Genomic DNA, 230,686 nt, shown 5'->3' with positions numbered 1-230,686 from the left:
AGTTTTTACAAAGTGATCAGGTCATTTTAGAGCAGGACTTAAACCAGCTACCTGAGCAGTTTGAGTCGAGTTTTCAAGCCGTGTTTGACAGTGCCTTGCCACAGCAGCAAGTCATGTTGGCCAGTTTAAAAATGGATGTGCGTCATTTCACCCAAAATATACGTGCCATTAAGTTGATTTGGCAGCGTATCCAACAGGGGGATGACAGCTTACCCGCAATCGTGACCCCGATTAGTACAAACTATCCCAATTTACATCGAGATCATGGCGTAGCCGTGCGTGGCGGCATTTCAGCTTTTATTGTGGTGCTTGTGGCGACTGGCTTTTGGATTGTCAGTGGTTGGAAAGCGGGTTTTATGATGGCAGAGATGGCCGCTATTTGTGCCTGTATTCTGACCAGTATGGACAACCCCGTTCCTGCCTTAAAAATCTTTATCCGTGCCAGTCTGTATGCGGCGATTATTGTCTTTATTTATGCTTATGGCATCTTCCCACACATCAGCGCTTTTTGGATGTTGGCTGTGGTGTTGGCCCCTTTTTGTATGTACTGTCTGATGCTGTTTTTACATCCGCCGCTCACAGGTTTGGCGCTACCTTTGATAATGGGTGTGGTCATGGGCTTAAATCTGCAAAACCGTTATCACCTTGATCAAGTGATGTTTTTTGATGCATCGATTGGGACGGTGCTTGGCCCCATCATTTCTGTCTATGTGATTCACTTGGTGCGTGCGATGTCGCCGGACATTACCGCCAAGCGAATCCTGTCTTTACATTATAAAGCGATACGACAAGCGCTTTATTTACCTTATGGGGTGGAATTTAGAGTGCATTTGCGCAGTATGTTGGATCGGATAGGCATACTGAATACCAAATTGGTACAGTCCGATCGTTTGAAGCAAAAAATCAATTTGGCCCTGATTGAATCCAGTGCGGTGATTGATTTAACTCGGGTGCAAGAACTGATTGAAAAAATGCCTATGCAGGCCTCTATCACGCTGCATCTACAAGAACTACAAAGCCAAATGGATGCTTATTTTCACGCTAAAGAATTAGACCATAGCGACCTACAGGTCAGACAACACATTTTGGACAAAATTCAGATCATTCAGGCCGAGCTTATACACCTGCAAGACCTAAGCATTGCTCGGCGTTTGCAAGTTTCACTGAATAATATTCAAAGCAGTCTCTGTCATGCGACATGGGATGAAATGTCTCAAGTCCGTTTGCTGGGAGCATAACGATGGGTGAAATTAATATCTATGGTGTGTATGTGCCAGTTTTGGTCATTCAGGCGGTATTGGCCTACATCGTATTACGGTTACTCATGCGGGTGACCGATCCTTGGGTCGACAAAGGCTGGATTTTTTTACCCAGTATTTTTTATTTATGCCTCTACATTACTGTGCTTGGCGTAGTCCATTGGGGTTTTATCGTGAGCTTTGCCTAAGCGCATATCTGATTAAAATGAATGAGGTAAAAGAAATGACATCCTTTGATTGGCGTAAACTGAGCCGTCCCATCACTTTAGTGCTGATTGCGGGTATTGCGATCGCGGTGCTCGTGCATCTTTGGCATTATTATAATGCTGAACCGTGGACACGTGATGGGCGGGTTCGTGGCGATGTGATTCAAGTGTCTTCCGATGTATCAGGCTTAGTCACTGAAGTTTTAGTGCACGATAATCAAAGCGTCAAACAAGGGCAGGTGCTGTTTAAAATTGATGTGGCGCGTCAGGCGCTTGATGTGGAACAAGCCAAATCAGACTTGGCTAAAGCCAAAGCCAGTTTGGCTGCTGCCGAAGCGGAGTTGTTTCAAAGCAAAGCCAATTTGACCAAATCACAAGCCAATAGTCACTTGGCCGATAAAAATGCAGAACGCTATGCCAATTTGATGGATGGTGCTATATCAAAGCAAGAACAAGATCAGATGTTTGCCGTACGAGATCAATCACATGCCGAACATGAACAAATGCAAGCGGCGATTCAGCAGGCCAAAGCCAATATTGCGCAGCAACAGGCATTAATCGATGTAGCCACCAGTAATCTACATTTGGCTGAATTAAACTTAAACCGTTCCGAAGTCCTAGCACCAGCCGATGGCACACTGTCTAATTTTGAGATGAAAGCAGGGAATTATGTCAAAGTGGGGCAGGCGGTAGCGGCATTATTAGATCGCTCGCAGCTTTATGTGGTCGGTTATTTTGAAGAAACTAAGTTAAATAAAATTTATCTCGGTGCACCTGCGACTGTACAGTTGATGGGCGACTCAAACATCTTAAAAGGACATGTGCAGGGGATTGCTTCAGGCATTGAAGATCGTGAACGAACTACAAGTACAGGTTTGTTGGCCAATGTAAATCCAACCTTTAGTTGGGTACGTTTAGCGCAGCGCGTTCCTGTGAAAATTGCACTGGATGATATTCCGAAAAATGAATTGGCCTTTGTCGCGGGGCGAACCGTGACAGTACATATTACCGAGTCACAGCACTAAATTGAGCTCTGTTCATTTCAAAAAAAGCACTGCATAGGCAGTGCTTTTTTAAGATCAATGGATGTCCCGTCCTGAAATAAGTTTACACCTTTAAGAGGCTTATTTTATGGAACATGAACGAGAACAAAGAGTTAAACGTACACAAGGTGATTATAGCTTTGCCTTTAAAATGATGGTTGTACATGAAGTAGAAAAAGGGCAAATTACTTATAAACAAGCTCAGGCAAAATATGGTATTCAAGGAAGATCAACTGTGCTGGTATGGTTACGCAAGCACGGACAACAGGACTGGACTTCGAATATGCCGCCTTCTTCTAAACGCCAATTAACACCCCAACAACGAATCCGCCAATTAGAAAAGCAGTTAGCCGCAGAAAAGCTTAAAACTGAATTTATTCAGGATGTGATTTATCACATTGATAAAGAATGTGGGACTGATCTTGGAAAAAAGTATACCGAGCACGTTTCAAAGATTGGCAAAGCCAAAGAGGACTAAGCGTTTCACGTTATTGTCAGTGGTTGGGAATCACCCGACAAGCTTATTATCAAGCAGAAAAACGTGCTCAAATGACTGCACAAGCAACTGAACAAATACTTGAGTTGGTTATGGAATATCGTTGTCTCATGCCAAGTATCGGAACACGTAAGTTGTATTGGCTTATTAAAGGCAAATTGTTGCAGCGTGGTTTAAAGTGTGGACGGGATCAGTTATTTAAAATATTGAAAGAGCATAATTTATTGATTCGCCCCAAGCGTCGCTATACAAAAACTACGGATAGCAAGCATTGGATGAAGAAGCATCCAAATTTATTAAAGGATTATTCAGCAGTGCAAGCCAACGAAGTCTTTGTTAGTGATATTACTTATGTTGAGAGTGCTGAAGGCGTACATTATTTATCATTGGTGACAGATGCTTATACCCGTCAGATTAAAGGTTATAAGTTATCGAATGATATGCGTGCGGAGAATGTTATGCAGGCTCTACATATGGCGATGCAGCATGTGACGGATCGAGCGACTAGGATGATTCATCATTCAGACAGAGGCTCTCAGTATTGCTCTGAGCTATATCAATCGGCATTGCGCCATTATGGGATATGTCCTTCCATGACAGATGGATACCTTGCGAAACAGTGTTTCTCATATCAAAATGCATTAGCAGAGCGGATTAATGGAATATTAAAGCAGGAGTTTTTAACTACACGATGTCAAACCATGAAGGAGTTAGATCACTTAATTACGGAATCTATCATGATTTATAATTGCTATAGACCACATTTAAGTTTAAATATGAACACCCCGAATCAGATGTATGAGCAAACTAAAACCGAGCTAATTGCTTAACTCGGTTTGAAGTGGAATAGTGTCAATCTATTTCAGGACAAGACAATTTGCTGTGTTGAGATCCGACTCCAGTCATAAAAACCATGTCATCTGTTTTAAGAAAGGCTTACTTAAGGTGTTAGACCTTCAGGATTGCGATACCAACTTTCAATAAATAATGTTGCGGCAAGACTATCAGCAGAAACTTTTTTGCCTCGGCCTTGCGCATGGTAATGGCTCAGCTCATCACGGGCTGCACGAGTACTTAAGCGTTCATCCACCATCCATGTTTCAATATTGGTTTGATGGCGTAAACGACGTGCGAACTTACGTGCTCGAGCAGATAATTCTGACTCGCTATCATCCATATTGAGTGGTAGACCGACTAAAAATACATTGGGTTGATATTGTTTAATAATTTTATGCAGTTCATCCCAATTGGGGATGCCATCTTTCATTGGAAACAAAGCCAAAGGTGTTGCACTTTCAATCAGTGCTTGACCGACTGCCATGCCCATTTTTTGTGTACCAAAATCAAATGCCATAATCATTTGAGGTGTGTTTAAATCAGGCATGTCCAATCTCAGAAGACAACCAGGTTCGGTCCAGCCCGAGCTTTTTATAGGCTGCGTCCCAACGGTCGTCATAAGGAATATTAAAAATCAAATCCATATCAGCATCGCAGACTAGCCAATCACCACGAGACAGCTCATCTTCCAATTGGTTTTTGGTCCAACTGGTATAGCCCAAAGCAATTTGATAGCGACCCACGCCTTCGTTATGCGCAATCGCATCTAAAATATCTTTAGACGTGGTGATACAGATATTTTCGCCCACAGCAATCGAAGAGTGCCATGTCGGCTGACCCGTATGTAAGACAAAGCCAGCTTCTGGACGCAAAGGCCCACCTTGGAGAACATCATGTGGTCGTACGTGATCGGCTTCAATTTCAAGATCATTGAGCAGTTCTTTGACTGAAAGTCCTGAGGGGCGGTTGATGATGATGCCTTGAGCACCTTCCTCATCGTGTCGGGCCAAATAAATCACGGTATGGGCAAAGACTTCATCTGCCATATCGGGTGGGGCAATGAGACAGCGATGCGTCAGATATTGTTTGCTCACCTAAAGGCTTCTCCTTGAAATTAAAATGCTTCTAGTCAAATGTTGTTATCTACCACGTTACTAGACTAATGCACTTTCTCCAAATCTTTTTTTGTGATCCAGTCTACATAAATTAGGCAGATTGAAACTTCAACTGACGTAACTGCTTGGCATGTTGTAGCGTGGTGTCATTAATTTCAACGCCGCCTGTCATGCGTGCGAGCTCATCGATACGCTCATCTTCTTCTAAGTTTAAAATGGTGCTACTGGCAGGGTCGGTCTGACGTTTTTTCACCAACAAGTGCTGGTCGGACTGTGCTGCAACTTGAGCTTGGTGGGTAATACACAGAATTTGCACATGCGAACCCAAGTCGGCCAAGAGACGACCGACAATTTCGGCTGTGCCACCGCTAATACCGACGTCAATTTCATCGAAAACTAAAACTTCAGCTTCAGTTTTTTCAGCATTCATCACTTGCATCACCAACGCGATACGTGACAACTCCCCCCCTGAGGCAACTTTGGCTAATGGTTGCGGTGGGATGCCTTTGTTGGCGGTGAACAGTAATTGGATAAAACTTAGGCCTTCACTAGAAACCTGCTCCATTGGTTCAAACTTAAACTCAAAGTGCGCTTCAGGCAGAGCCAATTGTTTGACCTGTTCGGTTAAATGTTTTGCCAATGGTGCGGCTGCATCGCGACGAATTTGGTCAAGGTACTGGGCTTTATTTAACAGGTCCTGATGCGAGACTTCAACTTGCTCAGCTAGTGTTTCTGGATCTTCTAATAAATGGAGCTGTGCCAGTTCAGATTGCCATTGTTCATGCTCTTGTTTTAAGTGTTCTGGCTGCGTGCGGTACTTACGGGCAAAACGGTGGAACATCTCAAGCTGGGTGTTCAACTCTTCCATGCGTTCTGGGTCATAACTTTGACGGTCAATAAACTGACGTAGATTGGCCGTGGCATCGTCAAGCTCACTTTGTGCATTCAGCAAAGACGTATGAATCTCGGCCAACTGTTCACTGCGTCCAGCATGTGACTCTAAGCGGCGAATAATACTGGAAATTTCTTGATTAATATTTTGTTCAGCATCATCTAAGGCCGTCACGGCATAACTACAGTCCTGCATGATATTTTCATGATGAGACAGGCGGTCGAACTCTTGTTCAATCTCTTTATAGTCGATTTGCACCACATCTTCGAGTTCTTCTAATTGTAAATTCAAAGTATCCATACGTTGTTTACGCGTGGCTTGAGCATCCAATGCGGCTTGGTGCTGACGAATGTCTTTTTGCCATGTGCTATAGGCTTCACGCACAGCTTGCGCTTCTGGGTAGAAGTTATGATAGAGGTCTAACCAGCGTCTTGGATAAGGTGGTTCTAATAGCTGTTGTTGACTGTGTTGGCTATACAGTTGTACCAGCAAACGCCCGATTTCTTTCAATTCAGCTAAGCTGCTCGGACGACCATTAATCCATGCTTTACTGCGGCCAGTGGCAAAGATCACCCGTCTTAAATGAATTTCTCCTGACTCATCATCTAACTCATGTGCCTTTAACCATACGGCTTCAGGACTGTGTTCTTGATAACTAAAAATAGCGGTGACATCGGCTTTGTCTGAACCGAAACGGACATAGTTGGTGTCAGTCCGTTCTCCCAGACAGGCGGACAGAGCATCTAGCAATAATGATTTGCCTGCACCTGTTTCCCCAGTCAGGACATTAAAACCTTGATCGATATCAAGTGCTAAGTGATCGGCTAAAGCAAAATTAATTAAAGTTAAATGTGTCAGCATAAACGCATCCGAGCTGCGAAAAGTTTTAGTTTAAGATAGTGAAGTTTTATTCAGCCGACAAGACGGCAACGCTATTCGTTTTGTGCAAATTCGGCTTATTTTAGCGTGAATCTGAAAGTCGACCTAGCAGATTTTTTAAATCCGACTGTTATAGCAAACACAGCACAAACATGTGGGTATGCGATGTATATAGAAAGAGAACGACTCAGCGAACCGACGCACGGGCAAAAAACACGCCAAAATAGGCTAGAAATTGAGGCAATTGTACGATGGTCGGACTTTAACAAAATATTGATTGAGGGGAATAAAACATCGATTGATTAGTTAATCGCACACCTTTAAACTAGCGAATCAATACGAATATAAATGCGCATTATCTGGAGTGTACGCATGTCAACTCAGTTCGACCATGTCTCTGTCATTAAAAAATCCAATGTTTATTTTGGCGGTTTATGCATCAGTCATACTGTGCAATTTGAAGATGGCACCAAAAAAACGTTAGGGGTTATTCTTCCGACAGAGCAAGCTTTGACGTTTGAAACACATGTAGCAGAGCGTATGGAAATTATTTCAGGCGAATGTCGTGTACAAATTGCTGACAGCGAAGAGAGCGAATTGTTCCGCGCAGGTCAGTCTTTTTATGTGCCTGGCAATAGTCGTTTTAAAATTGAAACTGACGAAGTGTTGGACTATGTGTGCCATCTAGAAGGTTAAGCTTTCAACTGATACTCGCCAAGTAATTTCAAGCGAAATCGGTTAAACTATCCGTTGCACAGCAATCCTGTAAAGTCAGCTTTACAGGATTTTTATTTTGGCACATCGTGTCGATGGTCATTTATCTTTTTAGAGGTCCTACATGGCTAAACCTGAATATTTCTATGGCGTTCATTCGGTGGAGTCATTGTTGGAACTTGAACCTGAGCGCGTACTGACGCTTTTTACCTTAAAAGGGCGCGACGACCAGCGTTTAAAGCGTGTACTTGAGTTGGCTGAACCGTTTGGTATTAGCATACAACAAACCGGTCGTGATCGATTAGAAAAAATGGCGGGCTTGCCATTTCACCAAGGGGTTGTGGCTGCGGTCCGTCCTAATCCAGTTTTCAATGAAAAAGATTTAGAAGCCTTACTGAAACAATCGCCAAATTGTTTATTGCTGGGTTTAGATCAAGTCACCGATCCGCATAACCTCGGCGCATGTATCCGTACTGCGGCTGCAATGGGTGTCGAAGCTGTAATTGTGCCTCGTGATCGTTCTGCAAGTTTGACCCCGACCGCGCGCAAAGTTGCGGCAGGTGGTGCTGAAAAAGTTAAATTTATCCAAGTGACCAATTTGGCTCGGACTTTAGCGCAAATTAAAGATGAGTTTAATGTGCGTGTGGTCGGTACCATGTTGGATGAAAAAGCCTTGCCGCTACAACAGTTCGATTTTACTGGAACGGCTGTATGTGTGGTGATGGGTGCTGAAGATACTGGTCTGCGTCCAATTACCCAGTCTCAATGCGATCAAACAGTTTATATTCCGATGGCGGGCAATCTACAAAGTTTGAATGTCAGTGTAGCAACGGGTATGGCTTTGTATGAAGCATGCCGTCAACGTAATGTCTAAGATTTTTTAATTCCTGATTCAATGTAAGCCCAATGATGACCCCTCAAAAACAAGGCTATATCTTTATTGCCATCACCATGTGTATTTGGGGGGGATTTACCTTAACGGCGCGGCTCAGTGCCAATTGGGGTATTGGTGCGTGGGATATTACCGCCTTACGTTTTCTGTTGGCGTTTTGCATTTTAATGCCAATCTTGATCTATAAAAAAGATACCGCCTTTTTGTGGAAGAAAGAGCCTTTTATTTTGGCGATGATTGGTGGGGTGTGTTATTGCATCACCGTCTATAGTGCCTTTCATTATGTACCTGCGGCACATGCTGCGATTTTTCTTAATGGTTGTATTCCACTTTGCACGGCTGTCGCAGCTTATCTTTTATTTCGACAACCATTTGATCGGCATACTTGGCTCAGCCTCAGTATTATGTTGCTGGCACTGGCGGCCATGAGTGGGTTGATGTATCAAGAAACAGGTGTTGCTTTTAGTTTAGGTGATGGCTTGTTTTTCCTCAGTGCTGTGCTGTGGGGAACATTTACCGTTTTATTAAGACAATGGAAACTGTCGGCGTGGCACTCCATGGCAGGTGTTGCGATTTGGGCTGCGATTATTTTTGTGCCAATTTATGTTTTATTCCTCCCCAAAACCCTAGCGCATGTGCAACCTGTGCAATTGATTGCTCAGGTGATATTTCATGGCGTGTTTGTGGTCATCGTGGCGACCCTCACTTATGTGGAAGCCATTAAGCGTTTGGGAGCATTTAAAACAGGCAGTATTGTGACGTTGGCGCCTTTTATTGCTGCGATTATTGCGGTTCCTTTGCTCAATGAACCTTTGAGTGTTGCCATTTTATGTGGTCTTGTAGGAATGGGAATCGGGGCCTTGCAGCCATGGCGTTGGATACGGCAGGACAGTTTGAAAGCCCAACTCGCACAACAAAAAAAGCAGTCATAATCGACTGCTTTTTTTAGACTTCTGAATGGGCCAAATACTTTAAATGCAAAGGTCTGAGTTGTGCGTATAAGTGTTCCAAGTGTCCATCATTTACCACAATATCATCGGCCAACGCTTGTTTTTGTTCACGAGACATTTGCGCTTTAATGATGGTTTGAATTTGCTCAATGGTTTGATGGTCGCGCTGTGAAGCGCGGAGAATCTGGATATCAATTGAAGCATCGATCAGAAGCGTATGTTGCGTCAGCTCATGCTGATTGGTTTCAAAAAGTAGCGGTGAAACCAAAATCGCATATGTACTGGTCGCGGCTTGTAATTGTTGCATGATGGACTGACGAATTGCAGGGTGGGTGATCTTTTCCAGTTGCTTACGGGCAGACGGGTCCTGAAAAATGTGTTCACGTAAAGCGCGTCGATTCAGTTCGCCATTGTCCAGTAAGGCCCACTCGCCGAAGCTGCTTCGAATTTGCTGAAGTGCAGGCTGACCTACAGCAACAATTTCTCGAGCAACGACATCGGCATCGACTACTTGTATGCCTTGTTGTTCAAACCAGTGGCTTGCGGCAGATTTTCCACTGCCAATCCCGCCTGTCAGACCTAAAATAAATGACATATTATATTTTAATTGCCTAAATATATTTTCATAATTTGCTCACCCCACAGAAAGGCTATCCAACCTGCGATGGCAATATATGGACCAAAAGCAAAAGGCTGATTTTCTTTGCGCACTTTGAGCAGAATGATGCCGATAATGGCACCTACGAAAGAGGAAAGTAGCACAATCAGCGGCAGCAGCAAAGGGCCCATCCATGCGCCTAAAGCAGCAAGTAACTTAAAGTCGCCATAACCCATACCTTCCTTACCTGTGATGAGCTTAAACAGATAGTAGACAATCCATAAGCATAAAAAGCCAATGATGTAACCCCAAATAGCCATCGTTGGTGTGGTGTAAATCGCATAACTATTGACCCCTAAACCCAGAGCTGCAAGGGTGAGGGTATAGCGATCAGGTAAAAGTTGAGTGTCAAAATCAATAAAAGTTAAGGCGATTAAAATGTAAGTGAGTACGAGACCAAACAACATTTGGATTGTTGGGCCAAAGACTGCAACCACGACCAATGCACAAATGGAGGTCAGGAGTTCAATCGCAGGGTAGCGAATACTGATCGGGTTATGGCAAGTGCCACACTTTCCTCGTAGCAGTAACCAACTCATCACAGGGACATTTTGATACCAGCGTATGGCACTTTTACATTGGGGGCAGGTCGAGGCAGGCTTGCTCAACGAGAGTTTCGTTTCATCAATAATAGGCTGTTCAGGATGAAGCAGAAGTTGGCAGTCGGTGCGCCATTCTTGTACCATCATTTTTGGAGTGCGATAGATCACTACATTCAGGAAACTACCAATGCACAAACTAAAAACTCCAACGGCAAAATACAGCGCCATTGGAGTATTGATCAGATAGGAAATTATTTCTTGCATTAAACCACAGAACCCATTTGGAAGATTGGTAGATACATGGCAATTACTAGGCCACCCACAAGTACACCCAAGACTGCCATGATCAGAGGTTCCATCATTGCTGTTAAGCCATCCACCGCATTATCGACTTCGTTTTCATAGTGAGTGGCAACTTTATCCAGCATGGCATCGAGCGCACCAGATTCTTCACCAATCGCTACAATTTGTACTGCCATTGATGGGAATTTATTGGTGGCACGCATCGCGAATTGAAGTTGTTGCCCTGTTGCGACATCTTCACGGATCTTCATCACAGCTTCTTCATAGACTACGTTATTGGTTGCACCCGCGGTAGATTCGAGGGCATCAATTAAGGGTACACCCGCAGCAAAGGTGGTAGACAGGGTGCGGCTATAGCGCGCGATAATTGCTTTATAGACTAAATCACCAAAAATCGGGGCTTTCAGTGCAGCTTTATCCAACATGTCACGAAACTTTTTACTACGCTTTTTGGTTTCGAGTAAAGCTGTAATCACAACACCAACGACAATAATCAAAATGAACCAGTATTTCTGCATCCATTCAGACATATTTACCACCATTTGGGTGAATGCAGGTAAGTCTGCACCAAAGGAGCTGAATAAATCTTGGAACACTGGGACAACTTTGACCATCAAAATAATGGTCACGATCACCGCAACCACAACGACGGTTGCTGGGTATTTCATGGCTTTTTTAATTTTTTGCTTTAACAATTCACTTTTTTCTTTATAGACCGCTACACGGTCCAGCATGGTCTCAAGCGCACCTGATTGTTCGCCTGATTCAACTAATGAACAGAATAAGTTGTCGAAATATTGCGGATATTTTTTGAGTGCTCCCGCAAAGGTATTACCGCCTTCAACTTCACCTTTAATGCCGAGGACAACTTCACGCATAGATGGGTTTTCTAGGCCTTCAGCCACAATTTCAAAACCTTGAACCAGCGGTACACCCGCTTTCATCATGGTTGCGAGCTGTCGAGTGAAAATCGTGATGTCCAGTGAAAATCGTGATGTCCAGTGTGGTCACTTTTTTCTTCATTATCCCTTCAAGAATATTCTTTTTCTTTTCTCGAATACTCTTGATGGTAATCCCTTGTTTGCGCAAAGTAACTTTGGCGAGGGCGAGATTACGTGCAGGCAATTCCCCTTTAATTTTTGCCCCTTTACGATCAATCCCTTCATAATTGAAGGTTGGCATCATCTGTGCTTTTTTGACAGCCATGCATTTATCCTTATTCTTTCAATATTTCAACTATTCGCTGGTTACACGATTCACTTCTTGTAAGGAAGTGACCCCCTGCATAACCTTGAGTAAACCTGAACAACGTAAATTGTTAAATCCTAATTTTGCAGATGCTTCCGCAATCTGTAAGGCATTGCCATCTTCCATAATAATTTTTGAAATTTCTGGCGTGACTTTCATGACTTCATAAATACCAACACGTCCTTTATAGCCTTCACGGCACTCAGCACACCCCACCGGTTGATAAACTTTGAAATCTGGATCTTTGATATCTGTGGAAGTAAAGCCCATTTCGAGCAAACTTTGTTCAGGAATATCGACAGCGGCTTTGCATTGGCTGCATAAGCGGCGTGCCAAACGCTGTGCAATCACCAAATTGACCGATGTCGCAATGTTAAAAGATGGAACCCCCATATTACGTAAGCGTGTCAGAGTTTCAGGTGCACTATTGGTGTGGAGTGTCGACATGACCATGTGACCTGTCTGTGCAGCTTTAATTGCGATTTCAGCTGTTTCAAGGTCGCGAATCTCACCAACCATCACAATATCAGGATCTTGACGTAAGAAGGACTTCAGCGCAGCAGAGAAGGTGAGGCCGACTTTATTGTTCACATTGACCTGATTAATGCCTTCTAAGTTAATCTCAACAGGGTCTTCCGCAGTTGAAATATTGGTGTCTTCTTTATTTAGAATATTCAAACCTGTATACAGCGATACCGTTTTACCTGAACCTGTCGGGCCAGTTATTAACAACATGCCTTGCGGTTTGTCTAAAGCCTGCATAAATAGGTCTTTTTGATCTGGTTCATAACCTAAAGCATCAATCCCCAGCATAGCACTGGATGGATCGAGAATACGTAGAACCAGCTTTTCGCCAAATAAGGTTGGAAGTGAGTTGACACGGAAGTCGATGGCTTTGCTTTTCGACAGCTTTAATTTAATTCGGCCATCTTGCGGGACGCGCTTTTCAGAGATGTCCATTTGTGACATAACTTTTAAACGTGAGGCAAGACGAGTCGCCAGTTGTAGTGGTGGACTGGCAATATGACGCAGAACCCCATCTACTCGATAACGGACACGGTAAGATTTTTCATAAGGTTCAAAGTGCAAGTCTGATGCGCCCATACGAATCGCATCAATCAGTAATTTATTGATGTATTTGACGATCGGTGCTTCATCCCCTTGAGGCGAGTCATCTTCTTCGTCATTGGAGTTCTGATGGTCTTGCTCTAAGTCTAAATCAATATCTTCATCAGAAAATTCAAAGCTATCGGCTTGCGCGAAATTTTGTTCGATTAGTTTTTCAAGCTGAGGATATTCAACAATAATCGCTTCAATGTTCATTTTAGAATTGAAACGAATCGCGTCCATTGCATCCATGTTGGTTGGATTGCTGGTGGCGATATAGAGGATATTGCCACGACGGTAAATCGGCAACACACGATGCTTGGTGATAAGTCTATCTTCGACCAGATCTCGTAGAATTTGTACCGAATCATAGACACTTAAGTCAAAAACAGGCTCTCCAAACTCCAAAGAAATCGTCTCAGCGATCATTTGTGGGGAGAGTTTATAATTTTCAATCAGATAAGGAACGATGTCTTGCTGAGCTTTTTTTGCAGAGAGCATTGCCTGCTGCATATTTTCAGCAGGCATGCGTCCGTCTTCGACTAAGCGTCGAATGAAGCCTGTGAACTTAGGCAAACCATTTGATACTGACATTCCCCAGATCCTTAACTTCTCAATTGTTTATAATTGGTATCGTAAAATTATACTTTTGTTGCACAAAAATACCATATCTGAAAGTGTTGTCACTACCTTAATATCGCTTAAAAGCATGAACTGGTCGTGATAGCAGGCGGTTTTTTTACAAAAAGATGTCTTTATTTTCATTCGTATTATTTTGATTGCCGAAGAAATTCTAGAAGAAAACTATCTTTGAAAAATAAATACCGTGTAGAATGAGGCCGTTTTAATGAACTGTTTTGAATAGGGTGCTGTATGTCGGGTTCGACGATTAAGCCATGGGTTGTCGGCAATTGGAAGATGAACCCAATGCAGGCAGATGCCAAGCAATTGCTTCAAGAATTTAAACAGCTCTTGCAAGAGAATGAAATAGCAGAAGAAAAATGTAATATTGGGCTGGCGCCTGTGACGCTTGCTTTGACTTTAACGCAGGCTGAGTTGGCGAATGCTGTACGTTCAGTTTTTACTGTAGCGCAAGATGTTTCGCGTTTTGGCAACATGGGTGCATATACCGGTGAGGTGAGCGCAGAGCTGCTCAAAGATAGTCAAATCGAATATGTTTTGATTGGTCACTCAGAACGTCGTGAATATTTTGCTGAAAGCGCAGCAATTTTAAATGCGAAAGCCCAAAATGCATTAAATGCGGGTTTAAAAGTCATTTACTGTGTCGGTGAAAGTTTAGAGCAGCGTGAGTCTGGTCAGGCAGAAGTAGTGGTTTTACAACAAATTTGCGATTTAGCCAGTGTGGTAACGGCAGAGCAGTGGCTTCATATTGTGATTGCCTATGAGCCAATTTGGGCCATTGGTACAGGAAAAACTGCTTCACCAGAAGACGCGCAAACCATGCATGCTAAAATCCGTGAAGGCCTCACGCAAATTACCAGTCATGGCGCGAACATGGCCATTTTATATGGCGGTAGTGTAAAAGCTGAAAATGCAGTAGAGTTAGCGGCCTGTCCAGATATCAATGGTGCACTCGTCGGTGGGGCATCTTTAAATGCAACGTCGTTTTATAAAATTGTCGAAGCATTTGCAAATACAAAATAATTAGGAGTTCAGCATGCAAACTTTTGTGCTGGTAGTACATATTATCTTAGCTGTGTTGATGATCGTGCTGATTTTGGTCCAGCATGGTAAAGGTGCAGATGCTGGTGCTTCGTTTGGTGGTGGCGGTGCTGCAACTGTATTTGGTGCATCAGGTTCAGGTAATTTCTTGACCCGATTGACTGCGGTTTTGACGGCCTTGTTTTTTATCACCAGTTTGTCGTTGGCTGTGTTTGCCAAAAAGCAAACCACAGATGTCTATAGCTTAAAGTCAGTGCAAACGACAAGTTCTGCACCTGCACAATCGACTGAAACTTCGCCAGCTGCACCTAAAACAAGCGAATAATTGGAATTAGTCCTTTCTTTTTTGTGACGATGCTACTAGAATGCGTCACAGCTGCGGTGGTGGTGGAATTGGTAGACACGCTACCTTGAGGTGGTAGTGCTTTCGGGCGTGGGGGTTCAAGTCCCCCCTTCCGCACCAACTTATGAATCCAGAAGATTAAGTTGGTGTATGCAGCAAATTCTGTTGATGCGGGATGGAGCAGTCTGGTAGCTCGTCGGGCTCATAACCCGAAGGTCGTTGGTTCAAATCCAGCTCCCGCTACCAATCAATCTTATTTTAGAAGCAAACTAAAGTGAGTAACTTAAGTGATTAAGTTAAGAATATTTTGCGTTTTGATGCGGGATGGAGCAGTCTGGTAGCTCGTCGGGCTCATAACCCGAAGGTCGTTGGTTCAAATCCAGCTCCCGCTACCAATCTTATTTTAGATGCAGACTAAAATAAGCAGTTTAAGTGATTAAATTGAATAATTTTTGCGTTTTGTTGCGGGATGGAGCAGTCTGGTAGCTCGTCGGGCTCATAACCCGAAGGTCGTTGGTTCAAATCCAGCTCCCGCTACCAATTTGATTTAGGTGCAACTAAATCAGAGCAAGTACGAAGTATTTAGATTGAAAAATAATTCATATTTGTATATAATTTTTGCACGTTGATGCGGGATGGAGCAGTCTGGTAGCTCGTCGGGCTCATAACCCGAAGGTCGTTGGTTCAAATCCAGCTCCCGCTACCAAGTTTCTAAAAAGAGGCTCACAACAAGGTGGGCCTTTTTGCACAGTGGATATTAATTTTCTGTGCAATAATTGGGGCGATTACGCCCTTTTTTATTGGCTATCGTGTAGTGTCGATGTGAGCCGGATACGGTGAAAGTCAAAGTGTCATGTTCCACTACTACTATAGTTTGTATTGGCTTGTAGTGGTCTGTTTCGGCCATTGAATCGCACAAAAATGACGAGAGTAAATGAAGCTATCAAATAAAACTCAAGCACTCCAAGACTTAATTGCTCCTGCAGTGCAAGCCTGTGGTGTTGATCTTTGGGGGATTGAATTCCTTCCTCAAGGAAAACGTTCTTTATTGCGCATTTATATCGACAAAGCTGTCGACGAAAATGCAGAACCCATCATCAATGAAGATGGTGAAGAAGAGCAGGGCCGTGGCATCGGCGTACAAGACTGTGTACGCGTGACCCAGCAAGTCGGCGCAATGATGGATGTCCATGATCCAATTTCAGGTGAATATGCACTTGAAGTGTCATCTCCGGGTTGGGATCGTCCATTTTTCCAACTTGAACAATTACCTGCATATATTGGTCAACAGATCGCTTTCCGTTTGATCAGTGCGGTCGATAACCGTCGTAAATTCCAAGCTAAATTGGTTGCTGTAGATCTTGAAGCTGAAATGATTCAAGTCGAAGTGGAAAAGCAACAGGTGCTTGAAATCGATAGTAATAATATTGATAAAGCCAATTTGGTCTATCAAGATTAATTCATTTAATAAATAAGAATCTGAACGAATAGGTGGCTTATGGCACGTGAAATTCTTACCGTAGTTGAAACGGTTAGTAATGAAAAAGGTGTACCTCGTGAAGCGATTTTCGAAGCCTTAGAACAAGCGCTTGTTGCTGCGACTAAAAAGAAATTTTACGAAGGAACAAACTCTGAAGAAGCTCAGCTTCGTGTAGAGATTGATCGTAAAACGGGTGAATACAGCACTTTCCGTCAATGGGAAGTGGTTGCGGATGAAGATCATGAGATGCCAGCATGTCAAGATGCGATTTCAGATGTTGATCCTGCACAATGGTCGATTGGTGATATTCGTGAGCTTGAAGTGCCTTCAATTGACTTCGGTCGTATTGCGGCGCAAATTGCAAAACAAGTCATTGTTCAAAAGATTCGCGAAGCTGAACGTGCGCTGATTGCAGATGCCTACGAGTCTAAAGTGGGTGAGTTGATCTACGGTGAAGTGAAAAAGCAAACCAAAGATGGATTTATCATTGACTTAGGTGACAATGCTGAAGCGTATCTTGCACGTGAAGAAATGATTGCAAAAGAAATTTTGCGTCCGAAGCAACGTGTAAATGCGATTTTGTTCAATGTGAATCGTGAAGGTCGTGGTGCTCAACTACAATTGTCACGTGCCAAGCCTGAAATGCTCATCGCTTTGATGAAGAAAGAAATTCCTGAAATTTCTGAAGAAATCATTGAGATTAAAGCGGCAGCGCGTCAACCTGGTGTTCGTGCTAAAATTGCTGTGAAAACCAATGATCATCGTATTGATCCAGTGGGTGCATGCATTGGTATGCGTGGTACACGTATCCAAGCAGTTCAGCAAGAATTGAACGGTGAGCGTATTGATGTTGTTGTATGGTCTGATGATCCTGCACAGTACATTGCAAGTGCTTTAGAGCCAGCAGATGTATCGGGTATTGTGATTGATGAAGAAGAACGTACAGCGGACATTATTTTCGCAACTAGCGATCAATTAGCGCGTGCGATTGGTTCACAAGGTCAAAACGTACGTTTAGCCTCTGAACTTACAGGCTACAAACTCAACATGATGCTTGAAGATGAGTATCATGCTCGTCAGCAAAATGAAGCACAACAATACTTAGACCTATTTGTATCGCGTCTAGATATTGAAGAAGATTTGGCAATGGCATTGGTTGAAATGGGCTTTACTTCTTTAGAAGAGATTGCTTATGTTCCAGCTGAAACATTTGACGAAATCGAGCTAGATGCTGAAGTTGTTGAATTACTTCAAAGTCGTGCCAAAGAAGTTGCATTGGCTGATGCATTACAGCAGCAAGAAAACATCCAAGATCCAAGCGCGGAACTCGTTGCAATGGAAGGGATGACGCAAGAGATTGCTTATGCACTTGCAGCACGTGGTGTCATCACAATTGATGACTTGGCTGACCAAGCGACTGACGATATTGCTGATATTGAAGGTCTAGGTACAGAGAAAGCGGGTCAACTTATTATGAAAGCGCGCGAATCATGGTTTAACTAGGAGATCTACATGACGGATAAGACGATACAAGAGTTAGCTCTCAGTGTGAACCGCCCTGTTGAGAAGCTCCTAGAGCAGGTTCGTGATGCTGGTTTACCACAGCGTAAATCGGACGATATAATCTCTACTGAACAACAAGATGCCCTCGTGCACCATTTGAAGAAAATTCATGGTCAAGACGATGGTCAGGCAGGAAAAATCACGTTGAAACGTAAAACGACCAGTACCGCTAAAGTAGCGAGTACCTCAGGTAAGGCAAAAACGATTAATGTAGAAGTTCGCAAGAAACATACATTTACCAAGCCAGATCCAGAACAAATTAAAGCGGAAGCTTTGGCAAAAGCGCAAGCGGAGCAACAAGCTCGTGCGAACGTTCAAGCTATGGTTGAACCTAAAGCTGAAACTCCAGCAGTAAATAAAGCGGCTGCAAACTTTGAAGCGATGCGTGCTGCTGCAAAGCAAGAAACGACGAAGCAAGAAGTAGCAAAAGCTGCGGTAGTTGTGAAGCGTAAATCAAACAATAAGCCTGTGGTTAAAGCACAAGTTAAAGTTGTTGAAACACCTGAACAGAAAAAAGCACGTGAAGCTCAAGCCGCTCAATTAAAAGCGACTGAAGAAGCAGCACGTCGTAAGGCAGCTGAAGAAGCGCAGCAACGTACACTTGAACAAATGCGTCAAATGGCATCTAAGTATTCAAACGAAGATGCAACTGCGACCATTCGTGTAGTGGATGATTCTCCACTTGCTGCGGGTCTAGTTGGCCAAGCATATGAAGACTCATTTGCGAAAGAAGACCGTGAAATCAAACGTGGTACCAATACGCCAGCTACACGCGCACCGAAGAAAGGTGGTCGTCGTGGTGAAGAGCAATCTTTCCGTGATAACTCGCATAAACGTGGTTTGAAAACAAGCTCTGCAAACAAGCATGGCTTTGAAAAACCGGTTAAAAAGCAAGTTTATGATGTTGAAATTGGTTCAACCATTGTGGTTGCTGACTTGGCTGCGAAAATGGCAGTTAAGGTACGTGAAGTAATTAAGTCACTTATGAAAATGGGTGAGCTTGTTACTCAGAACCAAGCGATTGACCAAGAAATTGCAGCATTAATCGTAGAGGAAATGGGCCATAACCCAGTTCTTGTATCGGATACGCAAGCTGAAGATAACTTACTTGAAGCAGCAGAAGAAGCACGTGGCGCTCAAACGACTCGTCCTCCTGTTGTGACCATTATGGGTCACGTTGACCATGGTAAGACATCGTTACTTGACCGCATTCGTCGTTCAAAAGTGGCAGCTGGTGAAGCGGGTGGTATCACTCAGCACATCGGTGCGTACCATGTAACGACTGATAAAGGCATTATCACATTCTTAGATACCCCAGGACACGCAGCATTTACTGCAATGCGTTCACGTGGTGCGAAATCGACAGACATCGTGGTATTGGTTGTTGCAGCGGATGATGGTGTAATGCCACAAACAGCTGAAGCGATTGATCACGCACGTGCTGCAGGTACACCAATTATTGTTGCAATCAACAAGATGGATAAAGAATCTGCTGATCCAGATCGCGTATTGAATGAATTGACCGTGAAAGAAATCGTTCCTGAACAATGGGGCGGTGACGTTCCTGTTGCAATGGTTTCAGCACATACAGGTCAAGGTATTGATGAACTTCTAGATATTATTTCAATCCAAGCTGAATTACTTGAGTTGAAAGCATCTGAAGAAGGTGCTGCTCAAGGTGTCGTGATTGAAGCACGTGTAGACAACAGCCGTGGTGCGGTAACGTCTATCCTTGTTCAAAACGGTACATTGAAAGTAGGTGACCTTGTTCTTGCAGGTGCATCTTACGGTCGCGTACGTGCGATGACAGATGAAAACGGTAAACGTATTCAATCTGCAGGTCCTTCAATTCCAGTTGAAATTTTAGGTCTACCTGAAGCGCCAATGGCGGGTGATGAAGTTCTGGTTGTGAATGACGAGAAAAAAGCACGTGAAGTTGCCGATGCGCGTATGGATCGTGAACGTCAAAAACGTCTTGAGCGTCAAAGCGCAATGCGTCTTGAAAATATCATGGCGTCTATGGGCAAGAAAGATGTGCCTATCGTCAATGTGGTATTGAAAACTGATGTACGTGGTACATTGGAAGCATTACACGTTGCTCTTGCTGACCTTGCAACAGACGAAGTTAAAGTCCGTGTTATTGGCTCAGGTGTTGGTGCGATCACTGAATCTGACGTAACACTAGCTGAATCTTCTGAAGCGGTACTTCTTGGCTTTAACGTACGTGCGGATAACGCAGCTCGTCAAAAAGCGGATGCTGACGGCATCGATATTCGTTACTACTCAATCATCTATCAATTGATTGATGATGTGAAAGCAGCGATGAGCGGTAAGCTTGCGCCTGAACACCGTGAAACAATTCTGGGTGTGGCTGAAGTACGTGAAGTGTTCCACTCAAGTAAGTTTGGTGCAGCAGCAGGCTGTATGGTACTTGAGGGTATGTTACACCGTAATAAACCGATTCGTGTCCTTCGTGATGACGTGGTTGTGTTCCAAGGTGAGCTTGAGTCACTTCGTCGCTATAAAGAAGTGGTTGAAGAAGTTCGCGCAGGTATGGAATGTGGTCTTGCGGTTAAAGGTTATAAAGACATCAAAGAAAAAGACAAGATCGAAGTCTATGATGTTCAATTGATCAAACGGAGTCTTTAATGGCGGGTAGTCAACGTCTTAAGCGCATGGCGGATACAGTACAACGTGAGTTGTCTGAACTAATTCGCCAAGAGTTGAAAGATCCACGCTTAGGTGGTCTCGTGACCATCTCTGCGGTGAAGGTTAGTCCAGACTTAGGTTATGCTGAAGTATATGTGACTGTGATGGGCCGTGAGCTTGGCGATGAGCAAAGTGAAGCAGCCAATAAAGAAACTTTAGATGTGTTGAACAAAGCATCTGGTTTCTTGCGTCACGAACTCGGCCGTCGTATTAAGACACGTATTACACCGCGTTTGCGTTTCCATTACGATAAAACCAATGCATATGGTAACTATATGTTTGGCCTGATTGCTGAAGCAGTGAAGGATTTACCCGCTGACGAAGCAAACAAAGATGATGAATAATTCAGTCTAACTGAATCAAAAAGCCACCTTCGGGTGGCTTTTTTTATGCGGAGTAATGGCTGGAGCTAGATCAAGATTTGAAATGTGTTACACAGGATTATGATAAGGGAATAGAGGGTTGAGCTTTTAGGGATTATTTTGACCATCAAGTTGCTGTGGACTGGATTGATATGGGCAATGATTTAATAGTGGGACACTTTGATCATTTTAATTTTTGCGTAGATTGAGTATTAAGCAGATTGATCAGTCCATCTATGTTGGTCAATGTAATGGATGTGACACTATAGTCAAACTACTTTATTATTCATACAAGATTCGAAAAAAACTCGAAATAACTCATCGACTGAGTCGATCAACCATTCTTTACGCTTACGTTTAACCCATGCCCACATCTGTTCTATAGGATTTAAATCAGGGCTGTATGCAGGAAGCCAAAGAATTTTATGCCCTTGTTGTTCCAATAACTCCTGAATATCTGCTCTTTTATGAAATGCTGCATTATCCATAACCACTACACTATTTTCTGGTAATGCCGGTATGAGGAATTGCTCAATCCAAAAATGAAAAACATCTGAATTGATTTTGCAGTCAAATAAACCGACTGAAAATAACTTACCCTCATGGATTGCTCCAATGGCATTGGTCTGATTCTTTAATTGCCAATTATATTGCCATAAACAGGGTACTCCTTTTCGTGAGTAGCCATGAGGTCTATAATCATGTGACTTAAAACCACTTTCATCCAGATAAATAATCGGATGGTTTTTTTCTAATTCATTCACTTGCAGAATAAATTTATCCCTAAGCTTTGTATCTGCTTTAGGATGGCTTAACGTCTTTTTTTAACTGTAATATTTAAGCGCTTTAATGCAGCACCAATAGATGAAACACCACAATTAAAACGTGCAGCACGTTCATATTGATAAGCATCAGGATACTTTTCAACATCTTCACGTAAAGCATCATCGTTAATTTTAGAAGGTTTACGTACACGAGTTTTTTTAATCTCTATACGTTTCTTCCATTCAACAATGGTATTTTTATTAATTTCAAATTGTGCAGCTACCGCTCGAATAGAATAACCTTCCTCAAGCTTAGCTAAAATTTTACGTCTAAAATGTTCTGAATAACTCATTGCACCATTGTATTGGTTTTATAATGATTTGACTATATCTAATACGTTTGAACCTTATCATTAGTACAATATACAGATTAGCGCAACACCACCATGTCAGTGCTGAAGCGCTAGAAATGTATTTATTTTTATATCTTTAAGGACACAAGCATTTAAAGACGATGTTCAGTGTCTTCATGCTTATTGCTAAAAGCTCTGCGACGAGTACGTTGCCAAGGCAGTGGACGATTGAGTGCTTCTGGAACGTCACCACTTAGTGAGCGTAAGCGTAAGTGCAAAGCCGCTTGCGCCATTAAATTTGCCGATACAGGTGCAGTTAAGAAGGCAAACAGCGTTAATAACAGCTCAGCAAAACCAAAGCGTCCTTGGAATGCAGAATAGATCATTGCCGCGATCAAGAAGCTCCCTAAGCCTAAGGTACTTGACTTGGTTGGAGCGTGCAGGCGCATGAATAAATCGGGCAGGCGCACCATTCCAATCCCTCCGACCAGCATGAAGAAAGTGCCGATCATGAGAAAAATGGAGACTAAAATTTCCATCGTAAGTTGCATCGATCTCGCTCCTAGTCAATCACATGACCTGAGGTGAAGTAGCGTGCTAAAGCGGCTGTAGAGACAAAGCCGAGCATCGCAACCAAAAGAGCACCTTCAAATAATGAAGTGCTGGCCCAGTAAATGCCTAAAATAATAATGAGGCAGATTGCATTTAAAAAGAGTGTATCGAGTGCTAAGAGTCGGTCTACAATCGATGGACCGATGATTAAGCGAATTAAGCACAGCAACATTGAAATGGTGACGGCGATTAAAAAAATCCCGAGGGCATAAGGCAAAATAGTCATGCTTTGTCTCCTGCTTCGACGCCAAAAATTTGCATCAACGGTTTTTCATAACGCGCTTTAATATTTTCAATCTCGGCATTTTCATCATCGGTGCTGAGGGCATGAACTAAAATGTCCCCGCGATCTTGATCGATGCCTGCTGAAACAGTGCCTGGTGTGGTGGTAATAATCATCGCCAGTAAGGTGTTTACTTCCTCATGTTGTGTTTCCAACGGAACACGAAACCACTTGGGTTGTAGACGATCAATCGGACCAAGGACCAATTTAGCCACTTGAATATTCGACACCACAATGTCGTATAACACCACAAAAAATAGTTTCAGCGCCGCTTTCCATTCAATATTTGGAGTGTAAGTAATGAATGGTCTGATCAGACGCGGAATAAAAATAGCCAGTAAAAATGCCATCACTAAGCTGGCTGCATCGACACTATGTGCCAACATCACCCAGCTCAGCGCAACAATCACCGAGACAAAAGGGTGGGGTAACCAACGCTCCAAAAACGACGTTTTTTTCATGTTTAAGGCTCCACCATCGGTTGTAGGCTTTCAGCATCGGGATTCACTTCAGCCTGTTGTTGCTGTTGCATTTGGCGTTTTTTGTATTCGGAAATATGTTCGCCTTCCAGTGTTTCTTCTGAAATTAAATATGGAATCAAATGTGCATTTGGATCCACCCGTTCGCCACCATATTTGGTTTCAGGTAAATTTTCACTGTCGAAAGGTTGTACGCTAATGGTTTGCCCATGCTCATCAGTTTTGAGTAAAGTCTGTTCATAGAGCACATTATTTTGGATTTGCTCAGCCGTTTGGTAAGTGTACTTTTGAATTGGACCTGCAAACACCATATAAGCGATTAAACCGACCAACAAGAGATAGATGGTTTTGTCATTGCGCTTCGGTGCTTGTTCAGGCAAAGCTTGGTACGCGGCATAAGCAGCTTCATCCGGGTTGTCTTCTGGTTTAGTTGCGCGCCAAAAAATCACGAAACCCACACGTGTAAACGCAATAATACTTAATAAACTCACCACTAAAACGGTCACAATAATCAGCAATTGATACGGTGAGTGTGCGGTGGCTTGAAGAATAAACACTTTGCCTAAGAAGCCACTAAAGGGTGGTAAACCTGCCATCATCAAGGCAATGGTGAAATAGGTTAACGCCACCACCTTATGCTGTTTCATTTGCGGTGCAATTTTAAAGTGGTCTTTAAACTCACCACGTTGAGAGGTAATCCAACCACTTAAAATATAGAAAGCTGCCGCAATAATGGTACTGTGCACCAAATAATACAGTGCCGCTGCCCATGCCAAGGTATTGAACAGGGAAATGGCGATTAAAATCGTGCCGACAGAAGACAAAATCATAAAGCCAATGAAACGACGTAAGCGTTCCGCACCCATCGCGCCAATCACACCATATACTGAGGTAATTAAACCAATCGGCAATAAAATGTATTGCAGGATTTCACGGCTAATTGCATCGTCAAATACGGTGCCATTAACACGTAAAATGGCATAAATACCGACTTTGGTCATGATGGTGAACAGGGCTGCTACAGGAGTGGTTGCAACCGCATAGGTTTTCGGTAGCCAAAAACCGACAGGTAGCATGGCTGCTTTAATGCCAAAGACTGTAAACAACAACAACCCGCCAGCAACAGCAATACGATGTTGATCGCCTTCCAATAGAGGCATCAGACGTGCAACATCCGCCATATTGAGGCTGCCGACGCTACCGTAAATCATGCCCAGACCAATCAGAAACAGGGCTGATGCCAACAAGTTAATGGTGACATAGTGAATGCCGAGTTGAAAACGCGCTTTGCCTTGACCGTGCAGTAACAGGACATAGGAAGCCATCAACAAAATTTCAAAGAATACGAACAGGTTAAATAAGTCGCCTGTCAGGAAGGCACCGGTTAAACCCATCAGTAGGAAATGGCACATGGCATGGAAGTAACGGCCACGTTCATCCCATTCTTTGCTGGCAAACCACATCACTGGAACAGCTAAGCCGTAGGTTAAAACCAGCATCAGGGCAGACAGTTGGTCGAGGACCAAAACAATACCAAACGGTGCAGCCCATTCACTCAGGTTATAAACACTGATTTGCCCAGAGCTGGCAAAGATTAGATAGTTGACCGCTGTAAATAAGCCCAAAAGGCCAGAGGTATAACTGATGCCTCGACGCCACGGTTGTCGCCAGTCTTGTGCTAAAGAACCTGATCCAGGATTGCCCAGTAATACCAAAATAAAGGCAGTAATGGCAGGAATTAAAATACTAAAAATTGGGGTGTGTTCGGTCCAAAATTGGATGAAGTCATTCATTATGGCTCATCCTCACGTGGGTCAATTTGTGGTATTTCTTCTTTAGAGTCAACGTGGTCGGTTCCTGTTTCATAACGACTGCGTAAAGCCAATTGTACAATAAACGCTGTGGTAGCAAAGCCAATCACAATCGCGGTTAACACCAAGGCTTGTGGCAAAGGGTCAGTGGCTTTGCTGGCTTCCGTGAGTACTGCGGGTGCATTAAGTTGAAGTCGCCCCATGGCAAATAAAAATAAATTGACGGCATAACCAATCATGGCCAAGCCAAGTACCACAGGGAAGGTACGGGCACGCAAAATCAGATAGATGCCTGTGGCAGTCAACAGACCAATAGCGGAGGCAAGTAACAGTTCTAAACTAATCATATTAATCCCCCTTCGGTACTGGACCAGACATACTAGAGTGACGCGAGTCCCCGAGTACTGAAATAAGTAGCATGGTTGCACCCACAACCGTGATATAAACCCCGACATCGAACAGTGCAGCTGTCGCTAGGTGCATTTCTCCTAAGATCGGTGGCGACACATAAAAGTGTGCACTGGTGAGGAAGGGACGTCCCCAGAACCATGCACCTAAGCCTGTTAATCCTGCAATGACCAGACCTGTTCCAATCCAGATTTCATACAAACGACCAGACTTGGCTTTGAGCAGTTGTTCTGCATGATCCTGACCGAGTGCCATGTACTGAATAATCAAGGCCAAAGCGGTAATTAAACCCGCGATAAACCCGCCCCCAGGCAGATTGTGTCCACGCAGGAAAATATACAGACTGACTACCAAGGCAATAGGTAAAATCCAAGACGCAGTGATACGAAGCATCAATGGCGATGGATTAAAACGGTAACTAAGACCTTTGGTCATGGTGGTGCCGTGGGTACGCATACCATCCATTAGGCACAGTGCACCAATGCCTGCAATGCCAAGGACTGTAATTTCACCGAAAGTATCGAAACCACGGAAATCGACCAAAATCACGTTGACCACGTTGGTACCACCGCCTAATGGAATCGACTGCTGCATGAAGAACCATGAAATGGAGTTGTGATCACGGGTCAAGATAAGCCATGTGATCCATGCAATGCCAAGCCCGCCGCCAATCGCAATCAGGGCATCTCGCCAACGGCGTGATACACTCGACTCATAGGGAGTGAGTTGTGGTAAAAGCGATAAACTCATCAATAACAGTACGGTGGTGACCACATCTACGGTGATTTGTGTCAAAGCCAAATCAGGCGCAGAGAAGCAGACAAAGACCATAGTTACGACTAAACCAATCGCCCCACTGATCAATACCGCTTTAATCCGTTCGTGGTGGAACCATAGCATCATCCAGCACGAAGAGAATAACAGTAGCCATAGTACGACTGCTAAAGCAGGGGCATGGGTGAGTTCACGGGTACCTGTGGTCAGCCCTTGTCCTAAAAATGGAAGTGAGACTATGGCAATACTGAAGATCACAATCCAAAGAATATAGCTTTGTAATTTACCGTTTTCAGTCAATCGTTTAAATTTGCGCGAGTTGAGCAGGAGTGACTTAAGGAATAAGTCAAAGGCAACTCGACCTTGTAGACGACCTAGATATGGATCGAGATCAATTTCTCGAATTTTGCCACCCTTCGCGAGACTGAAATAGAAAATCAGACCGCCAATCGATGCAATCAGGCTCATCAATAATGGCATGTTAAAACCATGCCATAGAGCAAGATGTACGCCTTCAAAGTCCATCACTTGGGTGCTGGCGCGTGCTGTGCTGTTGACGATATTTTCAACCAAGAGAGCAGGGAATAAGCCGACTAAAATACACAAAATCGCCAGTAAAGTGGCCGGTGCACGCATGCCAAACGGCGGCTCATGCGCATCTTTGTTCGGAACTTGCTTGCCCACTGGGCCATCGAAGAAAACCCCATGTACCAAACGCACAGAGTAAGCGACTGCAAAAATCCCCGCCAGTGTCGCGACAATTGCGGAGCAGATGAGCACAGGACCAGACAGATTGCTAAGCAGTTCAGTAAAGAACATTTCTTTAGATAAGAAACCGTTGGTCAAGGGCACGCCAGCCATCGATGCAGCAGTGACCATCGTCAAAGTGGCCGTATAAGGTAACAGTTGCCATAACCCACTAAGCTTGCGTAAATCACGTGTGCCTGACTCATGATCGATAATACCTGCGATCATGAACAGCGCTGCTTTAAAGGTGGCATGGTTAATAATATGGAAAATAGCCGCAGCCACAGCCAATGGTGATCCGATCCCCAAGAGACACATGATCAAGCCGAGATGACTGATGGTTGAATAGGCCAATAAACCTTTCAGGTCTTCTTTAAATATGGCAAAAAACGCAGCCATACACAGGGTAAATAGGCCAATAAAGGTGACCAAATTGTGGAACAGTGCCGCACCCGCAAAAATGGGTAACAGTCGTGCCACCAAGAAAATGCCCGCTTTTACCATGGTTGCTGAGTGCAAATAAGCAGACACGGGGGTCGGAGCTGCCATCGCGTTGGGTAACCAAAAATGGAATGGAAATTGCGCACTTTTGGTAAAAGCACCGAGTAAAATCAGCAGCAACGTAGGAACAAATAAAGCATGACTTTGAATTTGTGCTGTCATCGTCAAGATTTGATCAATCTCGTAGGTACCTGTGATTTGGCCGAGCAAGATGAAACCACCTAGCATGGCTAATCCGCCCATACCCGTAATGGTCAATGCCATTCGTGAGCCACGTTGCGCCGCGTCGTAATTGCTCCAATAACCGACCAACAGAAAAGATGAGATACTGGTCAACTCCCAAAAAACGAGGAGTAAAATTAAATTATTGGAGAGAGAAATCCCGAGCATGGCTGCCATGAACAACATGAGCAGTAGATAGAGTTTATTGAGAGAATTTTTTGGGCCTAAATAAAAATAGGCATAAATATAAATGAGCGTCCCGATGCCACTAATGAGTAAGGCAAAGAGTAGGCCTAATGCGTCTAGACGGAAGCTGAAGTCAATTCCAAGCTGCGGCAACCATGACCACGACTGCGTAATGACAGCGCCATTAAACACCTCTCGTGCTTGGGTCAGTAATAAGCCTAAACTTGTCATACTGACCCCAACAGCTGCGAAGGCGGTTAGCCTGCGTGAGCTCTGCTTCAGTAATGAGACAAGGGTTGTGCCAAGTATTAACGGTAACAATATAATAATCGGTAGCACACTCGTTTCCATTGTCGTGAATAGGTCAAAACCTATTGGTGAATCTCATCTTTCAAGGATTACAGGACTGCAAAGAGCAGCCCAAGAGTCTCAATCTTGAAAGCCAATGTGAAATTTAAAAATAATGAAGTTGTGTTGCGCAACTCATGAAGCGTTATAGCAAAATCCGATTTCAGTTGGAAGTTTGCAAGTAAAACCGATCATATAACATGACTAAAACAACATCAATCTTTTTTGCGCTGACGCAAAACATTATACGCGTGATGGTTGTTTCTTGGTGGATGGCAGGTACTTTCTCAGTGCAAGAAATGTAAAAAAGCGACCATTGGTCGCCTGTTTTTGAGGGTTGAAATAGATATGCTTATGAAGCAGGCTAAGTTAATGGATTTGCCGATGAAGCATCATCTTCAGCACTGAGTAAAGTAATCAAATGCTGTTGCTGTTCGGGAGAGAGTTGCTGTTGAATCTGTGTGAATAATTCAGCCACACTTAAATCTTGGGGTTCAGCCGCAATCGGTTCGGTGCTTCCACTCGTCGCTTCATGATTGGCAAGGTTTTGGTAAATCACATCGAACAGGTGTTGCAGTGGTTCGAGCTGGATCGGACTTAATTGCTTATTTTCCAGTTTGAGGCATTGAAACTCACTGGCTTGTTCCAGCAACTCACTTCGGTTGCCTGAGGCGATAATTTGTAGTCGAGGAAAAGCCTGATTTAAACGTTTTAACATGACTTGCGCCATATTTTGATCCAATTGATGATCAATCGCGTCAATCAATAGCACGCCGTCACCTTCTAAACACGGGAACAGGCTTTCAGGGTTGAGTAGGCATAAACGTCGTACAATATCGCCAACGAGCGCTACCCAGTTGCGAATACTATTGGAAAGCTGTTGATAGAGCATGCTGTTGCCATGGTAGCGCACCATCAGTTGTAACTTGGGATGATATTGCAAATAAAGATCTTCTATTTCGGGCAGAACGGTTGCTAACGCTTGCTTAAGCGCTTGTAGGCTGGGCGACTGGATGTGTGCTTGAGCCTGAGCCAGTTTATAGCTTAAGGGAATATCGGGTGGCATGCTTTTGGGCTGATGCAATATCGTTTGTAAAAACTGTGCAGTTTGCGCATTTTCAATATCGCTGATTTCACGGAACCACTCAAAGAAGCGCGCAAAGGTGGTATAGGGAATAGCTGAAATTTCATAGGCATGTGCATGTTGGAAAATCAGGGGATTGTTCTTGCTGAGAATATTCATCTCATTGACAAAACGTTCCGCAGGATAATATGCAATCAACGGCAAACCTTGCAGCGGATCTTGTAACGTTGCCTGCTGATATAGATTGACCAGTTGTTCGAGTTCCAATGTTTCCACTCGACTGATGCCAATGCCTTGTTGGTTTAAGGTTTTGTAGAGTTGCCATGTATAGGGTTCGGGCGCAGCATCGGCTGCCGTAGGTTTGAGAGCATACAGCTCAGCGGGCACAGCAACTTGAATATCAATTTTGGACTGTAGGCGGTTCAGCATAATGTCGTGATCTAACATCACCACACCTGCAGAGCGTAAATCTTTATAACGGGCTGCAAACCAAGTCAGAGCCTGATAGCTAAAACGTAAGATCGAGGTCTTGCCTGAGGCTTGATCGCCTAAAATTAAAGTGACGGGTTTATCGTGATAAGAAAAATCGACTTTAAGGTCAGCAAAATGCAGGATGTGTTTCAGGTGAATCGATTGAATTTTCATAGAACACCCGCAGCGGTTGTGACTATTTTTACATTCGACTATCCAGCAACTTTACGTAATGAGCTTGGCATTTGTTTTTTCAGCTGTTGCATCAGGTCGTAAATGTGATGGATATTTAAACTTACTTTAGCACGTGTACAGGCCACGTAAAGCAGTCTTAACTCTTCATCACTAATTTTATGGTCTTTGTCGTTGACCTTAAACTGATAATCATCTTCGATGTGAACGCGATTCCACTCTAAGCCTTTGGCTTTGTGTGCGGTAGAAATAATATAATCCGCTTGTTCAATCGGCGTAATCTTCGCTAGGGCTTTTTTGAGTGGATCGGTGCCATGATCATCCACCAATTTCACTAAAGGCTTGATGTCACTGCCGTCATTGGTTTCGCAGTATTCATGTACATCATGCCAAGAATTAAACCAGGCCAGTTCAGGCACATCGGTGACGCGTTTGCCTTGTTTAAGCATCGCGGCGGCATCGACAAAGCGGTTCAGTTTGACATGGTCGGCTTGCAGGCTGACTTTGTCACCATGGACCAGTCCTGAGAGCAGCAATTCCATGGCGCGCGCATTGGTGCGACATAAAATCGCATCGCGCATTTTGGTATGAGGTTTGTTGACCACTTTGGAGTTGAGCAGAGGGTTGCCCATGAGCGGCACGGTTTCATTCAAGGCGCCTAAAATAGCATTGGCATGCAATGCAATCTCTTCACCAAAACGGAACGAGGTGGTGAGACGTGACTCAGGCAAAGGCAGTTGTTGCATGGCATTGACAGCACCGCGCCATGCATAAATTTGTTGGTGTGCATCTCCGACATAGATCACTTGTGTATTGCGCTGTTTCAGTAAGATGCCCAACATCAGTGGGTCAGCATCTTGTGCCTCATCAAACAACACATAGTCACTTGGGATATTGGGTTCAGACAGCGCCCACAGTTTTAAATAAATATCGTGACCAATCCCAGCCTGATGGTTGGGATCAATCGACTCTAACCAACGTCGTTCAATGGCAGGGTAGAGGTGCTTTTGTAGTGAATCGATATCATCGGGATGTAACCAGCTCGGTGCTTGCAAATGTCGCGGTGCAGGATACTGAGAACTGGTTGAACAGAAGTGACTCACAGCATTGGCCACAAGGCTGGCCAAGCGTGATGGCATCAACACATATTTTTCATAACGTCCGCCCATCATCCGTCTTAGGGTGATGGGTTCAAGGCGGTATTCTTTGGCAATAAAACTCGGACTTAAACGAGGCAGACGAAGTTTGTCCGTCACTCCACGTGGAACACTGCGAAAAGCAAGCGAGTGAAAGGTTCGGCAGTCGACATTGCCATGAAATTTCGTTTGCGCTTCGCTGGCAATGGCTTTGTTGAACGCTAAATACATGCCACGTCTTTGTGGCATGGCATCGCTAATCATTTGCAGTGTGGTGGTTTTACCTGTGCCTGCATAGGCAATCACTTTAAACGATTTGCCCAGACGCGCGTTATCAATGGCAATGGCTTGCTCATAAGTCGCGCTCGGTTTGATGATATTCGACACAGGCAATAAACTTAGTGGCTGCGGTTGGCTTTTTCAAGCAAACCAGAAAGCCCTTGACGACGTGCCAATTCATTAAGAACCACTTGAGGGTCTAAGTCGAAATAGCCTAAAACCACAATCGTATGGAACCAAAGATCTGCCACTTCATAGATCAAATCATTTTTATGGTCTTCATTGGCTTCAGATTTAAAATCCTTAGCCGCGATAATGGTTTCAACCGCTTCTTCACCGACTTTTTCTAAAATTTTGTTGAGACCTTTGTGGTACAGCTTTGCAACATAAGACGAGTCAGGATCAGCTGCTTTACGCTCAGCCATCATTTGACCGAGGTAGGACAAAACTTCAACTTGCTCAGACTGAGCCGTTGAGGCATTCATTGCCAATGTATGTGGATTTTTCGATTTTTCGCCATAAATCGCGTTCGGGTCTTTGAGCTGTGCATCCACAATTTCCCAGCCATTTGGCGTGAGTTTACGGTAGAAGCATGATTCACGCCCTGTGTGACAGGCAATTCCGCCGTGCTGTTCAATTTGCAGCACAATTACATCGGCATCGCAGTCGAGACGAATTTCATGTACGGTTTGAAAATGCCCAGATTCTTCGCCTTTGTGCCATAACTTGTTGCGTGAACGAGAGAAATATACGGCTTGGTTTTTCTCAGCCGTCAAAGCCAAAGCTTCACGGTTCATCCATGCAACCATCAAGACACGTCCCGTTTGGTGATGCTGTGCAATGGCAGGGACTAAACCTTGTTCGTTAAATTTTACTTCATCGAGCCATTGCAAATTGTTCATAAGATTTCACCAAGCGAATAAATATTGAGAGTGTTACGATGTTAACGTAGCGCGCTATAGTCTACGTGATTTAAACAGAATAGAGGAGAAACTTTCTACAGTTATCTCACAGCGGCTTAATTGATATATTTTAGAAATTCAACCATCAGTCACCCATCCAAAGCGGATGACGATGATTGTCATCGCATTCTACACAGAATGATTGTTTTGTTTTGCAATATCCCGATAGTTCATTTGACTGAACATGCCTAATTTTAAACCTGAAATCGTCACCGCCATTTCTTTACGGAAATAGGGGATTCGATACATCCAAGCAAAGCTTAAATCACGTAAACCACCTGCCCACCATAGGTCAGATTGGTAAAGTGGTGTGAGTAAACGACTTAAAAATTGATAGAACGCCGTCGAACTTTGACGGTGTTGATGATACGTTTGCCAGAGTTGAACATAATCAATGTTTTCATTTTTTCTTGCACTTTGAACCGCTTGCCCCAAAGCCCATGCATCTAAAAGGGCCATATTTGCACCTTGCCCCAGTTGTGGACTCATCGCATGTGCTGCATCACCCATGACACCAATACGACCCTCACCAAACTTAGACAGCACCACATCACGATAATTTGCAGTCAACCATTGTGATTTTTGTTCAGGCCGGGCAATGACTTGTTCTAACCAATCCGCAGCAGGTTTCCAACGCTTAGACACTTGGTTTAACCAGTCTGAGTAAGCTTGTGAATTGTGTAGAAAGTTATTTAGCTGATGGCTTGGAAGACTCCAAAATACACTCGACAGTCTTTGCTTGGGTTCATGTGGCACTGTACCTGTCGGTAAGATTCCCATCATGATTTTAGAGCGATCATGAAACTGATGTAAAATTTCTGTATCTAATTCAAGACATTCGGGAACAATTGTCCATTTGGCTCCCCAAGGATAAGCTTGATCAACCTTTACCCATTCTTTCGGTCTTAAAAGGCTGCGTGCGCCATTGGCAATGATCACAGCATCAAAAGCTTGATCAAATGATTCACTATCTTTACTACCCAAAACCCGAACTTGATAGGATGTTTCTTCTAATTTCTGAATGTCGGTATTCATATACCACGTAATGAGTTCTGGATATTCACGGCATTTATTTTCTAAAACATGACATAACGTTGCTCGATGAATCCCTACACCATAAAAATCAGGATGCGCTTGTTGATAATGACTATTGACCAGTAAATTTCCATTCGGTAATTGACCTTTGAGCCCAGTGACTTTTGCACCCAGTCTTAAAACTTCATCTAAAAGGCCTAAATGCTCAAAAACAGCTAAACCAGAGGGCTGTAGTAACAGTCCTGCTCCGACAGGTTCAAGTTCTGAGGCTTTCTCTAAAATACTGACTTGAATATTTTGTCGAGCCAGTAAAATCGCAGTGGCTAACCCTGCGGTTCCTGCACCGATGATGGCGAAGTGGGGGGAGTGATTAGAAATCATAGATCGAATGATTTAACCATTGTCTAAAATGAATGCATGACGAATATCATCAGGTTTTTTTAATTGGTCGATGTTGATTTGAATGGAATCCTCTAACGAGCTTGCAATAATACTTTTTTCCCATGATTCATTTTTTAATTCAATGATTTGAGCATATTTTTCTTGTTCACTTAAAATTATTGTTAGCATAGAAAAAATGTAATCTCGATTTTCTTTATTTGGTCAGATTAAACAAGATTACATTCATGCGCAAATTTTGTTTATAAATCTTGTATGACCTGTGCAAAATGCTGTTTTTCCACCATTTCCAAGAACTCATCACCTAAGCGCTGACTTTCAGAAATACATTGGTTCCACATTTGAATGCGCTGTTTTTGGTCGAGCCCTTTGAGGGTGAAATCTTTACGATCGGGCAGGCGTCCTAAAGGTAAGCTCTGTAAATAGTCTTGGGACGGAGAAAGGAGCAGCGTACGGGCTTGGTTTTCAGGATTGGCGCGACGTTTAAACAGTTTATCAAACCACCCCGGCGTAATGCTGTCCGTAAAGTGCGGATAAAGCACAATGCCTTGACTCTCAAAAGGCAGATCCATGTGATAATCAATCAGACCACCATCACGATAACTGCCTTGTGGTGCATCTGGAATATCGCGAATCGCGGCCATCACGCCTGGAATAGAGGCTGAAGCAATCAGCCAAGGCAGAACGTTTCTAGCGGTGAGACTGTGATAATGAGTGAGGAAATCATCTTCTACTTTAAATTGTTTGCTATTGCTGGGCTGACTAATCACTCGTTGCATAAAGTGGCGACTATGCTTTCGCGCAACAGCGGTTGTGCCGATGATACCTGCCACAGAGGCCAAGAGCGGGAGAACTTGGTCACTTTGGAAGATGTGTTGAGCCTTAATCGACAGTACCGCGAGGTGGTAATCGGGATGATTGACCAATTCCGCTTCTTTGCCTTGCACCAAGTCGAGCAGCATGCCACGGCAAATATCACTGACTTCTTGACGCTGCATTTTTTTGTCAAAATAGAGATTGGTATAGAGTTCACCTAAACGTTCGGTACCTGCTTTTGCACCGTGCGCTAAGATGCTGGCAAAGCGCCAACTGCCAATGGACGAACCAATCAAAGTCCGTCTTTGCGGCGCACGAGCAAAGAATTCACCAAAAATAGCTTGGTCTAAACCTTGAATCCCGATCCCTTTGGGCCCACCTGCGGCACCGGGTACAATATCGACCTGCTCAGCTTGTAAGCCTTCGCTTTGAATGAGTTGACGTGCTAATTTACCTGCACGAATGCTTAAAGCTGGAGGGTGTTTATGCAGGATTTGAGTCATCGTGATCATTCAAAATAGACAATATGTATTGTCATTTTAACTGGTGAGAGAATGAGCGCATTGGCAAAAGTGATCCAAGAATGACTTGGGAGTCACTTCCGACATAAAACCTAAACATAAAAAAGCCTGAGAGACTCAGGCTTTTAATACAGCAGAAAGTGTCTATTTAAACACGCGCCACACCGCCAGTAAGCTGGTGAGTACAATTAAAATCACTGAAATAAACCAAGGCGAGATAATCGCAATCGACAGCAAAATGGCCATGAGACTACCAAAAATCCAACTGCGTTTTTGCTGATGCTCCATTTGTAGGCGCATACTTTGCAGTTCATTGAGCTGTTTAGCATGCCAAGCTGATTGGTTTTTGAGACCATTTAAGCTATCGACCAACAGCGTTGGGAAGTCTTGTGCCCCTAAAAGTAAATCTGGAATTTTTTGTCCCAGCTCTTTTAGGTTCTTTTGTAGATTCATTTGCGCTTTGATCCAATCGGTCAGGATTGGCTTTGCCAAACTCCAAATGTCCAGCTCTGGGTAAAGGTCAGTCCCTAAACCCTCAACATGCACGAGGGTTTTAAGCAGCAGCATCAGCTGTGGTGGAATTTCCAAATGGAAGCGTCGTGCAATATCCATCACTTGAATCAAAATGCCCGCGAAGTCCAATTCATGCATGGGTTTGGACACCATTGGCCCGACCGTGCGACGCATTTCACGTGCTAGTGCATCTTGGTCTGTACCCGGGGGAATCCAACCAGCTTGATGCACGATTTGAATCAGTTGCATAAAGTCGCTGTTCATGACCGCAAGTAGCATACGTGCCACGGTCATTTGGTCGTGCTTCGATAACTCACCCATAATGGCACAGTCCAGCGCAATATAGCGTGGTTGGCTTGGGTTTAGGGTTTCAACGAAGACATTGCCCGGATGCATGTCGGCATGGAAAAAGTTGTCACGGAAGACTTGGGTAAAGAAAATGGTTAAGCCTTTTTCCGCCAAATCTTTACGATCCATCCCCAGTTTTTCAAAGGTTTCAATGTCTGAAATGGGAACGCCTGTAATGCGTTCGGCCACCATCACGTCCTTGCTATCCATATAGACTTCAGGCACATACATCATGCTTGAGCCTGTAAAATAATGGCGCATACGACGGGTATTGTCGGCTTCTAATGTCAAATCCAGTTCATTTAAAATGACCTGACGATAGTCCTGAATAATTTCAGATAAGTGCAGTGCACGCGCGGCTTCTAGGCGTTTTTCTAGAAAATCACCTAGCCATTCTAAAATTTCAAAGTCTTGTAAAATTTGACTACGAATAGCGGGACGGGTGACTTTCACCACCACTTCGCGACCATCATGTAAAGCGGCCGTATGTACTTGAGCAATCGAGGCTGCTGCCAAGGGTTGTTCGTCGAAGCGAGCAAACAGCGTGTTTACATCGGCTTTCAGTGAGTCTTGAATGCGCATTTTCGCCACATCAGAACCAAACGGTTTGACACGGTCTTGGAGTAAAACCAGTTGTTGTAACACTTCAGGTGGAATTAGGTCACGACGAGTAGACAGTAGTTGTCCCATTTTAATCGCCAGTGGTCCCATTTCCTCTAAAGCTTGTTTGAGCTTCAGTGGATTTTTTCGTTCACGACTGGACCATGCCGCAGGGTGCATACGAATTACACCCAGCGCATGGCGCGCTTTTTCAGGCAATTCTTCCGCAGGAAACAACGTGTCGAGTCTATAGTGCGCGGCAATGCGCCAAAGTTCGAGTAAACGTGAAACGTGCGGAATCATATATGTAAATACCTAGTTTTGAGTTGAGTCTTGAGTGTCAATCTGTGCTTGAAGCTGTTGAATTTTGGCTTCGGCACGATCTAAGTTTTGATTAAAAATGCGGGTGTCTTGATGCAGATCATCCATTTGCCAACGTGGGGCAAATAGACCACTGTCTTCTTTCAAGGCATCTTCAGCAAAGAAAAAATGACTTTGTAAGGCCTGTTTGATGTGTTTTGGGGCCAGCTGAATTTTAGCCAATTCATGCGCCAAACTTGGGCCAATCCATGGGCTTAAATACGCAGCCAAGTCAGGCTCAGCGTGTTGCATAATCCGTTGAATATCCTGTAGAAGGTGATAATCACCTTGGAGCGGGATATTGCCGATATCATCCGCCAGTAATAGCTTGAGCAGCTCAACCACATTGGCCACCGTTAAAGTTGCGGTTGCTGGGGTGTGAGATTGAGCTTGGTCAAACGGGCGTTGTTCGAAAATGGACGCTGTTTCACTATGCCCTGTAACGGTAGGTTCTAAGCGCACTTTGGCTTGGTCAAAGAACACATCTACAGACAGTTGCGGGGATGCGATCACCACACGTAACATCTTGCCTTGTAGTTCATTGAGCTGGATGCGAGTGATCGCATCCAAATTAATCACATGATGAATTAATCGTTCAACTGCACCGAGTGCCAGAATCGACCACATAATTTGCCCTTAAACGTTTAATTTTAAAGTTTAAAACCACGGTGTACAGCAACGATACCGCCTGTCAGGTTGTGATAGTCACAGTTTTGGAAGCCTGCATTTTCCATCATGCCTTTTAGCGTGCGTTGGTCTGGGTGCATACGAATGGACTCGGCTAAATATTTATAGCTTTCTGAGTCATTGGCAATAATTTTACCCATGATCGGCAGTGCGGTGAACGAGTATAGGTCGTACAGTTTTGAAAACGGTTCAAATACAGGTTTAGAGAACTCTAATACCAGTAGGCGACCACCTGGCTTAAGCACGCGGTACATCGCAGCAAGTGCTGCATCTTTATCAGTCACATTACGTAGACCAAATGAGATCGTGAGTAGGTCAAAGCTGTTATCTTCAAATGGCTCTAAGGTTTCAGCATTGGCTAATACGAAATCAACATTGGTACATCCAGCATCAATCAGGCGGTCACGGCCAACATTGAGCATGGATTCGTTAATGTCTGAAAGTACTACATGACCTGTAGGGCCAACTTCGCGGCTAAACACTTTAGCCAAGTCGCCTGTCCCGCCAGCAATATCTAATACGCGTTGACCACGACGTACCCCTGACATATTGATCGCAAAGCGTTTCCATAGACGGTGAATACCAAAAGACATCAAGTCATTCATAATGTCGTATTTGCTGGCAACCGAGTGGAAAACTTCCGCCACTTTTTGCGCTTTATCTTCACTGCTGACAGTTTGGTAACCAAAGTGTGTGGTACTGCCGACGTTACCTGTGTTGGCACCGCGAGGAAGATTGTATTTAGGTACAGAACCCGTCACTGGGGTATCAGTCAACTGTTGTTGTAATGATTTTTGTTGACCTTGCGCCGTACCTTGGGGTAATGGTTCAGTTAAAAATGGACTCACTTTGTCTGTGTTTTGTGCCGACTCTTGAGTAGCGGTAGGCGTTTGATTTTCATTCGACATGGGAGTCACTCCTAACATAGCAATAGGGTAAATGTTGCAGTGCATGCATGATGACAGATTCTAGGACGTTGTACAGTAACCATCATGCAATTGTGCTGAATAATATACAGAAAAACAGCAGAGCTATGCAGCCACTGCCTTATTTTTATCAAGGAATAATCTGAAATTTACTGAAATGGGTATAGATGACCCGAATGTACTTTATCAATAATTTGACGTTCCACCGCAGTAAAGTCTTTCACAAATTTCTCCGCCGACTTTAGCGGTTTCATGGCCAAAAAGCCATCTTGCATAAAATCATACATGATATTGAAGTTATATTTGTTGGCCGTCCCTTTACACATCTTAAAAGCGGTATAGACCATAAAAGAGCGCATGTATTTATCGAGGTTCTTACCCAATTGATCGAGTAAATATAGCTGTTTCAAGCGTTCTTCGCCTTGTTCTAGTTTTAAGTAGGCTTGGCGCATCAAATCATCGGTTAAGGCTTCATAGGGATGGTGATCTTTCAGCAATTGCATTGCTACTTGTTCATCCAGTCGCACCGCCAAAATCGCCAACTCAACCCCAGAGGTACCGGTTTTAATGGCATTTTCAGGAATTAATTTCTCTGCTTTGTGCGCATATTTGCTCAAGCGCGCAATTTGTCCCGCCAAAGCATCAAAATCTGGGCCACCATATAAACGGTTGATAAAATACTCGGCCATCAACAGATTTTGCTTTTCTGTGAAAGTTTTGTTGTGGGTACGCTGCATTCGCTGTTTTTGCCAAGTTTGCACATCTTGTAAACGTTGGAAGAGCACCGAATCTTGATGATAATGCAATTGGTAATACTGTTCTAAAAGCTCATCGAGGGCGGCGAGTTTGGACATTTGCTGTCTCAGTTCTATTTAAAGATAGCTAAATCTTAGTGCGTGATGACGGAACTCGCTATGACAAAGTGACAAAAAAACTATTTATTTGTGGTCAGTTTGATGTAGAAGTAGTCAAAAGATACATATGAAAATCATCTAGACCATCATTTTTTAGGATCTAGTGATCTGATTAAATAGAAAAAAGGAGGGGCAATGGATACAGAAACGATCGCCAGTACAGTGCTGAACGAAGAACAGCTTTCACTGGACTTAATTGAAGCGCAATATGCGTTGATGAATACCCGTGATCAGAGCAATGCAAAAAGTTTGGTGATTTTGGTCAGTGGAATTGAACTTGCGGGTAAAGGCGAAGCGGTAAAACAGCTGCGCGAATGGGTTGATCCGCGTTTTTTATATGTCAAAGCCGATCCACCGCATCTGTTTAATCTGAAGCAGCCTTTTTGGCAGCCCTATACTCGATTTGTACCTGCCGAAGGGCAAATTATGGTGTGGTTTGGTAACTGGTATGGGGACTTGTTGGCTACGGCCATGCATGCTTCAAAACCTTTAGACGACACTTTGTTTGATGAATACGTCAGCAATATGCGGGCTTTTGAGCAGGACTTAAAAAATAACAACGTAGATGTTTTAAAAGTTTGGTTCGATTTGTCGTGGAAGTCTTTGCAAAAGCGTCTAGACGATATGGACCCGAGCGAAGTGCATTGGCATAAGTTGCATGGGCTAGACTGGCGCAATAAAAAACAATATGACACCTTACAAAAGCTACGTACGCGCTTCACCGATGACTGGCAAATCATTGATGGTGAAGATGAGGATTTGCGTAATCACAATTTTGCACAAGCAATTTTAACATCGCTGCGTCACTGTCCAGAGCATGAAAAAAAGGCCGCGCTAAAATGGCAGCAAGCACCAATACCAGATATTCTGACTCAGTTTGAAGTCCCTCAAGCTGAGGATGCGAACTATAAATCAGAATTGAAAAAACTCACCAAACAAGTGGCCGATGCCATGCGCTGTGATGACCGTAAAGTGGTGATTGCTTTTGAAGGTATGGATGCTGCGGGTAAAGGGGGGGCGATTAAGCGTATTGTGAAAAAGCTCGACCCACGAGAATATGAAATTCATACCATTGCCGCACCTGAAAAGTATGAGTTACGCCGTCCTTATCTGTGGCGTTTTTGGAGCAAATTGCAGTCGGATGACATCACTATTTTTGATCGGACGTGGTATGGACGCGTTTTAGTCGAGCGGGTAGAAGGCTTCGCAACCGAGGTAGAGTGGCAACGCGCTTATGCGGAAATCAATCGTTTTGAAAAAAACCTCAGCAACAGTCAAACCGTACTGATTAAGTTTTGGCTGGCGATTGATAAAGATGAACAAGCGGCGCGTTTTAAAGCCCGCGAAAGTACCCCGCATAAACGCTTTAAAATTACCGAAGAAGATTGGCGAAATCGCGACAAATGGGATGACTATTTAAAGGCAGCCGCGGATATGTTTGCACATACCGATACAGGTTATGCGCCTTGGTATATTATTTCCACCAATGATAAACAACAGGCCCGCATTGAAGTCTTAAGGGCAATTTTAAAACAGCTCAAAGCGGATCGCGACACAGATTAAGAAACTTAAAAAAAACGGTCATTTGACCGTTTTTTATAGAGGCGGATTTAGTTCTTTAACTTAAGGGAATTTGGGTCACTGGCGCTGCAACAGGAACACCTTGTTCAGCGGCTTGTTTTAGTTGAATGCCTTTGGCGAGCTTATACGACTCTTCCACATGAGTTTCCGCAATTTTTTTCATCATGACATAACCCAAGCTAGCCGCAATCATCTGCCCACCAAGAGGAATGAATTTGGTGACTTGTTTGGTGATGTATTTGGCTGCCATGTTATTGAGGGATTTCTTCACGGCTGTACGTGCCACCACCAATCCTGAGAACTCCACGCCACGTTTACGCAGTTCTGACCAATGTATTTGCTTGGTTTCTGGGTCGTAGACACTGACTTGCTCTGGGGTTAAACCAAAGCGGGCATTAATTTCGGGAATCAACTGCGACAATATGCCCACATCAATCACCACATCAAGGAAAGGGACTGGAATAACCGCTGCACCTGCGGAAAAATAGGCGCGCTTTTTGACTAAATCCAAACACTCTTCACGGATTTGTTCTAAATTTAAAGAGGGATCAATTTTTTCTGGAATATGCTCTAATTTCATTTTCTAAATCCTAAAATATCCTGATTCACATTGATTCTAGTTTTGCTTAAAGTACGTATTTTAAAGCAAATTTTAAATAGAAATATGTCATCAAAGTGACATAGACAGAACCAGAAGTATAGTCAATAATCTGTGTACTTTTGTAGATTTTTCATAAGATGGTTATTTGAGAGGAAACATGGCGATACACGTAATACAAAGTCAGCGTATTGATGTTCTGTTGCAAGCCATGCAAAAAACCGTCTTTAAACCGGCCAAAAATGCCTTTCAAGTGCTGCAAGCACAGCATTTTATTGTACCTTCACCTGCGGTTGAGGCTTGGCTAACACAAAAGTTGGCAGAACAGCAGGGCATCAGTGCCAACACGCAGTTTCATCATCGTATTCGTGGTTTTCAATGGTCGGCTTATCAGTGGGTTTTGGTCGACCAAAAAGATGAAGTCCGTAAAGCCAATATTCCGCGATTGATTATTAAATGGCGTGTCTTTCAAGCCTTAAAAGAATTTATACAAGCCGAGCTGAATCCTTTAGAGGTTGCTCATCCGTTGTATCCGATTATTCAGCGGATCTATGCCAGCGCTGACCGTTTGCAACAAGGCATCGATAAACAGCTCAAAAAGCAAAGCATGCTGTATTGGGTCGCGGAGCAGGTTTCACGGCTGTTTAGTTTTTATATGGATTATCGTGGGCATTGCACCAAAGGCTGCCCACCGCAAAGTTGCCGTTGCCAGACCAATTGGTTACAAGCGTGGGGCAAAAACCAGCCGCTCGATTTGGAGCAGATGTTCTTTAAAACTCAGCAAGAACTCAGTGCTTTTCAACTCAATCAAGCTTATGAATTGGAAGCATGGCAACGTTGGCTCTGGCAAGTGGTGTTCCATGCTGACTTTGAACAAATTCAGCGTATTGATACTGCATTTTGGGGCTTACTCGATCAAGCAGAGACCCGAGACGCTGCACTTAAAAAGTTGCCTGCACAGTTGGTGGTATTTACGGTTTTAGATTTACCGCCAAGGCAATTGGAGTTTTTACATCGATTGGGACAATACCTCGAGATCTTTATTTTTCACTATAACCCATCGCAAGAATATTGGGCGGACAGTGTCGATCCCAATTGGAAAGCGCGTTATGACGCACGGGTGAAGCAGCGTTTTATTGAAAAAAATCCAAATGCCAATGATGCCGAGATTCAGCAGTTTTTTGATGAGTTTACCCTCAATTTTAATGCAGAAACCCGAGAGTCTCGCCATCCTTTACTGACCCGATTTGGTAAACAAGCGCGCGACCATTTCTCTTTACTTTCCAGCCTTTCTTCAGGTGAAGACGGCGTCTGGGCCGATATCTTTGTCGATGAATATCCAGAAACTTTACTTGGTAAAATTCAGTCTGATGTCCTGTATTTGGTAGAACCTACGCAGCATCAGTATGCCTTGGCTGAACAAGATGATTCGATACAGATTCATGTCTGTCACTCCAGCCTTAGACAGCTTGAAGTCCTCAAAGATCAACTGACGCATTGGTTGGCTCAGGGCACGGCTGATGCACCGCGACGTCCAAGCGATATTTTAGTGTTGACGCCCAGTTTGACTGAGCTAGAACCTTTTATTCGCAGTGTTTTTGCGCCTCCTCCGCATGAGCGTGAAGCTTTGCAAAAGGGTCACCAACTCAGTAAAGATAGTATTTATCTGCCGATTAAGCTGGCAGGCGTGACTCAACTCGATGCCTTAAATGCCTGGCGTGCTGTGCTGGGACGGATGGTCTTGGTGCGGGGGCGTTTCAGTATTGAGGACTTTGCTGATTGGCTCAGTTTAAATGCAACGCAACAACGTTACGGCTTAGACATGAATATGATCGAGCGAATGACGGAGCTGTTGATCAACGCAGGCTTTAAACGTGGATTGGATGCCGAGCATTTAAAACGTAGTCTGGCCGAAGGGGATGAAGATTATCGTTATAGTCTGAAGTTTGCCTTAGATCGTTTGGCTTTAGGCGCCGCTGTCCCAGAGCATGTGCTGTTTCATGAGACCTTGAGCTATGCCCAAGTACAGTCGAGTGATTTTGAGCTGATTGGTGTTTTGATTGAAATTTATCAAGATTTTAAACATCGTTCCGAGTGGATGATCGCGCATGAAACTGGACAACGGACGACTGCTGAAACTTGGCTGAATCGTTTGATGGAAGATATTCGCGAGTTTGAAGCTGCGGGTGTCGAGTCTTTGGCCGCAGTGTATAAGATGGTCAAAAAACAAGAACGTATGCTGACCTTGGCGAGTTTTTATGATGAACACGACCATCATGCACTGCGCAGTTTAAGTTTACCTTTGCCTTATGTATTAGAAGAAATCCAAAAGACCTTAGAAGCGCAACTGGACTATGCAGAACCCACGGGGCAGATCACGTTTAGTCAAATTGGCCAGATTCGACCTGTGCCGTATAAGTTGATCGTGATGTTGGGCTTGGACAGTGGCAAGTTTCCCAACCGCAGTGCGCATTTGCCTTTTGACCTGATGGACTTGCTGAAGCCACAACTGGGGGATCGTTCCCGTTTGGAAGATGATCAAGGGGCTTTTCTAGATGCCTTGTTGTTGGCACAAGAGAACATATGGTTATTTTATAATGGCTTTGATATCAACGATGGTGAAGTCCGTGATCCGTCTACGGTATTGCAAGAACTGATTCAGCATATGGCCTTTATTGTGCAGCCTGACATACAAAGCAAGAGTGTCAATGCAACGGTTGATAAGCATGGTGTGACTGTCCCTGCACAGTTGGCATCGCTGTATCATGTCCATCCTTTATTGCCTTTTGATCCGCGTGGTTTTGAGTCTGAGCACAGTATTCGTTTTCAGGATCAATGGTTTCAGGTCGCGAAACAACTACAGTATGCATCGGGGCAACGGAGTAGTTGGGTTAACACGCCTTATCCAAAATTAGAGCAAGATATTCAAGTTCTTGATAGTCAGCAGTGGATTCAGGACATCACTTTCCCTGCAAGGCTGTATCTCAAGACGTTAGGCGTGGAAAACTTAAAACCAGAAGGGATTCCTGCAACGCAAGAACCGTTACTGCTCGATGGTTTAGGACGTTATGCCATTCGTCATTTTTTACAACAACATGAGGCAGCGGCAGATGCCAATCTTTTGATGGATCAACTGCCGATTGGTAAAGTCCAAGATGGGGTCTGGCAAATGAGCGTGCTTGAGCAGCAGCGCTTGCTGACACGTTTACAACGCTATGCACCCGAGGCTACAGCCACGACCCAACAAGTCTGGAAGGTGAATGAACATTTACAGATCAATGTTACTTTAGCCAAATACAGTGCTGAAAAATGGGTCAGTGTAGAAGCATCCAGTGCCAGAGCAAAGCGCCGTGCCAAAGTTTGGTTAGAGTATTTACTGTGGTTGGCTTATGTCAATTTGGGAGAGGGCGGACAGCAATATCAACGCATCGTGGTGTTTAGTGACCGAACCATTTTATGTACTGGTGTGAGTTCAAATCAGGCGCGTGAATGGCTCAAACCTTGGTTGAAAGCATGGGAGTATGCACAAACTCAGCCTTTGGTTTTACCTGCGGCCTTGTTACTGAAAATTGCAGAAAAAGATAAAACGCATGAATGGCAACTGAATGATCAGGAACAGATGGTGATTGCGGACATGGACGCCATTTATAAAGTGTGGGAAGAAGATGGTCGCTTTAGTGGTTTTTCAATGACTGAAAACGAAGCCAATAAAGCACACCGCGACTGGCAGTTTATTCTACAAGAGCAGGATGCCAAGGCATTACTTGCCCATGCCTGTGAGCAGTTTTCTTATGAACTATATCATCCGATTTTTTTGCATCAGCAAAGCCTTGAGGACTAAGTCATGACAGCGCAGTCTCAGGCCTCTACATCGAACATGTCTTATCAACCCATTGCCGATATGAGCTTTCAGGGCTTGCATTGGATTGAAGCTTCAGCAGGCACAGGCAAGACTTTTACTTTATCCAGTTTGATGGTGCGTATTTTTCTTGGGGCCTATTTGCCGAATCAGGTCATTGCAACCACCTTCACTCGTGCTGCCGCTGCGGAGCTGAAAAGTCGCGTTCGGGCTCGTTTGATCGAAACTTTACGTTATTTTGAAGGTTGTCAGAGTCTGACTGAGCGAGAGATACAGGCCAAAATTGCCGCTGAACAAGATCCGCTTTTTACCAAGGTGCTCACAGACTATGCACAACGGGTCGGTTTTGCCCAAGAGCGTTTGAAGTTGGTGATTGATCAGTTAGATGAGCTGTTCGTCGGCACACTGGACAGTTTTAGTCAAAAGTTACTGCGTGAGTTTTCTTTTGAAAGTGGCAAGATTGAGCGTGCGGATATCACCGATGATGCGCAGAGTTATACTCAGCAGCTCATTCATGATGTGTTACGTGAGTGGATTCAGGCACAGCCGCAGCCTGTGGTGAATTATTTACTGTTAAAACAAAAATTAAAAACCGAACAGGCTTATGTGCCAATTGTTGAAAATAGTCTGAACTTTGCATCGGCACAGTTTCAACAGGTAGAAAAACCTGTGCTTGATTTGACGCAATTTGAGCAGGCCATTGATCAATTTACCGCGCTGGATGTGGCGCAGATTGAAAGCTTGAAAGACTATTATGCACCCGAAGGGCAATACCATGCAGTGCTGGGGAAAAAGTGGCGTACCGATGCTTTGATGCAGCGTATTCTATGTCAGGATTTACCTGCTTTTTTGACCGCCCTGAAAGAGCAACGAGCTTATGCTTTATTCGCGCCACATTTTGAAAAAACCTTAAAACATCTGACCGACCTCGCGACGAAAAAAGTCTTAAACAAATGTGCTGTAGATGTACTAGAACAGTTTGAGCAGCATCCTGTGTGGCGACAGGTCCGCAGTTTCTTAGAGGCGTTGGCAGAGTTAGAGCTCAATTTGGACGTGCTGGATGCGTATTTAAAATATTACTTAAGCTCCGAGGTGAAAAAGCGTTTACCACAAGTCTTACAGCAAAAGAGTGAAACGACTTTTGCCCAGCAAATCCGTACCTTGTCAGAAGCTTTACAGGGCGAGCAGGGCAGGCGCTTTGCTCAGTTTGTACAAGCACGCTATCCACTCATTTTAGTGGATGAGTTTCAAGACACCAACCAAGACCAAGATGACATGCTGGCGCGAATTTGGCGTGATGTACAGCGTTATCACCAAGGCTGTATGATTATGGTCGGTGATCCGAAACAAGCCATTTATGGCTTTCGTGGGGGGGACATGCTGACCTATAACAAGGCACGTTTAGATGTTTTGGCAAAGCAAGGTCGGCAGTATAGTTTGAAATATAATCATCGTTCTGTGCAAAAGCTGGTACAGGTGGTAGATGCTTTATTTCAACGCCAACAGGACTTTGGTGAGCAGGTCTATTACCAGCCTGTAGAAGCAGGGACTCGTCCCCATCCCGCTTTGGTCGATGCACAAGGTGAAAACCATGTACCGCTGCGCTGGCTGTTACTTGAAGACAAAAAAAATGAAGCTCAACAAGTGGCATGGAAAATCCGTGATTTAATCAACCAAGGCATTCAACAGCAACTGTATGTGGCAGATGATCCGCCACAGTTTATGGGTGCGAATGATATCGCGGTGTTGTCCAAAAACCATGATGGCTTGGACAAAGTTCAGTTTGAACTAGAGCGTTTGGGAATTTTGGTCAACCGTCCATCTAAACGCAGTGTGTTTGAAAGTCAGGTTGCGAAAGATGTCGGTGCATTATTGACCGCAATGATGCATCCTTTTGATGAGGCCAAAGTTCGCCGTGCACTTTTGAGTCGGCTGTTGGCGATTGATTTAAAACAGTTACTGGAACTGGAAAAACAAGCCAACGGTCTGAGCCAGTTTATGGCGGATTTTGATGACATCCGCGACATGTGGATCAATAAAGGCTTTTTAAGTGCATGGCAATACGTTTTAAACCTTTTTAAAGTGTGGAAAAACTTGGTGGCTTACCAAAGCCGAGACAACGAACGGACTGTGGTCAATCTACGGCATTTGACTGAGTTGTTGAGCCAACATAGTGAGCAGTTCCAAGGCGCGCAGAAATTGTATCATTGGTATCTCAAACAGCTGCATTTGCCTGCGGAACGTGAGTGGGAGCTGGAACGCAAACTTTCCAATGCCACAGGCGTACAGCTGATGACCATTCATCAGTCCAAAGGTCTAGAGTTTAAAATTGTGTTCTTGCTGGGTGCCGACAAAGACTTTAAGGAAATGAATAAAACCTTAAACTTTTCAACTCTGGAACAGATCAATCCGACGACAGGGCGGAGCGAGTTACAGCGCATCGTGGCAGTAAATGATGCCAACCTGTTAGACCCAGCCGCGATTGATCAACACAATGAGCGAGCCGAAGCAGAACAGCATCGCTTATGGTACGTCGCACTGACCCGTGCGAGCCACCGCGTGTATGCCTTACTGCAAGATCAGGAATATAAATCAAATACGGCATTGGCATTTTGGCGTGGCCAAGCCGGTAATCTGTTTGAACATCCTGCCAGTGGTGATGAGGGGCTGCTGACTGAAAAGCCGATTCGTTTACAGCCAGCCGAGCAGCAAGAGATCATTCAACTGCAAGCCTTGGCCTTTCCTGAACAGCGTTTTTATCCACGTTCCAAAACCAGTTTTAGTGCGTTGACACAGCATTTGAGTCGCAAAGAGGCAATGGATGCCTTAGCTGTTTTGAGCGAGAAAGTGGGCAGTGCGGATGACGAGATCAATCATCCTGTACTTGAGGATGTGGAACTGAGTCAGCCTTTGGCGTGGATTAAACGGCAGTTTCCAATGGGGACGACTGCGGGAACCTTCCTGCACGAAATTTTCGAGCACATTGACTTTCAGGACTCACGTGACTGGGGACTGGAAATTCATCGTCGTTTTAAAAATGATAGCCCCTTACTGTGGCAAGAGTTATTGGGCAAATATCAACACGAATTTGGGCAGGATGATGAAACTCAATTGGTGCTGTGGATGCAAGAATGGTTAGCAGATGTGCTAGAAACACCTTTACATGACAGTTTTCAGTTGAAGCAACTCAAAGCCGATGAACACTTGGCTGAGTTTCCTTTTTATTTGTCATTGTCCGATCATGTGCTCGCGATTAAACGCATACAGGCATTATTTCAAGAATACGGCATTGATCTACTCGACTTAAATGAAGCCAATTCTGCTCGTTATCTGACAGGTTCGATAGACTTGGTTTATTTTGATGGTCAGCGTTATCACATCGCCGATTATAAAAGTAACTTCTTAGGGGCGGATCAGCAGAGCTACAATCATGACGCAATCCAATTGAATATGTCACATGCCAGTTATTGGTTGCAGGCGGGTTTGTATTTGGTGGCTTTGCATCGCTATTTAAAAGTGAATTTGCTGAACTATGACATTGAAAAACATCTGGGACAGGCGAGTTATCTTTATTTGAGAGGGATGAATGGGCAGCCTGATCAAGGGGTTTTAAGTTGGCGTGCTAGCCCAGAGTTTATTTTAAGATTAGATGCCATCTTGGGTCATTTTGCTGAGGATACTTCTATTGAAAATCATGTAGGAAAAACTTCTGAATTAAGTGAAATTAGTCACTCATAAACAAACAATTAAGTTGTGGATAACTTTGAGGATAACCGTGTGGAAAATGTTCATAAAGCCAGTATTGATCAGGCTGCCATGGTAGACACATGGTTAACGCGTTGGAGTCAGTTTATTCAGCAGTCACCGCTGAGTAAAACAGGGGTTACTGAAACCCGAAGTGAAATGATTCAACAGGTTCTTGAAGCTATGCTACGCGGTGAGAGTTGTATCTCGGTTGCAGCTGAAGCTGTCACAGTCTTAGATGATTTGGTCATGGATGAACAGCAGGCACAGCAACAAAAAGCGCCGTTTGTTTACGATCAGCAGCAATTATATCTGTATCGTTATTGGGCTTTAGAGCAGTCCTTGGCCCAGCAAGTGGCACGGTTAAAACTGCAAAATTTAACGCAAGTGGATATTTCAGCTTATGCTCATTTACTAGAAGATCCACACCAAAAACAGGCTTTGGCGATGGTGGCTGAGCAGGCGCTCTCGATCATTACAGGTGGCCCAGGCACAGGGAAAACCTATACCTTGGCGCGTATTATTGCAGTGCTCAAACAAAGTATGCCTGATATTCGTATTGCGATGGCTGCACCGACAGGTAAGGCGGCGCAGCGGATGAAAGAAGCCCTTCAGAACTCTTTTCAAGATGAAAAGTTACAAGACTTCATTACCCTAGATTTGAAAAACTTAAACCCTGTGACGCTACATCGACTTTTGGGTCTTGGGAATACGCAGCAACCGCGGTTTCATAGCAGACAACCTTTACCTTATGATGTGATTGTCGTTGATGAAGCATCCATGCTGGATTTAAATTTGGCGCAGATGCTCTTTGCTGCCATGCCGAATCAAGCTCGTTTGATTTTATTGGGAGATGCTGATCAGTTGGCTTCGGTCGATGTCGGCTCTGTACTCGCCGATCTACAACAGGTTCCAGCTTTGGCTGAAAATAGAGTCAATTTGGTCAATAGCCGTCGTTTCAAATCAGATGCATTGATTGGAAAGTTGGCACAATTTATTCAACAGCAGCCGTGTTTTGACTTAACGACGCATCCTGCCGAAAAACAGAGCGTATTGCATACTTTTCAACAGCAAGTGGTAAATGCCACGACGTTGAAGGCGGTTGAGTTGGATCAGGTCAAGGTCGATTATCTACAACTTGAGTTGTTGCCTGAGCCGGCTTTATCTGCAGAGCAGTTACAACATTATTATGATCTGTTGATGCTTGGCTTTCAGGGCTATGTCGAGGCCTTAAAGCAATATCAGCAAAATCCTAATGAGTCTCTCGTACCCAAAGTGATTCAACATTTTGATGATTACCGTATTTTAGCCGCCATACGTCACGGCCATTTCGGCTTAAAACAGCTCAATCTGCAAATCGAGCAGCGCCTATTAGAACAGTCAAAACAAATTAAACAAGGCGAATGGTACTTGGGCCGTCCAGTGATGATGACCTATAACGACTATCAGTTGGGTTTGTCGAATGGCGATATTGGCCTGTGTTTACATCGTATACAACAAGGTAAATTGCAGTTTGAGGTGTATTTCCCCAGTCTGGATAAATGGGTAGCCGCGACACGATTACCCAAAAATATTGAAACGGCTTTTGCACTGACCATTCACAAATCTCAAGGCTCTGAGTTCACCCATACCGCGGTGGTATTAGATCGGCAGGCTGAAAAATTACTCAGTAAAGAGTTGATTTATACCGCAATTACGCGGGCGAAAAAAGTGGTCAGTTTACTGGTCGATGCTGATGCATTCGTACATGCTATGGTGACTCGAACCACCCGAGAAAGTGGTCTATCAAGAAAAATTAATCAACAAATTCAATTGTGAAGATTTAATAAACAAATAGGGGTTTTGTACGAAATGGCTTACAGGGATTCAGGAGATTTGCGCATAGAGCTTTGTTGAGGATTTTGAGAAGATGGCTTCACATAAAGAGCTCAACACGGAATGTTGAGTATAATCGCAAAAAGATAATAATAACGTCAGTAGACAGCGAACTTACAGTGAAGTAGGTGAAAGAGGAAACTTACAGCCGCTAAGCCTTGTAGTTTTGGGAGAGACTACAAGGCTTTTTTATATCTGATAAATTGGCAAAATGTGACAAAAAATAGCCATTCATTCCTCGAAGCATAAAATACAGTTATAGATTGAATATTGAAGAGATACTGTCTCAGTATTGCACGGCTTATGTTTTAAGTGATTGTTTTTGATTAATTAAATTTTAATTATTGCATTTTTTAGAGAAGTTTAGGCTAAATAATGGAGGAAATGAGGAGTTTATGTAAGCAATCGCTTACATGAAGATGAGTGAAATACGACTTTTTTCTTCTGTGTGATGTGGCAAAATCTGTCACATAAGGATGTAAATGATTAAACATGGAATGTTTAATACAAGACGCGGAAAAGCGCATTATTATAATGATAACTAAAACAACAAGAACAAAAATAAAAGAACACTACAGCGCAAAAAAGCCCAAGTTTACTTGGGCTTTTTTTTATGCTCAGACTAAATCTGTTTCGCTTCGATCGGTTGCAAATAAGGAGCGACGTTGGTGCTTTAAGATTTTGGGACAATGTTTTGAGATTTGATAAAGCGTTTTCGCTAAAGCCGGTAAGTGGGTCCCGACGACAGATTTTCCTGTGGTTAATAGCGATACACTAATATCACGTTCTGGATCGGCCCAGCAGAGAATATTGGAAAACCCTAGATGTCCAAAGGCTTGCCCAGTCATGGGTCCAAATAACCCAATAGGATTACTCCCTAACATTGGGCCTAAGGCATAACGCATCGGGACTAATAATGTCCGATCTAAACTGACCCCTGACGTGGCCAATGTCGAGCGAAATACCGTTTGGGCACTCATGATTTGTTTGCCTTGGTATTCGCCACCACTCAAGAGCATTTCAAAGAAACGTCCAGCTTGTTCGGCACTGGTATAAATGTTGCCCGCTGGGCAAATCGTGTCCATAAAGCGCGCATCATTGGTCACATCGACCGCCAACTGTAAACCACCGCCCAGTACCCGATTAAGATAATGGTCTGTGCCTAAACGTGGATGTAGACCTGTGGCATAGTTTAAAGCGACATCCGCTCGATACTCAGGTTTTAGGCCATAGTTAAAGTAATCTAAGCCCATGGGTTTTTCGATATTTTCGGCAAGAAATTCACGGGCCGTTTGACCTGTTACCCGCTTGATAATTTCCCCTAAAATATAACCTGACGTCACGGCGTGATACGCCAGATGTGTGCCTGAGGCTGAAACGGGTTGTGCAGCATAAAGACGTTCTAAAATTTGATCTTGATTAAACAACAGCTCAGGTGTGACTTTACTGTCAATGCGAGGAATGCCACCACGATGAGCGAGCAAATGGAAAATGGTGGCACGACGTTTACCGTTTACGCCATATTCGGGAATATAGTGGCTAATCGGATCGAGTAAATTCAGATCACCGCGTTCATCCAACATATGAATCAGCATGGCTGTAACGATTTTAGAGGCGGAAAATAAGCAAACAGGGGTATCGGGTGTGCCAATTTTCGCATCTGCCGCTAAACCATCGGCTGAGTTGCCTTGCGCATAACCAATGCTGCGATTTAACAATATTTGTCCCTGACGACGTAAACAGAGGCTGATGAAAGGGTAGTTTCCTGTTTTATATAGAGACTCTACACTGGCCCAAATGCTTTGAATTTGTGCATCATTCATGCCACCCAAGGTAGCGGAGACCTCATCTTTAGAACGAATCACGTGGTTGAGGTCATGCGGGACATAACAGGTATTGGCAGATAAAATTTTCACAAATTTCTCTCTATTTTTCGTTTTTATTGGGTCTGAGTCTGATGTTGAAAATCAGAATTGTCATGATTGTGCATGATTTGTGCAAAGCCGTCAGTTGCTGAATTGACTGCGAACATAAAACATTTTTGCAATATAGCGCTAGATCCCTTAAAATAATGCCTTGCTGTAGTGATGCACGGCAGTCAACTTGGTTTTGAAGAATCAAGTTGATTTGTATCAAATGTAACTTATAAGCATCTCGGAGAAATCGAATGGCTTTAACAAACGCAGATCGCGCAGAGATCATTGCTAAATTTGCTCGCGCTGAAAACGACACTGGTTCACCAGAAGTTCAAGTAGCTCTTTTAACTGCTCAAATCAATGATTTACAAGGTCACTTCAAAGAGCACAAACACGACCACCATAGCCGTCGCGGTCTTATCCGTATGGTTAACCAACGTCGTAAGCTTCTTGATTACCTTAAAGGTAAAGACGCTACTCGTTACAGCGACTTGATTGCTGCTTTAGGTTTACGTCGTTAATTCGATTAAACTTTTATTTTCGGACTATCGCATTTTGAATGCTTTATTACTGAAAAAGAAAGTCTACCTTGCTTCTGTGAGGTAATGGGGAAGGGGCGAATGTTTCGCTCCTTCTTTGTGTCTTAAAATCATATTTTTAGTCTCTGGTGAGGTCGGCTTCTAAGCTTTGTCATTTATACAGTTGCCTGAAATGGCGATGTGAATGCCAAACCTTAGGGGTCTCCACTAGAATAAAAATCAGGAAAGAAAAATACATGTCTATGTTTAATATTATTCGTAAAGAATTCCAATATGGTCAACACACGGTTGTTTTAGAAACAGGTCGTGTTGCTCGTCAAGCAAACACTGTTGTGATCACCATGGGTGGTGTACAGGTTCTTGTTGCAATCGTTGCTCAACCAAAAGCAAAAGCAGGCCAAGATTTCTTCCCGTTGACTGTTAACTACCAAGAAAAACAATATGCTGCAGGTCGTATCCCAGGTGGTTACGGTAAGCGTGAAGGTCGTCAGTCTGAAGCTGAAACTTTAATTTCACGTCTTATTGATCGTCCAATCCGCCCATTGTTCCCAGAAGGTTTCTACAACGAAATCCAAGTAACAGCGACTGTTATTTCTTCTGACAAAACCATGGAAGGCGATATCGCTGCAATGTTGGGTGCTTCAGCTGCGATGTCTATTGCTGGTGTTCCATTTGCAGGCCCAATCGCAGGCGCACGTGTTGGTTTAATCAACGGTGAATACATCCTTAACCCAACTTTAGAACAGCTTAAAGAATCTGATCTTGACCTTGTGGTTGCAGGTACTGAAGCTGCTGTATTGATGGTTGAATCTGAAGCGAAAGAACTTTCTGAAGACCAAATGTTAGGCGCTGTACTTTTTGGTCATGACGAAATGCAAATCGCAATTCAAGCAATTAAAGAGTTTGCTGCAGCTGCGGGCGCAGTTAAATCTACTTGGGTTGCGCCAGTTAAAAATGAAGAACTTCTTGGTAAATTGAAAGAAGCATTCGAAGCGAAAATCTCTGAAGCATACACAATTGCTGTTAAGCAAGACCGTTATGCAGCATTAGATGCGCTTCATGCTGAAGCTGTTGCTCAGTTTGTTCCTGAAGAAGATGAAACTGGTATTGCTGCTGAAGTTGACGAATTATTCGAAGACTTGAAATACCGTACGGTACGTGACAACATCTTGTCTGGTAAACCACGTATTGATGGTCGTGACACGAAAACTGTTCGTGCCATTGATGTTCAAGTGGGCGTATTAGGCCGTGCACACGGTTCTGCATTATTCACACGTGGTGAAACTCAAGCATTGGTAACTACCACTTTAGGTAATACCCGTGATGCGTTGATGGTTGATACCCTAGCCGGTACTAAAACTGACAACTTCATGTTGCACTACAACTTCCCTGCATACTCTGTCGGTGAAACAGGTCGTGAATCTGGTCCTAAGCGTCGTGAAATTGGTCACGGTCGTTTGGCACGTCGTGGTGTTCAAGCAGTTCTTCCTGCGGCTGATCGCTTCCCGTACGTGATTCGTATCGTATCGGACATTACTGAATCAAACGGTTCATCTTCAATGGCTTCTGTATGTGGTGCTTCATTATCACTTATGGATGCAGGTGTTCCATTGAAAGCGCCAGTTGCAGGTATCGCAATGGGTCTAGTGAAAGAAGGCGAGCGTTTCGCAGTTCTTTCTGACATCTTAGGTGACGAAGATCACTTAGGTGACATGGACTTTAAAGTAGCTGGTTCTGCGAACGGTATTACCGCGCTTCAAATGGATATCAAAATTGAAGGTATCACTGAAGAGATCATGGAAGCGGCATTGAACCAAGCGTATGCAGGCCGTATGCATATCTTGAATGAAATGAACCAAGTGATTTCACGTGCTCGCCCTGAAATTTCAATGCATGCACCGACATTCCAAGTGATCAACATCAACCCAGACAAGATCCGTGACGTGATTGGTAAAGGTGGTGCGACCATCCGTGCCATTACTGAAGAAACCAAAGCTGCAATTGATATTGAAGACAACGGTACAGTACGCGTATTTGGTGAAACCAAAGCTGCTGCTGCTGCTGCAGTTGCAAAAATCCAAGCACTGACTGCTGAAATTGAACCAGGTACAATTTACGTTGGTAAAGTCATTCGTATCGTTGAATTCGGTGCGTTTGTAAACATCCTTCCAGGTACTGATGGCTTACTTCACATTTCACAAATCTCGAACGAGCGTATTGCAAACGTGGCAGATGTGTTGAAAGAAGGTCAAGAAATTAAGGTACAAGTTGCGGATGTAGACAACCGTGGTCGTATCAAATTGACGATGAAAGATATCGAACAAGTTTAATCTCTTGTCAATTCACATGGTTTTTGCCATGTGAATTGAGTTGTCTTAGAAAAGCCTTGAGCTTGGCCAATTTAAACTTTGGCTTGCTCAGGGCTTTTTTTATGGCATCATGCTGGCTAAGACAGACAATAATAAATGAGATATGCAAAGCTATTATTTCTATCAACATCCCACCGCACAGCATACTTATGTGCAGAAACAGCCGATTGCAGAGCAGGAAGCCGAGTTTATTTGGGTGGAGTGTAGTCGTGACGATGTGGTCAATCGGGCAGAACATTGGCAGCAGGACATTTATGCGGCAACGGGACTGTGGATGAATGAATATCATCTGCGTGACATTCTAAATTTAGAACACCCTTGTGCCTTTGACACTTTGGAAGATTATGACTTGCTGATCTTTCGTAAGCTGATCACACCTGATGATCAAATCAAGCTTGATACGCAAGCGACTGAAAAACATGAACGGGTCTTTGGTCTGGCGACGACCCCGATTAGCTTTATGCTTACGCCGCAAGTTTTGATTACGGTTAGAGAGCAGGGCAATAAAGAAGTTGAAAGCTATATTCAGCGTATGGAAACGGTGTTGAGCCGTCCGATTGAAGAACATAATAAGCCACGAAAACTACCCGCAACACCTTTAGATTTGACCTTGAGACTGCTCAATAACATGGTGGATGGTTATCTCGATTTACGTGTTCCGCTGACGCGTCGAGTGGAGTTTTGGCAGCAAGAGCTTTTACAAGGCCATCGTCGCTTTACCAAGTGGCATCAACTGTTGCAAGAGAATATGGCTTTTCAACAAGTGGAAAATTTGTGCGAAGAACAAATCGAAACTTTGCAGGAATTACGCGATGAAATTGTCGATAATTATTCGCACTTGAAAGGGAAAAAACGTAGTGAAAAACAAGACATCATGCTGGTACGTGTCGATGATTTAACCAGTCATATTGAACGTATTCAAAAGCATACCATTCGCTTGAGAAATGCAGTGCAAGCAGCTATCGATCTACATTTTTCAGCCATTGCCAATCAAACCAATGAAAACATGCGGATTTTAGCCATTATTACCGCGATTTTTGCGCCGCTAACCTTGTTGACAGGGGTGTATGGTATGAACTTTGAGTTTATTCCTGGACTGAAGTCTCCAACAGGGTTTTGGATCATGTTAGGTATCATGTTAATGACGACATTGATTCTGCTGTATTATTTTTATCGACGTCATTTGGTCGGGCGTGGCGAAAAAAGTGTCATTGATATGTTGGCACAGCAGCATGCGGATCAACATATGAATTTGTTTTGGTTTATCGATTATGAGCCGATCAAGCAAACCGTGAAGGGCACCATCAAAGATTTAGAGAAAATCACCAAATTAAAATAATTCGGTGATTTTCCGCATAGACCATTAAAGCCAATGGGTTTTAGGGTATTTCTTTATATGCTGACGCTATCCTTGTTCAATTTATTATTCGGATATGTGGGCGTCGCAGGGAGATTTAATTTAAGAGGTTTTTAACTGGGCTCCTTTTAAAATCCGGTAAAGCTGATCTTTAATGAACAACTTTTTGCGTTTGAGGGGCTCAATCTCTCCACGATGAATCCTGACAGGGTCTTGTTCGAGTAAACAAATTTCCTGATCGAGAGCTTCATGGTCGTCAAACATTTTAGAAAAATGCGGATTGTCTTCTCTAAGCTGTTGAATCATGTCTCGGTATTCAGGAAACATGAGCTTAGTCTTTTTATTACAAACTTTGAGTTTCATGGTTGCCGTCTAATCCTCTTATTCAAAAATAAAAAAAGAAAGAAAGGCATGCGCCCATCTTTCTTTATAGAACTAGTGTTGAGTCGTTTGAACTGGGTCAGTGAAATGTAAATGTTTTACTTCACGACGAAGTTTTTGAACTTCCTCAATCAAATCCAGCATCATTGCGACTGCAGTAAAGCTGGCATCAAAGTCACGTTGTAAGCGATAGGCTCGCCGTGCACGTGAGACATCATCACCAAAAAATTGGTGAATGCGGTTATCGGGTCGGTTAGGCAGAATGTCATATTCCAACAGCTGTAAAACCCATTCAGGACTTTGTCCGCAGGCTTCAGCAAAATGCTTTAAATCAAAGCTATGTTGTTCATCAACAATTTCAGCGTGTCGACATCCGTCTAAAATAATTTCACGATATTGAATAGTCGTCATAACTTTCTCCTTAAGACTGACGCGGCTTAAAGTGAGGGAAGGCTTCAGCAAAGGCTTGGTAGGCTTGCTGTTCTTGCTCACTCTGCGCAGGAGGTTGAACAATGTTTAAAATTAAATATAAATGTCCTGCCTTTTTGGCTGGAATCCCCTGATCTTTTAAACGGAGTTGCTGCCCCGTTTTGGCATTTTTCGGAATTTGAATTTGTAATGTCCGACCATTAGGGAGCGCGGCGGTGATGCTTTGCCCCAAAGCGGCTTCCCAAGGACTGATATTCAGTTGGTGATAGACATCAACTCCTTCAACGCGTGTGGTCTCCGTATCTTTGTAATAAATTTCGATATACAGGTCGCCATTTTCACCACCCTGAATACCTGACTGTCCTTGACCACTTAAGCGAATTTGTTGCCCTTCTTTCATGCCTTTGGGAATTTTAACTTCCAGCGTTTTGCGCTGAATTTCCGCTTCACCATAGGCATTTAAAGTAGGAATTTGTAAGGTAATAGTTTGGGTGGTACCGTGGAATCCAACCTCAAGATCGACCTCTAAACGCGCATGTTGGTCTTCGCCTTTATGGCGTGTGCTATTTTGGCGTTGATATTGATAGTTTGATCCTCCAAAACCTGAACCAAAACGGCCAAATAAGTCTTCAAATCCTGAAAAATCATGTGCCTGTTGCCCACCTTGGGCATTCCGAAATGCATCTTCAAAACCGCCAAAGCCTGCATTGGGGTTGAATTGCTGTGAGCCTTGCGGATGATCGAGTTCAAAGTCATATTCTGCTTTTTTCGTTTCATCACTTAAGGTGTCATAGGCGACATTCAATTCTTGCATACGTGCTTCAGCATCAGGCTCCTTACTGACATCGGGATGATACTTACGTGCCAATTTTCGATAGGCTTTTTTAATTTGTTCGGCGGTCGCATCTCGCGTTAAACCGAGTATTTCATAATGGTTCTTCGGCATAAATAAGATTAAATAAATTGATTAAGTTTCAATCATTATTCAGCCTTTCAGCAGATTTCAACAGTAAAGATATGTTCCTTATTGTTTCAAAACATGACAAGAAAAAAGCCCCGATGAAAGGGGCTTTGATGGATGAGGGATACTTAGTATTTGACCCATGTGATGTTGCGCCCACCGCCATTTTCGGTCGACGTTCCTCGAATTCGTAAGTGCTTACCATTGTTGCTGAGTCGTGCATATGCGTCATAACGTAGCCCTGTGAAAGGGTCGAGGAACTGTTCATGGCTATAGGTCGAATCTTTGGCATTGTCTAACTGCAAATGGCTGAGCGTTGTCATGCCGACGATGGGTTGATTTTTATTGACCCCATCACACTTGCTACAGTTTTCTATTTTTAGCGCACCTGGAATTTCACGCGTACTTACGATGACTGCTTTATAGCTATTGTTTTTGTCTTTTTCAATCATGACGTCACTGAGAGAGTATCCTGTTTTATCATCGATAGTTTTCCATTTTCCGACCAAAGGATCAGTTGCTGCAAAACTGGAGAAGGCACATAAACTGCTGAGTACGAAAAGACTGCAAGAAAATTTCATGATGATAAAACCCCAATGGAAGAGAAAAATAAAGACATATAAAAATTATGGGTTTATTTATAACGAAATTTAAGCGGTGTGACCAGTGAAATATCTATGAATAAAAGTGATGAATCATTTGAATTATCTTATTTTTATGAGAACAAAGGCATAAAAAAAGAGCAATTTAGTTGCTCTTTTTTTATTGCACATGACGCGCTTAGCTTAAGTGTTCACCAAATAAACCCAAGGCTTCTTCTGCACTAAAGCTATATTGCGTGTTACAGAACTGGCAGTCCATGGTAATCGGGTTTTGATGTTCTAGCGTTTCACGAACGGCTTCAGCGCCAATTTGTTCAAGCGCTTGAGCACAACGTTCTTTAGAACAGGTACAGCCAAATTTCAGTACTTCAACTTCAGGTAAGCGTACTTCTTCTTCGTTGTATAAACGGTAAAGAATTTCACTGGATTCTAAATCGGTTAACTCTTCGATTTTGAGCGTTTCAGTCAACATGGTCAGACGTGGCCATAAGTCTTGATCAACACGTTCTTGTTCCTCTTCACTGTTACGTGGTAACAGCTGAATAAGTAAACCGCCAGCACGCTGGGCTGAACTGGCCAAAACGATACGTGTTGGAATTTGGGCAGACAGGTCATAGTACTGCATTAAACAACCCGCAAGATTTGGCTTGTCTAAAGCCACAATCCCTTGATAACGCTCACCAAATTCTGGCTCAATATTAATAAATAGTACAGGGCTAATGAGGGTGCTCAATACCGTACTGCTGCTGTCGGCAGCATTAAAGCGAGGATCTGCTTCATAATCCGCCAAGGCACGTACTTCACCAAGGTGATTACATTCAGCCATGGCCCATTTGAAACTACCTGAAGCCTGAATTTGTAAACTAATACGGCCTTTAATTTTTAAAGTACTGGCAAGTAATGCCGTGGCACTAAGCATTTCACCTAACAGCACTTGGACTGCAGGTGCATAATCACGCTGCGCCAAGATGGTTTGTAGGGTTTCTTCTAGATGAACCACTTCACCACGAACAGGACTATCTTCAATATAAAAGCGTTGACGCAAATCAGACATAAATTTCTCCAATATCCTGTCTTAATGGTGACGATATTGTAAAACACAAGTCATTTTACTTCATCCCGTGTGACATCTATTCGGTCATGTTGTAACTCGCGTTGTAGGTCAACGCCAACAGGACTTTGACGGAGCTGCGTATCACTTTCAAATAAGTGTTCTAATTCGGCCAAAGCATTACGATGTGTTTCATAGACCTTCTGTTCGTCGTTATAAATACTCTGCTGCTGTGCGAGCAGTTTTTCATCATAATCGCGAAATAACTCAATGCTCTTATACGCATCTTGTTCTGCAATTCCGAGATTACGTAGGGCAAAATAGGCCATCCCTAAAGATGATAAATAGGTTTCACGCCAAATATGTTCTACCCCCAAGTCACGCAACAAATGCACATGATGTCGATCGCGGGCACGGACCAGCAAGTTTAAATCTGGATAATTGAGTCGAATATGGCGTGCCACATTCATGGAGTCTTCAATATCATCGATGGCTAGCACAAACACTTTGGCATGTTCGATACCGGCTGCACGCAGGATATCGGGTTGAGTGGCATCACCATAGTAGAGTTTGCCTCCATAGTTGCGAACGAAATCGACCTTGTCTATATTGCTGTCAATCGCTGTGAAGGTTTGGTGTTGTAAGTGAACCAAACGCGCCACAATTTGTCCGACACGGCCAAAGCCAGCAATGATCATCGGGTTATGCTGTTCAGGAATCTCATCATAGACGGGTGTGGTTTCTTTTTCGAATAGTGGCACCACCCACGAACTCATCAGCCAGTACAGAATAGGCGTCAGAATCATCGACAATGTCACGATCAAATTGATCGGCTCTAAAATGGCCTGCGTAATCACGTGTTCACTCATGGCAACATTGAGCACCACAAAAGCAAATTCACCGCCTTGTGCCAAACAGGTTGCCAGCATCAAACTATTGCGCCATGAAAACTCGAAGTAGCGAGCGATGGCTGTTAAGGCCAGCAGTTTGACCAACATCAGCAATAACGCACCGCCAACAATCAGACTTGGGCTTTCCCACAGCAGCGAAACTTGCGTGCTCATCCCGACGGTCATGAAAAATAGACCGAGAAGTAGACCTTTAAATGGTGCAATACTGGCTTCCAGTTCATGACGGAATTCAGAGTCAGCAAGTAACACTCCAGTTAAAAATGCGCCCAAGGTGGTACTGATACCTAAGACATCCATCAGCGCGACTACGCCTAAGACAATAAACAAACCGACTGCGGTAATCAGTTCATGTGCGCCACTTTTGGCCACAAAGCGGAAAAAAGGGCGCATGAGATAGCGGCTAAATAAAAACAAGCCTGTAAAGGTAGCAACAATCGCTGCAAAGTAGGCCACACCATGATGGGTTGAGTTTGTCCCTGCAAGGAGTGGAATGACTGCAATCAGCGGAATCGCGGCAATATCTTGAAAGAGTAAAATGGAAAAGGACTGCTGACCAAAAGTGGTATTGAGCTGCTGTTTTTCACTGAGCAGCTGCAACACAAACGCAGTAGAGGAGAGGGCAAGGGCAAAACCAATCACGACACTGGCTGCAATCTGTTGTTGCAGGGCAAAAAAGACGATGCACGCCAGTAGCACGCCGCAGAGTGTTACTTGTAAACTGCCCATCACAAAAATGGATTTACGCATTTCCCATAAACGTTGTGGGCGAAGTTCGAGTCCAATAATGAACATCAAGAAAATCACGCCGTACTCAGCGAGTTTATGGATGTCTTCAGGGTCATGGACGACATTGAATACACTGGGACCGAGTAAGATGCCTGTAAATAAATAGCCGAGTACCGTGGCAATCCCCAGCCGTTTAGCCAACGGAACGATCATCAGTGCCGCAGCCAAAAAGAGGGTGATTTTAAGCAGTAGAGACATTGCCCTGTCCTAAATTTTTTTCTTTATGTTGGAAGTTTAAGGGAGAACGCGACTCAGGTCTAAGCCTTATTTACGTCAAGTCTTAACTTAACTCTTGTGGATCAATATCAAGGCTCAATTTCATACCATGCGGTTTGTTGTGCCAGACATTTTGCCACCACTGACGAATGTAAAAATGCATCCGCGCTCGATCTTTGGACAGTAGTACCATATGCGCTTGATAGCGGCCTGCTTTACGTTCCATCGGCGCAGGAATGGGCCCCCAAATATCAATACTGTTTTCTGAGGCTTGGCGCAGTACTTGTGCATGCTCTTGTAAAAAGCTTTGGTTCAGTTCTTGGTCTTTGGATTCACAGCGCAATAAAGCCGCATAGCGATAAGGTGGCATCCATGCAGCTTTACGCTCTTTCAACGTTTGCTTGGCAAAGCTGCGATAGCCCGATTCCAGCAGGGTATTCAGCAAAGGATGGTCTGGACGTAGAGTTTGTAAATAGACTTCGCCTTTTTTCTCACCGCGCCCAGCACGTCCAGCGACTTGGATGATGAGCTGTGCGGTACGTTCTGTGGCGCGAAAGTCAACACTGAGTAAGCCCGAGTCGATGTCTAAAATCGCCACCAAAGTCACATAAGGAAAGTGATGTCCTTTGGCCAGCATTTGGGTGCCGAGCAAAATGATGGGTTCACTTTTTTGGATTTTGTTATAGATTCTTTGCCAGCTGCCGACCCGACTGGTCGAGTCACGATCCACCCGAATTACGTCAAAGTTGGGGAACAGTGCTTGTAGGTTTTCTTCAACTTTTGCGGTGCCTAAACCAATTGGTTTTAGTTCGCTATGCTGACATTGTGGGCAGTGTTCAGGCATGCGGTGGATGGTGCCGCAGTGGTGACAGTGCAAATGCTGATAGGGCTGTCGATGCACGGTAAAATTGGCATCGCAGTGGGGGCACTTGGCCTGCCAGCCACAACTTTCACAAATCAACACAGGCGCATAGCCGCGACGGTTTAAAAAAATCAGCACCTGTTCTTTTTTGTCTAAGCGCTTTTGTACTTCATGAATCAGTTGTTGGCTGATGCCATTTTGTTTTTGTGCCACTTTTAGATCGATCACATGCATTTTCGGCATCACGGCCACACCTGCACGTTGGTCCAACTCCAAACGGGTCATTTTACCTTGTTCGACCAACGCATAACTGTCGATACTTGGCGTTGCAGAGCCGAGGATAATCGGACAGTTTTCTAAGTGCGCACGGTATAAAGCCACATCACGAGCATGGTAACGGAAGCCCTCTTGTTGCTTGAAAGATAGATCATGCTCTTCATCTAAGACAATCAAACCCAGATGCGGAAGGGGCGTATAGATGGCAGAACGTGTGCCAATCACAATTGAGGCTTTGCCCGTTTGCGCACTTTGCCAGGCTTGAAGGCGCTTAGAATCATTTAAACCTGAATGTAGTAGCGCAATATGACAGTGAAAACGTGACTGAAAACGGCTCACTGTTTGTGGGGTGAGACCAATTTCAGGCACTAATACCAAGACTTGTTTGCCTTGTTTTAAAACCTCTTGCATGACTTGCAAATAGACTTCAGTTTTCCCACTACCGGTTAAACCATCCAGTAAGAAAGCGTGGTAGCTATGATGAGCTTTGAGAATGTTTTGAATGGCACGCTTTTGTTCATCATTGGGGGTGAGGGGCATTTGCGCCAGCGTCATAGCTTGTGGTTTAAAGTCTTGGGCTTCAAGTATGCACTGGGTGATTTGCTTTTTTTCTAAGGCCTTTAAGGTCGCAGTTTCAATGCCAGCCAAATTTAGAATGTTTTCAGACGTTCCTGTGGGATGCAGCTTTAAAATTTTATAGGCATCTTGTTGTTTTTCAGAACGCTTCAATTTGTCTTCGGCATGATCATCAATCAGCTTCCACATTCGCGCCAGTAAATTATAGGGTTTACCTTGGCGTAAAAAGCTGGGTAAAGCAGTATGCATCACTTCCCCAATGGGAAATTGGTAATATTGCGCTGACCATGTCAATAAACTTAAAACTTTAGCATCTAGAATAGCGCTGTCATCGAGCAACTCAGTTATGGCTTTGAGTTTAAAGCCTAAATCGAGTGGTTTCTCATCAGTGAGTTTCTCAACAATGACACCGACCACATTTTGGCGACCAAATGAGACAGCCACACGTGCACCCACTTCAGCTTGGTGGTATTGTTCAGCCGTTAAACTATAGTCAAAACAGTCATATAGATAAACGGGAACAGCCACACGAATACGGTAGCTTGGTGTTGTGGAAAGTGTAGTTTCTGGCATAAAAAGCTCAAAATGTCCTGATGAAATTGTCGTTGTGCGATGAATGAGTTGTGTTAGAGTGATGACATAATTTATAACTTAGAATATGAATGATTTTGGTGCCGACATGCAACAGCGCCAAATGACTAAATGGACAATTAGAAAGCGTAAACATGCCAGCATATCAATTTACCGCACTCGATGCCGCAGGAAAGCAGCAAAAAGGCGTGCTCGAAGGTGATTCAGCACGTCAAATTCGGCAACAACTTCGTGATAAAGCGCTGATCCCAGTCTCGGTTGATCCTGTTGAACAAAAAGATAAGCACAGCAGTAAAACATGGTTTCAAAAACAAATTACCGCCTATGATTTGGCCTTATTGACACGTCAACTTTCGGTACTTGTGGCGGCGGCCATTCCGTTGGAAGAAGCCATTCGTGCGGTTGGAAAGCAGTCAGAAAAAACACATGTACAAAATCTATTGATGTCAGTGCGTTCTAAAGTACTGGAAGGTCATTCATTGGCACAGGGTTTACAGCAATCTGGACGCTTTCCAGAGTTGTACATTGCCACGATTGCCGCTGGCGAACGTTCAGGACATTTAGACTTAATTTTAGATCAGCTGGCAGACTACACTGAAAATCGCTTTGCGATGCAAAAGAAAATCCAAGGCGCGATGATTTATCCGATTATTTTAATGCTGATGTCTTTTGCCATCGTGATGGGGCTCATGACTTATGTAGTGCCTGACATTGTCAAAACCTTTGACCAAAGCAAAGATGCCTTGCCATGGATTACCGTTGGCTTGATGAAAGCCAGCGATTTTATTCGAGTGGCATGGCCATTTTTATTGGTGGGCAGTGTACTAGGCATCGGCTTATTACTGCGATTTTTAAGAACCACAGCAGGGCATTATGCCTTTGATCGTTTAACGCTCAAACTGCCATTATTCGGTAAACTTTCACGTGGTATAAATGCCGCACGCTTTGCCAGTACCTTATCGATTTTGACCCAGTCAGGTGTGCCCTTGGTGGATGCGTTAAAAATTGGCGCGGCGGTGAGTAATAACTGGGTGATTCGCGATGCGGTCAATCATGCCGCAGAAAAAGTGACTGAAGGTGGAAACCTTGCGACCCAGCTGGAGCGCAGTGGTTATTTCCCACCGATGATGGTACAAATGATTAAAAGTGGTGAAACGTCGGGTGAATTGGATCGGATGTTGGAGCGCGCATCGACCATGCAAGACCGAGAGGTGACAACGCTCATATCGACCTTGCTGGCTTTACTGGAGCCACTGATGTTGGTTCTGATGGCAAGCATTGTCTTGGTGATTGTGATCGCCGTGATGCTACCGATCGTCAATATGAACAACATGATTTAATTTTAAAAATATAAGATGGAAGAGAAAATTCACATGCAATCAAAAATCTATAGACGCCAAGCTTCAGGCTTTACCTTAATTGAAGTCATGGTGGTGATTGTTATTTTAGGTGTATTGGCAGCCTTAATTGTACCCAATGTGATGGGACGCGGTGAAAAAGCCAAAGTGGATACCACTGTCATTACCCTTAAAGGTGTTGCTGCGGCATTGGATCAATATAAATTGGATAATGGTAAATATCCTTCGATGCAAGAGGGTGGACTCGACGCTTTGGTGAATAAGCCTGAGTCTGCAAAAAATTGGTTGCCCGGCGGTTATGTGAAAGGTGGATATCCGAAAGACAGTTGGGATAATGACATTCAATATGTTGCACCTGGGACCGATGGACGACCATTTGATTTATATTCTTTTGGCGCAGATGGACAGCAAGGTGGTGAAGAAACCGATGCTGATATTCAGTATCAACCTTAATTGAGAATTATTATATATTGGGTTTAATTGAATATATCATTACAGTGCATAGGTTATGTCAATGTGGACTGTAATGATAATACATCTTAATTTAAAATTAATATCTAAGATTATGATTTTAAATTATTAAATATAATAAGCATCAGCTGAGATTTATAATAAGAATTATTCCCATATTTGTTGATTACAAATAATGTAAATTATGGATAAAAATAGGCTTTTTATTTATTTAAATCCTTGCATAATGTTCTCAATGGCAACTGATTTGCCTGAGGAGAATAGAATGAAAGCATTAACCTTGTTGGATGAAATGAGCCAATTCCATTGGTCGATGCTCAAATCTGTTCTTTTGATTTTGAGTATGCTTCCTGTTGCTCAAGGTGTTTTAAGTGTCTGGCAGTCGACTGAAGGCAGCAGCCAAATCATGGTGGGTTTCTTTGCAATCAGTCTGTTCAGCACATGGGCGGTTTTGAGCTTTTGGTCTGCGTTAAAAGCAACCGTACTCACACTCGATCAAGTACAGATTACAGCATTAGAACAAAAAGTGGTCATGTTCTACCGTTATACCCCGATGCTTTTTTTAGCCGGTATGGTGTCCTATTTGGTCAGTCAAATTTAATACTGACATTTATAGTTGTGATAAAAACCGAGCACATACGCTCGGTTTTTTATTGCGTCATGAAGAATGGCGGAAAGATAGGATCGCTTGTCTGTTTCGTTGTATATGATGCTAGTGTTCACTCCCTATACTGTAGAAAATATAAATATAGAGTGAAATATGGAACAGATTGATTGGGCGGATTTTTTAAAAGTCGAGCTCCGAGTCGGGCGAATTATTCAGGCCGAAGTTTTTGAGCAGGCACGTAAGCCTGCTTATATTTTACATGTCGACTTTGGTCATGAAATTGGCATTAAGAAATCGAGTGCGCAGATTACTGAGCGTTATCAACCTGAACTGTTGTTAGGTAAATTGGTGGTGGCAGTGGTTAACTTTCCAAACAAGCAAATTGGTCCCATCCAGTCTGAGTGCTTAGTGACTGGCTTTCATGATTCAGACGCAGGTGTGGTGCTGTGTGTGCCTGATACAGATGTTCCAGTAGGTACCAAACTACTATAAATGAAAAAGAAAAACCCAAGCTCAGCTTGGGTTTTTCTTTGGAAAAGTATGATTTAACAATAGGAATTATCGACGAGACTTAAACGATACATCGACTTTACGTGGACGATAGATCCAGCCCAAGATCAGTAAAAAGACTGAAAAACCTAAAATTGGCCAGTCACTTAAACGGGTATATAGCGTTTGACCTTGCATAGCAGGCAGTTCGCCACGAAGCACGGTTGCCACATCTTGTGGGGCACGTTTTACGATATGCCCTTGATGGTCAATAAACGCCGTCACGCCTGTATTAGTGGCACGGATAAACCAGCGTCCATTTTCTTTGGCACGCATTTGAACCATCTGTAAATGCTGTAAAGGGCCTGCGGTTCCTGTAAACCATGCATCGTTGGAAACTGTCACCAAGAAATCACTTTGGCTGGCATTACGACGCGTCAAGTTCGGATAAGCCACTTCATAGCAAATGGCCGCGCCTAAATGCTGCTGATGAATAGAAAGCGGTTGTTGCTGTTGTTCGCCACGTGAAAAACCACTCATCGACGGATCATTCTGCATGGCTGGCAACACCCATTTCAGTAAACCAGATAGTGGAATATATTCACCAAAAGGCACTAAACGTTGCTTTTTATAGATTCCTTCGGCTTCAGCACCATTGGCCATAATACTGTTGTAGTACAGTGGTCGACCTGCCGCTTCAGAGCCTGAAATATCCCAGTATGGAATACCGGTGACCCACGCTGTGTTGGTTTTCTTGGCTTGTGCCGTCATTGCAGCTAAAAAGGGTTCGATATCACTTTGGAACATCGGAATAGAGGATTCAGGCCAAACAATGAGGTCTCGTCCCCATTCTGTTTTGGTCAAATCAGCGTAGATTCCAAGTGTTTTTAGTTGATACTCAGTGAGCCATTTTAAGTCTTGTGGGATATTGCCCTGAATTAAAGAAACCGATAATGGCGGCGTATTTTTTGCGGAGACGAATTCAATTTTTGATGCGCCCCATGCGCCAAGCACCAATAAAACAGAGGGGATGACCCAAAAAACGCGGCGGTTTAAAACTTCGACCAGTGCGCAGGCCAACACCAAGACTACAAACGATACCCCGAAGATACCAAATAATGGTGCATACCCATCCAGTAAGCGTTCGGTAAAGGCATAGCCTGCAAACAGCCATGGGAAGCCTGTGAAAACCCAAGTTTTCGCCCATTCAAAAAGCACCCAAAGCGGGGCGAAGGTTAGGGGTGTTTCAGGGAAAAAGCGGCGGTAAATAAAGCTTTGGACAGCCGTGAATAAGCCCATGACCAAGGCCATAATGCCGATCATGCCCACACTTAAGGCACTATTGGTATCGCCATAGACATGGATGGAAGTGTAGAGCCAAAAAGCCCCCACGAACCAGAGGCCAAAACCATAGGCCCAACCAATACCAAAGGCTTGTTTTGCACTGCGACTGCGTAAAGTGGCATAGAGCAGTGCAGGGGATAAGATTGCCAACCACCAATAATGATAAGGGGCGAGTGCAAAACTAAAGACCGCCCCTGAAAATAAGGCAATTAAAAGCGGATAAATTAAAGGTAACTGTTTTTGTTGTGGATTGGGGGTTAACAGTTTGTCAAAGTAAGCTCTCATTTACGAACGGCTCGAATCAGATGAATAGAACGTGCATCTGCTTCTACAATGGTAAATTCCCAATTTTCAAGATCAATCACCTGACCTTGTAAATCACTCACTAAACCAATTTCTTGAAGCAATAAACCGCCCACAGTTTCAACCTCATCATCAGAAAAGTCTGCATCTAAAAGATTGTTAAAGTGTTCGATTGGTGTAAGTGCTTGAACCAGCCACGTATTTGCGGTCGTTGGGTCATTGTCGGGAATAATATATTCAGCTTCCTCATCGATCTTGTCGTGTTCATCTTCAATTTCACCGACGATCTCTTCCAAAATATCTTCTAGCGTCACTAAACCTGAGGTCGTGCCATATTCATCAATTACCACTGCAATGTGCGTTTGGGTATTTTTCAACATGCGAAGTACTTGGTCTGAGCGTGCGCTTTCAGGGACATATAAAGGTTGGCGCATCAGCGCACGTATATCCACTTTATTGTTTGGTTCAGTCAAAAAAGGCAATAAGTCCTTGGCTAATAAAATGCCCACGACATTGTCTGGTTGATCGGATGAAAAGACAGGGAAACGTGAATGTGCCGACTCAACCAAGGTATGCAAAATGTCGAGTAACTCATCATCTTCTTGTAGGCTGATCATCGATGTACGCGGTGTCATGACCTCGCGGACTTTGGTTGCTGGAAGGTCTAATACGCCTTCTAACATCGCAACAGTGTCGGGTTCTAAAAAACGACGTGAATCTTGAACTAACTTTAACAGTTCATCGCGAGTTTCTGGCGCGGTACCTAACCATTTGCGTAAGCCACGCATTCCCCACGACGGGCCTGATTCCTCGTGCATGATCTTTCCTAAAGACTCTTAATATCTAAAAAACTTAATTTTATCATACCGTAGAAAACACAGTTGTCTATTGTAATTAAGCAAGGATTGCATGAATGATTAGATCAATACTTTTATACATGAGGTTCATCAGCCATCAAACTATGCAAACAGATATGCGAAATGGGCAGTTGTGTTAAAATTGGCAAGTTTTTAAATTTTTGAGTTTATAATATGTCTGATTTGGAAGTGAGCCCAAGCATCCAATTAAACACCCGTGGTTTACGCTGTCCAGAGCCTGTGATGATGTTGCATCAAGCCATTCGCAAGTCTAAATCGGGAGATGTAGTGGAGGTGTTTGCAACGGACAATTCAACTTCATGGGATATTCCGAAATTTTGTATGCATCTTGGGCATGAACTTTTGCTGCAAGAAGAGCGCTTAGACGAAAACGGCAATAAAGAATTTCATTATTTAGTTAAAAAAGGTTAGGACATTTGTCTTAGCCTTTTAAAATGTACTTGAGTAAAGAAAAAGAAATCAAGTTCATCCAAGGAAATCAGAATGAAAAGAATAAATGTGTTCTTATGGGCTCATATTTTTGCATTATTTTGTTCAATTTCTTGGGCAAAATCTTGTGAAGTTCCTGTAGGTACGATGAATGTTGCAGGTTTAAAAATTGGACAGCATATTCGTGAATTTCAACAGCATCATCCCACCGCAAAAACGGTTATTTTAGGGGGCGATAATTATCAGTTTGAATTTGCACAAGGTGTAGATACCCAAATTAAAAAAGCTGGTGTGAGCTGGGTTCAGCATATTCGTTACGATCCGCATTCTAAAATGATTATTTCATACAGTTTAAGTTTTCTAGATGGGCCACTTGCGACGTATGAAACCGATTTAGATGTTTTTAAAAGTCGAGTATTAAAACGCTTTCGGGTGGCGCAAAACGGTTGGAAACAAGCTGAAAATAAATATGTTTATCAGTGTGCCGATTATCGGATTGAAATTTATCAAGATCATGGGGTTGGACATACCGCGATAGGGCCAACAGTGATGGTTTTTAGCAAAAAGTCAGATGCCTATTAATTAAAAAAAATCCCTTCAGTGCTGAAGGGATTTTTTAATCTAAAAGCGATTACTTACTCGGAAATGCGCCTCAGCGCAAGCCCGTTTTAACATTACATGTTCGGTTATGCGACACGGTTAGCAAAGCAACTGCTTTGCCGTGTCGCAAGGAATTACATATTAGGGTAATTCGGACCACCACCACCCTCAGGCGTTACCCAAGTAATGTTCTGAGATGGATCTTTAATATCACACGTTTTACAGTGCACACAGTTAGCTGCGTTAATTTGGAAACGCTTCGAACCATCGTTCTCTTCCATAATTTCATAAACACCCGCAGGGCAGTAGCGCTGAGCTGGCTCGTCCCATTTTGGTAGGTTTACATTCACAGGAATAGACGCATCAGTCAGTTTCAAGTGTGCTGGCTGATTTTCTTCATGCACCGTATTCGATACAAATACTGAAGATAAACGGTCAAAGGTCAACTTACCATCTGGTTTTGGATAGTTCGGTTTCACTGTTGCTGCATCTACAGTTTTCAGTGTGCTGAAGTCAGGCACTAAGTCATGCAGTGTAAACGGGACTTTAAACACATTTTGGTCGATGAAGTTAAATGCACCACCACCGAACGTGCCAAATTTGTGCATTGCTGGACCAAAGTTACGAGAACGATATAACTCTTCTTTTAACCAGCTGTTGTTGAACTTGTCTGTGTAAGCTGTTAACTCTTTTGCAAAGAAGTCTTCACCTTCAAGCACACGTGCAATGGCAAGGTCACCACCTTTTTCAACGCCTGCTTGAATCGCTTCGAATACCGCTTCGCCACACAACATGCCAGATTTCATGGCCGTATGTGAGCCTTTAATTTTAGCGAAGTTTAGGAAGCCTGCATCATCACCAATTAAAGAGCCACCTGGGAAGGTAAACTTCGGCAGTGAGTTGAAACCACCTTTGACAACAGCACGTGCGCCATAAGAAATACGCTTACCACCTTCAAGATACTGCTTAATCAGTGGGTGTGTTTTCCAGCGTTGCATTTCTGCAAATGGATACATGTGTGGGTTTTCGTAAGATAAATCCACGATCATACCCAAAGTAACTTGGTTGTTTTCAGCGTGATATAACCACCAACCACCAGAAGAACCTGTTTCAGCTAGAGGCCAACCTGCACCGTGCATCACCAAACCTGGCTTGTGTTTTGCAGGGTCAATTTCCCATAGTTCTTTGATGCCGATACCATAGTGTTGCGGGTCTGCATCTTTATCTAGATCGAACTTGGCAATCAGGCGTTTACCTAAATGACCACGGCAGCCTTCCGCAAAAATCGTATATTTGGCATGTAGTTCATAGCCTGGTGTAAAGTTATGTGTTGGTTCACCATCTTTACCAATCCCCATATCACCGGTTTGGATACCTTTAACGGTACCATCGGCATGATAAAGAATTTCAGATGCAGCAAAACCTGGGAAAATAGACACTTCTAATTCTTCAGCTTTTTGACCTAACCAACGCACCACGTTACCAAGTGAAATCACATAGTTGCCATCATTATGCATGGTTTTAGGAACCATCCAATGCGGCGCTTCTTGTGACTTTTCAGCAGACATTAGGAAATACGTTTTATCTTCAGTTACTGGCACATTTAAAGGCGCGCCTTCTTCTTTCCAGTTTGGGAACAACTCATTGATCGCACGCGGTTCGAGCACAGCACCTGAAAGGATATGCGCACCAACTTCAGAGCCTTTTTCTACGACACAAACGGACAGATCATTAAGGTTGTTTTCAATTGCAAGTTGACGAATTTTAATCGCAGCAGAAAGGCCAGCAGGGCCTGCGCCAACGATGACTACGTCAAACTCCATCGATTCACGTTCGATGTGTTCCATGTAGGACTCCTCATATGGTTAAAGGTGGCAACCGTTTTGACTCAAAGAACGGTGCTGCCATGAGTGTTCTTAGTTCCCAGACACAAAATTTATCATCGTGTCTTTTATATTGTGAGCTAGTATAGGTTTAAACCGAGTTCTAGCCAATTGGCTGAATCATATTATTTTTCCGTCAGACAGGCATGAATTTTATGGATAAGCAGCACAACTCAGCAAATCCGACGAAAAAAGTAGCTATTGCTGATAATAAAAACTTAACCGGTATTGCACAATACATAAAAGGTGGACAGTCCGGTCACAAAAGGTCAATCCCCCCTTTAGATCAATGGCACCCAAAGCATTGTGGCGCAATGGATTTGAAGGTTTTAGCCAATGGAGAATGGTGGCACGAAGGTCAATTGATCAAACGCCAAGCCATGATTGAGCTGTTTGCAACGGTACTTTGGAAAGAAGAAGATAAGTTTTATCTCAAAACTCCTGTCGAGCAGATTGAAATCGAGGTTGAAGATGAACCTTTATTTGTCAATCAAGTCGAGCAAGTCGAAATTGCAGGAAAAATCTACCTACAACTGACCACGACCACGCATGATGTGGTGATTGTTGATGAAGACCATCCCATTTTTATGCGTGCCTTCCAAGGGGAGCTACGTCCTTATGTGCATGTTCGTTTTGGCATCAATGCACTGATTCAGCGTGCTGCTTTTTTTCATTTGGTGGAAATGGGTGAGCTAAGCGACGATGCGGCGGGTCAGGTCAAACTGTGCTTACAAAGTGGTGATTTGCTATTGCAATTAGGCACCTGAGGTTTAAGCTTGATTGATCTTTTAACTTTATACTGCAACGAGTCCCCATGAGTGCCATTCAGCCCTTATTTCCTCTGATCAACCCTATGCCAAAAGCGACAGCCAATGCGCCAATCGGGATATTTGATTCGGGGATAGGCGGCTTATCCATCGCTCAAGAAATTGCCAAGCATTTACCGCATGAACGATTTATTTATTTTGCCGATACCGCACATGTGCCTTATGGGCCACGCAATGATCAAAATATCCGAGAATTGACTGCACAAGCGATTGAGTGGCTTTACCGCAAAGGCTGTAAGGTTGCAGTTGTGGCGTGTAATACCGCTTCAGCCTTTAGTTTGGATTATTTACGCGAGCACTATGGCGACAACTTCCCGATTATCGGCCTGGTTCCGGCCCTAAAACCTGCGGTATTGCAAAGCAAATCCAAAACCGTGGCCGTTCTAGCGACCCCTGCGACCTTTCGCGGGCAGCTGATTAAAGATGTGGTTGAGAAGTTTGCACAACCTTCGGGAGTCACGGTGATTCCAGTGACCTGCTTAGATTTAGTGCCTTTTGTTGAAAGCGGCGCACAGATGAGTGCGGCATGTTTAGCTATTTTAAAAGATATTTTACAACCCGTTGTCGATCAGGGTGCAGATTACTTAGTTTTAGGCTGTACCCATTACCCTTTTTTGAAAATAGCGATACAATCTATTTTTGGTCAGAAACTGACATTAATTGACTCTGGACTGGCAGTTGCACGACAAACAGCCCGTATTTTAATCAAAAATGAGTTATTATTTGAACGAAATCATGATAGTGATGTTCGAATTGAATGTTATGTCAGTGGGAATAATGCAGAAAGTTTGAGACCCATCTTACAACTTTTGCTTGAACCAGAACTAAATTGGACTATTTCAAACATATCTGATTAATTTTTAAACAAATAAGTCGAGTATTTTGATATATAGTCAAAAATTGTAACCTAATATGCTTGAGTTAGTCGCAGTGTCTATCTAATGGAATTTGGGGGATGGGATGCTGCGAAGAATAATGAGGATAACCGATGCTCGATAAGCGTTATCAAGTGTTTATAACCACTTCTGGAAGCGAGATGCAACCAGAGCGGATCATTTTGGCCCAAACTTTAGTGGGCATGGGATTTTTTTCTTGGGGATTAGAACAACGGACACCACTTTCAACGGCTTTTGCACGTCGTCAGATCGATGACTGTGACTATGTCATATTGTTGCTGGGCAGCAAATATGGCGAACAGTCCGTGTCAGGGGTGGGATATATGCACCTTGAATACATTTATGCGGTCACCAAACAAAAGCCGATTATTGTATTTATGCATGATGATCCTGATGCCCGTGAGTTATGTTTACATGACGACAAAGCTGAGCTGCGTGAAAAATTCAAAGAGTTTAGAAAACTACTCCAAAACGAAGTCGATCAGGTTTTCACTTATCGCACCATGCGTGACTTGGAAATGGCCGTTCGCTTGAATATGACGCAAATGCTAGAGCGCTATCCTGTATCGGGTTGGGTACGTCCGCAGAACACCCAAGTGTTGCATGACGAAATTGATAAACTCAAAGCCAAATTGGTGCAATTGGAAACTGAAGCGGGTAAACGTGAAGTCGATCCATTTTTGTCTTTACCCAAAGTGGCTATGCATGAATTTTTTGCCTTTGATTATCGGATGCATGCCTATCAAGATGGCAATTTTAAAGAGCTGAAAATTCAAAAGCAGATGACTTGGGCGCAATTACTCTCGGTTTTGGGGACAACCTTTATTCACCCAACTCCTGAAGAGTATTTCTCCAAACGCATTAATGAATATTTAAACGAAACTGGTTTAAATGATGCACGCTTAGAAATGCCTCGTGCCCATGCTGTTGCGCGCTCACAAATTAATATTCGTGCTTTGCACAGTATCAAAATGCAAATGCGTCAAAATGATTGGATTGTTCAGTCGGGTCGAGATGATCGTCAGCGCATGCTCTGGCAGTTGACCCCGAAGGCGATGAAACTTTTGGAGAGTAATTTATTGGAAAAGGATCGGCCTTTTCAATTTCAATCTTCGTAGTTATCCATTTAGATAATGAACTGAAAACTGTTACAGTAGAGACATTCGAAAACGAGCCACGAGGGTTGAATGTCTACTGCAACAAAAGCAAAAGTTACTGTTATTTTGGCAAATTTGGGAACGCCTGATGCACCGACAGCTTCAGCAGTGCGTCGCTTTTTGGATCAGTTTTTGTCAGACCAGCGGGTGATTGAAATTCCCAAACCGCTTTGGCAAATTATTCTCCGTTTATTTATTTTGCCGTTTCGCCCGAAACGCGTTGCCCATGCTTATGAGATGGTGTGGGGCAGCGATTCTCCAATGCGAGAAATTTTGCTGACTCAAGTGGCCGCGTTACAACAGCAGTTGATTTTGCAATATCCTGAGTTTGAGCTGAATATTGTTCCTGCGATGACCTATGGTAATCCCGGCATTCAGCCTTTGCTTGCTGAGTTGAGTCAAAACCCGCAAGATCATATTGTACTTTTTCCTTTGTTTCCGCAATACTCGGCAACATCCAGCGCGCCCTTATATGATGCTTTCGCGAAGTGGATTCCAAAGCAGCGCAATTTGCCAGGGCTGAGCATTATTCGCGATTATTATCAGCACCCTTTATACATTCAGGCTTTGGCGCAAAGTGTGCGCGATTTCCGTGCTGAACATGGGGTGACTGAAAAGCTGTTAATGTCTTTCCATGGTATTCCACAACCTTATGCCGATAAAGGCGATCCCTATGCCGACCGCTGCCGTATCACTGGGCAGTTGGTGGCGGCCGAATTAGGCCTAGCGGAGGACGAATGGGCGATCAGTTTCCAATCCCGCTTTGGGAAACAAGAGTGGGTGAAACCGTATACCGATGTCTTACTGGCCGAATGGGCGGCGCAGGGTGTGAAATCGGTGCAAATTATGAGTCCGGCGTTTTCAGCGGATTGCTTAGAAACTTTAGAGGAACTGGCGATTCAAAATGCTGAATTGTTTTTGTCTCAAGGTGGAGAGCGGTATCAATATATTCCAGCCTTGAATAGTCGCGGAGATCATTTGCAATTGCTCAATACGCTGGTTCAGGCTAATCTTGACGCCTTAAAACAGACATTAGCCAGCAAAACGAATTGAGGTTGACACGCTATGTTGCAAGTTAAAATTGTGCCTGTAACGGCATTTCAGCAGAACTGTTCGATTGTCTGGGACAGTGACAGTAAAGAAGCAATTTTAATTGATGCAGGTGGAGAGCCTGAAAAACTTAAAGCTGAAATTGAAGTATTGGGTTTGACAGTAAAAGCGCTGTGGTTGACACATGGGCATTTAGATCATGCTGGAGCAGTCGGGGCATTAAAAAAACTGTGGGATGTCCCTGTGATTGGCCCGCATAAAGAAGATGCCTTTTGGTTGGATATGATCCAAGAAGTCTCGCAGCGTTATGGTTTTCCTGTTCCTGAAAAGGTGGACGTCACGACATGGCTTGAAGGTGGTGAAGTCCTTAAACTGGGCAATGAAGCGTTTGAAGTGCGTTTTGCCCCTGGACATACTCCGGGTCATGTGATGTTTTATAACAAAAACTATGGTCTGCTTTGGACCGGCGATGTGTTGTTTAAAGGCTCCATTGGTCGTACCGATTTTCCACGCGGCAATCATCAGCAGTTGATTGACTCTATTCAGCGTGAATGCTTTAGTTTACCCGATGAGACGCAGTTTATTTCAGGACATGGTCCAATCAGTACCATTGGTTTTGAAAAACAACATAACCCTTTTGTGGCAGGAAAAGCAGGCTAAGCACTTTGTGGTCTCATTGAAAAATAAAAAAGTCAGCAGCTGCTGACTTTTTTATTTGCGAAATGGATTATGCAAAATGTGTTGGGTTTCTAGAGCAAACACGATGGAGAATAAGGCCACTAATAGTCCAACTGAGAGGATTAACAGATCTTGCATATAGATGCCAAAACTGAATAGACAGATCGCAAGTAAAACGCCAATTAAAACAATAGTCTTACTCAGGATGTTCATCTTATCCCCCCTTATAGGATGTTATTTTTGTGACTTGATCATGCTGTGAGCATGTACCAATTTTGGAGGGAGTATAGTCGACGAATTATCCTTTTAAGCGAATATTAAGATATTAAATAATGAACAATTTCGCTTAAAATATGAAAAATATCATGAAATTAAACATATTATTCTTCTGAATTTTCTGCCTGCGGTGCATCTTGCGTTGGGAGGCGATATTCATCATTGGCCCATGCACCTAAGTCGATCAGTTTGCAGCGTTCAGAACAAAAAGGACGAAAGGCGTTGTCTTCCCATTGACTCATTTCTCCACAACGGGGACAAGGGAAAGTGTGTGGCATGATCGACTCCAGATAAAATTTTCGGATTGAAATAGGCAAAAACGTTGGCAGTTGTTAGACTGATGCGGTTTTTTCTTAGTTTGATCTGATTATGCCGATTCGTCAATTTCAAGCCCAGCGTATGCATGCGCCTCGTGATTTTCAAATGATCAGTCCTGATCCACTATGTGTGGAAATTGGGGCGGGCAAGGGTAAACATGCTTTATTGTTTACGGCCCATCATCCTGAGAAAAAGCTGATTGCGGTTGAACGTACCCGTGAAAAGTTTGTGGCGATGCAGAAACAACATGGCTTAGAAGGTCAGCAGAATTTACAGCTGGTACATGCCGATGCCTTGCCGTGGGTGGTACATGCCTTGCAGCCGCAGCAGGTTGAACAGTTTTTTATTCTTTATCCCAACCCTGAACCGCATAATCCTGCGCAGCGCTGGTTGAATATGCCGTTTTTTGAGTTTCTGATTTCACGTTTACAAGTGGGCGGAAAAATTACTTTAGCCAGCAATATTCCAGAATATATTGAAGAAGCACAGCAACAGTTGATTGAGGTGTGGAAGTTACCATTTGTGAAAGAGCGCATTGCTGATAGCTCAGCGCGCACGCATTTTGAAATTAAATATTTAGAACGAGGCGAGCTCTGCCAACAGTTGATCATCACGAAACCTGAAGGTTATTGCACGCGTTTTGATGCGTTTCAGGCCTTGCGAGGTCAGAACCCACAGTCGCAATCTTCGGATCAAGCTGAATAAATCATGCCAAAGCGTATTGCAATTATTGGGGCGGGCCCAGCCGGTTTGATGGCAGCAGAAGAATTGAGTCAATATGATGTTCAGGTCGATGTGTTTGAGCAAAAACCATCTGCTGCACGTAAGTTTCTGATGGCGGGTAAAACAGGACTAAATATCTCTCATGCCGAACCTGTAGAGCAGTTTATCGGTCGTTATGATCAAGCTGAATGGCTAGCACCTTGGATTCGTGAGTGGGATGCCACATGGATTCAAGCATGGATGAAAGGTTTAGGCATTGAGTCCTATATCGGAACATCTGGGCGTATTTTCCCGATTGAAATGAAAGCTGCGCCTTTATTACGTGCATGGTTGAAACGCTTGGTTGAGTCAGGCGTCAAGTTTTACTATCGTCATCAATGCCTCAGCCTCAAAGAACATACACTTGAAATCAAGTCTTTGGTTAGTGATCAAGTGCATAGCCAGAGCTATGATGCGATCGTCTTGGCTTGCGGAGCGGTGTCATGGTCTCAGCTCGGTAGTGATGGCGCTTGGCAAAACTGGTTGGAGGCCGATGAAATTGAGCCTTTTCAAGCCAGCAATGCTGGAGTAGAACATGAATGGTCTACCTATATGCAACCCGTCTTTGGGCAGCCATTGAAACGAATTTCGACATGGGTGGGCGATGCCGAAAAAAGTATGGGCGATATCGTCATCACCCATTATGGATTAGAAAGTGGTTTGGTCTATAAGCAAGGTCGAGCGCTGCGTGCGCAGCAAAAGCAACAACAGTCTTTAATTTTGAAGCTCGACTTGCTGCCGGATGTCACTGTTCAAGAATTGGCTGTACGTCTGAAACCGACAAAAAAACAGTCTTTAAGTAATGTTTGGCGTAAAGCTGGTTTAGATGCAGCTAAGGCAAGTTTAGTGCGAGAGTTGGTTGCAAAAGAACACTGGAATCACCCTGAACAACTGGCGCAGCAGATGAAGCAATTACAGATTCCTTTAACTGGTTTTCGTCCGATTGAAGAAGCGATTAGTTGTGCTGGCGGTGTGCGCCGTGAAGGCCTGAGCCCGCAGCTACAATTAAAATCCAATCCCGCCGTTTTTTTATGTGGGGAAATGTTGGACTGGGATGCACCCACAGGGGGCTACTTACTCACTGCATGTTTTGCAACAGGGCGTGCCGCAGGTGAGGGCGCTATGCAGTATTTGAATGTGGCAAAAAATTCGCCGTAAGCGATGCAACTGAAAATCAGCTGTGCTAATTTGAATAAAAAATTCAAGGAGCATCATGATGTCGGATCTTCAGCAGTATGTGGGCAGCTGCCTATGCGGTGCAGTGACTTATCAAATTGATGGGCCGATTGGCGATATTATTCAATGCCATTGTCAAAAATGTCGCAAGGCCAATGGAACGGCATATGCAACCAATGCACCGATTGCTAAGGCGGATTTTAAACTGACCTCTGGTCAGGACGTTGTAAAAAAATATGCATCGAGTGCAGGCACAGAGCGTTGTTTCTGTGGCAACTGTGGTTCACCTTTGATCAGTATTAAAGCTGAAACACCTGAGTTTTACCGTTTGCGGATCGGCACTTTAGATACCCCGTTACAGCAAAAGCCGACGCAGCATATTTTTGTGGCATCTCAAGCCGAGTGGGACAACATTTGTGATGCATTACCGCAATATGCTGAACGCCCATAGTTAGAATAGATCTAAGTGAAAGGGATCATCGGATCCCTTTTCTTTGTCCGAGATTGAGTTAGTAGCCTGTCGACATCGTATCTTGAGCTTTTGGGTACTGCGACTGCCAGTGTTCAAGTTGCTCTTGGGCATGAATGAGCTCACCGAGACCTTTCACGTTATCATGTGGTGCTGCGGTTTTATCTTGGATGATTTTGGCTTGGTTATCCCAATATTGGTACATCAGAGTTTGAATGTAGCGCCCTTGTTCTGTTTTTAAATCCAGCTCTTTCAGCATATTCAGTGCAGACTGAATATTGTCTTGTTGACGTGTTTTTGCAAATTCATCCGTGAGCGTGCCTGCCTCACGCATTTTTATCAGCTCATCTTCCATTTCATCACTCATGCTGCTAAAGCGCTGGTCATAGTCGGCCAAGAGCGCAATATCGTGTGGATCATTGGCTGTTTTTGCAAAACTTTTGACCGGTTCAGAGCTGAGTTCTTGCAAAATTTTGTCATCGCTTGAAAGGGTGTCTTGCTCAGCACGTTCATTGGCTTTGTTACAGCCTGTGAGGATTAAGCTGCCACCTAAAAGAAGCGGCAGTAGAACCTGTTTTAATGAAAGAGTATGTGGGTTCATATCGGTGTCCTATTATTCTGCTATTTTTTGAAAGTGATAGGCATAGGTGATGTAAGGAAAACTGATTTCGTCTTGTGGCTGTTTGCCCGTGTACTGCTGCACAATTTGTTCAAACTGATGTTTTAAATCCTGCTGTTGTTCGAGTGGCATTGCGGCAATAAAGCTGGTCGAAAGGAGACGTTTTGAGACGACTTGTTCTACTGTACCTGTTTGCTGCTGTGCAAACTGATGCAGGCTTTTGAGCTGAAATAAGTTTTGATGTTCAAAGACTTTTTTCCATAGCCCACTATGATAACGCGGGGTATCTCCTTCTAAAGGCGCGAGTCGTTCTGCGAGTGCATTGATCCAGTCGACTTGAGTATCACGTTGGTTCCAGACCAAGCCCAAATGCCCTTGCGGTTTTAGGACACGGTGAATTTCCTTTAAACTGTCCATGTTGGCAAACCAGTGGAAGGCCTGCGCAGATAAAACTGCATCGATACTTTGCGAAGGCAGGGGAATATGGTCACTAAAGGCTTGTAATGTTTCCACCTGTGGGTAAGCCAGTTTGAGCTGAGCTAACATTTCGGTCACCGGTTCGATGGCAGTGAGCTGTCCACTATGTGGAATCAGATAAGGCAGAAACTTACCTGTACCCGAGGCAAGATCAATCACACGTGAATTTGCGTTTAAATGCAGTTGCTCGGTGAGCCAGACATGGATCTCTTGTGGATAACTTGGACGCACTTGTTGATAAAGTTCAGCAGCTGCACTAAACCCGTGTTGTGCCGCAGGATGGAGTAATTGTGTCATATTTTGCGCTTTTTTATCTGCTCTGCATCTATAAAATAACACATTTGGTTCGATGAAATCGCTTATGCTGTATGGAACGAACATGACCTCACTTTATAGGAATGAAATCTCTCAGCATGGACATGGCGAAACAAATTATTTTTGAAGATGAACAGATTCGTGTCATTTTTTTACAGGGTTCATCGGACGAACTTATTTTCTCTTTTGGTGATCTGATTACCCGTGCCAAGGGAACGTCGATCAATGCAGAAAAATCGCTGGCGAAGTTTGGCTTCAATGTGGTTGGCATTATGCCGAAACAGAAGTCATGGTTTCCAGAGTCTTCGATGTTGGCGATGTTAGAGGCAATTCGCGCTTGGATTGCCCCCTTTCAAACCCGCATTGCCTATGCAGGGTCGATGGGCGGCTATGCAGCGATTAAATACTCTAAACTTCTTGGATTTAAGCGCGTGGTAGCCTTGGTGCCGCAGTATTCGATCGACCCTGAACAGGTGACGGATAACCGCTATAACATGTTCTATCAGCCTGAGCTGAACCATGACATGCAGGTTCAAGCGAAGGATGTCTCGGCAGAGTGTGAATACATTGTTATTTATGACCCTTACTGCCCTGAAGACCGTGCGCATTATGAAAAATTACAATTGGTCGTGCCGAATCTGAATACCCTGAACTTACCTTTTACAGGGCATGATGCGATTGCGGTTTTAGCCAGTTCAGATTTGTTGCACGATTTTTTACGTCATGAGTTTGATGCGCCGTATTTTTATAAAAAAATTCGTGAAGTGAAAAAGAACAGCAAGTTTTACTACCGTAAAGTGATCGAAAACTTGTTGCCACGTCATCGCTTTTCTTTGGGGCGAATTCTGAAAAATAATGAGCTTGAGTTAGATGGTCAATTTTTTGATGCCAAGCTAAAACAAAGCATTATTCGAGAGTTATTGAGCAATCGACAAGTGAGCCAGACAGATCTGCTGAAACTGGGTATTCAAGTCAACTTGCCGCAAGAAAATAGCTGTCAGTTGATGGATAGTTTTGGACATGGTTTAGTGTTCAATATGATCAGTCAGAAGATTGAAAGCTATGCACCAGATGCTATTGCACTGAATCATAAGTTTCTGTTGCCGATCTTTGCCAAGGGCAACGGACTGGTCCACATTTACTATAATGACATGCGCTATACCGTGGTGATGAATGACCGTCAGATTATGAAGTTGGTGCATGAACAAGCCGAATTGAGCGCTGGAATGCATCCATTGTTAATGAAAAAATATAGTGATTATTATCTGATTAGTTATAAGCAGTTTAACTTTAGCTGTGATGAATATGGTGGCTTTGATTTGGTCGAGGATGTTCCAGAAACAGCGCAGTTTTTGGTGTCAAGCGATGCTGAATCAGATGTGTTCATGTGATTTATTCATATAGGGCTTTGGTCTAAGGCCAAGCGCTTGTTTTCCGTCCTATTTGCTTTAATATGAAAGTATTGTTTATCTTTTAAACAATACGGATAAAGATCAAATAGGGTGGAAGCAATGCAAAGACATTGGTCGGCTGTATTTATAACATTACTGTTTATTTCAACCTCACAAAGCGTACTGGCACAAAGTTTAGACCCAGCCTATCTGACATTCGGTGGTGGCCTGATTCTCTTACTGATCCTGACGTTTTATGTGATTAAACAGATCAGTATTTCTATTCGTATTCATCGTAATAAGCCCGTTAAATAGCGGGCTTTTTTCTGTGTGTTGCGGCTATTTTTAAGTGGTGAAGACAGTGTTTACATTGAAAAAAGGGGCTGAGTTAGTTTAAATAAGCGCTCTATCATTATGCAGAACAACTGGACGTGAGCAATGAAAGCCGTATTTTTAGATTATGCATCCTTAGATAAAAATGATTTGGACTTTCAAGCACTGCATGCTGTTTTTGATGAACTGATCCTTTACCCAAGTACCGATGCTGAGACACTTGTTGCGCGCGTGCAAGACGCAGATGTGATTATTAGCAACAAAGTAATGGTGGATGCCGATACCCTAAAACAATGCTCTCAGTTAAAGTTGATTTTAATCTCTGCCACTGGCACCAATAACATCGATTTGCAGCAAGCCAAAGCGCAAGGTGTTGTGGTGTGTAATTGTCAGGGTTATGGCACGGCAGCGGTGGCACAGCACACTTTGATGTTGATGCTTAACCTTGCAACCTCATGCTTGCAATATGACCGTGCGGTGCAGCAGGGCGAATGGAATAGAGCTTCTCAGTTTTGTCTATTGGACTACCCAATTATCGAACTTTCCGGCAAGACATTGGGCATTTTAGGTTATGGCGAATTGGGGCAGGCAGTGGCTAAACTCGCTGAAGCATTTGGCATGCGGGTTTTAGTGGGCAATTTGCCAAACCGTCCACATGCTGACTCAACACGAGTGGGCTTTGATGACTTGCTGGCGCAATCAGATTTTATCAGTCTGCATTGTCCATTAACCGATGATACTCGCGACCTGATTGATGCCGAAGCTTTCAAAAAAATGAAAAAAAGTGCCTTTTTAATTAATTGTGCACGGGGTGGAATTGTCAATGAAGCAGCTTTGGCAGCCGCGTTAAAACAGGGTGAAATTGCGGGTGCAGCAACTGATGTATTGACCGTTGAGCCACCCAAAGAGGGTAATGTTTTATTGGAGGCTCGTTTGCCGAATTTAATCATCACACCACACAGTGCGTGGGGCAGTGTCGATGCACGTCAACGCATGGTGCAGCAGTTGGTCGAAAATGCTCAAGCTTTTCAAGCAGGGCAGCCAATCCGCCGGGTGGATTAAAGCAAATAATGACAACTAAAAAGCCCATCAATTGATGGGCTTTTTTGCTATTAAAGCTTAGTCACTTTAATTTCTTCTTCTGCTTGGGCTGGTGTAAAGGAAGATGGTGCTTGGGTAATCGTGGGCTCATTTACTGTTTGTGGTGCGACAGGCTGTGGAGATGAGACTGAAGGCGCTTGAACCGCAGGAGCATCTACGGGTGCAGATGACGGTTGACTCAAACTACCTTGGTAAATTGGAGCGGGTTGATCCGTTTGACCAGTAATCACTTGCTTGGTTTCATGCAGCTTTTTATTTACATTTTGGGTGACTTGCTGTCCTGTTTCTTTGGCTTGTTCTGCGGTGTTGTTGGTGATGGTTTTTGCACTGTCCAAAGCTTGGTGTGCAGAAGGGCGAATTTTTTGGATGCCTTTTTCTGTAGCAGTCCCGACTTTTTCCGCCGTGTTAATCACACCTTCTTGCGTTTTATACGCCCAAACGTGAAAGATGTTGGGGTTTTTACCATAAGGCGTAATTGGCTTTTGCACTTGCTGAGTAGTGGTTTCTGTTTGTGCCCATACACCTGCTGTTGTCATTAAAAGAGCGCAGAAGAGTGTTGTTTTCATCATGTTCATAGAGCAGTGTACCTCTTGGGCTATCGTGCATAAATCAGCGTTTTAGCATAAAGCCTCTTTGTGTGAATTTCATGTGCTTGGTTGTAAACAAGCGTAGTGTGCAAACGTATATAGCTAAAAAAGAGCCCAGCATGTGGACTCTTTCAACTCTGGAGGAGTTTAACTTCTACTTCGCGCCAACGGCAGCATCGGTCGATGAACCGACTTTGGCTTTAGCAACAGGTGTATCTAATTCCACTTGAGCCTGCCCATTTACGCCAGCACGTTTAGGTTGACCACTGACAGCCTGCTTAGTTTCCTGCCATTTTTGTTTGGTCGCTTGTTGGCCTTGTTTCGCTTTATCTGCTATATAGTGACCACTTTTTTTGGTGTTATGCTCAACAGACTGTTTAACGTCACCAGCCTTATCTTTTACGACAGCAGATTTTTCAGCTGAAAATTCTTTGGTGTCTTGCCATTTTTCTTTGCTGAATGCTTTGGTTTTGTCGACACCCTCGTCAACCGTTTCACCTGTCGCATGCGCAGCATGTTTGACATCATGTTTTAAGTTTTGCAATACACTTGGCTGCGAGGTTTGAACTTGAACATTGGCCGATGTATTGGCTGTGGTATTTGCAAATAGGGAAGTGGAGGCTAAAAGTGCAGTGGTTAAAGCCGAAGCGGTGAGTGTCTTTGTTAAAACTTTCATCTTTGATTTTCTACCTCTTTATGACAGAACCCGATGAGGAGTTCAGAACAGCAGTCATCATAGACAGAAATGAGCTCAAAAATAGCGTTTGATATGAAAGTCGCACAATGCGGCAACAGCGCATGAACAATGGGCTGAAAATTGTGTCGTTCAGTTAATTCATTAAAATTATGTAAGTTTATGCGTGGTCGTTGTTTTAAATGTAAAGAATATGGAGACTGGTATTGAAGCAAAGGACACGAAGCGAAAGGCATTTGAGAGAAAGTCATCACTGATGTTGCACCAGTGATGACGATTTGCTTAGTTACATTGCGCTAAGGCTTCTTTTGCAAAGTGATTACGTAGTGCGAGGAAGTTTTTCTGTACTTCTGCATCGTGTAATTCAAATTTGGTTGCTGTGCTTGTACCATCGAGTGCAAAAGTTGCTGAGCCACCTGTGATGAGGGTGTAGTCACGGAACGCCCACTGTTCTACGACTTTGCCTGCTTTCAGGTTGCCGGTAAATTCGATGACACATTTGTCTTCAAACTTGGTCAATTTTGCTTTGTTATTGGTTGTGTCCGGATAAACTTCAATGTCTTGGACTTCTTGTAATACACCCGCTGTCAACTGTGGAATCGTTGGTTGAGATGTACATGCTGTAATAGAAAGGGCAGCAAAAGTAGCGAAAAGTACAGTTTTTAATTTCATAAGGTTCGTTCTTGTTGCGAGTTGTTAGGTTGAGTATAGGGAATGAATTTATAAAAGCCTAGGTTTAAAAGTAGGGACAGCTACTTTTTTATAACAAAGCAGCTGCAATTATTATTTTAATCTTCGATTGATTGATTCAAGTAGTTTTTCACAATTTCTAATTTCATCTTGTGTTAAATCTTTAGATGAATGTTCTCTAGCCCAGTTTAGGAAAGCTTTTGATAACTTAAATTTAGAAAATTTTGGATCAGCTTTTTTGAAAATATCAACAACAGCTTTCTCAGATGCTAAATCCTCAGAGTTAATTTGAATAGCATATTCAGTGAAGAAAATTGAAGCTAAAGTTTCACGTATAATATCTTCAATTTCAGAATTTTTAATTTCACGTGATAAAAACTCTTTAGTTCTAAGAATATTCTTAGTACCTAATGCATGAACTACAACTTCTTGCTGTGCAGCTTTATCACCTGCTAAGTCAGAGTCTAAAAGAGCTACAGATTTCAAATCATTATTGCTAAGCATGGATGCATAGTATGAAATTTTTGCAGAAGTACCCACAGGCAGAAGGGCAATATTTTGATCTAAATTTTTATCAAATAAAGAGTTGATACCCTCTAAATACCATAAATCTGTTAATCCTTCTAAAAGTACATTCTTTTTAGCTGTAAACATGCTTTGAGCTAAGTTATAGCCTAGAGCTTCCTGTAATGGGAAAAGTGCAGCAGGATCATTGGAAATAATAGTATTATTAACTTTTGTACCAATTGCTCTATCTGTTAATTCTACAATTCTGACTAAATCTAACTCATCCTGAGAAATCATAAATGGTGAATGTGTTGTATAAATAGTTTGATTCTTTTCAGCTAATTTACTAATAGTTTTAATAAATTCTTTTTGCTTCAAAGCGTGTAAACTAGTAGCTGGCTCATCTAATAAAAGAATGCAATTTTTATAATCATTATCAGCTTGTGATTCAAAGACTATGAAAAAAGAAACCATCCATTGGAAGCCTTCAGACCTTTGATCAAGTTCTATTTCAGCTCCTAATCTATCAGTTACTGCAACTTTTAAATATTGACCATCGGCAATTACTCGAAGTTGGGATGCTTCATCTTTTGAATTATTCGGATTCCAAATTTCTGTGATGGAGTTTGTGAGTCTTATACTTGACGCATTTAATTTATATTGGCGTTCATCTCGTTTTTTTCGGAATTCATCTGTATCAACACTATTATTTTCTACCCCTAAATTTGATAGCTCCCGTGGTGTATAACCAAGAAATTTTAGTAAAGATAAATTACCATAGTCATAGTATTTATCATCAATGATCTGTTGATCCTGTCGGTCTGCCAACTGTTTTAAGTGTATTAAGGGTTTGACTTTTATATAATTATTGAAGTAAATAAATTTGGGTAATGTTTTATTAAGTAGATTTAAAGTCTCATTATGAAAAATATTCTTTTTAGCTGGGCGAATTCAAACATGAGGTGCGACAGTTTGAAAAGTCTTATGATAATCAACAAGCTGAGCAAATTTCTCTAATGGTGTAAGCCAATCTAACGCTTTTCTAGGACGAGTATTCAGTGACATGGCAACTTGATTTAAATAATGCTGATCTGCCTGATTTAAATCAATCCCTTTAGGTAAATATTGCCTAATTAAACCATTCATATTTTCGCATGTGCCTTTTTGCCAGGGTGAATGTGGGTCACAGAAATATACATCTATGCCTAAATCTTCTTCGAGTATTTTATGTTCTGACATCTCACGTCCACGGTCATAGGTCAACGTTTTACGCAGTTCTGCAGGTAAATATTTCAGAGCTTCAGTTAAAGCCTTGCGCACTGATTCTGCCTTTGCATCAGGTAATGTTGCCAAGATACAGAGCCGTGTATTTCGTTCAATAAGTGTTGCTATCGAACTTTTATTGTCTTTACCTTTAATTAAATCAGCTTCCCAATGACCCGGTATTTTTCTTTCTTGAACTTCGGCTGGGCGCTCATGAATAGTTTTAATATCCTGTAATATAGAATCTTTTTTAGGTTCACCGTTAGCTTTTCGCTTTTTATTTTCATGACGTAGACAGGATAATAAGTCTTTTTTCAACTCACCCTTGGGTAATGCTCGTATCGTTGAATAAATCGTTGTATGGCTTACATTCATTGTTTGATCCAAATCAGGAAATGTCTTTAAACGCTTTGCTATTTGCTGAGGAGACCATAAACAACGGATCGCTTCAACAATAAATTTCCAGAGGATTGAATCGATTTTGAGTTTTCTGTGACCACGTCTACGTCTAGCAAAAGTGTTATCAGAAGCATATCGAGCTTGATAAACGTCATTGATGCTATTTCTTTTAAGCTCACGATAGATCGTACTAGGATGTCTTTTAATAAGTTCAGCAAATTTTCTGGCTGAAAAGCCTTCTTTTCTTGACTCAAGCATTAATGCAGTACGATCTTCAAAGTTAAGATGATGGTATGACAATTTTATATACTCCATAAACCCTTTAAATTAATTAGGTGGTTTATGTCGCACTTCAAGTTTTACTCTGCCCTGCTTTAGTTAACTCGGAAATTCTATTAATTTCTTTTACATTATCTTCATCTATCTTTAGTTCAGCAGTATCAATTAACTGAATAAATATATTTGAATCTTCAGTGGATAGAGAAGGGTAATCATACTTACTTTTTGCTAAAAAATTCTCTAATTTTTCAATTATTTCAGAGGCAGTGGAGTTGCTTTTTAATGCTTCAATCAGTCTAAGAGTTGGTTTTCTTATATCACCAAAAGTTGTACTTTTAAAATTCACAATACTATGAATACAGTGATCATATTTTTGTTCACGTAGGTATATTAGATTTTCTAAATCTATTATCCCTTCACTAAAATTAGGTAATTCTTTAATTGTATCTATGTCGTTCTGTTCTAGGCTAAACCAACCTTTCACTAGAGGTGTCTTTTTTAACTCTTCAGCAGATTTATTTTGTACATATTCAGAATATTTAGAACGGGGGAAGTCTCTTAAAATATCAACTTTTTCAATATCACTTGCTGGATTTAAGTTATTAATAGCTTTTAATAGTGCTGTTTTTCCTGCTTCATTGATGCCAACCAATACCGTTTTGATCTTTTCAATCTCAATTTCGCCACTATCTAAAATACTTCTATAATTTTGTACATGTACTTTGACTAGCTTCATTTTTATTGCTCAAAAGAAAACCCCACTCATTCAAGCAGGGTTTTCTTTTAAATTCAAGTAACTAAGACTTTAGTGTTGCAACACCGAAATATCCGCAACACTTGTAAACAAATCACGTAACTGAGCCAGCAAACGTAAACGGTTTGCTTTCAATTCAGCATCATCAGCCATGACCATGACATTCTCAAAGAAAGCATCAATTGGTGCACGTAACGCAGCTAACTTAGAAAGCGCAGCGGTATAGTCTTTCGCAGCCAAAAGTGGTTGAACTACAGGTAGAACATTTTGGATCTCTGCATAAAGTGCTTTTTCAGCATCTTCAACCAATTTAGATTCGACAATTTCACCCGTAGGTGCAGCTTCTTTCGCCAAGATATTGGCAACACGCTTATTCGCAGCAGCCAAAGCAGCGGCTTCAGGCAGGTTACGGAAATGATTCACCGCAGTAACACGCTTATCAAAATCAAGTGGTGATTTTGGAGAAAGTGCTTGAACTGCTTGAATCACATCAACAGCAACGCCTTGGTCTTCATACTTCGCACGATAACGACCTTCAAGGAATGCAACAGCATCCGCCAAAGTCTTGTCGTGGTCTTTCAATACATCGCCATAAGCAGCCAAAGCAAGCTTGATCAATTCTTCAATTGAAACATCAAGATTATTTTCAGTCACTAAACGCAAAATACCAATCGCAGAACGACGTAAAGCAAACGGGTCTTTAGAACCTGTAGGTGCTTGACCAATACCGAAAATACCAGTCAACGTATCTAAACGATCAGCAAGCGCAATCGTAGTACCTGCCTTAGTTTGAGGTAAAACATCACCAGCAAACTTAGGTAAATATTGTTCACCTAAAGCTTCCGCAACTTCATCATTCTCGCCTTCAATACGTGCATAGTAAGTGCCCGCAATCCCTTGAAGTTCAGGGAATTCGCCAACCAATTCAGAAGTTAAATCACACTTTGCAAGAAGTGCTGCTTTTTCAGCATCTGCAGGATTCGCACCTGTGATTGCAGATAAAGCCACAGCCAATTTAGCAATACGTTCAGATTTATTCCAAAGCGTACCTAACTGTGCTTGGAAAACCATATTGGCTAATTTTTCTTTACGAGATGCAAGCGGTTGCTTTTGATCTTGTAAGAAGAAGAATTCAGCATCAGACAAACGAGGGCGTACAACTTTCTCATTCCCTTCAATAATTTGAGTCGGATCTTTAGACTCAATATTTGAAACAGTAATGAAGTAAGGTTGAAGTTTATTGTCAGCATTTACTAAACAGAAATACTTTTGGTTGTCTTGCATGGTGGTGATCAAAGCTTCTTGAGGCACAGCAAGGAAGCGTTCTTCAAAGCTCGCACGAAGTGCAACTGGCCATTCAACCAATGCGGTGACTTCATCACGTAAATCAGCAGGAACGATGGCAATTGCATTGACTTCATCAGCCAAAGCTTTGACTTGTTGGTCAATGATCGCTTGGCGTTCTTCAAAATTCGCTACAACTTTCGCAGCACGAAGTGCATCTAAATATGCATCTGCATTGGCTAAAGTAATTGCTTCAGGTGCATGGAAACGGTGACCATAAGTCACATTGCCTGCTTTATGATCCTGAATGGTTGCATCAACCACATCATTGTCTTTTAACAATACAACCCATTTTACAGGACGAACGAATTCAGTACGGCTTGCCGCAGAACGCATACGTTTTGCAATTGGAAGGTTATCTAAAGCGGTTTGTAAAATTTGTGGCAGTAAAACGTCAAGGCTTTGACCTTTCACATCTTTTAGGTAACAAACTTTTTCAACTTTACCTGCTTGGAAAGTTGAAACTTGATCCGCAGTAATGCCTTGACCACGCATAAAGCCTTCAAGTGCTTTGGTTGGCTTACCTTCCGCATCATAAGCCGCTTGTACAGCAGGGCCGTCAAAACGTTTTTGAGTATCTGCTTGCGCAGCATCGACATTGATGATTTTCAATGCCAAACGACGAGGTGCTGCATAAGCTTCGATAGAATCAAAAGCCAAGCCTGCATCTTTTAAGCCTTTTACGGTTTCAGCTTGCAATGCATCACGTAAAGTCTTTAAGCTTTTTGGTGGAAGTTCTTCACAGCCAAGTTCAAATAAAACTGTATGTTTAGACATTATTTGTTCTCCGCTGATTTTTCTGCTTGAGCCGCTTCTGCTTCAACCTGAGCTTTCAGTTGCGCTAAAACTTCATCACGTAAATGTGGTTCTGCCATTGGGAAACCAAGCTTGGCACGCGCAGCCACATAACTTTGCGCAATTGAACGCGCCAAAGTACGTACACGTAAAATATAGCGTTGACGCTCAGTCACAGAAATCGCACCACGTGCATCGAGTAAGTTAAAGCTGTGTGATGCTTTAATGACTTGTTCATAGGCAGGAAGTGGAAGTTCAGCTTCCATTAAACGAGTTGCTTCAGCTTCATAGAAATCGAACAATTCAAACATTTTTTCAACGTTGGCATATTCAAAGTTATAGGTCGATTGCTCAACTTCATTTTGATGGAATACATCGCCATAAGTCACAGTACCGAACTGACCTTTGGTCCAAACAAGATCGTAAACAGAATCGACACCTTGTAGGTACATGGCCAAACGCTCAAGACCGTAAGTGATTTCACCTGTTACTGGGTAACATTCAACACCACCAACTTGTTGGAAGTAAGTAAACTGAGTCACTTCCATACCGTTGAGCCAAACTTCCCAACCCAAGCCCCATGCGCCAAGCGTTGGAGATTCCCAGTTATCTTCTACGAAACGAATATCGTGAGTAAGAGTATCGATACCAATCGCTTCTAAGGAGTCTAGGTAAAGTTGTTGGATGTTGTCAGGGTTTGGTTTCAGTACCACTTGGAACTGGTAGTAGTGTTGCAAACGGTTTGGGTTTTCACCATAACGACCGTCTTTAGGGCGGCGTGACGGTTGAACGTATGCTGCGTTCCAAGTTTCAGGCCCAAGTGCGCGTAAGAATGTTGCAGTGTGGAATGTCCCTGCACCCATTTCCATATCGTAAGGTTGTAAAATGACACAACCTTGTTCAGCCCAGTAGTTTTGTAAGGCAAGAATTAAGCCTTGGAATGTATCAATATGCGATATGGCGCGACTCATGCAGCATCCATTATAAATATAAGAAAAAATTGGTTCTAAGTATAAGGACTTTGCAGAGGAGTGGCAAAGGCTCTATTTATTTTTCAGCACTTAATTTTATATTCGCTAAAATGGCTTAGTACGACCTGTACACAGTAAGTCGTGATGAATTTCGTATAAACATTCATCATGCCAACCATAATGAATATCTTTGCATATTTGGTGGGAAATATGCTTTGAGTATGTCAATGTTTCTAAATGAGTATGAAGATCATGGGCTAACATAACAAAATGGGTCTTGGGATAAGGCCATTTGGCATGATTGTTAAAGTGGGAAACTAAATTTCCAAGTGACAATTCAAGTGTTAATAATTCATTTAAGCAGTCGCAGATTTCAAGTTTTTCAGTCATGTTCTATACTTTTCATAAATTATCCAATAATAAGGTGATGATGTACGGTGCAGTAAGCATCTGTATGCCAATTAGAATGCATATCTCGATTAATCTGTGCTTGAACATTTGGGTGTTGGGGGAAATTAAGATTTTTTAAATGCAGAGATTGTTTTAGATAAATCAAATGACTTTCTTCTTTAGGCCACTGTCCATGAGCATCGTAACCAGAGATGTTGTTGCCTTGTTTCACTTCAAATTGAATCAGGACAATTAAGCATTCACATAAACCTAAAGTTTCAAGGTGATCTTCATATTTGAATTTTCCCAAGACGTGTACCTTTCTTCTTATAAAAATGAAACTCTTGCGCTAAATATAGACTTTGCTGATAACAATTGAAATAACAAAATTGATATCTCTAAGATGTAAAATAGATGCATCTTATTGGTGAGACCGCGTATAATTTTGCACTGGTTAAGTGCGCAAAAGTAGAAGGGCGGCTGTGTTTCATATGCAACTTGAATGGTTAAATACCTTAAAACCGAATTTTAAAGTGTTACCGCTAAAGGAAAGAATGCTCTGTGGTTTGGGTGCATTGTTGGGATTAGCACTGTCTTCACTCATAAGTTGGTGGCTTTTGGGTGGGATCAATGCATGGTATATCGCCCCGATGGGTGCGTCCTCGGTGTTGCTTTTTGCCGTACCAGCTAGTCCTTTGGCTCAGCCATGGAATATTGTGATTGGGAATACGATTGCAGCTGTGATTGGGGTGACCTGTGCACTCTATATTTCCAACTTAACAGAAGCATTTAGTGTTGCTGTGGCTTTGTCGATTATTTTGATGATGACGACAGATTCTTTGCATCCACCAAGTGGTGCAGTGGCAATTACAGCGGTACTGGGAGGAGATACGGTACACGAGTTAGGGTATCAATTTGTGTTTTATCCTGTTCTACTTAACTCGATCCTGCTTCTCGTGATTGCGATTGCGTTCAACCGATTGCTCGGGAAACAATACCCAACCGTGGCGCAAGTCAATACGCGTAGCACCGACCCGACCCCCACCCAGAAGGTCACAATTCAACCTGAAGATATTCATCAAGTTTTAGCCCAAGAAACACAGTTGCTTGACATCAGTGAATATGATTTACAAAAATTGATTTTAAAAGCTCAAGCGCAGGCCGATACTCGCTTTCACATAGACCTGCGTTGTCGGGACATTATGAGTAAAGATGTCCTGTGTTTATATGAAGATGAAGACATTCAAGTCGCTGTGGAAAAATTTAAACAGGTCAATTTGATGAGTTTACCTGTGTTAAATCGAGCTGAACAAGTTTGCGGAACCTTAGCTTTATATGAGGTGGTGGAGTGGTTCCAAAAGGCAACGGATTTGCGTACCTCTTGGCAAGATCAAGTCAAGCACATTATGAAACGTCAGGTGGTCACGGTACAGCCGGATCAAGAACTACAAGATTTGATTCCGTACTTTGTTGAACGTTCTTTTAACTATATTCCTGTGGTTGAAAATAAGGCTTTGGTCGGCATCATTAGCCGTGCCGATATGATTGCAGCGTTGTATCGTCTGTTACAACATCGCTAAGTCATGTGAGTGTCGTAGGCAAAAAAAAGCTACGACACTTTGGGGGAAGTTGTCGTAGCATAAAAAGAAACTTTTTTGAGACGAAAGATGTGCGCTTATGGGTTGCGATGATCTGGATTAACGGTACGCATCGTATTGCTATAACCTGATCGAGCCTGTGGAGAATGCTCAATTTGGTCTTTTTGTTTCGGCATCACCAACCAAAGAATCAGGTAAACCAAAATTCCAGGGAATGCTGCACTTAACAGTGAAATGGTGATGAAAACAATACGAAGTAAATTTGCGTTCCAACCAAAACGTTCAGCAATACCACCCATTACACCAGCAATCATGTTTGAGCGGTTTGAGCGATATAAACCAACATTGGCCATCTAGGTCTCCTTAAAATTAAAATCTGAGTGGCTTTATGCACTCATAGTTTAAAAATGGAGATGGAATTAAGTTTTTAAAGGTGACGGAGTCGATTAAAAAGTAAAGTTATGTAAAGAGATAAAAGCTGTGGTTTTGATCAGGACTAAAATGTGCTCTATTTGGCGTTGAGCTAGCTGCTTAAAGTCAGTAAGTCATTTGAATCCGAGAAAACACCAGAGGTCGGGATGGAATATTCGTGATGGTTATGGAGATTAATCACGTGCAGAAAGTGAGTGTGGAATGAAGTTGAAACGAAAGCATCAGGGTTTGATTGGCGCATTACTGCAAGGGGCAGTGGGGCTAATCGGTGTATCGTTAGCTGGCTGTGATGGTGGGCTGTCGGAGGCGTCACAACAACATGAAAATAGCACAGTAGAGGATGTTGCTGTTCCGCCTGAGTCGGGGAAGAAGCTGACTGAGGTGGCAGGACGGGCAACCATGCAAGATGATTCGGAGTATGCACCTCGTACGCTGGATATTGGTGAACAGCAGTTCATTGGGCGTTATCGCACACAAATTCAATGTGATGGTTATTTTTTCCCTTGTGAAACGGGGAAGGCTGATTTTATTCTCAATTTTTTACCTGATGGTACGGTGCATCGCAGCATTGTACGCTTAGGCAAGGTCTTTTCGGAAAAACAACGCCCTGGCTTTTCAAACTTAAGTTATCGCCGTGATACATGGACCATGAATAAAGAGCGAACAGAGTTGATTGTCCATCGTAAAGAGGGGATTAATTTTTATTATCGCGTGGTGGATTCGCAAACGCTGCAAATGGATTTGGATAAAAGTAATAATCTAGATGCCACTAACCAAAAATTGTATGCGCGAGGTTTTCCGAAATTAGAGCGTGCGTATACGTTAAAGCGTGAGCCTAATTCATAGTTAAAATGGAATTGGGTAAAGCAACAGAATAAGACTGAAGAATAAAAATAGTGAAGAAATGAACAGAGTGCGAATTTTATGAATTAAATAGCATTTCGCTAAATAAATGTCATATCAATGCAATTAAAGAGGATCTAAATAAATGGTGGGTCGTCCGCGATTCGAACGCGGGACCAACGGATTAAAAGTCCGCTGCTCTACCAGCTGAGCTAACGACCCTGAGCAAGGTGTGCGAAAGAGTATTCGCTGAAAGTTTAAAAAAGAAATTTTTAAAGCATTCCAACCTGAGCAGGTTTGTAAAATTAGATTTTACAAGAAAGATGGTGGGTCGTCCGCGATTCGAACGCGGGACCAACGGATTAAAAGTCCGCTGCTCTACCAGCTGAGCTAACGACCCATCAAGGGTATCAAAGGAATGGTGGGTCGTCCGCGATTCGAACGCGGGACCAACGGATTAAAAGTCCGCTGCTCTACCAGCTGAGCTAACGACCCATATCATTTGATGGAGCGTATTGTAGCAAGATATGCATCGAGCGCAAGTAAAAAATCGCAAACTTGTTGATGTTTGATTATAAATACAACAAATTTGTGATTAGGTAGCTAAAAAACAAGCAATTCGAGTTTAGAAGCGATATTGATAGGCTTGAATGTTATCAAAGACTTGTTGCGTTAAATCTGCATAGGCACTGCTGTTGGGTAACAGGACCAGCAAGCGTTCATCCGTTTTTTTCGGGTCAAAGGCTTGTTCTTTGAGCTTGTTCTTTTGGTATTTAAACGTTCCTGTAGTTTCAACTTGCTTTTGTACGCGTAAGAAAACGGGTACAGCATAGGCAGGCAGACATTTTTTAAAGCTCACGAGCATTTGGGCTAAATCCTGCTCATTCAATTCAGCGCCGTCTGCCAGTGTAATCGCAGCCATCCCCGCTCGGCCATTGGTGTTCGGAATTTCGACACCATAAACCACGGCTTCGGTGATTTTGTCATATTCACTAACCATGTTTTCAACTTCAGTCGTGGACACATTTTCGCCTTTCCAGCGGAAAGTGTCGCCTAAGCGGTCGACGAATTGGGCATGACGGAAACCAATGTCGCGGACTAAGTCCCCTGTGTTGAAATAAGCATCGCCGGACTTGAAGACATCTTTAAGAATCACTGATTTATTTTTTTCAGGGTCGGTATAGCCATCAAAAGGGGAGCGGCGGGTAATTTTACCAATCAATAAACCAACTTCGCCTTTTTTGACCTTGATACAGCCACCTTTGGCATCATAAACAGGCGCATTTTTTTCTTTATCAAACTGGATAATGGCATAAGGCGTAGGTGAAAAGCCGACAGTGTTGTCAAAGTTAAATACATTGCTAAAACCGACATTGCCTTCACTCGATGCATAAAGCTCTAAAATTTCTTCAATACCAAACCGCTGTTTGAATTTGTCCCAAATATTCGGACGCATGCCATTGCCGATCATTTTGGTGACACGGTGCCCTTTTTCTAACGCTGAAGGTGCTGCATCAATGAGGTAGCGACATAACTCACCGACATAGCCAATGGCCGAGGCATCGAACTTTTGCACATCTTTCCAAAATGCAGAAGTGGAGTATTTACGGCGCAAAGCCAAGGTGCCCGCACCCGCAATCACGCCACACCAACACACCACAATACCTGTTGCATGGTACAGCGGCAAGGTGACATACATCACATCGTCTTTGCCGAGGTTGAGTACGTGCCCGTAGGTTCCATAAGCCAATGTCCAGCGGCTATGCGTGAAAATAACGGCTTTAGGTAGACCGGTTGTGCCTGAGGTATAAATATAAAACAAGCCATCTTTACCCAGCACACTGTGTGTGGTTGGTGTATTGAATTTGGCAAAGGCATCAATTTTTTCAGCAAGATTACTAAAACCTTGTGGTGCAAGGCCTGCATCTTTTTGGGTTTCTTGGTCAGCAAACCAATAGAAACGATCCGCAGAGAGATTTAAATCATGACGGATTTCATCAACTGCGGCACGGCATTCTTCACCCACGATTACTGCGATAGGTTTGACCAGATTAATACTATGCGCCAGCACTTTACCGACTTGCGAGGTATTGATTAAAGCCGCAGTAACGCCGATTTTGGCAAGTGCAATCACGGTTGCAACCAATTCAGGACGGTTTTCAATAATCACTGTGATGACATCACCCTTTTTTGCCCCGATGGATAAAAAATAATGCCCGATTTGGTTTGCCCATTCGTTGAGGGCTTGATAGCTAAATTTTTGATCTTCAAAAAGCAAGGCCATACCGTGAGGGTTGCGCTTCACTGCTTTTTCAAAAGCAATCCCGAGGCCTGCTGGGGTGTTTGGGGTACGTAAATATGCTTGCTTTAATCCACTGAGTAAGTTGGGAACTTTACTGATGAATTGAGGAAGTTTTGCTGCAACGTCAGTAATACCAATGAGGTCATGTGATGGGTGTTGGCTCATATGAATCCTAATTATTTTATGCAATCCAATGCGTTTGAATAGTGCTCAGTTTCTACACTTGTTCTTTTAATCGTTTCGGTCTAGTGCAATCAACCTAATCTGACGAAAATAACAAAAAAACCTAGCCACTGACATGACTAGGTTTTTAAAATTTACAACTCTAGGGCGAATTACGACTCAGTCGGGCTCGCTTTTTTCGGTGGACGACCACGTGGACGACGTGGGCGAACTGGCTTGTCCGAGTCTGATTTATCCGACTCGTCCGCAGCTGTTTCCGCTACAGTTTCAGTCACTTCTACTTTTTCAGCTTGCTTTGATGCTCTAGGCGCTTTGGCTTGAACCGGAGCAACAACAACTTCCACTTCTTCAACCGCAGCTACATCAGCCATGCTTTTCACTTCACTGCTTTCAACGGCAATAGGCGCTTCGCTTTCTGTTACAATAGCAGGCTCGTTTTCCTCTGGAGTTACAGCAGGCGCAGCTTCAGCAGCAGGCGTTTCTGCAACAACCGCTGTTTCAGGCGCTGACGATTCAGCAACAGGTGTTGTTTCGCGCGCTTGTTTGGCTTGTTCAGCAGCCAGTTTAGCTAAACGACGACGCTCACGCGGGTCATTTGCAACACGTTGTTCAGACACAGGTGCAGGCGGTATCAGGTCCAATACTGGAACTGGCTCTGCTTCAGGCTGCGCTTTTGTGATTTCAACATCACGGGTGACCGGTTTTTTCTCTGCTTCAACAGCAGGCGTTGTCACAGTTTTGCTTAACGTTGCTGCATACTCTTCAGTAAATTTCTGAAGGGCACGGTTGAAGGTTGGAATTAAACCAAACTGCTCAATCAGCACTGAACAGTCTTCACCATAGACATGGCGAATCAAGCTGCTGATGGTGTACTGACCTAAAGTTGGCACCTGTGAAGGTGTGAGTTTAGGTGTTTCAGTTTGCTGTGTGTGTGCAGCGCGTTGTTGGCGACGGCGTTGGCGTGGATCATTGCTGGCACGTTTTACGCTTTCACGTGGTTTTTGCTCTGCTTGTTGTTCAGCAGGTGCTGCTACAACTTCAGTTGCTTTCTCCTGTACCACTTTCTCAGCTTTTACTTCAACATCTGCTTTCGCAACAGCCGCTTGCTGAGGCTTGGTTTCGGTTGCAGTGTGTGCAGGCGGAGTTAATGCCATGATTTCACTTTGCGCTTGATCGACATTCACCACATGGGCTGTTGTGATCATTTCTTGACGCGGCGCTTCAATCAACTCAACTTTAACTTGAGGTTCTTGAACCACAGCTGGCGCTGCTTCAGTCGCTTGCTCATTCAGTACACTTGGGTCGCGATGGCGATTTGGGCGTTCTGGACGAGGTTGGTTACGGCGGTCACGACGTGGCATTGCATTTTGCTGTTCGTTTTGAACATCAGTGTTTTGCTGTTGCTCACCGTGTTGGCGACGTGATGAACGCTTGTTTTCACGCGGTTCCTGACGTTGCTGTTCACTGCGCTCTGGACGGTCTTGACGTTGTTGTTCACCGCGCTCAGTACGTTGTTCATGACGGTCTTGGCGTTGTGGCTCATTGCGTTCAGGACGTTGTTCATAACGATCTTGGCGCTGTTGATCTTGACGAGAGACCTGCACAATTTCTTCATGAACTTGGTTGTCATGTTGCGCATTTTGCTCACGTGACTCTTTGTGCTTATTAGGGCGCTTTTTGTTGTGGCGTGTGCCGCGTTCTTCTTTCTCTACATGCTTATCTTCACGGTGTTCAGATTTGGCATGAACAGGTGCAGCGCTCATGTAGACATTGTTGCTTGGCGCGACAGGTGCCACAGCAGGCGTGCCAACTTGACCAAACTGACCACGGCTCACTGCACCGCCATTTACCATTTGCTCAATGGCAGCAGCAGCATTATTTGCAGAGCGTGATTGATCGACAGTCGCGGCTTGTTTTTGTACAAACAAGTTTTCTAACCATGCACATGGGCTGCTTGAAGGTGCAGTTTGGGCAGGGGCTTGTTGCGCAACTTGTTGTTGTGGCGCGTTGTTACGAGGTTTTTTGTTGCCTTTTTCTTGTTGTACAGGCGCAGGAGCGGCATGTTGATGCACATGATCTGCACCATCTAAATGCCATTCTGATGACTCGTAACCCAACTCTTTTTCGCTTGAACGTGTTGCTTCTGTACGTTCATAGCTGGTTGGTGCAAAGCCTTCAGGGTTATACGAAATTTCGTAATGCGGAGTTTCTAAGTGTGGGTGCGGAAGCACAGTCACACGAACACCTGAGGTTTGTTCGAGGTAAACCAAAGTGTGACGCTTTTCATTCAATAAGAATGCTGCAATTTCAACAGGAACCTGTACTTGAACTTCACCATGACGTTCACGCAGCGCAATTTCTTCTACTTTACGCATGATTGAAAGCGATAATGAGCGTAAGTCACGAACCATACCTGTGCCATGACAGCGCGGGCAGACATAACCTGTTGCTTCTTCAAGCGAAGGGCGTAGACGTTGACGGCTCATTTCCATCAAGCCAAAACGAGACAATTGACCGAATTGGATACGGGCACGGTCGCTTTGTGTTGCTTCGCGAAGTTTCGCCTCAACCATACGTTGGTTGCGGTCTTTGGTCATGTCGATAAAGTCGATCACGACCAAACCACCAATGTCACGTAAACGCAGTTGACGTGCAATTTCTTCCGCTGCTTCAAGGTTGGTATTGAGCGCTGTATCTTCAACATCACTACCACGGGTTGATTTTGCAGAGTTAATGTCGATTGACACTAATGCTTCGGTTTGGTCAATAACGATTGAACCGCCTGAAGGAAGTTTCACTTCACGTTCATAAGCGGTTTGAATTTGACTTTCGATACCAAAATGAGCAAATAACGGTTCATTTAGCGTATAAGTTTTTAGCTTGTCGATTTGACGAGGCATGACTGCTTTTACGAAGTTATAGGCTTCGTTATAGGCTTGCTCTGAATCAATTAAGATTTCAGCAACATCATCACGTAAATAATCACGAATCGCACGCGTCACCACGCCTGCTTCTTGATGCACTAACATTGGTGATGGACCAGAACTTGCCGTGTTTTGGATTTGCGCCCAAAGATCCAGTAAGTGCTGTAGGTCGAGTTGTAACTCTTCTTGAGAACGGCCGATACCTGCAGTACGTACAATCACGCTCATGCCACGAGGTACATTTAATGACGCCAACATTTCTTTCAATTCTTCACGTACTGAACCTGAAATTTGACGGCTAATACCACCACCTTTCGGGTTGTTTGGCATGAGTACCAAATAGCGACCAGCTAAAGAAATGAAGGTAGAAAGGGCAGCGCCTTTGTTGCCACGTTCTTCTTTTTCAACTTGAACCAAAAGCTCTGTGCCTTCAGTAATCAATTCGCGAATGTTTGAAGTTTGGCGTGGGTCTGCTTGGTAATATGAATTTGCGATTTCACGCATAGACAAGAAGCCTTGACGTCCCGCACCATATTCAACAAAGACGGCTTCTAAAGAAGGCTCAACGCGAGTCACGTGACCTTTATAGATATTGGATTTTTTTTGTTCACGGGTACGATTCTCTAAGTCAAAATCGTAAAGACGCTGCCCAGTGACAAGTGCAACGCGAATCTCTTCTGCATGTGTTGCATTAATCAACATACGTTTCATGGGTGTAACACCTAATAGTGATACACAGCAAACTATCGCTAAACACGTAGCGAACATCAAACATCACGGACCAATTTTACTCAGATCTCAAATAAACCAATTGTGGTCTGAGTTTTATTACCTGCCTTTTTGATCGGCTTCGGTTTTGATTCACATATTGATGATGGCAATACGGCTTCAATCTTTAAACGATTAAAGTCTCCTGCGCGTTTCACTGGCGGACAAGCGGTGCATTGGATGTAAGTAACTTTCACTGTCACATTTGCTCGAAGAGCAACCCTTCTTTTTGGATAGGGTGTCTTGATACGGAATTATCATCGTACCTTTACAACTGAACAGATCCATATGCATCAACGCTGTGGCCTGAATACGACATCAGGGAGCGACTAATCTGATGTATATCAGTTTACGTTTAAAAACCAACCTTCGTTGGTCACATATTTTTTTGGGCAAACTGATTTATGTGCAGATGCACAATTAAACCTAACAGTTTGCTGTTTTGCCGATATAATAAGCCTTCGGCGTCGGCATAATTCTTTTGGGACCGTTCCAAGCTGAGTTGAGTTATTTTCTTAACTATTCAATTTAAAATTGAAATGATTAAGCTTTTGACTCACTTATGGTGGTATCCGTGCGCTGACTATATCAAACCTTGTACCATCTGCCTATGGGCTAAGCTAGTCTTTCTTGTGTAAAGCATAGCCTAAGTGGTCATTTTTTATTCAAATTCCGTATTTTTTAGGTCGCAGTAACTGTATGAATTCTACCCAACAATGGCAAAACGTGACGTGGTTTGAAGTGGACGAGCATCAAGCAGGGCAACGGATTGATAACTTTTTATTTAGCCGTTTAAAAGGTGTGCCTAAAAGTCGTATTTATCGCCTGATTCGTGAAGGTCAGGTTCGCGTGAATAAAAAGCGTATAAAAGCAGAAACTAAGCTGTCTATTGGTGACCAAATTCGTGTGGCCCCGATTCGCTATGAACAAAAAGATGAAAATGCGGCGCCTGTTTCTGACAAAGTAGCACAGAGTTTACTCAGCCGTGTGGTGTATGAAGATGAGGGCTTGATGGTTGTCAATAAGCCATCGGGCATTGCCGTACATGGCGGAAGTGGCGTGGCTTATGGTCTGATTGAAGGCTTACGTGCGGCAACAGGTAAAAAATACTTAGAACTGATTCATCGTATTGACCGTGATACCTCAGGTTTGGTGATGATTTCTAAAAAACGTAGTGTGTTAAAAAGTTTGCAAGACATGTTGCGTGAACACAAAATTAAGAAAACTTACGCCGCTGTTGTCAAAGGTGTGGTGAGTTTAGACAAGCAGTTAATTGATGCACCTTTGCACCGTTATGAACTGGCCAATGGTGAACGTCGTGTGCGTGTGTCGAGTGAAGGTAAAGAGTCTAAAACACAGTGGAATGTGGCTGAGCGCTTTATGCATGCAACCTTAGTTTATGCATCGCCACTTTCAGGGCGTACCCATCAAATTCGTGTGCATGGTTTAAGCATTGGTCATCCACTGGTCGGGGACGATAAATATGGTCATGAAACAGAATATAAAGGACCGAAACCGCGTCGTTTATGTCTGCATGCAATGCGTTTAGACATCCCAGGTTATGCGCCAATTGAAGCGCCGTTACCTGAAGATATGCAGAGTATTGTGGCGCAGCTAAGAGCACAGAAGAAGGACTAAATCTTTTCCCTTTCATTTTGGGAGAAGTGATAAAGCCATGACTTTTGTTGGTTGTGATTAATTCAAAAGGATGCTGTATTCGTCATCGTTACTTTTCAAAGATGAAAAGTAACAAAAATCTTTTGTTGAGCTGATGGAACGTCCTGAACGCGCTTTAAGCACTGATTTAAAGCGAAATGCAAGTCAGCTCAACGGTGACATCCTTGTCGCCATTGTGTAGCAAATGCATCGTGTAAATTGACTTTATAAAAGTAAATATTGGAACCCCAGAATGAACAAACCTGTAGAACTGATTATCTTTGATTGGGATGGGACATTATTTGATTCAGTGGGGCAGATTGTGGCGAGTTTAATGTTTGCCGCGCAGCAATTTGCACAGCCTTTAACTGCTGATGCAGCAAAAAGTATTATTGGTTTAGGTTTGCCAGAAGTCGCGCAGCGATTATTTCCTCAAGTGCCTGAGTTACATACTGAGATTTTGCAATGCTATGCCGAGCATTATGTGGCGAACTCGAAAGGTGATGTCTGGTTCGACGGCGTAGCCGATATGTTGAATGGCTTACGTGAAACGGGTTTACAGTTGGCGGTGGCGACAGGTAAAAGTCGTAAAGGCTTAGATCGAGTATTAGCGCAAACACAGAGCCAAGCACTATTTGTGACAACGCGTGCTGCCAGTGAGACCAAATCTAAACCGCATCCTTTGATGTTGGAAGAGATTTTAGCTGAAACGGGTGTGTCTGCGGAAAGCGCGATTATGGTCGGTGATACCAGTTATGACCTAGAAATGGCGCGTAATATTGCCATGCCGAGAATCGGGGTGAGCTATGGGGTGCACACACCTGAAACGCTCAGACAATATCAACCTTTAGCCATCGCGGATGATGTGCCGAGCTTGCAGCAGCATTTATTGCAATATGTTGACCTTAAGCAAGTGATTTAACTTGAGTAGTCTAAATATATAACCTGTGGAAGATGGTCAGAGTGAGCCTGCCTGTTTTGGGTCGATCATCTTCAAAGCTTTTGTCTTTAGTATGTTTTAAGGCTGATGAACTGTTCATTGAATTGTTGGGTTTGTGATTTGAAAAAGCTCTTTGATGGGGGCTTTTTTTTTGTGATGTTGTCGTTGAAAGGACTTCAATCATCGTCTTTATATTGGATAGTTGTCATTTGTGAGGATGACCAAGAAATGAAAAAAAACGTTTAAAGCGTGATAAAACCCGCCGCGACATTGATGCTAATGGCGAGAATAGAGGTATTAAAACCATAAGCTAAAATAATGTGCAGAATATTGAGAATACGCATCGAACGTGAGGTAATGGAAACATCCGCGGTTTGCGCAGAAGTGCCAATCACATAACTAAAATATAAAAAGTCGGGATAGGTCGGTTGAGCCGTTTTGGGAAAGTCTAAGCCTGCATCTTGTTGGTCTGCGAGGGCGAGATAATAGTCATGTGCATAATGAATGGCAAACACGGTATGCATAAAGAACCATGCACTAATAATGGTGAGTAAGGACAGCGCTAAGTGCCCATATTTGATGGTTGGGTCATTCGGAAGATGAGTCAACTCTAATACAATCGCAATTAAGCACATGAGCAAAGTCAGGATCACCAACAGTAGAATGATCCATTTACTGGCATCTTGCTGTTGTGCATGTTGCAGGATGTGCCGATGGTCAACAGACCACAGGGTGGTCATAGTTTTGACTAAATAACTTGAGACGGCAATATTCCAACTGATCAATAAATTGGTCGACCAAGACCAGTCGGTAAATGTATTCAGCAGCGTATAAAAAACAGCAGTTAGCAAAAAACTAATGAAAAAGAAGGGGCGAAATTTCATTGCTGTTTTTAAACGCTGCAAAGTGGGCATCGGCATAATTTTCTCCTTCTTCGTTTTATTTTTTTCGTGCAGCTAAAGTCGCAAGATCTACTTCAGTACCAGTCTGTGTTCGGACTTCAGCTGTAGGGAACTTGACAAAAGCCTGTTTTTCTTAGCCTATCCTAGCTTAAAAAGAATGCAAAATGAAAAAGCGAGATATCATCGACATCGCTTAAAAACAAAAGGGTAAAAATACGCTTTTCATGCAGAGGATTGGTTGATGAGAAAGGCGCGTAGCTATTTATTCAGAAAATAGTGACGCGCCGAATGAGATGAATAATTAGAACCCACTGCAGATTTATGCGCGGTTAATATCCAAATAAAATACTCGAGTCAGTAGGGTCTGTTGACATTTACTGTTCATAATTAACCCCATAAAGGTAGCCATAAAAATATACAGGCTAAAGCAACAGAACTTTGATAATTTCTTTTGAGCTTGTCATATCGAGTAGCTATTCCTCTAAATTGCTTTAATCTACAAAACATATTTTCAACTAAATGCCTGATTTTATATAAATACCAGTCCATATGGTCATTGTTCGATTGGCTATTTGTTTTCTTTGGTATATTCGCTTTAGTCCCTGTTTTCCTGATCTGTTCACGCAGTGGTTCTGAATCATAGCCTTTATCTGCACATACCACTTTTGTCTCTTTTAAATCTAATGTTGATATTAAATCAGGTGCAACTTTAACATCATGTGTGGTTCCATCGGTAATCATGAAATCAATAGGATTGCCATGTGCATCAACAATCAAATGTATTTTTGAGGAGTTTCCTCCTACACTTTTAGAAATAGATTGATTCGCTATGCCGGCAGAATGTTGATGAGCACGTACATGAGAGCCATCAATAAAAATCCACTCCATATCGGGGCATGAGGCTAGTAATTTGAATAATCTAAGTAACTTACCGCTGCTTGACCAACGATTAAAACGTTTGAAAATAGAGTTTGAATGACCAAAACAACAAGGAATATCTCGCCACGGACAGCCTGTTCTAATTCTATAGAGAATAGCTTCAATAAAATTGCGTAAATTTGAGTTGTGGTGAATGGATAAATTACGCAGAATAACTTTCAACTTTTGCCAGTGTTGATCTGTCAGCATGGTACGAGGCATAGCGAATAGTAAAATTGGGTTTGGCGATTTGATTTTACTACTTCGCTATTTTTTTAAGCTAAAAGTGTCAACACACCCTAATTCTATAAATTTAGTCACTGCCAGTGAGCTGTTATTTTTACGATAGTTCACATACAGATCCAAATACGGCAGCTCAACCTCAAGTAGACGAATTACCGTGTTGTTCATGCTAAGTGGCGCAACATAACCGGGTAAAATTGTACAGCCGAGTCCCAAGCCAATGGCGTTGATATTGAATAGGATGTTATCGGCTTTTTGCACAATGTTGAATTCGACATTATGAGCTTTGGCAAATTCCAAAATAGTTAGGTGCAAAGTCTGTGACTGCTCGGCTGCGGGAATAATAAAATCAATGCCATCTAGTGCTTTAACCGGAATTCGCTCGTATTGGGCCAAAGGATGGTCTTTCGGCAGCAGGAAAATGAGTGGTTCACGCAGTACAAACTGGCTTTCGATTTCATCACTATGGACATTATTTCGCGTAAAGCTAATGTCCAACTCCCCTTTTTTCAGCAAACGCAGTTGCTCAGTATTGTTCATACTGAGCAACTCAATTTTTAACTCTGGGTTTTGTACTCGTAAATTGGGCAGCACATAAGGAAAGATTTTCATTTCCGCCACAGGGACAAAACCAATGCGGAGCATCTGCTGTTTGGCTTGTGACACTTGGCGTGCCATAGCGACCGCTTTGTCTGCCTGAGCCAAGGTGAGACGTGCTTGTTCAAGGAAAACAGCGCCTTCTTCCGTGAGTTCAACTTTTCGCTTGGTTCGATACAGTAACTGCACGCCGACATCTTCTTCAAGGTCTTTGATTTGCTGACTTAATGAGGGTTGAGCTGTATAAAGTTTCAGTGCTGCTTTACTAAAGTTCAGTTCTTCAGCAACAGTAATGAAATAGCGAAGGTGTCTAAGTTCCATATAAATAACCCACTGACTAATCCAAAAAATGTCTTACCATGACTGCCGTAAAGTATAATCGATAAACAACAATGCCGTGAAGATGATTCAATTATTTAGAAAATAAATGATCTTGGATTGAGTCTTAAGACTTTTCTATACGAAATCACTTTTTTAATAATTGCTAAAAGGTATTAATTAAGTACTAAAAATAGTTCATACCAATCACTTGAAAATCGGGTGAGGTGAACTACATAAAAATACAATTGCGTTTTGCTGAAATTGGATATGATAAAAACATAAATATAATTTAATTGAACATATGGGCTAAAAATCGATATGGCAGATTCAAATAAACTGGTGGTCTATGCCGCGTTGTTGGGGAATTTAGCCATTGCGCTGGTAAAATTTATTGCGGCTTATCTGACCAATAGCTCTGCCATGTTGAGTGAAGCGATTCACTCTGTTGTGGATACCTTAAACGAAATTTTACTGTTATATGGATTGAAGAAGTCAAATAAACCTGCCAATTTTAATCATCCTTTTGGCTATGGGCGAGAGCTGTATTTTTGGGCCTTCATTGTATCTCTTATGGTCTTTGCCTTAGGGGCATTGGTGTCTATGTACAATGGGATCATGCACATTTTGCATCCTGAACCTATTCTAAACCCGACCATCAATTATGTTGTACTTGGCTTTGCATTTGTAAGTGAGGGGACTTCATGGTGTGTTGCCCTGAAAGTATTTCGTAAGGCCAAAGGTCAGCAAGGTTATTTCGAAGCTTTTCGACGCAGTAAAGACCCCACCAAGTTTACCGTTTTGTTTGAAGACTCTGCCGCATTAATTGGTCTATTGATTGCCTTTCTGGGTATTTATTTGGCACATCGTTTAAATATGCCTGCACTGGATGGGGTGGCGTCCATTCTGATTGGGCTGGTTCTGGCGGTGTCTGCTTTTCTACTGGCTCGAGAAACCAAAGGTTTGCTGCTTGGTGAGACCGCAGACCTGCATGTACGGCAAAATATCTTAAAAATTGCCCAAGATGATGAAGGCGTACTGTCGGCCAACGGCTTACTGACCGAACAAATGGGCGCCAAACAGGTTTTGGCCTCATTGAGCGTGGAGTTTGAAGATCACCTGACTACCGATGAGATAGAAGCGTGTGTTAATCGCATTGAAGTAAAAATTAAACAAAAACATCCTGAGATTGTGGCACTCTTTGTTAAGCCGCAATCAAAAAAAGTGTGGTTAGAGCGAATGCAAGGACGCTTGGAATAGGTTAAGGTAGAGGTCAGTTTTCAAAACTGGTCCTGTTACTGGTGTATTGCAATAAAGATAACGACGTTAAATGAAGCCAAAATCAACTGAACTCCATTATCAAATTCCGACTGAAAATACCATGTCCCATACATGGCGACAGCCCGAATTTCAGTTTCTACACTCCGATCATTATAACGGGACTCGCTTTGTCAATTCGGTTCGTCGACCTGAGGGCCGTAGCCGAGGCGACTTGCTGAAATGGTTGATTAAGCGTAAATCTTCGACATGGAATGTAGATTTGGCGCAAGAGTATGCGCACTTTCATGCCGATAAAAAAAGCCTGCCGCAAGATCGGCCTCATGCCGATTTAAAGGATTGGCAGGTGTGGTTTGTGGGGCATGCCACGGTATTACTGCAGATTGGACCCTATAACTTATTGACCGATCCTGTGTGGGCGGAACATGTCAGTCCGAAGCAAGGGCGGGGACCTCGCCGTGTTATGCCTGCTGGCATTGCCTTGGAAGATTTACCGACCATCCATGCAGTGCTCTTGAGCCACAACCACTATGACCATATGGATATTGCCAGTCTGAATTGGTTGTATGAGCGTTTCGCCATGCCCATTTATACAGGCTTAGGTAATAGATGGTATTTACCCAAGCACTTACAAGTGCTGGAAATGGATTGGTGGCAGTCGGCGCGTCTGCATGATTTAAAACTGGTCTACACCCCAGCACAGCATGGTTCTGGCCGTGGTCTGCGCGATCAAAATCGTGCGTTATGGGGCGGGTTTAGTGTTCACTGTGGCGCTGACTATGCTTATTTTGCGGGGGATACGGGTTATTCACCGCACTTTAAAGAGCTGCATCAGCGTTTTGGCGCACCGCGAATTGCGTTACTGCCTATCGGGGCGTATGAACCGCGTGAGCTCATGCGCTATATGCATATGAATCCGCAAGATGCTTTTCAAGCACACAAAGACCTGCATGCCAAATGCTCGATGGCCATTCACTATCGTACCTTTCAGCTGACCGATGAAAGTCGTGAACAACCCGAAATTGACTTAAAAGTGGCGATGAAAAATAGCTCAAAGCTGATGAATCCGTTTGTCTGTTTAAGAGAAGGTCGACGTTTAACTGTGTAATGAATGCTTTATATAAAGATTATGTGATGGCTGGGGCAAAAACAGTCATCACCAAGACCATAACGACATCACAAAATATCTTTCAAATAAAATCTAAAAACCGAAAGTACGCTTCTTTTGTTGTTTGATTTTACTCAATTTGAGCCGCGTTCATTACTTATGGGGGCGTCTCAGTTTTAATCGATGAACTCAATTGAAAATGCCCATCAACCTCGCATAAAAAGCCTTTCTTTCTGCTGTTTTTTCATCGGATCTTATCTTGTTGAAAAATTAAAATTCTTTCTTTCTTAAAGATTTACATAGAAGAATCCGATTGTTTTTATTCGTAAAACTCGCTTTAGATTGTCATCAAAAGGGGCTATGTTAGAACAGTAATAATTACTTTAAACGGTTCATGATAATCATAATTTGATGATCAAATTTGGAGCTCGACATGACACAGAATATGCAAGCATCAGGTTGTCCATTTCACCAGAAAGATGGTGGACAAACGAGTTTAGCCAGCACCAATAATTCTGATTGGTGGCCCAATGCGCTCAATCTCGACATTCTGTCGCAACACGATAAAAAAACCAACCCGATGGATCCTGATTTTGACTATGCAGCCGCTTTCAAATCATTGGATTTAGAAGCGGTGAAACAAGACCTCCGTGAACTCATCAACAGCAGCCAAGAATGGTGGCCATCTGACTATGGTAGTTACATTGGAATGTTTGTACGTACCGCATGGCACTTGGCGGGTTCTTACCGTAAACAAGATGGACGTGGCGGCGCTAACACAGGGAACCAACGTTTTGCACCCCTCAACAGTTGGCCTGATAACGTCAACACCGATAAAGGCCGTCGCCTACTTTGGCCAATCAAACGTAAATATGGCAACAAAATTTCATGGGGCGATTTAATCGTTCTTGCAGGGACCGTGGCTTATGAAGAAGCAGGTCTAAAAACCTTTGGTTTTGGTGGAGGTCGTCTAGATATTTGGGCACCCGAAAAAGACATTTACTGGGGTGAAGAAGGTCAATGGTTAGCACCAACGGCAAACCGATATGCCAATGATCAAGACCGTAAATCGCTTGAAAATCCATTAGCAGCGGTACAAATGGGTTTAATCTAAGTCAATCCAGAAGGGGTTGATGGCGTCCAAGATCCACTTCGTACTGCACAAGACATGCGTGTCACTTTTGACCGTATGGGAATGGATGATGAAGAAACTGTCGCACTCACTGCGGGTGGTCATACCGTAGGTAAAGCGCACGGAAATGGTAAAGCCGAAAACTTAGGGGCAGATGTCGAAAGCGCGGATGTAGAGTTCCAAGGTCTCGGTTGGCATAACTCGGAAGGTACAGGCAATGGCGCGAACACCATGGTCAGTGGTTTAGAAGGGGCCTGGACCACACACCCGACCAAATGGGATAACGAATTTTTCTATCTGCTGTTCACTTATGAATGGGAAAAAACGACCAGTCCAGCGGGTGCGAAACAATGGGAACCGATTAACATCAAAGAGGAAGACAAACCTGTTGATGCACATAACCCCAATGTCCGTCGTAATCCAATGATGACTGATGCCGATATGGCACTCAAAATGGACCCTGAATACCGCAAAATTTCAGAGCGTTTTTATGCAGATCCAGCTTACTTGTCTGAAGAGTTTGCGCGTGCTTGGTACAAGCTCACTCACCGTGACATGGGACCAAAATCTCGTTACTTAGGTGCAGATGTGCCGAATGAGGATCTGATCTGGCAAGACCCAATTCCATCGGTCGATTATGTTTTGTCTGAAGCTGAAATTGAAGACTTAAAAGCGAAGTTGCTAAATAGCGGTTTAACTTCGGTTGAATTGATTAATACTGCTTGGGATAGTGCGCGGACTTTCCGTGGTTCAGACTACCGTGGTGGTGCCAATGGTGCACGTATCCGTCTTGCACCACAAAAAGACTGGGTGGGCAATGAGCCTGAGCGTTTAGCCAAAGTTTTGGCGAAGCTTGAAGAAATTCAGGCGAGTCTGGCGAAAAAAGTCAGCATTGCAGACTTGATTGTACTGGGTGGTACGGCAGCTGTTGAAAAAGCGGCGCATGCTGCGGGTGTGAATATCAAAGTTCCGTTCCTTGCAGGACGAGGTGATGCGACTCAAGAGCAAACCGAGGTGTATTCTTTTGAAGATTTACTCCCTAAGCATGATGGTTTCCGTAACTGGGTCAAAGAAGATTACAGTGTACAACCTGAAGAAATGTTGTTAGACCGCGCACAATTACTCGGTTTGACTGCGCCTGAAATGACGGTTCTCGTCGGTGGTATGCGTGTGCTTGGTACTAACTATGCAGGTACAGCAGAAGGCGTGTTGACGGCTCGCGTAGGGGTATTGAGCAATGACTTCTTTGTGAACTTAACGGATATGAAATATAACTGGAAACCCGTGGGTAAAAACCGTTATGAAATTGTAGACCGTGCGACAGGGGCAACCCAATGGACGGCGACACGTGCCGACTTAGTTTTTGGTTCAAACTCGATTTTACGTTCATATGCAGAAGTTTATGCGCAAGATGACAACAAAGAGAAATTTGTAAAAGACTTTGTTGCTGCTTGGGTAAAAGTAATGAATGCAGACCGTTTTGACGTGAAGTAGTTTAATTGAATAGGACTTACGCATTGACGGATTCAAAAAAGTATTAAAATACTTTATAAAGTATCTGTGATCAGACGAATTAAACATGCTTCTACAGCAACTTGTACATTACCCATTTATATGGGCTTTCTCATGACAGAACCGAACTCTATTAGCTGCACACAACTTGCCGAGACTTATAACATCTCGCATGATAGTGTAAATCGCTTTCTAGAACGTGAAGACTACACACCTCACGACCTATATCAAGAAGCAATTCAACATATTGATAATAATAAACGGCTTTGTTGCACAAAGATTTCATAACTATATGATTTTAAAAATTTTGATTATTTTTTGATCCAAAATTAAATTTATTTAAATCAGATGCTTACATATTTATGCAACAAAGCCCATTTAGGGCAAAAATGAGTCATACCATCAAGATGTACTGCCTTACCTTCGACTAAAAAAGATGAGTCACCTAAAACAATGATTCCACCATGATCTGTTTTACAACCTACTGTGATTAATGCTTTCATTTATTTTTTATAATTTTTTAACGATATTGTTATTAAACCATAAGAATTAAATGATACAAAATTCCAAGGAATACCCTGAAATATTGATTCCATTTTAGATTATAGGGCTTACACGATCCTAATTTTAATATTATTATATATATCAATTATTTAAAACTTAAATGTAAGCGCGAAAATGAATAGAACGCCTATTTTTATTCAAACTTAAGTTTTCCTAAACTTTGAACAATATCCTTTTCAAGTTCCTTCCACTCCTCAAACTCCGGCTCTACCAATAAAGTCTGCGACACAAAGCCATAACATACCCGCTGCACATTTAAACTCATTTGCTGGAGTTGCACTTCATCTCCAACATAAGGCTCAAGGATGCTGCGCCACATTTGCACCATCATGGCATAACTCTTTCGATAGCTTTCAATATTCGACACCTGCCGTTCCAGCAAAAAAGTCTGCGCCCAGAGAAACTGTCGAGTCTGAATCTGTTCGAGCTGAAAGTGAATAATCTGCTGTAAATAGTCCTCAAAACTCAATTTTGTGGATAACTCCATCAGGCTTTGTGCATAAGTTTTTAGCTGCTCCGCATTAGTTTTCACATGCTGATGAATGGTCAATGCAACCAAATCTTCCTTCTTTGAAAAGTACTCATAAAAGGTACCTAAACCGACTCCCGCCACATCGGTAATTTCCCGAATGGTAATTTCGTGCGCATGACGCTCATGCAAAAGCCGAACAAAACTTTCTTGTAAAGCTTCTTGGGTAAGCTTAGCTCGCGATTGGCGCGGTCTACGGCGGGCTTGGATCTCAGGATTCTTCATAGCACAAAGCTGAACATGGCAGACTCAATTTTTCTCTATACTGAAATGAAAAGCACAGCATAACAAGAGCAAAGTGATATGAATACGGCATGGATGACCCATCAAATTAGCAATCAGTTTGATGAACTGGAAAATTATAACCTGTTTGAAACCGATAGCATTTTACAAGAAATCCTGACTCGTTATGGTAGTCAGGATCAGGCAAAACTCACAGAGTTGGGGAATGTCGTTGGTTCAGCGGAATATTATGATTATGCCGACTTGGCCAATAGACATACGCCCATATTACATGCCTTTGATGCCCGTGGACGCCGTAAAGACTCTATCGAGTTTCATCCCGCATGGCATAAATGGATGGGATTAAATCGTCAGTTCGATACCCACGCACATCCGTTTAATCAGCCCAATTCACCCTCAAAATGGGTCGAATGGGCAGCGCGTTTTTATTTGGCAGGGCAGGTGGAGTGTGGAAATTTGTGCCCAAATTCGATGACCTTAGGCAGTATTCCACTGATTCAACGCGAACCTGAACTGTGGGCTAAAATCTGCGATAAGTTACTTTCGACAGAATACGATGAACGTGATGTACCGATTAGCCAGAAAAAATCGATTTGGCTAGGCATGGGCATGACTGAAAAGCAAGGTGGTTCAGATGTCCGTGCCAATGAAACCATTGCTGTACCAGTCGCTGAGTCGGGACGCGGTCAAGCCTATTTGCTCACAGGGCATAAATGGTTTTTCTCTGCACCGATGTGTGATGCGCATTTGGTGGTGGCAAAGACGGAACAAGATGGTTTGGCCTGTTTCTTTGTACCGCGCTGGCTGGAGGATGGCACCAAGAATCCGATCCATATCCAACGGCTAAAAGACAAAGTGGGCAATCGTAGTAACTCCAGCTCGGAAGTCGAATTTAAAGAGGCGTGGGGCATCATGATTGGGGAAGCTGGACGCGGTATTCCCACCATCATTGAAATGGCGAACTATACCCGTTTGACCTGTTCGGTGGGCAGTACTGCCATGCTTAGACAAGCCTTAGTGCAATGCCTTGCCTATACCCGTCAGCGCAAAGCCTTTGGTAAGCATTTGGCTGAACAACCGCTGATGCGCGCCGTATTGGCAGATTTAGCCTTAGAAACGGAAGCGGCGATGCAACTCAGTTTTCATTTGGCGCATTGTTATGAAACGGATGATGCGTTGTCCGTGGCGTGGAAACGCATTATGACCCCAGCTTCGAAGTTTTGGATTTGTAAACGTACTGTGGAACTCAGCGGTGAGGCAATGGAAGTTTTTGGCGGCAATGGCTATGTCGACAACAGCATTATGGCACGCATTTTTAAAGAAGCCCCAGTCAATACCATTTGGGAAGGCTCAGGCAATGTCATGTGTTTGGATGTGCTGCGTGCTATCAGCCGTGATGTAGAGTCGATTGAAATCCTGTTTCAAGATTTGGCCACCACGGCTATGCAAGATGAACAGTTGAAACAAGAGCTGCAAAATTTATTTCAGTTGTTCCAGCAGAAACCTGACGAACTACAATTCATGGGGCGCAGTTTGGTCAGCCGTTTGGTGATTTTGGCACAAGCAGTCCTACTGAAACGGCATGCACCAGACTATGTGGCTGATGGCTTTATTCAAAGCCGTTATAGTCCATTTCATGGTCGGGTTGTCGGGATGCTTGAAATGAAACAACCCGACGTAGAACGACTGCTGCATAGAGCATTTGTAGCTTAAAGCTCTTTATTGTACGGAAAGCTTTTGTGCTTCATCTTGTTCGAGTTTGATGGTGGGGCTATCTTCAGCCTGAATAATATCAATCGGAATAAAGCGGACTTGAACAATGCTTGGGTTATCGTTCAAGTCTGGCAATAGCTTTTGATTGAGTGCGGCAATTTGCGCTGGGCTAGGCGGAATATCTCCACGGATAGAGACACGGACTAAAGTGAAATCATCTCTTTTATCGTATTGGATGGTATCAATAATATTATTGGCGTGGTTGAGTTCTGTGCTAATGGTCGCCTCGGTACTGCTTTCGTACAGCCGTGTATTGAGCAGCGCATAAAAGTTGAGTGAGAGATAAATCCCTAAAAGTGCCAAGAACATTAGGCTAACAGCATTACGTTTGAGAAACTCTTTGACATTACTCTGCACTTCTTCGCTGGAACCCCGTCTAAAGCCTGCAATCCAAAGGACTAAAGATGAGCTAATCTGAATGGCGAAGATGTTGGTCACCGCCAGTAAAAATGCATTGGCTGAGTTTTTCCATTCCATATGTGCAAATAAAATCCCGCTGGCCACCAAGGGCGGAACTAAGGCCGTCGCAACGGCGACACCCACCACAGCCACAGACAGGCGAGGAGATACTGAGGCAAAAGCACCTGCGGCACCTCCTGCTAAAGCGATCATCAAATCCAAAATGGTTGGCTGTGTGCGCGATAAAATTTCATTGGTCATAGGCAGGTCATAGTTCACCAGCCCTAAAATGATCCCAATGCTATAAATCATGGCAATGCCCAGCAGCAAAGTGGATAGTGCGGTTTTAAACAGCAGCCAGCGGTTATCAATTAAAGCCAAGGCGATACCTGAAATCGGTCCCAGCATCATGGCAACCAACATCGCGCCAATCACCACTGCGGCAGAGTTGGACAGCAGTCCATAGCCTGCTATGACAGCAGCCAAGGCATTCATAATAAAAAAGGTTTTGCTGGGTAGAGCATCCGCTTGGATATTCAAGCGGACTTTTTGGTGGTCAATTTTTTTGGAGTTTTCGCGCAAGGCTTGCTTATAACGAATTTTTTCTTTCAGAAACTCATACTTTTCTTGGTCAGGTGTATCTTTGACCACAATGGTTGCATCTTTGTCTTTTTCGAGTGGCATGATGATGCTCTTATTTTGTATGTGATTAAGATTTAATCTAGCGCTTTTATCACGGGAAGCAAACAAAAAAATGGTGAGAAATAATATGATTCACGCTTCAATTTAGAATATGTTCTAGCCACTTTCTTTTTATTGAAGCGAGGTTTATCGATCTTGCTGAACATCACTCAGTAACAAAGATTTCGTAGTTCAGAGCAGGACAGATCTGCTTGAAATCGAGAAATTATCCATAAAAAGACAGATCAATTACAGATGTTTAGCTGACCCTAGAGCATAGTCTTGTTAGAACAAGACGCTACGATTGGAAATAATATTTTTCATTACCATGGTGGAGATGAGACGTTGTACATTCGGCAGTACTGACAAGTGCTCATCATAGAGTTTTTGATAACTTTCCAAGTCGTAGGTCACGACATGCAGCAAGTAGTCGGGGTCACCAAAAAGTCGCTGCGCTTTCACAATTTGAGGAACTTTTAGAATCGCTTCTTCAAGACTCTGCACCGAATCTTTATCGCCATTTTTGAGCGTCACGAAAACAATGGTGGAGAAATTCAAGCCGAGTTGGGAAATATCCAACTGTGCGCGATAGCCTTTGATAATACCTGAATCTTCTAAGGCTTTGACTCTGCGGTGACAGGGAGAGAGGCTAAGCCCTACCTTATGCGCCAACTCCGTAACAGATAAACGACCATCGGCTTGTAGTTCAGCAAGAATCTTCTTATCAATTTTATCCATGTGGAAGAATCTCTCCTTTTTAGGCGTTATTGCACAAATATTTGAAAGCACATTTTAGAGCCTAAAGGATATCCTTTCAAAATTATTTGATACAGATCATGTTTTGATTGGATTAAACCTCAAAACGGTGATGGATAAGAGAGGAAAGGGATGTCACTGAATATTTTAATTGCATTTTGGGGTGTTTCGATCCTGTTTGTGATGACACCAGGTATAGATTGGGCCTATGCCATTTCGTCCGGGATACAGGGCAAAAGAGTCTTGCCTGCGGTGACCGGGTTATTAACTGGGCATTTGATGGCGGCACTGATTGTTGCGGCGGGTGTAGGGATATTGGTGACCAGTCAGCCCGTATTGCTTCAAGTACTCACGGGTGTTGGGGCTGTTTATTTGCTGTGGATGGGACTGAGTCTGTCGATGCGTCCTGCAAGTATTAGCAGTGGTCAGGTTGCCATTGCATCTTCAAAGTCATGGTACATTCGAGGCGTATACTTGAGTGGATTAAACCCGAAAGTCCTGCTGTTATTTTTGGCTTTATTGCCACCCTTTATCGACCCGCAAGCGGCTTTGTCGCCCACCTCTCAAATTGTTTTATTGGCGGGGATTCACCTCATGAGTTGTGCGGCTGTTTATTTTTTGGTTGGATTTAGTGCGCAAAAAGTTTTGGGCACACGTCCACAGGCAGCTAGAGTGGTCAGTCGAGTGTCAGGGGCATTGATGATGTTGATGGCGATGATTTTATTGTTAGAACAGTTTTATGTCTAAGCGATATTTTAAGCATATGGATCAAAGGCAGTGCAAAATAAAGCATTGCCATAACCTGTAATTGAATTGAAAAATAGCGCATGAGTGAGGGATATAGGTTCAGCCAAAATCGCTTGTAATACGTTCAAAAAGGCGTAAAATTTCTAGCGCATCATCAGTGAGATGATCACATCAACAAGGTGAAAAAAATGGCAAAGAAGAAAGCTGAGCCAAAAGTTGTGATTCACAACTTCGTGGCTAAACATATGCATGAAGTTAACCAAAGCCAAGTCTTTGTAGACCGAAAGAAAAATGCAAAACGAGGCTATGACAAGCACAAAAAAGGGAGATATTCAGATGATTATCTCCCTTTTTTAATGTCCGTTCTTTGGGTTTAAAGACCTTTAAGCCGTCACGATACGTGTTGCGGATTTGACCATATCGGCCAAACCATGGGTTTTAAAATAATATTCCATCTGACTTTTCACAATGAGTGGATTACTCATTTTCAAGGCACGCTCTAACAATTCGACCGCATCTGGCATTGGGACATGACAAATGGCTTTGCGTACACGCAGAATGTTACTTGAGCTCATTGATAGGGTATTGAAGCCCATCGCCATCAGTAAGATCGCAGACAAAGGATCGCCCGCCATTTCCCCACAAATACTGACCGGTTTGTTGTACTTATGACACTCTTTAACTAAGCGGGTGAGCGCACGTAAAACCGCAGGGTGGAAATGTGAATAGACATTGGCAACACGTGGATTATTACGGTCAACGGCCAGTAAATATTGCGTTAGGTCGTTTGAACCCACCGAGAAAAAGTCAACCAACTCGGCAAATTCTTCAATCTGCAATAAGACACTTGGTACTTCGACCATGATCCCGATTTTTGGTTTGGTGATTTTGACCTGTTCTTCTTCTTGCACCGCGACCCAGTCACGCTCCAGTAAGTACAAGGCTTCTTCTACTTCGCTGACACTGGTCACCATTGGCAGAAGAATGTGTAGGTTGTTAAGACCAATACTGGCTTTGAGCATGGCACGAATTTGTGAAGAAAAAATTTCAGGGTGGTCGAGCGTAAAGCGAATGCCGCGCCAGCCCAATGCGGAGTTTTCTTCCTCAATTGAAAAATAAGGCAAGTCCTTATCTGCACCGATATCGAGGGTACGCATCACCACAGGTTTGTTGGCAAAGTGGCTCAACTGTTGACGATAAATCGCACGCTGTTCTTCTTCACCTGGGAAGCGATCACGCAACATGAACGGAATTTCAGAGCGATATAGACCAACACCTTTAGCACCGCGTTGTACACCACGGACTACATCAATCATCAGACCAGTATTGACGAACAGTTTGACTGCGACACCATCAGGGGTGATGGCATCTTTGGTTTCATACTGTTTTAAATCTTTGGCAATCAGTTCTTCTTCTTTTTGAATTTCTTTATAGCGACTACGTAAACGGCGAGGTGGATTAATAAACACGCGCCCTTGGTGCGCATCGACGATCATTTCCACATCATCGAGGGTATTAATCGGCAGTTCAGTGACACCAACAACGGTTGGGATACCGAGTGCGCGCGCCACAATCACCATATGCGAGTTCATGGCGCCCTCGGTAGTTACGATGGCTGCAATTTTATCGACTGGCAGTTCAACCAAGGCTGCGGTTGAGATTTCCTCACCAATCAGAATACTTTCATCGGTAAGTTCACGGTGGCTGGAGTCGGCTTCTTGCAAATAGGCCAAAATCCGTCGTCCGAGATCTTTTAAGTCCGCGGCACGTTCACGGAGATAGTCATCTTCCATCTGTTCAAACAGATCGATGTGATTATCGATGACGATACGCACCGCACCTTGTGCCCAGTTACCATCACGAATTTGTTCTTTAATTTCCGCTGGCAGCGCATTTTCATCCAACATGCGTAAGAACACGCTAAACAGGGCGCGCTCTTCCGCCATGAGGGCATCTTGCATTTTGTCATCAAGTGATTTGATTTCATCACGCACTGAGGTGAGGGCACGATCCAGCAGTTCTAATTCTTCACTGATGTCATCGGCTTCACGGTCAGGGACGGCAGCCAAATCCGCAGGGGGATAGAGAATGACGGCACGGCCTAAGGCGATTCCACCTGAACCCGGTACCCCTTGGAAGGTTTTGTAGGCAGGTAAATTACTCGGTTTACGAAATACATCGATATTGCCCACCGCATGCGCATGCGCAATGACCCCTGAAAGCTGAGCACAGAGCGTGACGAGGAATGATTCCGCAGCTTCACTAAAGTCTTGCGACTCTTTGTTTTGCACCACGAGCACGCCCATGACTTTACGGCGGTACATGACGGGTACACCGAGGAACGAGTTATAAATTTCCTCACCTGTTTCAGGTAAGTACATAAAACGTTCATGTTTCGGTGCATTGTCAAGGTTAACGATTTCTTCACGCTGACCCACCAGACCAACCAAGCCTTCACTGGTATGCAGTGAAACATGGCCGACCGAATCAGGGTTCAAACCTTTCGATGCCATCAACAAATAACGTTGATTGCGTTCGTCGAGTAAATAGATGGAGCAAACATCAACATGCATGGCTTCCGCCACATGGTTGACCATAATGTCGAGTGATTCATGCAAACTGGTGGACGCATTGATTTCTTGTACAATGCGTCGAAGGGTATCCAGTTGCATATTCGACATCGCGTCTACTCCAAAAATAATGTGCGTCCAACTTATTTATAACAAGAGATCCTTAAAAAATCTGTAGGACGTCTAGATTTTTTAAGGCTTTTTTTGAGGGAGCTGATTGCACAGCTCCACCATCGCTTTGCGGTATACATCGCGTTTAAAATTCACAACTTGCCCCAGCGGGTACCAATAACTGACCCACTGCCATTGGTCAAACTCAGGCGGATCAGACAAATTCAAACGAATATTCTGAGCGGGAGCAGTGAGTTTGAGTAAAAACCACTTTTGTTTTTGTCCAATACATACGGGATCGGAATCTGTACGAATGTATCGGTGCGGCAAACGATAACGCAGCCAACCTTTAGTTTGCGCTACAATTTGGACGTGTTCGGGCAGTAAGCCAACTTCTTCTCTCAGCTCACGATAAAGTGCCTGTTCAGGGGTTTCTCCATATTGGATACCTCCTTGTGGAAATTGCCAAGCATTGTGTCCAATGCGTTTTGCCCATAAAACTTGTCCAAACTCGTTTGCCAAAATGATCCCGACATTGGGTCGGAAACCTTCCGAATCGATCATTTGGCTACCTAAATATTGTGTAATTTATGACTTTGCGATCGGGGATTTTTATTTCTGTATCCAACTCGAAAAAAGCAAAGTTTAAAAATGTTAAAATTGCTATGATCTTAACGAATTTCTATCGACTAGCGGAGATAGATTTACAAATTTTTTCTTAAATTTCAGTTTTTACGAGTATTTTCATGAAATTGGCGCTATTTGATCTCGATCACACCTTGTTAAACACCGATTCAGATCATTCTTGGGGAGAGTTTTTGGTGAATGAAGGCTTGGTCGACCCAGTTCGCCATCGCGCCATGAACAATAAATTTTATGAAGACTACAAAGCAGGGCAGCTCGACCCGATTGCCTATAATGAATTTGTATTTGAATTTTTAACTCAACATGACAATGCCTACCTTACTGAACTGCATGAGCTGTTCATGCACAAAGTGATTCGCCCGCAAATGCGTCCCGAAGGTTTTGCTGCTATTGAAAAACACCGCGATGCTGGACATGCTTTGGTTGGCATTACCGCAACCTCTGATTTTATTACCGCACCGATTTTCCGTGAGTTTGGGATTAGTGAAATTATTGCGACCAATGCTGAAGTGGTTGAGGGTAAATACACGGGCAAAGTGATCAACACGCCGTGCTACCAAAAAGGCAAATTGACGCGTTTAGACCAATGGCTTGCAGGGCGTGATGTTAGCGAGTCTTGGGCTTATTCAGATTCCATCAATGATCGCTTTTTACTGGAATACGCTGACCATGCCATTGCCGTCAATCCAGATGACCGCCTAGAAGCATTGGCTAAAGAGCAGGCATGGGAAATTCAAGACTGGTCGATTTAAGTATCTGTCTTTCGTTGTTTAAAAAGGCTGCTTTCGGGCAGTCTTCTTTATTTGAAAGAGATAAAATAGTGGGGCTATAGGTGGGCTGATCTTGGAAAATTAGCCAAATATGCTATGTTGAATCTTGGCTAAAGCTATTTTGACTATCAAAAATTAGAACATAAGCGTGGAGAAAAAATATGAGTGTACGACCAAGAATGACCCACCTGTTTGAGCAACTCGGTTTAGATGCGAGTGAAGAGGCCATCGCCTTGTTTATTGTAACGCATCAGCTCAATGCACAAACCAAGATTGTTGACGCAGAGTATTGGACTGAAGCGCAACGTCAGTTTTTGGCAGAAAAAATTAAATCGGACGGTGAGTGGGCCATTATTGTAGATCAGCTGAATGAATCCCTGCATGAAGATTCACTCATCCAAAAATAAGTAGAACTCAAAGAGGCTGAGCGTCGAAGCTTTGCCTCTCTGTATAAAAATAAGCTCTGTACACGACAAATTTCATAGGATCCTTGTCCTATCAGGCTTTTTCTTTCTTAAAATTGCTAGCACTTTCTTAAATTCTTCTTTTTTTCCAAAACCAATCAAACGTAGAATAGCCATTTGAACATAGTCCAAACCGTAGCGAAATAAACTTACTGAAAGTCGTCCATGCTTCTTTATTTTTATCGCTTTTTTTCGATCATGTTGCCATTCACCTGTTAAATAGCACCAACAGAAACCGATAGCTAGCACTGCTATCAATTTCTTGACTCGTCCAGGGTCTGTTAAACGAGTATTTTCAAGATTGAATCCACGTCCTTTGAGACAACTAAATAAGGTTTCGATTTCCCAGCGTAATGCATAATCACGAATAGCAGAAGCATTAAACATAGGAGAAACAACAAGTAAAAGTTCTCCATCTTCTAATCGTAGCGCACTAATATACAGTTTTACTCGACCAACCCAAATACGTCGTTTACGACATTCAGTTTGACCAACTTGAAGATGACGAAATAAATCACTAATTTTATGATTCCTGGCTAAGTGATTGGTCACAATAAAGTTTTTTTAACACGTATACAGAAGTTAATGTCATTTTCAATTAACCATGTAAACCATTTCTCACCGATAAATTCTCTGTCTGCGAACACATTCACAATACGGTCTTTACCAAAAATAGAGATAAAGCGTTGAATCAAAGCAATACGCTCTTTTGTATCTGAATTTCCACGTTTATTGAGCAATGTCCAAACAATAGGTATCGCTATTCCACGATAGACGATGGCTAACATCAAGATATTGATATCTCGTTTTCCCCATTTCCAATTGGTTCTATCTAAAGTCAGTTGCACTTTGTCGAATGAAAATATATTGAAAATTAACTGAGAAATTTGACGATAATCAAAATACTGACCTGCAAAGAAGCGTTGTATACGTCGATAAAATGATTGTGGTAAGCACTTGATGGGTAAGGCTTTAGATGCAGAAGAAAGATTACATGTCTGTTTTACAATTAATGCAATCATAATCAGTGTAAAACATTTTACATGTGACTTGTTCCACTTTAGATATTTGTTTAAGATGAGATGTAACTCATTGAAATGTGTCATCATATTCGTCGTCAGAAAACAAGTATTATGCCATTATTTCAATGAGTTATCTTTTTTTGTCGTGTACAAAGAAAAATAAGATAAAAGTAGAAATTTATGTCTTTCGATCATCCAGCTTTTCCTGACTCTACGTCTTTAGAACACGTCCCTTCAGTTAATCAATTAGAACAAGATCGTGCCCTGTTTGTCGGTGCGAAATATGCGTCTTACTATCAAGCTCAATTTGAAAAAATCACGCTAAAGAAACAATATGCAGGCTTTAATATTGCCGCCTTTTTCTTAGGTGTGGTCTGGTTATTTTATCGAAAAATGTACAGTTATGGCTTTATGGCCATTGGTTTGATTGTGGCTATAGGGATTGTTGAAATACTTTTGGGGATTGAAAGTTCTGGTGCAAATATTGGCTTGGCCGTAGCATTTGGAATGTTTGGGAATACCTTATATCGACATCATGTCGATCAACAGATTGCCAAAACTCGCCAGTTGGGAAGTGGTAGCGTCAATACTGAATTAGAAAATCGTGGGGGTACAAATATCGTAGCAGGTTCGATCTTGCTGGTGATTTGGCTTGGGCTGGTTGCATTGGCTATAAGTGCTTCTTAATTCGCTCGAGCAAAATAAAAAACCATCCTTGTGGATGGTTTTTTAATGCCTGTAAAGCTTAATTCATCATTGCAATCAGCTCTTGCACCGCACGAGATTGGGTTCTGCCCGGATGCCAAACCATACCGAGTTGACGGTTCATTTCGAACTTCACATTCAACTGCTGTAGGTCTTGGTTAATCATCGTTTTTGGAAGCACTGACCAACCCAGTCCAATCGATGCCAACATACGAATCGATTCGAGTGGATTATTACTCATGGTGATTTTAGGTTTCAGCCCTTGTTTTTCAAACTCTGCCAAGGTGATTTGGCTGGTATAGGTTTGTGATGCAGGCAATAAACTTGGGTATTGAATCAGGTCTTCGAGTTGTAGGTTTTGCATTTGTGCTAGCGGATGAAACGGCGCTGCTACAAAAACTAAAGGATCTTCCCAAATGGTGACGTACTGCAAACGCTCATCGAGTTTGGGGGGAAGCGTCAAAAAAGCCAATTCTAAGTCGCCAGCCAGTACTTTTTCATGCGCTTGCTCGGAGTCGACAAAGTGTACATCTAAGGTGACATTTGGAAAGCTTTGCACATAGCTACGCAAATGGCTCGGCAAGTGATGTAAACCAATATGGTGACTGGTGCCAATTTTGAGTTTGCCTTGGACCATGCCTTGTTCATGACTCAAGGTATGGTGAATGTCACCCAGTTCATTGAGCCAGTTTTTAACTTTAGGCAGCAGTGAATGTGCGGCATGCGTGGCTTGTACACCACGACCCGCAGACTCAAACAGTTTCACACCAAAATATTCTTCTAAACTATGAATACGTTTGGTTACAGCAGGTTGCGTAATGAAGAGCTGATCTGCGGCTAAAGAAATAGAGCCGGTTTCCATGACTTTTACAAAAGCTTCGAAGGCTGCAAGATTCATAAGGATAATCTAGTTATGAAAGTATAATTAAATTATAAAATAATTTTATATGAATTGCGATCTTTAAAATGAACGGGAGCTTATTGGATCTGGAATAAAATAAAAAAAGATCACTTGATGTGATCTTTTGGAGAGTTGAGAGGGCGCTTGATATAAGGGCTTAAGCAGGAATATTTTCTTCGGTAGTACGGTTCTTTTTCTCCCAAATACGTTCATGGAAAAAGAATGCGAAGGCTTGCACGGTTGGTTCTAATAAGCTGAGTGTGACCGCCATCCATAAGTTACCTGTGACAAAGTAAGCCACAATCATGGCCACGGTAATGTGCATGATGTAATAGCTTAGGGTTTTTTTGAATATGCGCTGATTGTTCGCTACAAATTTCTGAATGTTCGCCATGATAAATACCCTCTCAATAATGCCTTTCATTTGTAAATAGTAATTATTATCATTAGTAAAGTCAAAATGAAATTTTGATTGCTCGTGATTGGGTTTTTGAATGAAAGGCGATGCAGTGATTGTTTGGGATGTTTGACGTGAGCAAACAAGCTTCTGTAGATTTCACTCTTTAGCTTATGAATAGGTCGCTTTCTTTTTATTCAGATCAACGAAGTGAGCTTCAAAAGTATTGGTCTAAATAGGGGAGATAAGCCTTGCATGGCTGAGCAGGGAAATATACTGTGAGGCCTACAACAGGTTGAGAAATAGGCGTATAGGGCTTGAATTAAAACCAACGGTGAGGGCTTGTAATCAAAGGGATTGAAACAAAGTGGTATGAATTTAAAATAATTCCAAAAAGTTTTTAAATTAATAAAAATGATAAATTAGATTTATGTGAAATCGTCGTTATAATCGATTTTAATGAAAGAATTACCCAGTCCAGTGGAGTCAATCGACATGGCAGGCGAAAACCAACAAGCAAAAACATTGTATGACAAATTGTGGGATGACCACTTAGTAAAACAACGCGACGATGGCTCGGCTTTACTCTATATCGACCGTCATTTATTACATGAAGTGACTTCTCCGCAAGCCTTTGAAGGCCTACAACTGGCGGGCCGTAAACCATGGCGTTTAAGTGCGAATGTGGCAACCCCTGATCATAACGTTCCAACATCGACCAAAGAGCGCTCAGAGGGAATCGCAGGTATTGAAGATGATACTTCGCGTATCCAAGTTCAAACTTTAGATGACAACTGTAAAGCCTTTAATGTGGTGCAGTTCGACATTAATGATGTCCGTCAAGGTATTGCACATGTAGTCGGGCCTGAGCAAGGTTTGACTTTACCAGGTATGACGGTGGTCTGTGGAGACTCACATACGGCAACACATGGTGCATTTGGCTGTTTGGCGCACGGGATTGGTACATCTGAAGTGGAGCATGTATTGGCAACCCAATGCTTGGTTCAAAAGAAGATGAAAAACATGTTGGTACGTGTTGATGGTCAATTGGGTCAGGGCGTAACACCGAAAGATGTGGTTTTAGCCATCATTGGTAAAATTGGTACTGCGGGTGGTACAGGTCACGCGATCGAGTTTGGTGGTCAAGTGTTCCGTGATATGTCGATCGAAGGCCGTATGACGGTATGTAATATGGCGATTGAAGGTGGCGCACGTGTGGGTATGGTTGCTGTCGATGACAAAACCATTGCTTATGTCAAAGACCGTCCATATGCACCACAGGGCGCACAGTGGGATGCTGCTGTTGCATATTGGAATACCTTACATTCGGATGCAGATGCGCATTTTGACACTGTAGTTGTATTGCAAGGTGAAGAGATTGAGCCACAAGTGTCTTGGGGTACATCGCCTGAAATGGTGATTCCAGTGACTCAAGCTGTACCAACTTTAGAACAAGCCAAAGATGAAGTGCAACGCAATGATTGGACGCGTGCTTATAACTACATGGGTTTAACCGCAGGTCAGGCGTTGGCAGATATTCAGTTAGACCGTGTTTTTATTGGTTCATGTACCAACTCTCGCATTGAAGATATTCGTGCCGCGGCTGAAGTTGCCAAAGGCAAAAAAGTGGCAAGTACGATTAAACAAGCCATGGTGGTTCCAGGGTCTGGTTTAGTCAAAGCGCAAGCCGAAGCTGAAGGCTTAGACAAAGTTTTGATTGAAGCGGGCTTTGAATGGCGTGAGCCAGGTTGTTCAATGTGTTTAGCCATGAATGCAGACAAATTACAACCCGGTGAGCACTGTGCATCGACCTCTAACCGTAACTTCGAAGGTCGTCAGGGCAATGGCGGTCGTACGCATTTGGTGAGTCCAGCAATGGCAGCCGCAGCAGCGATTGCAGGTCACTTTGTCGATGTGCGTTCATTTTAATTCGGGCTTGGGAGCATAGACATGAAAAAATATACCGTTGAACAAGGTATCGTTGCACCTTTAGACCGTGCCAATGTCGATACAGACTTGATCATTCCAAAACAGTTTTTGAAATCCATTAAGCGCACGGGTTTTGGTGAAAACTTATTTGATGAATTGCGTTATTTAGATGAAGGTTTTTTGGGGCAAGACAATTCTAAACGTCCTAAAAACCCTGATTTTGCATTGAATCAGCCACGTTACCAAGGTGCGAGCATCTTAATTTCTCGTGCGAACTTTGGTTGTGGTTCAAGCCGCGAACATGCGCCGTGGGCATTGGAAGAATATGGTTTCCGTACTGTGATTGCGCCCAGCTATGCCGACATTTTCTTCAATAATAGTTTCAAAAATGGCATGTTACCTGTGATTTTGTCTGAAGAAATTGTTGATCAACTTTTCAAAGAATGTGCAGCAACAGAAGGTTATCAGCTAACGATTGATTTGGACGCGCAAGAAGTGCGTACACCATCGGGTGAAGCCTTCACATTTGAAGTGGATCCATTTCGTAAGCACTGTTTGTTAAATGGTTTGGATGATATCGGTTTAACTTTACAGGTCGCAGATGACATCAAAGCCTATGAAGAAAAGACCAAAGCATCACGTCCGTGGGTGTTTGCTGAAATTCATGCTTAATTGAAAATTCGATGCATCTAGTGCTTGAGTCCATCTCTTGTTAATATCGAGCAAAAGAATTTTAAACGTTTTGCTACTGGTAAAGGTTGGGCTTGAACAATGGTGACGAGTTACAGTCGTATCGCTCTACTGGCGTTGGTGGGAACATTAACTGCCTGCCAAAGTATGAATACGGCAAGCATTAAGCGGATTCAGGATACCCCAGCGAGTAAAAATAATGCGCAGCTTTATTGTACTGGTACAGTGAACTGCGAGTTTGAACGATGGAATCAGATCAAAATTGTTAATGCAGACAATCATCGCGTCAGCCGTGAGGCCATTCGAGAGAAGGTCGTGCGTCTAAAACGAGATGATTTGAATGAAGCGAATGCCTTGTTTCTGTCAGTGCCAGCGGGGCAACATGAACTGGTGATTCGCTTCTATCCTGTTTCGGTCGATCGCGCTGAAACGCTGCATGTGATTCATCGTTTTAAGCCTGCGGAACGCTACACCTTTAGGATGTTTCGTGCACGCAGTCGACATCAGGGAAGCTTATTGAATATGTCTGCACCTGACCCTTTGTGTGTCGATTTAAAACAAAACCAAAGAACAATTCGTCGTTTTTGCAAACCTTACAATGTCTTAAATGGCTTGGGCGAGTTTGTAGAACAAAAACTTTAATCGTGTGAGTCAGAACTCACCAACAATGGAATATTTCATGTCTAAACATATTTTGATTTTGGCTGGTGACGGCATTGGTCCTGAAATTGTAAAAGCCGCAGAACAGGTACTTACACGAGTCAATGATCAATTCAATTTAGGTTTAACGTGGGAACAGGGCCTACTCGGTGGGGCTGCCATAGATGCACACGGTTCACCTTATCCAGATGTGACCGCAGCACAAGCTAAAAATGCAGATGCAATTTTACTTGGTGCGGTAGGTGGTCCGAAGTGGGACAACATTGAGCGTTCGATCCGTCCAGAGCGTGGTTTGTTAAAAATTCGTAGTGAATTGAATTTATTCGCGAACTTACGTCCAGCTATTTTGTATCCGCAATTGGCAGATGCATCAAGCTTAAAGCCTGAAATTGTAGCGGGTCTTGATATTCTTATCGTTCGTGAATTAACTGGCGGGATTTATTTCGGTCAGCCACGGGGGATTCGTGAACTTGAGAATGGTGAAAAACAAGGTTTTAACACCGACGTTTATGCTGAGTCTGAAATTAAGCGTATTGCGAAAGTGGCTTTTGAAATGGCCAGTTTACGTGGCGGCAAAGTCTGTTCAGTTGATAAAGCCAACGTACTTGAAGTGACGGAGCTTTGGAAGCAAACCGTAACGGCGATGAAAGAAGCTGACTATCCAAACATTAACTTGTCGCATATGTATGTTGATAATGCTGCAATGCAGTTGGTGCGCGCGCCTAAACAGTTTGACGTGATTGTGACAGGTAACTTATTTGGTGACATTTTGTCTGATGAAGCCGCGATGTTGACAGGTTCAATTGGGATGTTGCCATCAGCATCCTTAGATGAAAATTCAAAAGGGATGTATGAGCCATGTCATGGTTCGGCGCCCGATATCGCAGGACAAAATATTGCCAATCCATTAGCCACTATTCTTTCAGTGGCTATGATGTTGCGTTATACTTTCCGTGAAGAAGCTGCTGCTCAAGCGATTGAAGATGCTGTAGGCAGTGTCCTAGATCAAGGCTTGCGTACCGCTGATATCATGTCTGAAGGCATGAGCAAAGTGGGTACTGCGGAAATGGGGCAGGCGGTTGTGGCTGCACTGAAGTAAGCCAAAACAATTTGAAAACGCAGCCATCCGCTGCGTTTTTTTATGCTCAAGATTTAATAACCTTTGCAGGCTTTGCCTCGATATTGAATTGATTGTGCAATATTATCTTTTAATAAAAAGTGGACTTGGCACTCTAACTGAACATCATAAAATGGTGTATGTGTGGGAATAGGAATTGCACCGACACTGCTGTCACTGCGCATAGTGGGCATAGGAGTTGGAATTTGAATCCGTCTGACAATGGTATAACTCAGTTGGTTTGGTGTTTGAATCGGCGCACCTAAGGTTTCATAACCGAGCTGACGTAAGTTGAGTTCGCGCCGAATGCTCGATACATCTTGGCCGATATATTGTTCTAAATAGTCGGGGAGCGCAATTTTAGCGGGTGAAACGACGGTCTGGTGTTGTGCTGGAGAGCTGCTACAAGCTTGAAGGAGTAAGAAACATATGGAACTAAAACAACTGACAATAAAGGGTTTGTAACTGCTAATTGAAATCTACTTATTTCTATACTATTATATACAACATGAGTAAATATGTAAGCATTAGCGTTGCAGCTAAAACATTAGGTGTTTCCATTCAAACATTAAGGCGTTGGGATGAAGAAGGCACTTTGGTTGCAGATCGAACCCCTAAAAATCATAGACGATATGATCTGAGTAAGATCACGCCTGAGCAAATACACAAGCCCGATAGTCAACTTCAAAGGAAAACCATTGCATACGCAAGGGTATCGAGTCATGACCAAAAAGAAGATTTAATTCGACAGCAACAAGTTCTTGAAATGTACTGTGCAAATCAAGGTTGGACGTTTGAATTAATCTCCGATCTTGGTTCGGGTATGAACTATAGAAAAAAAGGCTTAAATAAGCTGCTAGAAGCAATCATGAATGATGAAATCGGACGTTTGGTTTTAACGCATAAAGATCGCTTATTGCGGTTTGGTGCTGAGTTGGTTTTTGCCTTATGTGAAGCTAAAAGCGTGGAGATCGTCATTCTTAATAAGGGTGAAAATTTGTCTTTTGAGGAAGAACTTGCTCAAGATGTTTTGGAAATCATTACAGTGTTTTCGGCAAGATTATATGGTAGTCGTAGTAAGAAAAACCAAAAGTTAATACAGGCAGTCAAAGACGCACTATGAGCCGATTCATACGAGGGCATGTAATCCAATTACTGCCAAATAATAAGCAAGCAAGTCATTTCGCTCAAGCGAGTGGTGTTGCTCGTTTGTCGTATAATTGGGCTTTAAAAGAATGGCAACGTCAATATAAAGCAGATAAGGAATATAGAGATCAGTGTGACTATTATGGCGTTCAGGTGGATAAAAAACTTCTAAATAAACCATCCGAAGCTAAAATAAGAAAGCACTTAAACTCGTTCAAGCGTGAGAAATACCCTTTCATGCTTAAAGTGACCAAATGTGCGCCACAACTTGCGATTAAGCAATTGGGTAGTTCATTTGATCGTTTTTTTAATGGTCAATCCAAATATCCAAAGCCTAGAAAAAAAGGCGTAGATGATCGCTTCTCATTATCAAATGACCAATTCAGCATTAAAGATAGAAAAATTAGTATCCCAAACTTGGGTTGGGTAAAAATGACTGAGGATTTGCGTTATCAAGGAAAAATATTATCAGCGAAAATATTTAAACAGGGTGGTAAGTGGTTTGCTTCGATTGCTGTTGAATTAAATCAGCCTGAGAAACTTCACCCCAAAACAGGTTTATCTGTTGGTATTGATTTAGGTGTTTCCAGTCTTGCCACTTTATCTAATGGCGAGGTTGTTCCATCAAGTGCGCCACTAAAGAAACAGCTTGCCAAGTTAAGACGACTTGCTAAGTCTTTTAGCCGTAAAAAGAAAGGTAGTCAAAACAGAGAAAAAGCGAAAACCAAGCTCTCTCGTTTGCACTACAAAATATCATGCTTGAGAAAAAACAATCTTCATCAAGTCACATCTGATTTAGTTAAGCGATTCGATCTGATTGCGATTGAGGATTTAAATGTGAAAGGTATGGTACAAAACCGTAAGCTCTCAAGAGCCATATCGGATATGGGCTTTTATGAGTTCAAGCGACAGTTGATTTACAAGGCTAAACAGCATGGCAAATCAATACTTTCTGTTGGACGATTCTTTCCAAGCAGCAAGATGTGTTCGAATTGTGGTGAATTAAACCAAAACCTGACACTTGCAATGCGTGAGTGGCGATGTTCATGTAACACCCTGCATCACAGGGATATTAATGCTGCCATCAATATTCTAAAACATGCAGATAAAGAATTGGTGGCTACATAAGCCACCAATGGCGGTGAGTTACACCGTGACAGCCTATGGAATTGAGGTAATCCCAAGCGCAATAGCAATTGGTTCTTGATGATGAAGTAGGAATTAAACATTAAACCCACGTAAGTAGGTTTAAGTAGGTTTTAAATAACGGCTTCATGATCATCCCCTAAGCAGAGAAAGACCCTTTTAGTATTGTATATCTGAACGTTCGTTTGAGTATGTTTCGAGTAATTTGAGATAAACGGTATGTAGGCGACTCAACATAACGCAGCCGTTAACACGCTTTGCCGATGTAGTGAATAGATTCCACAAGATCATCATGCAGTCTGAACTCAATTTTACATTTCATTTCAATATTCAGGCTACCGCTGGAAGGTGTTGGAATGGGCGCACCCATAGTGACACTGGTTCCAAGGTTGGGGGTTCCCATCGGAATAGGCATATTACGTAACAGAGTGTAGGTCAGTTTCTCTGGGGTATGTACAGGAGCACCGAGCACTTTATAGCCCATGCTATTGAGGTTGAGTTGATTTTGAACTTGATTTGACGATTGTCCGATATAGTGTTGTAAGGTTTGCTTGAGCTGCGTTTGGCTTGTTGTGGCACAACTAACACAGAGCATTGGGAACAGTAAAACTGCTCGCTTCATTGCAGTCATTTTCATTATTGTTTTGGGGTATTAGGTTGTTATCTCATTTAATTATAGTTTGATTTTTGGTTTAAATATAGCCGATGTATAACGTATAGTCTGAGCGCAGACATTAAAAAAGCCACTTAAAAAGTGGCTTTTTCGCTTCGCTAAAACTTAGCGCGCACGATAAGTGATACGACCCTTAGACAAATCATAAGGTGTCATTTCTACTTTAACACTGTCGCCAGTCAAAATACGAATATAGTGTTTACGCATTTTACCAGAGATGTGAGCAATCACTTCATGACCGTTTTCTAAACGTACACGAAACATAGTATTAGGAAGCGTCTCGGTGACAACGCCTTCGAACTCGATGAGTTCCTCTTTATTGGCCATAGCCTACCTGAATGAATAAATTGGAAAGGCGCAAATTATAGTCAATTTTTTTGCATAAAACAAGGCGGAATGGGCGGTTGCCTGATCATCTGTCAGTAAAATAAGCGAACAAGAGGAATAAATATTTTCAACAAAAAAACTGTATAAGTTGTTGTCAGTTCGGTCAATCGCAGTTAATCTAATTTTAATGTTTTATGTATAAATGAAGAACATACAAGGAAGGTTCTAGCGTGGGTCAGCTAACGGATGCATCGATTGTCTTGCGATTAGGCTACCAAGCGATTCGTCGTTCAGGGTTGCCAACAGAAGAGATTTTAACAAAGGCGGGTGTTGCATTAAATCAGATGGAAACCAATGAGCGTACGCCTTTGAGCGCACAATACGCTTTTTGGGTGGCGGCAGAAGAGGTGAGTCGCGATCCAGACATCGGTCTACATTTGGGTGAAAATCTGCCTTTATACCGTGGTCAAGTAATTGAGCATTTGTTTATTTCATCGGAAAACTTTGGTGAGGGCTTGAAGCGCGCTTTGGCTTATCAGCGATTGATCAGTGATGCCTTTCATGCCAAGTTGGTGGTTGAAGATGACCGGTGTTATTTGACCAATGGGGAACAACCTTGGGCTGAAAATTTGGTCAATCGACATTTTTCTGAATGTGCGATGTCAGGTATTTTACGGTTCTTTAAATTTATTACTGAAGGGCGCTTTGAACCGATCTATATTGATTTTAACTTCAGTAAAGGCGCGTTTGATGATGAGTATTTCCGCGTATATGAGTGCCCGGTTAGTCTAGGGCAAAAAGAAACCCGCTTATATTTTGACCCAAGTATTTTGGCTTATCCGTTGTGGCAAGCGGAACCTGAATTATTGCAACTGCATGAGCAGTTAGCGATTGAAAAACTTCAAGAATTAGCCCGTTATGATTTGGTGGGTGAAGTCCGTCGTGCGATAGGTTCAACCCTAGAAAGTGGTGAAACCACACTTGAAACAGTGGCTTCACAGCTCAGTATTACCCCAAGGCGGTTACGCACACAACTTAGTGAGGCGAATACCAGCTTCCAGCAAATTTTGTCTGATTATCGCTGTCGTTTGGCGAAAAAACTTTTGGCCAATACGGCTGAAAGTGTAGAGCGTATCGTGTATTTGACGGGCTTTTCTGAGCCAAGTACCTTCTATCGTGCATTTAAACGCTGGACCAATGAAACCCCAGTGGAATATCGAAAGCGTAAGCAGCGTTAAGAAATCCCTCCTAACCTCCTTTAAAAAAGCAGGCGGGGGAGGATTCAAAAATAAATTATTCAGGCATATTTAGCCAGTGCGGCCCAAGCGGTTGCTTAGGTAGCTCAAACTGTGCTGGATAGTCGGCATGAATGAAATACAGCCCATCAGGAGGGGCTGTAATGCCTGCGGCTTTGCGGTCTTCTGCTGCGAAAATAGCCTCAATATGCTCGACTTCATACATACCTTGACCAATTTCCAGTAAGCAGCCCATGATATTGCGGACCATATGGTGTAAGAAGCCATCGGCCTGAATGTCGAGTACCAAATATGGACCATGTTGAATTAAGCGACAATGGCTGACATGGCGCACAGGTTGATTGGATTGGCATGCGGCTGCACGGAAGCTTTCAAAATTATGCGTGCCTTCGAACTTTTGAGCAGCTTGCATCATCTTCGCTACATCTAATGCATAATAGGCATGTGTGACTTGTTTATACATAAGAGCAGGGCGTTGCGGGCGGTTATAGACCACATAGCGATAACGACGTGCCTGCGCTTTGAAGCGTGCATGAAAGTCTTGATCCATCGCTTTGATCCACTGGATCGAGATATCTTTTGGCAGTTGGCTGTTGCTGCCCATTAACCAACCGCGCTCTGAACGAAGTGCCGAGCTATCAAAATGCGCCACCATATTGGTGGCATGGACGCCAGCATCGGTACGACCAGCACCATGTAAGCTAATCGGTTCATTGGCAATTTTAGAGAGTACTTTTTCAATCGTCTCTTGTACGCTGATCACACCTGTTTGCTGGGTTTGCCAACCACGATAGTGTGTTCCACAAAACTCAATGCCGATCGCAAAACGTTGCATATGTACCTCAAATTAACCCAAATCATGCCAATGGCTGAAGCGTGCTTCAGCGCTGGGGTATTGTAAATACATTTTAAGGGCTTTGGCATACAGATCTGCATGCCCGAGGCAATCACTGACAATTATTTTGGCCTGAGTTGTCCACGCGGCAACTGCATAGCGCTGATCAGTACGGCCGAAAGGGACTTGGGTGCTTAAGATAGCAACACAGCCTTGTGCGTAAAATTCATCGAAAAGTGCTATCAACTCGGCATTCACAGCTAAATTACCCGTTCCAAAACCTTGCAAAATGAGGAAATGTGGTGGGGCTGTAAGCAGGTTTTTCAAATTCTGCAATTGTTGAGCTAAGGCAACAGGTTGCATCATCAGATTGAGGCAATTGAATTGGTGAGATTGTTCTACATCACCTGTTTGTACTATGTGTGTTTTTAAGCTATGTGGAATCGGCTGTTCAGCCATGACGCCTGTAAAAGCATCCAGTTCTGTGGTATGTCGTTTTAACGCGGTTTGCGCATGCAATACCTGTTGATGAAAAGCTAGATACACTCCGACAGGATGTTTCATCACCGCATCTAAGGCAAAATTCAAATTACTAATCGCATCGCTAAATTCACGCGTATCTGTACCTTGTACATTAAGTAATGGATATTGGCTACCTGTGAAAACCACACGTGCGGAATCTGCAATAAAGTGTGCCGCGACAGCACTGGCATAGCTTAAGGTATCTGTGCCATGAATCACGACAAAATGCTGGAATTTTTGCAGTTGCAATTGTTGAATCTGCTGAATCAGCAATAACCAGTCTGCAACCGTACAGGCGCTACTGTCTTTAATGACAGGTGCAATAAAACATTCAATGTCGAGATGAATCGGCAAGACATGTGTGAGCTTGGGAATAAAGTCTTCGGCAGGCATTGGTTGTAAGGGTTCGCCAATACAGCCAAAGGTTCCACCCATATAGATAAGCGCAATTTTTTTCATTATAAAAAAAGCAGTCGGTGATGACTGCTTTAGTTTAAAACGAAATGGCTTAGGATGCTATGCGACTCAGTAACTGTTCGACTTGCTGACGTTGTTCCATAGAGTAGTTTGGTTCTTGTTCAACCAAAATTTCACGTGCAGCTTCGAAAGCACCGAGTTGAATGTATTGCTCAGCCAATTCAAGGTTTAAGTGTATTTCATTGACTTCGCTCAGTTGAGGGAAAGACTGTACCAGAGGATCGCTTTGATCCACCGTATTGGCAGGTGCAGTAGACTCTAGACTAAAACTGAGGTTTGACGTACCAACTGCTGGAGTTTCTTCTACTATCGCTTCACTTGAGCTAACCGTATCGAAAGAAAAAGCAGGGGTGTCTTTTGCCGCTTCAGCCGTGGATTCGCTTGAAAAATCAAATGTAAATTCAGGACGCTCATCCGCAGCAAGCGGTGAAGTTTCTACTTCTGGCGCTGTGTCGAGATTGAATGAAAAATCTAAAGGTTGGATGTCGGCTGCAGCAGTTTCTGCTGGTTGAGCCGGCGTGCTTTCTAAAGAGAGTGAACCGAAATCGAGTGGTTTACGTTCTTCAGCAGGTTTAGCGGGTTCTGCTGTTGGTGTATTTAAACTTGAGATATCAAATTCTAAGCTTTGGACTTCGATGCTCGGTTCAGGTTGAGCTGTTGTTGTGGTGGTAAATGCTGAGGTATCAAAATCAAGCGGTTTAATGTCTTGAACTGGTTCAACAACAGAAGCTTGCACAGGAGCGGGCGCAGCATTATTTGATGACATCAGGGCATCAAAGTCAGCAGTATTGGTTGCTTCTACAGGTTTTGGTGTTGATGGAACAACTCCTATTGACTTTGATTCAAGTGTGTCATGGCTAGGGTTTTGATTTAATTGATCGTAATCCGATATTTTGGCTTCTGCTTGCGCCAAAATATCATCCAGTTCTAAAGAACGTAAATGATTCAGCAATTGGCTGATGGCAAACTCGTCTTTTTGGAGCAAGTGAATATCGAGCAGCAGTAAATATAATTCGTGTTGTGAATTGTCTTTATTTAGGGCTTGGTTGATTTGTGCTTCAGCTGAGAAGAAATTGCGGTCGCGAATTTGGCCTTCAATTTTATTACGTAGATCTGTGGCGAGTGGTGTCGTGGCTTTTTTAGCAACAACATCTTCAACGACTTGAGTTTGTTGCGGGGATTTTTTAGACGAACTGGTTTTTTTGGCTTTATTTTTTGCAGCAACCGCTTTTTGAGTTTTTGGTTCTGCTTCTTTACTCGCCTCACGCTTTTTTAAGACTATGGCAACAACCAATAGTAAGATAAATGGAATCACATAAATAAGCATGTTTTACCCCTTTTGAACTTGTCTTTGTGCAAGTTCATCCAAAATCAAATAATCAAAATAACACTTTAGTGTGTTGGCTTTTTCTCAGTTTGTTGTGCTTTCAATTGTTGTTGCAATTGTGCAAGACGAGCGTTTAGTAATTGAATTCTCTGATCTTTCTGATTAAGTGCCACTTCTAATTGTGTTACGTTTCTCTGTAATTTAACGGTTTTTTCACGGGATGTCATAACTTTTAATGACAACTCGTTTGATGTTTGATTCTTTTCTGTCGACTTCTTGGCAGAACCGTGGCTTGAATCTTGCTCTTTCTCTGCAACCAAACTCATCTCGGCTTGATTGAGGCGGTATTTCGCCTTGCCAGATTGCTGTGAGCTTTGTTTTGGAAGTGATGAAACGGAGACCTTTTGCTCTGATTTTGCCGTTTGTAGACCTGTTAAATTGAGGTTGGCACCACGACGTAAGCGGTTTACGTCGCCTTGAATAAAGGCATGTTCGTTCTTGGCTTTAATTTGTTGCATGACTTCACCGACAGGACGGTTTTCTTCTGCAGCAATACGCGATGCAATGCCCCATAGAGATTCATTCGACCGAACAACATGGGCACTTTGAGGTGGGGCTTGGCGTGCAGTAGTTGCAGGGGCAGCAGGTGTTGTTTTTGCTATCGATGGAGTGGCTTGAGGGTTAGCCTGTGCTGAAATGGGTGCATCTGATTTTTGAACTGAATCGGCATACTTTTGCACTAACGGATCTGCCGATTTTTTCGCTTGCGTAATCGATTCAACACGTGGAGCTGATGTTTGAGCAGCTGCTGCAATTTGCGTAGAGGCTACTGAAATAACTTGCGTTGGCGCTGTAATAGCGGTCGCACTTATGCTTGGTGGGGTATGGTTATTGAGTTTGAGAGGCGTCGTATTTGTCGTCGGCGCAGCTGTTGTTTTTAAGCTATTGAATTGTGTGCTGACAGGTAAGTTCAGCGCAATATCTTTTTCATTGACAATCACCACCGGTTTTAAGGCTTTTTCATTATTATTCGTACGGGCTTGAAGTGCTGCCGAGCGTTTATTGGCTGTTTTAATATGTTGTAGTCGTGCCGCATTGCCTTCTTTGATTTTGACGACAATGTTCAGTTCCGCTTCAGTTAAAGGGCGTGAAGAAGTAATCGTAATTACACCTGTACTGGCGCTGGTACGACGGGTAAAAAAGTTCAGATTACTGGGCGGCTGATGCATGACACCAAGAGACATTAAATCTTCTGCGCTAGCTAGACTGGCTTGAATCGGAGCATTCGGATCGGCATCGTGAAAGTTCAATTCTGCATACAACAGTTCCCCAGGTGCAGATTGAATTTGGGTGGTGTATCAAAAAGTATGCTAAAAAAAAGCAGGTTGAATTTTGATAAAATAGAGAAATGCAAATAACTCTAGAAATCAAATGTCCAACCTGCCTCAGTGACAGTATAAAGAAAAATGGCATCAAAGTAGATGGGAAACAAAACTACCAATGCAAAGACTGCAAACGTCAGTTTATTGGTGACCATGCTCTGAGCTATCTAGGATGTAATTCTGGCATTACTCGTAAAATATTACAGTTAATGGTCAGAGGCAGCGGTATACGAGATATCGCTGAAGTTGAGCGCATTAGTATCGGTAAAGTCTTACGGACTTTAACTGAATCGGCCTATCAAATTCAGCCTAAACAAAGTCATTATGAATCTCTCGAAGTAGATGAATTCTGGACTTTTGTTGGAAATAAAAATAATAAACAATGGCTTATTTACGCCTACCATCGAGAAACAGGTGAGATTGTTGCTTATGTTTGGGGTAAGAGAGATTTAGCTACAGTCCAAAGGTTGAAGACAAAGCTTAAACAATTAGGTATTCACTACACCCGAATTGCAAGTGATCATTGGGACAGTTTCATCACTGCTTTTAAAAACTGCAAGCAAAGTATTGGTAAGTTGTTTACTGTAGGAATTGAAGGTAATAATTGCAAAATAAGGCATCGAATAAGGCGTGGTTTTAGAAGAAGTTGCAATTTCTCCAAAAAGCTTGAAAACCATTTTAAAGCCTTCGACTTAACCTTCTTTTACATCAATAATGGCTTCATTTAATGTCAGCATACTTTTTAAAACACCACCTGAATTTGAATAGGATCAACAGTGATCGCATTCACATTTTGCGAAGCAATAATGGCTAAAATGGCTATCTTTAATTTGTTATTTACGGTCATCTTAATCTTTAGCTCGGTCACAGATCGCAAAGCGAAAATTATAGATTAGCGAGTTGTGTGTTATTTGTAAAACGTTAACATTGAGGTTACAAAAAAAAGCCGATCAAGTGTGATCGGCTTAATACTTTAGCGGGTAAATACTTAAGTATTTTTGTAGTCAATCAGGATACGGAGCATACGACGTAAGGGTTCCGCAGCACCCCAAAGCAATTGATCACCGACAGTGAAAGCACCTAAGTACTCTTTGCCCATATTTAATTTGCGTAGACGACCAACAGGAACTGTTAATGTGCCTGTTACAGCCACAGGTGTTAAGTCCGTCATAGACGCTTCACGGGTATTTGGAACCACTTTTGCCCATTGGTTCGCGCTACGTAACATATCTTCGATTTCATCGAGAGGCACGTCTTTCTTCAGCTTCAAAGTTAAAGCTTGAGAGTGACAACGCATCGCACCAATACGCACACAATGACCGTCAATCGGAACGATTTGCTGGTTGCCCAAGATCTTGTTGGTTTCAACTTGACCTTTCCATTCTTCTTTCGACTGACCGCTGTCTAATTGTTTGTCGATATAAGGAATGAGTGAGCCTGCTAATGGCACGCCAAAGTTTGCTGAAGGGAAACCTTCGCCACGTTGTAATTCCGCAATTTTAGAGTCGATATCTAGAATTGGAGAGCGTGGGTCATCTAACAAATCTTTGGTGTTGTTGTACAAATAGCCCATACCAGAGATCAGTTCACGCATATTTTGCGCACCAGCACCCGATGCTGCTTGATAAGTCATCGAGGTTGCCCATTCCACTAAATTGTTTTGGAATAAACCACCTAAGCCCATCAGCATCAGTGAAACTGTACAGTTACCGCCCACGAATGTTTTGGTACCGTTCACTAAACCATCTTTAATGACATTCATGTTGACAGGGTCAAGTACGATAATGGCTTCATCTTCCATACGAAGTGTAGATGCCGCATCAATCCAATAGCCTGCCCAGTTTTCCGCTTTCAGCTTTGGGAAAACTTCTGAGGTATAGTTGCCACCTTGGCAGGTAATAATGACATCCATTTGCTTCAGACTGTTAATGTCTGATGCATCCATAAGTGCTGGGGCAGTTTTACCGCCAAACGCAGGCGCTTCACCGCCTGCATTACTGGTAGAGAAATAAAATGGCTCAAAATGAGCAAAATCATTCTCTTCAACCATTCGTTGCATAAGGACGGAACCAACCATCCCGCGCCAACCGACCAGACCTACTTTCATGTCACTTTGCCTCGGTGCGTTAAAAATTAAAAGGGGATTCGAGTGTATCAAAAGAGCGCTTAACTGCAAGCACTACACAATGAAAACAGCAATTATATTGTGCAATATATCTTGTTTATGTTACATGCAAAATTGATATTAATTTATGAATCTACAAAAAATTAAGAATATAAGAGTGGGTATCTATGATCTGGGTTGAGTTGCTGGCATGTGTTGTGATTTGGTTAAGCTTCTGGTCACTGATTCCTCGAGATGAATGGTGGTTTCGAGGTGCAGATTTTCCACGCTTACAGATTTTGGCGTTGGGGTTGATTGCATTTATCTTGATGTTGCTTTGGGATGCGCCTTGGGATTGGGTGCGTGAAGCTATTTTGATTGGGTTAATTGCGGCGGTGGCGTACCAACTCAAAATGGTGTTGCCTTATACTTTTGTGTGGAAAAAACAGGTTAAAACGGTTACCAAAACAGAGTTACAGTCAGAGCGTCAGATTTCTTTAATTGTGTCGAATGTACTAACGCCCAATACTCAATATCACTTATTGCTGCAGCAGATTCATCAGCATCAACCGGATTTGATTTTGACTTTAGAGTCAGATGCACATTGGCAACAAGCCTTGAATGTACTGGAAGATGACTATCCCTATCGGGTTGCAGTGCCTTTGGATAATCTGTACGGCATGCACTTGTATAGTCGTTTAGCGCTTAAAGATATTGAAGTGAAGTTTATTTTGAGCGATGAAATTCCTTCGATTCATGCCACAGTCATCTTAAGGTCAGGACAGCCAGTGCAACTGTATTGCTTACACCCGAAACCGCCAAGTCCGACCGAAGCCAAAGACTCTACTTTACGTGATGCTGAATTATTGATAGTTGGTGATCAGATTAAAGATTTGGATGAAAGTTGCATTGTGATGGGGGATTTGAATGACGTGGCATGGTCGCGTACGACACGGCTTTTTCAACGGATCAGTGGGCTGCTAGATCCTCGCGTCGGACGACATTTTGTCAATACTTTTCATGCCGACTACCCCTTGCTGCGCTGGTCACTGGATCATGTTTTTCACAGTACGGATTTTGCCTTAGTACAGATGCAGCGTTTAGCACATATTGGTTCAGATCATTTTCCTGTATATGTGGTGCTACAAACAGGTCGGGTGTTTGAGCTGGCACAAGAAGAGCTGGAACAAACCGAAGCCGATGAGCAAGAAGCGCAAGAGGCGATTGAAGATGGAATTGAGAAAGCGGAACGAGAAGGTAAGCAGGTTACAGATAAAATTGCCAAAGATTACCAGTAAACATACGGGGTGCTCGGATTTCATCAGTGTAGGATATGGCTTACAGGGATTTGGGAATCTGACGAATGGTTAGTCATTTAGTATCCCCGTATTCTAGTCTCATCAGCAGATGGAGCGGGAATGGATCATCCCAGTATGGAAGTTGAAGCTGATGGAAATCATCATGGATATGATGTAGGTATGGAATGCCACCGAATAAAACAAGAATAACGTTGAAAGCACAACCTCATGTACCCGAGTTTTGCAGGACGCAGAACTCGGGTTCAACTTTTTAAGCAGCCCTTTTTTTGTTAAGAATAAATCTTGTCATAGCCTGCAGGGCGAGTTTTAAAGCGACGGTGGAACCACATATATTGAGTCGGAGCAATACGGAGTTGATTTTCAATAATTTGATTCACGCGTGTCGCATCATCGACTTCATCTTCACTGGGTAAGTTTTCCACCGCAGGTTCAATCAACACTTTGTATTGTGGGTTTTTAATATCCCCATCACGATAAAAATACAGAGGAATGGCTGCGGCTTTGGTCATTTTCAATAAACGACGGTGTGCGGTAACTGTCGCTGCGGGAACGCCAAAAAATGGCGCCATAACACCTTGTTTTAAACCAAAGTCTTGATCTGGACTATACCAAATGGCATGGCCATTTTTTAAGTTGCGGACCAAACCACGCATGTCATCATGATCAATTTGATGTGCATAAATGGTGGCGCGGCAGCGGTAGATGAGCATATCCAGCAGTGGATTATTTTGTGGGCGATACACCACATCTGGTTCAAAATACTGCGCGCATAGATAACCACCCGCATCGAGCAAAGTAGAGTGGGTTCCTAAAAGCAGTGCGCCTTTACCTTCTGCTTGTGCTTTTTGAATATGTTCTAAACCTTCAATACTAACACGGCCAGTAAACCACTTTGGGTTATACCACGCATTCAGCGTTTCAAATACGCCCAGCATTTGATCGACAAAAACTAAACGGGCATTTTCAAGGACTTCTTGGGCCGACCATTCAGGGAAACACACCTCCAGATTACGAACGGTGGTTTTACGCCTCGACTTCAGATATTTAAAACCGAGATTGCCTAAGAGGGTGGCCAGTCGGTGTTGAATTGCCCATGGAAGAATCGCCAATATCATGAGAAAGACGATACCAATCCAAACGCCCCAATATTTGGGATGCAGAAAAGACCACTGAAATTCACCGGGTTGATAGTCTGGCTTCGAACTCATAAATTGCGATAAAGGCTGAAAAAAGAATGTTTCGAGTTTAGCATGAAGCAAGAATGAAGATGCAATCTTCACCATGAACCTGTTGTACAGGACCTTCTCATATCAAGTTGTGATAGTTTTTATGAGGTGGGCGAAGAAGATGTATTCATGCTCAGAGGAGAACATGGTCTAAATATCTCACAACATTTGTTTTGTTTTAATTTGGGTGAAATTCTCAATACTAAGAAGAAAGATAAGAACAGGGGGGTAAAAATGCTAAAAAACATTATCAGTTGCGGCGTGCTATTCATTTCTTTAACGGGCTGTGTCTATAGTCCATATGATGATTATAATCATTATTATCATGGGTTTGGTTGGACAGGGTATGCACCCTTTCCACTAGAAAACCATCGTCCACCACCTAATGGTCATGGCGGTGGACATCCAGGAGGGCAACATCCTGATCATATCCATCCAGGAGGTAGTCATTCAGGTGGTGGTGGAATTCATTCTGGCGGGGGTGGGATACATCCAGGTGGAGGTGCTGGCATACATCCTGGCGGTGGTGGGCATCGCCCGCCGCGTTAAATATAAAAAACTCCGCATTGTGCGGAGTTTTTTTATGGAGCTTACGGAAAATTATTTGGTTAAATTTTCCAGTTCTTCCCAACGTTCCAGTTTTTCCAGCAATAGCTCATCAATTTCAGTCAAACGATTCGACAATGTCATAGCCTTGTCTGCATCTGAAATAAATAGTGAACCATCTGCAAGTGAGGCATTGATTTCCGCTTGCTCTTTTTCCAGTGCTTCCATTTCGGAAGGCAGTTGTTCAAGCGCACGTTGATCTTTATAGCTGAGTTTGACTTTTTTAGCAGGTGCTGCGTTCGCTTCAGCTTTCGCCGCTGCTTTTTTCACAGCACTTTTTTGATCAACCGCAGTTTGGTCTGGTCGCTGTTGTAAGTAATCTTGGTAACCACCGATGTATTCATCGATATTGCCTTTACCATCGAACACCCAAGTTGAGGTTACCACGTTATCCATAAAGGCACGATCATGCGAAATAAGCAATAAGGTGCCTTTGTAGTCGGACAACATTTCTTCTAGCAGCTCTAGTGTCACCATATCCAAGTCATTGGTGGGTTCGTCCATCACGATTAAGTTAGATGGCTTAAGTAGTAACTTGGCTAAAAGGATACGGTTACGCTCACCGCCTGAAAGAGCTTTGACTGGTGTACGCGCACGTTCTGGTGAGAACAAGAAATCTTGCAAATAGCTGTAAATGTGACGACGGTTACCATTCACATCGACATGGTCAGAACCTTCTGACACGTTATCTTTGACAGATTTTTCAAGGTCGAGGGCATTACGTAATTGGTCGAAGTAAGCCACTTCCAATTGCGTACCTGTTTTTACCGTACCCGTATGTTCTTGTTCGCCTAAAATGGCTTTAATGAGGGTGGTTTTACCGACACCGTTGTCACCAACAAGACCAATACGGTCACCGCGGAGCACCAATGCGGAGAAGCCTTTGATGATAGGTGCATCATGACCAAAGCGAACACTTAAGTTTTCAATTTCAAAGACCACTTTACCTGAACGACTAGCATCTTGCGTTGCCATGCTGACCTTGCCTTGTTGTGAACGGCGTGCTTTAGATTGTTCACGTAATTCTTTTAGGGCACGAACACGACCTTCGTTACGGGTACGACGGGCTTTAATACCTTGGCGAATCCATACTTCTTCTTCAGCTAAGCGCTTATCAAAAAGAGCATTTTGCTTTTCTTCTGCTTCCATTTGCATTGCTTTTAGTTCGAGGTAGCGTGAATAGTTACCCTCGTAACTGCGCAAAGTGCCGCGGTCGAGTTCAACAATTCGAGTCGCAATGCTGTCCACAAATGAACGGTCATGCGAGATGAACAGTAAAGTTAAATTATTTTGATCAAGTAAAAACTTCTCGAGCCATTCAATACTTTCAACGTCCAAATGGTTGGTTGGTTCGTCCAGTAATAGCACATCGGGTTGAGTAAGGAGCGCACGAGCAAGCAGCACACGGCGCTTACGACCACCCGATAAATCGGCCAAATCGGCATCTGGGTCTAGGCCCATTTTACTTAAAATAGAATTGACTTTGGTTTCTAAAGCCCAGCCATCTAACTGATCTAGTTTGTGTTGCAAGTTACCCATGCGGTCACACGCTTCCATGTCTCCAAGTACACAAGCATCACTAGCTTCATGATAGGCTCTGAGCACATCAGCGGCTTCACCTGCGCCGTCTGCCACGATATCCGCCACTTTGCCCGAGTCCATTGGGACGTCTTGCGCCAACATCGAAATGGTAATGCCATTTTGTAGAGAAACTTCACCAGAATCGGGTAATAAGCTTCCCTCGATCAGTTTAAGTAAAGTAGACTTACCTTCACCATTACGACCAATTAAACACACTCGTTCACCGCGCTCTAATGAAAAGTTCGCGCCGTCGAGCAAGGCAGGTCCACCAAACGCAAGTTGGACATCCCTTAAAGTAATATAGGCCATAATGTTTCCTGAAAAATCTCAAATGAGGACTTGAAGTGTCTAAACAACAAAATATTGATAATCAAGCGCCATTGTCCGCACCCATTGAAGATTTGCAAGTCCGAATTGCATTTTTAGATGATTTAGTTGAACAACTCAATGAACAATTGGTGATTCAAGGACTGGAAATTGCTGATTTAAAAAAACAAATGCAAATTTTGTATCAACGTGTTGAATCTTCAGATTTGTCCGATGGAGTTGCAACATTTGACCCGATGGCCGATCGTCCACCACATTATTAAGTGCATTTGCTGTCTGGGGCTAAAAAATGCTGTGATGTGGGGTGAAGATATTGCTGATCCTTGTCTCTTTTTTTGTTTTACCCAACTCAAAGCTCGATTTGACTGACGAAATCATTTGACCTTTGATGCAGTTCCTACTCTAATACCCGCTTTCTGGTGCATCCCATAAAAACTGTCCTATGACTCAAAAAGTTGTTCTTCTTGACCTTGAAAATAATGTTCCGACTGCCAAATTGTTGCGCGAGATTGTGGAGCATTATCCGACTTTGTATTTGTTTCATTGCCAAGGTCAATTTGAGTATGCATTGCAAGATTTGACGGAACTGGCTGTTTGGATCAGTAGTGGTCAAGTGGTGATTCTAGACACGCCCAAAGCCGAGCAAAAAGAGTTCGAATATGCCGTGGTGGTGGGGCAGTTAATGGCTTTGCTTGAGCCAGAGACGCAGGTTGAAATTATCTCTGCGGTCAATACAGCAGAAATACTTTTGGACTTAATGCAATCTTCGGATATTCAGAGCAATTTGATCCTCATTCAGTCTGAAGCTGTACCGAGTCAACGTCACCTTCCCAGTTTAGACAGCATCAAAAATCAGCCTTATTTAAAAATGGTCAAAAAATATTGTGATGCTTTGGGAAAAATGTCAGGCAAGCCGAACACATTGGACGGTCTAAAAAATTCAATAAGTAATATTTTGCAACTCGTACCTGAAAAGACGCAGCGGGTAGTGGGGATGTTGATTAATCTCAAAATCATCAAAAGGTATGATGAGCAAATTCGCTTTCGTAAAAAAGTGTTGAAGCAGTGGTTGGCACTGAATTTAGATGAACAAGACCCAATTTCACAGCCGCAAAGCATGCAGCAAGCGCTACAACAACTGCAAAAAGACAGTGTCGTGGATAAGCTTGAACCAACTGCAGATACGCAGTCCGTGCAACAAGAGTTGTTTAAAAACTTTGCACAGATTGACCCTGTACAGCTTGAGGTTGCACGAAAACTGCGCGAGTTAAAAACCAATAAACCCAAAGATATCTATGCACTACGTGATTTGCTTGAGCAAATGTTTCCGAAGTCAGATGTGCGTATGTTACTGAAAGAGTTACTCGATAAAGGCTATATTTACTGGAATGGACACGAAGTTCTATATAGTCATGAAATGTTCTTAAATTAATTTTATCGTTCAAACTTGCGTTTTATATTGTGCTTATGCAACTCTAATAAAGGAATAAAAAGGTTGTGCTATGGAAAATACTGGAATTTGGGTTGTCGGATTTATCATCTTATTCATCCTCGGCTCGATTTTTGGACTTCGTGTAAGTCCAAGAGAAAAAGCTTTAGGTGAAATGCGTGATAAAGCGCGCAAGATGGGTTTACACCCGCGTTTAGTCGCAGCACCTGACTGGACGAAAATACCAATGGCTTCGGAAAACCGTGCCAGCATGGTGGCGTACTACAGTGTCCTGATTCCAGAAGCACGCCTACCTTTAATGCGCGCTCGCGTTGTTGATCAGCAGCTTGAGCTCATTACAGGTGATGACAAGTTTAAACATTTACCCATTGAATTAAAGGGTATTTATGCTATTGATATGCAAGCAAACTGCGTGGGACTCTATTGGGATGAGCATTCTGACTTAAGAGCAACCCAGTTAGATGCCATGAAAGCATATTTACAGTCTTTGGCTGAACTTTAATTTTACAGACCCATTGAAACAGGATTAACGGTTAATATGGCGAAAGCTCCTCGGTCCACATCCAAAAGTACTACAGCAGATTCTCCTGAGGCTGGGAAAAAGCGTGCTTTAGTGATTGTGGAGTCGCCTGCAAAAGCGAAAACAATCAATAAATATTTAGGCTCGAATTACATTGTGAAGTCGTCTGTGGGTCACGTGCGTGATTTACCTACAGGTGGTTCCAGTAAGACTGCAGAAAAGAAGCTAGCAACACGAACCAAACTGACCGATGCTCAGAAAGCTGAAAAAGCACAAAATGCACTGGTCAATCGTATGGGGGTTGATCCTGAGCATGACTGGAAAGCACATTATGAAGTGCTTCCAGGCAAAGAGCATGTGGTTGCTGAACTGAAAAAGCTTGCTTCGCAAGTTGACGAGGTCTATCTCGCAACGGACTTGGACCGTGAAGGAGAGGCAATTGCTTGGCATTTAAAAGAAGTGATTGGTGGGGATGACTCACGTTATCAACGTGTGGTGTTCAACGAAATTACCAAAAATGCCATCCAAGATGCATTCGAGCATCCAGCACGCCTTGATATCGATAAAGTCAATGCGCAACAAGCACGCCGCTTTTTAGACCGTGTTGTCGGCTTTATGATTTCGCCATTACTTTGGGAAAAAATTGCCCGTGGTTTATCGGCAGGCCGTGTTCAGTCTGTCGCAGTTAAACTGGTGGTTGAGCGTGAGCGTGAAATTCGTGCCTTTATTCCCGAAGAATACTGGCAAGTTTTTGCAGACACTAAGTCACAAACTGATGAGATTCGTTTAGAAGCCGTCAAACAAGCAGGTAAAGCCTTAAAGCTACGCAATAAAGCCGATACCGATGCTTTATTGAAGCTCATTAAAGACGCAGATTACAAAGTTTCAGCACGTGAAGATAAACCGACCAAGGTGAATCCGAGCGCGCCGTATATCACCTCGACTTTACAACAAGCAGCCAGTACACGTCTGGGTTTTTCTGTGAAGAAAACCATGATGTTGGCGCAGCGTTTGTATGAAGCGGGTTTTATTACCTATATGCGTACCGACTCGACCTTTTTGAGTGACGATGCGGTGAATATGGTGCGTCATCATATTGAGACCGAGTTTGGTGCGAAATATCTGCCTGCTAAGCCGAACCGCTATGGTAACAAAGCGGGTGCACAAGAAGCCCACGAAGCGATTCGTCCATCGAATGTGGCATTAAAAGGCGACAGCTTGGTGGGTGTGGAACGTGATGCACAACGTTTGTATGATTTGATTTGGCGTCAATTCGTCGCGTGTCAAATGACATCAGCCGAATACTTGTCATCGACTATTTTAGTGGATGCCAACGGTGTTGAACTTAAAGCCAAAGGTCGTACCTTAGTCTTTGATGGTTTCACTAAAGTCCGTGGTCAAAACAAGTCAGATGATGATGTATTATTGCCTGCGGTCAAAGTCGGTGAAATCCTGAAGCTTGAAAAATTAGATCCATCGCAACACTTTACCAAGCCACCTGCACGTTTTACTGAAGCATCATTGGTGAAAGAGCTTGAGAAAAAGGGCATAGGTCGACCATCGACCTATGCGGCGATTATCTCGACCATTCAAGACCGTGGTTATGTCAAACTGGAAAACCGTCGTCTATTTGCTGAAAAAATGGGTGAGATTGTTACTGATCGTTTAGATGAAAGTTTCAATAACCTCATGAACTATGACTTTACCGCGGACTTAGAAGGTCAGCTCGATAAAGTGGCTGATGGCGAACGCAATTGGAAAGAGTTGCTTGACAGTTTCTATGGCGACTTTAAAAAACGCCTGACCAATGCGCAAGGTGAAGGCGGCATGCGCCGCAATCAACCAGTAGAGGTGGGAGCAGTTCACTGTAAAGAATGTGACCGCCCAATGCAGATTCGTACGGGAACCACAGGTGTCTTCTTAGGGTGTTCTGGCTATAACTTACCGCCGAAAGAGCGTTGTAAAGGCACGTTGAACTTAACGCCAGTTGAATCACTTGCCGCACTTTCTGATGATGACGCAGCAGAAACAGCAGATTTGATGTCGAAAAAACGCTGTCCAATCTGTGAAACTGCGATGGATAGTTATGTGATCGACGGTGGTCGTAAGCTACATGTCTGTGGTAATAACCCAGACTGTGCTGGTTTTGAACTTGAAGAAGGTGAGTTCAAAATCAAAGGTTATGATGGCCCAACCATTCCATGTGATAAGTGTGATGGGGAAATGCAGCTGAAGACTGGGCGTTTTGGTCCTTATTTTGCTTGCTCAAGCTGTGATAACACACGTAAAGTCTTAAAAAGTGGTCAACCTGCACCTCCGCGTGTAGACCCGATTAAGATGGAACATTTACGTTCAACCAAGCATGATGACTTTTTTGTATTACGTGATGGGGCAGCAGGTTTATTCTTGGCGGCAAGTAAGTTCCCGAAAGTACGTGAAACACGTGCACCAAAAGTTTCGGAACTTCGTAGTGTTGCCGATCAGCTTGATCCGAAGTATCAGTTTATTTTGCAAGCACCTGATGTTGACCCTGAAGGGAATCCAACTTTGGTGAAATTTAGCCGTAAGAATCAAGCGCAATATATTGGTTCTGAAACGCCTGAAGGTAAGCAAACCAAATGGTCATTGGTGTTCAATGATGGAAAATGGGTTGAAGCTTAAGTTTTAATTGCTTAGAAATAATCAAGAAATGCTCACTTTGGTGGGCATTTTTTATATGATGCACAGCTATAAATAAAAAAAGATTCTGGTTAATGTATGATTCCTATTCGCTCTGTTGTTGTATCCGCTGTTTTACTGTCAAAAATTGAGAGTGAAATTAAACTGTTATTGATGAAGCGTGTTAAAGGTGATTATTGGTGCCATGTCGCAGGAAAGGTTGAAGAGAATGAGACCGCCAGCCAAGCGATACTTCGCGAAATCAAAGAAGAAACAGCCATTCAGCCTCAACGTTTATTTAGTGCAGATTACATCGAGCAGTTTTATGAGCCAAGCTTGAATGTGATTGAAATGATTCCCGCATTTGTTGGCTTCTGTGCTGAAAACCAATCTGTTCTATTGAATCATGAGCATACTGAATATCGGTGGTGCAGCTTATCTGAAGCTAAAACTTTGGCTGTATTTTCAAATCAAAGAAAATTGTACGACTTTATTTGGGAAAACTTTGTATTGCAACAACCTATAATACATTTAGAAATTACGTAATGTACTGATCATTGTGATAAAAAATTATTAAAAATTGGGGATCAAAGATGTGGAAAAAACTTCGTATTTTAATCTTGCTGCTGATTTTATTGGTGGTCGCTGTGAATGCTTACAGGGATCAGAACCAAGATTGGAACAAGCCCATTATTGTATTACTGCATCCAGTTAATGCAGATGGGCAAGGTACAACTCAGCAATATATACAGCAATTGACGCCTGCGAACTTAAAAGGGGTACAAGGTTATTTAGAGCAGATGTCTGCGACATATCGCGGACAACCGATTGCGATTTACTTCCAACTTGGGCGTGAACTCAAACAGCTACCACCGAAAGTGCCTGAGCAGGCAAGTTTATTGGATACGGTCTTGTGGAGCTTAAAGTTCCGTTATTATGCATGGAAAAACCATCAAGGTTCAGATGGTGCACCAGCTGTTACTTTGTATTTGAACTATTATGACCCTGCACTGACCAAAGAGCTGAAACACTCGACAGCTTTGCAAAAAGGTCGTATCGGTTCGGTGAATTTATTTGCATCTAACAAGCAAACCGAGCAAAACAAAGTCGTGCTTGCACATGAGCTTTTACATGCCTTTGGTGCTAGTGATAAATACGACTTAGCCACAGGACAGCCGATGTATCCTGCGGGTTATGCTTATCCAAATCAACAACCGCTGTTCCCTCAAGCCAAAGCTGAATTAATGGCTGGGCACATTCCAACCTCACAAACACAGAGTAAAATGCCTGAGTAGATTGATGAAACATTGGTGAATGAGATCACTGCGATTGAAATTGGGTGGAAAAAGTAACTGTGGATAATGCTGAGTTTATCCACAGTATGGATTGATTGTGTGGATAAACTCAAACCTACAAGTTCGCTGCAAAACATGTTAAAACTAAGTGAACGAAAATCAAACTTGAGAAGAAGATGAAAACAGTCGGTAATGATTTAGTTCGCCATCAACTCCATGAAAATCGTAAATGGTATTTGGGTTTAGGGATTTTACTGGTGTTGTTTGGTTTCGTTCTTTTGGCCGCTTTGCCTTTTGCCACCTTATCCGTAGTGTTTATCTTTGGCGTGCTGATGATGATAGGTGGTGTTCTACACTTCATCGCAGCCTTTAAGATTTTTGAGGGTGGCTTCCGCTGGCTATGGGCTTTGTTTGGTGTGTTGTATTTGGTTGCGGGCTATTACGCATTTAGCACACCTGTGAAAACAGCCATTGTCTTGACCAGTGTTTTAGCGGTTTTCTTGATTATTGCAGGGGTCATTCGTATCTTTAATGCAATATTATTTCGAGCATTCCAAGGTTGGGGCTGGACACTTTTTTCTGGTGTTTTAACTCTGCTGGCAGGCATTATGATTTTAACCACACCAGATGCCCCATTTTGGGTGCTGGGCTTATTTCTTGCTTTTGATATTTTATTCCAAGGGATTAATTATCTGACTCTAGCGGCAGCCATTAAGCAGATTCCACCAGCAAGCCAATCTGAATAAAGCATTCTTAAAAAAATAAAAGGGAGTCCCATGCAGGCTCCCTTTTTTCGTGTGCTTTATATCATGTGCAAAGCTGAATGGCAGGTTTACGGATTGACGGCATATTGACTTGAAATCGCAATACGATTCCACGTGTTAATCACAATCGCGATCCATTCAATAGCGGCAATTTCTGCATCGGATAAGATTCTTGCTGCTTCTTGATACGCCGAATCGGGGAAATGCTGCTGAGCAATGAGTGTGATTTCTTCAATTAAAATCAGTGCGTCGCGTTCTTTTTCGGAAAAATATCCACTTTCTTGCCATGCACTGATGAGGGCAATCCGTTCCATTGATTCACCTGCTTTCATGGCATCTTGCGTATGCATACGCACGCAGAATGCACATTGGTTAATCTGTGAGGCTCTCAGTTTCAACAAGTGTGAAAACCCAATCTCAAGACCTGCTTGTTGGACTTTTTGCATGGATAAGTTTTCGAGTTCTAATACTGTTTTATACAGTTAAAGTGCAGCTTTTCCCAAATTGATACGTTGCATACATCACCTATTTTTTTAAGAGCGTTGAATGGTAATCCCCCCTAAAAATCATTGAGGCTATTTTAACTTTATCGAGATGTACTCAACTTCAATGATAACGAACTGTGTCAAGGACAATGAAAAGAGAAAAATGCGGGCGGGAAATTTATAAATCGTGTTATTAATAAATTAAATTTTCTAAAAAAATTATGGATGATGACAACTTTTATTTTAGCGCCCGATTCATTTAAAGAAAGTATGACAGCAGAACAGGCCTGTGCGGCGATGCAGCGTGGAATTCAAAACATAATCCCTGATGCTGTATGTATACATGTGCCGATGGCCGATGGCGGCGAAGGCACAGTCGATGCTTTATTAACATCTTTAGCAGGCCAAAAAGTCGAATGTGAAGTAACGGGGCCATTGCCATCACAACAAGTTAAAACGTATTGGGGCCTATTTGATAGTGGGCAAACGGCTGTTATTGAAATGGCCAAAGCCAATGGTATTCATCTGCTTGAACCTACGCAACGCAATCCACTCCTGACTACGACTTTGGGGACAGGCGAAATGATTTGCCATGCATTGGATCTAGGCGTGTCCAAAATTATTTTGGCTCTTGGAGGCAGTGTCACCAATGATGCAGGCAGTGGCATGGCACAGGCACTTGGAGTACGCTTTTTAGATGCACAAGGGCGGGAAGTGCCCGTTGGTGGTGGCCATTTACAAGATATTGAACAGATCGATATGCAAGCTTTAGACCCACGCTTGCAAAGGGTTCAAGTTTTGATTGCCTCCGATGTCACTAATCCGCTGTGTGGAGCACAGGGTGCATCGCATGTGTTTGGCCCGCAAAAAGGGGCGAGCGCAGAGATAGTTGAGCAGTTGGATCAAAATTTGAGTCATTTTGCAGATGTGGTGGAAACACAGCTTAATCTACAGATACGTAATTTTGCAGGGGCAGGCGCCGCAGGTGGGCTAGGATTTGGTCTAATGGCTTTTACAGGCGCTAAGCTTCAGTCTGGCGCGACATGGGTGATTGAGCAAACTCAACTGGCTGAGAAAATAAAGCAAGCTGATTATGTGTTTACTGGTGAAGGTAGTATCGATTTCCAAACCAAGTTTGGTAAAACGCCGTGGGCGGTGGCTCAGTTAGCCCAGCAGTTGAATAAACCTGTGATTGCCTTTGCTGGACGTGTCGGAGAGGATATTGAGGCATTATTTGATGAAGGGTTTAGTCAAATTGTTTCGATCAATGAACTCAACTGCGATTTAGCAATAGCATTGAAAAATGCAGAGCAGAATTTGCAAAACAGTTGTGAGGACATCACCCGACTTTTGCTTTTAAATCATACTGAGCAAGGTGAGTTTTAATTTTTTGAGGCAGTAAGCGGTTCGAGCATAAGGTCTGGGCCATAGATCTGAAGGTGTATTTCAGACAGAAATGGATAATCATTGCTGGAGCCTCATATTGACGTCATAGATTTGTTAGACTAGCAGCATCCACGAATTGATGAGTGATTATGAGTTTAGCCAGCCTAATTGATGAATTAAACCCGCAACAAAAACAAGCTGCCACGACTGAGTCGCAACACAGTCTGGTGCTCGCAGGGGCTGGCTGTGGCAAGACGAAAACCATTGTGGCACGTGCTGCATACTTGATTGATCAAGGGATTCCTGCCAACCAAATTCAGATTTTAACCTTTACTCGTCGTTCAGCCAGTGAGATCGTGGCGCGAGTGGAGCTGGCTTTAGGTGAGCAGGCAAAAGGGCTGCGTGCTTCTACTTTTCATACTTTTTGTATGTATCTGCTGCGCCGTGTACCGAAAGCCTTTGGTTTAGAGCAGTTTTCAATTATTGATCGTGATGATCAGCTGATGATGTTCCGTCTGATTCGTGGGAAAGATGACAAGAAAAATCCCAATCAACTGCCTAAACCGCAAGAACTGTGTGATCTGTATTCTTTTGCACGAAATACGCGTCAGAAGCTGAGTGATGCCTTAGAAAAACAGCATCCTGAGCATTTGGCTTTTAAAGATCAAATTGCGGAAATCATGAAAGAGTACGAGACACGCAAGCGTGCCCGTAGCTTTTTAGATTATGACGATATTCTGGCGATCGTGGCTTCAGCACTCGACCAGTCAGATGGTTTAGCCGACTATGTGGCATCGCTCTGCAAACACATGCTGGTCGATGAAATGCAGGACACCAACCCTTTGCAGTGGGCCTTGCTTGAACCTCTCAAAGACAAAGTGAGCCTGTTCTGCGTCGGCGATGATGCACAGTCAATTTATGGTTTCCGTGGGGCAGATTTTGAAAATATTCATCATTTTAAAGACCGTGTGCCGAATGCTCAGGTGTTTAAATTGGAGCAAAACTATCGTTCAACCCAAGAAATTTTAGACCTTTCAAATTGGCTGCTCGATCAATCTGAGATTCAATATAACAAACGCCTAGATGCTCATCGGGGGGAGGGTGTGAAGCCTTGCATGCACATTTTCCCAAATGAGTTTGATGAAGCAAAATGGATTGCGATCGACATTAAAGAGCGCCATTACTTACAAGGCAGTAAATGGTCGGATCATATGGTTTTGGTGCGTTCCAGCTTTGCAGCACGGCATATTGAGGCAGCATGTATTGCAGCCAATGTCCCCTATCGATTTATTGGGGGCATGAAACTGCTTGAAACCGCGCATGTGAAAGATTTACTGAGCTTGCTGCGCGTGATTGCCAATCCTCTGGATGATATTGCATGGATGCGTTTTCTCACCCTGTGGAATGGGGTGGGAGATGTGGGGGCAAGCCGTCTTGCTCAGCAACTTTTACTGGAGCCTGAGTTTAATTTGATTTTTGATAAATTAGAAAAATTTGGGCGGATTCCAGCTGAAACCTTGTTGATCATGAAGCAAATGACGGTACTGAAACAGGAAGTACAGGCTTGTGTCAGTTTGGGTGTTCAGGCGATTGAAGCACAATTGGCGGAAAATTATAAAAAAGACTGGAACCGCCGCCAAGGGGACTTTGAACTGGTCAAACAATTGGCGTCTAAACATAACCAGTTAGGTGAGTTCTTAGAGGAATATGTGCTTGATCCTGTGTCGATTTCGGAAATTGAACGCCAGTCCGATAGCGATGTCGTCACCCTGATTACCATTCACTCGGCCAAAGGTACAGAGCAAAAAGTCTGTTATGTCGTCAATGTCACCCCGGGGCAATATCCGCATGCACGTGCCCAAGGTGATTTTAATGATGTCGAAGAAGAGCGTCGGGTCTTGTATGTGGCACTGACCCGTGCTCAGAATGAGCTGATTTTAACCAAGCAAAATTTAAGTCTGTGGGCGCGAGACGTGATTGATGAGCAAGGGCGTAAAGTCGAAAGTTATTTTTTGAATGATCTGACGCGAAATTTGTGTAGCATGGAAACCCATCATAAGCCTCGTCAGCAAACCGTAAAGAGTGCTTTAATTGAGCGCCAATCGATTAATTTAGATTTTGGTATTAATCTCGATTAAACTAAACAGATTACATTGTGGTATTTGTTGTGCAATGTTCAGAAAGTAGCGTAGGCGATTGCTTTTTGATGATTTTGCCTATTTTTGAAGGTTGTAAGATGAAAATTTTAGTTCGTAATTTAGAGCGTACAGTGGCCGAAGCTGAACTGCTTGAATTATTTAAGCAATATGGCACAGTTGCATCATGTAATTTAATCCTTGATGCAGCAACAGGTAAATCGAAAGGTTTTGCTTTTGTTGAAATGCCGCATGCACGTGAAGCGATTAAAGCCATTAAAGGGCTGAATACACTACGTTTGCATGGCACGGGTATTCGCGTCAAACAGGCGGAAGATAAACCTGAGAAGCCAGAAGCATAAGTAAAAAGGAGCAATGGATGCTCCTTTTTTATGGGATAAAATGAAAAAAATCTATCCAGCTTTATCGATTGTTGCGCCGATGGGACGACAAATTTCTCAAGGAAATAAAACCTTAGAGATCCGTTCTTGGCGACCAGAGCAATGGCCACTCAAAGATTTGATTATTGTGGAAAATAAGCACTATTTGACCCACGAGGACGATGAAGAGTTGGGGGATGCTGTTGCTATGGTTGATGTTGAGTCGATTCACTCATGGAGAGAAGATGAGCTTGATTCGGCGATGGCATCATATTGGGAAGAGGGATATTGGCTTGGGTACTCACAAATGTGCGTCCAATCCATATTTCGATGCCTGTCATAGCAAAAAGAAAGATTTATTTTATTGAAATAGATCATGCATAATTTTTATTATGCACTGCTGTATAGAAAGATTACTCTTAGAATTGTTATAAACGCCAAAACTTAGGAACACCCTTCATGACTCGTGTTGCCCGTTACCATGCTGATCGCACTAACCAAAAACTCTACTTTGCTCGACTTTCATGTCAACAAGCAGAACAAATTGATCATGTGCAACAAGCTCAGGCTTATCGTGAGGCTGCTGTGTTTCACTTGCATGGTGCTGTACTTGCATTTCTACAAGAGTTGGTCCGTTACTACCGCTTAAATGACTTAAACCCAACCTTAAAGTCCATAGAAGAGCATATGGCAGCTAAAGGGCAAGTTTCGCCTGAAGTGACTGTAATGCAAAAACTATCGAAAGAAGGTTTCATTGCCGAGTTAAAACGTGCTTATCGCTTGTGTCAGTATGCGCCAGAGCCAAGTACACCTGAACCTGAGTCAGAAACTTCATCGAATCTGATCATTAAAGTGACTCAAACCCCTCAGGCATGGTTACCCGATACCAAAATTTTACGTGAGTGGCATCGAGACTTAACGACGTTGATCGATGGCTTTCGGAATGAGATGGTTGAATTCTAAAAGCGATGACCAACGCTTGAAGTTTGAAAATTTGTCCTTATATCAATAAGTCTAAGCGAAGCAAAGTGCAACTGCCTTTGCCACCATGTTGAACATGGAGGAAATATGTCTATAGAACAATTGAAAGAATTATTTGGAAATCAAGAAGCCATTTTAGAATTGGTTCAACTTGAAGGTGGTGAGCTCGCACTACGTAACGCAGGTTCGGAGAGTGCACCTTTAGTCACGATCCAGTTTAATGAAGAGCTCAAAGCATTATTGGGCGACCAGACAACAGTCGTTGCTCAGCAGATGGTGCAAGCGGCTTTATACGGCTTACTTGAAAAACAAGTGGGCGAGTGGCAAGCGGAAGTGGTGGATGAAAAGCCACAGTTCTTCAGCTAAGCCGAATAAGAAAAAACGCACTGAACAGTGCGTTTTTTGTATCCAGTGTTGGATCCTTAGTGGGTGGGTGCTTGATGATGTGCAATCTGAATTTGATTTAAAATATGATTGCTCATATTTTTCGCCATTTCCTCTTTTGCAAAATAAACTTCACCAATTTGATCGCGGCGAATTACTTCGGCTTCTTCTTTGCTTTCCGCACATACCAAAACCTGAATCTCAGGATTGAGGGTTTTGGCGATATCCACGATTTTATGAATATCTAAAATATCCATCGGAGAAAGTACCAACAGGCGCGCATGCTGAATATGGGCTTGAATCAGTACCCCAGGGTCTGTTGCCATACCAGAAACAGCCGCAATGCCTTTTTCACGCAGGTTTTCTACAATTTCACGGTTTTCTTCCGCAATCACCACTTTAATGTCTTCGGCCATCAATTGTTTGGTAATGCGACGGCCAACTTCACCATGTCCAACAATCACCACTTGATCACGTAAATAGTCTTGTGAAACTTCATCAGGCAGCATTGCCAATGGATCACCACTACGTTCCAGTAAGCGTGCTAGATGCGAGCGCTCACGAATCCAGCGTTGTACAGGTTCAATTGCGGAGAACACAAAACTGTTTAAGGTGATGGAGATGAGTGCCCCTGCCAAAATTAGGTTTTGTCCTTCTAAGGACAAGAGTTTAAGTGAAACCCCGAGTGTCGCTAAGATGAAGGAAAACTCACCAATCTGTGCCAGTGACGCACCGACGGTGAGGGCAGTATTGATGGGGTAGCGGAAAAAGAGCACCAGTGCCATAGCGGCAATGGTTTTGCCGACCATAATAATTGCAACGACTGCAAGCACATGCACAGGTTGTTCCACTAAGATGCGTGGGTCAAATAACATGCCAACTGCAACAAAGAACAAAATGGCAAAAATTTCACGTAGAGGGAGAGTCTCTTCTTCGGCACGGTGGCTAAAGTCAGACTCTTTAACGACCATTCCGGCAAAGAAAGCGCCCAGCGCCATGGAAACACCGAAAATTTTGTACGCGCCAAAGGCGATTGAGACAGCAGCAGCCACCACGGTTAAGGTAAACAGTTCACGTGAACCAAGTCGAGCAACAAATTGCATGATCATTGGAACAAGACGTTTCCCGATGATCAGCATAAAAGCGATGAAGCCTACTACTTTAAGTAAGGTGATGCCTAAGGTAAGCCAAATGTTGTCATCAGTACTGCCTGCAAGGGCTTCTCCACCGAGTAGAGCTGCTGTTGCGGGTAGGAGTACCAGTACCAAGACCATGACCAGATCTTCAACTAAGAGCCAACCTACGGCAATTTTACCGTTGACTGAATTGAGTAGACCACGGTCTCCCAGTGCTTTGAGTAATACCACTGTACTGGCACAAGACAGGCTTAAGCCGAAGACCAAGGCAGAGCCAAAACTCCACCCCCAGATCATACTGACGCCTATTCCGAGCAGGGTCGCGACAGCAATTTGTAAAATAGCACCAGGCAGTGCAATGCGTCGAACTTGTAATAAGTCATTGAGGGAAAAATGCATGCCCACACCAAACATGAGGAACATGACCCCAAGTTCAGCCAATTGGTTTGCCAAATGAATGTCTGCGACAATACCGGGAGTATTGGGGCTAATAATGATACCCGCAATCAGATAACCAATCAGCGGGGGAAGGCGTAAGCGTACGGCAAGATAGCCGAAAATGAGCGCAAGCCCAAAACCGACAGCAAGTAATATAATGAGATCTACGTCATGAGGCACTAAAAACTCCTTAAGCAAAAGTTAAGGGTGAAAAAGAAGCAAAGCACAAAAGGTGCCAAAAGAGATTAAAAGTTTAACAAGTCGAACGAAAAAAAAGCAAAAAAAAACGACCTAAAGCAGGTCGTTTTTTTCAAAAAACTAAAATTATTTAATTTTAGCTTCTTTGAAGATTACGTGTTGACGGATTTTTGGATCAAATTTTTTGATTTCCATTTTTTCCGGCATAGTACGTTTGTTCTTAGTTGTGGTATAGAAATAACCTGTACCAGCAGTAGAAACTAGGCGAATTTTATCACGCATGGTTCAGACTCCTTAGATCTTTTGACCTTGAGCACGTAGGTCAGCAACAACCTTCTCGATACCCAATTTGTCGATAATACGCATACCTTTTGTAGTTAGACGAAGACGTACGAAACGTTTTTCGCTTTCTAACCAGAAACGGTGGTGATGCAGGTTCGGCTCGAACCGGCGTTTGGTTTTGTTATTGGCGTGCGAGACGTTGTTGCCAACGACTGGACGCTTGCCGGTAACTTGGCAAACCTTAGACATGGTGAACTCCATTGCTAGACAGCACCGATTGTGCGCTAGTTATTAAGTAAACGGATGAAATCATTCAAGGGGCGTTTTATACCAAAAATGCGCTTAAAAGACAAGCGATTTTCATTAAAACTAGGCATGAACCCGTGCGATAGGTCATGCCTTGATCATTTAGCGAAGAAGGGTCTTTGAAATCAACTTGTGAATTGGTTTGTTAAACGGTGGGAGAATGAATTTCAAGCTATATAACTTGGGATTCGACATCACTGACCGTTCATGCGACAAACTGAAGAAACCTTCTGGACCATGATATTTCCCCATACCTGATGCACCAACGCCACCAAATGGTAAATCGTCTTGTGCGACATGGGTCAAAACCGTGTTTTGTCCGAAATGCCCTGAATGAGTACGCTGTGCAACATAATCTGCACGCGCCTGATCAAAGTCGAAGTAGTATAATGCAAGTGGACGCGGACGGCTATTAATAAACTCGATAACATCGTCTATTTGATCATATTCCATGATCGGTAGCAGTGGCCCAAAGATTTCCTCTTGCATAATACGCATGTCAGGCGTGACCCCAGTTAACAGTGTAGGGGGCACTTTACGTGTATCGGAGAAGGTTTCATGGGCTGGGTTGACCTCAACCACCTGCGCTCCATGCTCACGTGCATTTTCAAGATAACCTTGCAAGCGGTTGTATTGGCGGTCATTAATAATCGAGGTGTAGTCTGGATTATGCAGAATGTCGGGATACATCTCTTCCACACACTCGCGGAAGTGCTCAATGAACTCGGCAGTTTTACCTTTGGGCAAGAACATATAGTCAGGTGCCACACAGGTTTGACCTGCATTCCACAGTTTTCCTGCAGCTATACGCTGCGCAACATCCCGTAAATGAATAGAAGGATGTACTAATACTGGTGATTTTCCGCCAAGTTCGAGGATCAATGGAACGAGGTTCTCTGCCGCAGCAGACATGACGGTTTTACCGACATTGGTTGAACCTGTGAAAATCAGTTTATCAAAAGCCAGACGACAAAAGGCATCCGAGATCGCACCACCGCCATTGGTCACTGAAACTAATTCTTGAGGAAAGGCTTCAGAGAGCGCTTTTTCAAGGATGCGACCAAAGTTTCCTGATGAACTGGAAATTTTGATCATGGCATGGTTGCCTGCCGCCAAAGCACAAATCAGGGGGCCAATTGAGAGTAATAAAGGATAGTTCCATGGGGTAATAATGCCGATCACACCTAAAGGTTGATATTGCACCCATGCTTTAGCCGGTTGGTGAATGATGGAAACGTGACGTTTCGAGGGTTTCATCCACGTGGTTAAATGCTTGCTATAATATTTGATGTGTTCAAGGCAGGTGAGCAATTCCCCAATTTTGGTTTCACTGGTGGAACGGTTGCCATAGTCTTGATTAATTGCCTCTGCAAATTGATCTTGATACTTAACTAAGATACGCTTAAGTCGTGCCAAACGGTCAATACGCTCTTTTGCGGTTGGCAATGGATAACGTAAATAAGCGTGCTTTTGCTGTTCAAGCACATCATGTAGGTGCTGAATATCATAAGAATGTGGTGTCAATGAAGTTGTTTTTGTTTGACTGTTCATGCCGCACTACCATTTCAAATTTCAATTTATGTTTAATTTTTAGAGTAATTGCTCTAATTAGTCAAGTTACTTTATGTGTTAGTCTTCTAATGCACTGAATGAATGGTTATTTTAGGATGTCTCAAACTAAAACGTTGAAAACCAAAGAACGTATTTTGCAACTCAGTTTGCAGCTTTTTAACGAGCGTGGAGAACGTTCTGTTACGACCAATCATATTGCCGCTGAATTGAATATGAGTCCGGGCAATTTGTATTATCACTTTCGCAATAAAAGTGAAATTATCAAAGAGCTCATGGAACAGTATCAAGGCGAAACGCTACAGATGCTGGCTTTGCCCGATGATCGTCTGTTAGATGCCAATGATAAAATTCGTTATTTTCAGGTGCTGAGCAGCCAGTTGTGGGCTTATCGCTTTTTACACCGTGATGTCTATCATTTGGTTGAAAACAATGAAGACTTCCGCAAGATGTATCCACGTTTTGCAGGGCAGGTGATGCAGCAAGGGCAAAAGATCTATCAGGCCTTTGTTGATGCAGGTCTGATGCAAATGACGTCGTCTGAAATTGAAGCCCTGATTATCAATTTATGGATTGTACTGACCAACTGGACCAACTTCCTTTATATGTCGGGTCATATCACTGATTCCAATACATTAGAAGAAAAGTGGGTCTGGCAGGCACTCCGTCAAATGGTGTTCTTAGAAGGGGTCTATTTGCGTGGTGAAAGTCGTGAGACGTATGAGCGCTTGTTGGATACGATGGGGCCGTCTGAACTGTTTTCGAGCTTGGCGTCATTTAAATCGGATGATAAGCCATAAGGTGTTTTGACAGCTGAGTAAAAAGCGCTAGAATACTTGGCTTGATTTTCATTTTACTGATTTAAACTGACATGAATATGACAACTGCTAACACGGCACGTTTACTGATTACTTGTGAAGATAAGCCAGGGATCGTGCAAGCTGTATCGAGCTTTTTGTATCATCAAGGCGCGAATATTACTGCGCTTGATCAATACGCGACTGAAGCTCAGGGCGGACGTTACTTTATGCGTGTTGAGTTTGAACTAGACAATTTACAGTCTCGTAAAGAAAGCATCACTCAAACTTTTGCTGCAAATGTAGCAGAGCGTTATGAAATGCAATGGCGTTTGGCGCTGGTCAGCGACGTGAAAAAAGTCGGGATTTTAGTATCTAAAGTAGACCATGCCTTACTTGAGCTGTTATGGCGTCATGCGCGTGGTGGTTTGCCGTGCGAAATCACCAAAGTGATTTCTAACCATGAAACTTTACGCGAAGCGGTTGAGAACTTTGGCATTCCGTTTGAAGTTGTCCCTGTAACGAAGGACAACAAACGCGAAGCTTATGCTGAAATTGATGAATTAATGCAAGGCAATGACTTATTGGTACTTGCGCGTTATATGCAAATTCTAGATGAAGCATTTGTCGAGAAGTGGGAAATGAAAGTGATCAACATTCACCACTCCTTCCTACCTGCTTTTGTTGGCGCAAACCCATATAAGCAAGCGCATGAAAAAGGTGTAAAACTTATTGGCGCAACCGCGCACTATGTCACTGCGGATCTGGATCAAGGTCCGATCATTGAGCAGGATGTAGAGCGTGTGAACCATGACTTTACGGTTGATCAATTACGTGAATTGGGTCAGGATGTTGAACGTAATGTCTTGGCACGTGCAGTGAAGTGGCACTTAGAAGACCGTATTATTGTTGATGGTAACAAAACAGTCGTTTTCCAATAAAAAATGGGTTGCAAGCAAGATTGAAAAAGGCATACATTAAGTATGCCTTTTTTTGTTTGGGTATGATTAGAAAAAACCATAAAAAGTGACAAATTAATAGTTGCAAATGAAAACACTTCTCATTTATCATTGCGCTACTTTATTGTACTAAACGATAAGCGTTATAGTGGAAACCAACCCAGTGGCCACTCCGCTTAAATTAGGTCACCGATTTTAATGAGTTCAACAGTTATTTCTCCTATGCAGACTCCCAACCCGATGAAAAAGAAAGTTCTTGCTGCTTTGATCGCGGTTGTCGTGGGCCATATGGGCGTATTGTGGGCAGTGAACCACATGAAAGCTCCTGAACTCAAACCGATTGAAAAAGAACCATTGAAGGTTCGCTTCGTTAAAATTCAAGAACCACCAAAACCGCTACCGCCTAAGCCGAAGGAAGAACCGAAAAAGGAACCGACTAAGCCGAAGGAAGTGAAGATTGTGGAAAAACCACAACCAACCCCACCGAAAAAGGTAGAAAAGGTTCAACAAGTTAAAAAAGCAGAAGTGGTTAAACCGGTTGTTAAACCAACCGAAACCCCAGTGAAACCGACAGTCACCACGACGATTACAGAGAAAAAAGTCGAAAAACCTGTCGTGCAACCAGAGCAAGCGAAACCTGTTACTCAGGCTGCACCAGCTGATACTTCACCGAAGTCGGTGTCGATTGGTGGTTCAGGTGTGCAATGGAGCCGCTCTCCAAAACCAGTTTATAGTAATCAAGATTTACAAGGTGAAAACCGTCGAGTCGTGGTGCTGATTGAGGCGAATGAAAAAGGGTCGATTGTGAATGCCCGTATTACTCGTTCAAGTGGTGTACCTGCTTTAGATGAAAAGATTTTAAGAGCTGTCAAAGGCGCTAAATTTAAACCTTATAAAGAAAATGGTGTGGCTTATCCAATTCGGGCTGAGCAACCATTTGATTTAGAATTGAATACAAAACGCTAACTTTATCAGGAGTTCGAGTATGAACTTTTCAGTTTATTGGCAACATGCTGATGCAGTCAGTAAAACACTGTATTTCATCTTGTTGGCAATGTCGATTGCAACGTGGACCATCTTTGTTTTACGTATCATGGGTACACGTCAATTGAAACAACAAGCTTATGCTCAACTTTCACAAGCTTTAGCTAAGTTAAAATCAAAGTTTGCTGTATTGAACTTTGAACAACGTAAAGCCGTTGCAGAACAAGCCCTTCTTCGTCAAATTTCTGCTGAAAAAGCGAATGCTGAGAAAGGTATTTCAGTTCTAGGTACGATTGCATCGCTTGCACCGTTCGTGGGTTTGTTCGGTACAGTATGGGGGATTTTCCATGCCCTTGTTGCTGTTGGTAAAAGTGGTCAAGCAGGCTTAGCGCAAGTTGCAACTCCTGTAGGTGAAGCACTGATCATGACGGGTTTAGGTTTAGCTGTCGCGATTCCTGCGGTGTTAGCGTATAACATCTGTGCGCGTGTAAACCGTACTTTGGCACATGAGCTTCAAGACCAAGCACACGGCTTGCTCATTGATACCATGTTGCAACAAGACTCAGCACCTGCGGCAGTAGAAAGTAAAGCGACTCAACAAGGTTTAGTTGGAGGTCAAGCTTAATGGCTTTTCAATTGGGTGACGATAACGATGCTGGCATGAATGAGATGAATCTCATTCCGCTGATCGATATTATGCTGGTTTTGATGATCATCTTCTTGGTGACAGCGACCGTTGCCAACCCATCAATTCCATTAACTTTACCAAAAACGACGGCTGATATTGTAGATCCTCCACCTAAAGCCATTACGGTAAGCATTAATGCAAATGGCGAAGTGGCTTGGGATAATCAAGTGATTAGCTTAGAAGAACTACAAACGCGTTTTAATGAAGCGGGTGAGTTGGAAACCAAGCCAACGGTTCAACTTCGTGCAGATAAAGAATCTCGTTACGATATGGTCGCACAAGTGATGTCTCGTGCGAGTGAAGCTGGACTGGCGGATATTGCTTTCGTAAGCGATAACTAAGTTGATGTTAAAAAAAGCGACTCTTGAAGTCGCTTTTTTTATGGTGAATTATTAAGTTATTTGCTGTCTTTCAATAAAGCCTGAAACTTAGAGCGCAGCTTCATCAGTTTTGGCGGAATGGCAAAGTTGCAATAGCCTTGAGAAGGGTTACGAGCGTAAAAGTTCTGGTGATAGTCTTCGGCCGAATAGAACGTTGGTACAGGACTGAGTTCGGTCACAATATCGAGACCTTCTGCCTTTAAGTCGTTAATTGCTTGCTCTGCATCAACACGCTGCGCATCATTAAAATAATAAATGACTGAACGATACTGAGTGCCGACATCATTGCCTTGACGGTTGAGTGTCGTAGGATCATGAGTGGCAAAAAACACATCGAGCAGCTGAGCATAGCTGATTTGAGTTTCATCAAAATCAATTAAAATAACTTCGGCGTGGTTGGTATCGCCACGACAAATATCTTCATATGTTGGGTTGTCGGTATCTCCTCCTGCATAACCACTGGTCACTTTATGTATGCCCTGAAGCTCTAAATAAACCGCTTCTACACACCAAAAACATCCACCACCAAAGAGTGCTTGTTGCATTTTAAAATCCTAATTGTGTTTATATCTGTTTATATAAGGGCTGATTGGTTCAGTACAATGTTGTCTGTTACAGATTAAAAAAGCCTGTGATTACAGGCTTTTTATAGAAACAATTTAACGTGGTTGAATGGCAGAGCCAAACTGTAGCAGCAAGTTACCATGTCGATCGAGTAGTTTCAGTGTTTTACCAAACACTTGGTAATGTGTCACTTTTGCCAGCGCTTCTTGGAACTGTTGCGGGACAGCACTGTTATTGATACAGGCCATTCGGGTGGTTGCGAGCTGGCTCAAGGTGAGCGTATCGCGTCCGACGGTATAGCTGCCCATAATGCGGTTACAGCCATCTGCACCACTGATGCGGTTATCGGCTGAAAACTGAAGGCTTGGAATATTACGTTCATTGGGTGCTGTTTTAATTTCGGTATTGCCCATTTGCGTCAAAATCCAAGTCCGCTGCTGGAGCTGTTGAATGTTGGCCATTTCAATGGTATCCGCTGGAGGTGGTGTCGTTTGGCAGCCAGTTATGATTAAGCTACTCGCTAAAAGACTGCTTGCAATCAGTTTTTTTAACATGGGATCAGACTCTTATTGTGATGTATCGTCTGAACTATCAAAGCAAATTTTGTCGCTGATTGCCAGTTTTAACTTGCAGCTTCTCGTTGTAGACCTTAGCGAGTTTGGTCAACGGGTAGGCCCTGACGAATGAGCTGTGAATACTCACGACTGGTTAACTCTGTTTCTTTGCTTACACGTGGGTTGATATAGGCTTTTTGATACCATGTTTTCATATCCCACTGTGGGCTAATCGCGCCTAAATCATACAAATAATTCGGCAAATAACCTGAAGCTAAAATACGATAGTCGGTTGGTAAAGCGTCATGTGAAACGGCTTGAACCATATCAAACACCAAGGTGGTGCAATTACTGGTGAGGGTGTTATACCACTTAGGATGCTTGGCGAGCTCGTCTGCCTTATGTAAATACTCTATAAACAGTGCTTTACTTTCAGCCTGTCCGAGGCGAACAGGAAAGAAATAGACTTGTTCATGACGAATATTGCTGCGGGTATACACAATATCATGCTCATCTGAGGCCACTAAACTCAGCTCATATTTTCTAAAAAAACCACCAATCGCTGAAAATTCTTCATTTTTCTCTTTGCGAATTTCAATGGAAAAGGTCAGCGGTGCGGTATTGGCAAAATCAAAACTGACCAAAGTATGTGCAATTTGCGGCCCCATCCAGTATGAGGTAATGATATTGACCCCAGTGATTTGATTCAGATTGAAAGAGCGGGTATCCCAATGTTCAGTATAGGAGCCGTCAGGGTGCCATGTGAAATTGCGGACATTATGAAGGGTGACATGGTCGCCTTGTTTTTCATAATGCAAGATTTTTGCTACTTCAGGTTGCCAGTCGCGGTCTTGGCGAGCATCTAAACTAAAATACCAAGACAAAGCCAGTAAAAAGCCAAGGAGATAAAGGGTGATATCGAGGCGACGACCAAAAAAGCTTTGGGTGATATAGATGCCCAAAATGCTGAGCGCAAAAGCAATCCAGATTCCAATAAAAAGACGGCTGACCAACCAGCCCAAAGGCTCTTGAATCCACAATGCAAAACACAGCCAAATTGAACTCAACAAGACAAAAATACTAAACAGGGTGTGGAGTAATCCAAAGCCCAGTGTCCGCCAAAATTCTATTTTGATCATGTTGTGCATCGTGCTTTTAGCAAAAAGAATATGCTTTATTTTTGATAGGTTGCGAACTCAAAAGCAATTCCAGTTTTGTCATCAATATGTTGTTCTGACGCGACTTTTTTGAATGCTGCTGGAATGGCAGGGTAATGCGCATCACCTTGCACATCGAGTTCAACATGCGTGAGTTCTAAACGGTCCGCAATGTCGATGGTCTGTTTAAAAATTTCACCGCCACCAATGATAAAAATACTGTCAGGTTTTTCTGAAGCTTGAACATCGGCAACAGCTTGCGCTAAAGCTTCTTCGATGCTGTAAGCCACCTTTGTACCGTCAAAAGTCCAAGAAGTGTCGCGAGTAATGACCCAATTGACACGCTTGGGTAAAGTACGGCCCATCGATTCCAGCGTTTTACGGCCCATAATGACCACACCACCTTGCGTGATGGCTTTGAAGTGTTTTAGATCGGCTGAAATATGCCAAGGTAGGTCATTGCCTTTACCAATACAGTGTTGCTGATCCATTGCCACTACATGTACAACTTCTAAGTTTTGAAAGGCCATAACGCGCTCAAATGTTGGGTCATATTTCTTATTCTTCCTCAAGGAGAGGAAGAACATCTATGGGTAAACCTCAATCTCGCTGATTCAAGGCGAGATTGAATTCGGCTTTATCTGCTTTAAACAGCAACGGGTGCTTTAATCCCAGGATGTGATTCATAACCCACGATTTCGATATCTTCAAATTTAAAGTCGAAAATATCATTAACCGCAGGATTGAGTTTCAGTTGGCACAGCCCTAAAGGTTCACGGCTTAACTGAAGCTTCGCTTGTTCAAAATGGTTGGCATATAAATGCGTATCGCCACCCGTCCAGACAAAGTCACCCACACCTAAACCGCAGACTTGCGCGATCATATGAGTGAGTAGCGCATAACTGGCAATATTAAAAGGCACACCTAGAAAAACATCGGCACTGCGTTGATAGAGCTGACAAGACAGTTTGCCGTTATGAACAAAGAACTGGAAGAGAGTGTGGCACGGAGGAAGGGCGACTTGCCCAGCTTCTTGTGGATTCCAACCCGATACAATCAGACGGCGTGAGTTTGGATTGGTTTTAATTTCATTGACTAACCATGCAATTTGGTCAAAACCATCTTTTTCATAGAAACCGTCGGCTTTTTTGGTTGCACCGAAATTACGCCATTGATGGCCATACACCGGCCCCAGTTCACCTTCTGGGCGACCAAAACGCGCAGTTTGTTCTGCAGTTGACCATTCATCCCAAATACTGACTTTGTTGTCCTGTAAATATTGCACATTGGTATCGCCTTTTAAGAACCACAACAGTTCAATCACGATTGAACGAAAGTGCACTTTTTTAGTGGTTAATAAAGGGAAGCCTTGAGAAAGATCAAAGCGCATTTGATGACCAAATACTGAGCGCGTACCTGTACCAGTACGGTCGCCTTTATCACCGCCGTGATCGAGGATGTGTTGTAGCAGGTCTAAATACGTTTTCATAAAACTCTCAAATAAACACTTTGGGGGAACAGACCTCTTAATAGAAGTGCCTGTTCTTTCCACTCTAAATTATAAAATCTGCGGATGATTATACTGAATTGTGCCTTATTGCGCACCCGAGATTAGTAAGTCAGGCAAGATGATTACTCATATAAAAGTTATGTGAAAGCTATTACAGAGAACCAGGTTAAAGTGGTTTTGTGCAGGATTTAAACTGCAATAATTGAGTTGTATCGAATCTAAATAGATAGCCGTTTAGATGGGCAATCCATTCCATATCTAAGGACTTCATTAGCCAATGGTGAAAAATTTGAGCTTAAGCCGAAAAAGGACTTGGGTAAGGGGTAAATTTTTTTAGTTAATTTAAGTTTCAAAAAGTACAGAGAAAAGAAAACTTTAGAAAGGTTGTGTTGCATTTTGAAAAAAAATATTACATTTACGACATGAAAGTTCGATGCTGAGCGGTTAGTATTTCGAACTCGAAAAGTTGCACACCCCTAATGATTGGGAGGAGAGTTGGTTTTAGTATGCCTTATGATCAAAACGTAAATATGAATGACGTCTATGCGCCTGCGCAAACCAATATCATAATACGTTCTCAGTCAGAGCGAAATGTCACCGCTTCGGATATTTTAAGCTCGAAGCAGGCACGAGAAAGGGCCATTAGCAACCATCAGCGTGTGGATCTTGAAAAATTTACAGGTTTCTTAAGAAATATCACCCGTCAAACCAGCACCCAAAAATGTGCTAAAAGTATTCGCATTGGCTTAGAGTCTGCGGGTGCACGCTTCAAGAGCCATCCTGTGGCTGCGGCAGATTGGGGGAAGACCTTAACCAGCATTGGTTATCGTAAAATCAACTTATCTTTTGATCAGCCTAAAAAAGGCGATATTTATATTATCGACCGTACTGCAAAAAACCGTTATGGACATATTGCCGCTTATTCAGGCAATGGTTGGGTTTCTGATTTTAAACAAAGTGGTTATGCGGTTTACCGTAACCAAAATGTGAACTACAGCTATTATCGAATGGATTAAGCAGATGTTGACGGGATGTAGAGCAACTCCGCATCCCGATTAAATTCTTTTTTCACGCTGTGCGTGAATCGATACTAAAAATAAACCAATTCCACTAAAGCCGATACACTGGAGCGCCAGCGGAATTTTATCTTGCGCGGGTAGATAGCCTAGCAAACAAATCAGGGCAATTAGGGGCAGAAAAATAACCAAACGCGAAAAGCCTTCACGATACGGATTGTCCTGACCAATCTTCAATTGCACACCACGTAGCAGATGCGTTGCAATGCCAATCACGAGACTCAAACCAATAAAGATTGTGCCAAGCTGTTGAACTTGTGCTGCCATAAAAATCATCACGCAAGTGGCAATACAAACGATGAGTTTAATTTGACGGCTACAGCGTTCAGAATACCAAAAGTTCAACATGGTTTATTTGGACTCAGGCTGAGTATTGCTATGCAAAAGAGATAGGGGGGAAAATAGGCAAATCCCCAGCGCCATAAAACCAATCCCTTGTGCACCTGGAATCAGCAGCTCACCATCTTTAATATTCATAAAAATCAGTGCCAAAAGTAGCGCAATTGGAATCCAAGTCAGTAGACGATATAAAAAACCTGTAGGATTTTTGGCGGCAAAATGAATTTTGCAGTAACGACAAATCAGAAAAACAATCCCAGTACCCAAGAACATTAAAATGGCATTGAGGCTCAGGGGTTCCATCCAATACAACACACCTGTTACAACAGCAATTGCGATAAAAATAAGTAATTTTTTAAGAATAGAAATTGAGGGATTAAACCAAAATTCGAGCATGGGAGTGATGTATTTAAAAACCAAACATATGTCACTTTAGCATAATTTGGTCCTAAAAAAGGGGGCAATGATGCCCCCAATATTTTATCCGCTCATCGGATTAGCCATTATTCTTTTGTGGGCCCCAATCATAGATTCTCTTTTGATAGGCATACCACATCATCCACGCGCCGACCAAAATCATTGGCAGACTGAGGAATTGACCTTTACTCATCCATGCGATGAACAGCTGTCCGTTGTCAGGTTCACGGAAGAACTCGACGATGAAGCGGGCCATACCATAACCGATCAGGAATAACGCTGAAACCGCCATACGAGGACGTGGCTTTGAACTGAACCACCACAGTACGATGAATAACAATAACCCTTCAAAAAAGGCCTGATAGAGCTGAGAAGGATGGCGAATTAGCTGTAGCGGATCCGTTGGGAAAATCATACCCAGTGCAAAGTTTGGGTCTGCAACAGGGCGACCATAAAGCTCTCCGCCAATAAAGTTACCAATACGACCAAACATGAGCCCTGTAGGGACACATGGCGCAATAAAGTCGAGGGTTTGGAACCAAGTCATTTTGTATTTCTTACACCAGAACAGCATGGCAAGCATTACACCCAAGAAGCCGCCATGGAAACTCATGCCGCCTGTCCAGACTTGGAATAGCCAAATAGGGTTTGCAAGGAATTGCTCAAAGCCATAAAAGAAGACGTAACCGACACGACCACCAATAACTACACCTAGAGCGCCATAAAAGATCAGATCGGAGACCATGTCCGGTGTCCAACCTCGTTCTTTCGCGCGGTAGCTTGCTAGTCCCCAAGCAAACAAAAAGGCCAATAAATACATCAGTCCGTACCAATGGACTTGTAAAGGGCCAAGTGCTATTGCGACGGGGTCAATATTTGGATAGGTCAGCATGCATATTCCTAGTCATTATGTTTTGAACAGATTTTAGCTGAAAGAGATGAAAAATGTTGTACATTCAATGTGTAAAGATGATGAGTATCGTTTATGTGTATTGTGGCAATAGCATGGCAGGTCTTGGATGATATGCCATTGTGTTTGATTTCAAATCGAGATGAGTTCTATCAGCGTCCTTCGAGCCATTTAAAGCAATGGGAAAATAGCCCGATTATTGCAGGGCAAGATTTGCAGTCTGGCGGCACATGGATGGGGATAACACCAACAGGACGTTGGGCTGTTTTGACCAACTTTCGCGATGGGAAGGATCAAACCAGCTATCCAACGTCTCGCGGACATTTGATTCAATCCTTTTTAGAGTCTGAACAAACCCCGATTCGTTTTGCACAAGACTTAGAGAAAAAACAATGTGACTATGCGGGTTTTAATCTTTTTATGGGGGATCGGCATCAGGCGGTCTATATGAGCAATCGTGGTGAAGCACCACAGGTTCTTCCGAAAGGCGTGTATGTGGTGTCGAATGGTTTGATGACGGAACATTGGGAAAAAACCAAACATTTACGTAAGCGCTTTACCCAAGAGTTCTTACCGATGTTGCAAAAATCCCACATCTTACAAAGCGAGTTAGAGGCGACAGCTTGGGATATTTTGGAGGATGAGCGCAAGATTATTCCAGACTTGTTGCCACAAACTGGGATTAGTCTGGATATGGAAGAGTTATTGTCTTCGACTTTTATTCAAAGCCCTATTTATGGGACACGCTGTTCTAACTTCCTGCGCATGACCCATGAACAATGGTCTTGGCTGGAAAAGCAGCAGCAGGGTGAGTTCAAAGGAAAAATCACGGAACAGGCTGTACTCTTTAAATCATAAAAAATGCCGACATAAGTCGGCATTTTTTTTGGAATGACTTAAGAAGCTTTGGTTTCAGTCTTTTTCTTTTCTACTGATGGCATCAAGTCTGCTGTTAAATAACCGACACTTGCACTATAGCCATTGTTGTAATTGGCTAAAGTTGCTGCTTTTAAGTCCTCAGATAAGCTCTTCATGTCACCCGCATGTTGGAAGTTACTCATGATATAAGTCCAACCATTTACTGAGTCTACTGCATGTAAACCAGTCGATTCTGCTCCTGCAGGGGTTGAGAGTAAACGTACAGGATCTGCTTTGGTATCCACGTTATAAGCCCATAAGAAGTTATTTGGATGGTTACCACTGTCTTCACCAATGAATAAGGTGCGTAGTGTTTCAGAGAACTTCAAATTGTCAGGGCTTGCAATTTTATCTGGATTTGCTGTGTTACCTAAGCTATCCACTGTGATGTCCTCACCCATCAATAGCATTTTCGATTGATACGGAATCCATTCACTGTTGATAGGCTGCCCATCGGTTGTGTTCTGTCCTGCTGTTAAATCATGTGCCAGTACGCCACCCGCAGTGATTTTCTTCGTGAATGAAACATTGTGTGCGGCAACCCAAGCTGCATTGTCTTTGATCATTGAATTTTGAATATTTGCTAAAGCAGAATACGCAACTTTGTCTTTAATGTTGATGGTGGTCCCTTCCATCTTCGTGAAGGCCATGCTGCCACCTTTGAGTGCTGCGTAGCGGTGGGTTTCAAGGAAGGCTGCTGCTTTTTCCATACCTGGTTTTACTTTTACCCAAAGCTTCTTCTTGGCTAAAATAATTTTGGTATATGATGCGTCATTTGGATTAGTTGTTAAACTTTCCATGATGTCGCTAGGTTGGATATTGTCAACATTAACCATTTTTTCAATTTCTTGACTAGTTGCATGACCTAGCTCAATCCATTTAATTTGTCCTGTACTGCTCTCTGTCAGTTCAGATACATATTTAGCGACATAAAGTTTACCTGCTGACAAATCTTTTGCGACATCGGCAATGAACATAAAGAAGCCACCGTTGGTGTAGTCATCACCCATAATTACGGTACGGTTATCGGGCATGACATGTACCAGTTCATGCGAAATACGGCCCATACAGAAGTGTTTAACAATACTACCACTGCCGTCTTTATTTACGATCACTTCAGGTAAATGACCATAGTTATATGGTTTAGCTGCGGCCTCATCACCAAAGAAGTTTTTGCTGATTCCTTTTGGACTTGGTCCACCAATGCCTTGTTCAAATGCATCAGGTTCATATTCTTCACTAGATAAATGTGTGTTCCACGGTGACATGCTTGCACCACAAGTAATCCATAAACCATGAACTGCAGAGGTATCGACATTAAAGTATTTTTTAAGCTCTAAATGACCTGTTGTTTGGTTCTGGTCTAATGTCAAAATTGCAATTGGGGAGGGTAAGTTGCCATACTCGCTCGCGCCTGCTAGGTTTTGTGAGGCATATTCAAATTGCACCACATGGAATACTGGGTTATTCACACCTTCGACTTGAGCACCGTCTAAATGAATAAGCGAGGAGCCATCTGGGCAGTCTGAAAAGAATTGGCGTGGCGACGCTGGAACAGATGTATCCATAATTGGGTCGCCGTTGGCGTTAAAATATCCCCCAGCAATAATTTCACCACCGCCCCATTTAGGCACAGTATTGCCTGTTTCAAAAAAGCTTTTATAGCCAAGTTGATACTCTGAACTGGTTGAGTCATCCCAGTCGATTTTGAGTTTCGAACTGACTGATGTTTTAGCACGGTCTGCAATTGCAATAGGCGCTGCCATCGCTGTAAATGTTGCAGCTTTTAGATTTGCAGGTTTTGTCACAGGTGGTGTTACCGCTGTGTCATTGTCACTATCATTACAACCGCTCAATGCTGCTGCAGTAGTCATTGCCCCAAGCGGTAAAAAAGGGATTCCCGCAAACCATTTTAGAAGATCACGACGACTTGGCTGATTTGTTGTGGCTGTCATAGTAAGTCCATATCAATAATTGTAAGTAAGTCGAGCTAGATTGTATGAAGCAGAAGTGACGTTTTATTTACAGTTTAGGGTCAATTTGAAGACAGTATTTGATAGGGCAATAGATACAACATGAAATAAAAAATCCTCCAGACAGTGTTGGAGGAAATAAGATGGAAGTTTGTAATTCTCAAGTTTTAGTGGCTTGTTGTTTTTCTTTTCTCTAATAATTTTCCGAAAAATAAACCAATTTCAAATAACAGCCACATGGGTACCGCAAGCATAATCATCGAAAGTGCATCAGGTGGAGTGACAAACATCGCAATGAAAAAGCATCCCACGACAATGAAACGACGCTTTTCAGCGAGACTCTGTGTGCTAACGACACCAATTAAAATTAGCACTAAAGTAATAATTGGGATTTCAAAAGTGAGTCCAAAAACCAAAAAGAGTTTCAAACAAAAACTGAGATAACTATTGATATCCGTCATTGGAGCGACGCTTTCAGGCGAGACACTGATAAAAAAATGTAAAATTGCTGGAAGCGTAATGAAGTAGGCAAACGCGATCCCGATATAAAACAGTGCGATACTACCCACAAGCAGTGGAACCGCCAAGAAGCGCTCTTTCTCATATAGTGCAGGTCGCACAAAAGACCATATTAAGTAAATGATGACTGGCATTGCTAACACTAGAGCAACAAATAGATTTAATTTAAACGGTGCCATAAATGTTGCTGTGACATCTGTCGCAATCATGGTTGAGTTGACTGGCAGTTGTTGGCGTAGTGGCTCAGATAACAGTTGATAAGTCGTATTTCGAAAAGGCAATAAACAAAAGAACAGCAACAGGGTAATGCCGACGATTTTAAATAAATACTTGCGCAGTGTAATTAAGTGCTGCATGACAGGCATTTGTTCTAATTCTTCATCTTGGCCTGTGTTTGAGTCTGGCCTTGTTGACACTTGATTCATACGGCTATCTTCAATTGGGGCTGAATAGGTATATTTGCTGCAGTAAACAAAGGTGTACCATGTTGTTTAAGATGGTTGATTGAAAATGGTGTTAATGGAGAGGGTGTGAGCCACTGATATTCATATGCAGCCGTATTTTCAGTCTTTGTTGTTGGAGCTGATTTACTGAGATGATCGAGTTGTTTTTGTAAGCGTTGTTCTATTTCGGTCATACGCTCAATTTCTTTTTGAATTTCCTGACGAAACTCAGAAAGCTTTAGCTCACGATCTACCTCAGTTTGAACGTTATTCATAAAACGTTTGGCTTTGCCATACCATTTGGCTGCAAAGCGTGCTGCTTCAGGTAGTTTCTCAGGACCTAGAACTAATAATGCAACGATAGCAAAGCATAAGAGTTCCGTCATACCTACATTTAGCATGGCAGTGCTCGCTTAGCTTTTAATAGAACTTTCGGTGCTTTTGACATGAGCATCAATCGTTCGTGGCTCATTGAGTTGAGCTGCTTCAGCTTCCTCATCACGGATCGACTTTTTAAAGTCTTTCACCGCACCACCGACATCTTTACCTAAGTTCTTAAGTTTGGCTGTACCAAAAAGAAGAATAACCACAATTGCAAAAATTAGTACATGCCAAATTGATAGTCCCGCCATGGGTAGATCCTCATCATTTTTCGTTTTCCCTATATCAACAGGCTTGTGTGACATTGCGGTGACGATGATGTTTCAATTTCAAGACAAAACGATCGCTTCGCACAGATTTTGAGAAAAAGCAGTGTTATGATGATTCGGTGAAATTTCAAGGATATTGAAGTGACGTTGCTGCTCCCTCTGTTGGCCTTTCTTAGTGGTTTATTCCTTGCATCCACCCCATTGGCAACACGGTTGAAAACAGGCTTTTCAAGTCTTTTAGCACGTTGCTTTATTCCGATTGTTATTGTCTACAACATGGTGTTTTATCAGGCTGGTAGCTTTAGTCTGATGTTATTCAGTTTTGTCGTGGCAGTGCTCTTATTTTACTTTTTCCTATATTTTTCAAAGAATAAATTAAGCGCCCTGTGTTTTAGTTATGTCAATATGGCATGGTTAGGCTTTCCTTTTGCAATTGCGTTGTTTAGCACAGAAATTAGTCCAGCAATGGTGGCTTTATATATCGGTGGCTCTATTTTTGGCAATCTCTGGGCAGTGACAGCTGTGAGCCAAACACCGTTAGCTTTTTCGTTTATTTTTAAAAAAGTGCTCTGTGCTCCACCCATGATTGCTTTGATTTTAGCCCTTATTTTTCGTTTCGTTGGCGTGCAACATTGGTCACAGCATGATCTGATTGATGTGATTTATAGTGCAGCCAAATTTTGTATGAGCTTCTCTGGCATGTGTGTATTGGGTATGTGGTTGAGGCACACCAAAGTTGAGAAAGCGGACCTGTGGCAAAGTAGTCAGACAGCTTTATTAAATTGGCATGCGGCGTGGTGCTGTGTGGGCTGAGTTATCGTTACTTCGCTATTCCTAATATTGAACAATATATTGGGGTCATGTTCTTATTGTTCTGTTTACCGCCAGCAGCCAATATTGTGGCTTTGGAAACGCATTATCAGGGTACAGGCACGTCGGCAAAATACATTGCTTCAGGTACGATCATCAGCTGTGCCGTGGTGAGTATTTATGGTTTATTGCTGCATGTATTTGCTGTGATCTAAGCACTCACTTTAGCTAGAAATGCATAGTACTGCTGCGCAAGGGCGATAGAGGAGAATATAGAAAATTTTTCGCCACCTTCCTCCCCAAGGGGAGAAGGGGCAACATTACACAGCTTAGTTTTTATTGTTCTAAACTGGCTTTAAACAGTTGCATAGCCTGACCACGATGGCTGATTTTATTTTTTTCTTCTTTGCTCATTTCTGCACTTGAAAGCCCTAACTCGGGTAACCAGAACAGCGGGTCATAACCAAAACCATTTTCACCACGTGCAGCCTCCAGTACTTCACCTTTCCAAATGCCTTGGAAAATTTGTGGAAGAGGATCATCAGCATGTTGCACTAACACTAAAACGCATACAAACATGCCTTCAATCGCTTGAGCGTCTTTACGCAGTGGCTTGAGTTCAGCTAAGAGCTTTTGGTTATTGGCCGCATCATCGCCGTGTTCACCTGCATAACGCGCAGAGTAAATCCCTGGAGCACCATCTAAAACTGGGACACAAATCCCAGAGTCATCTGCAATGGCTGGTTTTCCTGAAATTTTAGAAGCATGGCGTGCTTTAATAATCGCATTTTCGACAAAGCTCAAACCATCTTCAATGGCATCTTCAATATTCAATTTACCTTGAGCAATCACTTCAACAGGTAAGTTCAGCTCTGCAAATAATTTTTCAAATTCCGCAATTTTGCCTTTGTTATTGCTTGCGAGGACTAAGGTACCTTGAGATAACCAATCAGTTGATGCCATGTGAAAGATCCGTGCTTTAAAAATTATGCGGTTATTTTAACAAGTCCGACTCATGGATAGGCAATAAAAAAGCACCCGAAGGTGCTGAGTATGGAAATAAAAGCTTATTGAGCTTGAATCCACTTGTCTGCACGGTCACGTGCTTGACGAATTTGATCTTGTGTTAAGTTTGCCGCTAAGGCTGTTTTCTTGCCTTCAGAAAGCGTAATCACTTTATTGTCGAGCATGCCATCACGGGTTGAAAGCTCATACCATTGATAAGCACCCATGTAGTTTTTCTTTTGCTCTTCCATCATCGCCAAGTTAAAGCTTGCGCGGTTATCACCACGGCTGGCTGCTTTTTCAAAGTATTGACGTGCTAAAGATTCATCTTTTTTGGTGCCTAGGCCATCTGCAAGCATACGACCAACATTTAGCTGAGCAGCCGAAAGACCTTGATCTGCAGCGGCTTTGTACCAAGCAAAGGCCTGTCGTTCATCTGCAGAGATATCTTTACCTTGTTGATACTTGGTTGCAAGATAGAACTGCGCAGCAGGCTGACCTGCTTTTGCCGCTTTAATTAAGCTATTGATATCCATAACAGAATACTGTGCAGCTTGACTCGCAACAGACGTGGTTGGGGAAACATAATCTGCATGAGCTTGAATGCTCAAAAGTCCAACCAGTAGTGTCGTGCTTAAGAATAGTTTTTTCATAGAGCGCTCACTCGATAAATTGCGACTTCACCAAACAAATTCGGGAGACGTTTACTGAGTAAACTATCTTGTTGATCCCCATTTACAGCGAGTCGATTAATAATTCTGATGTTATTTTCCGCACAAAGTGCTTCAAAATCACGGAAAGTACATAAGTGGATATTGGGTGTGTTATACCACATGTACGGCAAAACTTCAGAAACGGGCATCATTCCTTTCAGTGCCAAGAAAGAACGGGTCTTCCAATGGGCAAAGTTAGGAAAAGTAATGATCGCCTGTTTCCCTACGCGCACCATATCACGTAATAAAACATCTGGTGCATCTACCGCTTGCAAGGCTTGTGCCATAACGACATAGTCAAAAGACTGGTCTGCAAAGCGGCTTAAACCCAAGTTTAAGTCTTGTTGGATAATATTTAACCCGCGACCGACTGCAATTGCAATCTTTTCTTGATCAATTTCCAGTCCATATGCGCGAATATTGTGCTTTTTGCTCATATGAGCCAGTAATTCACCGTCACCACAACCTAAATCGAGTACGCTAGAATCAGGTTTGATCCATTTTTCTGCCAGTTGATGATCAATACGCATTACACAGCCTCCTGGGTTGCTTGAAGGTGTTCAGAACCACCCAAAAATGCACGTAATGCTTTTACATACAAAGGAATCGGGAACAGGAACGAGTCATGGCCTTGTTCAGCGTCGATATCTAAATAGCTCACTGGTTTGTGGTTGGTGATCAACGCATCCACAATTTCTTGTGAACGTTGCGGGGTAAAACGCCAGTCGGTGGTAAAGGACACCACAAGGAACTGACATTTGGTCTGTGACATGGCTTTAACTAAAGACTGTTCATACTCACGCGAAGGATCAAAATAATCCAAAGCTTTGGTCATAATCAGATAAGTGTTGGCGTCAAAGTTACGGCTAAATTGCTCACCTTGATAGCGCAAATAGCTTTCGACTTGGAATTCGACATCGAAACCATACATAAATTTGCCTGACTTTAAGTCGCGGCCAAACTTTTGTTTCATGGCTTCTTCAGATAGATAGGTAATATGACCGACCATACGTGCCAAAATTAGGCCACGTTTTGGATAGCTATCATTTTCAAGATAGCGACCATCATGGAAGTCTGGATCAGACAAAATTGACTGTCGTGCGACTTCGTTAAAGGCAATATTCTGAGCAGACAGTTTCGGCGCACTGGCAATAATCACGCATTTTTGCAAACGATCAGGATAATCAACCGACCATTGCAAGGCTTGCATACCACCCAGCGAACCACCAATCACCGCACTCCAGACTTGAATACCCAGATGATCGGATAAAATAGCTTGGGTTTTAACCCAGTCACGGACGGTGACTAAAGGAAAGTCAGGACCATAAGGACGGTTGTCATTTTCAGGGTTTGGCGAAGTTGGACCCGTAGAACCATTACAACCGCCAATATTGTTCAGTGCAAGCACGAAAAATTTCGAGGTATCAATCGCTTTACCTGGGCCAATACAAGCATCCCACCAACCTGGTTTTTTATCATCGGCATGATGATAACCCGCGGCGTGATGATGTCCTGATAGCGCATGGCAAATTAAAATCGCATTGGATTTATCTGCATTGAGCTCACCATAGGTTTCAACCATCAGTTCATAACGAGGGAGAATACGACCGCATTCGAGCTCTAAGGGCTCTTCAAAAGTAAACTTTTGTGGACTAACGATACCCACGGAGTCAGCAGGAAAAGACACAGGAATAATTCGCCTTAAATCTTTGGGGTTAATAAACAAAAGGATACCACTTGAGGGTATCCTTCTAAAGTCATTTTAGTGCTAATTATTATTGCTAATACTTATACCGCAGCAGCAATCACTTGATCTGTGCTTAACACACCTTGATCAATTAAGCGGTTGGTACACGCAATAATAGCTTCAATCGATGAGGTCACAATGTTGTCGTGAATACCCGCACCGAAGGCTGATTTACCAGTTCCTTTGACTTGTAATTCAACCAAAGCCAAGGCTTTAGCATTTGCCCCAGAGCTAATACCGCGCTCTTCGTAGCTCAAGACGTCAATTGGTAACTGTAAAGCATCCAACATTGCAGAGATTGGACCATTGCCTTCGCCACGTAATTGCTGCGTTTCACCATTCACTTCAACTTCAAGCTCAACCACTTGTTTGCCGTTGTTGTCATACAAACGGTAGTTTTTAGTCGAGTAATGCGTATCTTTGGTGTCTACATAAGTTTCTTTGAACAATTTCCAAATTTCTTGTGCTGTAATTTCAGTGCCTTCTTCATCGGTACGTTTTTGTACGGTTTGAGAGAATTCAATTTGGATACGACGTGGCAATACCACGTTGTAATTTGCTTCTAACAAGTAAGCAATACCGCCTTTACCTGACTGTGAGTTGACGCGAATCACAGCATCATAGTCGCGGCCCAAGTCTTTCGGGTCGATTGGTAAGTATGGCATATCCCAAATTTCTTCGTTCTTTTGGAACTCGAAACCTTTTTTAATGGCATCTTGATGCGAACCAGAAAATGCGGTGAAGACCAAGTCGCCTGCATAAGGGTGACGAGGGTGAACAGGCAAACCTGTACATTCTTCTACCGTTGCAATGATTTCATTGATATTTGAAAAATCTAAGTTTGGCGCAACACCTTGAGAGTACATATTCAAAGCAATTGCAGCGACGTCGACGTTACCAGTACGTTCGCCATTACCAAACACACAACCTTCGACACGGTCTGCACCGGCCATAATCGCCAATTCTGATGCAGCAATCCCACAGCCACGGTCGTTGTGACAGTGCACAGAAATAATCACGCCATCACGACGAGCAATGTTGCGGTGCATCCATTCGACTTGGTCTGCATAAACATTCGGTGTCGAAACTTCAACCGTAGCCGGTAAGTTTAAAATCACTTTATTGCTTGGCGATGCTTCCCAAATTTCGGTAACTGCATCACACACGTCTTTTGCAACTTCTAATTCGGTTGCAGAGAAACACTCTGGGCTGTACTGGAACACCCATTCCGTTTCCGGATATTGCGCTGCATATTCTTTAACTTTGCTGGCTGCATTGACTGCTAATTGCTTCGCACCTGCAACATCGACATTTAAGACTTTTTGGCGGAAAGTTGGAGCATTTGAATTATAAATATGTACGATGGCACGTTTTGCGCCCGCTAAAGACTCAAAGGTACGCTGGATCAAATGATCACGTGCTTGAACTAAAACTTCGATATACACATCATCTGGAATGTGATTTTCTTCGATTAATTTACGGGTAAAGTCAAAGTCAATTTGAGATGCTGAAGGGAAACCGATTTCAATATTCTTGAATCCAATTTTCACCAACATTTGGAACATTTTAAATTTTTGTTCCATGTCCATCGGTTCAAAAATTGCTTGGTTACCATCACGCAGGTCAGTACTCATCCAAATAGGCGCTTTTGTAATTTCGTTGTTTGGCCATTGACGGTCTGGCAAGTCAACACGTTGATACATGCGACGATATTTTTTACTTGGATCAGCCAACATCATGAGGTAACTCCTTACATAGTACGGGTTGCATTTGAGTGGGTAATAAAAAGCAACCTACTACTGAATATAGATTGTGTCTATGGTCTCTATTTACAAGGGAGTCTTCAGGGTGTTTTTAAACGTAAATATTTGATACGACTTAGATTTACCGTGAGTAACCTTGTAACGTTATATTTAAGAGTTTAATCCAGTTCAGTCGAAAAGATTTTTCTTTTTTTATGGCTTTTAGTCGTATCTGAAAAAATATTTCCCTTTAATTTGATATTTAGGGGAAATATTTCCGTGTATTTTTGAGATGTGTTTGATCTTTTTCTTCATTTTACGAATTTGATTCATTTCATTCGCTTTGTTGAAGAGGTTATGAGAACTCTATGACCATATCTGGCTGTATATCTGCAAGTGTTGCAGTGCCCATCAACGCCATGGTGATCTCAAATTCTTCTTTTAAGATTTTAAGCACATGGGCAACGCCTAAGGCACCCGCAGTGGCAAGACCATAAATACATGGTCGTCCAACTAAAACCGCGGAAGCACCTAAAGCAATCGCCTTAAATACATCTGAGCCGCGACGCACACCGCCATCATATAAAAGAGGGAAGTCATTTGGCACAGTTTTCTTGATGAGTTGCAAGGCTTTTAGTGGAGGAGTACAGGTATCTAAAACACGACCGCCGTGGTTAGACACAATTAAGCCTTGCACGCCCTGTTGAATGGCCAGTTGGGCATCGAGTGGACTGACGATGCCTTTTAACAGAATGGATAAATCAGTCTGTTGAACCATCCATGCGATGTCGTCCCACGTCGGAGCAATTTTCATTAGCCCATTAAACACGGGATGATCGCCTTCTTGCAGTTCAGGCAGTGGAATATGGGCAGGAGTGTGCGGATGCTGCATGTTTTCAGGGAGGTGAAAGAAAGCACGACGTTCACGATCACGGATGCCTGTATGTGGTGAGTCCACAGTGATCACAATGGCTGTGAAGTTTTGTGCCTCAGCGAGCTTAAGCAAAGCCAGAGATTTATCACGGTCACCTTGCCAATACAGTTGGAACCATTTGAAGGGATTCTCTGGTTTGAATGTGCGCATATCGGTATTGGTAAAGGTACTCAAAATCATATTACTGCCGAGTACTTCTGCTGCCAGTGCAGTTGCAGCTTCTGCTTCAGGATGAAACTGCTGTTGATGACCAATCGGTGCCACAAAAATAGGATGTGGAAAGCTTTGTCCTAAGATTTCACAGCTTGTATTGCCTTGAGTGAGATCTCTTAACATGCGTGGTATCAAGTGCAGGTTTTGGAACTGAGCGAGGTTATTTCGAACACTGATTTCATCCATAGCACCACCTTGCAAATAGTGCCAGACCATCTCAGGCAGATGCTTTTCTGCCTCAATTTCATAGTCTGCAATCGTTTGCAATGAGGCAGGAATTTGGGTGAGTGGTGGCAAAACAGTTTTTGATGTCATGGAACGGTCCAGTTGCTACAGTAGTTAACGTTGAGCTGGGATTATTGTTTTACAGTTCAGCCCATTTGCGCATCAGGTTATGATACAGACTGGTGAGCTTGACCACTTCTTGATGTTGATCACCGAGTTGTACACGTAGGTTCTGAATGGTTTGATCAAGATTAAATAAGATATGGCGGTCAGCATCATCTCGAATCATACTTTGAGCCCAAAAGAACGAAGCGACACGGCAGCCTGAGGTCACTGGTGTTACCTCATGCACGCTAGTAGATGGATATAAAATCATATCACCCGCAGGTAATTTCACTTCATGATAACCATAGGTGTCTTCTACCACCAAATCGCCACCTTCATATTCGTCAGGTTCGCTTAGAAAAACAGTGCAGGATACATCGGTACGAATCCGATCTTTGCTTCCGGCTACCCAGCGAATGGCATTGTCTACATGGAAGCCAAAAGTTTCGCCTTGTTCATAGCGGTTAAAATATGGCGGCAAAATATCTAAAGGTAGGGCAGCGGATATAAAGAGTGGATGTTGTCCAAGTGCTTCTAAGATGATACTACCTAGGTGTTGAGTGAGAGGGTGATCTTCGGGGAGTTGTTGATTTTGTTTTACATTTTTTGAGAGTGATCCTGTGGTTTTTTTACCATCAATCCACTCGACTTTTGCCATTTCACAGCGAAAGTATTGTACCTGTTCTTTGCTTAATACATTGGGAATATGATGGATCACAACACGACCTGCTGAAAATGAAAGATCTATTTAGTCTTTAAGCATATATAAAAATAGCCTCAATGAGAGGCTATTTTTATCAAATCTCAGGATGAAGAGAGATTTTAGTTATAAACTTAGTATTTGAAGTTTAGAGACAGTACTGCGCTACGACCTTCAGCTTCAGTTGCATAGTGAGATGAATATGCTTTAGTGAAGTAGCGTGTATCAGCCAAGTTGTTGACATTTAACTGTAGATCAACATTTTTGTTGACGTTGTAACGCGCCATAGCATCGTAGCGAACGTAGCCTGATACCCATTTGGTATTTGCGGCATTGCCATAGACTTTGTTCATCGCAATTGCGCCAGCACCTAAAGTCAACTGTGGCATGACTTGATAAGTGGTCCAAAGTGTTGCAGAGTTTTTAGCAACGTTTTGAACTTGCTTGCCGTCATTTAAACCAGTGCCATCATCAACTAATTCGCTGTCTAAATAAGTATATCCAGCAGATAATGCCCATTTATCCGTAATGTTACCATTTACACCTAATTCAAAACCATCGACACGTGTTTCACCAATATTTTTGGTTGTACCGTCATCAGCTGTTGCACGAGTATTGGTTTTTTCAGTACGGAAAATGGCTGCTGTTAAATTAAGTTTTTCATTCAAGACATCCCATTTAGTCCCCAGTTCCATAGTGCGGACTTCTTCAGGTTTTAAGTTCTGAATAGCTGCTGTAATCCCTTCGGAACCATCACCACCATCCACACCGACTGGATTTGATGAGGTTGCATAACTTGCATAGATTGAACCATTTTCGACAGGTTTATAAACTAAACCAGCTTGATAGTTTACAAAGTCTGAATCGTTTTTAAGGTTAACAACGGTTCCTTCCGAATAGGTTGAGTTATAGCGACCTGCAATCATGGTTTGTTCTGCTGAGTAGTCATCCCAACGTAAGCCTAAATCCAAGATCCACTGTGGGTGTAATTCAATGCTATCGAGGAAATATACAGAAGTGTTTTTATTCTGAATGTTATAGCGGTCAGCGCCTTCAGTACTGATGCTGCCTGTCCATGGACCACGATTAGGATTCTGAACCGAGGTGCACCAACCAGAGCTCACATTTTCAGACTTGCTACAATCCGAGTAGGCACTTCCCGTAGTATTTTCGCCATTGATAATATATTGGGTACGGTCTGTTTCTTGGTCTGAGTACTCAGTACCTAGGTTAAAGCTGTGCTTTAAGCTACCTGTATTAAATTTACCTGTTAAAGCCAATTGGTCTGTAAAGGTATCAGTATCAGCTACACGTGAGTTTGCACGCGCCCAAACATTGCCTACTAATTGATTAGTGAATTCAGGTTTATTGTAAAAGTTACCTTGTGAATCATCCGGATTCGTCCAAAGATAGTCATTTTTAGATTTGTTGTATACAGCGGTATTGCTAAGGGTTAAATTATCAGTCAGATCATGCTCAAGCTTGATCGTTCCTGATTGATTTTCCTGTTTTTGGAAATCGCGATCTTTCCAGCCGTAATACATACCTTGTTTAACATCGATAGGCTTACCATTGCCATTTAATGGTCGGTAATCAATTGCTCCAGTTCTTGGAGCACCAAATGGGTTGTTGTATGGAATGCCTGAATCAGGGGTATCATCAGTTTTGAGGTAGTAGTAGCTTAAAGTTGCACGCGTGTCGCTGTCTAGACCAAAAGTAATACTTGGGGCAATACCCGCACGTGCATATTCAGCACCATCGGATTGACCTGCTTTTTCATTATGGTGACCCATTACGGCAACACGAGCAGCAATACCATTACCAAAATCTTTGTTACCGTCTAAAGTAATACGTTGGTAATCATCCGTTCCTGCACCCACAGAACCTTCTAAAAAGTCACCTTTTTTTGCAACTTTAGAAATCATGTTGATGCTACCACCAGTTGTACCTGCACCGCCCATAGCAGATGCAGAACCTTTAGTAATTTCAACTTGCTCAATCGCAAACATTTCACGGTTTTGAGAAGTAGAGTTACGTACACCGTCTACATACATTGAACTTTCAGAGTTATAACCACGGATAAATGGACGGTCACCATTTGGGTTACCACCTTCACCTGCACCAAGTGTGATCCCAGGTACTGTGCGTAAAGCATCGCTTAAAGTTGTAACTTGAGTGTCTTCAATCAACTGTTTAGAAATAACAGATACTGACTTTGGTGTGTCGAGTAGGGGAGCAACGAACTTGCTGTTTGCAGATTTGTCTACTTTCAAACTTTGTTCTGCTGCCGCTTCCGTGTGAATTGTTTCTAATTGCGCGATTTGATCTTGCGCAACAGCATTGACTGCAACCACAGAGAGTGTTGAAGCGATTGCTGAAGAAACCAGCTTTTTACGTGTTTTGATAAAGGCCATAACGGATCTAGTTCTAGCGCTGCAAATTAGTATGCGAATAATAATGATTCTTATTTTTTGTTGCATAATTATTACATTGGAATTGTCGATGCTTAGATATATTTGTGTAGAAAAAATAAATGTAATAATGTAATGAATTTAATATAAGTTTTTGATTCTTATTTAAATTGGAAAATTAGATTATATTTTTATAATGTTATTGGAATTTAGAATCCATTATTTTTAAGCTAAGTTTGAAGGTATTTCCCAAGTGAATATGTATAAATTATGTTGGATCTATATTAGCTATGTACGAAGAAAACCCTGCCGGAGCAGGGTTTTCCTTTAGATATGACTATTTTTAGAAGTCATATGAAATTGATAACCAATAGTTACGATCTGGAATGTATGTTCCTGCTAAACCACTTGTTGTTTTAGTATATAAAAACGCATTTACAGTTTCACCTTTGGTGTTAGTGAAAGTCTGGTAATCACCAAAGTCTTTATCAAATAAATTATTAATTCTGCCTGATAGCGTAATTTGGTTATTCACCTTATATGATGCACCTAGATTGAATAGCTCATATGCTTTTAATTCATTACCAGTGATTTCAGCCTCACGAATAGTATCCGTATTGGCAGTAGGGTCAGTAAAACGTGTTCGTTTTGACTTATATTCTGCCTCTAACCATGTAGTAAATTGATCATTTACATACCATGTGCTGGTTAAATTAACAGCATGGCGTGGTGTGTTTTCTATAGTCTGTCCTTTGTTTTCTCCTTTCGTGATTTCAGACTCCAGCCACGTATAGTTTGCTTTAACATTAAAGTTTGGTGAAATATCATATTTAGCACTTAGTTCTACACCATAGCTTTCAGCTTCATCAGCATTTCCCTGAAATGAAAAGTTTTCTTGATAAGAGAAGTTGCCGACGGTCATACAATCACTTGCTGGTGTGCTTCCAGTAGGGCGGCTTTCCCATAAGCAATTTTCATATGTTTTTGCGCCAGAGATAATCAGATCTTTAAATTCTGTAAAAAAGGCTGTTGTCGTTAATGAAAAATTGGTCAAATCATCGTAGACAAAACCAATTTCATAATTAGTTGTTTTCTCTGGTTTTAAGTCAGGATTTCCTAATGATACTGACTTCCCTTGAGCAGTAAATCCATTAATTCCATCGTGTAAGTCGTTGGCAGTAGGGACTTTATATCCTGTACTTACACCGCCCTTAAGTGTCCAATTGTCATTTGTATTCCAGACCAAATAGGCTCTTGGCGTAAAATGTCCACCAAAGGCGCTATGGTCTTCATAGCGACCACCAAAAGTGAAAGCTAAAGCATCTGTTAAGTGCCACTCATCTTCTGTAAATACGGACCATGAATCTTGAGTAAAGGTTTGACCATTGCCTGCAGATGTATCAATGGTTTCGCCATCTTTATATTCAACGCCCGCTGTAATTCTGTGGTTTTTGATAGATGTAATAATGCGGGAATCAACTGTTAAATCTGTATTTTCTAATTTGCGGTCAGTTGTACCATCTGAATAATAGTTATATTCAGGAACATTACCTTTAGGTAGGCGTCGGCCTTCTTGTTGAGATTTAACTTGGCTTGCAAAAGTTTTCCATTGACCAAAATTTAAGTCAGCATCAATCCCAGTAGAAATACGATCTCTTAAAAACTTAATTTCATCCTTATAAGAACCAATACCAGTAGGTAAGCCTGTTGTACGACTATAATCGTAATGCTCGCCTAAACGTGCATCACTATTGTCAAAGCGTTGTTCAGAATGATCAAAGTCGACCCAAGTTGCAAAACGGTCATTGATTTTATAGGTCAGTTTTGAGCCTATCGAGTAATTATTTGCTTCTACAGTACGAGGATCGCGACCTTGGCTACCTAAATCAATTGTTTTTTTAGGCGTAACTAAGCGCTCAGAATTATCTCTATGAAAAAAATCACCACGGAGTTGAAGACCTAAAGTATCTTGAATTAACGGTCCATTGACCACCGCACTTGTTTTCCAGCTATTACCAATCTCTGAGTTTTCTTGAAGAGTTTGCTCAAGTGAGACATTACCGCTCCATTCTGAACCGACCTTTTTGGTAATGATATTGATAATGCCGCCCATGGCATCTGAGCCATACAAGGTTGACATTGGGCCACGAATGACTTCAATACGTTCAATCGCTGCTAAAGGTGGCATAAAGCTGGTGGAAAACTCACCAAAGCCATTTGGACCAATTGAGCCAGATGTATTTTGACGTTGTCCATCGATTAGAATGAGTGTATAGGCTTGGTTTAGGCCCCGTATTTGTATATTTAAGCCGCCTGTTTTTCCTTGACCATTTCTCACATCAACGCCTGGGACTTCAGTAAGAGCATCTGCGATGCTTGTAATCCCTTTTTTTTTCAAATCATCAGCCGTAATGACACTAATTGAAGCTGGTGCATTTTTAATATCTTGTTCAAAACCGGCAGCTGAAACCACAATAGTGGAAAGCTGATGGGTAGATGAATCTTCAGTTGTTGTTTCTGCGAAAACAGGAGCGGTGATTGCCCCAAGCAATGCCAATGAAAGAGGGTGTAGATTAAACTTACTCATAACTAGAGTTCCAATGATGGACGAGAAAAAAATTGAAAAAAACGATCAAAGTTGACGCAAATATTAATGGTAATATTTATCATTTGCAACAAAAAGCCATAAAAATATAATACTTTGCGCTTAATCAGTAGCGATTTAAAAATATTCAAAATAAAAAACGATAAATGAAGAAAAAAATATGTGGTTTCAATCGGGTGTTTTGTATATCGTTCAATGTTGTCATATAATGTGGCACTTTTTAAAATTGTTCTTACCAAAAGATTGAGGAAGCCATGCAAGTAACTTCTGAAGCGGTTTCGGGTGTTACCCGTCGTTTAAATGTATCTGTACCGACGAGCCGTGTTAACGAGCAGTTCGAAGCTCGCTTAAAACGCACTGCTAAAACTGTGAAGATCAACGGCTTCCGTCCAGGTAAAGTGCCAGTAAATGTTGTTCGTCGTGAATATGGCGCGGGTATCTACCAAGAAGTCGTAAGCGACATTATTCGTGACACAGTATTTGAAGCGATCCAACAAGAAAAAATCAATGCTGTTGGCATGCCAAACATTGAAAAATCTGAATTAAAAGACGACGCGCTTGTATACGAAGCGACTGTTGAAGTTTATCCAGAAGTTAACGTGAAATTTGATGGTTTAGAAGTTGAACGTAAAGCATCTGAAGTAAACGACAAAGATGTTGATCAAATGATCGAAAACCTTCAGAAGCAACGTGCTTCTTGGGCTGAAACGAAAGGCATGGCTAAAAAAGACATGCAAGTAACTTTCGACTTTGAAGGTTCAGTAGACGGTGAAAAGTTTGAAGGCGGTTCTGCAGAAGACTTTAAACTTGTTTTAGGTTCAGGTCGTATGATCCCTGGCTTCGAAGACGGCATCGTTGGTATGAAGAAAGGCGAAGAGAAAGTTATCGATGTAACTTTCCCTGAAGATTACCAAGCTGAAAACCTTGCTGGTAAATCAGCTCAATTCAAAATCACTGTGAAGCTTGTTGAAAAACAAAAACTTCCAGAAGTTGATGCTGAATTCCTTAAAATCTTTGGTCTAACTGAAGAAGAAGGCATTGAGAAGTTAAAAGCTGACGTTCGTAAAAACATGGAACGTGAAGTGAAAAATGGTTTGCGTAATCAAGTGAAAGGTGCAGCTTTTGATGCACTTGTAGCGGCAAACGAAGTTGAACTTCCTGCGTCTATGGTTGCTCAAGAAGTTGACCGTCAACGTCAACAAATGATCCAACAGTTCACTCAGCAGTTTGGTGCTCAAGGTGCGAAAGCATTTGACTCAAGCATGCTTCCAGATGAATTGTTCAAAGAGCAAGCTGAAAAATCTGTAAAATTAGGCGTACTGGTAAGCAAAGTTTTAGCTGATGCTAAAATTGAAGTAGATCAAGCACGTGTTGATGCTTACATCGAAGACATGGCTTCTTCTTATGAAGATCCAGCTGAAGTGATCGAATACTTCAAAAATGACAAACAACAACGTTCGCAAATCGAAGCTGTTGTGTTAGAAGACCAAGTGGTTGATCACATCTTAGCGTCTGCTAAAGTAACGGATACTGCTGTAAGCTACGAAGACTTATTGAAAGAGCAACAAGCTCGTCAACAAGGCTAAGTTTAGCTAAAGTAAAAAAGGCGCTTTGAGCGCCTTTTTTATTGTGATCTGGGTTTGTAAAAGGCCTTGCGTTCACAAAGCTTATGCAAAAAATATCTGTTATTTACTTGGGAATATTTTGCATTTTCAGCAATTATCCCTCATATTGTGACTATGAGTTGAGTAACAAAAAATTTAGGAATAAGTAAACGTATGTATATTCCAACTATCGATAATGCCTTAGTTCCAATGGTTGTAGAACAGTCATCTCGCGGTGAACGTTCATTTGACATTTATTCACGTCTTTTGCGTGAACGCGTCATTTTTATGACTGGTGAAGTTGAAGATAACATGGCGAATTTGATTGTCGCGCAAATGTTGTTTTTAGAAGCGGAAAATCCAGATAAAGATATTCATCTTTACATTAACTCACCAGGTGGTTCGGTGACTGCTGGTATGGCGATTTACGATACCATGCAATTTATTAAACCAGATGTTGTGACTTACTGTATGGGGCAAGCAGCATCAATGGGTGCTTTCTTGTTGAATTCAGGTGCGAAGGGTAAACGTTATTGCCTTGAAAATGCACGTGTCATGATCCACCAACCGTTAGGCGGTTTCCGTGGTCAGGCATCTGATATTGAAATTCATGCACGTGAAATTCTGTTCATTAAAGAACGTTTAAACCGTTTAATGGCAGAGCACAGTGGTCAAGACTATGAAACTGTGGCACGTGATACTGACCGTGATAACTTTATGACAGCGCAAGCTGCAAAAGAATATGGTCTCGTGGACGAAGTGTTATCTAAACGTCCATAAGTTTTAAAAGTTTAGAATTGGAGTGAATATGTCCGAACATCCTCAAGGACAAAAGCATTGTTCATTTTGCGGTAAAACGCAGTCTGAAGTTGGGAAACTGATTGCAGGCGAGGACGCGTACATCTGTAATGAATGTGTGGACGTATGCTTAGACTTGGTGCAAACCAGTCAACAAGTTGAGTCGGGTGACTGGGCTGCAAAACCATTGCCTAAACCTCACGAGATTCGTGCGGCACTAGATCAATATGTCATTGGTCAAGATGTGGCAAAGAAAACCTTGTCAGTTGCTGTCTACAACCACTATAAACGCCTTAAAGCGACACATGGTGGACATAAACACGATGATGCTGTTGAAATTGCGAAAAGTAATATCTTATTAGTAGGACCAACAGGTTCGGGTAAAACCTTGCTTGCGCAAACCATGGCACGTCTTCTCGATGTTCCTTTTGCTATGGCTGATGCAACGACACTTACCGAAGCAGGCTATGTCGGTGAAGATGTTGAAAACATTGTACAAAAGCTTCTACAAAAAGCAGACTACGATGTAGAAAAAGCGCAAAAAGGTATTATCTATATCGACGAAATCGACAAGATTACCCGTAAGTCTGAAAACCCATCGATCACGCGTGATGTGTCGGGTGAAGGTGTACAACAAGCTTTACTGAAAATGATCGAAGGTACGGTTGCCTCTATCCCACCTCAAGGTGGTCGTAAGCACCCGCAGCAAGAATTCATTCAAATTGATACCTCAAATATCTTGTTCATCTGTGGTGGGGCATTCTCGGGTCTTGAGAAAATCGTGCAACAGCGTCAAGAAAAAGGTGGAATCGGCTTCACGGCTGAAGTGAAGAAGAAAGATGAAGGCAAGAAATTGTCTGATTTGTTCCGTCAAGTTGAAGCGACCGATTTGGTGAAATTTGGTCTGATTCCAGAGTTTATTGGTCGTTTGCCTGTAATTGCGACTTTGGAAGAGTTAGATGAAGAAGCTTTGATGCAAATTCTGACTGAGCCGAAAAATGCATTGACTCGTCAATATCAACATTTGTTTGATATGGAAAACGTTGATCTGGTTTTTGAAGACTCAGCACTGCGCGCTGTGGCGAAAAAAGCCTTAGACCGTAATACGGGTGCACGTGGCTTACGTTCTATTTTGGAAAATACGCTGCTTGAAACCATGTATGATTTACCAAGTCGTACCGATGTTGGCACAGTTGTGGTGAATGAAGACGTGATTAACGGCACGGCTGCACCATTATTTAAGCCAGAACGTTTACCAAGAATCGAACAGAAAGATGCAGCCAAAGTTGATTTAAAAGTGATTAATTCAAAGTCCGCTTAAGTTGTTATTCATCTGAAACGTGTGAAAATCGAGTGTTTTCACACGTTTTTTTATATTCAAAAAAAAGAGGGAATGCTACTCTGCATCAATAGGCTGGGATGCCTAGATTAAAACTAAAAATTCAGTATCAAAATAAAAAATACGTCGTGAGGAATAGTCATGCGTGCAATGACGATTACGCTTTTAAGCAGTTTAATTTTATTGGGTTGTCATGGAAAAGCGACAGTTGAACAACCTGAATTAACATCAACTCTCAGCCATGAGGTTGATTTTGAACACGACCCAGGCGTGATTGAGCAGTATCGCATTGGAGTGTTTAGTGTAGGTGGATGGGTCAACCAAAAATTAGGACAGCGTTTTCAGCGTGTCCAACCCCAGCATGAACAAGCGGCAATGGTTTATCTGTATCGTCCAGATTCAAAATGGAACCGTCAAGAAATTGTGGCGTCGAGTTTATTTATCAATAAAGAGCGCATTCCAAGCCTGCTGAACAATCATTATTATTGGGTCGAATTGCCCGCAGGGACTTATCGTTTATCGAGTAGTCGGCCTTTGGGCATTAACCATTTTCAAAAGCCGAAATATATCGATTTTAGCGTAGAAGCGGGGCAGTCTTATTTTATCAAGTATGATGAAGAGAATTTATCCACACGCCGTGATGTTTCGGGGCCTTTGGCAGTTATCCCTGAAAAAATTGCGATTCAAGAAATTGCATTTACCCAGTTAAAGTCCAACAGCTACAACTTTGTAGCGGAAGATCAACACACGGGTGAGCTACGAAAGAAAGCGCAAAAACTTAAACCTGCCAAATATGACCCAAGTGAAGATGTTCAGCTGATGAAGCCCTTTAAGCTGTGGAATCCTTTAACCTGGTAAGTGAGCTATTGTACTTTTTGGGCTTGTTCAAATAATGGTGTAAGAGTCTTTTCAATTTGACGATTCATTTCCTGCTGAATAGCCGGATCTTGCATCATTTCAGCAGACATGGCGATGCTATTGCGCATGATTTCACTCATCATTTTGCTGCTTTTTTTATTGATAGACTGGCCTAGAGGTGTTTCGAGGAACTGAATGTTGGCCAACACTTCCTCTTCGGTAAAGGTCTGCATATAGACATTTTTAAGCATTTGCATAAATTTTGGATCAGAAATCAATTTACTGCTAAATGATGCCGTGATTTCAGCGATTTGCTTGGCTGCTTTTTGTTGTTCAGTATTGAGTGTTGAGGTTTTAAAAATATTCTTAATAATTTCTTCGGCTTGCTGGTCATAAACGGGGCGCATTTCTTGCTGAGATTGCGCTAATGTACCTTTAATATCGCCTAGTTTGAGTGCTTTTTCTACCGATGCTTCGGTCGCGGGTTTTGCAAAAGACGCTGTGCTAAGGACACATAAGGTAATACCGCAAAGCATGTGATTTAATTTTTTCATTGTTGGTCTATATCTTTTGATTAAGTCTATAAAAGTAGGTAAAAAAATACCCTTAACATGACCTTAGCATGTTAAGGGTATCCAAAAAAGTAAAACTTAAGTTTTAGCCCGCCGCAGCATCGACTACTGGAATTTTACCAATTTTAGCTTGCCAGATTTTTGGTGCTATTGCGTGAATAGATGTGCCATTCACATCAACTGCTACCGATACAGGCATGTCTTTCACTACAAATTTGTAAATCGCTTCCATACCTAAGTCAGCAAAAGCAACCACTTCAGCTTCACGAATTGCTTTAGACACAAGGTAAGCTGCGCCGCCTACTGCCATCAAGTAAGTCGCTTTGTTGTCTTTAATTGCTTCAACCGCTGCAGGACCACGGTCCGCTTTACCGATCATGCCGAACATACCCGTTGCTTCAAGTACTTGGCGTGTGAACTTGTCCATACGTGTTGCTGTTGTTGGGCCAGCAGGACCAACCACTTCATCACCGACTGGATCTACAGGGCCCACGTAGTAAATGAATTTACCTTTTAAGTCGACAGGAAGCTCTTCACCATTGTTCAGCATGTCGACCATGCGTTTGTGTGCAGCATCACGACCTGTATAAATTGTACCGTTTAGAAGCAAAGTGTCGCCTGGTTGCCAAGCGTTCATTTCTTCTTGGGTAATGCTGTCGAGGTCAACACGCTTAGAGCTTGATGAATCCCAAGTGACTGATGGATAGTCTTCAAGTTTAGGTGCTTGAATGTGTGCAACACCTGTACCATCAAGTTGGAAGTGTGCGTGACGAGTCGCTGCACAGTTTGGAATCATGCCCACTGGTTTGCCCGCAGCGTGACATGGGTAATCTTTAATTTTAATGTCTAGAACTGTGGTTAAGCCGCCTAGGCCTTGCGCGCCAATACCTAGTGCGTTTACTTTTTCGAAGATTTCCATACGAAGTTCTTCGATTTTATTTTCAGGGCCACGACGAAGTAATTCGTCCATGTTGATTTCTTCCATGAGCGATTCTTTTGCAAGCATCATGGCTTTTTCAGCAGTACCACCAATACCAATACCCAACATACCTGGTGGACACCAGCCTGCACCCATGGTTGGAACAGTTTTAAGCACCCAATCCACGATTGAGTCTGATGGGTTTAACATAGCCAGTTTAGATTTGTTTTCTGAACCGCCACCTTTTGCCGCAACAGTAATATCCACTTTGTTGCCTGGAACAAGTTTGTGGTAGATCACAGCAGGGGTGTTGTCTTTGGTGTTTTTACGACCAAAAGCAGGGTCAGCCAATACAGAAGCACGCAGTACGTTTGAGTTTTCTAAGTAACCTTGACGTACGCCTTCGTTGATTGCATCGTCTAAGCTCATAGTTAAATCAAATTTAACATCCATGCCCACTTCAACGAATACGTTGACGATACCTGTATCTTGACAGATTGGGCGGTGACCCTCTGCGCACATACGCGAGTTAATTAAGATTTGTGCGATCGCATCCTTCGCGGCTTTGTTCTCTTCACGATCATACGCACGGCTCATCGCTTGGATGAAGTCTTGTGGGTGATAGTAAGAAATGAACTGAAGCGCGTCTTTGACCGATGTGATCAAATCATCTTGCTTGATAATAGTGGTCATACAAATATCTCTTGAGCGGGCTGATAGCTAGCGGGCTAAATTATAAGACAAAATGCCGAGGTTGTGGATGTTTTGCGAAGGCTTTGGGCGAAAGTTTAATAGTTGAACGAAATTGATGAGAAAATGGGGTTATAAATGGTGGTAAATATGACAAAAAGCCTGAATTCAATGAAATATTTCACTTTTAAATTCGGTTTGTGAATATTATTTATTATTTAAGATGTTGAATATAATGAAAAAATAATAATCTTTGAAATATGACAATACTGTCATAAAGTTGTCATAAAACTTTCGCATAATGCATTCATCAAACAATAGGACATCGAACATGTTGACAGGTTTAGTGATGGCTGCGGGCTTTTGTGTATATATCGCAGCGACTTGGATGTATGGTCAAAAAGAAGATCAGGCTTAAGCTTTATCTTCTTTTTTTTGTTTTAAGCTCTCTTCAAATCTTCGCTTTATCCTATCGATGGATTCTAGTTTTTCCGCATTTGAGATGGAGAGTAGCCAAAGTACTTTTTAAAGCGATGACTGAAATGGCTGCTGGAGCTAAATCCATACTGTTCCGAAATGTCCGTCATATTGGCAGATGTGTGCTGTAGAGCTTGGTGTGCCAGTTCAAGTCGACGTTGCATCACATATTGGTGCGGTGGCATGTGCATGGATTGCTTAAACATATGGGCAAAATGATATTCACTGAGCTGAGTTTGCTCGGCCAAATCTGATAAGGTCAAGCTTTGCTGAATATGCTGATCAATCCATTCTAATAACTGCTTCAGGGTATACGGGGACAGCCCACCTTTGACTTCAGGGACTTGCCATTCGGTATGGCTATAATTTTTAATCAAATGATTGAGCAGAAGTGTCGTGGCAGTACTCATCTGCAAGTGATTTTCCCTGTTCTGCCAAGCCCCATTGAGTAAAAAGTGTCGATAGATCATAGCGATCTGTGGGTCGGCTACGAAACTTTGCGGATTTAAAATAATTTGGCTTGGTTCACGATCCCACACCTGTTCGGCGACACGTTGTAAATGTTGTTCAGTATAGTACAGATGCACAAAAGTCAGTGGGTCGCGCAGATCCCATGTTGACTCAAAGTCCTGTGGCATCAAGCACATATGATCTGGCCCACCGCCATTATGCCAACCTTGAGCTGTCTTTTGATAGCTGTGATATCCCCCTTGAATATACATACTGAGTGTATGGTGGTTACTACAAACACTGACACGGTCTTGGTTGTTTTGCCACATGGCCAACTGCATGCCCGAACCCAGTTCGACTGATTCGAGGAGTTGAGCTTTATGTTGTTGTAATTGATCTAGAATCTGATATTTCATCATCTATACGCAGTGCCGAATGGAAGATTCAGTGTAGGACTTTGACTTCATTTTGTCATCTATATCCGAAAATCAGTAAAAAACCACAAGTTCATGATAGTGACCACAAGAAGGTGCAAGAAATAAGAAACCTAAACCAAGCACAATAGCGTGAGTGGTTTGAGTTTGGGTTAAAGAGTATGAATGCGCTGTTATATGCTTTGGTGGTCGTGATTTGGGGAACGACATGGATTGCGATTAGTCTGCAACAACAAAGTGGAATATCAACCAATGTAGCCGTGTTTTGGCGCTTCTTTATTTCGGCTCTGGTGTTGTTTGCTTTTATTGTTTTGTGCCGAAAACTGCAAAAGCTGGCTGTAAAAGATCATTTATTTTGTATGTTACAAGCGTGCTGTATTTTTGGTTTTAATTTTGTTTGTTTTTATTATGCAGTTCAATATATCAGCAGTGGTTTAGAGGCAGTTATTTTTTCGATGGCGGTCATTTTTAATACCCTCAACGCTAAACTGTTCTTTGGGCAACAGGTGTCTACCCGTTTTTATCCTGCGGCTTTGTTGGGTGGATTGGGAATTATTGCCTTGTTTTGGCATGATGTGATAGGGAGTACCTTAAACAATCATACGCTCATGGGGATTGGTCTTTGTGTGTTGGGAACCTATGGTTTTTCACTGGGCAATATGATCAGTACGCGTCATCAAAAACAAGGTCTGGATATTTTTACCACCAATGCTTATGGCATGTTGTACGGTTCAATTCTGATGGCGTTGATTGCTGGATTTAAACAAGACGAGTTTTTCCCTACTATGGAATTCAGTGCGGTGAGTGCTTTATTGTATTTGGCTATTTTTGGTTCAGTGATTGGCTTTACCGCCTACTTCTATTTGGTCGGAAGGATTGGGGCAGGTAAGGCAGCTTATAGTACTTTGTTATTTCCTTTGGTGGCTTTGGTGATTTCGACCATCTGGGAAGGGTATCAATGGCATATGAATGCGGTGATTGGGGTGATTTTGATTTTATGTGGTAATGCAATTTTCTTTATCAAGCCGCCCAAGTTTAGACTGAGTCAAATGTTGAAGCGAAGCTGAGTGATGAAGATCTAAAGACACTACAGTTTATAAAGCTCAGACACGAGATCTGGGCTTTTAAATCTATACGCTGTTAGCTCTAGTGAATCAAAATTTCTCCTAAGCTACGGCTCAATATTTTGATTTTATAAACGCTAGTAATTCTTGGAATAATGGATGCCATTCAGCGCTTGGTGACTCAAACAGAGGGTGCCAAAAGAAATTAAATTCTAATCCACCGTCATCATTGCATAAATGTGTCCAGCGCTCTTTTAAAGGTAAGCGTCCGCTGAACCCCATGTCTATTTTTTAATTTGAGTTGGATTTCCAGCGGTGTGGTAGCAATTCTTCTATTTGGGTCACTTTATGGGTCGGCAATCTTTTCAGCACATCACTTAAATAGGCATACGGATCCAGCCCATTCAGCTTTGCTGACTGGATTAAAGTCATGATGTTTGCCGCTCGCTGACCACTACGCAGCGAACCTGCAAATAACCAGTTCTTACGTCCCAACGCCCAAGGCCGCACCTGGTTTTCCACCCAATTATTGCAAATCGGTAGATTGCCATCATCCAGATAGCGGCTTAAAGCTGGCCAACGCTTCAGAGTGTAATTGATGGCCTTGGCGGTTGGAGAACTCGATGGCACCGTCAGTTGATGCTGGTTGAGCCATTCATACAGTTGTTGCATCACCGGATGACTATGCTGTTGTCGGTATTCGCGGCGCTGTTCTGCTGTACCATCGGTCTTTCTCCTGAGTTCTGCTTCTATGGCATACAGTTTCTGAATCAGCACTAAGGCCTGTTCAGCGACCTGACTTTTCTTGGTCACATGCAGTTCATGGAATTTACGACGAGCATGCGCCATGCAGCCCACCTCAATGACTTGGCCTGATTTAAAGCGTGCTTTATAACCACTGTAATCATCACAGACTAGATGGCCCTGCCAGTCTTTCAGGAACACTTCAGCATGCTGGCCTGAACGACTATCCTGAAAGTCATAAATCACGGCTTGAATTGGATTATATTGGGTTGTTGCATAGGCCCAGACATAACCTTTCTTCGGTTTTTTCTCATCATCACTCATCCGCATGATGGTGACCGGCGTTTCATCGGCATGGATCACCCGCTGTTGCAGCACCACCTCTTTTAAAGCATTGGCCAGAGGTTCCAGTTCTACACCGCAGCGACCTATCCAGTCAGATAAAGTTGATCTAGAAAGCTCGATTCCCGCCCGCTGATAGATCAGACGTTGACGGTACAGCGGTAAATGATCTGCGTATTTCGAGACCAACACATGGCTAAGCAGTTCAGGACTGGCAATGCCTTTATCAATCACATAGGCGGGCATCGCTTGCTGAGTCAGTGTGTCACACTGATCACAGACCCATTTGCCACGCACATGCTGTTCCTTATAGAACTGTGCCGGTCTGAAATGTAGTTTTTCACTGATATCTTCGCCGATACGACGCAAGGTGCAGCCACAAGCACATTGGGTTGATGTTGGTTCATGCTCGATACGGATGGTGTGTAGATGATCGGGCAGCAGTCGACGTTTAGGTTTGTTGACTGTGGCTTTGTGTGTCGCTGCATCAGTTTTATCTGCATTCAGCCGTTCCAGTTCCAGATCAACAGCGGCAATATCTTCTTCGACCGCTTCATCCCAGAGATGGATTTGTTTTGCGGTGAGATGTTCGTTTTTACTGTCGAATTTGTGCTTTTTAAACAGCGCAAGTTCATGCTCGTATTTTTGATTGAGAATGGAAAGATGCTGAACTTTGGCATCTAATTGCAGATTGGATACTTCAAGATGCTGAACTTTGGCATCTAATTGCTGGTTTGATTGTGCCAGAGACTGATGTTGCATTGCCAACTGTCTAGTAAATTCCAGCAGTTGTTCATGGGTCAGTTGGCTTAAATCAGGCAGTGTATTCATGACCGCAGTATGCCTGAGGTCATGAGAAGAATGAAATAGAACGTTTGGAGAATAGCAACTTGGACCAAGCTAGTTTAGAGCATTGTGACCACTTGCTGTCGTCCAATGCGCTGCCAAGGCAAACCCTGGATCAGTGCCTGTAACTGTTCTGGGCTGAGGGCTACGCTTTCACCCTGGTGAACTTTAGCCCAGTGAAATTTTCCCTGTTCCAACCGCCGAGCACACAGCCAGATCCCCAGTCCATCATGTACCAGCACTTTCATGCGATGGCCACGTTTATTACAGAACAGGTAAGCACAATGCGGTTTGATGTAGCCAAAGGCTCTCACCACCTGAGCCATGGCCGTATCCATACCTGCACGCATGTCCATGGGCTGAGTAGACAACCAGATTTCATCGATACGGATCATGTTGTAAGTGCCTTGAGTAATTCTGCTAAAGCAGATATTTCTGATACTTGCCATTTCAAGCCAATTTCTGCTTTTGAGTGGGGTAAAGTAATTTGAACCGTTAACATGCCAGTAGGGATAGGATCTAATGGTGCGGAGCAAGATAAGGCAATAAATGCAGGTTTATTCGGTAGTAGTGAGCGATCATTCCCTGGCTTAGCATCAATTAAGCGAATCCATTTGGATACAAGATTTGTATTCAATCCATGTTGCAAAGCGACCGAAGCAATTGAAACCTCCGATGCTTTACACGCCTGAACGATCTGCTGTTTAAATTCAGCACTATATGTTCTTCGTTTTATCGTAAGAGATGCGATGGATGTCTGGTTATTTGTAGTCATAAATTTAAGTTCCCACTTGTTTTTAAGTGAGGACTAAATTAAGGCTTATAGGACGAATTCATAAGGTGTGTTCAGCGGACGCTTACTTTTAAAGTCTCTGTGCTATGGCATATAAATACATGCCAGTTAGGACCTTGCTCAGCTGGATGATGTAAACCCAAGTATGAGTGAATGCGTGCAGACGAAATCCCTGATTCTTCATAAAGCTCTCGCAAAGCTGCCTCTTCTAGTTCTTCATTCTTCTCAACTGTACCTTTTACGATTTGAATACCTGCAATAGGATGTTTAAACACTAATATTTCTGTTCTTTGATTGATATCCCGAAATATAACTGGGACTACTTTTTCTATTAATGTCATTTTTCAATGTTATCCATTAAGTGGGTTGTTGTAGTGCCTGAATAAAATCGAGCTTACACAACTGAATTGTATACAGCACTGCCACGATCAGCACCGATTATCGTGGCTAATCGCGAGACCAAAAGCGATCAGGGAATTTTTTAAAATAGCTTGAACCAAAGCTGCATGAGCTTGTTATGACGCTGTATTAGCTTTAATTCGAAGCGCTTCCATCTCCATTTCAACCATTTTCTGAGCATTTTTCCATTTCTCATTTAGCTCAGCAAACCTCTGTCGATCTGGTGAGTCCGATAAGATGATATTACCCATTTCGATTTGGAGATTATTTTCTTCTTTTAACCTTTCACGAGCTGCTGTGACTTCAGCACTTTTGAGTGTCACAGCATCGTATTTTTGATTCAGGCCATGAATTTGCGTAGTGGTTTGTTTAACAGCCGTCATAAGCGCATTCCTATTATCGCTGTCTATCGCATACTGCATGCCCATAAAAGAATCTTGAGCCTTTTTTTTGGCTGTTTGAGATACAGCTCCAAGAACGATGAGATCATATTTAATGTCTGCAGCATTATCTTGACTCAGATGTGAGGTGGTCTGCGGTGCAGTGCGAGCCGCGACATGGGGTTCGGTATTTGGTTTTGGTTGTTGTCGTGTGTTGTCTAATGCCCCAGTATTGAGTTGAGGATATACTATGCGTTGTAAGGCTCTCATTTCACTGATAGAGCTCTGTTGTATGACGCTGATTTCTGCTTCAAGTGCTGTTATACGCTGCATCTGTGGTGGACTTTTAGTATTTTCTTGTGCCAGTTCAACACCAAGTAAATGGACTTGCTTAAATTTTTCACGTAACGCAGCGCCTTCTTGGCTTTTGAAGTTTGTTGCATCTAGTGCAGTATTAAACGCAAGAGAATGGGTTTTCAGTTGTTCTAGCAGGGCGGGGATGGTATCGACTTCTTTATTTTGACGAGCCGCTTTAAGTGCATCTTGTGCGTTCAAAATGGCTTGAGAGTTTTTATTCGAAATCTGATCTAGGGCATCAAGATCCGCTTTAATGTCAGTTGGATTTGCTGTACTTAAGTTTTTATATGCTGTGGTTGAGTCTGACGGTGTTTGGTGCTGCTTAGATTCATTACATGCTGTCAGAGAAAATGTTGTCACTATTAGAATTGGAAGCCATGTTTTATTCATTATGAGACCAATGATTTAGAATTTAATTATATCGCTTGAGTATATTTCTTAAGTGTCTGAAAAGTAAAGTCTTACTGTTTTATCTGTGTTTGGGCTATGTTCGTAAATATATAGAAGTTAAGCTTTGGTCATATTGTTGAGCGCTATAAAATAAAAAACCATCCAACTGCTCAGTTGGATGGTTTGGATCACATCAAGTTACTTTAAGCTGTTGCTTGCTGTTCTGCTTGAATTGCAGTGAGTGCAATCGTAAACACGATGTCATCCACCAAAGCACCACGAGACAAGTCATTTACAGGTTTGTTCAAACCTTGCAACATTGGGCCGACGCTTACGACATTGGCAGAGCGTTGCACGGCTTTATAGGTCGTATTGCCTGTGTTTAAGTCAGGGAAGATAAACACATTGGCACGACCTGCAACTTTAGAATCAGGTGCTTTCGAGCGTCCGACACTTTCAACCGATGCTGCATCGTACTGAAGTGGGCCATCAATCAATAGATCAGGACGGCGTTCTTTCGCTATGCGTGTTGCCTCAGCGACTTTTTCAACTTCAGCTCCAGCACCAGAGGTACCCGTTGAGTATGAAATCATCGCAATACGTGGGTCTAAACCGAAGGCCTTTGCCGAGTCAGCCGATTGAATCGCAATTTCAGCGAGCTCTTCGGCATTTGGGTCTGGGTTAATAGCACAGTCACCATAGACATAGACTTCATCGGGTAACAGCATAAAGAACACGGAAGAGACCAGTGAATACTCAGGCGCTGTTTTAATCAGTTGGAAGGCTGGGCGTACAGTATTGGCTGTGGTGTGTATTGCACCAGACACTAAACCATCGACTTGATCGAGCGCCAACATCATGGTGCCTAGAACGACAGTGTCTTGCAGCTGTTCACGCGCTTGCAGCTCGTTCAGTTTGCCTTTACGCAGTTCCACCATTTTTTCGACATAGTTTTCACGAATTAAATCTGGATCGATAATTTCTAAGTCATGTGGAAGTTCGATGCCACGTGCTTTTGCTACTTCTACGACAGCTTCAGGTTTCGCCAATAAGATACAGTGTGCAATGCCACGAGATTGGCAAATAGCAGCCGCTTGAACTGTACGTGGTTCATCGCCTTCAGGTAGAACAATGCGCTTCTTCGCAGCAATCGACTTTTGTACTAATTCATGGCGGAAAGCCGAAGGCGAGAGACGAGGTTGGTACGAGCCATTCAACATTACCTTTAGCCATTCTTCATTGATATGGCTCGACACAAAACGAGTGACTTGTTCAGCGCGTTCAGTATCATCGACAGGAATTTCATTGCTGAGATTGGCTAAGCTCTGCGCCGTGTCGAACGTGCTGAGCGTTGTATGTAAAATTGGTAAGCCTTGCTTAATTGCTGTTTGGCAGAACGCAAGCACTTGCTCGTTTGGCGTATGGTGCTCAGTCAGTACCAAACCTGCCAATGGAATACCGTTACTGCTGGCTAAGCTAGATGCTAAAAGCACATCGATACGATCTGATGCACTAATGATCAGCTCGCCTGCGACAAACTTATGTAGTTCATGCTCAATGTTCGATGCAATCAAACTGCTATGTAACACACGACGTTGGTTAGCATCGCCTTGATTGATCCATTCCGCCTGAATGTGTGAAGCCAAGTCCGACATACGCGGTACGCTGAGCGTGTTGCTAAATGGAACCAAGCCGATTACAGGGAGTTTGTCTGATCCGAGCTTTGGATGGGTCTTTTGGAGCTCAATTATAAATTTATTGGTATCGCTGATTAAACGCAGACTTGGGTCAAACGTCACTGGAATGTGTGCTGAGTCATCGGGCAAGCCTTTGGTGCGCATCAATAACACACCCGCAGTTCGCTCTGAACTCGCACCCCCAAAGTAGCGTAGTTGACTATCGACTTTTTCAGCCGTCGCGCTTGGCTTGTTAATGTCTGCATTACTGACAATAATGACTTTGGCATCAAGTGCTTGCGCAAGTTGTGCATTTAGTTCAGAAGCAAAAGAATCTCGGCTATTCGGGACTAAGCCTTCAACAATAATCAGGTCATGCTTACGCGCAATAGCACGGTGCAAACGAACCGCATCTTCAAGCAACTCATCATTTTCACCTGCACTGAGTTGTTGCAAAATGGTGTGATAACTAATCGGTTCAACGGTTTCATTTTTTGAAACATGGTGATAGAGCGCTGTGGTACGGTCTGCACCCGTGCTCAGTTCTTGAGAAAAAGGTTTTAAAAATCCAGCTTTAACACCTTGGCATTCAAGCGCATAAACCAAACCCAGACAAGCGGATGTTAAGCCGACGCCTTCCCCAGTGGGCACAAGTAAAATCGTTTTCATATATTTATTCGTCATACAAGAATTTAAAACAGACTTGAGGGAATGTAACGACCGCTTAAGCGATCGCTACATTGTCTTCAGACTTTTTTGCAGCAGTTTGAATCACCTCATTGGCCACGGATGCAGTTTCTTTGGCAATACGGCCTTCTTCATCGGTCGGTACAACCCAAATTTGCGGGCCTGTACCTGTATCAATACGACCTTCGGTACCACGTTTTAAACTGTCATTGGCTTCTTTACTCAAGTTAAAACCAAAGTGCGGTAGGAAAGCGACTGTTTTTTCACGAATATATGCGGAGTTCTCACCAATACCACCCGTGAAGAACAAGCCATCAAGACGTGGTAGACCACAGCTCAACGCAGCCAATGATTTTGCGAGGCGGTAGCAGAACACTTCAATAGCTAAAGTCGCATCTTCATTGCCTTGTTCTGAGGCTTCAATCAAAGTGCGCATGTCATTTGATAGATCAGACAGGCCGAGTAAGCCCGATTGGCTATTCAACATTTTATCAATTTTATAAATGTCCCAGCCTAGGTTGTTGGCAAGGAAACTATGTAAGCTTGGATCGACATCACCACTGCGTGTACCCATTACGACACCTTCAAGTGGAGTTAAGCCCATTGAGGTATCGACACTTTGTCCATTCCAAATCGCACAAGTAGAGCTACCATTACCCAAGTGTGCAGTTAACCAGCCTCCTTGTTTGAAGCTACCAGCCAGTTCTGAACCGCGTTCAGACACATAAGCATGGCTTGTACCGTGGAAGCCATAGCGACGGACATTGTGTTCAGTGTATAAAAATTTTGGCACAGCATAGCGGTAAGCATGTGCAGGCATGGTTTGGTGGAATGCTGTATCAAATACCGCCACTTGTGGTAGTTCTGGGAATAAACGCATCGTGGCGTCAATCCCAACCAAGTGTGCAGGGTTGTGTAATGGAGCAAGTGGTGTTGCTGCACGAATGCATTCGACAATTTCTTCTGTTAAAAGCTCAGCTTTGGTCAATGTACCGCCGTGTACTACGCGGTGACCAATGGCTTGAGGGTTATAATGTGAAAGGCGTTCTAAGATGGTTTCCAATGCTTTTTCATGATCGGCATGTGGAATAGACAATTCAAGGGGTTGACCACCCGCAGTAATGCCTTTGATACGAGCGTCAGCAGAACCTAAGTTCTCAGCTAAACCGAAAATACGATCTTCACGACGTTCAGAAACGAGCGCATATTTGATTGATGAAGATCCGCAGTTAATTACTAATACTGATGTAGACACGTTTTAATACCTGATTCTAATTGAATTATCCGTCCTAGAACTGATCTTCATGCAGTACGTTCTTATGCAATCTTGATCATTTTTTATGTTGTATCATGTGTATATTTTTAGTCCAAGATAGACTTTAGGTGATTAGACTTAAGCACTATCGACCGTCTGATGAATAATAATTAAAATTTATCGGCTCATGATTTTCATTTATTCATGAAATGATGCTGAATTATTCATCAGCTTCAACGCTATAAAAATAACATGCTATCTGCTGAAAAGAGCTGAATATATTGTGGCGTTCCTGTTTATTTTTGATATGTCGTTTTAGATCCAGACATAATCACATGCACAATCAACGTGACCATCAAAAAAAGCATGATTTCCTCTAGATTTTAAGGATTCGCAGAGGCAGAGAATGTTTAGATATAAAAAATGTTCAGCCCTTTGGAAAGAGCTGAACATAGATATTTAAAATGTGTCGGATGAGTTATTGGCGAATTTGACCATCACCAAACACAATCCATTTTTGTGAAGTCAGGCCTTCTAAGCCGACTGGGCCACGGGCATGGATTTTATCCGTTGAGATGCCAATTTCTGCACCTAAGCCATATTCAAAACCATCGGCAAAACGGGTCGACGCATTGATCATGACAGAACTCGAATCCACAGCGGCCAAGAACTCGCGAGCTAGAGAGTAGTTTTCCGTAATAATCGAATCGGTATGATGTGAGCCATATTTATTGATATGCTCAATCGCTTCTTCCATACCAGACACCACTTTCACCGCTAAAATTGGACCGAGGTATTCCGTGTACCAATCTTCTTCGGTTGCCGTTTTGACTGCCGTACCTAAAATGCGCTGAGTTTCAGCACAGCCACGCAATTCTACTTGTTTTTCAGTGTAGAGCTCAGCGACACGCGGTAAAAACTCATCTGCGACTTTTTCATCGACCAGCAAAGTTTCCATTGCATTACATACGCCGTAACGGTGAGTTTTTGCATTGAGCGCAATCGGTAGGGCTTTTTGTAGGTCAGCTTGCGCTTCAACATAAACGTGACAGTTCCCATCCAAGTGTTTAATCACAGGGACACGGGCTTCATTGCTGATACGTTCAATCAGGCTTTTGCCTCCACGTGGAACAATCACATCGACAAATTCAGTGAGTGTAATCAGTTGCCCCACGGCTGCACGGTCTGCGGTGTTAATGACTTGAACCGCATGTTCAGGTAAACCCGCCAGTTTTAAACCGCGTTGGATGGCTTCAGCAATGGCTTTATTTGATTCGAGCGCTTCAGAACCACCACGTAAAATAATGGCATTGCCAGACTTTAGTGCTAAAGACGCGGCTTCTAAGGTCACATTTGGGCGAGACTCGTAAATCATGCCAACCACGCCTAAAGGAACGCGCATCTTACCGAGCTGGATTCCTGACGGACGATAGGCCATGTCGGTGATTTCACCAACAGGATCTTTGAGGCTAATCACATCTTTTAAGCCTTGCAACATGCCTTTAAATCGTGCGGGAGACAGTTCTAAGCGATCAAGTAAAGCACTGTCTAAGTTGTTGCTGTGCGCTTTGTTCATATCTGCTTGGTTCGCCGCTAAAATAGCAGGTTCACTGTTGACTAAAGCAGTATAAATAGCTGACAACGCATTGTTTTTAGTTTCGGTAGAGGCACGCGCCAAAATACGAGAAGCTTGACGTGCTTGCTGTCCTACCGTTTGCATATATTGTTCAATCGACTCTTGCATAGCGGGTTGATCACTTAGAAATTTCACAGAAGATAGTAACAGCCTAACACTCGACCGCATAGTCTCTACATGAAAAATCCAGTGCAGAGGCGGACTTATACATATTTTGAAATTGTTTTTTATCTAAAACATGATGAGCGGTTATACAATCTGTTGCGTGTAAAACAGTGCTCTGTATAGAATGAATTTTAGGACATGAAGTCCTTGCATAATTATTACAACACTGAACACCCTGTTGCTGTTGACAGGCGTGATCGTGCATTTCTTGCAAAACAAAAAGTATAGGCAAGAGTAGAGGGAAGGAACATGAATTCTATGATTCAAAGGGATGCCGAGCTGAATGACGCGAATTTACGCTTAGGTTTTTTTGATGTTTACCATCGTAACAGCTTTAAAGAACCTGCACGAACCACATGGATTGAGGGCTGGAAAGTCGAATACATGGCGATTGCTCGGCCAGAGTCATTCCATCGTACGCCTATCGTGATTATCGGTGGGGCATTTCAAAACTTTAATTCCTACAAATACTGTGTTGAGCAATTGCTGGATGCCGGTCCGATTGTCCTGATTGATCTGCCTTCAATGGGTGCCAATCAACAAATTCGTAATATCGATACGGGCTTGTCTGCAGGAACATTAGAACTGGGTGATCTCGCGAAGATGCTTGGCATCTGGTTCGATATTGAAGGATTAGACAAAGTTTCAGTGATGGGCATGTCACTGGGCTCAGTGGTGGCATCTTGTCTGGCCGATCAACGACCAGAGCTGATTGACCGTATGATTTTAATGGGTGTGATGCAAAAGACCCGTAAAAGCTGGCGGATGTTGCTGGAGGAATCGTTACATTTAATGCGTGAACAACGCATGGATGAGTTTGGTCAGGCAGTGATTTTGTATTTGGTCAATCATGCCAAAATGGATAAAACCAGAATGTCACCCACAGCCAAGCGTTTGTTCTTCAGGCAGATGGCGGAGTTTACCGCAACAGAACAAGAGCGTTATGAAATCAACTGTAATCGTTTGCTTCGCCTCACCGATGTGCCGATTCCACAGTGTAAAGTCTTGGTGGCCTGTGGCCAATATGATAGTTTTACCTTGCCACATGAAAATGCCAATTTTGCATTGCAATGTCCTGACATGGAATATGCGCAAATTGCCAATGCAGACCATGTGCCACAGCTACAACGCCGTAAAGAAACCATGCATTTGTTTGTGACGTTTCTGAAGGACGAGTCCATTCAAGACTTAGACGGGATTATCCCCTTTAGTCGAGCACAAATGTTGGAAATGGAGCGCCGCGGTGAAGAGCGGGTTCAGATTCAACAACCTGAAACCTTTTTAAGCTATCGTCATTCGGATTTGGTGATTGCGACAGAAGTGGTGGATTTGAACTACTTTGGGGTACTTTTACGCTTTGAGTCAAAGTTGGCTGCTGTGGCGGCTAAATATCCGCGTGATTTAGCTTTACACTTGAGCGATGAAGAAGGCGCGTTTCAGATTGAATGTTTAATTTTTGCGGAAGATGGACTGTACATTCGTGCCTTATTTAAACATGGTAGTTTTGAACTCGCGGAGCGACTGCTTCGCTTTGTGGGGCGTCAGAAACAAGAACAGACGTTGCTCGAAGCCGTGAGTTAAGTGAAAGTCAAAAATAAAAAAACAGTGTGTCATCGCTGTTTTTTTTATGGGTTGGGTTTTAGGCTATTGCTCGGGTTGATTGGGCTTTTGCCATTGGCTATGCACCAACCAGACCAAGTCGCCTAAGTGATCCTGCTGATCTAAGTTTGAAGTATCGGCCTGAGTACTATTGAAAGCTAAAGTAGGTTGGTGAACGGTCACAGTATGAAAGCCCGCTTGTTTGAAAAACTGAGTGGCTTCAGGCGGACTGACAAAGTGAAAGCCAAAGGCGCTACGGGACATCCATTTTAAAAGCTTGCTACTGCTCCAGATAAAATTAGCCAGCTTATTTTTCACAGGTTCAGGGTAGAGGTCAGTCAGATAATATAACTGATCAAACTGCTGCCCGTATTGGACAATGCCTTGTAACAGTTGAGCGAGCATGTCTTTGCTAAAGTAGTTGATCAGACCTTCACTCACCACCACCAAAGGGCGGTTTGGGTCAAACACCTCAAAGGCAAGGGCAAAATCTGCGCTAAATAAGTCGGCGGAGAGAACCGTTGGACTGGTCTGATCGATCTGTTTTAAGGCCTGAGTTTTCATTTTTGCCATGTCAGGTAAGTCGAGTTCACGATAGTCAATCTCAGGATACTGTTGGCGAAAGCTCCAGCCGCGTGGGGACAGACCACTGGCAATTTCTAAAACTTGTAAGTTTGGGTACTGTTGGATCAGCGCGCTGAGGTGGTCATCAATCATTTGATGACGCTGTTTTAAGGTCGTGCGCATGCTGCCACCGACGTGTTTTTCGGCCCAACTTTCGAGTGGATGCACCAGTTTGGCCAGTAACTTCCCTTTGCGGGTGGCAAATACAGGATGTGAGATGCCCATGCTATACCAAATATAGCCTGTATAGTGCGCAGTAAAAGAGATGTGGCGATGAGCCGATAAAGCATCTGTCATGGTATCCGTACCCGATATTTTGTTATTTTAGCGTTGTTGTTTGGGCAATGCAGAGCAAGCCTGTTGATTTATTTTGAGTTTATCATAATGAAAAAAGGACATCTTGTGATGTCCCTTTGTCCGAAATATCGTGGTTGAAATGGTCAAAGATGAAGTGCTTAACTTAATCTAAATAGTTCCACTTGGTCGCGTACTTTGGCCCAATCTTCACCTAAATGCAGCGTCGATTGAACATTGACGTTTGGAATCTGACCACGCATGCGTTCTAAGCGAGTTTGGTTTGGCAGAGCCAGTTGGTTAATCCCCTCCAAAGCCACGCATGCAGCTGCTCGGTCATTACACACCAGTCCCATGTCACAGCCTGCATGGAGTGCGGCTTGAATGCGTGCATCTGCACCGCCTGCAACACATGCGGCTTGCATACTTAAGTCATCTGAGAATAAAACACCATCAAAGCCCAGTTGCTGACGTAGAATGGTTTGAATCCAATACGGTGAAAAACCTGCTGGGTTTGGATCGACTTGGTTATAAATCACATGCGCAGGCATGAGTGCATCCAACTGTGGCATCAGTTTGATAAAAGTCTGCATATCTTTGGCATAGATTTCATCATACGTGCGTGAGTCGATGGCTGCTGCGACATGCGAGTCTGCTTTAACTGAACCATGACCTGGAAAATGTTTACCTGTCGATGCCATGCCTGCGGCCTTCATCCCTTTTAGGAACGCACTGGCCAGCGGTACGATGTCTTGAATATTTTTGGCAAAGCCACGGTCACCAATCACATCACTGATGTCATTTAAATCGAGTACAGGGGCAAAGCTAAAGTCGATACCGACGGCAAGAACTTCTGTCGCCATCAACCAGCCAGATTGTTCTGCCAAGCTTAAAGCCTTTTCAGGTTCGCTTAAGAATAGCTCGCCAAACTTACCCATTGCTGGAAGTAGGCTAAAGCCCTGTTTTAAGCGTTGCACACGTCCGCCTTCTTGATCGACAGCAATCAAAATATCAGGACGAATTCGGCGCATATGGTCGGTGAGGGCGCGAACTTGTGCAGGAGATTCAATATTTCGTCCAAATAAAATCATGCCACCGACTTGCGGTGCTTGTAATAGTGCAATATCTTCTTGAGTAAGTTCTGTGCCTGCGATGTCGAGCATCAATGCGCCAATCATATTGGGTGTCCGTATTTGATTTTTTGGTCAGTGACTGTTTTGGCTCTGAAAGGTGAGCGAAACAGGTCGTCGAAAACAATACCCGAATTTTGCAATGATTTGCTACATTTTGTCAGCACAGATTATGATAAAACTACACGACATAAACAGATTAAGTTGTTTAAGATTTTGAATATTCTCAATTCATGTCGAAAAATGACATTGTAATTTTGGTCAAAAACCAAGGAACTAAGAATTATTTATGAAACTTCAAACCATTGCTTGTGCGGTTGCAATTGCAACGGGTGGATTCTTTTTCACCCATGCCATTAATGAAGCCATTGCAGCGACTGAAACTACCGCTGTAACCAAACAAGCTATTGTTCCGTCGCAGGAGCAGGCTTTGGTGTCTCGTCAACTGGCGACCTTGGTTGATCGTCAACATTATCTCAATCAACGTTTAGATGCGAAAACATCGGCGCGTATTCTCGATTTCTATCTGGACAGTTTAGATCCAGACCATTCGTTGTTTCTTGCCTCTGAAGTAGACAGTTATAAGCGTAAATATGGCTCCAACTTAGGTGCGGCTTTAAAAGCAGGTGACTTAAGTGGGCCGTATGCGATTCATGCACAGTATCGTGATCGTTTGACCCAGTTTTATACGTATATGCTGGATGAGCTGAAAAAGCCGCAGAATTTAAAACAAGCCAACGTTTATATCGAAACGGATCGTGAAAAGGCACCGTATTTTGCCAATGAAGCTGCGCAGCGTCAGCATTGGAACAAAATGTTGGTTTCGCAGCTGATTAATTTGACCATCAGCAAAGAAGAAGAGTTAGCGAAGCAAAAAGCGCTTAAAGCCAACCCCGAATTGGCCAATGGACAAGATCTCACTAGCTCGGAAGATTTAACTCCAGTACAGACTTTAACCAAGCGTTATACGCGCCAATTAGAACGTATTTCACGGGTGAAAAGCGATGATGTGTTAGACAAAACACTCAATGCAATGACGCTTACATATGATCCACACAGTAACTATTTCCCGCCTGTCGATGCAATGGAATTGAACCGTCAGACGACTTTGCAACTTGAAGGGATTGGGGTGTCAATTCGACCTGAACGGGGCAATGAAGACTACACCAAAATCGAAACCATTGTGGAAGGTGGTCCTGCAAGCAAGTCTGGACAGGTGAAGTCGGGTGACCGCATCATTGGTGTGGCACAAGATGGCGAAAAAATGGTGGATGTCATCGGTTGGCCGAGCAATGAAATTGTGGGCTTAATCCGTGGTAAACGTGGTACCAAAGTCACCATACGGTTACTCGGCTCGGGTGCGTCGATGAGCCAAGCGCGTAATGTGACCATTACCCGTGACGTCATTCAAGAAGAAGATGCAGGAGTACGTTCACGTACCGTGAATGTAACGCGTGATGGACAACAATACACCTTTGGTGTGATTGAAATTCCGTCTTTCTATTTGAACTATCGTGCACGTCGTGCGGGCACAGAATATCGTTCTGTATCTGAAGATACCAACAATGCGCTGAAAACTTTAGCGGCCAAGAATGTGTCAGGGATTATTATCGACTTACGTAATAACCCAGGGGGATCACTTGAAGAAGTGGCGCGTATGCTTGGACAGGTGATTAAGTCAGGTCCTGTGGTGCAAATTCGAGATGGTAACGGCAATTTGAGCGTTTTCGAAGACGATGACAATGGTGCACAGACCTATGCAGGTCCACTGGCAGTGATGGTGAATTTAGCATCTGCGTCTGCAAGCGAAATTTATTCTGCTGCGATTCAAGACTATGAACGTGGCATTGTGATTGGTAGCACCACCACAGGTAAAGGAACAGCACAAGTTCAGCTCGATAACTTGGCGCATGGTCAAGCGACACTAACGCAACGTAAGTTTTACCGTGTAACGGGTGGCAGTACGCAAAACAAAGGCGTAATTCCAGACGTGAAATTGGTAGATATTTACAATGAAGAGTTTGGTGAGCGTAAAGCGAAAAATGCGCTTGAATGGGACACCATTCCAACCGCACCGTTTAAACGTGAAGGCAGCATTGCACCGTATGTAAAACGTTTAGGTGAACTGTCGCAAGCACGCGTTAAAGTCGACCCGCAGTTTAACTATCTTGAACAGCGTAAAGACATCTCGAAAAAGACTGAAGATCAAAAACGTGTGGTTTTAGATATTGATCAACGTAAAGCTGAATTGTTGGCACTGGAAAAACAGACTTTAGATTCGGAAAACAAGCGCCGTCAGATTGCAGGACAAAAGCCTTATGCAAACTGGGAAAGCTATCAAGCTTCTATGGAAGCTTTGGTTGAAGCACGCGCTAAAATGAAAGCGAATCAACGTCCTGCATTGCCTGAAGAGGAAGCATTTGTGACTGAATCTGCAAATGTCTTATTAGATTATGCCAAGTTGCAAAAAGGTACTGCAAAATAGTTTAATCTCTGATGCAATGTATTAAAAAGCCAGTTTCGACTGGCTTTTTATTTAAATTGTGATTTGAAACACAAATGCGGGTTTGGCGGGTTACCAAACCGATCTTCAAGGTAAAATAAATCTATAAATTCTAATAAGATTTCTATGTTTTTTTCTTGACCTGAACCTGTTTGTATAAGATTCTTAATCGGGTAGCAATGCTTTTCGCCTTTGATAAAAAGGATATATAAATGAAGAAAAAGAGCAATTAATACGGACACTTTATATGATGCATGTGCATTACGATTTTAGTTTGGTATTAGGTTCAATTGTTGTGGCATTGTTGGCGTGTTTTTTTGCAGTGTCGACCGAACGCTTATTATTTCGTGCTTGGCGTAAAAAATTTCAAACAGGGTTAATTTTACTCAGTAGTTTTTTCTTAGGCTGTGCCATTTGGGCCATGCATTTTGTTGGCATGTTGGCTTGTGATTTGCCGACGCATAGTTATTTTGACCCTGCACTGACGATTCTTTCTTTTTTTATTGCCTTTATTGCATCTGTTTTTTCAATTTGGTTGACCACGCGTCAGACCTTACCTTTCTTAAGATTGGTTTTGGGGTCGGTATTGATGGGGCTTGGTATTTCGGGCATGCATTATACTGGTATGATGGGGCTGATTATTGAGGGCTATCAGAGTGTCTACGATCCTTTATTAACAGTTTTCTCTATTTTACTTGCCATCAGTGGCTCGGGTTTAACCTTTTGGCTGATCTTTAAATATAAAAGTGCGGTCAGCAAAAAACTGTTGTACCAATGGTATGTTGCAGGGATGATGGCCTTGACCATCGTAAGTATGCATTATACCGGTATGCTTGCAGTCTCGTTCTATCCAACCAATAGTGACAAACTGGTCATGACCCTTGAAGCAGGTCAAAGCATCGTTTTATTTGTTGTTATCTTTATTACCTGTTTGATTTTGGTGGCAGCATTTGTTGTTGCGGTGCTGGAGCAGCGTTTAGAAGAGCGCAATATTCAACTTTCTCTGGCCAATAAAGAGCTGGCAAATCAGGCTGTACAGGACAATTTAACCAAGCTGCCCAATCGATTGTATTTGGCGGAATACGCCCATTTTTTGTTTACAGATCAACGCTTCCGCAATGAAAGCATTGCCTTTTTATATATCGATTTAGACCGCTTTAAAGCCGTAAATGATGTCTTTGGGCATCATGTTGGGGATCAATTATTGGTTCAACTGACCACACGAATTCATCGTCACTTAAGTAAAAATGAAAAAATTCTCAGAATTGGTGGGGATGAGTTTCTGATGGTGCTGGAGCAGGCCACTCCTGAGCAAGCGTGCCAAATGGCGGAGCACGTGCTGGAGTTGATTCAAGATAGCTTTTTGATTGCGGGTAAAGAAATCAATGTGTCTGCGAGTATTGGTATTGCGATGTATCCCGAACATGGTAGTAATTCGCAAGATTTATTGATTAATGCCGATGCAGCGATGCTGACCTCAAAATATCAGGGACGAAATACCTATTCTATTTTTAACTACAGCTTTGACCAACAAGAAGCGAAAAGCCAAACTAAGCTGATCAATGACTTATATAAAGCAGTAGAAGAACAACAGTTTGTTTTGTATTACCAGCCTAAATTTACCATCCAAGATCAACGGATTTGTTGAGTCGAGGCGTTGATTCGCTGGAAGCATCCGACTTTAGGCTTGCTGACCCCCAATATGTTTATTAAAGGCACGGAGAAAACGGGACTGATCATCCAAATGGGGTATTGGGCTTTGGAGCAAGCATGTAAACAACTGCAAATCTGGGAACGAGAGAAAATTGAACTGTATCCAATTGCTGTGAATTTATCGGCGGTGCAGTTTGAGCATAAGCATTTATTTAATAATCTTGAGCATCTTTTTGATAAATACAAAGTCAATCCAAATCATTTAATTATTGAAATCACTGAAAGTACGGCCATGCACCATATCGAAGCTAGCATTCGTACCTTACAGCGTTTACGTGAAATGGGGATTCGTTTGGCGATTGATGACTTTGGGACAGGACATTCTAGCTTTTTATATTTAAAAAACCTACCTGTAGATGAGTTGAAGATTGATCGCGGTTTTATTCATGAGCTGACTGTTGGCTCAAAAGATGAAATGATCTTAGAAAGTATTGTTCATCTGGCGATTCGCTTGGGTTTAGTCGTGACGGCAGAAGGTGTAGAAAGTCCTTTGCAAATGGAAATTTTATCGCGTTTAGGCTGTCAGCAATTACAAGGCTATTTGTTGGGTATGCCTATGGATGTTAAGCGCTTAGAAGAGTTTGAGTATACGTCGTCAACTTATTTCAATTAAGCGATATCTACAATTTGTGCCGATGGCTGATCGCTTTTATGGTGATGTAATTCAGTTGAGAGTCTAATAAAAAATAAGCAGTGTTCGCAAAATCCTCTATCTAGTGATATCGGCTTTTTATGCATTCTTTAGAATCTATTCGTTTTAGTGTCCTGTTGTCCGTATACCAAGCTGTTCAGTTCAAAACATTGGGAACAATTTGGAATTAAATAATTATGGTTAGAGTCGTTACTAAGGTTGGTGATGTTTTTTCTGTAAAGTTGGATAATGAGGTGAAAAAATATTTCCAGCTCATTGCTTTTGATTTAACACAATTAAATAGTGATGTGATCAGAGCATTTAAAAAAGTATACCCTATCCATGCAACTCCTACATTATTGGATATCGTTAGTGATGATGTCGATTTTTATGCACATTGCGTCACTAAATTTGGCATAAAAATGAATCTTTGGGAGAAAGTTGGAAACATATCTGATGTGGGTGGAACTTCTACAATATTATTCAGATACACAGATGATTATGGTGTTATGGTAGGGGAAGAACCAATAAAAATTTCTCACAATTGGTTTGTATGGCACATTAATGATGATAAATTTACTTATGTTGGAAACCTAGAGGGAGAAAACCGTAAAGCAGAAATAGGTGTGGTTATGCCCCCTTTGGCTATAGTAGAACGTATAAAAACAGGGAAATATAGCTTCGTATATCCAGAGTTTGAATGAAGTTTATAAAATGGCCTCAGATTAGGCTTAAACAAGATAAAATAATGTTTGATGTATGAGGGGCAACGGAAGTTTTACTCCGAGTTGTCATTGGATGCAGCGTGATTAAGTGTATGTTCAGATCGGATCAAACAATGTTTCTGTACATCTAAGTTGTAGCTGATAGCGCTGTAGCGTTCTATTCTTATCCTCTACCAGAGCGGGAAAGCATCCGAATTGACGACGAATGCGATGTACTGCGCTGGTGGGTTAAGGGAAAATTATCAATAAAATCTCATTCATAAATCTGCTACAATTGCGCCAATTTTAAGTTATCACTTTACGGGTTGGATACACATTTATAAGTGTGTACAAAACCGTGTACCTATTGAAGATTTCCCTTATGTTTAAAGATCAATTAGCTAGAGAAGTAGCGGCTCGTAGAACTTTTGCTATTATTTCCCACCCCGATGCTGGTAAGACCACCATGACAGAAAAATTGCTGTTGTGGGGACAAGCCATTCAGATTGCTGGTATGGTGAAAAGCCGTAAATCGGACCGTGCTGCGACTTCAGACTGGATGGAAATGGAAAAAGAACGTGGTATTTCGATCACCACCTCTGTGATGCAGTTTCCCTTTAAAGACAAGATGATTAACCTACTGGATACGCCGGGACACGAAGACTTCTCGGAAGATACGTATCGTACCTTAACAGCGGTCGATTCAGCTTTGATGGTAATCGATGGTGCAAAAGGTGTTGAAGATCGTACCGTGAAACTGATGGAAGTGTGTCGTATGCGTGACACACCGATCATTTCATTTGTGAACAAAATGGACCGTGAAATCCGTGAGCCTTTAGAGCTGTTGGATGAAATTGAAAATGTTCTCAAAATCAAATGTGTGCCGATCACTTGGCCGCTTGGTACAGGTCGTGACTTCGCTGGGGTGTTTAACCTGATCGAAGAAAAGTTTTATGTGTATAAAGCAGGTTTTGGTTCAACTATTACCGAAATTGAAGTCCGTGATGGTTATGACTATCCAGACTTACGTGAAAAAGTCGGTGAGTTGGCTTGGGCGGCATTTGAAGAGTCTCTAGAACTGGTGCAAATGGCCAATGAGCCTTTAGACCGCACAGAGTTCCTTGCGGGTCGTCAAACGCCTGTATTGTTTGGTACAGCATTAGGTAACTTTGGTGTAGACCATGTGTTAGATGCATTTAGCAACTATGCGCCTGAACCTAAAGCGCACCCAACAGAAAATCGTTTGGTTGAAGCAACTGAAGAGGGTTTTACTGGCTTTGTCTTTAAAATTCAAGCCAATATGGACCCGAAACACCGTGACCGTATTGCCTTTATGCGTATTTGTTCAGGCAAATATGAAAAAGGTTTGAAAATGAAGCATGTGCGTCTAGATAAAGATGTGCGTATTAGTGATGCTTTGACTTTCTTGGCTGGTGATCGTCAGCATCTAGAAGAAGCATGGCCGGGTGACATTATTGGTTTACATAACCACGGTACGATTCAAATTGGCGATACTTTTACCTCAGGTGAAAAACTACAATTTACGGGTATTCCGCACTTCGCCCCTGAAATGTTCCGCCGTGTACGTTTGAAAGATCCATTGAAATCGAAGCAGTTACAAAAAGGCTTAAAAGAACTTTCGGAAGAAGGTGCAACACAGGTCTTCATGCCGCAAAACAGCAATGACTTGATTGTCGGTGCGGTAGGTGTGCTTCAGTTTGAAGTGGTGGCATACCGTTTGAAAGAAGAATACAAAGTCGACTGCGTCTACGAGCCTGTGAGCATTAACACTGTGCGTTGGGTGTCATGTGACGATGACAAAAAATTCAATGAATTTAAGAAAAAAGCACATGACCAATTATCGGTAGATGGTGGTGGTCACTTGACCTACTTGGCACCGAGTCGTGTGAACTTACAACTGATGCAAGAGCGTTATCCAGACATCGTGTTCCGCAATACCCGCGAACACTAATCGGGATGTTAAAAAATAAAACAGCTTCTTCGTGAAGCTGTTTTATTATGCAAGATACTTTAATTTTAATCATGAATTTCATGGAAGACGCATGTTGCAGAAACAGGCTATTTATACAATATTGGTGAGTTTGACTGTCTTATTGACGGCATGTGACTCCTCTAAACAATCTGAAACAGACACAGATGCCAAAGGCTCGGTATTTAAAACAGAGCAGGCTGAAGTGTTACCATATTTAAATATTCAGCAACAAGCTGCTGATATTGCACAGCCATTTTGTGAAACCAAGAATTGTATTGAATTAGATCTGCAAAGTTTAACAACGGCAGATCCGTGGTTAAACCAATGGATTGCCAAAAGTCAGGCTCGAGTGATTCAAGATCAAATTGGCTTAAAACAAGACATGAACTTACAGCAGGCCATTAATGCCTATGTGAAAAAGTCGGATACATGGCAAGCTGAATTCAAGGGTAACAAGGCTTATAGCTTGGCGATGTATACGCGTATACCGTATCAGCGCAATCAGTTTGTGCTCATGCAAATTGGGGTTGATACCAATCAAGAGAATGTAAATGTTAAGGAACGTTATTATTTCTTTGTTGCAGATCGTAAAAACCAAAAAGCGGTGGCATTATTAGATTTAATTCATCCGAAACAGCAACTGGCGATGAATGTGTTAGTGCAAAAAGCGTATCAAGACTGGTTGAAGAAACAAGAACCTGAAGTGCGAAAATCTGCACCAGCGAAGTTGTACTGGGGGCAAGCAGATTGGTTTTTTGACCAAGAGGGCATTGGTTTACACTATCGGACTCATGAGATTGTAAAAGATGGGACCCAGCTTGATATTTATTTGACGAAAGCACAAACTCAACAGGTATTAAAAGCCGATGTCTATACCCAGTTGTTTTAGTGCATTGGCCAAAGCAAGAGCTGGCTTCACAAGGTAATAGGTTATTTATGTTAAAAAGCAAAACAATATTTACAATCAGCGTACTTGCAGCTGCCATCAGTTTGACAGCCTGCCAACCAAAAGATAAAGAGCCTCAAACTCCTGCAACGCAAACCACAGCGGCTTCAGAGGCAGAAACAGCCTTAAAGCTGGTCGGTGACACAGAAAAATTACAATTCGAATTACCTGAATGTGATGGTAATGCTTGCCCAGAATTAAACATTGATCGTTTGCAAAGTAATCAAGCGTTTATTGATGATTTTATTGATCAACAAATTGTGAAAGATTTATCGCAGATTATTGATATTTCGCCTATGCATAGCAGTTCTGCTACCGAGGCATCAAGTGCTGTGGCGGCAAGTTCTGAACCTGCGGTAGTGGGCCAAGTCCTCACCCCTAAACTGAAACTAGAGAAACAAGTTCAACCTTATTTAGCTGCTTTTCTGGGTTTAGATCAAGAGTTGAAAGCCTTAAGTTCTAACCATCAAATTAGTTTGATGATTAAGCCGAAAATTCTAAATGCCAAAGATCCTTTGGCTACGGTGGTGTTGAACACCAGCAGCTACTTAGGCGGTGCACATGGTTCATCGTCGCAGCATTATTATAATTTTGACTTGAAGCAGCAAAAGCTGGTGAGTCTGGATGATCTATTGTTGCCGAATCAGAAGGCGGCGTTAAATAGAGTAGCGCATGAAGCCTTTCGTGCTTGGGTTGTAGACTCTAAGTTAGCGACCAATGTCGATGAATATGAGCAAGCGTGGAAGTTTAGCTTGAGTAACAATTATTACTTGGGCACTGAAGGTCTGATTTTACAATATGGCGAGTATGAAATTGGTCCTTATGTGGTGGGTTTACCACGCTTAACTATCGGCTATGATCAACTCCAGAAAATTTTAAAGCCTGAGTATTTGCCAAAAGCCAAACAGAGCGTACAGGCTGCTTCAGAAGCCAAGAGCTAATCAAGTATGAGCTTGCCTCTGTTCGACACCCATACTCATTTTGATGTTGCCGATTTTGATACTGATCGTCAACATTTGGCTGAGCAAGCAAAACGTGTTGGGGTAGAGGCACTGGTCCTTATTGGTTTTCTTGAATCGCGATTTGATGCGCTGATTCAGACCCATCAGCAATTAAAAAGCTGGAAGAATGTTCCATGCTCTTATCTTGCCCCTGGTTTACATCCGTTTTATATCGAACAGCATCAGACTGAACACTTACAGCATTTAGAGCAGGTTTTGCAGCAGCAGGACTGCGTAGCTGTGGGTGAAATTGGTTTAGATACTTTTTTAAAACAACACAAACAATCCGAACTTTTTGCCAAGCAGCAATCTTATTTTTCTGCACAACTGGAACTTGCTCAGCAATATCAAAAACCTGTGTTATTACATATTCGCAAAGCACATGCAGAAAGCATTGCCCTTTTAAAAGCCCAAAAATTTAAATTCGGTGGTATCGCTCATGCCTTTAGTGGCGGGGTGGAAGAAGCCAAGGCCTTGGTCAAACTCGGTTTTAAAATTGGGGTTACAGGGCAAATCACCAATCCAAATGCCAAAAAATTGCATCAAGTGGTGCAAGCACTTGGTAGCGAACATTTGGTGATTGAAACGGACTGTCCAGATATGACACCGTTGTGTTGTCAAACATCGACCGAGCATCCCACCCGCAATACACCGGTAAATTTACCTTATGTTTTGGAGAGTCTCGCACAGACACTGGATCAGTCTGAGCGGTCGTTAGCAACTCAACTCTGGCAGAACTCATTGGCTGCGTTGCATTTAAAATTTTAGAAGAATAAGACAATAATCTCGATAAAAATAAGATAACCAAAAGGGAACACATTCTTTTCTAAACAGGCTTACATTAAAGAAAGAACATCATAATAAATACATTCGCCAATATTGGGAGGGCAACCGAATGGCCAGATATAGCAAAATCAATAGTTTCAATGCATTACAAACACTCACGGTGGGTGAAAAATCCTATCAAATTTTTAACCTCCCTCAAGCCGCCCAAACATTGGGTAATATTGATCAATTACCCAAGTCTTTAAAGGTCTTACTCGAAAATTTACTCCGTTTTGAAGATCAAAAAAGTGTAAAAGTAGAGCATATTCAAGCCCTAGTCGATTGGCAAAAAACCAGAAGCTCTGATCAAGAAATTCAATATCGGCCTGCACGTGTGCTGATGCAGGATTTCACAGGGGTTCCTGCCGTGGTTGACTTGGCTGCCATGCGTGCCGCAATGGCACAAGCGGGTGGCGATCCGAATTTGATAAATCCCTTGTCCCCTGTCGATTTGGTGATTGACCATTCCGTGATGGTCGATCATTTTGCGGATAAAGATGCCTTTGCTGAAAATGTCGAAATTGAAATGCAACGCAATGGTGAGCGCTATCAATTTCTGCGTTGGGGACAATCGGCCTTTAATAACTTTAGCGTTGTCCCGCCCGGTACAGGAATTTGCCACCAAGTCAATTTAGAGTATTTGGCTCAAGCGGTATGGCTGGGGGAGGATGAGGGACAAACTTTTGCGTTCCCTGATACCTTGGTGGGAACAGATTCGCATACCACCATGATCAATGGCTTAGGCGTGCTCGGTTGGGGTGTTGGCGGGATTGAAGCTGAAGCGGCGATGCTCGGGCAGCCTGTATCCATGTTGATTCCTGAAGTCATCGGTTTCAAACTCATAGGGAAACTCAATGAAGGTATTACCGCAACGGATTTGGTTTTAACCATCACACAAATGCTACGCCAAAAAGGCGTGGTTGGTAAATTTGTCGAATTTTATGGCGATGGTTTGGCTGACTTGCCTTTGGCTGACCGCGCAACTATTGCCAATATGGCTCCTGAATATGGTGCAACCTGTGGTTTCTTCCCCATTGATGACGTGACCTTGGCCTATTTAGCGTTGACGGGTCGTGAGCAGCAACGGATTGATTTGGTTGAAGCGTATAGTAAAGCGCAGGGCTTATGGCGAAATGCAGGTGATGAACCCGTTTTTACCGATACGTTGAGCTTGGACATGAGCACAGTGCAGGCCAGTTTGGCAGGCCCTAAACGTCCGCAAGATCGTGTCTTGCTAGCAGATGTACCTAAAACTTTTCATGATTTGATGGAACTAACGCTAAAGCCCGCCAAAGAGGCGAAAGAGCGTTTAGAAAATGAAGGTGGTGGCACAGCTGTTGAAGCTAAAAAAGCTAATCTACCGCATGAGGAGCCATCTTGCACCATTGATGGAAAATCCTACCCCTTGAATCATGGTGATGTGGTGATTTCAGCCATCACCTCATGTACCAATACATCCAATCCGAGCGTGATGTTGGCTGCAGGACTCCTCGCCAAAAAAGCCATTGAAAAAGGCCTACAGCGTAAACCGTGGGTGAAAAGTTCGCTTGCACCTGGTTCTAAAGTCGTGACCGATTATTTGGCTGCGGCAGGTTTAACACCGTATTTGGATGAATTGGGTTATAACCTAGTCGGTTATGGCTGTACCACGTGTATTGGGAACTCTGGACCACTGCCTGAACCGATTGAAGAAGCCATACAGTGCCATGATCTCAATGTCGCTTCAGTGCTTTCAGGCAACCGTAACTTTGAAGGGCGTGTGCATCCTCTGGTGAAAACCAACTGGTTGGCTTCGCCGCCTTTGGTGGTGGCTTATGGTTTGACGGGCAATATCCGTACAGATTTGACTACACAACCGATTGGTCTAGGCAAAGATGGGCAAGCAGTCTATTTGAAAGATATTTGGCCGAGTCAGGCTGAAATTGATCATGCGCTACAGAGCGTAAATACCGCGATGTTCCATAAAGAATATGCCGCAGTATTTGATGGTGATGCAGCATGGCAGGCGATTCAGATTCCTCAAAGTCAGACCTATGCTTGGCAAGAGAATTCAACCTATATTCGCCACCCGCCATTTTTTGAAGAGATAGGTAAGCCACCGAAACCGATTACCAATATTGAACAGGCACGTATTTTGGCTGTGCTTGGAGACTCGGTCACCACCGATCATATTTCCCCAGCGGGTAATATCAAGAAAGACAGCCCCGCAGGACGCTATTTGCAACAGCAAGGGGTTGAACCCAAAGACTTTAACTCTTACGGGTCTCGACGTGGGAACCATGAAGTGATGATGCGAGGCACTTTTGCCAATATCCGCATTAAAAATGAAATGCTCGGTGGAGAAGAAGGTGGAAACACGATCTATATTCCAACAGGAGAAACCTTGCCGATTTATGATGCCTCTATGTTTTATCAGCAGCAACATACGCCGTTAATCATTATTGCTGGGAAAGAGTATGGCACAGGCTCATCACGTGACTGGGCTGCCAAAGGCACGAACTTATTGGGGGTTAAAGCGGTGATTGCCGAAAGTTTTGAACGAATTCACCGTTCGAATTTGGTTGGTATGGGAGTATTGCCATTGCAATTTGTCGATGGACAAACGCGCCAATCCTTAAACTTGACAGGTCGTGAAGTACTTTCGATTCATGGATTATCGGATGATATTCAGCCGCATCAAACTTTGGATATTCAGGTGCTTCGAGAAGATGGCAGCCAAGACCAATTTACAGTGTTGTGCCGTATTGATACCTTGAATGAGGTGGAATACTTTAAAGCTGGCGGTATTTTGCATTATGTACTGCGTAATTTAATTGCAGCCTAATCTCAATGAAATAAAGCCCTGTCAGTAGCAGGGCTTTATTGTTTGTAGCGATACATTCAATCCAAGGTCGTATTCAGGTAAAATGAACATGATTTTACCGATATAGATGTACGCATGACTGATCTGCAACATGATGAATATGACCGCCGTTTTGCTGGTGTAGCCAAAATTTATGGAGACGAGGCCTTTTCATATTATGAAAAAAGTCATGTCATGGTGATCGGAATTGGTGGTGTAGGTTCGTGGGCAGTAGAGGCTTTAGCGCGTACAGGCGTTGGAGAATTAACACTGGTTGATATGGACTCAATTGCGGCTTCGAATGTTAACCGTCAATTGCCAGCCATGAGCTCAACCTTGGGTCATGAAAAAATTGAAGTGATGGCCGAACGTTGTCGATCCATCAATCCACGGATCAAAATCAATTTGATCGATGACTATTTAACCCCAGAAAATGTCAAAGAAATTTTAGAACATCGACCAGACTTAATTTTAGATTGTATTGATGACGTCAAAGCTAAATTAGCACTGATGTTGCACTGCCGTTTTAATAAGATCCCATTGATTGTTTCGGGGGGAGCGGGTGGTAAGCTCGACCCACTAAAAATCCGAGTTGCTGATTTGTCTAAAACCGAACAAGATCCCATGTTGGCGAAGCTTCGAACCCAGTTACGTGGCATGGGAATTTGTAAAAAACCAAAAGAAAAGTTCGGCATTAGCTGTGTGTATTCGATTGATAATCCATTTTCCAGTGCAGATGTGTGTCCAAGTGCGGGCCTACGTTGTGGTGGCTATGGTTCTGCGGTGGTGGTGACTTCAAGCTTTGCGATGGTGGCAGTGGCGGAAGTGCTGAAAAAATTAGATGGAATGAAAGCGAAACAATAATACTGTTTTAGGTTTAATTGGACTGTATACATCGATATATGGATACAGTCCTTAGACCACAAAAAATATTGAAACCAATAGAAAAAAAGAGAAAAGAAAAATGAGCTTTTTAAAAAAATTATGGGGTTCTCAAAACAAAAAAACGCCTGCGAATGAAAATGCATATACTGCATTTTGGCAATGGTTTCAGCAGCATCAACAGCATTTTCACCACATTGTGAATCAAGGCAGTAAAACTGAAATCGAGCGAGATTTCTTTGATCGATTGACGCCTGAATTGGAAAAAGTCCATTGCGGCATCTTTTTTCTGACGGGCATGTTAACCCCACAAACAGCTGAATTAATTCTTACCCCTGATGGCATCATTCCAAATATTGTCTTTGTGGAAGAGCTGATTGCAGCTGCACCTGAGATTGCAGGGTGGAAGTTCACTGCGCTTAAACCTGAAAGCGATATTCATCAAGTCGGGATTAATATGCATGATTATGAGTTTAGTCAGGAGACTTTATCTTTTTATTTTAACCAGCAAGCCGAATATCCCGATGAGATTGATCTGGTCGTGGTACATGATGAATATAATGCAGCTGAAAACGATGCGTTTTTACAGGCTGTGTATATTTTCCTCGACAACTATTTGGGCGAGTACGATGCGGTTACCAAATTGGACAATGTTTCTGTCCAGTCTAAGCAAGATGCCGAAAAAGAATTGCTACCGATTCACTTGCTCAAAAACATTTTAATTTTAAAAAGTAGTGAAATTTCAAGATTAGACAAAATTACCCGTTCAAATACGGATGCCGATGAATTTGTCAGTTTGGAAGGTGAAACCAATGAAGGTCTACCGTTGCTGGCGACTTTAAATCGTACACTTTTAACATGGGATCAAAAAGCCTCACATCCATGGATGATGTTGATTGAAATCTCTTATTATGGTCAGCATTCAAATGGCATGTCCGCGTCTACAGATTATGAACTACTGGATTTGATAGAAGATGCATTATTACAAGAGCTTAAGGATGTGGATGGCTATTTAAATATAGGTCGTGAAACGGGTAATCACTTAAGAACTATATATTTTGCGTGTAAAGAGTTTAGAAAACCATCCAAGGTCATTGATCAAGTGATTGAAAAATATAAAGGCAACTTTGAAATAGAGGTCAGTTTGTTTAAAGACAAATACTGGCGTGCTCTGAGTAAATTTACCGGTTAAGCTCTTATATAAAAGAAGAGTTCGCCTGAAGCACTTTTAAAATATAAAGGGATAAAGCAGCTCCATGACTCATCTTTCAGGGCATTCCAAACTTGATGTTACAATAGTGGCTTTAGGGATCATTTTGAGTTGTGGTGTTGTATATGCTATTTACTCAACCGTTCGTCATTTTTATGTTTTAAATCAGGTCAATGAAGCCAAAGAAATGATGAGTGATATACAGTCATTATTGGTTTGGTCAATGCATCAGCATCATGATGATGTCACGCAGGCTTGTCATTTTAAAAATATACAACAGATTGCTCAATCCGTAGAATTTCAAAATATGAATCGTATTTTAAAATTACAGGATCAAATTCATCAGCAAAGTCAATTTGTTGAACAGATTAAAGTAAATGCCACCCCTGATTTACATGGTTGTATAACTACGGCTTACTTTAGAAAAGAACCCTTTGTCAGCGAGCTTATTGCAGGAAAGTATATTTCCTATCATTATGATTTTAAGACTGAAACAATAAAATGTGTCACCAATATACACAAGCGTGCTTTAGTGAAAGCTTGTAC

Annotated in this window: 202 protein-coding genes, 8 tRNA genes and 9 pseudogenes (2 of these 219 running past the window's edge); 104 read left to right on the top strand and 115 right to left on the bottom strand. The window is 42.8% G+C overall.

Annotated elements, in window-relative coordinates:
• The 4 genes from AC4CUZ_RS01635 to AC4CUZ_RS01620 form a co-directional block, all read left to right on the top strand.
• On the top strand, positions 1–1,238 hold the 3' portion of the coding sequence (locus AC4CUZ_RS01635; protein WP_419381168.1) for an FUSC family protein. The gene continues 844 nt to the left of window position 1, outside the view; the window shows 1,238 of its 2,082 coding nt (coding positions 845–2,082); its start codon lies off the left edge, out of view; it ends in the stop codon at positions 1,236–1,238.
• A 2-nt stretch (positions 1,239–1,240) separates the two neighbouring features.
• On the top strand, positions 1,241–1,447 hold the full coding sequence (locus AC4CUZ_RS01630) for a DUF1656 domain-containing protein (protein ID WP_490747159.1): 207 nt from the start codon (positions 1,241–1,243) through the stop codon (positions 1,445–1,447).
• 35 nt (positions 1,448–1,482) lie between these two features.
• Positions 1,483–2,490: an HlyD family secretion protein gene (locus AC4CUZ_RS01625; RefSeq protein WP_114837145.1), complete on the top strand. Its 1,008-nt coding sequence runs from the start codon at positions 1,483–1,485 to the stop codon at positions 2,488–2,490.
• 106 nt (positions 2,491–2,596) lie between these two features.
• Positions 2,597–3,834, top strand: a protein-coding gene (locus tag AC4CUZ_RS01620) for an IS3 family transposase (RefSeq protein WP_115613876.1) whose coding sequence is annotated in 2 segments (ribosomal slippage) — positions 2,597–2,933 and positions 2,933–3,834 — 1,239 coding nt in all. Because the reading frame shifts where the segments join, the coding sequence is not laid out codon by codon here.
• A 110-nt stretch (positions 3,835–3,944) separates the two neighbouring features.
• Here AC4CUZ_RS01620 and ruvX read toward each other — a convergent pair.
• The 3 genes from ruvX to recN all read right to left on the bottom strand — a co-directional run bounded on the left by ruvX (position 3,945) and on the right by recN (position 6,709).
• Positions 3,945–4,388 carry a Holliday junction resolvase RuvX gene (ruvX, locus tag AC4CUZ_RS01615; protein ID WP_004978741.1) on the bottom strand — a complete coding sequence of 148 codons (444 nt, stop codon included), beginning with the start codon at positions 4,386–4,388 and terminating at the stop codon, positions 3,945–3,947.
• On the bottom strand, positions 4,381–4,935 hold the full coding sequence (locus AC4CUZ_RS01610) for a YqgE/AlgH family protein (RefSeq protein WP_004692720.1): 555 nt from the start codon (positions 4,933–4,935) through the stop codon (positions 4,381–4,383). Before AC4CUZ_RS01610 ends, ruvX begins: the two co-directional genes overlap by 8 nt.
• A 112-nt stretch (positions 4,936–5,047) precedes the next feature.
• Positions 5,048–6,709 carry a DNA repair protein RecN gene (gene recN, locus AC4CUZ_RS01605; protein ID WP_005400944.1) on the bottom strand — a complete coding sequence of 554 codons (1,662 nt, stop codon included), beginning with the start codon at positions 6,707–6,709 and terminating at the stop codon, positions 5,048–5,050.
• A 390-nt stretch (positions 6,710–7,099) separates the two neighbouring features.
• Between recN and ppnP the strand changes: the two genes are divergently transcribed.
• The 3 genes from ppnP (at position 7,100) to AC4CUZ_RS01590 (ending at position 9,265) form a co-directional block, all read left to right on the top strand.
• On the top strand, positions 7,100–7,423 hold the full coding sequence (ppnP, locus tag AC4CUZ_RS01600) for a pyrimidine/purine nucleoside phosphorylase (RefSeq protein ID WP_004692718.1): 324 nt from the start codon (positions 7,100–7,102) through the stop codon (positions 7,421–7,423).
• Between the two features lie 142 nt (positions 7,424–7,565).
• On the top strand, positions 7,566–8,315 hold the full coding sequence (gene rlmB, locus AC4CUZ_RS01595) for a 23S rRNA (guanosine(2251)-2'-O)-methyltransferase RlmB (protein ID WP_114837765.1): 750 nt from the start codon (positions 7,566–7,568) through the stop codon (positions 8,313–8,315).
• A gap of 32 nt (positions 8,316–8,347) precedes the next feature.
• Positions 8,348–9,265: a DMT family transporter gene (locus tag AC4CUZ_RS01590; RefSeq protein ID WP_171355094.1), complete on the top strand. Its 918-nt coding sequence runs from the start codon at positions 8,348–8,350 to the stop codon at positions 9,263–9,265.
• Positions 9,266–9,278: 13 nt separating this feature from the next.
• On the opposite strand, the gene coaE is transcribed toward AC4CUZ_RS01590, so the two are convergent.
• The 4 genes and pseudogenes from coaE to pilB all read right to left on the bottom strand — a co-directional run bounded on the left by coaE (position 9,279) and on the right by pilB (position 13,735).
• Positions 9,279–9,878 carry a dephospho-CoA kinase gene (gene coaE / locus AC4CUZ_RS01585; RefSeq protein ID WP_114837766.1) on the bottom strand — a complete coding sequence of 200 codons (600 nt, stop codon included), beginning with the start codon at positions 9,876–9,878 and terminating at the stop codon, positions 9,279–9,281.
• Between the two features lie 8 nt (positions 9,879–9,886).
• On the bottom strand, positions 9,887–10,747 hold the full coding sequence (locus AC4CUZ_RS01580) for a prepilin peptidase (RefSeq protein ID WP_201953379.1): 861 nt from the start codon (positions 10,745–10,747) through the stop codon (positions 9,887–9,889).
• A pseudogene (locus AC4CUZ_RS01575) lies at positions 10,747–11,992 on the bottom strand (type II secretion system F family protein). Before AC4CUZ_RS01575 ends, AC4CUZ_RS01580 begins: the two are co-directional and overlap by 1 nt.
• 30 nt (positions 11,993–12,022) lie before the next feature.
• The gene (pilB, locus tag AC4CUZ_RS01570; protein WP_114837769.1) at positions 12,023–13,735 is read right to left on the bottom strand and encodes a type IV-A pilus assembly ATPase PilB; all 1,713 of its coding nucleotides are present in this window, start codon (positions 13,733–13,735) and stop codon (positions 12,023–12,025) included.
• Between the two features lie 279 nt (positions 13,736–14,014).
• Between pilB and tpiA the strand changes: the two genes are divergently transcribed.
• The 11 genes from tpiA to AC4CUZ_RS01515 all read left to right on the top strand — a co-directional run bounded on the left by tpiA (position 14,015) and on the right by AC4CUZ_RS01515 (position 21,263).
• Positions 14,015–14,806, top strand: coding sequence for a triose-phosphate isomerase (gene tpiA / locus AC4CUZ_RS01565; RefSeq protein ID WP_114837770.1), 792 nt, complete (start codon positions 14,015–14,017; stop codon positions 14,804–14,806).
• A 13-nt stretch (positions 14,807–14,819) separates the two neighbouring features.
• Positions 14,820–15,149, top strand: a complete 330-nt coding sequence (secG, locus tag AC4CUZ_RS01560) for a preprotein translocase subunit SecG (protein ID WP_058868796.1) — start codon at positions 14,820–14,822, stop codon at positions 15,147–15,149.
• A 53-nt stretch (positions 15,150–15,202) separates the two neighbouring features.
• A tRNA-Leu gene (locus AC4CUZ_RS01555) sits at positions 15,203–15,287 on the top strand.
• Between the two features lie 49 nt (positions 15,288–15,336).
• Positions 15,337–15,413, top strand: a tRNA-Met gene (locus AC4CUZ_RS01550).
• A 72-nt stretch (positions 15,414–15,485) separates the two neighbouring features.
• Positions 15,486–15,562, top strand: a tRNA-Met gene (locus AC4CUZ_RS01545).
• 68 nt (positions 15,563–15,630) lie between these two features.
• A tRNA-Met gene (locus AC4CUZ_RS01540) sits at positions 15,631–15,707 on the top strand.
• An 89-nt stretch (positions 15,708–15,796) separates the two neighbouring features.
• Positions 15,797–15,873: transfer RNA gene (locus AC4CUZ_RS01535), tRNA-Met, on the top strand.
• 228 nt (positions 15,874–16,101) lie between these two features.
• Positions 16,102–16,626 carry a ribosome maturation factor RimP gene (gene rimP / locus AC4CUZ_RS01530; protein ID WP_004692708.1) on the top strand — a complete coding sequence of 175 codons (525 nt, stop codon included), beginning with the start codon at positions 16,102–16,104 and terminating at the stop codon, positions 16,624–16,626.
• A 39-nt stretch (positions 16,627–16,665) separates the two neighbouring features.
• Complete coding sequence (gene nusA / locus AC4CUZ_RS01525) at positions 16,666–18,150, top strand: transcription termination factor NusA (RefSeq protein WP_004692706.1); 1,485 nt, start codon at positions 16,666–16,668, stop codon at positions 18,148–18,150.
• A gap of 9 nt (positions 18,151–18,159) precedes the next feature.
• Positions 18,160–20,859 (top strand): translation initiation factor IF-2, encoded by a 2,700-nt coding sequence (gene infB, locus AC4CUZ_RS01520; protein WP_114837884.1) that lies wholly within the window; start codon positions 18,160–18,162, stop codon positions 20,857–20,859.
• Positions 20,859–21,263, top strand: coding sequence for a ribosome-binding factor A (locus AC4CUZ_RS01515; protein WP_004978763.1), 405 nt, complete (start codon positions 20,859–20,861; stop codon positions 21,261–21,263). The genes infB and AC4CUZ_RS01515 overlap by 1 nt, the downstream gene beginning before the upstream one ends.
• Before the next feature lie 287 nt (positions 21,264–21,550).
• On the opposite strand, the gene AC4CUZ_RS01510 is transcribed toward AC4CUZ_RS01515, so the two are convergent.
• The 18 genes from AC4CUZ_RS01510 to AC4CUZ_RS01425 form a co-directional block, all read right to left on the bottom strand.
• Positions 21,551–22,045 (bottom strand): IS630 family transposase, encoded by a 495-nt coding sequence (locus tag AC4CUZ_RS01510; protein WP_490747157.1) that lies wholly within the window; start codon positions 22,043–22,045, stop codon positions 21,551–21,553.
• A gap of 47 nt (positions 22,046–22,092) precedes the next feature.
• Positions 22,093–22,398 carry an IS630 transposase-related protein gene (locus AC4CUZ_RS01505; protein ID WP_000122230.1) on the bottom strand — a complete coding sequence of 102 codons (306 nt, stop codon included), beginning with the start codon at positions 22,396–22,398 and terminating at the stop codon, positions 22,093–22,095.
• Between the two features lie 152 nt (positions 22,399–22,550).
• Positions 22,551–22,949: a Na+/H+ antiporter subunit G gene (locus AC4CUZ_RS01500; RefSeq protein ID WP_004692702.1), complete on the bottom strand. Its 399-nt coding sequence runs from the start codon at positions 22,947–22,949 to the stop codon at positions 22,551–22,553.
• Positions 22,950–22,960: 11 nt separating this feature from the next.
• Positions 22,961–23,236 (bottom strand): monovalent cation/H+ antiporter subunit F, encoded by a 276-nt coding sequence (locus AC4CUZ_RS01495; protein WP_490747156.1) that lies wholly within the window; start codon positions 23,234–23,236, stop codon positions 22,961–22,963.
• Positions 23,233–23,754, bottom strand: coding sequence for a Na+/H+ antiporter subunit E (locus tag AC4CUZ_RS01490; protein ID WP_004978767.1), 522 nt, complete (start codon positions 23,752–23,754; stop codon positions 23,233–23,235). Before AC4CUZ_RS01490 ends, AC4CUZ_RS01495 begins: the two co-directional genes overlap by 4 nt.
• A 2-nt stretch (positions 23,755–23,756) precedes the next feature.
• Positions 23,757–25,565 carry a monovalent cation/H+ antiporter subunit D gene (locus AC4CUZ_RS01485; RefSeq protein ID WP_114836918.1) on the bottom strand — a complete coding sequence of 603 codons (1,809 nt, stop codon included), beginning with the start codon at positions 25,563–25,565 and terminating at the stop codon, positions 23,757–23,759.
• Positions 25,565–25,930, bottom strand: coding sequence for a Na+/H+ antiporter subunit C (locus tag AC4CUZ_RS01480; RefSeq protein WP_004692695.1), 366 nt, complete (start codon positions 25,928–25,930; stop codon positions 25,565–25,567). Before AC4CUZ_RS01480 ends, AC4CUZ_RS01485 begins: the two co-directional genes overlap by 1 nt.
• Before the next feature lies 1 nt (position 25,931).
• Positions 25,932–28,772: a monovalent cation/H+ antiporter subunit A gene (locus AC4CUZ_RS01475; protein WP_005400933.1), complete on the bottom strand. Its 2,841-nt coding sequence runs from the start codon at positions 28,770–28,772 to the stop codon at positions 25,932–25,934.
• A 361-nt stretch (positions 28,773–29,133) separates the two neighbouring features.
• Entirely contained in the window at positions 29,134–30,498 is a 1,365-nt protein-coding gene (locus AC4CUZ_RS01470; RefSeq protein WP_114836920.1) for an ATP-binding protein, read from the bottom strand.
• A gap of 38 nt (positions 30,499–30,536) precedes the next feature.
• Positions 30,537–32,039 carry an AAA family ATPase gene (locus AC4CUZ_RS01465; protein WP_078388536.1) on the bottom strand — a complete coding sequence of 501 codons (1,503 nt, stop codon included), beginning with the start codon at positions 32,037–32,039 and terminating at the stop codon, positions 30,537–30,539.
• Between the two features lie 11 nt (positions 32,040–32,050).
• A complete protein-coding gene (gene hisIE, locus AC4CUZ_RS01460; RefSeq protein ID WP_004978775.1) occupies positions 32,051–32,833 on the bottom strand; it encodes a bifunctional phosphoribosyl-AMP cyclohydrolase/phosphoribosyl-ATP diphosphatase HisIE in 783 nt (260 codons plus the stop codon).
• Positions 32,834–33,022: 189 nt separating this feature from the next.
• A complete protein-coding gene (locus tag AC4CUZ_RS01455; protein WP_114836921.1) occupies positions 33,023–34,309 on the bottom strand; it encodes an FAD-dependent oxidoreductase in 1,287 nt (428 codons plus the stop codon).
• Between the two features lie 12 nt (positions 34,310–34,321).
• Positions 34,322–34,498 carry a hypothetical protein gene (locus tag AC4CUZ_RS01450; protein ID WP_171355060.1) on the bottom strand — a complete coding sequence of 59 codons (177 nt, stop codon included), beginning with the start codon at positions 34,496–34,498 and terminating at the stop codon, positions 34,322–34,324.
• 71 nt (positions 34,499–34,569) lie between these two features.
• Positions 34,570–35,646: a patatin-like phospholipase family protein gene (locus tag AC4CUZ_RS01445; RefSeq protein WP_419380878.1), complete on the bottom strand. Its 1,077-nt coding sequence runs from the start codon at positions 35,644–35,646 to the stop codon at positions 34,570–34,572.
• Positions 35,647–35,808: 162 nt separating this feature from the next.
• Entirely contained in the window at positions 35,809–37,428 is a 1,620-nt protein-coding gene (locus AC4CUZ_RS01440) for an ABC1 kinase family protein (protein WP_419380879.1), read from the bottom strand.
• 12 nt (positions 37,429–37,440) lie between these two features.
• The gene (locus AC4CUZ_RS01435) at positions 37,441–38,112 is read right to left on the bottom strand and encodes a ubiquinone biosynthesis accessory factor UbiJ (protein WP_005400926.1); all 672 of its coding nucleotides are present in this window, start codon (positions 38,110–38,112) and stop codon (positions 37,441–37,443) included.
• 23 nt (positions 38,113–38,135) lie between these two features.
• The gene (ubiE, locus tag AC4CUZ_RS01430) at positions 38,136–39,080 is read right to left on the bottom strand and encodes a bifunctional demethylmenaquinone methyltransferase/2-methoxy-6-polyprenyl-1,4-benzoquinol methylase UbiE (RefSeq protein WP_058868807.1); all 945 of its coding nucleotides are present in this window, start codon (positions 39,078–39,080) and stop codon (positions 38,136–38,138) included.
• 167 nt (positions 39,081–39,247) lie between these two features.
• Positions 39,248–39,952 carry a DUF8198 family protein gene (locus AC4CUZ_RS01425; RefSeq protein ID WP_114836923.1) on the bottom strand — a complete coding sequence of 235 codons (705 nt, stop codon included), beginning with the start codon at positions 39,950–39,952 and terminating at the stop codon, positions 39,248–39,250.
• A gap of 195 nt (positions 39,953–40,147) precedes the next feature.
• Between AC4CUZ_RS01425 and pap the strand changes: the two genes are divergently transcribed.
• Positions 40,148–41,575 carry a polyphosphate:AMP phosphotransferase gene (gene pap / locus AC4CUZ_RS01420; protein WP_114836924.1) on the top strand — a complete coding sequence of 476 codons (1,428 nt, stop codon included), beginning with the start codon at positions 40,148–40,150 and terminating at the stop codon, positions 41,573–41,575.
• A 55-nt stretch (positions 41,576–41,630) separates the two neighbouring features.
• On the opposite strand, the gene AC4CUZ_RS01415 is transcribed toward pap, so the two are convergent.
• Complete coding sequence (locus AC4CUZ_RS01415; RefSeq protein WP_114836925.1) at positions 41,631–42,173, bottom strand: hypothetical protein; 543 nt, start codon at positions 42,171–42,173, stop codon at positions 41,631–41,633.
• Between the two features lie 178 nt (positions 42,174–42,351).
• On the opposite strand from AC4CUZ_RS01415, the gene AC4CUZ_RS01410 reads away from it, so the two are divergent.
• The 3 genes from AC4CUZ_RS01410 to recD all read left to right on the top strand — a co-directional run bounded on the left by AC4CUZ_RS01410 (position 42,352) and on the right by recD (position 51,612).
• Positions 42,352–46,032, top strand: coding sequence for an exodeoxyribonuclease V subunit gamma (locus AC4CUZ_RS01410; protein ID WP_114836926.1), 3,681 nt, complete (start codon positions 42,352–42,354; stop codon positions 46,030–46,032).
• Positions 46,033–46,035: 3 nt separating this feature from the next.
• Positions 46,036–49,788, top strand: a complete 3,753-nt coding sequence (locus AC4CUZ_RS01405) for a UvrD-helicase domain-containing protein (protein WP_201953387.1) — start codon at positions 46,036–46,038, stop codon at positions 49,786–49,788.
• 78 nt (positions 49,789–49,866) lie between these two features.
• The gene (gene recD / locus AC4CUZ_RS01400) at positions 49,867–51,612 is read left to right on the top strand and encodes an exodeoxyribonuclease V subunit alpha (protein ID WP_373863455.1); all 1,746 of its coding nucleotides are present in this window, start codon (positions 49,867–49,869) and stop codon (positions 51,610–51,612) included.
• 674 nt (positions 51,613–52,286) lie between these two features.
• Here recD and AC4CUZ_RS01395 read toward each other — a convergent pair.
• Positions 52,287–53,585 (bottom strand): serine hydrolase domain-containing protein, encoded by a 1,299-nt coding sequence (locus AC4CUZ_RS01395; protein ID WP_058868812.1) that lies wholly within the window; start codon positions 53,583–53,585, stop codon positions 52,287–52,289.
• A gap of 251 nt (positions 53,586–53,836) precedes the next feature.
• On the opposite strand from AC4CUZ_RS01395, the gene rpsO reads away from it, so the two are divergent.
• The 3 genes from rpsO to AC4CUZ_RS01380 all read left to right on the top strand — a co-directional run bounded on the left by rpsO (position 53,837) and on the right by AC4CUZ_RS01380 (position 57,832).
• Positions 53,837–54,106 (top strand): 30S ribosomal protein S15, encoded by a 270-nt coding sequence (gene rpsO, locus AC4CUZ_RS01390; RefSeq protein ID WP_004692669.1) that lies wholly within the window; start codon positions 53,837–53,839, stop codon positions 54,104–54,106.
• A 260-nt stretch (positions 54,107–54,366) separates the two neighbouring features.
• Complete coding sequence (gene pnp / locus AC4CUZ_RS01385; protein ID WP_171355061.1) at positions 54,367–56,454, top strand: polyribonucleotide nucleotidyltransferase; 2,088 nt, start codon at positions 54,367–54,369, stop codon at positions 56,452–56,454.
• A 142-nt stretch (positions 56,455–56,596) separates the two neighbouring features.
• On the top strand, positions 56,597–57,832 hold the full coding sequence (locus AC4CUZ_RS01380) for a magnesium transporter CorA family protein (RefSeq protein ID WP_004692666.1): 1,236 nt from the start codon (positions 56,597–56,599) through the stop codon (positions 57,830–57,832).
• Positions 57,833–57,952: 120 nt separating this feature from the next.
• Here AC4CUZ_RS01380 and AC4CUZ_RS01375 read toward each other — a convergent pair whose 3' ends face one another.
• The 7 genes from AC4CUZ_RS01375 to AC4CUZ_RS01345 form a co-directional block, all read right to left on the bottom strand.
• Positions 57,953–58,213, bottom strand: coding sequence for an HP1242/YdcH family protein (locus AC4CUZ_RS01375; RefSeq protein ID WP_004692664.1), 261 nt, complete (start codon positions 58,211–58,213; stop codon positions 57,953–57,955).
• A 72-nt stretch (positions 58,214–58,285) separates the two neighbouring features.
• Positions 58,286–58,642: a chaperone modulator CbpM gene (locus AC4CUZ_RS01370; RefSeq protein ID WP_279043864.1), complete on the bottom strand. Its 357-nt coding sequence runs from the start codon at positions 58,640–58,642 to the stop codon at positions 58,286–58,288.
• Positions 58,643–58,652: 10 nt separating this feature from the next.
• Complete coding sequence (locus AC4CUZ_RS01365; protein ID WP_078388551.1) at positions 58,653–59,606, bottom strand: DnaJ C-terminal domain-containing protein; 954 nt, start codon at positions 59,604–59,606, stop codon at positions 58,653–58,655.
• Between the two features lie 143 nt (positions 59,607–59,749).
• Positions 59,750–60,202 (bottom strand): DUF2147 domain-containing protein, encoded by a 453-nt coding sequence (locus tag AC4CUZ_RS01360; RefSeq protein WP_419380880.1) that lies wholly within the window; start codon positions 60,200–60,202, stop codon positions 59,750–59,752.
• A 199-nt stretch (positions 60,203–60,401) separates the two neighbouring features.
• Positions 60,402–61,277, bottom strand: a complete 876-nt coding sequence (hslO, locus tag AC4CUZ_RS01355) for an Hsp33 family molecular chaperone HslO (RefSeq protein WP_004978815.1) — start codon at positions 61,275–61,277, stop codon at positions 60,402–60,404.
• Between the two features lie 50 nt (positions 61,278–61,327).
• Positions 61,328–63,169, bottom strand: a complete 1,842-nt coding sequence (locus tag AC4CUZ_RS01350; protein WP_078388552.1) for a monovalent cation:proton antiporter-2 (CPA2) family protein — start codon at positions 63,167–63,169, stop codon at positions 61,328–61,330.
• Between the two features lie 82 nt (positions 63,170–63,251).
• The gene (locus AC4CUZ_RS01345; protein WP_114836931.1) at positions 63,252–65,474 is read right to left on the bottom strand and encodes a primosomal protein N'; all 2,223 of its coding nucleotides are present in this window, start codon (positions 65,472–65,474) and stop codon (positions 63,252–63,254) included.
• A gap of 152 nt (positions 65,475–65,626) precedes the next feature.
• Here AC4CUZ_RS01345 and gspF point away from each other — a divergent pair, with 152 nt between their 5' ends.
• The 4 genes from gspF (at position 65,627) to AC4CUZ_RS01325 (ending at position 68,420) form a co-directional block, all read left to right on the top strand.
• On the top strand, positions 65,627–66,832 hold the full coding sequence (gspF, locus tag AC4CUZ_RS01340; RefSeq protein ID WP_490747155.1) for a type II secretion system inner membrane protein GspF: 1,206 nt from the start codon (positions 65,627–65,629) through the stop codon (positions 66,830–66,832).
• 33 nt (positions 66,833–66,865) lie between these two features.
• Complete coding sequence (gene gspG / locus AC4CUZ_RS01335) at positions 66,866–67,303, top strand: type II secretion system major pseudopilin GspG (RefSeq protein WP_010325797.1); 438 nt, start codon at positions 66,866–66,868, stop codon at positions 67,301–67,303.
• Positions 67,304–67,586: 283 nt separating this feature from the next.
• On the top strand, positions 67,587–67,922 hold the full coding sequence (locus tag AC4CUZ_RS01330) for a hypothetical protein (protein WP_004978824.1): 336 nt from the start codon (positions 67,587–67,589) through the stop codon (positions 67,920–67,922).
• A 159-nt stretch (positions 67,923–68,081) separates the two neighbouring features.
• Positions 68,082–68,420: a tRNA-binding protein gene (locus AC4CUZ_RS01325; protein WP_004978826.1), complete on the top strand. Its 339-nt coding sequence runs from the start codon at positions 68,082–68,084 to the stop codon at positions 68,418–68,420.
• Between the two features lie 66 nt (positions 68,421–68,486).
• Here AC4CUZ_RS01325 and lnt read toward each other — a convergent pair whose 3' ends face one another.
• Positions 68,487–70,046, bottom strand: a complete 1,560-nt coding sequence (gene lnt / locus AC4CUZ_RS01320; RefSeq protein WP_114837443.1) for an apolipoprotein N-acyltransferase — start codon at positions 70,044–70,046, stop codon at positions 68,487–68,489.
• Positions 70,043–70,882 carry a CorC family transporter gene (locus AC4CUZ_RS01315; RefSeq protein WP_004978829.1) on the bottom strand — a complete coding sequence of 280 codons (840 nt, stop codon included), beginning with the start codon at positions 70,880–70,882 and terminating at the stop codon, positions 70,043–70,045. The genes lnt and AC4CUZ_RS01315 overlap by 4 nt, the downstream gene beginning before the upstream one ends.
• 213 nt (positions 70,883–71,095) lie before the next feature.
• Between AC4CUZ_RS01315 and tusA the strand changes: the two genes are divergently transcribed.
• Positions 71,096–71,353, top strand: a complete 258-nt coding sequence (tusA, locus tag AC4CUZ_RS01310; protein WP_004692640.1) for a sulfurtransferase TusA — start codon at positions 71,096–71,098, stop codon at positions 71,351–71,353.
• 72 nt (positions 71,354–71,425) lie between these two features.
• Positions 71,426–71,953 carry a hypothetical protein gene (locus tag AC4CUZ_RS01305; RefSeq protein WP_005400910.1) on the top strand — a complete coding sequence of 176 codons (528 nt, stop codon included), beginning with the start codon at positions 71,426–71,428 and terminating at the stop codon, positions 71,951–71,953.
• A 152-nt stretch (positions 71,954–72,105) separates the two neighbouring features.
• Here AC4CUZ_RS01305 and AC4CUZ_RS01300 read toward each other — a convergent pair whose 3' ends face one another.
• Positions 72,106–73,818 carry an electron transfer flavoprotein-ubiquinone oxidoreductase gene (locus AC4CUZ_RS01300; RefSeq protein WP_004692627.1) on the bottom strand — a complete coding sequence of 571 codons (1,713 nt, stop codon included), beginning with the start codon at positions 73,816–73,818 and terminating at the stop codon, positions 72,106–72,108.
• Between the two features lie 191 nt (positions 73,819–74,009).
• On the opposite strand from AC4CUZ_RS01300, the gene AC4CUZ_RS01295 reads away from it, so the two are divergent.
• The 5 genes from AC4CUZ_RS01295 (at position 74,010) to AC4CUZ_RS01275 (ending at position 78,444) form a co-directional block, all read left to right on the top strand.
• Positions 74,010–74,621, top strand: a complete 612-nt coding sequence (locus tag AC4CUZ_RS01295) for a DUF1285 domain-containing protein (protein ID WP_114837444.1) — start codon at positions 74,010–74,012, stop codon at positions 74,619–74,621.
• 47 nt (positions 74,622–74,668) lie between these two features.
• Positions 74,669–75,538, top strand: a complete 870-nt coding sequence (gene murI, locus AC4CUZ_RS01290; protein WP_114837445.1) for a glutamate racemase — start codon at positions 74,669–74,671, stop codon at positions 75,536–75,538.
• Positions 75,539–75,669: 131 nt separating this feature from the next.
• Positions 75,670–76,695 carry a DUF4062 domain-containing protein gene (locus AC4CUZ_RS01285; RefSeq protein ID WP_004692624.1) on the top strand — a complete coding sequence of 342 codons (1,026 nt, stop codon included), beginning with the start codon at positions 75,670–75,672 and terminating at the stop codon, positions 76,693–76,695.
• Positions 76,696–76,764: 69 nt separating this feature from the next.
• Positions 76,765–77,787 carry a ferrochelatase gene (gene hemH, locus AC4CUZ_RS01280; RefSeq protein WP_114837446.1) on the top strand — a complete coding sequence of 341 codons (1,023 nt, stop codon included), beginning with the start codon at positions 76,765–76,767 and terminating at the stop codon, positions 77,785–77,787.
• A gap of 12 nt (positions 77,788–77,799) precedes the next feature.
• The gene (locus AC4CUZ_RS01275) at positions 77,800–78,444 is read left to right on the top strand and encodes an MBL fold metallo-hydrolase (RefSeq protein WP_114837447.1); all 645 of its coding nucleotides are present in this window, start codon (positions 77,800–77,802) and stop codon (positions 78,442–78,444) included.
• 398 nt (positions 78,445–78,842) lie between these two features.
• Here the strand turns inward: AC4CUZ_RS01275 and AC4CUZ_RS01270 are convergent, their stop codons facing one another.
• Positions 78,843–79,016 carry a DNA gyrase inhibitor YacG gene (locus AC4CUZ_RS01270; protein WP_004692619.1) on the bottom strand — a complete coding sequence of 58 codons (174 nt, stop codon included), beginning with the start codon at positions 79,014–79,016 and terminating at the stop codon, positions 78,843–78,845.
• Between the two features lie 85 nt (positions 79,017–79,101).
• Here AC4CUZ_RS01270 and AC4CUZ_RS01265 point away from each other — a divergent pair, with 85 nt between their 5' ends.
• Genes AC4CUZ_RS01265 through AC4CUZ_RS01255 form a run of 3 tightly spaced genes read left to right on the top strand, consistent with a single transcriptional unit; the run spans position 79,102 to position 81,445 of the window.
• A complete protein-coding gene (locus tag AC4CUZ_RS01265) occupies positions 79,102–79,761 on the top strand; it encodes a class I SAM-dependent methyltransferase (RefSeq protein ID WP_171355083.1) in 660 nt (219 codons plus the stop codon).
• Positions 79,762–79,764: 3 nt separating this feature from the next.
• Positions 79,765–80,976, top strand: coding sequence for a TIGR03862 family flavoprotein (locus tag AC4CUZ_RS01260; RefSeq protein WP_419380881.1), 1,212 nt, complete (start codon positions 79,765–79,767; stop codon positions 80,974–80,976).
• Positions 80,977–81,034: 58 nt separating this feature from the next.
• Complete coding sequence (locus AC4CUZ_RS01255; protein WP_078425270.1) at positions 81,035–81,445, top strand: GFA family protein; 411 nt, start codon at positions 81,035–81,037, stop codon at positions 81,443–81,445.
• A 58-nt stretch (positions 81,446–81,503) separates the two neighbouring features.
• On the opposite strand, the gene AC4CUZ_RS01250 is transcribed toward AC4CUZ_RS01255, so the two are convergent.
• Positions 81,504–82,064, bottom strand: coding sequence for a hypothetical protein (locus tag AC4CUZ_RS01250; RefSeq protein ID WP_114837451.1), 561 nt, complete (start codon positions 82,062–82,064; stop codon positions 81,504–81,506).
• Between the two features lie 12 nt (positions 82,065–82,076).
• Positions 82,077–82,856 (bottom strand): class I SAM-dependent methyltransferase, encoded by a 780-nt coding sequence (locus AC4CUZ_RS01245; RefSeq protein WP_114837452.1) that lies wholly within the window; start codon positions 82,854–82,856, stop codon positions 82,077–82,079.
• Positions 82,857–82,978: 122 nt separating this feature from the next.
• Between AC4CUZ_RS01245 and AC4CUZ_RS01240 the strand changes: the two genes are divergently transcribed.
• The 3 genes from AC4CUZ_RS01240 to AC4CUZ_RS01230 all read left to right on the top strand — a co-directional run bounded on the left by AC4CUZ_RS01240 (position 82,979) and on the right by AC4CUZ_RS01230 (position 85,660).
• A complete protein-coding gene (locus tag AC4CUZ_RS01240; RefSeq protein ID WP_490747154.1) occupies positions 82,979–84,265 on the top strand; it encodes a hypothetical protein in 1,287 nt (428 codons plus the stop codon).
• A 120-nt stretch (positions 84,266–84,385) separates the two neighbouring features.
• Complete coding sequence (locus tag AC4CUZ_RS01235) at positions 84,386–84,580, top strand: hypothetical protein (protein WP_004692607.1); 195 nt, start codon at positions 84,386–84,388, stop codon at positions 84,578–84,580.
• A 123-nt stretch (positions 84,581–84,703) separates the two neighbouring features.
• A complete protein-coding gene (locus AC4CUZ_RS01230) occupies positions 84,704–85,660 on the top strand; it encodes a 2-hydroxyacid dehydrogenase (RefSeq protein WP_419380882.1) in 957 nt (318 codons plus the stop codon).
• 50 nt (positions 85,661–85,710) lie between these two features.
• Here the strand turns inward: AC4CUZ_RS01230 and AC4CUZ_RS01225 are convergent, their stop codons facing one another.
• The 9 genes from AC4CUZ_RS01225 to AC4CUZ_RS01185 all read right to left on the bottom strand — a co-directional run bounded on the left by AC4CUZ_RS01225 (position 85,711) and on the right by AC4CUZ_RS01185 (position 94,682).
• The gene (locus AC4CUZ_RS01225) at positions 85,711–86,274 is read right to left on the bottom strand and encodes a hypothetical protein (RefSeq protein ID WP_114837455.1); all 564 of its coding nucleotides are present in this window, start codon (positions 86,272–86,274) and stop codon (positions 85,711–85,713) included.
• Positions 86,275–86,440: 166 nt separating this feature from the next.
• Entirely contained in the window at positions 86,441–86,962 is a 522-nt protein-coding gene (locus AC4CUZ_RS01220; RefSeq protein WP_114837456.1) for a hypothetical protein, read from the bottom strand.
• A 300-nt stretch (positions 86,963–87,262) separates the two neighbouring features.
• Positions 87,263–87,652, bottom strand: coding sequence for a hypothetical protein (locus AC4CUZ_RS01215; protein ID WP_004978867.1), 390 nt, complete (start codon positions 87,650–87,652; stop codon positions 87,263–87,265).
• A 111-nt stretch (positions 87,653–87,763) separates the two neighbouring features.
• Entirely contained in the window at positions 87,764–89,107 is a 1,344-nt protein-coding gene (locus AC4CUZ_RS01210) for an ATP-dependent nuclease (protein WP_490748038.1), read from the bottom strand.
• Between the two features lie 21 nt (positions 89,108–89,128).
• Complete coding sequence (locus AC4CUZ_RS01205; protein WP_079265503.1) at positions 89,129–90,154, bottom strand: IS30-like element ISAba125 family transposase; 1,026 nt, start codon at positions 90,152–90,154, stop codon at positions 89,129–89,131.
• A 37-nt stretch (positions 90,155–90,191) separates the two neighbouring features.
• Entirely contained in the window at positions 90,192–90,854 is a 663-nt protein-coding gene (locus tag AC4CUZ_RS01200) for an AAA family ATPase (protein ID WP_490747153.1), read from the bottom strand.
• A 69-nt stretch (positions 90,855–90,923) separates the two neighbouring features.
• Positions 90,924–92,993, bottom strand: a complete 2,070-nt coding sequence (gene glyS, locus AC4CUZ_RS01195) for a glycine--tRNA ligase subunit beta (RefSeq protein ID WP_114837641.1) — start codon at positions 92,991–92,993, stop codon at positions 90,924–90,926.
• A complete protein-coding gene (gene glyQ, locus AC4CUZ_RS01190) occupies positions 92,993–93,982 on the bottom strand; it encodes a glycine--tRNA ligase subunit alpha (protein ID WP_004978878.1) in 990 nt (329 codons plus the stop codon). Before glyQ ends, glyS begins: the two co-directional genes overlap by 1 nt.
• A gap of 409 nt (positions 93,983–94,391) precedes the next feature.
• Positions 94,392–94,682, bottom strand: a complete 291-nt coding sequence (locus AC4CUZ_RS01185; RefSeq protein ID WP_419381291.1) for a hypothetical protein — start codon at positions 94,680–94,682, stop codon at positions 94,392–94,394.
• A gap of 172 nt (positions 94,683–94,854) precedes the next feature.
• On the opposite strand from AC4CUZ_RS01185, the gene AC4CUZ_RS01180 reads away from it, so the two are divergent.
• Positions 94,855–95,952: an HPP family protein gene (locus tag AC4CUZ_RS01180; protein ID WP_058868850.1), complete on the top strand. Its 1,098-nt coding sequence runs from the start codon at positions 94,855–94,857 to the stop codon at positions 95,950–95,952.
• A 95-nt stretch (positions 95,953–96,047) separates the two neighbouring features.
• Here the strand turns inward: AC4CUZ_RS01180 and AC4CUZ_RS01175 are convergent, their stop codons facing one another.
• Positions 96,048–96,323: a PspC domain-containing protein gene (locus tag AC4CUZ_RS01175; protein ID WP_004692583.1), complete on the bottom strand. Its 276-nt coding sequence runs from the start codon at positions 96,321–96,323 to the stop codon at positions 96,048–96,050.
• Between the two features lie 280 nt (positions 96,324–96,603).
• On the opposite strand from AC4CUZ_RS01175, the gene AC4CUZ_RS01170 reads away from it, so the two are divergent.
• Positions 96,604–97,248 carry a hypothetical protein gene (locus AC4CUZ_RS01170; RefSeq protein ID WP_005400888.1) on the top strand — a complete coding sequence of 215 codons (645 nt, stop codon included), beginning with the start codon at positions 96,604–96,606 and terminating at the stop codon, positions 97,246–97,248.
• Positions 97,249–97,391: 143 nt separating this feature from the next.
• Here the strand turns inward: AC4CUZ_RS01170 and AC4CUZ_RS01165 are convergent.
• The 5 genes from AC4CUZ_RS01165 to AC4CUZ_RS01145 all read right to left on the bottom strand — a co-directional run bounded on the left by AC4CUZ_RS01165 (position 97,392) and on the right by AC4CUZ_RS01145 (position 103,365).
• Positions 97,392–97,467: transfer RNA gene (locus tag AC4CUZ_RS01165), tRNA-Lys, on the bottom strand.
• A gap of 102 nt (positions 97,468–97,569) precedes the next feature.
• Positions 97,570–97,645 (bottom strand) — tRNA-Lys (locus AC4CUZ_RS01160).
• 19 nt (positions 97,646–97,664) lie between these two features.
• Positions 97,665–97,740, bottom strand: a tRNA-Lys gene (locus AC4CUZ_RS01155).
• A 130-nt stretch (positions 97,741–97,870) separates the two neighbouring features.
• Positions 97,871–99,712 carry a long-chain-acyl-CoA synthetase gene (locus AC4CUZ_RS01150; RefSeq protein ID WP_114837645.1) on the bottom strand — a complete coding sequence of 614 codons (1,842 nt, stop codon included), beginning with the start codon at positions 99,710–99,712 and terminating at the stop codon, positions 97,871–97,873.
• Positions 99,713–99,882: 170 nt separating this feature from the next.
• On the bottom strand, positions 99,883–103,365 hold the full coding sequence (locus AC4CUZ_RS01145) for an Rne/Rng family ribonuclease (protein WP_419381290.1): 3,483 nt from the start codon (positions 103,363–103,365) through the stop codon (positions 99,883–99,885).
• A 756-nt stretch (positions 103,366–104,121) separates the two neighbouring features.
• On the opposite strand from AC4CUZ_RS01145, the gene AC4CUZ_RS01140 reads away from it, so the two are divergent.
• Positions 104,122–105,060 (top strand): RluA family pseudouridine synthase, encoded by a 939-nt coding sequence (locus AC4CUZ_RS01140; RefSeq protein WP_004692575.1) that lies wholly within the window; start codon positions 104,122–104,124, stop codon positions 105,058–105,060.
• A 271-nt stretch (positions 105,061–105,331) separates the two neighbouring features.
• Positions 105,332–106,000 carry an HAD-IA family hydrolase gene (locus tag AC4CUZ_RS01135; protein WP_114837647.1) on the top strand — a complete coding sequence of 223 codons (669 nt, stop codon included), beginning with the start codon at positions 105,332–105,334 and terminating at the stop codon, positions 105,998–106,000.
• A 260-nt stretch (positions 106,001–106,260) separates the two neighbouring features.
• Here the strand turns inward: AC4CUZ_RS01135 and AC4CUZ_RS01130 are convergent, their stop codons facing one another.
• The 3 genes from AC4CUZ_RS01130 to hcaR all read right to left on the bottom strand — a co-directional run bounded on the left by AC4CUZ_RS01130 (position 106,261) and on the right by hcaR (position 108,999).
• The gene (locus AC4CUZ_RS01130) at positions 106,261–106,938 is read right to left on the bottom strand and encodes a DUF1345 domain-containing protein (RefSeq protein WP_004692572.1); all 678 of its coding nucleotides are present in this window, start codon (positions 106,936–106,938) and stop codon (positions 106,261–106,263) included.
• Positions 106,939–107,307: 369 nt separating this feature from the next.
• The gene (locus tag AC4CUZ_RS01125) at positions 107,308–108,060 is read right to left on the bottom strand and encodes an IS5-like element ISAba31 family transposase (RefSeq protein WP_326942891.1); all 753 of its coding nucleotides are present in this window, start codon (positions 108,058–108,060) and stop codon (positions 107,308–107,310) included.
• Positions 108,061–108,105: 45 nt separating this feature from the next.
• Positions 108,106–108,999, bottom strand: coding sequence for a DNA-binding transcriptional regulator HcaR (hcaR, locus tag AC4CUZ_RS01120; protein WP_114837883.1), 894 nt, complete (start codon positions 108,997–108,999; stop codon positions 108,106–108,108).
• A gap of 318 nt (positions 109,000–109,317) precedes the next feature.
• On the opposite strand from hcaR, the gene AC4CUZ_RS01115 reads away from it, so the two are divergent.
• The 4 genes and pseudogenes from AC4CUZ_RS01115 to AC4CUZ_RS01100 form a co-directional block, all read left to right on the top strand.
• A complete protein-coding gene (locus tag AC4CUZ_RS01115; RefSeq protein WP_419381403.1) occupies positions 109,318–110,256 on the top strand; it encodes a cation diffusion facilitator family transporter in 939 nt (312 codons plus the stop codon).
• Positions 110,257–110,326: 70 nt separating this feature from the next.
• Positions 110,327–111,382: an MBL fold metallo-hydrolase gene (locus tag AC4CUZ_RS01110; RefSeq protein WP_114837881.1), complete on the top strand. Its 1,056-nt coding sequence runs from the start codon at positions 110,327–110,329 to the stop codon at positions 111,380–111,382.
• 433 nt (positions 111,383–111,815) lie between these two features.
• A pseudogene (gene katG / locus AC4CUZ_RS01105) lies at positions 111,816–114,008 on the top strand (catalase/peroxidase HPI).
• A gap of 66 nt (positions 114,009–114,074) precedes the next feature.
• A pseudogene (locus AC4CUZ_RS01100) lies at positions 114,075–114,287 on the top strand (IS701 family transposase); the annotation flags it as partial.
• A gap of 116 nt (positions 114,288–114,403) precedes the next feature.
• Here AC4CUZ_RS01100 and AC4CUZ_RS01095 read toward each other — a convergent pair.
• A pseudogene (locus AC4CUZ_RS01095) lies at positions 114,404–114,529 on the bottom strand (PAAR domain-containing protein); the annotation flags it as partial.
• 194 nt (positions 114,530–114,723) lie between these two features.
• Positions 114,724–115,344, bottom strand: a complete 621-nt coding sequence (locus AC4CUZ_RS01090; RefSeq protein ID WP_114837804.1) for a TetR/AcrR family transcriptional regulator — start codon at positions 115,342–115,344, stop codon at positions 114,724–114,726.
• A gap of 78 nt (positions 115,345–115,422) precedes the next feature.
• Here AC4CUZ_RS01090 and AC4CUZ_RS01085 point away from each other — a divergent pair, with 78 nt between their 5' ends.
• Positions 115,423–117,075: an acyl-CoA dehydrogenase family protein gene (locus AC4CUZ_RS01085; protein ID WP_419380824.1), complete on the top strand. Its 1,653-nt coding sequence runs from the start codon at positions 115,423–115,425 to the stop codon at positions 117,073–117,075.
• 6 nt (positions 117,076–117,081) lie between these two features.
• On the opposite strand, the gene AC4CUZ_RS01080 is transcribed toward AC4CUZ_RS01085, so the two are convergent.
• Together AC4CUZ_RS01080 and AC4CUZ_RS01075 are read right to left on the bottom strand one after the other, a co-directional pair.
• A complete protein-coding gene (locus tag AC4CUZ_RS01080; protein ID WP_114837806.1) occupies positions 117,082–118,218 on the bottom strand; it encodes a DUF389 domain-containing protein in 1,137 nt (378 codons plus the stop codon).
• Between the two features lie 282 nt (positions 118,219–118,500).
• Positions 118,501–118,953: an Lrp/AsnC family transcriptional regulator gene (locus AC4CUZ_RS01075; protein ID WP_114837807.1), complete on the bottom strand. Its 453-nt coding sequence runs from the start codon at positions 118,951–118,953 to the stop codon at positions 118,501–118,503.
• A gap of 150 nt (positions 118,954–119,103) precedes the next feature.
• Between AC4CUZ_RS01075 and AC4CUZ_RS01070 the strand changes: the two genes are divergently transcribed.
• Positions 119,104–119,718 (top strand): LysE family translocator, encoded by a 615-nt coding sequence (locus AC4CUZ_RS01070; RefSeq protein WP_419380825.1) that lies wholly within the window; start codon positions 119,104–119,106, stop codon positions 119,716–119,718.
• A gap of 188 nt (positions 119,719–119,906) precedes the next feature.
• Entirely contained in the window at positions 119,907–120,095 is a 189-nt protein-coding gene (locus AC4CUZ_RS01065; protein ID WP_004978921.1) for a DUF7230 family protein, read from the top strand.
• A gap of 6 nt (positions 120,096–120,101) precedes the next feature.
• On the opposite strand, the gene ptsP is transcribed toward AC4CUZ_RS01065, so the two are convergent.
• Complete coding sequence (gene ptsP / locus AC4CUZ_RS01060) at positions 120,102–122,399, bottom strand: phosphoenolpyruvate--protein phosphotransferase (RefSeq protein ID WP_004978924.1); 2,298 nt, start codon at positions 122,397–122,399, stop codon at positions 120,102–120,104.
• An 81-nt stretch (positions 122,400–122,480) separates the two neighbouring features.
• Positions 122,481–122,963: an RNA pyrophosphohydrolase gene (locus AC4CUZ_RS01055; RefSeq protein ID WP_004692547.1), complete on the bottom strand. Its 483-nt coding sequence runs from the start codon at positions 122,961–122,963 to the stop codon at positions 122,481–122,483.
• A 182-nt stretch (positions 122,964–123,145) separates the two neighbouring features.
• On the opposite strand from AC4CUZ_RS01055, the gene AC4CUZ_RS01050 reads away from it, so the two are divergent.
• Both AC4CUZ_RS01050 and AC4CUZ_RS01045 read left to right on the top strand, forming a co-directional pair.
• Entirely contained in the window at positions 123,146–123,796 is a 651-nt protein-coding gene (locus tag AC4CUZ_RS01050; protein ID WP_201953504.1) for an HAD family hydrolase, read from the top strand.
• A gap of 179 nt (positions 123,797–123,975) precedes the next feature.
• Complete coding sequence (locus AC4CUZ_RS01045) at positions 123,976–124,221, top strand: DUF2789 family protein (RefSeq protein WP_058868869.1); 246 nt, start codon at positions 123,976–123,978, stop codon at positions 124,219–124,221.
• 72 nt (positions 124,222–124,293) lie between these two features.
• Here AC4CUZ_RS01045 and AC4CUZ_RS01040 read toward each other — a convergent pair.
• A protein-coding gene (locus AC4CUZ_RS01040; RefSeq protein WP_115736667.1) for an IS4-like element ISAba33 family transposase occupies positions 124,294–125,384 on the bottom strand; the annotation gives its coding sequence in 2 pieces (ribosomal slippage) (positions 124,294–124,844 and positions 124,844–125,384; 1,092 coding nt in all).
• Between the two features lie 96 nt (positions 125,385–125,480).
• Between AC4CUZ_RS01040 and AC4CUZ_RS01035 the strand changes: the two genes are divergently transcribed.
• Positions 125,481–125,987, top strand: coding sequence for a DUF2628 domain-containing protein (locus AC4CUZ_RS01035; RefSeq protein WP_201953507.1), 507 nt, complete (start codon positions 125,481–125,483; stop codon positions 125,985–125,987).
• A 58-nt stretch (positions 125,988–126,045) separates the two neighbouring features.
• Here the strand turns inward: AC4CUZ_RS01035 and AC4CUZ_RS01030 are convergent, their stop codons facing one another.
• Together AC4CUZ_RS01030 and AC4CUZ_RS01025 are read right to left on the bottom strand one after the other, a co-directional pair.
• Positions 126,046–126,903: a LysR family transcriptional regulator gene (locus AC4CUZ_RS01030; RefSeq protein WP_004692542.1), complete on the bottom strand. Its 858-nt coding sequence runs from the start codon at positions 126,901–126,903 to the stop codon at positions 126,046–126,048.
• A gap of 160 nt (positions 126,904–127,063) precedes the next feature.
• Entirely contained in the window at positions 127,064–127,300 is a 237-nt protein-coding gene (locus AC4CUZ_RS01025; RefSeq protein ID WP_004692541.1) for a DUF2061 domain-containing protein, read from the bottom strand.
• Positions 127,301–127,798: 498 nt separating this feature from the next.
• On the opposite strand from AC4CUZ_RS01025, the gene leuC reads away from it, so the two are divergent.
• The 6 genes from leuC to AC4CUZ_RS00995 all read left to right on the top strand — a co-directional run bounded on the left by leuC (position 127,799) and on the right by AC4CUZ_RS00995 (position 133,973).
• Positions 127,799–129,232, top strand: coding sequence for a 3-isopropylmalate dehydratase large subunit (gene leuC / locus AC4CUZ_RS01020; protein WP_087011311.1), 1,434 nt, complete (start codon positions 127,799–127,801; stop codon positions 129,230–129,232).
• 21 nt (positions 129,233–129,253) lie between these two features.
• A complete protein-coding gene (leuD, locus tag AC4CUZ_RS01015) occupies positions 129,254–129,904 on the top strand; it encodes a 3-isopropylmalate dehydratase small subunit (RefSeq protein ID WP_004692538.1) in 651 nt (216 codons plus the stop codon).
• A gap of 99 nt (positions 129,905–130,003) precedes the next feature.
• Positions 130,004–130,564, top strand: a complete 561-nt coding sequence (locus tag AC4CUZ_RS01010) for a hypothetical protein (RefSeq protein WP_005400864.1) — start codon at positions 130,004–130,006, stop codon at positions 130,562–130,564.
• Between the two features lie 37 nt (positions 130,565–130,601).
• Positions 130,602–131,681, top strand: coding sequence for a 3-isopropylmalate dehydrogenase (leuB, locus tag AC4CUZ_RS01005; protein ID WP_201953510.1), 1,080 nt, complete (start codon positions 130,602–130,604; stop codon positions 131,679–131,681).
• Positions 131,682–132,207: 526 nt separating this feature from the next.
• Positions 132,208–132,822: an IS607 family transposase gene (locus tag AC4CUZ_RS01000; RefSeq protein WP_005402019.1), complete on the top strand. Its 615-nt coding sequence runs from the start codon at positions 132,208–132,210 to the stop codon at positions 132,820–132,822.
• Entirely contained in the window at positions 132,819–133,973 is a 1,155-nt protein-coding gene (locus AC4CUZ_RS00995; RefSeq protein WP_005402020.1) for an RNA-guided endonuclease InsQ/TnpB family protein, read from the top strand. The genes AC4CUZ_RS01000 and AC4CUZ_RS00995 overlap by 4 nt, the downstream gene beginning before the upstream one ends.
• A gap of 265 nt (positions 133,974–134,238) precedes the next feature.
• On the opposite strand, the gene AC4CUZ_RS00990 is transcribed toward AC4CUZ_RS00995, so the two are convergent.
• A complete protein-coding gene (locus tag AC4CUZ_RS00990) occupies positions 134,239–134,613 on the bottom strand; it encodes a hypothetical protein (RefSeq protein WP_287167500.1) in 375 nt (124 codons plus the stop codon).
• A gap of 156 nt (positions 134,614–134,769) precedes the next feature.
• Complete coding sequence (infA, locus tag AC4CUZ_RS00985; protein ID WP_004692529.1) at positions 134,770–134,991, bottom strand: translation initiation factor IF-1; 222 nt, start codon at positions 134,989–134,991, stop codon at positions 134,770–134,772.
• A 230-nt stretch (positions 134,992–135,221) separates the two neighbouring features.
• On the opposite strand from infA, the gene AC4CUZ_RS00980 reads away from it, so the two are divergent.
• Entirely contained in the window at positions 135,222–136,229 is a 1,008-nt protein-coding gene (locus AC4CUZ_RS00980; RefSeq protein WP_005400861.1) for an AraC family transcriptional regulator, read from the top strand.
• A gap of 55 nt (positions 136,230–136,284) precedes the next feature.
• Here the strand turns inward: AC4CUZ_RS00980 and truA are convergent, their stop codons facing one another.
• The 4 genes and pseudogenes from truA to AC4CUZ_RS00960 all read right to left on the bottom strand — a co-directional run.
• Positions 136,285–137,082: a tRNA pseudouridine(38-40) synthase TruA gene (gene truA, locus AC4CUZ_RS00975; RefSeq protein ID WP_201953514.1), complete on the bottom strand. Its 798-nt coding sequence runs from the start codon at positions 137,080–137,082 to the stop codon at positions 136,285–136,287.
• A gap of 12 nt (positions 137,083–137,094) precedes the next feature.
• Positions 137,095–138,063, bottom strand: coding sequence for an asparaginase (locus AC4CUZ_RS00970; RefSeq protein ID WP_201953516.1), 969 nt, complete (start codon positions 138,061–138,063; stop codon positions 137,095–137,097).
• Between the two features lie 49 nt (positions 138,064–138,112).
• Positions 138,113–139,408 carry a T4P machinery localization factor FimV gene (locus AC4CUZ_RS00965; protein WP_201953517.1) on the bottom strand — a complete coding sequence of 432 codons (1,296 nt, stop codon included), beginning with the start codon at positions 139,406–139,408 and terminating at the stop codon, positions 138,113–138,115.
• Between the two features lie 65 nt (positions 139,409–139,473).
• Positions 139,474–140,757 (bottom strand): annotated as a pseudogene (locus AC4CUZ_RS00960) (FimV/HubP-related protein); the annotation flags it as partial.
• 59 nt (positions 140,758–140,816) lie between these two features.
• On the opposite strand from AC4CUZ_RS00960, the gene AC4CUZ_RS00955 reads away from it, so the two are divergent.
• The gene (locus AC4CUZ_RS00955) at positions 140,817–141,518 is read left to right on the top strand and encodes an IS1 family transposase (RefSeq protein WP_005005861.1); all 702 of its coding nucleotides are present in this window, start codon (positions 140,817–140,819) and stop codon (positions 141,516–141,518) included.
• 260 nt (positions 141,519–141,778) lie between these two features.
• Here the strand turns inward: AC4CUZ_RS00955 and asd are convergent, their stop codons facing one another.
• A complete protein-coding gene (gene asd, locus AC4CUZ_RS00950; RefSeq protein ID WP_490747152.1) occupies positions 141,779–142,897 on the bottom strand; it encodes an aspartate-semialdehyde dehydrogenase in 1,119 nt (372 codons plus the stop codon).
• A 185-nt stretch (positions 142,898–143,082) separates the two neighbouring features.
• Here asd and AC4CUZ_RS00945 point away from each other — a divergent pair, with 185 nt between their 5' ends.
• Entirely contained in the window at positions 143,083–144,192 is a 1,110-nt protein-coding gene (locus AC4CUZ_RS00945) for an endonuclease/exonuclease/phosphatase family protein (RefSeq protein ID WP_201953519.1), read from the top strand.
• 290 nt (positions 144,193–144,482) lie between these two features.
• On the opposite strand, the gene AC4CUZ_RS00940 is transcribed toward AC4CUZ_RS00945, so the two are convergent.
• On the bottom strand, positions 144,483–145,421 hold the full coding sequence (locus AC4CUZ_RS00940; protein ID WP_201953521.1) for an LpxL/LpxP family acyltransferase: 939 nt from the start codon (positions 145,419–145,421) through the stop codon (positions 144,483–144,485).
• A gap of 252 nt (positions 145,422–145,673) precedes the next feature.
• Here AC4CUZ_RS00940 and AC4CUZ_RS00935 point away from each other — a divergent pair, with 252 nt between their 5' ends.
• Positions 145,674–145,988: a hypothetical protein gene (locus AC4CUZ_RS00935; RefSeq protein ID WP_201953524.1), complete on the top strand. Its 315-nt coding sequence runs from the start codon at positions 145,674–145,676 to the stop codon at positions 145,986–145,988.
• Between the two features lie 51 nt (positions 145,989–146,039).
• Here AC4CUZ_RS00935 and AC4CUZ_RS00930 read toward each other — a convergent pair whose 3' ends face one another.
• Entirely contained in the window at positions 146,040–147,935 is a 1,896-nt protein-coding gene (locus AC4CUZ_RS00930) for an ATP-binding cassette domain-containing protein (RefSeq protein ID WP_201953528.1), read from the bottom strand.
• A 35-nt stretch (positions 147,936–147,970) separates the two neighbouring features.
• Between AC4CUZ_RS00930 and AC4CUZ_RS00925 the strand changes: the two genes are divergently transcribed.
• From AC4CUZ_RS00925 to AC4CUZ_RS00895, 7 genes are all read left to right on the top strand, one after another.
• The gene (locus tag AC4CUZ_RS00925; RefSeq protein WP_126038307.1) at positions 147,971–148,216 is read left to right on the top strand and encodes a SlyX family protein; all 246 of its coding nucleotides are present in this window, start codon (positions 147,971–147,973) and stop codon (positions 148,214–148,216) included.
• A gap of 179 nt (positions 148,217–148,395) precedes the next feature.
• Entirely contained in the window at positions 148,396–149,385 is a 990-nt protein-coding gene (locus AC4CUZ_RS00920; RefSeq protein ID WP_201953531.1) for a hypothetical protein, read from the top strand.
• A 70-nt stretch (positions 149,386–149,455) separates the two neighbouring features.
• Positions 149,456–149,905: an ammonium transporter gene (locus AC4CUZ_RS00915; protein ID WP_004692510.1), complete on the top strand. Its 450-nt coding sequence runs from the start codon at positions 149,456–149,458 to the stop codon at positions 149,903–149,905.
• 36 nt (positions 149,906–149,941) lie between these two features.
• Positions 149,942–152,584 (top strand): type I DNA topoisomerase, encoded by a 2,643-nt coding sequence (gene topA / locus AC4CUZ_RS00910; RefSeq protein ID WP_490747151.1) that lies wholly within the window; start codon positions 149,942–149,944, stop codon positions 152,582–152,584.
• A gap of 96 nt (positions 152,585–152,680) precedes the next feature.
• The gene (locus AC4CUZ_RS00905) at positions 152,681–153,127 is read left to right on the top strand and encodes an NUDIX hydrolase (RefSeq protein WP_114836435.1); all 447 of its coding nucleotides are present in this window, start codon (positions 152,681–152,683) and stop codon (positions 153,125–153,127) included.
• 47 nt (positions 153,128–153,174) lie between these two features.
• Complete coding sequence (locus tag AC4CUZ_RS00900) at positions 153,175–153,876, top strand: hypothetical protein (RefSeq protein ID WP_490747150.1); 702 nt, start codon at positions 153,175–153,177, stop codon at positions 153,874–153,876.
• Between the two features lie 176 nt (positions 153,877–154,052).
• Positions 154,053–154,622, top strand: a complete 570-nt coding sequence (locus AC4CUZ_RS00895; RefSeq protein ID WP_004692502.1) for an HdeD family acid-resistance protein — start codon at positions 154,053–154,055, stop codon at positions 154,620–154,622.
• 86 nt (positions 154,623–154,708) lie between these two features.
• Here AC4CUZ_RS00895 and AC4CUZ_RS00890 read toward each other — a convergent pair whose 3' ends face one another.
• On the bottom strand, positions 154,709–155,122 hold the full coding sequence (locus AC4CUZ_RS00890; protein ID WP_228254567.1) for a carboxymuconolactone decarboxylase family protein: 414 nt from the start codon (positions 155,120–155,122) through the stop codon (positions 154,709–154,711).
• 228 nt (positions 155,123–155,350) lie between these two features.
• Between AC4CUZ_RS00890 and AC4CUZ_RS00885 the strand changes: the two genes are divergently transcribed.
• The 6 genes and pseudogenes from AC4CUZ_RS00885 to AC4CUZ_RS00860 all read left to right on the top strand — a co-directional run bounded on the left by AC4CUZ_RS00885 (position 155,351) and on the right by AC4CUZ_RS00860 (position 160,373).
• Complete coding sequence (locus tag AC4CUZ_RS00885; protein WP_171355042.1) at positions 155,351–156,511, top strand: glycerate kinase; 1,161 nt, start codon at positions 155,351–155,353, stop codon at positions 156,509–156,511.
• Between the two features lie 149 nt (positions 156,512–156,660).
• Positions 156,661–158,649, top strand: coding sequence for an ATP-dependent helicase (locus AC4CUZ_RS00880; protein WP_005400847.1), 1,989 nt, complete (start codon positions 156,661–156,663; stop codon positions 158,647–158,649).
• A gap of 98 nt (positions 158,650–158,747) precedes the next feature.
• A complete protein-coding gene (locus AC4CUZ_RS00875; RefSeq protein WP_004692489.1) occupies positions 158,748–159,008 on the top strand; it encodes an RNA recognition motif domain-containing protein in 261 nt (86 codons plus the stop codon).
• A 40-nt stretch (positions 159,009–159,048) separates the two neighbouring features.
• Positions 159,049–159,410 (top strand): annotated as a pseudogene (locus AC4CUZ_RS00870) (ASCH domain-containing protein).
• A gap of 75 nt (positions 159,411–159,485) precedes the next feature.
• On the top strand, positions 159,486–159,989 hold the full coding sequence (locus AC4CUZ_RS00865; RefSeq protein WP_114836431.1) for a DUF6586 family protein: 504 nt from the start codon (positions 159,486–159,488) through the stop codon (positions 159,987–159,989).
• Positions 159,990–160,094: 105 nt separating this feature from the next.
• On the top strand, positions 160,095–160,373 hold the full coding sequence (locus AC4CUZ_RS00860) for a hypothetical protein (RefSeq protein WP_004692486.1): 279 nt from the start codon (positions 160,095–160,097) through the stop codon (positions 160,371–160,373).
• Between the two features lie 56 nt (positions 160,374–160,429).
• Here the strand turns inward: AC4CUZ_RS00860 and AC4CUZ_RS00855 are convergent, their stop codons facing one another.
• The 4 genes from AC4CUZ_RS00855 to AC4CUZ_RS00840 form a co-directional block, all read right to left on the bottom strand.
• A complete protein-coding gene (locus AC4CUZ_RS00855; RefSeq protein WP_005400844.1) occupies positions 160,430–162,145 on the bottom strand; it encodes a cation:proton antiporter in 1,716 nt (571 codons plus the stop codon).
• Between the two features lie 144 nt (positions 162,146–162,289).
• Positions 162,290–162,445 carry a 50S ribosomal protein L33 gene (gene rpmG, locus AC4CUZ_RS00850; protein ID WP_003654787.1) on the bottom strand — a complete coding sequence of 52 codons (156 nt, stop codon included), beginning with the start codon at positions 162,443–162,445 and terminating at the stop codon, positions 162,290–162,292.
• Positions 162,446–162,457: 12 nt separating this feature from the next.
• Positions 162,458–162,694, bottom strand: coding sequence for a 50S ribosomal protein L28 (gene rpmB / locus AC4CUZ_RS00845; RefSeq protein ID WP_000048256.1), 237 nt, complete (start codon positions 162,692–162,694; stop codon positions 162,458–162,460).
• 159 nt (positions 162,695–162,853) lie between these two features.
• Complete coding sequence (locus tag AC4CUZ_RS00840) at positions 162,854–164,302, bottom strand: coniferyl aldehyde dehydrogenase (RefSeq protein WP_005400843.1); 1,449 nt, start codon at positions 164,300–164,302, stop codon at positions 162,854–162,856.
• A gap of 116 nt (positions 164,303–164,418) precedes the next feature.
• Between AC4CUZ_RS00840 and AC4CUZ_RS00835 the strand changes: the two genes are divergently transcribed.
• The 5 genes from AC4CUZ_RS00835 (at position 164,419) to AC4CUZ_RS00815 (ending at position 168,089) form a co-directional block, all read left to right on the top strand.
• A complete protein-coding gene (locus tag AC4CUZ_RS00835) occupies positions 164,419–165,120 on the top strand; it encodes a TetR/AcrR family transcriptional regulator (RefSeq protein WP_201953551.1) in 702 nt (233 codons plus the stop codon).
• A 71-nt stretch (positions 165,121–165,191) separates the two neighbouring features.
• Complete coding sequence (purU, locus tag AC4CUZ_RS00830) at positions 165,192–166,058, top strand: formyltetrahydrofolate deformylase (RefSeq protein WP_004692478.1); 867 nt, start codon at positions 165,192–165,194, stop codon at positions 166,056–166,058.
• A gap of 216 nt (positions 166,059–166,274) precedes the next feature.
• Positions 166,275–167,042 (top strand): energy transducer TonB, encoded by a 768-nt coding sequence (locus tag AC4CUZ_RS00825; protein ID WP_004692476.1) that lies wholly within the window; start codon positions 166,275–166,277, stop codon positions 167,040–167,042.
• A 19-nt stretch (positions 167,043–167,061) separates the two neighbouring features.
• The gene (locus tag AC4CUZ_RS00820) at positions 167,062–167,685 is read left to right on the top strand and encodes a MotA/TolQ/ExbB proton channel family protein (protein ID WP_201953554.1); all 624 of its coding nucleotides are present in this window, start codon (positions 167,062–167,064) and stop codon (positions 167,683–167,685) included.
• On the top strand, positions 167,685–168,089 hold the full coding sequence (locus AC4CUZ_RS00815) for an ExbD/TolR family protein (RefSeq protein WP_058868889.1): 405 nt from the start codon (positions 167,685–167,687) through the stop codon (positions 168,087–168,089). The genes AC4CUZ_RS00820 and AC4CUZ_RS00815 overlap by 1 nt, the downstream gene beginning before the upstream one ends.
• Positions 168,090–168,145: 56 nt before the next feature.
• On the opposite strand, the gene msrA is transcribed toward AC4CUZ_RS00815, so the two are convergent.
• The 5 genes from msrA to thyA form a co-directional block, all read right to left on the bottom strand.
• Positions 168,146–168,673 (bottom strand): peptide-methionine (S)-S-oxide reductase MsrA, encoded by a 528-nt coding sequence (msrA, locus tag AC4CUZ_RS00810; RefSeq protein ID WP_176537118.1) that lies wholly within the window; start codon positions 168,671–168,673, stop codon positions 168,146–168,148.
• A 114-nt stretch (positions 168,674–168,787) separates the two neighbouring features.
• Complete coding sequence (locus AC4CUZ_RS00805) at positions 168,788–169,246, bottom strand: META domain-containing protein (RefSeq protein ID WP_201953557.1); 459 nt, start codon at positions 169,244–169,246, stop codon at positions 168,788–168,790.
• A gap of 95 nt (positions 169,247–169,341) precedes the next feature.
• A complete protein-coding gene (locus AC4CUZ_RS00800; protein WP_490747148.1) occupies positions 169,342–170,394 on the bottom strand; it encodes an Lnb N-terminal periplasmic domain-containing protein in 1,053 nt (350 codons plus the stop codon).
• Positions 170,395–170,420: 26 nt separating this feature from the next.
• Complete coding sequence (locus AC4CUZ_RS00795) at positions 170,421–170,933, bottom strand: dihydrofolate reductase (RefSeq protein ID WP_151835536.1); 513 nt, start codon at positions 170,931–170,933, stop codon at positions 170,421–170,423.
• Between the two features lie 116 nt (positions 170,934–171,049).
• Positions 171,050–171,892 carry a thymidylate synthase gene (gene thyA, locus AC4CUZ_RS00790; protein WP_201953565.1) on the bottom strand — a complete coding sequence of 281 codons (843 nt, stop codon included), beginning with the start codon at positions 171,890–171,892 and terminating at the stop codon, positions 171,050–171,052.
• A gap of 527 nt (positions 171,893–172,419) precedes the next feature.
• Here thyA and AC4CUZ_RS00785 point away from each other — a divergent pair.
• Entirely contained in the window at positions 172,420–172,929 is a 510-nt protein-coding gene (locus AC4CUZ_RS00785) for a CHAP domain-containing protein (RefSeq protein ID WP_087011366.1), read from the top strand.
• A gap of 39 nt (positions 172,930–172,968) precedes the next feature.
• Here AC4CUZ_RS00785 and AC4CUZ_RS00780 read toward each other — a convergent pair whose 3' ends face one another.
• From AC4CUZ_RS00780 to lgt, 3 genes are all read right to left on the bottom strand, one after another.
• On the bottom strand, positions 172,969–173,337 hold the full coding sequence (locus tag AC4CUZ_RS00780; RefSeq protein WP_201953567.1) for a hypothetical protein: 369 nt from the start codon (positions 173,335–173,337) through the stop codon (positions 172,969–172,971).
• 3 nt (positions 173,338–173,340) lie between these two features.
• Positions 173,341–173,724, bottom strand: a complete 384-nt coding sequence (locus AC4CUZ_RS00775; RefSeq protein WP_125280825.1) for an AzlD domain-containing protein — start codon at positions 173,722–173,724, stop codon at positions 173,341–173,343.
• 100 nt (positions 173,725–173,824) lie between these two features.
• The gene (gene lgt / locus AC4CUZ_RS00770; protein ID WP_201953570.1) at positions 173,825–174,637 is read right to left on the bottom strand and encodes a prolipoprotein diacylglyceryl transferase; all 813 of its coding nucleotides are present in this window, start codon (positions 174,635–174,637) and stop codon (positions 173,825–173,827) included.
• A 93-nt stretch (positions 174,638–174,730) separates the two neighbouring features.
• Between lgt and AC4CUZ_RS00765 the strand changes: the two genes are divergently transcribed.
• Complete coding sequence (locus AC4CUZ_RS00765; RefSeq protein ID WP_201953573.1) at positions 174,731–175,513, top strand: NRDE family protein; 783 nt, start codon at positions 174,731–174,733, stop codon at positions 175,511–175,513.
• A gap of 38 nt (positions 175,514–175,551) precedes the next feature.
• Here the strand turns inward: AC4CUZ_RS00765 and AC4CUZ_RS00760 are convergent, their stop codons facing one another.
• The 4 genes from AC4CUZ_RS00760 to tatA all read right to left on the bottom strand — a co-directional run bounded on the left by AC4CUZ_RS00760 (position 175,552) and on the right by tatA (position 179,140).
• Entirely contained in the window at positions 175,552–177,528 is a 1,977-nt protein-coding gene (locus tag AC4CUZ_RS00760; protein ID WP_004692450.1) for a PhoX family protein, read from the bottom strand.
• Between the two features lie 185 nt (positions 177,529–177,713).
• Complete coding sequence (tatC, locus tag AC4CUZ_RS00755; protein ID WP_004692449.1) at positions 177,714–178,490, bottom strand: twin-arginine translocase subunit TatC; 777 nt, start codon at positions 178,488–178,490, stop codon at positions 177,714–177,716.
• Complete coding sequence (gene tatB / locus AC4CUZ_RS00750) at positions 178,487–178,909, bottom strand: Sec-independent protein translocase protein TatB (protein ID WP_004692447.1); 423 nt, start codon at positions 178,907–178,909, stop codon at positions 178,487–178,489. The genes tatC and tatB overlap by 4 nt, the downstream gene beginning before the upstream one ends.
• Before the next feature lie 12 nt (positions 178,910–178,921).
• Positions 178,922–179,140, bottom strand: a complete 219-nt coding sequence (tatA, locus tag AC4CUZ_RS00745) for a Sec-independent protein translocase subunit TatA (protein WP_004692445.1) — start codon at positions 179,138–179,140, stop codon at positions 178,922–178,924.
• 159 nt (positions 179,141–179,299) lie between these two features.
• Here tatA and AC4CUZ_RS00740 point away from each other — a divergent pair.
• A pseudogene (locus AC4CUZ_RS00740) lies at positions 179,300–180,183 on the top strand (AEC family transporter).
• 121 nt (positions 180,184–180,304) lie between these two features.
• Here the strand turns inward: AC4CUZ_RS00740 and rdgB are convergent.
• The 9 genes from rdgB to AC4CUZ_RS00695 form a co-directional block, all read right to left on the bottom strand.
• A complete protein-coding gene (gene rdgB / locus AC4CUZ_RS00735; protein ID WP_004692441.1) occupies positions 180,305–180,931 on the bottom strand; it encodes an RdgB/HAM1 family non-canonical purine NTP pyrophosphatase in 627 nt (208 codons plus the stop codon).
• A gap of 104 nt (positions 180,932–181,035) precedes the next feature.
• Positions 181,036–181,626, bottom strand: a complete 591-nt coding sequence (locus tag AC4CUZ_RS00730) for a tetratricopeptide repeat protein (RefSeq protein WP_004692440.1) — start codon at positions 181,624–181,626, stop codon at positions 181,036–181,038.
• On the bottom strand, positions 181,623–182,216 hold the full coding sequence (gene metW, locus AC4CUZ_RS00725) for a methionine biosynthesis protein MetW (protein WP_004692438.1): 594 nt from the start codon (positions 182,214–182,216) through the stop codon (positions 181,623–181,625). Before metW ends, AC4CUZ_RS00730 begins: the two co-directional genes overlap by 4 nt.
• The gene (gene metX, locus AC4CUZ_RS00720; RefSeq protein ID WP_490747147.1) at positions 182,216–183,373 is read right to left on the bottom strand and encodes a homoserine O-succinyltransferase MetX; all 1,158 of its coding nucleotides are present in this window, start codon (positions 183,371–183,373) and stop codon (positions 182,216–182,218) included. The genes metW and metX overlap by 1 nt, the downstream gene beginning before the upstream one ends.
• A gap of 101 nt (positions 183,374–183,474) precedes the next feature.
• Positions 183,475–185,172, bottom strand: coding sequence for a 2-isopropylmalate synthase (gene leuA, locus AC4CUZ_RS00715; RefSeq protein ID WP_010325887.1), 1,698 nt, complete (start codon positions 185,170–185,172; stop codon positions 183,475–183,477).
• Between the two features lie 358 nt (positions 185,173–185,530).
• Positions 185,531–186,637, bottom strand: coding sequence for an alpha-hydroxy acid oxidase (locus AC4CUZ_RS00710; RefSeq protein WP_279743387.1), 1,107 nt, complete (start codon positions 186,635–186,637; stop codon positions 185,531–185,533).
• Between the two features lie 49 nt (positions 186,638–186,686).
• Positions 186,687–187,370 (bottom strand): Fe2+-dependent dioxygenase, encoded by a 684-nt coding sequence (locus AC4CUZ_RS00705; RefSeq protein WP_490747146.1) that lies wholly within the window; start codon positions 187,368–187,370, stop codon positions 186,687–186,689.
• 116 nt (positions 187,371–187,486) lie between these two features.
• Positions 187,487–189,766 (bottom strand): TonB-dependent receptor, encoded by a 2,280-nt coding sequence (locus tag AC4CUZ_RS00700; protein WP_490747145.1) that lies wholly within the window; start codon positions 189,764–189,766, stop codon positions 187,487–187,489.
• A gap of 340 nt (positions 189,767–190,106) precedes the next feature.
• Positions 190,107–192,350, bottom strand: coding sequence for a TonB-dependent receptor domain-containing protein (locus tag AC4CUZ_RS00695; RefSeq protein WP_490747144.1), 2,244 nt, complete (start codon positions 192,348–192,350; stop codon positions 190,107–190,109).
• Between the two features lie 272 nt (positions 192,351–192,622).
• Between AC4CUZ_RS00695 and tig the strand changes: the two genes are divergently transcribed.
• The 4 genes from tig to AC4CUZ_RS00675 all read left to right on the top strand — a co-directional run bounded on the left by tig (position 192,623) and on the right by AC4CUZ_RS00675 (position 196,967).
• Complete coding sequence (gene tig, locus AC4CUZ_RS00690; RefSeq protein WP_004979052.1) at positions 192,623–193,954, top strand: trigger factor; 1,332 nt, start codon at positions 192,623–192,625, stop codon at positions 193,952–193,954.
• 192 nt (positions 193,955–194,146) lie between these two features.
• Entirely contained in the window at positions 194,147–194,752 is a 606-nt protein-coding gene (gene clpP / locus AC4CUZ_RS00685; RefSeq protein WP_005400817.1) for an ATP-dependent Clp endopeptidase proteolytic subunit ClpP, read from the top strand.
• Between the two features lie 28 nt (positions 194,753–194,780).
• Positions 194,781–196,091, top strand: coding sequence for an ATP-dependent protease ATP-binding subunit ClpX (gene clpX / locus AC4CUZ_RS00680; protein ID WP_010325894.1), 1,311 nt, complete (start codon positions 194,781–194,783; stop codon positions 196,089–196,091).
• Positions 196,092–196,250: 159 nt separating this feature from the next.
• Positions 196,251–196,967, top strand: a complete 717-nt coding sequence (locus AC4CUZ_RS00675) for a DUF2846 domain-containing protein (RefSeq protein ID WP_148826740.1) — start codon at positions 196,251–196,253, stop codon at positions 196,965–196,967.
• A gap of 5 nt (positions 196,968–196,972) precedes the next feature.
• On the opposite strand, the gene AC4CUZ_RS00670 is transcribed toward AC4CUZ_RS00675, so the two are convergent.
• The 3 genes from AC4CUZ_RS00670 to AC4CUZ_RS00660 all read right to left on the bottom strand — a co-directional run bounded on the left by AC4CUZ_RS00670 (position 196,973) and on the right by AC4CUZ_RS00660 (position 200,491).
• Entirely contained in the window at positions 196,973–197,521 is a 549-nt protein-coding gene (locus AC4CUZ_RS00670; protein WP_114836419.1) for a DUF2059 domain-containing protein, read from the bottom strand.
• Positions 197,522–197,624: 103 nt separating this feature from the next.
• Positions 197,625–199,151, bottom strand: coding sequence for a fumarate hydratase (locus AC4CUZ_RS00665; RefSeq protein ID WP_195728585.1), 1,527 nt, complete (start codon positions 199,149–199,151; stop codon positions 197,625–197,627).
• A gap of 479 nt (positions 199,152–199,630) precedes the next feature.
• Positions 199,631–200,491: a helix-turn-helix transcriptional regulator gene (locus AC4CUZ_RS00660; RefSeq protein WP_490748037.1), complete on the bottom strand. Its 861-nt coding sequence runs from the start codon at positions 200,489–200,491 to the stop codon at positions 199,631–199,633.
• Between the two features lie 179 nt (positions 200,492–200,670).
• Here AC4CUZ_RS00660 and AC4CUZ_RS00655 point away from each other — a divergent pair, with 179 nt between their 5' ends.
• Positions 200,671–201,576: a DMT family transporter gene (locus AC4CUZ_RS00655; protein WP_490747143.1), complete on the top strand. Its 906-nt coding sequence runs from the start codon at positions 200,671–200,673 to the stop codon at positions 201,574–201,576.
• 288 nt (positions 201,577–201,864) lie between these two features.
• Here AC4CUZ_RS00655 and tnpC read toward each other — a convergent pair whose 3' ends face one another.
• From tnpC to AC4CUZ_RS00615, 8 genes and pseudogenes are all read right to left on the bottom strand, one after another.
• On the bottom strand, positions 201,865–203,490 hold the full coding sequence (tnpC, locus tag AC4CUZ_RS00650; RefSeq protein ID WP_490747142.1) for an IS66 family transposase: 1,626 nt from the start codon (positions 203,488–203,490) through the stop codon (positions 201,865–201,867).
• A gap of 74 nt (positions 203,491–203,564) precedes the next feature.
• Positions 203,565–203,900 carry an IS66 family insertion sequence element accessory protein TnpB gene (gene tnpB, locus AC4CUZ_RS00645; RefSeq protein ID WP_004642106.1) on the bottom strand — a complete coding sequence of 112 codons (336 nt, stop codon included), beginning with the start codon at positions 203,898–203,900 and terminating at the stop codon, positions 203,565–203,567.
• Positions 203,897–204,280, bottom strand: coding sequence for an IS66-like element accessory protein TnpA (gene tnpA / locus AC4CUZ_RS00640; RefSeq protein ID WP_043974824.1), 384 nt, complete (start codon positions 204,278–204,280; stop codon positions 203,897–203,899). Before tnpA ends, tnpB begins: the two co-directional genes overlap by 4 nt.
• An 86-nt stretch (positions 204,281–204,366) precedes the next feature.
• A pseudogene (locus AC4CUZ_RS00635) lies at positions 204,367–204,639 on the bottom strand (NUDIX domain-containing protein); the annotation flags it as partial.
• Positions 204,640–204,813: 174 nt separating this feature from the next.
• Positions 204,814–205,824 (bottom strand): PM1805 family lipoprotein, encoded by a 1,011-nt coding sequence (locus AC4CUZ_RS00630; protein ID WP_490747141.1) that lies wholly within the window; start codon positions 205,822–205,824, stop codon positions 204,814–204,816.
• Between the two features lie 203 nt (positions 205,825–206,027).
• Complete coding sequence (gene pta, locus AC4CUZ_RS00625) at positions 206,028–208,169, bottom strand: phosphate acetyltransferase (RefSeq protein ID WP_490747140.1); 2,142 nt, start codon at positions 208,167–208,169, stop codon at positions 206,028–206,030.
• A gap of 55 nt (positions 208,170–208,224) precedes the next feature.
• Entirely contained in the window at positions 208,225–209,442 is a 1,218-nt protein-coding gene (locus tag AC4CUZ_RS00620) for an acetate/propionate family kinase (protein WP_078425193.1), read from the bottom strand.
• A gap of 478 nt (positions 209,443–209,920) precedes the next feature.
• Positions 209,921–211,186: a glutamate-5-semialdehyde dehydrogenase gene (locus AC4CUZ_RS00615; protein WP_078389365.1), complete on the bottom strand. Its 1,266-nt coding sequence runs from the start codon at positions 211,184–211,186 to the stop codon at positions 209,921–209,923.
• 306 nt (positions 211,187–211,492) lie between these two features.
• Between AC4CUZ_RS00615 and AC4CUZ_RS00610 the strand changes: the two genes are divergently transcribed.
• Positions 211,493–212,824, top strand: a complete 1,332-nt coding sequence (locus AC4CUZ_RS00610) for an alpha/beta fold hydrolase (protein WP_490747139.1) — start codon at positions 211,493–211,495, stop codon at positions 212,822–212,824.
• Positions 212,825–212,887: 63 nt separating this feature from the next.
• Here the strand turns inward: AC4CUZ_RS00610 and AC4CUZ_RS00605 are convergent, their stop codons facing one another.
• Together AC4CUZ_RS00605 and nagZ are read right to left on the bottom strand one after the other, a co-directional pair.
• Positions 212,888–213,763, bottom strand: a complete 876-nt coding sequence (locus AC4CUZ_RS00605) for a class I SAM-dependent methyltransferase (RefSeq protein WP_490747138.1) — start codon at positions 213,761–213,763, stop codon at positions 212,888–212,890.
• A gap of 158 nt (positions 213,764–213,921) precedes the next feature.
• Positions 213,922–214,938: a beta-N-acetylhexosaminidase gene (nagZ, locus tag AC4CUZ_RS00600; RefSeq protein ID WP_062034960.1), complete on the bottom strand. Its 1,017-nt coding sequence runs from the start codon at positions 214,936–214,938 to the stop codon at positions 213,922–213,924.
• A 241-nt stretch (positions 214,939–215,179) separates the two neighbouring features.
• Here nagZ and AC4CUZ_RS00595 point away from each other — a divergent pair, with 241 nt between their 5' ends.
• The 11 genes and pseudogenes from AC4CUZ_RS00595 to AC4CUZ_RS00545 form a co-directional block, all read left to right on the top strand.
• Complete coding sequence (locus AC4CUZ_RS00595) at positions 215,180–217,375, top strand: carboxy terminal-processing peptidase (protein ID WP_490747137.1); 2,196 nt, start codon at positions 215,180–215,182, stop codon at positions 217,373–217,375.
• Between the two features lie 265 nt (positions 217,376–217,640).
• A pseudogene (locus tag AC4CUZ_RS00590) lies at positions 217,641–219,719 on the top strand (bifunctional diguanylate cyclase/phosphodiesterase).
• Positions 219,720–219,934: 215 nt separating this feature from the next.
• Positions 219,935–220,441, top strand: coding sequence for a hypothetical protein (locus tag AC4CUZ_RS00585; RefSeq protein WP_490747136.1), 507 nt, complete (start codon positions 219,935–219,937; stop codon positions 220,439–220,441).
• 382 nt (positions 220,442–220,823) lie between these two features.
• Positions 220,824–222,413 carry a peptide chain release factor 3 gene (locus AC4CUZ_RS00580; protein ID WP_005400798.1) on the top strand — a complete coding sequence of 530 codons (1,590 nt, stop codon included), beginning with the start codon at positions 220,824–220,826 and terminating at the stop codon, positions 222,411–222,413.
• 91 nt (positions 222,414–222,504) lie between these two features.
• A complete protein-coding gene (locus AC4CUZ_RS00575; RefSeq protein ID WP_201702451.1) occupies positions 222,505–223,323 on the top strand; it encodes a hypothetical protein in 819 nt (272 codons plus the stop codon).
• 47 nt (positions 223,324–223,370) lie between these two features.
• Positions 223,371–224,321: an RsiV family protein gene (locus AC4CUZ_RS00570; protein ID WP_490747135.1), complete on the top strand. Its 951-nt coding sequence runs from the start codon at positions 223,371–223,373 to the stop codon at positions 224,319–224,321.
• Positions 224,322–224,333: 12 nt separating this feature from the next.
• Positions 224,334–225,149, top strand: a complete 816-nt coding sequence (locus AC4CUZ_RS00565; RefSeq protein ID WP_490748036.1) for a TatD family hydrolase — start codon at positions 224,334–224,336, stop codon at positions 225,147–225,149.
• A 127-nt stretch (positions 225,150–225,276) separates the two neighbouring features.
• The gene (gene acnA / locus AC4CUZ_RS00560; RefSeq protein ID WP_490747134.1) at positions 225,277–228,030 is read left to right on the top strand and encodes an aconitate hydratase AcnA; all 2,754 of its coding nucleotides are present in this window, start codon (positions 225,277–225,279) and stop codon (positions 228,028–228,030) included.
• A gap of 114 nt (positions 228,031–228,144) precedes the next feature.
• Positions 228,145–228,912, top strand: coding sequence for a tRNA threonylcarbamoyladenosine dehydratase (locus AC4CUZ_RS00555; protein ID WP_005400793.1), 768 nt, complete (start codon positions 228,145–228,147; stop codon positions 228,910–228,912).
• 100 nt (positions 228,913–229,012) lie between these two features.
• Positions 229,013–230,122, top strand: a complete 1,110-nt coding sequence (locus AC4CUZ_RS00550) for a DUF695 domain-containing protein (RefSeq protein ID WP_005400792.1) — start codon at positions 229,013–229,015, stop codon at positions 230,120–230,122.
• Positions 230,123–230,186: 64 nt separating this feature from the next.
• Positions 230,187–230,686, top strand: partial view of a hypothetical protein gene (locus AC4CUZ_RS00545; RefSeq protein ID WP_005400791.1) — the 5' portion only. Its footprint extends 10 nt past the window's final position; only the first 500 of its 510 coding nucleotides appear in the window; its start codon is at positions 230,187–230,189; its stop codon lies off the right edge, out of view.

It is taken from the genome of Acinetobacter sp. 789_lipA, from assembly GCF_058242845.1.
This window is presented reverse-complemented; position numbering and strand designations above follow the sequence as displayed.

What these genes read in the sequence shown, in the direction of transcription:
- AC4CUZ_RS01480 (WP_004692695.1), bottom strand. Translation starts at nt 25,930, where the DNA reads ATGATTAGTTTAGAACTGTTACTTGCCTCCGCTATTGGTCTGTTGACT.
- ruvX (WP_004978741.1), bottom strand. Translation starts at nt 4,388, where the DNA reads ATGCCTGATTTAAACACACCTCAAATGATTATGGCATTTGATTTTGGT.
- AC4CUZ_RS01345 (WP_114836931.1), bottom strand. Translation starts at nt 65,474, where the DNA reads ATGCCAGAAACTACACTTTCCACAACACCAAGCTACCGTATTCGTGTG.
- AC4CUZ_RS00965 (WP_201953517.1), bottom strand. Translation starts at nt 139,408, where the DNA reads ATGCTTATTTATGTGATTCCATTTATCTTACTATTGGTTGTTGCCATA.
- AC4CUZ_RS01000 (WP_005402019.1), top strand. Translation starts at nt 132,208, where the DNA reads ATGAGTAAATATGTAAGCATTAGCGTTGCAGCTAAAACATTAGGTGTT.
- AC4CUZ_RS00765 (WP_201953573.1), top strand. Translation starts at nt 174,731, where the DNA reads ATGTGTATTGTGGCAATAGCATGGCAGGTCTTGGATGATATGCCATTG.
- AC4CUZ_RS01255 (WP_078425270.1), top strand. Translation starts at nt 81,035, where the DNA reads ATGTCGGATCTTCAGCAGTATGTGGGCAGCTGCCTATGCGGTGCAGTG.
- AC4CUZ_RS01495 (WP_490747156.1), bottom strand. Translation starts at nt 23,236, where the DNA reads ATGACTATTTTGCCTTATGCCCTCGGGATTTTTTTAATCGCCGTCACC.
- recN (WP_005400944.1), bottom strand. Translation starts at nt 6,709, where the DNA reads ATGCTGACACATTTAACTTTAATTAATTTTGCTTTAGCCGATCACTTA.
- AC4CUZ_RS01070 (WP_419380825.1), top strand. Translation starts at nt 119,104, where the DNA reads ATGTCACTGAATATTTTAATTGCATTTTGGGGTGTTTCGATCCTGTTT.
- AC4CUZ_RS01205 (WP_079265503.1), bottom strand. Translation starts at nt 90,154, where the DNA reads ATGGAGTATATAAAATTGTCATACCATCATCTTAACTTTGAAGATCGT.
- AC4CUZ_RS01030 (WP_004692542.1), bottom strand. Translation starts at nt 126,903, where the DNA reads ATGAATCTTGCAGCCTTCGAAGCTTTTGTAAAAGTCATGGAAACCGGC.
- AC4CUZ_RS00945 (WP_201953519.1), top strand. Translation starts at nt 143,083, where the DNA reads ATGATCTGGGTTGAGTTGCTGGCATGTGTTGTGATTTGGTTAAGCTTC.
- AC4CUZ_RS00940 (WP_201953521.1), bottom strand. Translation starts at nt 145,421, where the DNA reads ATGAGTTCGAAGCCAGACTATCAACCCGGTGAATTTCAGTGGTCTTTT.
- tnpB (WP_004642106.1), bottom strand. Translation starts at nt 203,900, where the DNA reads ATGATCCGTATCGATGAAATCTGGTTGTCTACTCAGCCCATGGACATG.
- AC4CUZ_RS01260 (WP_419380881.1), top strand. Translation starts at nt 79,765, where the DNA reads ATGCCAAAGCGTATTGCAATTATTGGGGCGGGCCCAGCCGGTTTGATG.
- acnA (WP_490747134.1), top strand. Translation starts at nt 225,277, where the DNA reads ATGGCCAGATATAGCAAAATCAATAGTTTCAATGCATTACAAACACTC.
- AC4CUZ_RS00760 (WP_004692450.1), bottom strand. Translation starts at nt 177,528, where the DNA reads ATGACAGCCACAACAAATCAGCCAAGTCGTCGTGATCTTCTAAAATGG.
- AC4CUZ_RS01630 (WP_490747159.1), top strand. Translation starts at nt 1,241, where the DNA reads ATGGGTGAAATTAATATCTATGGTGTGTATGTGCCAGTTTTGGTCATT.
- AC4CUZ_RS00780 (WP_201953567.1), bottom strand. Translation starts at nt 173,337, where the DNA reads ATGTTGAACTTTTGGTATTCTGAACGCTGTAGCCGTCAAATTAAACTC.
- ptsP (WP_004978924.1), bottom strand. Translation starts at nt 122,399, where the DNA reads ATGTCGAATATGCAACTGGATACCCTTCGACGCATTGTACAAGAAATC.
- pta (WP_490747140.1), bottom strand. Translation starts at nt 208,169, where the DNA reads ATGAAAACGATTTTACTTGTGCCCACTGGGGAAGGCGTCGGCTTAACA.
- AC4CUZ_RS01215 (WP_004978867.1), bottom strand. Translation starts at nt 87,652, where the DNA reads ATGAAATTAAAAACTGTACTTTTCGCTACTTTTGCTGCCCTTTCTATT.
- AC4CUZ_RS01375 (WP_004692664.1), bottom strand. Translation starts at nt 58,213, where the DNA reads ATGAAACTCAAAGTTTGTAATAAAAAGACTAAGCTCATGTTTCCTGAA.
- AC4CUZ_RS01270 (WP_004692619.1), bottom strand. Translation starts at nt 79,016, where the DNA reads ATGCCACACACTTTCCCTTGTCCCCGTTGTGGAGAAATGAGTCAATGG.
- AC4CUZ_RS01330 (WP_004978824.1), top strand. Translation starts at nt 67,587, where the DNA reads ATGAAAGCATTAACCTTGTTGGATGAAATGAGCCAATTCCATTGGTCG.
- AC4CUZ_RS01080 (WP_114837806.1), bottom strand. Translation starts at nt 118,218, where the DNA reads ATGCCACTCGAAAAAGACAAAGATGCAACCATTGTGGTCAAAGATACA.
- rpmB (WP_000048256.1), bottom strand. Translation starts at nt 162,694, where the DNA reads ATGTCTAAGGTTTGCCAAGTTACCGGCAAGCGTCCAGTCGTTGGCAAC.
- AC4CUZ_RS00655 (WP_490747143.1), top strand. Translation starts at nt 200,671, where the DNA reads ATGAATGCGCTGTTATATGCTTTGGTGGTCGTGATTTGGGGAACGACA.
- AC4CUZ_RS00935 (WP_201953524.1), top strand. Translation starts at nt 145,674, where the DNA reads ATGCTAAAAAACATTATCAGTTGCGGCGTGCTATTCATTTCTTTAACG.
- lgt (WP_201953570.1), bottom strand. Translation starts at nt 174,637, where the DNA reads ATGCTGACCTATCCAAATATTGACCCCGTCGCAATAGCACTTGGCCCT.
- metW (WP_004692438.1), bottom strand. Translation starts at nt 182,216, where the DNA reads ATGCGTATTGATCATCAACTGGCAGAAAAATGGATCAAACCTGATTCT.
- AC4CUZ_RS00880 (WP_005400847.1), top strand. Translation starts at nt 156,661, where the DNA reads ATGAGTTTAGCCAGCCTAATTGATGAATTAAACCCGCAACAAAAACAA.
- AC4CUZ_RS01490 (WP_004978767.1), bottom strand. Translation starts at nt 23,754, where the DNA reads ATGAAAAAAACGTCGTTTTTGGAGCGTTGGTTACCCCACCCTTTTGTC.
- tnpC (WP_490747142.1), bottom strand. Translation starts at nt 203,490, where the DNA reads ATGAATACACTGCCTGATTTAAGCCAACTGACCCATGAACAACTGCTG.
- AC4CUZ_RS00675 (WP_148826740.1), top strand. Translation starts at nt 196,251, where the DNA reads ATGCGTGCAATGACGATTACGCTTTTAAGCAGTTTAATTTTATTGGGT.
- AC4CUZ_RS00905 (WP_114836435.1), top strand. Translation starts at nt 152,681, where the DNA reads ATGATTCCTATTCGCTCTGTTGTTGTATCCGCTGTTTTACTGTCAAAA.
- AC4CUZ_RS01110 (WP_114837881.1), top strand. Translation starts at nt 110,327, where the DNA reads ATGAAGCCAAAATCAACTGAACTCCATTATCAAATTCCGACTGAAAAT.
- AC4CUZ_RS01125 (WP_326942891.1), bottom strand. Translation starts at nt 108,060, where the DNA reads ATGCCTCGTACCATGCTGACAGATCAACACTGGCAAAAGTTGAAAGTT.
- recD (WP_373863455.1), top strand. Translation starts at nt 49,867, where the DNA reads ATGGTAGACACATGGTTAACGCGTTGGAGTCAGTTTATTCAGCAGTCA.
- rpmG (WP_003654787.1), bottom strand. Translation starts at nt 162,445, where the DNA reads ATGCGTGATAAAATTCGCCTAGTTTCTACTGCTGGTACAGGTTATTTC.
- AC4CUZ_RS00585 (WP_490747136.1), top strand. Translation starts at nt 219,935, where the DNA reads ATGGTTAGAGTCGTTACTAAGGTTGGTGATGTTTTTTCTGTAAAGTTG.
- tusA (WP_004692640.1), top strand. Translation starts at nt 71,096, where the DNA reads ATGTCTGATTTGGAAGTGAGCCCAAGCATCCAATTAAACACCCGTGGT.
- AC4CUZ_RS00895 (WP_004692502.1), top strand. Translation starts at nt 154,053, where the DNA reads ATGAAAACAGTCGGTAATGATTTAGTTCGCCATCAACTCCATGAAAAT.
- hisIE (WP_004978775.1), bottom strand. Translation starts at nt 32,833, where the DNA reads ATGAACAATTTGCAATGGCTCGATGAAGTAAAATTTAACGAACAAGGT.
- AC4CUZ_RS00555 (WP_005400793.1), top strand. Translation starts at nt 228,145, where the DNA reads ATGACTGATCTGCAACATGATGAATATGACCGCCGTTTTGCTGGTGTA.
- AC4CUZ_RS00710 (WP_279743387.1), bottom strand. Translation starts at nt 186,637, where the DNA reads ATGACATCAAAAACTGTTTTGCCACCACTCACCCAAATTCCTGCCTCA.
- AC4CUZ_RS01485 (WP_114836918.1), bottom strand. Translation starts at nt 25,565, where the DNA reads ATGAATGACTTCATCCAATTTTGGACCGAACACACCCCAATTTTTAGT.
- AC4CUZ_RS01050 (WP_201953504.1), top strand. Translation starts at nt 123,146, where the DNA reads ATGAAATTGGCGCTATTTGATCTCGATCACACCTTGTTAAACACCGAT.
- AC4CUZ_RS01415 (WP_114836925.1), bottom strand. Translation starts at nt 42,173, where the DNA reads ATGAAATTAGAGCATATTCCAGAAAAAATTGATCCCTCTTTAAATTTA.
- AC4CUZ_RS00970 (WP_201953516.1), bottom strand. Translation starts at nt 138,063, where the DNA reads ATGAAAAAAATTGCGCTTATCTATATGGGTGGAACCTTTGGCTGTATT.
- AC4CUZ_RS01365 (WP_078388551.1), bottom strand. Translation starts at nt 59,606, where the DNA reads ATGCCGAAGAACCATTATGAAATACTCGGTTTAACGCGAGATGCGACC.
- AC4CUZ_RS01240 (WP_490747154.1), top strand. Translation starts at nt 82,979, where the DNA reads ATGGCGAAACAAATTATTTTTGAAGATGAACAGATTCGTGTCATTTTT.
- AC4CUZ_RS01065 (WP_004978921.1), top strand. Translation starts at nt 119,907, where the DNA reads ATGGCAAAGAAGAAAGCTGAGCCAAAAGTTGTGATTCACAACTTCGTG.
- AC4CUZ_RS00700 (WP_490747145.1), bottom strand. Translation starts at nt 189,766, where the DNA reads ATGGCCTTTATCAAAACACGTAAAAAGCTGGTTTCTTCAGCAATCGCT.
- rdgB (WP_004692441.1), bottom strand. Translation starts at nt 180,931, where the DNA reads ATGGCATCAACTGATTGGTTATCTCAAGGTACCTTAGTCCTCGCAAGC.
- leuA (WP_010325887.1), bottom strand. Translation starts at nt 185,172, where the DNA reads ATGATGTTGGCTGATCCAAGTAAAAAATATCGTCGCATGTATCAACGT.
- AC4CUZ_RS01370 (WP_279043864.1), bottom strand. Translation starts at nt 58,642, where the DNA reads ATGACGACTATTCAATATCGTGAAATTATTTTAGACGGATGTCGACAC.
- lnt (WP_114837443.1), bottom strand. Translation starts at nt 70,046, where the DNA reads ATGAGAGCTTACTTTGACAAACTGTTAACCCCCAATCCACAACAAAAA.
- infB (WP_114837884.1), top strand. Translation starts at nt 18,160, where the DNA reads ATGACGGATAAGACGATACAAGAGTTAGCTCTCAGTGTGAACCGCCCT.
- infA (WP_004692529.1), bottom strand. Translation starts at nt 134,991, where the DNA reads ATGGCCAATAAAGAGGAACTCATCGAGTTCGAAGGCGTTGTCACCGAG.
- pnp (WP_171355061.1), top strand. Translation starts at nt 54,367, where the DNA reads ATGTTTAATATTATTCGTAAAGAATTCCAATATGGTCAACACACGGTT.
- AC4CUZ_RS01170 (WP_005400888.1), top strand. Translation starts at nt 96,604, where the DNA reads ATGAAGTTGAAACGAAAGCATCAGGGTTTGATTGGCGCATTACTGCAA.
- msrA (WP_176537118.1), bottom strand. Translation starts at nt 168,673, where the DNA reads ATGCAACAAGCACTCTTTGGTGGTGGATGTTTTTGGTGTGTAGAAGCG.
- hslO (WP_004978815.1), bottom strand. Translation starts at nt 61,277, where the DNA reads ATGTCTGATTTGCGTCAACGCTTTTATATTGAAGATAGTCCTGTTCGT.
- AC4CUZ_RS01580 (WP_201953379.1), bottom strand. Translation starts at nt 10,747, where the DNA reads ATGCAAGAAATAATTTCCTATCTGATCAATACTCCAATGGCGCTGTAT.
- AC4CUZ_RS01025 (WP_004692541.1), bottom strand. Translation starts at nt 127,300, where the DNA reads ATGGCGAACATTCAGAAATTTGTAGCGAACAATCAGCGCATATTCAAA.
- AC4CUZ_RS00595 (WP_490747137.1), top strand. Translation starts at nt 215,180, where the DNA reads ATGAAACTTCAAACCATTGCTTGTGCGGTTGCAATTGCAACGGGTGGA.
- AC4CUZ_RS00785 (WP_087011366.1), top strand. Translation starts at nt 172,420, where the DNA reads ATGCCTTATGATCAAAACGTAAATATGAATGACGTCTATGCGCCTGCG.
- AC4CUZ_RS01590 (WP_171355094.1), top strand. Translation starts at nt 8,348, where the DNA reads ATGATGACCCCTCAAAAACAAGGCTATATCTTTATTGCCATCACCATG.
- AC4CUZ_RS00665 (WP_195728585.1), bottom strand. Translation starts at nt 199,151, where the DNA reads ATGACCACTATTATCAAGCAAGATGATTTGATCACATCGGTCAAAGAC.
- AC4CUZ_RS01405 (WP_201953387.1), top strand. Translation starts at nt 46,036, where the DNA reads ATGACAGCGCAGTCTCAGGCCTCTACATCGAACATGTCTTATCAACCC.
- AC4CUZ_RS00860 (WP_004692486.1), top strand. Translation starts at nt 160,095, where the DNA reads ATGTCTATAGAACAATTGAAAGAATTATTTGGAAATCAAGAAGCCATT.
- asd (WP_490747152.1), bottom strand. Translation starts at nt 142,897, where the DNA reads ATGAAAGTAGGTCTGGTCGGTTGGCGCGGGATGGTTGGTTCCGTCCTT.
- AC4CUZ_RS00865 (WP_114836431.1), top strand. Translation starts at nt 159,486, where the DNA reads ATGACTCGTGTTGCCCGTTACCATGCTGATCGCACTAACCAAAAACTC.
- AC4CUZ_RS01115 (WP_419381403.1), top strand. Translation starts at nt 109,318, where the DNA reads ATGGCAGATTCAAATAAACTGGTGGTCTATGCCGCGTTGTTGGGGAAT.
- clpX (WP_010325894.1), top strand. Translation starts at nt 194,781, where the DNA reads ATGTCCGAACATCCTCAAGGACAAAAGCATTGTTCATTTTGCGGTAAA.
- AC4CUZ_RS01300 (WP_004692627.1), bottom strand. Translation starts at nt 73,818, where the DNA reads ATGGAACACATCGAACGTGAATCGATGGAGTTTGACGTAGTCATCGTT.
- AC4CUZ_RS01090 (WP_114837804.1), bottom strand. Translation starts at nt 115,344, where the DNA reads ATGAAGAATCCTGAGATCCAAGCCCGCCGTAGACCGCGCCAATCGCGA.
- AC4CUZ_RS01475 (WP_005400933.1), bottom strand. Translation starts at nt 28,772, where the DNA reads ATGGAAACGAGTGTGCTACCGATTATTATATTGTTACCGTTAATACTT.
- AC4CUZ_RS01135 (WP_114837647.1), top strand. Translation starts at nt 105,332, where the DNA reads ATGAACAAACCTGTAGAACTGATTATCTTTGATTGGGATGGGACATTA.
- glyQ (WP_004978878.1), bottom strand. Translation starts at nt 93,982, where the DNA reads ATGAGTCGCGCCATATCGCATATTGATACATTCCAAGGCTTAATTCTT.
- AC4CUZ_RS00995 (WP_005402020.1), top strand. Translation starts at nt 132,819, where the DNA reads ATGAGCCGATTCATACGAGGGCATGTAATCCAATTACTGCCAAATAAT.
- nagZ (WP_062034960.1), bottom strand. Translation starts at nt 214,938, where the DNA reads ATGATTGGCGCATTGATGCTCGACATCGCAGGCACAGAACTTACTCAA.
- AC4CUZ_RS01425 (WP_114836923.1), bottom strand. Translation starts at nt 39,952, where the DNA reads ATGTCCAAACTCGCCGCCCTCGATGAGCTTTTAGAACAGTATTACCAA.
- AC4CUZ_RS00660 (WP_490748037.1), bottom strand. Translation starts at nt 200,491, where the DNA reads ATGAAATATCAGATTCTAGATCAATTACAACAACATAAAGCTCAACTC.
- rpsO (WP_004692669.1), top strand. Translation starts at nt 53,837, where the DNA reads ATGGCTTTAACAAACGCAGATCGCGCAGAGATCATTGCTAAATTTGCT.
- AC4CUZ_RS00820 (WP_201953554.1), top strand. Translation starts at nt 167,062, where the DNA reads ATGAACTTTTCAGTTTATTGGCAACATGCTGATGCAGTCAGTAAAACA.
- purU (WP_004692478.1), top strand. Translation starts at nt 165,192, where the DNA reads ATGAATATGACAACTGCTAACACGGCACGTTTACTGATTACTTGTGAA.
- ubiE (WP_058868807.1), bottom strand. Translation starts at nt 39,080, where the DNA reads ATGTCGAATGAAAATCAAACGCCTACCGCTACTCAAGAGTCGGCACAA.
- AC4CUZ_RS00920 (WP_201953531.1), top strand. Translation starts at nt 148,396, where the DNA reads ATGACTCAAAAAGTTGTTCTTCTTGACCTTGAAAATAATGTTCCGACT.
- AC4CUZ_RS01220 (WP_114837456.1), bottom strand. Translation starts at nt 86,962, where the DNA reads ATGAAAGTTTTAACAAAGACACTCACCGCTTCGGCTTTAACCACTGCA.
- AC4CUZ_RS01150 (WP_114837645.1), bottom strand. Translation starts at nt 99,712, where the DNA reads ATGAGCCAACACCCATCACATGACCTCATTGGTATTACTGACGTTGCA.
- pap (WP_114836924.1), top strand. Translation starts at nt 40,148, where the DNA reads ATGGATACAGAAACGATCGCCAGTACAGTGCTGAACGAAGAACAGCTT.
- AC4CUZ_RS00840 (WP_005400843.1), bottom strand. Translation starts at nt 164,302, where the DNA reads ATGAACAGTCAAACAAAAACAACTTCATTGACACCACATTCTTATGAT.
- tatC (WP_004692449.1), bottom strand. Translation starts at nt 178,490, where the DNA reads ATGAATCAAGTGTCAACAAGGCCAGACTCAAACACAGGCCAAGATGAA.
- AC4CUZ_RS00815 (WP_058868889.1), top strand. Translation starts at nt 167,685, where the DNA reads ATGGCTTTTCAATTGGGTGACGATAACGATGCTGGCATGAATGAGATG.
- tatA (WP_004692445.1), bottom strand. Translation starts at nt 179,140, where the DNA reads ATGGCGGGACTATCAATTTGGCATGTACTAATTTTTGCAATTGTGGTT.
- rimP (WP_004692708.1), top strand. Translation starts at nt 16,102, where the DNA reads ATGAAGCTATCAAATAAAACTCAAGCACTCCAAGACTTAATTGCTCCT.
- AC4CUZ_RS01145 (WP_419381290.1), bottom strand. Translation starts at nt 103,365, where the DNA reads ATGAAACGTATGTTGATTAATGCAACACATGCAGAAGAGATTCGCGTT.
- leuD (WP_004692538.1), top strand. Translation starts at nt 129,254, where the DNA reads ATGAAAAAATATACCGTTGAACAAGGTATCGTTGCACCTTTAGACCGT.
- AC4CUZ_RS01440 (WP_419380879.1), bottom strand. Translation starts at nt 37,428, where the DNA reads ATGATTCCGCACGTTTCACGTTTACTCGAACTTTGGCGCATTGCCGCG.
- AC4CUZ_RS00630 (WP_490747141.1), bottom strand. Translation starts at nt 205,824, where the DNA reads ATGAATAAAACATGGCTTCCAATTCTAATAGTGACAACATTTTCTCTG.
- AC4CUZ_RS01305 (WP_005400910.1), top strand. Translation starts at nt 71,426, where the DNA reads ATGAAAAGAATAAATGTGTTCTTATGGGCTCATATTTTTGCATTATTT.
- AC4CUZ_RS01505 (WP_000122230.1), bottom strand. Translation starts at nt 22,398, where the DNA reads ATGAGTTATTCAGAACATTTTAGACGTAAAATTTTAGCTAAGCTTGAG.
- AC4CUZ_RS01035 (WP_201953507.1), top strand. Translation starts at nt 125,481, where the DNA reads ATGTCTTTCGATCATCCAGCTTTTCCTGACTCTACGTCTTTAGAACAC.
- AC4CUZ_RS01235 (WP_004692607.1), top strand. Translation starts at nt 84,386, where the DNA reads ATGCAAAGACATTGGTCGGCTGTATTTATAACATTACTGTTTATTTCA.
- tpiA (WP_114837770.1), top strand. Translation starts at nt 14,015, where the DNA reads ATGTCGGGTTCGACGATTAAGCCATGGGTTGTCGGCAATTGGAAGATG.
- AC4CUZ_RS01140 (WP_004692575.1), top strand. Translation starts at nt 104,122, where the DNA reads ATGAATTCTACCCAACAATGGCAAAACGTGACGTGGTTTGAAGTGGAC.
- AC4CUZ_RS01200 (WP_490747153.1), bottom strand. Translation starts at nt 90,854, where the DNA reads ATGAAGCTAGTCAAAGTACATGTACAAAATTATAGAAGTATTTTAGAT.
- AC4CUZ_RS00805 (WP_201953557.1), bottom strand. Translation starts at nt 169,246, where the DNA reads ATGTTAAAAAAACTGATTGCAAGCAGTCTTTTAGCGAGTAGCTTAATC.
- AC4CUZ_RS01380 (WP_004692666.1), top strand. Translation starts at nt 56,597, where the DNA reads ATGCAAAGCTATTATTTCTATCAACATCCCACCGCACAGCATACTTAT.
- AC4CUZ_RS01250 (WP_114837451.1), bottom strand. Translation starts at nt 82,064, where the DNA reads ATGAACCCACATACTCTTTCATTAAAACAGGTTCTACTGCCGCTTCTT.
- clpP (WP_005400817.1), top strand. Translation starts at nt 194,147, where the DNA reads ATGTATATTCCAACTATCGATAATGCCTTAGTTCCAATGGTTGTAGAA.
- AC4CUZ_RS00990 (WP_287167500.1), bottom strand. Translation starts at nt 134,613, where the DNA reads ATGAAGCGAGCAGTTTTACTGTTCCCAATGCTCTGTGTTAGTTGTGCC.
- AC4CUZ_RS01225 (WP_114837455.1), bottom strand. Translation starts at nt 86,274, where the DNA reads ATGAACATGATGAAAACAACACTCTTCTGCGCTCTTTTAATGACAACA.
- AC4CUZ_RS01445 (WP_419380878.1), bottom strand. Translation starts at nt 35,646, where the DNA reads ATGACTCAAATCCTGCATAAACACCCTCCAGCTTTAAGCATTCGTGCA.
- AC4CUZ_RS01085 (WP_419380824.1), top strand. Translation starts at nt 115,423, where the DNA reads ATGAATACGGCATGGATGACCCATCAAATTAGCAATCAGTTTGATGAA.
- truA (WP_201953514.1), bottom strand. Translation starts at nt 137,082, where the DNA reads ATGCAACGTTTTGCGATCGGCATTGAGTTTTGTGGAACACACTATCGT.
- AC4CUZ_RS01230 (WP_419380882.1), top strand. Translation starts at nt 84,704, where the DNA reads ATGAAAGCCGTATTTTTAGATTATGCATCCTTAGATAAAAATGATTTG.
- AC4CUZ_RS01625 (WP_114837145.1), top strand. Translation starts at nt 1,483, where the DNA reads ATGACATCCTTTGATTGGCGTAAACTGAGCCGTCCCATCACTTTAGTG.
- AC4CUZ_RS01315 (WP_004978829.1), bottom strand. Translation starts at nt 70,882, where the DNA reads ATGCACGAGGAATCAGGCCCGTCGTGGGGAATGCGTGGCTTACGCAAA.
- AC4CUZ_RS01500 (WP_004692702.1), bottom strand. Translation starts at nt 22,949, where the DNA reads ATGCAACTTACGATGGAAATTTTAGTCTCCATTTTTCTCATGATCGGC.
- AC4CUZ_RS00915 (WP_004692510.1), top strand. Translation starts at nt 149,456, where the DNA reads ATGGAAAATACTGGAATTTGGGTTGTCGGATTTATCATCTTATTCATC.
- glyS (WP_114837641.1), bottom strand. Translation starts at nt 92,993, where the DNA reads ATGTCTAAACATACAGTTTTATTTGAACTTGGCTGTGAAGAACTTCCA.
- AC4CUZ_RS01515 (WP_004978763.1), top strand. Translation starts at nt 20,859, where the DNA reads ATGGCGGGTAGTCAACGTCTTAAGCGCATGGCGGATACAGTACAACGT.
- AC4CUZ_RS00800 (WP_490747148.1), bottom strand. Translation starts at nt 170,394, where the DNA reads ATGCACAACATGATCAAAATAGAATTTTGGCGGACACTGGGCTTTGGA.
- AC4CUZ_RS01010 (WP_005400864.1), top strand. Translation starts at nt 130,004, where the DNA reads ATGGTGACGAGTTACAGTCGTATCGCTCTACTGGCGTTGGTGGGAACA.
- coaE (WP_114837766.1), bottom strand. Translation starts at nt 9,878, where the DNA reads ATGTCATTTATTTTAGGTCTGACAGGCGGGATTGGCAGTGGAAAATCT.
- AC4CUZ_RS01045 (WP_058868869.1), top strand. Translation starts at nt 123,976, where the DNA reads ATGAGTGTACGACCAAGAATGACCCACCTGTTTGAGCAACTCGGTTTA.
- AC4CUZ_RS00795 (WP_151835536.1), bottom strand. Translation starts at nt 170,933, where the DNA reads ATGGCCTTTCAAAACTTAGAAGTTGTACATGTAGTGGCAATGGATCAG.
- nusA (WP_004692706.1), top strand. Translation starts at nt 16,666, where the DNA reads ATGGCACGTGAAATTCTTACCGTAGTTGAAACGGTTAGTAATGAAAAA.
- AC4CUZ_RS00900 (WP_490747150.1), top strand. Translation starts at nt 153,175, where the DNA reads ATGTGGAAAAAACTTCGTATTTTAATCTTGCTGCTGATTTTATTGGTG.
- AC4CUZ_RS01295 (WP_114837444.1), top strand. Translation starts at nt 74,010, where the DNA reads ATGGATAAGCAGCACAACTCAGCAAATCCGACGAAAAAAGTAGCTATT.
- tatB (WP_004692447.1), bottom strand. Translation starts at nt 178,909, where the DNA reads ATGCTAAATGTAGGTATGACGGAACTCTTATGCTTTGCTATCGTTGCA.
- AC4CUZ_RS01175 (WP_004692583.1), bottom strand. Translation starts at nt 96,323, where the DNA reads ATGGCCAATGTTGGTTTATATCGCTCAAACCGCTCAAACATGATTGCT.
- AC4CUZ_RS00695 (WP_490747144.1), bottom strand. Translation starts at nt 192,350, where the DNA reads ATGAGTAAGTTTAATCTACACCCTCTTTCATTGGCATTGCTTGGGGCA.
- AC4CUZ_RS01360 (WP_419380880.1), bottom strand. Translation starts at nt 60,202, where the DNA reads ATGAAATTTTCTTGCAGTCTTTTCGTACTCAGCAGTTTATGTGCCTTC.
- AC4CUZ_RS01450 (WP_171355060.1), bottom strand. Translation starts at nt 34,498, where the DNA reads ATGCTAACAATAATTTTAAGTGAACAAGAAAAATATGCTCAAATCATT.
- AC4CUZ_RS00610 (WP_490747139.1), top strand. Translation starts at nt 211,493, where the DNA reads ATGAATTCTATGATTCAAAGGGATGCCGAGCTGAATGACGCGAATTTA.
- AC4CUZ_RS00930 (WP_201953528.1), bottom strand. Translation starts at nt 147,935, where the DNA reads ATGGCCTATATTACTTTAAGGGATGTCCAACTTGCGTTTGGTGGACCT.
- AC4CUZ_RS01075 (WP_114837807.1), bottom strand. Translation starts at nt 118,953, where the DNA reads ATGGATAAAATTGATAAGAAGATTCTTGCTGAACTACAAGCCGATGGT.
- topA (WP_490747151.1), top strand. Translation starts at nt 149,942, where the DNA reads ATGGCGAAAGCTCCTCGGTCCACATCCAAAAGTACTACAGCAGATTCT.
- AC4CUZ_RS01470 (WP_114836920.1), bottom strand. Translation starts at nt 30,498, where the DNA reads ATGAAAATTCAATCGATTCACCTGAAACACATCCTGCATTTTGCTGAC.
- gspG (WP_010325797.1), top strand. Translation starts at nt 66,866, where the DNA reads ATGCAATCAAAAATCTATAGACGCCAAGCTTCAGGCTTTACCTTAATT.
- tnpA (WP_043974824.1), bottom strand. Translation starts at nt 204,280, where the DNA reads ATGACTACAAATAACCAGACATCCATCGCATCTCTTACGATAAAACGA.
- tig (WP_004979052.1), top strand. Translation starts at nt 192,623, where the DNA reads ATGCAAGTAACTTCTGAAGCGGTTTCGGGTGTTACCCGTCGTTTAAAT.
- murI (WP_114837445.1), top strand. Translation starts at nt 74,669, where the DNA reads ATGAGTGCCATTCAGCCCTTATTTCCTCTGATCAACCCTATGCCAAAA.
- AC4CUZ_RS01245 (WP_114837452.1), bottom strand. Translation starts at nt 82,856, where the DNA reads ATGACACAATTACTCCATCCTGCGGCACAACACGGGTTTAGTGCAGCT.
- thyA (WP_201953565.1), bottom strand. Translation starts at nt 171,892, where the DNA reads ATGAAAACGTATTTAGACCTGCTACAACACATCCTCGATCACGGCGGT.
- AC4CUZ_RS00580 (WP_005400798.1), top strand. Translation starts at nt 220,824, where the DNA reads ATGTTTAAAGATCAATTAGCTAGAGAAGTAGCGGCTCGTAGAACTTTT.
- AC4CUZ_RS01275 (WP_114837447.1), top strand. Translation starts at nt 77,800, where the DNA reads ATGTTGCAAGTTAAAATTGTGCCTGTAACGGCATTTCAGCAGAACTGT.
- AC4CUZ_RS00575 (WP_201702451.1), top strand. Translation starts at nt 222,505, where the DNA reads ATGTTGCAGAAACAGGCTATTTATACAATATTGGTGAGTTTGACTGTC.
- AC4CUZ_RS00570 (WP_490747135.1), top strand. Translation starts at nt 223,371, where the DNA reads ATGTTAAAAAGCAAAACAATATTTACAATCAGCGTACTTGCAGCTGCC.
- AC4CUZ_RS00775 (WP_125280825.1), bottom strand. Translation starts at nt 173,724, where the DNA reads ATGCTCGAATTTTGGTTTAATCCCTCAATTTCTATTCTTAAAAAATTA.
- secG (WP_058868796.1), top strand. Translation starts at nt 14,820, where the DNA reads ATGCAAACTTTTGTGCTGGTAGTACATATTATCTTAGCTGTGTTGATG.
- AC4CUZ_RS01350 (WP_078388552.1), bottom strand. Translation starts at nt 63,169, where the DNA reads ATGTCTCTACTGCTTAAAATCACCCTCTTTTTGGCTGCGGCACTGATG.
- AC4CUZ_RS00955 (WP_005005861.1), top strand. Translation starts at nt 140,817, where the DNA reads ATGCAAATAACTCTAGAAATCAAATGTCCAACCTGCCTCAGTGACAGT.
- leuB (WP_201953510.1), top strand. Translation starts at nt 130,602, where the DNA reads ATGTCTAAACATATTTTGATTTTGGCTGGTGACGGCATTGGTCCTGAA.
- rlmB (WP_114837765.1), top strand. Translation starts at nt 7,566, where the DNA reads ATGGCTAAACCTGAATATTTCTATGGCGTTCATTCGGTGGAGTCATTG.
- ppnP (WP_004692718.1), top strand. Translation starts at nt 7,100, where the DNA reads ATGTCAACTCAGTTCGACCATGTCTCTGTCATTAAAAAATCCAATGTT.
- AC4CUZ_RS00835 (WP_201953551.1), top strand. Translation starts at nt 164,419, where the DNA reads ATGTCTCAAACTAAAACGTTGAAAACCAAAGAACGTATTTTGCAACTC.
- AC4CUZ_RS00670 (WP_114836419.1), bottom strand. Translation starts at nt 197,521, where the DNA reads ATGAAAAAATTAAATCACATGCTTTGCGGTATTACCTTATGTGTCCTT.
- AC4CUZ_RS01285 (WP_004692624.1), top strand. Translation starts at nt 75,670, where the DNA reads ATGCTCGATAAGCGTTATCAAGTGTTTATAACCACTTCTGGAAGCGAG.
- gspF (WP_490747155.1), top strand. Translation starts at nt 65,627, where the DNA reads ATGCCAGCATATCAATTTACCGCACTCGATGCCGCAGGAAAGCAGCAA.
- leuC (WP_087011311.1), top strand. Translation starts at nt 127,799, where the DNA reads ATGGCAGGCGAAAACCAACAAGCAAAAACATTGTATGACAAATTGTGG.
- AC4CUZ_RS00550 (WP_005400792.1), top strand. Translation starts at nt 229,013, where the DNA reads ATGAGCTTTTTAAAAAAATTATGGGGTTCTCAAAACAAAAAAACGCCT.
- AC4CUZ_RS01435 (WP_005400926.1), bottom strand. Translation starts at nt 38,112, where the DNA reads ATGTGGTCGATTCTGGCACTCGGTGCAGTTGAACGATTAATTCATCAT.
- AC4CUZ_RS01410 (WP_114836926.1), top strand. Translation starts at nt 42,352, where the DNA reads ATGGCGATACACGTAATACAAAGTCAGCGTATTGATGTTCTGTTGCAA.
- pilB (WP_114837769.1), bottom strand. Translation starts at nt 13,735, where the DNA reads ATGTCAGTATCAAATGGTTTGCCTAAGTTCACAGGCTTCATTCGACGC.
- AC4CUZ_RS00730 (WP_004692440.1), bottom strand. Translation starts at nt 181,626, where the DNA reads ATGAAAAAACTATTCTTAAGCACGACACTACTGGTTGGACTTTTGAGC.
- AC4CUZ_RS00825 (WP_004692476.1), top strand. Translation starts at nt 166,275, where the DNA reads ATGAGTTCAACAGTTATTTCTCCTATGCAGACTCCCAACCCGATGAAA.
- AC4CUZ_RS00605 (WP_490747138.1), bottom strand. Translation starts at nt 213,763, where the DNA reads ATGACAGATGCTTTATCGGCTCATCGCCACATCTCTTTTACTGCGCAC.
- AC4CUZ_RS00615 (WP_078389365.1), bottom strand. Translation starts at nt 211,186, where the DNA reads ATGCAAGAGTCGATTGAACAATATATGCAAACGGTAGGACAGCAAGCA.
- hemH (WP_114837446.1), top strand. Translation starts at nt 76,765, where the DNA reads ATGTCTACTGCAACAAAAGCAAAAGTTACTGTTATTTTGGCAAATTTG.
- AC4CUZ_RS00885 (WP_171355042.1), top strand. Translation starts at nt 155,351, where the DNA reads ATGATGACAACTTTTATTTTAGCGCCCGATTCATTTAAAGAAAGTATG.
- AC4CUZ_RS01455 (WP_114836921.1), bottom strand. Translation starts at nt 34,309, where the DNA reads ATGATTTCTAATCACTCCCCCCACTTCGCCATCATCGGTGCAGGAACC.
- AC4CUZ_RS00875 (WP_004692489.1), top strand. Translation starts at nt 158,748, where the DNA reads ATGAAAATTTTAGTTCGTAATTTAGAGCGTACAGTGGCCGAAGCTGAA.
- AC4CUZ_RS01130 (WP_004692572.1), bottom strand. Translation starts at nt 106,938, where the DNA reads ATGCCGATGCCCACTTTGCAGCGTTTAAAAACAGCAATGAAATTTCGC.
- AC4CUZ_RS01055 (WP_004692547.1), bottom strand. Translation starts at nt 122,963, where the DNA reads ATGATCGATTCGGAAGGTTTCCGACCCAATGTCGGGATCATTTTGGCA.
- hcaR (WP_114837883.1), bottom strand. Translation starts at nt 108,999, where the DNA reads ATGGAACTTAGACACCTTCGCTATTTCATTACTGTTGCTGAAGAACTG.
- AC4CUZ_RS01325 (WP_004978826.1), top strand. Translation starts at nt 68,082, where the DNA reads ATGGAACAGATTGATTGGGCGGATTTTTTAAAAGTCGAGCTCCGAGTC.